This window comes from Sorangium sp. So ce176, from assembly GCF_051519835.1.
Lineage (GTDB): Bacteria > Myxococcota_A > Polyangia > Polyangiales > Polyangiaceae > Sorangium > Sorangium cellulosum_G.
In genome coordinates, this window is the sequence record NZ_CP150371.1 from 7,073,913 (window position 1) to 7,304,598 (window position 230,686).

The 230,686-nt window shown below is 71.0% G+C and carries 167 protein-coding genes and 3 pseudogenes (2 of these 170 only partly in view); 66 read left to right on the forward strand and 104 right to left on the reverse strand.

All coding sequences use genetic code 11. The features are described 5' to 3' along the window. Positions 1-133: the 5' portion of a ComEA family DNA-binding protein gene (locus tag WMF42_RS26435; RefSeq protein WP_061606824.1), read on the reverse strand. 107 nt of this gene lie to the left of the window's left edge; the window shows 133 of its 240 coding nt (coding positions 1-133); its start codon is at positions 131-133; its stop codon lies off the left edge, out of view. Positions 134-613: 480 nt separating this feature from the next. Between WMF42_RS26435 and WMF42_RS26440 the strand changes: the two genes are divergently transcribed. Then, positions 614-2,488, forward strand: coding sequence for a hypothetical protein (locus WMF42_RS26440; RefSeq protein ID WP_437685514.1), 1,875 nt, complete (start codon positions 614-616; stop codon positions 2,486-2,488). A gap of 60 nt (positions 2,489-2,548) precedes the next feature. Here the strand turns inward: WMF42_RS26440 and WMF42_RS26445 are convergent, their stop codons facing one another. Next, entirely contained in the window at positions 2,549-3,868 is a 1,320-nt protein-coding gene (locus WMF42_RS26445) for a flavohemoglobin expression-modulating QEGLA motif protein (RefSeq protein WP_437685516.1), read from the reverse strand. Between the two features lie 170 nt (positions 3,869-4,038). Here WMF42_RS26445 and WMF42_RS26450 point away from each other — a divergent pair, with 170 nt between their 5' ends. After that, complete coding sequence (locus tag WMF42_RS26450) at positions 4,039-4,920, forward strand: hypothetical protein (RefSeq protein WP_061606821.1); 882 nt, start codon at positions 4,039-4,041, stop codon at positions 4,918-4,920. An 83-nt stretch (positions 4,921-5,003) separates the two neighbouring features. On the opposite strand, the gene lanKC is transcribed toward WMF42_RS26450, so the two are convergent. Further along, on the reverse strand, positions 5,004-7,658 hold the full coding sequence (gene lanKC / locus WMF42_RS26455) for a class III lanthionine synthetase LanKC (RefSeq protein ID WP_437685519.1): 2,655 nt from the start codon (positions 7,656-7,658) through the stop codon (positions 5,004-5,006). Positions 7,659-7,883: 225 nt separating this feature from the next. After that, positions 7,884-8,021 carry a SapB/AmfS family lanthipeptide gene (locus WMF42_RS26460; protein WP_061614254.1) on the reverse strand — a complete coding sequence of 46 codons (138 nt, stop codon included), beginning with the start codon at positions 8,019-8,021 and terminating at the stop codon, positions 7,884-7,886. 466 nt (positions 8,022-8,487) lie between these two features. Between WMF42_RS26460 and WMF42_RS26465 the strand changes: the two genes are divergently transcribed. Beyond that, positions 8,488-10,248, forward strand: coding sequence for an ABC transporter ATP-binding protein (locus WMF42_RS26465; protein WP_437685521.1), 1,761 nt, complete (start codon positions 8,488-8,490; stop codon positions 10,246-10,248). Between the two features lie 57 nt (positions 10,249-10,305). Here WMF42_RS26465 and WMF42_RS26470 read toward each other — a convergent pair whose 3' ends face one another. Continuing rightward, positions 10,306-13,587 (reverse strand): ATP-binding protein, encoded by a 3,282-nt coding sequence (locus WMF42_RS26470; protein WP_437685523.1) that lies wholly within the window; start codon positions 13,585-13,587, stop codon positions 10,306-10,308. Positions 13,588-13,810: 223 nt separating this feature from the next. Between WMF42_RS26470 and WMF42_RS26475 the strand changes: the two genes are divergently transcribed. Then, a complete protein-coding gene (locus tag WMF42_RS26475; protein ID WP_437685525.1) occupies positions 13,811-13,942 on the forward strand; it encodes a hypothetical protein in 132 nt (43 codons plus the stop codon). 429 nt (positions 13,943-14,371) lie between these two features. Here the strand turns inward: WMF42_RS26475 and WMF42_RS26480 are convergent, their stop codons facing one another. Beyond that, positions 14,372-15,451, reverse strand: a complete 1,080-nt coding sequence (locus WMF42_RS26480) for a cytochrome P450 (RefSeq protein ID WP_081426275.1) — start codon at positions 15,449-15,451, stop codon at positions 14,372-14,374. Positions 15,452-15,991: 540 nt separating this feature from the next. Here WMF42_RS26480 and WMF42_RS26485 point away from each other — a divergent pair. Next, complete coding sequence (locus tag WMF42_RS26485; protein ID WP_061606817.1) at positions 15,992-16,645, forward strand: glutathione S-transferase family protein; 654 nt, start codon at positions 15,992-15,994, stop codon at positions 16,643-16,645. 54 nt (positions 16,646-16,699) lie between these two features. Here the strand turns inward: WMF42_RS26485 and WMF42_RS26490 are convergent, their stop codons facing one another. Beyond that, positions 16,700-17,083, reverse strand: coding sequence for a DUF4180 domain-containing protein (locus tag WMF42_RS26490; protein WP_437685527.1), 384 nt, complete (start codon positions 17,081-17,083; stop codon positions 16,700-16,702). A 591-nt stretch (positions 17,084-17,674) separates the two neighbouring features. On the opposite strand from WMF42_RS26490, the gene WMF42_RS26495 reads away from it, so the two are divergent. Beyond that, on the forward strand, positions 17,675-18,721 hold the full coding sequence (locus WMF42_RS26495; RefSeq protein WP_437685528.1) for a hypothetical protein: 1,047 nt from the start codon (positions 17,675-17,677) through the stop codon (positions 18,719-18,721). A 74-nt stretch (positions 18,722-18,795) separates the two neighbouring features. Here WMF42_RS26495 and WMF42_RS26500 read toward each other — a convergent pair whose 3' ends face one another. Next, a complete protein-coding gene (locus WMF42_RS26500; protein ID WP_233561226.1) occupies positions 18,796-20,274 on the reverse strand; it encodes a PQQ-dependent sugar dehydrogenase in 1,479 nt (492 codons plus the stop codon). A gap of 615 nt (positions 20,275-20,889) precedes the next feature. On the opposite strand from WMF42_RS26500, the gene WMF42_RS26505 reads away from it, so the two are divergent. After that, entirely contained in the window at positions 20,890-21,618 is a 729-nt protein-coding gene (locus tag WMF42_RS26505; protein ID WP_437685531.1) for a YbhB/YbcL family Raf kinase inhibitor-like protein, read from the forward strand. 9 nt (positions 21,619-21,627) lie between these two features. Here WMF42_RS26505 and WMF42_RS26510 read toward each other — a convergent pair whose 3' ends face one another. The 3 genes from WMF42_RS26510 to WMF42_RS26520 all read right to left on the reverse strand — a co-directional run bounded on the left by WMF42_RS26510 (position 21,628) and on the right by WMF42_RS26520 (position 23,882). Next, complete coding sequence (locus tag WMF42_RS26510; RefSeq protein ID WP_081426273.1) at positions 21,628-21,993, reverse strand: STAS domain-containing protein; 366 nt, start codon at positions 21,991-21,993, stop codon at positions 21,628-21,630. Positions 21,994-22,344: 351 nt separating this feature from the next. Further along, a complete protein-coding gene (locus tag WMF42_RS26515) occupies positions 22,345-22,707 on the reverse strand; it encodes a hypothetical protein (RefSeq protein ID WP_437685532.1) in 363 nt (120 codons plus the stop codon). Positions 22,708-23,045: 338 nt separating this feature from the next. After that, a complete protein-coding gene (locus tag WMF42_RS26520) occupies positions 23,046-23,882 on the reverse strand; it encodes a hypothetical protein (RefSeq protein ID WP_437685534.1) in 837 nt (278 codons plus the stop codon). Between the two features lie 637 nt (positions 23,883-24,519). On the opposite strand from WMF42_RS26520, the gene WMF42_RS26525 reads away from it, so the two are divergent. After that, positions 24,520-26,232 carry a glycoside hydrolase family 5 protein gene (locus WMF42_RS26525; RefSeq protein ID WP_061606810.1) on the forward strand — a complete coding sequence of 571 codons (1,713 nt, stop codon included), beginning with the start codon at positions 24,520-24,522 and terminating at the stop codon, positions 26,230-26,232. A gap of 88 nt (positions 26,233-26,320) precedes the next feature. Here the strand turns inward: WMF42_RS26525 and WMF42_RS26530 are convergent, their stop codons facing one another. The 5 genes from WMF42_RS26530 to WMF42_RS26550 all read right to left on the reverse strand — a co-directional run bounded on the left by WMF42_RS26530 (position 26,321) and on the right by WMF42_RS26550 (position 30,900). After that, positions 26,321-28,015, reverse strand: coding sequence for a GH3 auxin-responsive promoter family protein (locus tag WMF42_RS26530; RefSeq protein WP_437685535.1), 1,695 nt, complete (start codon positions 28,013-28,015; stop codon positions 26,321-26,323). A 261-nt stretch (positions 28,016-28,276) separates the two neighbouring features. Further along, the gene (locus WMF42_RS26535) at positions 28,277-29,062 is read right to left on the reverse strand and encodes a phytanoyl-CoA dioxygenase family protein (RefSeq protein ID WP_437685537.1); all 786 of its coding nucleotides are present in this window, start codon (positions 29,060-29,062) and stop codon (positions 28,277-28,279) included. Positions 29,063-29,152: 90 nt separating this feature from the next. Further along, entirely contained in the window at positions 29,153-29,656 is a 504-nt protein-coding gene (locus WMF42_RS26540; RefSeq protein ID WP_061606807.1) for an SRPBCC family protein, read from the reverse strand. Continuing rightward, on the reverse strand, positions 29,653-30,030 hold the full coding sequence (locus WMF42_RS26545; protein WP_061606806.1) for an ArsR/SmtB family transcription factor: 378 nt from the start codon (positions 30,028-30,030) through the stop codon (positions 29,653-29,655). The genes WMF42_RS26540 and WMF42_RS26545 overlap by 4 nt, the downstream gene beginning before the upstream one ends. Before the next feature lie 33 nt (positions 30,031-30,063). Next, a complete protein-coding gene (locus tag WMF42_RS26550; protein WP_437685540.1) occupies positions 30,064-30,900 on the reverse strand; it encodes an SDR family NAD(P)-dependent oxidoreductase in 837 nt (278 codons plus the stop codon). A gap of 156 nt (positions 30,901-31,056) precedes the next feature. On the opposite strand from WMF42_RS26550, the gene WMF42_RS26555 reads away from it, so the two are divergent. The 4 genes from WMF42_RS26555 to WMF42_RS26570 all read left to right on the forward strand — a co-directional run bounded on the left by WMF42_RS26555 (position 31,057) and on the right by WMF42_RS26570 (position 34,036). Next, on the forward strand, positions 31,057-31,617 hold the full coding sequence (locus tag WMF42_RS26555; RefSeq protein ID WP_437685542.1) for a hypothetical protein: 561 nt from the start codon (positions 31,057-31,059) through the stop codon (positions 31,615-31,617). Positions 31,618-31,620: 3 nt separating this feature from the next. Beyond that, a complete protein-coding gene (locus tag WMF42_RS26560; protein ID WP_437685544.1) occupies positions 31,621-32,574 on the forward strand; it encodes a hypothetical protein in 954 nt (317 codons plus the stop codon). 63 nt (positions 32,575-32,637) lie between these two features. Further along, positions 32,638-33,201, forward strand: a complete 564-nt coding sequence (locus tag WMF42_RS26565; protein WP_437685546.1) for a DinB family protein — start codon at positions 32,638-32,640, stop codon at positions 33,199-33,201. 130 nt (positions 33,202-33,331) lie between these two features. Next, positions 33,332-34,036 (forward strand): CTP synthase C-terminal region-related (seleno)protein, encoded by a 705-nt coding sequence (locus WMF42_RS26570; protein WP_199693560.1) that lies wholly within the window; start codon positions 33,332-33,334, stop codon positions 34,034-34,036. Positions 34,037-34,463: 427 nt separating this feature from the next. On the opposite strand, the gene WMF42_RS26575 is transcribed toward WMF42_RS26570, so the two are convergent. Next, positions 34,464-35,003, reverse strand: a complete 540-nt coding sequence (locus WMF42_RS26575) for a hypothetical protein (protein ID WP_233561224.1) — start codon at positions 35,001-35,003, stop codon at positions 34,464-34,466. Here WMF42_RS26575 and WMF42_RS26580 point away from each other — a divergent pair. Continuing rightward, positions 34,966-35,790: an endo-1,4-beta-xylanase gene (locus WMF42_RS26580; protein WP_437685548.1), complete on the forward strand. Its 825-nt coding sequence runs from the start codon at positions 34,966-34,968 to the stop codon at positions 35,788-35,790. The two genes, WMF42_RS26575 and WMF42_RS26580, sit on opposite strands and share 38 nt — an antisense overlap. A gap of 464 nt (positions 35,791-36,254) precedes the next feature. Then, positions 36,255-37,769: a serine/threonine-protein kinase gene (locus WMF42_RS26585; RefSeq protein WP_437685550.1), complete on the forward strand. Its 1,515-nt coding sequence runs from the start codon at positions 36,255-36,257 to the stop codon at positions 37,767-37,769. Positions 37,770-37,883: 114 nt separating this feature from the next. On the opposite strand, the pseudogene WMF42_RS26590 reads toward WMF42_RS26585, so the two are convergent. After that, positions 37,884-38,591, reverse strand: a pseudogene (locus WMF42_RS26590) (family 43 glycosylhydrolase); the annotation flags it as partial. Positions 38,592-38,782: 191 nt separating this feature from the next. Here WMF42_RS26590 and WMF42_RS26595 point away from each other — a divergent pair. Beyond that, the gene (locus tag WMF42_RS26595) at positions 38,783-39,199 is read left to right on the forward strand and encodes a hypothetical protein (protein ID WP_437685552.1); all 417 of its coding nucleotides are present in this window, start codon (positions 38,783-38,785) and stop codon (positions 39,197-39,199) included. A 306-nt stretch (positions 39,200-39,505) separates the two neighbouring features. Here the strand turns inward: WMF42_RS26595 and WMF42_RS26600 are convergent, their stop codons facing one another. Then, complete coding sequence (locus WMF42_RS26600; protein ID WP_061612595.1) at positions 39,506-41,623, reverse strand: hypothetical protein; 2,118 nt, start codon at positions 41,621-41,623, stop codon at positions 39,506-39,508. A gap of 256 nt (positions 41,624-41,879) precedes the next feature. Then, positions 41,880-42,206, reverse strand: a complete 327-nt coding sequence (locus tag WMF42_RS26605; protein WP_061612594.1) for an SDR family oxidoreductase — start codon at positions 42,204-42,206, stop codon at positions 41,880-41,882. A gap of 86 nt (positions 42,207-42,292) precedes the next feature. Between WMF42_RS26605 and WMF42_RS26610 the strand changes: the two genes are divergently transcribed. Together WMF42_RS26610 and WMF42_RS26615 are read left to right on the forward strand one after the other, a co-directional pair. Beyond that, positions 42,293-43,249 (forward strand): LysR substrate-binding domain-containing protein, encoded by a 957-nt coding sequence (locus WMF42_RS26610; protein ID WP_437685554.1) that lies wholly within the window; start codon positions 42,293-42,295, stop codon positions 43,247-43,249. Positions 43,250-43,462: 213 nt separating this feature from the next. Further along, positions 43,463-44,332 carry a PAS domain-containing protein gene (locus WMF42_RS26615; protein ID WP_061612592.1) on the forward strand — a complete coding sequence of 290 codons (870 nt, stop codon included), beginning with the start codon at positions 43,463-43,465 and terminating at the stop codon, positions 44,330-44,332. A 55-nt stretch (positions 44,333-44,387) separates the two neighbouring features. Here WMF42_RS26615 and WMF42_RS26620 read toward each other — a convergent pair whose 3' ends face one another. The 4 genes and pseudogenes from WMF42_RS26620 to WMF42_RS26635 all read right to left on the reverse strand — a co-directional run. Further along, positions 44,388-45,020, reverse strand: a complete 633-nt coding sequence (locus tag WMF42_RS26620; RefSeq protein WP_061612591.1) for a MarC family protein — start codon at positions 45,018-45,020, stop codon at positions 44,388-44,390. Positions 45,021-45,208: 188 nt separating this feature from the next. Next, complete coding sequence (locus WMF42_RS26625) at positions 45,209-46,246, reverse strand: DUF6268 family outer membrane beta-barrel protein (RefSeq protein WP_061612590.1); 1,038 nt, start codon at positions 46,244-46,246, stop codon at positions 45,209-45,211. After that, positions 46,243-46,824, reverse strand: a complete 582-nt coding sequence (locus tag WMF42_RS26630; protein WP_437694462.1) for a hypothetical protein — start codon at positions 46,822-46,824, stop codon at positions 46,243-46,245. The genes WMF42_RS26625 and WMF42_RS26630 overlap by 4 nt, the downstream gene beginning before the upstream one ends. Before the next feature lie 63 nt (positions 46,825-46,887). Further along, positions 46,888-46,992 (reverse strand): annotated as a pseudogene (locus WMF42_RS26635) (twin-arginine translocation signal domain-containing protein); the annotation flags it as partial. Between the two features lie 58 nt (positions 46,993-47,050). Here WMF42_RS26635 and WMF42_RS26640 point away from each other — a divergent pair. Beyond that, positions 47,051-47,677, forward strand: coding sequence for a TetR/AcrR family transcriptional regulator (locus tag WMF42_RS26640; RefSeq protein WP_437685557.1), 627 nt, complete (start codon positions 47,051-47,053; stop codon positions 47,675-47,677). 24 nt (positions 47,678-47,701) lie between these two features. On the opposite strand, the gene WMF42_RS26645 is transcribed toward WMF42_RS26640, so the two are convergent. Together WMF42_RS26645 and WMF42_RS26650 are read right to left on the reverse strand one after the other, a co-directional pair. Next, the gene (locus WMF42_RS26645) at positions 47,702-48,313 is read right to left on the reverse strand and encodes an antibiotic biosynthesis monooxygenase family protein (RefSeq protein ID WP_437685559.1); all 612 of its coding nucleotides are present in this window, start codon (positions 48,311-48,313) and stop codon (positions 47,702-47,704) included. Between the two features lie 36 nt (positions 48,314-48,349). Further along, positions 48,350-48,790, reverse strand: a complete 441-nt coding sequence (locus tag WMF42_RS26650; RefSeq protein WP_061612597.1) for a hypothetical protein — start codon at positions 48,788-48,790, stop codon at positions 48,350-48,352. A 372-nt stretch (positions 48,791-49,162) separates the two neighbouring features. Here WMF42_RS26650 and WMF42_RS26655 point away from each other — a divergent pair, with 372 nt between their 5' ends. Beyond that, on the forward strand, positions 49,163-50,074 hold the full coding sequence (locus WMF42_RS26655; protein WP_437685561.1) for a phosphotransferase family protein: 912 nt from the start codon (positions 49,163-49,165) through the stop codon (positions 50,072-50,074). Positions 50,075-50,155: 81 nt separating this feature from the next. On the opposite strand, the gene WMF42_RS26660 is transcribed toward WMF42_RS26655, so the two are convergent. The 8 genes from WMF42_RS26660 to WMF42_RS26695 form a co-directional block, all read right to left on the reverse strand. After that, entirely contained in the window at positions 50,156-52,210 is a 2,055-nt protein-coding gene (locus tag WMF42_RS26660) for a dipeptidyl-peptidase 3 family protein (RefSeq protein ID WP_437685563.1), read from the reverse strand. A gap of 169 nt (positions 52,211-52,379) precedes the next feature. After that, a complete protein-coding gene (locus tag WMF42_RS26665; protein ID WP_437685565.1) occupies positions 52,380-53,924 on the reverse strand; it encodes a hypothetical protein in 1,545 nt (514 codons plus the stop codon). A gap of 182 nt (positions 53,925-54,106) precedes the next feature. Next, on the reverse strand, positions 54,107-54,748 hold the full coding sequence (locus WMF42_RS26670; protein ID WP_434041404.1) for a bifunctional 4-hydroxy-2-oxoglutarate aldolase/2-dehydro-3-deoxy-phosphogluconate aldolase: 642 nt from the start codon (positions 54,746-54,748) through the stop codon (positions 54,107-54,109). A gap of 32 nt (positions 54,749-54,780) precedes the next feature. Then, complete coding sequence (locus WMF42_RS26675) at positions 54,781-55,878, reverse strand: sugar kinase (RefSeq protein ID WP_061605477.1); 1,098 nt, start codon at positions 55,876-55,878, stop codon at positions 54,781-54,783. A gap of 107 nt (positions 55,879-55,985) precedes the next feature. Then, a complete protein-coding gene (locus WMF42_RS26680; RefSeq protein ID WP_437685568.1) occupies positions 55,986-57,650 on the reverse strand; it encodes an MFS transporter in 1,665 nt (554 codons plus the stop codon). Continuing rightward, a complete protein-coding gene (locus WMF42_RS26685) occupies positions 57,647-58,420 on the reverse strand; it encodes an SDR family NAD(P)-dependent oxidoreductase (protein ID WP_437685570.1) in 774 nt (257 codons plus the stop codon). The genes WMF42_RS26680 and WMF42_RS26685 overlap by 4 nt, the downstream gene beginning before the upstream one ends. Next, positions 58,417-59,535 carry a hypothetical protein gene (locus tag WMF42_RS26690; RefSeq protein ID WP_437685572.1) on the reverse strand — a complete coding sequence of 373 codons (1,119 nt, stop codon included), beginning with the start codon at positions 59,533-59,535 and terminating at the stop codon, positions 58,417-58,419. The genes WMF42_RS26685 and WMF42_RS26690 overlap by 4 nt, the downstream gene beginning before the upstream one ends. Continuing rightward, positions 59,532-60,773: an enolase C-terminal domain-like protein gene (locus WMF42_RS26695; RefSeq protein WP_061605481.1), complete on the reverse strand. Its 1,242-nt coding sequence runs from the start codon at positions 60,771-60,773 to the stop codon at positions 59,532-59,534. Before WMF42_RS26695 ends, WMF42_RS26690 begins: the two co-directional genes overlap by 4 nt. Before the next feature lie 661 nt (positions 60,774-61,434). Here WMF42_RS26695 and WMF42_RS26700 point away from each other — a divergent pair. Next, on the forward strand, positions 61,435-62,505 hold the full coding sequence (locus WMF42_RS26700; protein WP_437685573.1) for a GDSL-type esterase/lipase family protein: 1,071 nt from the start codon (positions 61,435-61,437) through the stop codon (positions 62,503-62,505). A gap of 21 nt (positions 62,506-62,526) precedes the next feature. Here the strand turns inward: WMF42_RS26700 and WMF42_RS26705 are convergent, their stop codons facing one another. Then, entirely contained in the window at positions 62,527-63,354 is an 828-nt protein-coding gene (locus WMF42_RS26705; RefSeq protein ID WP_437685575.1) for a hypothetical protein, read from the reverse strand. Between the two features lie 774 nt (positions 63,355-64,128). Between WMF42_RS26705 and WMF42_RS26710 the strand changes: the two genes are divergently transcribed. Next, positions 64,129-65,049 (forward strand): transposase, encoded by a 921-nt coding sequence (locus tag WMF42_RS26710; RefSeq protein WP_081426181.1) that lies wholly within the window; start codon positions 64,129-64,131, stop codon positions 65,047-65,049. A 461-nt stretch (positions 65,050-65,510) separates the two neighbouring features. Here the strand turns inward: WMF42_RS26710 and WMF42_RS26715 are convergent, their stop codons facing one another. The 3 genes from WMF42_RS26715 to WMF42_RS26725 are packed head-to-tail and all read right to left on the reverse strand — an operon-like array spanning position 65,511 to position 69,188. Then, positions 65,511-67,346, reverse strand: coding sequence for a hypothetical protein (locus WMF42_RS26715; RefSeq protein WP_437685577.1), 1,836 nt, complete (start codon positions 67,344-67,346; stop codon positions 65,511-65,513). After that, positions 67,333-68,202: a S8 family peptidase gene (locus WMF42_RS26720; protein WP_437685579.1), complete on the reverse strand. Its 870-nt coding sequence runs from the start codon at positions 68,200-68,202 to the stop codon at positions 67,333-67,335. The genes WMF42_RS26715 and WMF42_RS26720 overlap by 14 nt, the downstream gene beginning before the upstream one ends. After that, positions 68,199-69,188 carry a hypothetical protein gene (locus WMF42_RS26725; RefSeq protein WP_437685580.1) on the reverse strand — a complete coding sequence of 330 codons (990 nt, stop codon included), beginning with the start codon at positions 69,186-69,188 and terminating at the stop codon, positions 68,199-68,201. Before WMF42_RS26725 ends, WMF42_RS26720 begins: the two co-directional genes overlap by 4 nt. Before the next feature lie 341 nt (positions 69,189-69,529). Between WMF42_RS26725 and WMF42_RS26730 the strand changes: the two genes are divergently transcribed. The 3 genes from WMF42_RS26730 to WMF42_RS26740 all read left to right on the forward strand — a co-directional run bounded on the left by WMF42_RS26730 (position 69,530) and on the right by WMF42_RS26740 (position 71,934). After that, entirely contained in the window at positions 69,530-70,135 is a 606-nt protein-coding gene (locus WMF42_RS26730; protein WP_437685582.1) for a hypothetical protein, read from the forward strand. A gap of 522 nt (positions 70,136-70,657) precedes the next feature. Continuing rightward, the gene (locus WMF42_RS26735; RefSeq protein WP_061612274.1) at positions 70,658-71,059 is read left to right on the forward strand and encodes a YsnF/AvaK domain-containing protein; all 402 of its coding nucleotides are present in this window, start codon (positions 70,658-70,660) and stop codon (positions 71,057-71,059) included. A 104-nt stretch (positions 71,060-71,163) separates the two neighbouring features. Beyond that, positions 71,164-71,934 (forward strand): YsnF/AvaK domain-containing protein, encoded by a 771-nt coding sequence (locus tag WMF42_RS26740; RefSeq protein WP_437685584.1) that lies wholly within the window; start codon positions 71,164-71,166, stop codon positions 71,932-71,934. Between the two features lie 246 nt (positions 71,935-72,180). Here the strand turns inward: WMF42_RS26740 and WMF42_RS26745 are convergent, their stop codons facing one another. The 3 genes from WMF42_RS26745 to WMF42_RS26755 form a co-directional block, all read right to left on the reverse strand. After that, positions 72,181-74,628, reverse strand: coding sequence for a family 43 glycosylhydrolase (locus WMF42_RS26745; protein ID WP_437685586.1), 2,448 nt, complete (start codon positions 74,626-74,628; stop codon positions 72,181-72,183). Between the two features lie 448 nt (positions 74,629-75,076). Next, positions 75,077-75,895, reverse strand: a complete 819-nt coding sequence (locus WMF42_RS26750; RefSeq protein WP_437685588.1) for a hypothetical protein — start codon at positions 75,893-75,895, stop codon at positions 75,077-75,079. A gap of 345 nt (positions 75,896-76,240) precedes the next feature. Then, on the reverse strand, positions 76,241-78,415 hold the full coding sequence (locus WMF42_RS26755) for an ATP-binding cassette domain-containing protein (RefSeq protein WP_437685590.1): 2,175 nt from the start codon (positions 78,413-78,415) through the stop codon (positions 76,241-76,243). A gap of 69 nt (positions 78,416-78,484) precedes the next feature. Between WMF42_RS26755 and WMF42_RS26760 the strand changes: the two genes are divergently transcribed. Next, a complete protein-coding gene (locus tag WMF42_RS26760; RefSeq protein WP_437685592.1) occupies positions 78,485-79,159 on the forward strand; it encodes an energy transducer TonB in 675 nt (224 codons plus the stop codon). A gap of 35 nt (positions 79,160-79,194) precedes the next feature. Here WMF42_RS26760 and WMF42_RS26765 read toward each other — a convergent pair whose 3' ends face one another. From WMF42_RS26765 to WMF42_RS26820, 12 genes are all read right to left on the reverse strand, one after another. Then, the gene (locus WMF42_RS26765) at positions 79,195-80,709 is read right to left on the reverse strand and encodes a pyruvate kinase (RefSeq protein WP_437685594.1); all 1,515 of its coding nucleotides are present in this window, start codon (positions 80,707-80,709) and stop codon (positions 79,195-79,197) included. A 65-nt stretch (positions 80,710-80,774) separates the two neighbouring features. Then, positions 80,775-83,249, reverse strand: coding sequence for a SpoIIE family protein phosphatase (locus WMF42_RS26770; RefSeq protein WP_437685596.1), 2,475 nt, complete (start codon positions 83,247-83,249; stop codon positions 80,775-80,777). A gap of 18 nt (positions 83,250-83,267) precedes the next feature. Continuing rightward, the gene (locus WMF42_RS26775) at positions 83,268-83,645 is read right to left on the reverse strand and encodes a hypothetical protein (protein WP_061607691.1); all 378 of its coding nucleotides are present in this window, start codon (positions 83,643-83,645) and stop codon (positions 83,268-83,270) included. A 320-nt stretch (positions 83,646-83,965) separates the two neighbouring features. Beyond that, positions 83,966-86,458: a SpoIIE family protein phosphatase gene (locus WMF42_RS26780; protein WP_437685598.1), complete on the reverse strand. Its 2,493-nt coding sequence runs from the start codon at positions 86,456-86,458 to the stop codon at positions 83,966-83,968. Between the two features lie 17 nt (positions 86,459-86,475). After that, the gene (locus tag WMF42_RS26785) at positions 86,476-86,853 is read right to left on the reverse strand and encodes a hypothetical protein (RefSeq protein ID WP_437685600.1); all 378 of its coding nucleotides are present in this window, start codon (positions 86,851-86,853) and stop codon (positions 86,476-86,478) included. Further along, positions 86,834-87,289 (reverse strand): hypothetical protein, encoded by a 456-nt coding sequence (locus WMF42_RS26790; RefSeq protein WP_437694354.1) that lies wholly within the window; start codon positions 87,287-87,289, stop codon positions 86,834-86,836. The genes WMF42_RS26785 and WMF42_RS26790 overlap by 20 nt, the downstream gene beginning before the upstream one ends. 138 nt (positions 87,290-87,427) lie before the next feature. Further along, positions 87,428-89,941, reverse strand: a complete 2,514-nt coding sequence (locus WMF42_RS26795) for a SpoIIE family protein phosphatase (protein WP_437685601.1) — start codon at positions 89,939-89,941, stop codon at positions 87,428-87,430. A 17-nt stretch (positions 89,942-89,958) separates the two neighbouring features. Continuing rightward, entirely contained in the window at positions 89,959-90,336 is a 378-nt protein-coding gene (locus WMF42_RS26800; RefSeq protein WP_437685603.1) for a hypothetical protein, read from the reverse strand. Further along, on the reverse strand, positions 90,317-90,841 hold the full coding sequence (locus WMF42_RS26805; protein ID WP_434041427.1) for a hypothetical protein: 525 nt from the start codon (positions 90,839-90,841) through the stop codon (positions 90,317-90,319). Before WMF42_RS26805 ends, WMF42_RS26800 begins: the two co-directional genes overlap by 20 nt. 100 nt (positions 90,842-90,941) lie before the next feature. Further along, positions 90,942-95,588 carry an nSTAND1 domain-containing NTPase gene (locus WMF42_RS26810; protein ID WP_437685605.1) on the reverse strand — a complete coding sequence of 1,549 codons (4,647 nt, stop codon included), beginning with the start codon at positions 95,586-95,588 and terminating at the stop codon, positions 90,942-90,944. Positions 95,589-95,766: 178 nt separating this feature from the next. Next, a complete protein-coding gene (locus WMF42_RS26815; protein ID WP_437685607.1) occupies positions 95,767-96,537 on the reverse strand; it encodes a Uma2 family endonuclease in 771 nt (256 codons plus the stop codon). A gap of 73 nt (positions 96,538-96,610) precedes the next feature. Beyond that, complete coding sequence (locus WMF42_RS26820; protein WP_437685609.1) at positions 96,611-97,558, reverse strand: hypothetical protein; 948 nt, start codon at positions 97,556-97,558, stop codon at positions 96,611-96,613. A 177-nt stretch (positions 97,559-97,735) separates the two neighbouring features. Between WMF42_RS26820 and WMF42_RS26825 the strand changes: the two genes are divergently transcribed. Both WMF42_RS26825 and WMF42_RS26830 read left to right on the forward strand, forming a co-directional pair. Beyond that, positions 97,736-97,906, forward strand: a complete 171-nt coding sequence (locus tag WMF42_RS26825; protein WP_437685611.1) for a hypothetical protein — start codon at positions 97,736-97,738, stop codon at positions 97,904-97,906. 33 nt (positions 97,907-97,939) lie between these two features. Then, positions 97,940-98,302, forward strand: coding sequence for a DUF1428 domain-containing protein (locus tag WMF42_RS26830; RefSeq protein ID WP_061607889.1), 363 nt, complete (start codon positions 97,940-97,942; stop codon positions 98,300-98,302). A gap of 193 nt (positions 98,303-98,495) precedes the next feature. Here the strand turns inward: WMF42_RS26830 and WMF42_RS26835 are convergent, their stop codons facing one another. Further along, a complete protein-coding gene (locus WMF42_RS26835; RefSeq protein WP_061607888.1) occupies positions 98,496-98,957 on the reverse strand; it encodes a macro domain-containing protein in 462 nt (153 codons plus the stop codon). A 173-nt stretch (positions 98,958-99,130) separates the two neighbouring features. Here WMF42_RS26835 and WMF42_RS26840 point away from each other — a divergent pair, with 173 nt between their 5' ends. Continuing rightward, on the forward strand, positions 99,131-99,634 hold the full coding sequence (locus tag WMF42_RS26840) for an anthrone oxygenase family protein (protein WP_061607887.1): 504 nt from the start codon (positions 99,131-99,133) through the stop codon (positions 99,632-99,634). Between the two features lie 432 nt (positions 99,635-100,066). Here WMF42_RS26840 and WMF42_RS26845 read toward each other — a convergent pair whose 3' ends face one another. Then, complete coding sequence (locus WMF42_RS26845) at positions 100,067-101,659, reverse strand: glycosyl hydrolase family 18 protein (RefSeq protein WP_437685614.1); 1,593 nt, start codon at positions 101,657-101,659, stop codon at positions 100,067-100,069. 445 nt (positions 101,660-102,104) lie between these two features. Between WMF42_RS26845 and ptsP the strand changes: the two genes are divergently transcribed. The 6 genes from ptsP to WMF42_RS26875 all read left to right on the forward strand — a co-directional run bounded on the left by ptsP (position 102,105) and on the right by WMF42_RS26875 (position 112,642). Then, positions 102,105-104,696 carry a phosphoenolpyruvate--protein phosphotransferase gene (gene ptsP, locus WMF42_RS26850; RefSeq protein ID WP_437685616.1) on the forward strand — a complete coding sequence of 864 codons (2,592 nt, stop codon included), beginning with the start codon at positions 102,105-102,107 and terminating at the stop codon, positions 104,694-104,696. Positions 104,697-104,788: 92 nt separating this feature from the next. Next, complete coding sequence (gene nagE / locus WMF42_RS26855) at positions 104,789-106,528, forward strand: N-acetylglucosamine-specific PTS transporter subunit IIBC (RefSeq protein WP_061607883.1); 1,740 nt, start codon at positions 104,789-104,791, stop codon at positions 106,526-106,528. 4 nt (positions 106,529-106,532) lie between these two features. After that, positions 106,533-107,636 (forward strand): N-acetylglucosamine-6-phosphate deacetylase, encoded by a 1,104-nt coding sequence (nagA, locus tag WMF42_RS26860; protein ID WP_199693646.1) that lies wholly within the window; start codon positions 106,533-106,535, stop codon positions 107,634-107,636. A gap of 16 nt (positions 107,637-107,652) precedes the next feature. Further along, positions 107,653-108,663: an SIS domain-containing protein gene (locus WMF42_RS26865; RefSeq protein WP_061607882.1), complete on the forward strand. Its 1,011-nt coding sequence runs from the start codon at positions 107,653-107,655 to the stop codon at positions 108,661-108,663. A 9-nt stretch (positions 108,664-108,672) separates the two neighbouring features. Beyond that, positions 108,673-111,471: a family 20 glycosylhydrolase gene (locus tag WMF42_RS26870; protein WP_437685619.1), complete on the forward strand. Its 2,799-nt coding sequence runs from the start codon at positions 108,673-108,675 to the stop codon at positions 111,469-111,471. A gap of 13 nt (positions 111,472-111,484) precedes the next feature. After that, positions 111,485-112,642, forward strand: a complete 1,158-nt coding sequence (locus WMF42_RS26875) for a hypothetical protein (protein ID WP_437685620.1) — start codon at positions 111,485-111,487, stop codon at positions 112,640-112,642. Here WMF42_RS26875 and WMF42_RS26880 read toward each other — a convergent pair. Next, the gene (locus WMF42_RS26880) at positions 112,591-114,441 is read right to left on the reverse strand and encodes an ABC transporter ATP-binding protein (RefSeq protein ID WP_437694356.1); all 1,851 of its coding nucleotides are present in this window, start codon (positions 114,439-114,441) and stop codon (positions 112,591-112,593) included. The two genes, WMF42_RS26875 and WMF42_RS26880, sit on opposite strands and share 52 nt — an antisense overlap. 432 nt (positions 114,442-114,873) lie before the next feature. Between WMF42_RS26880 and WMF42_RS26885 the strand changes: the two genes are divergently transcribed. Both WMF42_RS26885 and WMF42_RS26890 read left to right on the forward strand, forming a co-directional pair. After that, on the forward strand, positions 114,874-115,047 hold the full coding sequence (locus tag WMF42_RS26885; protein ID WP_155798890.1) for a hypothetical protein: 174 nt from the start codon (positions 114,874-114,876) through the stop codon (positions 115,045-115,047). Between the two features lie 115 nt (positions 115,048-115,162). Beyond that, positions 115,163-117,913 (forward strand): lanthionine synthetase LanC family protein, encoded by a 2,751-nt coding sequence (locus WMF42_RS26890; protein ID WP_437685622.1) that lies wholly within the window; start codon positions 115,163-115,165, stop codon positions 117,911-117,913. A gap of 674 nt (positions 117,914-118,587) precedes the next feature. Here the strand turns inward: WMF42_RS26890 and WMF42_RS26895 are convergent. Beyond that, a complete protein-coding gene (locus tag WMF42_RS26895; protein ID WP_155798891.1) occupies positions 118,588-118,980 on the reverse strand; it encodes a hypothetical protein in 393 nt (130 codons plus the stop codon). A 1-nt stretch (position 118,981) separates the two neighbouring features. Further along, on the reverse strand, positions 118,982-125,647 hold the full coding sequence (locus tag WMF42_RS26900; protein ID WP_437685624.1) for an RHS repeat-associated core domain-containing protein: 6,666 nt from the start codon (positions 125,645-125,647) through the stop codon (positions 118,982-118,984). 1,376 nt (positions 125,648-127,023) lie between these two features. Here WMF42_RS26900 and WMF42_RS26905 point away from each other — a divergent pair. From WMF42_RS26905 to WMF42_RS26945, 9 genes are all read left to right on the forward strand, one after another. After that, the gene (locus tag WMF42_RS26905) at positions 127,024-127,605 is read left to right on the forward strand and encodes a phosphoribosyltransferase family protein (RefSeq protein WP_061605696.1); all 582 of its coding nucleotides are present in this window, start codon (positions 127,024-127,026) and stop codon (positions 127,603-127,605) included. A gap of 35 nt (positions 127,606-127,640) precedes the next feature. Further along, positions 127,641-128,576: a cysteine synthase family protein gene (locus WMF42_RS26910; protein ID WP_437685626.1), complete on the forward strand. Its 936-nt coding sequence runs from the start codon at positions 127,641-127,643 to the stop codon at positions 128,574-128,576. After that, positions 128,573-129,517 (forward strand): hypothetical protein, encoded by a 945-nt coding sequence (locus WMF42_RS26915; protein ID WP_437685628.1) that lies wholly within the window; start codon positions 128,573-128,575, stop codon positions 129,515-129,517. Before WMF42_RS26910 ends, WMF42_RS26915 begins: the two co-directional genes overlap by 4 nt. After that, positions 129,514-130,764 (forward strand): ATP-grasp domain-containing protein, encoded by a 1,251-nt coding sequence (locus WMF42_RS26920; protein ID WP_437685630.1) that lies wholly within the window; start codon positions 129,514-129,516, stop codon positions 130,762-130,764. Before WMF42_RS26915 ends, WMF42_RS26920 begins: the two co-directional genes overlap by 4 nt. A 149-nt stretch (positions 130,765-130,913) precedes the next feature. Then, on the forward strand, positions 130,914-132,323 hold the full coding sequence (purF, locus tag WMF42_RS26925) for an amidophosphoribosyltransferase (protein ID WP_437685632.1): 1,410 nt from the start codon (positions 130,914-130,916) through the stop codon (positions 132,321-132,323). 333 nt (positions 132,324-132,656) lie between these two features. Next, the gene (locus tag WMF42_RS26930; protein ID WP_233561009.1) at positions 132,657-132,857 is read left to right on the forward strand and encodes a DUF6289 family protein; all 201 of its coding nucleotides are present in this window, start codon (positions 132,657-132,659) and stop codon (positions 132,855-132,857) included. 275 nt (positions 132,858-133,132) lie between these two features. After that, a complete protein-coding gene (locus tag WMF42_RS26935; protein WP_437685634.1) occupies positions 133,133-134,287 on the forward strand; it encodes an endo-1,4-beta-xylanase in 1,155 nt (384 codons plus the stop codon). Between the two features lie 242 nt (positions 134,288-134,529). Further along, on the forward strand, positions 134,530-140,580 hold the full coding sequence (locus WMF42_RS26940; RefSeq protein WP_437685636.1) for an AAA family ATPase: 6,051 nt from the start codon (positions 134,530-134,532) through the stop codon (positions 140,578-140,580). A gap of 106 nt (positions 140,581-140,686) precedes the next feature. After that, the gene (locus tag WMF42_RS26945) at positions 140,687-142,432 is read left to right on the forward strand and encodes a hypothetical protein (RefSeq protein WP_437685638.1); all 1,746 of its coding nucleotides are present in this window, start codon (positions 140,687-140,689) and stop codon (positions 142,430-142,432) included. Positions 142,433-142,676: 244 nt separating this feature from the next. Here WMF42_RS26945 and WMF42_RS26950 read toward each other — a convergent pair whose 3' ends face one another. Continuing rightward, the gene (locus WMF42_RS26950; protein WP_081426103.1) at positions 142,677-144,239 is read right to left on the reverse strand and encodes an endo-1,4-beta-xylanase; all 1,563 of its coding nucleotides are present in this window, start codon (positions 144,237-144,239) and stop codon (positions 142,677-142,679) included. 776 nt (positions 144,240-145,015) lie between these two features. On the opposite strand from WMF42_RS26950, the gene WMF42_RS26955 reads away from it, so the two are divergent. Together WMF42_RS26955 and WMF42_RS26960 are read left to right on the forward strand one after the other, a co-directional pair. Further along, positions 145,016-148,102 (forward strand): hypothetical protein, encoded by a 3,087-nt coding sequence (locus WMF42_RS26955; protein WP_437685640.1) that lies wholly within the window; start codon positions 145,016-145,018, stop codon positions 148,100-148,102. 164 nt (positions 148,103-148,266) lie between these two features. After that, positions 148,267-148,905: a YdeI/OmpD-associated family protein gene (locus tag WMF42_RS26960; RefSeq protein ID WP_061605687.1), complete on the forward strand. Its 639-nt coding sequence runs from the start codon at positions 148,267-148,269 to the stop codon at positions 148,903-148,905. 14 nt (positions 148,906-148,919) lie between these two features. On the opposite strand, the gene WMF42_RS26965 is transcribed toward WMF42_RS26960, so the two are convergent. Both WMF42_RS26965 and WMF42_RS26970 read right to left on the reverse strand, forming a co-directional pair. Then, positions 148,920-149,819, reverse strand: coding sequence for a hypothetical protein (locus tag WMF42_RS26965; protein WP_437685642.1), 900 nt, complete (start codon positions 149,817-149,819; stop codon positions 148,920-148,922). 207 nt (positions 149,820-150,026) lie between these two features. Further along, entirely contained in the window at positions 150,027-150,953 is a 927-nt protein-coding gene (locus WMF42_RS26970; RefSeq protein ID WP_437685644.1) for an AraC family transcriptional regulator, read from the reverse strand. Positions 150,954-151,023: 70 nt separating this feature from the next. Here WMF42_RS26970 and WMF42_RS26975 point away from each other — a divergent pair, with 70 nt between their 5' ends. After that, on the forward strand, positions 151,024-151,758 hold the full coding sequence (locus tag WMF42_RS26975; protein ID WP_061605684.1) for an SDR family oxidoreductase: 735 nt from the start codon (positions 151,024-151,026) through the stop codon (positions 151,756-151,758). Positions 151,759-151,884: 126 nt separating this feature from the next. Here WMF42_RS26975 and WMF42_RS26980 read toward each other — a convergent pair. From WMF42_RS26980 to WMF42_RS26990, 3 genes and pseudogenes are all read right to left on the reverse strand, one after another. After that, positions 151,885-152,025: pseudogene (locus WMF42_RS26980) on the reverse strand (short-chain dehydrogenase/reductase); the annotation flags it as partial. Continuing rightward, positions 152,026-153,264, reverse strand: a complete 1,239-nt coding sequence (locus WMF42_RS26985) for an SGNH/GDSL hydrolase family protein (RefSeq protein WP_061608829.1) — start codon at positions 153,262-153,264, stop codon at positions 152,026-152,028. A 66-nt stretch (positions 153,265-153,330) separates the two neighbouring features. Further along, entirely contained in the window at positions 153,331-153,747 is a 417-nt protein-coding gene (locus tag WMF42_RS26990; RefSeq protein WP_199693718.1) for a DoxX family protein, read from the reverse strand. Positions 153,748-154,055: 308 nt separating this feature from the next. Here WMF42_RS26990 and WMF42_RS26995 point away from each other — a divergent pair, with 308 nt between their 5' ends. From WMF42_RS26995 to WMF42_RS27025, 7 genes are all read left to right on the forward strand, one after another. Further along, a complete protein-coding gene (locus tag WMF42_RS26995) occupies positions 154,056-154,676 on the forward strand; it encodes a class I SAM-dependent methyltransferase (protein WP_061608827.1) in 621 nt (206 codons plus the stop codon). Between the two features lie 148 nt (positions 154,677-154,824). Continuing rightward, positions 154,825-157,443, forward strand: a complete 2,619-nt coding sequence (rph, locus tag WMF42_RS27000; protein ID WP_437685648.1) for a rifamycin-inactivating phosphotransferase — start codon at positions 154,825-154,827, stop codon at positions 157,441-157,443. Between the two features lie 69 nt (positions 157,444-157,512). Beyond that, a complete protein-coding gene (locus WMF42_RS27005) occupies positions 157,513-158,580 on the forward strand; it encodes a hypothetical protein (protein ID WP_437685650.1) in 1,068 nt (355 codons plus the stop codon). A gap of 57 nt (positions 158,581-158,637) precedes the next feature. Next, positions 158,638-159,210, forward strand: coding sequence for an RNA polymerase sigma factor (locus tag WMF42_RS27010; RefSeq protein WP_437685652.1), 573 nt, complete (start codon positions 158,638-158,640; stop codon positions 159,208-159,210). Continuing rightward, complete coding sequence (locus WMF42_RS27015) at positions 159,207-160,121, forward strand: hypothetical protein (RefSeq protein WP_437685654.1); 915 nt, start codon at positions 159,207-159,209, stop codon at positions 160,119-160,121. The genes WMF42_RS27010 and WMF42_RS27015 overlap by 4 nt, the downstream gene beginning before the upstream one ends. Positions 160,122-160,180: 59 nt before the next feature. Beyond that, positions 160,181-161,299: a hypothetical protein gene (locus WMF42_RS27020; protein WP_437685656.1), complete on the forward strand. Its 1,119-nt coding sequence runs from the start codon at positions 160,181-160,183 to the stop codon at positions 161,297-161,299. Between the two features lie 191 nt (positions 161,300-161,490). Then, the gene (locus WMF42_RS27025) at positions 161,491-162,633 is read left to right on the forward strand and encodes a hypothetical protein (RefSeq protein WP_437685657.1); all 1,143 of its coding nucleotides are present in this window, start codon (positions 161,491-161,493) and stop codon (positions 162,631-162,633) included. A gap of 116 nt (positions 162,634-162,749) precedes the next feature. On the opposite strand, the gene WMF42_RS27030 is transcribed toward WMF42_RS27025, so the two are convergent. Next, complete coding sequence (locus WMF42_RS27030) at positions 162,750-163,820, reverse strand: alpha/beta hydrolase family esterase (protein WP_061612756.1); 1,071 nt, start codon at positions 163,818-163,820, stop codon at positions 162,750-162,752. A 606-nt stretch (positions 163,821-164,426) separates the two neighbouring features. Beyond that, positions 164,427-165,074 (reverse strand): hypothetical protein, encoded by a 648-nt coding sequence (locus WMF42_RS27035; RefSeq protein ID WP_061612757.1) that lies wholly within the window; start codon positions 165,072-165,074, stop codon positions 164,427-164,429. A gap of 226 nt (positions 165,075-165,300) precedes the next feature. Between WMF42_RS27035 and WMF42_RS27040 the strand changes: the two genes are divergently transcribed. Continuing rightward, positions 165,301-166,029, forward strand: a complete 729-nt coding sequence (locus WMF42_RS27040) for a peptidylprolyl isomerase (RefSeq protein WP_437685660.1) — start codon at positions 165,301-165,303, stop codon at positions 166,027-166,029. A gap of 19 nt (positions 166,030-166,048) precedes the next feature. On the opposite strand, the gene WMF42_RS27045 is transcribed toward WMF42_RS27040, so the two are convergent. From WMF42_RS27045 to WMF42_RS27075, 7 genes are all read right to left on the reverse strand, one after another. Next, entirely contained in the window at positions 166,049-166,615 is a 567-nt protein-coding gene (locus WMF42_RS27045) for a peroxiredoxin (protein ID WP_061612758.1), read from the reverse strand. Next, the gene (locus WMF42_RS27050; protein WP_437685663.1) at positions 166,602-167,612 is read right to left on the reverse strand and encodes a hypothetical protein; all 1,011 of its coding nucleotides are present in this window, start codon (positions 167,610-167,612) and stop codon (positions 166,602-166,604) included. Before WMF42_RS27050 ends, WMF42_RS27045 begins: the two co-directional genes overlap by 14 nt. After that, positions 167,605-169,155, reverse strand: a complete 1,551-nt coding sequence (locus WMF42_RS27055; protein ID WP_155799043.1) for a hypothetical protein — start codon at positions 169,153-169,155, stop codon at positions 167,605-167,607. Before WMF42_RS27055 ends, WMF42_RS27050 begins: the two co-directional genes overlap by 8 nt. 92 nt (positions 169,156-169,247) lie before the next feature. After that, the gene (locus WMF42_RS27060) at positions 169,248-169,448 is read right to left on the reverse strand and encodes a hypothetical protein (protein WP_061612761.1); all 201 of its coding nucleotides are present in this window, start codon (positions 169,446-169,448) and stop codon (positions 169,248-169,250) included. Positions 169,449-170,109: 661 nt separating this feature from the next. Continuing rightward, a complete protein-coding gene (locus tag WMF42_RS27065; protein WP_061612762.1) occupies positions 170,110-171,360 on the reverse strand; it encodes a PEGA domain-containing protein in 1,251 nt (416 codons plus the stop codon). Beyond that, positions 171,357-174,146, reverse strand: a complete 2,790-nt coding sequence (locus tag WMF42_RS27070; RefSeq protein WP_437685665.1) for a hypothetical protein — start codon at positions 174,144-174,146, stop codon at positions 171,357-171,359. The genes WMF42_RS27065 and WMF42_RS27070 overlap by 4 nt, the downstream gene beginning before the upstream one ends. Before the next feature lie 2 nt (positions 174,147-174,148). Continuing rightward, complete coding sequence (locus WMF42_RS27075; RefSeq protein WP_437685667.1) at positions 174,149-175,852, reverse strand: serine/threonine-protein kinase; 1,704 nt, start codon at positions 175,850-175,852, stop codon at positions 174,149-174,151. 118 nt (positions 175,853-175,970) lie between these two features. Between WMF42_RS27075 and WMF42_RS27080 the strand changes: the two genes are divergently transcribed. Further along, positions 175,971-176,381 (forward strand): hypothetical protein, encoded by a 411-nt coding sequence (locus tag WMF42_RS27080; RefSeq protein ID WP_437685668.1) that lies wholly within the window; start codon positions 175,971-175,973, stop codon positions 176,379-176,381. Between the two features lie 8 nt (positions 176,382-176,389). Here the strand turns inward: WMF42_RS27080 and WMF42_RS27085 are convergent, their stop codons facing one another. The 11 genes from WMF42_RS27085 to WMF42_RS27135 form a co-directional block, all read right to left on the reverse strand. Continuing rightward, positions 176,390-177,277 carry a hypothetical protein gene (locus WMF42_RS27085; RefSeq protein ID WP_437685670.1) on the reverse strand — a complete coding sequence of 296 codons (888 nt, stop codon included), beginning with the start codon at positions 177,275-177,277 and terminating at the stop codon, positions 176,390-176,392. Positions 177,278-177,287: 10 nt separating this feature from the next. After that, on the reverse strand, positions 177,288-178,820 hold the full coding sequence (locus WMF42_RS27090) for a serine/threonine-protein kinase (RefSeq protein ID WP_437685672.1): 1,533 nt from the start codon (positions 178,818-178,820) through the stop codon (positions 177,288-177,290). Between the two features lie 105 nt (positions 178,821-178,925). Further along, a complete protein-coding gene (locus WMF42_RS27095) occupies positions 178,926-180,440 on the reverse strand; it encodes a sigma 54-interacting transcriptional regulator (RefSeq protein WP_061610026.1) in 1,515 nt (504 codons plus the stop codon). 355 nt (positions 180,441-180,795) lie between these two features. Further along, positions 180,796-181,698, reverse strand: a complete 903-nt coding sequence (locus WMF42_RS27100; protein ID WP_437685674.1) for a hypothetical protein — start codon at positions 181,696-181,698, stop codon at positions 180,796-180,798. Positions 181,699-182,364: 666 nt separating this feature from the next. Then, on the reverse strand, positions 182,365-182,691 hold the full coding sequence (locus WMF42_RS27105; RefSeq protein WP_437685676.1) for a hypothetical protein: 327 nt from the start codon (positions 182,689-182,691) through the stop codon (positions 182,365-182,367). Positions 182,692-182,735: 44 nt separating this feature from the next. Beyond that, a complete protein-coding gene (locus tag WMF42_RS27110) occupies positions 182,736-183,158 on the reverse strand; it encodes a DUF7878 domain-containing protein (RefSeq protein WP_437685677.1) in 423 nt (140 codons plus the stop codon). 3 nt (positions 183,159-183,161) lie between these two features. Further along, a complete protein-coding gene (locus WMF42_RS27115; protein WP_437685679.1) occupies positions 183,162-183,725 on the reverse strand; it encodes a hypothetical protein in 564 nt (187 codons plus the stop codon). Positions 183,726-184,065: 340 nt separating this feature from the next. Then, complete coding sequence (locus tag WMF42_RS27120; RefSeq protein WP_437685681.1) at positions 184,066-184,503, reverse strand: hypothetical protein; 438 nt, start codon at positions 184,501-184,503, stop codon at positions 184,066-184,068. Continuing rightward, positions 184,503-191,441 (reverse strand): FG-GAP-like repeat-containing protein, encoded by a 6,939-nt coding sequence (locus tag WMF42_RS27125; protein WP_437685683.1) that lies wholly within the window; start codon positions 191,439-191,441, stop codon positions 184,503-184,505. Before WMF42_RS27125 ends, WMF42_RS27120 begins: the two co-directional genes overlap by 1 nt. Before the next feature lie 356 nt (positions 191,442-191,797). Beyond that, a complete protein-coding gene (locus WMF42_RS27130) occupies positions 191,798-191,941 on the reverse strand; it encodes a hypothetical protein (RefSeq protein WP_155798636.1) in 144 nt (47 codons plus the stop codon). 153 nt (positions 191,942-192,094) lie between these two features. Further along, positions 192,095-194,542: a hypothetical protein gene (locus tag WMF42_RS27135; protein WP_437685685.1), complete on the reverse strand. Its 2,448-nt coding sequence runs from the start codon at positions 194,540-194,542 to the stop codon at positions 192,095-192,097. Between the two features lie 596 nt (positions 194,543-195,138). On the opposite strand from WMF42_RS27135, the gene WMF42_RS27140 reads away from it, so the two are divergent. Both WMF42_RS27140 and WMF42_RS27145 read left to right on the forward strand, forming a co-directional pair. Beyond that, a complete protein-coding gene (locus tag WMF42_RS27140) occupies positions 195,139-196,500 on the forward strand; it encodes an SGNH/GDSL hydrolase family protein (protein WP_437685687.1) in 1,362 nt (453 codons plus the stop codon). Positions 196,501-196,744: 244 nt separating this feature from the next. Continuing rightward, positions 196,745-198,250 carry a gamma-glutamyl-gamma-aminobutyrate hydrolase family protein gene (locus WMF42_RS27145; RefSeq protein ID WP_437685689.1) on the forward strand — a complete coding sequence of 502 codons (1,506 nt, stop codon included), beginning with the start codon at positions 196,745-196,747 and terminating at the stop codon, positions 198,248-198,250. A 72-nt stretch (positions 198,251-198,322) separates the two neighbouring features. Here WMF42_RS27145 and WMF42_RS27150 read toward each other — a convergent pair whose 3' ends face one another. Beyond that, positions 198,323-200,512, reverse strand: a complete 2,190-nt coding sequence (locus tag WMF42_RS27150; protein ID WP_437685691.1) for an alpha-glucuronidase family glycosyl hydrolase — start codon at positions 200,510-200,512, stop codon at positions 198,323-198,325. Positions 200,513-201,246: 734 nt separating this feature from the next. Between WMF42_RS27150 and WMF42_RS27155 the strand changes: the two genes are divergently transcribed. After that, positions 201,247-201,564, forward strand: a complete 318-nt coding sequence (locus tag WMF42_RS27155) for a putative quinol monooxygenase (RefSeq protein ID WP_061611972.1) — start codon at positions 201,247-201,249, stop codon at positions 201,562-201,564. On the opposite strand, the gene WMF42_RS27160 is transcribed toward WMF42_RS27155, so the two are convergent. The 13 genes from WMF42_RS27160 to WMF42_RS27220 form a co-directional block, all read right to left on the reverse strand. Continuing rightward, a complete protein-coding gene (locus tag WMF42_RS27160; RefSeq protein ID WP_081426955.1) occupies positions 201,545-202,495 on the reverse strand; it encodes a LysR family transcriptional regulator in 951 nt (316 codons plus the stop codon). The two genes, WMF42_RS27155 and WMF42_RS27160, sit on opposite strands and share 20 nt — an antisense overlap. A gap of 78 nt (positions 202,496-202,573) precedes the next feature. Further along, the gene (locus WMF42_RS27165) at positions 202,574-203,050 is read right to left on the reverse strand and encodes a glutathione peroxidase (protein WP_061611973.1); all 477 of its coding nucleotides are present in this window, start codon (positions 203,048-203,050) and stop codon (positions 202,574-202,576) included. Between the two features lie 273 nt (positions 203,051-203,323). Beyond that, entirely contained in the window at positions 203,324-204,862 is a 1,539-nt protein-coding gene (locus WMF42_RS27170; protein ID WP_437685694.1) for a cellulose binding domain-containing protein, read from the reverse strand. A 465-nt stretch (positions 204,863-205,327) separates the two neighbouring features. After that, on the reverse strand, positions 205,328-206,167 hold the full coding sequence (locus tag WMF42_RS27175; protein ID WP_437685696.1) for a hypothetical protein: 840 nt from the start codon (positions 206,165-206,167) through the stop codon (positions 205,328-205,330). A gap of 77 nt (positions 206,168-206,244) precedes the next feature. Beyond that, positions 206,245-207,162, reverse strand: a complete 918-nt coding sequence (locus WMF42_RS27180; protein ID WP_437685698.1) for an Ig-like domain-containing protein — start codon at positions 207,160-207,162, stop codon at positions 206,245-206,247. Between the two features lie 175 nt (positions 207,163-207,337). After that, a complete protein-coding gene (locus tag WMF42_RS27185; RefSeq protein ID WP_437685700.1) occupies positions 207,338-208,258 on the reverse strand; it encodes a hypothetical protein in 921 nt (306 codons plus the stop codon). Between the two features lie 153 nt (positions 208,259-208,411). Next, the gene (locus WMF42_RS27190; protein WP_061613237.1) at positions 208,412-208,882 is read right to left on the reverse strand and encodes a hypothetical protein; all 471 of its coding nucleotides are present in this window, start codon (positions 208,880-208,882) and stop codon (positions 208,412-208,414) included. A gap of 91 nt (positions 208,883-208,973) precedes the next feature. Beyond that, positions 208,974-209,348 carry a DUF4150 domain-containing protein gene (locus WMF42_RS27195; protein ID WP_063816011.1) on the reverse strand — a complete coding sequence of 125 codons (375 nt, stop codon included), beginning with the start codon at positions 209,346-209,348 and terminating at the stop codon, positions 208,974-208,976. Between the two features lie 6 nt (positions 209,349-209,354). Continuing rightward, the gene (locus tag WMF42_RS27200) at positions 209,355-210,005 is read right to left on the reverse strand and encodes a DUF3540 domain-containing protein (protein ID WP_437685702.1); all 651 of its coding nucleotides are present in this window, start codon (positions 210,003-210,005) and stop codon (positions 209,355-209,357) included. A 7-nt stretch (positions 210,006-210,012) separates the two neighbouring features. Continuing rightward, a complete protein-coding gene (locus WMF42_RS27205; RefSeq protein ID WP_437685704.1) occupies positions 210,013-211,104 on the reverse strand; it encodes a pentapeptide repeat-containing protein in 1,092 nt (363 codons plus the stop codon). Then, positions 211,097-214,075, reverse strand: coding sequence for a DUF2169 domain-containing protein (locus WMF42_RS27210; protein ID WP_437685706.1), 2,979 nt, complete (start codon positions 214,073-214,075; stop codon positions 211,097-211,099). The genes WMF42_RS27205 and WMF42_RS27210 overlap by 8 nt, the downstream gene beginning before the upstream one ends. Positions 214,076-214,157: 82 nt before the next feature. Next, positions 214,158-216,569: a type VI secretion system Vgr family protein gene (locus WMF42_RS27215; RefSeq protein ID WP_437685708.1), complete on the reverse strand. Its 2,412-nt coding sequence runs from the start codon at positions 216,567-216,569 to the stop codon at positions 214,158-214,160. Between the two features lie 239 nt (positions 216,570-216,808). Then, positions 216,809-217,309, reverse strand: coding sequence for an MGMT family protein (locus WMF42_RS27220; protein WP_437685710.1), 501 nt, complete (start codon positions 217,307-217,309; stop codon positions 216,809-216,811). A gap of 238 nt (positions 217,310-217,547) precedes the next feature. Here WMF42_RS27220 and WMF42_RS27225 point away from each other — a divergent pair, with 238 nt between their 5' ends. After that, positions 217,548-218,120: a hypothetical protein gene (locus WMF42_RS27225; RefSeq protein ID WP_061613231.1), complete on the forward strand. Its 573-nt coding sequence runs from the start codon at positions 217,548-217,550 to the stop codon at positions 218,118-218,120. 1 nt (position 218,121) lies between these two features. Further along, complete coding sequence (locus WMF42_RS27230; RefSeq protein ID WP_437685712.1) at positions 218,122-219,348, forward strand: matrixin family metalloprotease; 1,227 nt, start codon at positions 218,122-218,124, stop codon at positions 219,346-219,348. 43 nt (positions 219,349-219,391) lie between these two features. On the opposite strand, the gene WMF42_RS27235 is transcribed toward WMF42_RS27230, so the two are convergent. The 3 genes from WMF42_RS27235 to WMF42_RS27245 form a co-directional block, all read right to left on the reverse strand. Continuing rightward, positions 219,392-220,654 (reverse strand): hypothetical protein, encoded by a 1,263-nt coding sequence (locus WMF42_RS27235; protein WP_155799112.1) that lies wholly within the window; start codon positions 220,652-220,654, stop codon positions 219,392-219,394. 575 nt (positions 220,655-221,229) lie between these two features. Continuing rightward, entirely contained in the window at positions 221,230-221,652 is a 423-nt protein-coding gene (gene rnk / locus WMF42_RS27240) for a nucleoside diphosphate kinase regulator (protein ID WP_437685714.1), read from the reverse strand. Between the two features lie 582 nt (positions 221,653-222,234). Continuing rightward, a complete protein-coding gene (locus WMF42_RS27245; RefSeq protein WP_233562691.1) occupies positions 222,235-222,792 on the reverse strand; it encodes a hypothetical protein in 558 nt (185 codons plus the stop codon). A 773-nt stretch (positions 222,793-223,565) separates the two neighbouring features. Here WMF42_RS27245 and WMF42_RS27250 point away from each other — a divergent pair. Beyond that, the gene (locus WMF42_RS27250; RefSeq protein WP_434041530.1) at positions 223,566-224,804 is read left to right on the forward strand and encodes a hypothetical protein; all 1,239 of its coding nucleotides are present in this window, start codon (positions 223,566-223,568) and stop codon (positions 224,802-224,804) included. Between the two features lie 112 nt (positions 224,805-224,916). On the opposite strand, the gene WMF42_RS27255 is transcribed toward WMF42_RS27250, so the two are convergent. Next, positions 224,917-225,372: a GFA family protein gene (locus WMF42_RS27255; protein WP_437685717.1), complete on the reverse strand. Its 456-nt coding sequence runs from the start codon at positions 225,370-225,372 to the stop codon at positions 224,917-224,919. A gap of 140 nt (positions 225,373-225,512) precedes the next feature. Here WMF42_RS27255 and WMF42_RS27260 point away from each other — a divergent pair, with 140 nt between their 5' ends. The 3 genes from WMF42_RS27260 to WMF42_RS27270 all read left to right on the forward strand — a co-directional run bounded on the left by WMF42_RS27260 (position 225,513) and on the right by WMF42_RS27270 (position 228,894). Next, positions 225,513-226,538 (forward strand): helix-turn-helix transcriptional regulator, encoded by a 1,026-nt coding sequence (locus WMF42_RS27260; protein WP_061613224.1) that lies wholly within the window; start codon positions 225,513-225,515, stop codon positions 226,536-226,538. A 37-nt stretch (positions 226,539-226,575) separates the two neighbouring features. After that, the gene (locus WMF42_RS27265; protein WP_437685719.1) at positions 226,576-227,985 is read left to right on the forward strand and encodes a PLP-dependent aminotransferase family protein; all 1,410 of its coding nucleotides are present in this window, start codon (positions 226,576-226,578) and stop codon (positions 227,983-227,985) included. Between the two features lie 276 nt (positions 227,986-228,261). Beyond that, the gene (locus WMF42_RS27270) at positions 228,262-228,894 is read left to right on the forward strand and encodes a glutathione S-transferase family protein (RefSeq protein ID WP_434041534.1); all 633 of its coding nucleotides are present in this window, start codon (positions 228,262-228,264) and stop codon (positions 228,892-228,894) included. Between the two features lie 160 nt (positions 228,895-229,054). On the opposite strand, the gene WMF42_RS27275 is transcribed toward WMF42_RS27270, so the two are convergent. Together WMF42_RS27275 and WMF42_RS27280 are read right to left on the reverse strand one after the other, a co-directional pair. Then, positions 229,055-230,476, reverse strand: a complete 1,422-nt coding sequence (locus WMF42_RS27275; RefSeq protein ID WP_437685721.1) for an IS701 family transposase — start codon at positions 230,474-230,476, stop codon at positions 229,055-229,057. Positions 230,477-230,611: 135 nt separating this feature from the next. After that, positions 230,612-230,686, reverse strand: partial view of a zinc-dependent peptidase gene (locus WMF42_RS27280; protein WP_437685723.1) — the end only. It continues 252 nt past the right edge of the window; 75 of the gene's 327 nt are visible here — the last part of the coding sequence; its start codon lies off the right edge, out of view; it ends in the stop codon at positions 230,612-230,614.

The window sequence follows — 230,686 nt, forward strand, 5'->3', positions numbered from 1 at the left end:
GCTCCTCCCAGCTGCTGAATCCCCCGAGCTGCTCGCGCTTCTCGACGATCCTCCGCGCGCACTCCTCGCTCACCTGGAGCGCCTGCTGCAGCTCCTCCGCGCTCGCCTTGTTGATGTCGATCGTCTCCGCCATGGGTCCCCCCTCGTGCCAGGTACCGTCGCGGCCCCGCCGCGCCGAGAGCAGCCTTGTGCAGCGCGCCCGCGGTGGGGAGTGGCGCCGCTGCGCCGAGCTGCGGGGCCGACCCGAGCCGCCGAGCAACGTCGTCAGGGGCCGTCGACGAGGACAGTGGCACAGGAACTCGACTGTACTGGAATTCGACACGGTACCGTGTCGGCCTCCTTCGGCGAGCTTCACAAAAATCAGGCAGGGACAAAATAATCCGAAGGGCGAGCGCCATGGCGGCATCCACGAGGCGTCGGCTGATGAGGCCGGCGCAGCGAGCACGCGTGTCGCGTGCTTCCAGGAGGTTTCATGGTCTCTGGCCCATCTTGCTCCCCATCGACGTCGCGCTCGCGAAGCGAGGCTCTCTCCGCCAGGACGTGGCGGAGGGCGCGCCGCGCCGCGCTCCTCTCGCTCGCGATCCCCACGGTCTCCTGCGCGGCGAGCGATCCGATGGACGGCGCACACGACGACGTCGTCGAGGCGGTCGGCGCGGACGCGCAGGCGCTCACGTTCCCGATCGACCCCCGCAAGTCGCTCATCGTCACGGACACGGACATCGTGTCCGGGTTCACGCTGGAGGGCGTGCTGCAGCAGCTCGTCGATCAGGCGAACGTCCCGGGTCTCACGCCGGAGCTGATGTTCCGTCAGATGTTCGACACGTACCGGAAGGCCAGCGAAGGGTTCGCCCTCGGCCCGCACTGCGATGACGTCGTGCTCCCCGATTTCCCCGCGACGATGGACGGCATCTTCACGGAGCGCTTCGACGGGTCCATCAACGGATTCCCTGTCGTCTGCAGCCGCGCCGTCGGGCAAGACGCCGCCAGCGACCCGTTCCCCGCGCCGCCGGGCGAGTCGCTCTACATGGCCACGACGCTCGTGAACCGCTTCGATCTCGCGAGCCCGCTGGGCTCGGACTGCGGCGAGTACCGCGTCGTGTTCGCGCGGCGGGGCGGGGACGCCCAGACGAACGGCGGCATGCGCAGCTTCATCATCTTCGAGTCCAGGCTGCCCAACCCGAACCCCGGCCAGGGCCGGCAAGGCTGCAGCCCTATCGTCGAGTTCTGGCGCGGGCTGTCGGATCCTGACATGAGCGCCCAGGAACGCGCCGACGCGCTGCAGAGCTTCTATTTCGACGGCCTGCCCGGGTTCTCGCCCGTCTTCCACATCGACCGCTTCGCCGCGGGCGGCGGGCAGATCCGCGTCAACGACTTCCTGCGGCCGCCCCCCTTCGCGCAGGACGACTGGTCGCTCCGGGAGTTCAAGCTCTCGCACCAGTGCGCCGGCGGAGGTTGCCAGTTGCTGGCGGTGCCGACCCACGTCGACGACAACCCCTCCGCGCTGCTCTTCGACCCCGCCTCGACCGACCCCCGAGCGGCGAGCTTCCAGTCGTGGTTCGTCAACAACGCTGTGGAGGCGCTCGCCTCCGCTGGGGACATCAACCGGTTCGACTACCCGACGCTCGTGCCAGCCACCTACGGCGCCGGGGAGGCCCTCCTCATCGTCGATCAGAACAACTACCGGCTCGCGCTCGGCACCGGGCAGTCGACCTTCAGGACCGGGATCCAGCAGAAGCTCACCGCCATCGGCAGCCCGCTGACGCCGGATCAGCTCCTCGCGCGCGCCCAGACGATCTCTTGCTCGGGGTGCCACCTCGTCAAGGAAGACAGCGCCGGCGGGAACAACGACGTCGGCCTCTCCTCGCCGATCCCCTCCAACAACTTCCTGTTCACGCACACCTCCGAGCAGACAGAGGACATCCCCGGGGAGCCCGGCAGGAAGCGATTCCAGATCTCGAACCTGCTCACCGACGAGTTCCTCCCGTACCGCGAGCAGGTGATGAGCGACTTCCTCTCCGGCAATCCGGTCCTCGGGTTCGAGCGGTCGGGCCTGTGGACGTCCTCCCAGGCTCCGCTCTCGCTCGTGACGGGCTGGGTGACCGAGGGGATCCGGGCGCTCCGGATCGGGACGCCGAACGCGTGGAATCAGATCAAGAGCGCGCCGTTCAGCGCCGCGGGCCTCGCGCCCGTGGGCAACAAGCTGAAGCTCGACTTCTTCACGTCGCCCGTCCAGCCCAACCCCTCCTGGCTGGGGGCCGTCGCGGTGCAGATCTCGATCCCGTCCGCCGGCATCCACAACCAGTTCGTCGGGACGACCAACCTGAGCCCCCTCGATCAGAACGCGTTCTCGACCTTCACGTACACGCTCGCCGCGCCCACCGTGACCGCGTTGAACGCGTCGCCGAGCGACGTGTCGCTGACGATCGAGCTCAACGTGAACGCCGGCTCAGGGCCCTACTTCGTGGACAACCTCCGCTTCACGAACTGACACGCGGGCGCCGCGCCCACGCGCGCCCCGGCGCCACGCCCGGCGCGCCGCCCAGGCCGCTCACCCCTCCCGCGGCCTGGGGCGGCGCCGCCTCCCCTCCCCGGCCGGCCGCGCTTCCGCGGCCACGCGGAGCAGCTCCTGGAAGTGCCGCTCCACCGGGCCGAGGTCGATGCCGTCCATGAACGACGTGAACGCGAAGTACGGCAGCAGCGTCTGCCAGGCGCGCAGCCAGCCCGGCAGGTAGCGCGGCCGCTCGAGCGCCCCGGCCGCGCGCAGCTCCGCGAGCACCGCGATGTCGTCGAGCGCGATCCGGCCGCACACGAGCAGCTCCACCTCGTCGCGCAGCCCGCCGCGCAGGACGGCGGCCAGGAAGGCGTAGACCTCGAGCAGCCCGGCCAGGTAGCAGGCGTCCTTGGTGAACGGCGCGCCGCCCTCGCAGAGCCCGCCGCGGCAGACGCGCTGGGCGTCGAAGTAGGCGTCGCGGCGCTCGGCGCCGCGCTCGCGCAGGTAACGGTAGAGATCGACGAAGCTCGCGCCCTGCTCGGCCATGTCCACGAGGCGCACCCGCTCGGCGAGCCGGGTGAGCCGGCCGATGGAGAGCGAGCGGCTGTACATCTCGGCGAAGATGGCGATCCCCTCCTGCGTGCGCGTCGTGCGCGGGCCGCCCGAGCGCAGGAACGGCAGCCTCGGCTGCGCCGCGCCGTTGTGCGCGGTGAGCGCGTGCGTCTCGACCTCGTGGTGCCACAGCCCCTCGGCCTCCCACGACGCGAAGGTGGCCTCCGGCCGGACGCGGACCCGGCTCATGCCGGCCACCACCTTGGCCGTGATCCGCGGGTCGAGCGCGATCTCGATGTCGATGTGCGGCCTCCGCGCGGCGACGCGCGCGGCGAGCTGGTCCCGGAGCGCGCCCGCGTCGAGCGGCTCCTCCTCGGGGTCGCTCGCCTCGTCCCAGCCGTGGACGCGCAGGCGCTCGGTGAGGTGCTCGGCGAGGTCGATGTTCCTGAGCGCGCTCCCGTAGAACCGCGTGCGCGCGCCGCCGTAGAGCTCCCGCGAGCGCTCGGAGAACTCGCGGGTGCCCGCGGCGTCGAGCAGCTCCGCGGCCTGGATCTGCGCGCGCACGTTGTCCCGCAGCCACGCGAGCGCCGGGGCGTCGCCGTCGATCGACCGGAGCAGCTCGCGCAGCTCGGCGATGCGCCGCGCGAGCCCGTCGCGGTCGACGCGGTACTCGACCTCGGGGAGGCGCTCCTCGCCGGAGGCGAAGAAGCGCTCCTCCACCTCGCGGGGCCAGGCGATGTCGTCGAGCAGCCTGAGGGCCTTGCCCTCCGCCAGACGCCCGCCGACCCGATCGATCTGCTCCAGCACGGCGCGGTCGATGCTCATGCACCCCAGGATCGCCCGGACCGCGGGGCGCGGGAAGCGGCTCCGCGCCGGCCGGCGAGCGGGCGACGCGGTCCAGCGGTCGAGGCGCCCGGCTCGGCGAGCGCGTCGAAGCCGCCGGCTTGCTCGTCAACGGTCGTCGGCCTCTCGGTCCTGGAGTAGGCTGCGCGGCCATGGACTCAGCCCTGCTCCGTTTCCTGGATCTCGTGCAGCGCGAGCTCTCGGCCGATGACGCCCTGATCGAGCTCGGCGGCAAGCCCCCCGCCGACCCGCGCGCTGTGTGGTGCGCGCTGCCGAACGGCTCGCGGCTGGTCGCGCGCTTCGCCGAGCCGCCCGGCGAGCCGGCCGAGGTCTCGAGGCGGCTCGAGGAGCTCTCCGCCGCGTTCGCAGGGCTCTCGTCAGGGGGTGGAGCCCAGCGGCCGGCGCACGGCGGGTCGACGCACCGCCTGGACGACGAGCTGGAGGTGCTCGCGCAGCGCGCGGGGGCGCTCGGCGCGGTCGTCGTGGACGACGCCTCCCCGGTGATCTGGGGGACCTCGGAGCCGCGCCGGGACGAGGCGGACGTCGGCTACGCGTTGCTGCTCGCGCAGTGGGCCGACGACGTCGAGCACGCCGGCGTGAACCTGATCGATCTGCTCGAGCTCGACGACCTCGCGCTGGAGCAGACGCTCGCGACAACGTCGCTCGGCCCCGGGGAGCGCGAGACGATCGCCGGCCACCTCCAGAAGATCCGGGAGCGCGGCTCACGCAGCCCGAACGCGTGGCGGCGGCAGGTAGCGATCGCGCGCGCCATCGATCGCGTGCGGGGCCCCGCGGCCTCCGAGGGCGCCGTTCACGGCCGGTTCGTCGGTCAAGACGAGCAGGTGGGCGTGTACGCGCGCTCCTTCGCGAGCATCTACCGCCTGGTCCTCGCCTACCCCGGCCCGTTCTCCGAGCTCCAGGCGGAGGGCGCGGTGCAGCACGCCTTGCCGCAGATCGAGCGGCTCGTGCTCGCGTTGCCCCCGATCGATCCGCGTCCCGGCGCCAAGGTCGTCCGCCTGACGCGCCCGAGCTGAGGACGCGCTCCTCGGCTCGGCCGCCGTGACGCGCGCCCGTGGCGCGCGCGCGGCGGAGCGATCGGCCTGGAGGGCCGATCGCGTCAGAAATCGAAATACGGAAGCCCGCCGCCGGCGATGGTCCGGTGAATGAACATCCCGATCCCGGCGGATCCGGTTCCATAATCGGTCGAGATGCGGAGGAGCTCCTCGCCGGGGAACGCGAGCCCCGACGGCTTCTCGAGCGCGAACAGCATCACCCTGTCGACGAACCGGCGGGCCTCCTCGAGGTAGCGCCCGTCTTCCGTGCGGCGGTGCAGGTCGACGAAGAAGTTGCCGATCCCGGACATCCCGGAGAAGTTCGTGGGGAAGACGGTGTAACCGCCCTCGAGGTGAAGCGCGATCTTCCGCGCCGTCTCCAGGTAGCGAGGGTCGCCCAGCGCCGCGTGGAACCGCAGCGCGACAGTGCCGACGCCGGCGCCGCCGATCCGCCAGTACGGATAGTAGACGTTCTCCTCGATGGATCGTCGGAACACGAGGTGTTCCTTCCCCTCCTGCTGCTCGGCGCTCGCGAGCTCGAAGTCGAGGAGCCCCTTCGCCACCTCGAGGTGCTCCTCCCGCCCGGAGGCCCTGTAGAGCCGCAGCATGAAATAGCCGATGCCGGAGGCCCCGTGCGCGAGGCCGTGATACACGGTGTCCGTGTTCTCGTAACAGTACCCGCCCCTGTCCTCCTTCAGGTTCGGCCTGATGTGGTCGAACGCGTCGACAGCGTTCTTGAGGTACCTCTCGTCGCCGAGCTGCGCGAAGAAGAAGAGGTTGGCGAGGCCCCAGCCCGCGGCGCCGTAGAACATGTCGGCGTTCTCGAAGAGGATCGGCGACCTGGCCGCCAGATCCATGAGCGCCTCTGCCTCCTTGCGCATCCCGAGCTCCAGGAGCGTCCATGCGACGCCGGCGCTGCCAATGTAGAGCCCGGGCGCATAGCTGCCATTGTCGATCTTCGACGCCTCGCCCGCCAGCGCGTCGAGGAACGCCCCGGGGACCTCTCCCCGCGTCCGCTTCAGGAAGAGCGCGATGCCGGACGCGCCATACGCGACGCTCAGCCGGTTCGTCATGAAACGCCGGTAGTCCATCGGCAGATCCAGCGGATCGTCGCCGCTGCCGATCTGCGCCACGATGTGGCTCCCGATCGAATCGACGATCTTCCGTCGGTCGTCGTCGCTCCGGAGCGGCCGGAGCGGCTCGACGGCGGTGACGCGCTCGATGCTGCGCTCGGCCTCCGAGAGCAGCGCGTCCACGCGCTCCGGCTGCTCGCCCACCCCGAGGATCAGCCGCACGAACGCCTCGGGGACGCCGAGCTCCCTCGCGACGTGCGCCAGCATGGGCGCCCGGTGCTGCGGAGAGAGAGAAAAGAAGGGGGTGGGCGGAAACACGAGCTCGCCGAGGATGCGGCTCAGCGCCCTGTAGTCGCCAGCGACAGTCGGCGCCTCACCCATCTTCCGCTCCTCGCCGAAGCCGGCCGTGTGGATCGGGATGATCAGCCCGCCGGCGTCGCGCTCCTGGATGTAAGCCGCCTCGAAATCGATGAACATCACCGTCCGCTCCTCCGGATCGAACAGGATGTTTCGCGGCGAGATGTCCTGGATCACCACCCCTCGCTCATGGATCTTCCGCGCCCCGGCGAGGATCTTCCGCGCGATGTCCAGGAACTCCTCACAGTACCTCCGGATGTCATCGACTGTCGGATCCGTCATGAGCAGGATCGACGACTGCCAGGAGCCGAGGTAGTGCCCGAGGGGCATTCCCTTGACGAGCTCCATGGCGAGGAAGCTGTGCTCCCATTCGTCGAAGAGCTCGATCGGCCGAGGGGTCACGCCGGTGCCTTCCAGGCGCTCGAGGACGCGGTGCTCGTTTCTCAGACAATCGATCGCGTCGTGCGGGATCTTCCTCCCCCGGTTCACGAGCGGCCTGGCCTCCTTGACCACGACCTCCTCGTTCGTCTCCAGATCGAGGCACTTGTAGACGCCGCCCTTGCTCGAGGTGCCCAGCGCCTCGGTCGCCTTGTACCTGCCCTTCAGGACGAGCTCGTCGTCCTCTTCCTCCGTGTCCGGGAACGGATCGCTGACCCCCTCGGGCAGGCCGAAGTAGGGCAGCCGGTAGTCGGGGAGCATCTGGCCGTCCGCGGTCCGGAGCATGGGGATCTGCTCACCGAACACGTTGACCTGGCTCGCCTTCCTGAAGGCGCCGTAGCGGTAGAACAGCACCTTGCTGTCCTTGTAGCGCTTGTCGGACAGGATGTACGGACCCCGGAAGTCCTTCGTGACGTCGTGGACGCGCTCCATCAGCCGCTTGAGCTGGTCGACGTCCGCGGGGTAGATGGTGATGAACTTGCCGCACGCGCCCCGGCCCCAGAACGTCGAGTTGCCGAGGTCGAGGACCCGCTCGTCGACGAGGACCTTGAACGAAGCGCCCTCCTCCACGAGGATGGGCGCCACCGCCGCCAGCATGTCCCGTGCGCTGTCGTGCGTCGTCGACAGGTGGATCTTGAACCCGCCGTCCGGCACCCGCTTCTCCGGCGGGTGGACCTCGCACCATAGCCCCGGGCTCTCTCCGACCGTCCAGCCCTCGGGCACGAGCCCCTTCACCAGGTTCCTGAACTCTGCCCTCTCGGACCTGTAGCTATCCAGGTTCGCGTAGCGCTCCGGGTGAGTGATCGTGAAATCAACGATGCGTTCTCTCGCCCTTCTGTCGATGCCTTGCATGATCCCTCACTGGCCACGGGTCCCGAGGAGACGGCGCGGTCGACGGCGCCCCCGCCCTGGTCGCGAGAGACGACGGCGACCAGGGCGCGTCCACGCGCCGGCGGACGCACCTCGAATCATGAACCCAAAAAGCAGAGGAGCAGAGTCCTCTCCCGAAGGCTCACCCCCGGGAGAGGACTCTGCTCACTCCATACTGCATTCGCTGCAATGGCCCTCTATGAAGGACTAGTTACAGCTCGTGAGGCTCAGCGAGGAGTCCCCGCAGAGCAGCAGGCTGGCATGCGAGCCACCACCGCCGCCACCGCCACCGCCCGTGGTCGTACCCTTCGTCGAAAGCTTCTGGAGCGACAGGATCTTCTTCATAATTGACCTCCTTTGGTCGAGGAGGGGTTCAGCAAGAGCGAGACCAAACCTCGATCGGCGTTGCTGGGGCGTCCGAGAGGATGCCACTGGCGCGTCTTTTTACGACAACATCAGAATATTACCACAGAAGCATAAGCCAGGACCGATGACCGCGAGACAGTTGCAGATCAAGACAGTCGGAGCCCAACACAGCATGATCGAGACTGGCAAAATGTCTCGATCACGCGGTGGCAAAATTGACGGCATGTAGCGCTCTGCCACGAACCCAAGGCTGAGCCCGCATCGCTCTGTCCGTCGCCTCATCGACGTGGTCAGTGGATATCCAGCGCAAGCGGCCTCGACCGAGCGAGGTGGTCAAACCATATCCTGCGAAAGCGGCGTAGCGCCCGACAGGTTGCATGCGGTGTCACGCGAGCGCCGCGGCGCGCGCCCGATCGCGCGGCGCCTGCTAGGCTGAAGGAGGCCAATGCAGCGCTCAGACGAGGGGCGGAGCAGCCCCGGACACCTCCTGCGTCTCCTCCGCCTCGCCCGCCCCGAGCTCGGGAGTCTCGCCCTCGGTACCTTGTTCCTGGCCATCGGCAGCGGGATGAGCCTCCTCCTGCCACAGGTGATCCAGCGGATCATCGACGACGCGCTCGGGCCTGGGAACGCCGCCGGGACGATCGACGGCATGGCGCTCTGGCTCGTGCCCATCATCGCGCTCCAGGCCATCGCGGTGGCGCTCCGGTACGTCCTCTTCACCACCGCCGGCGAGCGCGTTGTCGCCCGGCTGCGCGCGCGCCTGTTCGAGCACGTCCTCCGGCAGGAGATGGCCTTCTTCGATGCTCAAAGGACAGGTGAGCTGACGAGCCGCCTCGCCTCGGACACGACCGTCCTCCAGAACGCCGTCAGCGTGGACATCTCCGCCGGGCTGCGACTTACCGCGTCCGTCATCGGCGGCCTCGGGTTCCTCGTGTACACGTCCCCGCGGCTCACGCTGCTGATGCTGTCGGTGGTCCCCCCCGTGCTGGTGGGCGCCGTGATCTACGGCCGCAAGGTCCGCAAGCTCTCCCGCGCCGTCCAGGACTCGCTCGCGCGCTCCAGCGAGATCGCCGAGGAGGCGCTCTCGGGCATCCGCACCGTCCGCGCGTTCGCCGCCGAGGAGCAGGAGGTGGAGCGCTATGCCGGGCAAGTGGCCAGCTCGTTCGAGCGCGCCAGGACCCGCGTCCGCGCCTCGGGGGCCTTCTCGGGGGTGGTGACGTTCGCGGGCTACGCCGCCACGGGGCTCGTGCTCTGGTACGGCGGCCACCTCGTTGTCACCGGGAGCATGACGCTCGGCAAGCTCACCTCCTTTCTCGTCTACACGCTCCTCGTCGCCTTCTCGCTCGCCGGCCTGAGCGACCTGTGGGCCGCGTTCATGAGGGCGCTCGGCGCCGCCGAGCGCGTCTTCGATCTGCTCGACCGGACGCCGGCCATGCCGCTCTCGGGCGGCCTCGAGCCGCCGTACGTCCAGGGGAAGCTGGAGCTCCATCGGGTGCGGTTCAGCTATCCGGCGCGCAGGGACGTGCCTGTCCTCAAGGGGATCGATCTCTCCGTACGTCCCGGAGAGGTCATCGCGCTGGTCGGGTCGTCCGGCGCCGGCAAATCGACGATCGCCTCGCTGCTCCTGCGGCTCTACGATCCCGACGAGGGGCGCATCCTCCTCGACGGGCGCGACCTCCGCGCGCTGTCGCCGAGCTGGCTCCGCCGGCAGATCGGCATCGTCGCGCAGGAGCCCATCCTGTTCGCCACGAGCGTCGCCGACAACATCCGTTATGGCCGGGAGGGCGCCTCGGACGAGGAGGTCGAGGCCGCCGCGCGCGCGGCGAACGCGCACGATTTCATCCAGCGGTTCCCGGAGGGCTATCGCACGCTCGTGGGCGAGCGCGGGGTGCAGCTCTCCGGCGGGCAGAAGCAGCGCGTGGCCATCGCCCGCGCCGTGCTCAAGGCCCCTCGCCTGCTCGTGCTCGACGAGGCGACGAGCGCGCTCGACACGGAGAGCGAGCACCTCGTGAAGGCGGCGCTCGACACGCTCATGAAGGGCCGCACGACGCTGATCATCGCCCACCGGCTCTCGACGGTGATGGGCGCCGACCGCGTGCTCGTCATGGATGGCGGCACGATCGTGCAGAGCGGGGCCCACGCGGCGCTCGTCGCGCAGGACGGGCTGTATCGACGGCTGGTCGAGCGGCAGTTCGTCAGCGCGTGATTCCCCGGGAGGGCCCCTGCAGAGGGATGGACGATCACGCTTCGTCCGAGCGCCGTTTCACTTCGCGCCGCCTCGCCGCCCGGCGAGCACCTGCTGCAGCGTGGCGGCGATCACGGGCTTCGTCAGGTGCAGGTCGAAGCCGGCTCGCGCCGATCGCGCCTGATCCTCGGGCCCACCGTAGCCCGAGAGCGCCACCAGGTAGAGCGCCTCGCCGCCCGGCGCGGCGCGCGCGCGGCGGGCGACCTCGTGGCCGTCGATGCCGGGCAGGCCGACGTCCACGAACGCCACGTCGGGGCGCAGCGCCAGGAGCTTCGCCACGCCGTCCAGCCCGTCCGCCGCCACCGCCACCTCGTGCCCCAGGGCCTCGAGGAACTCCCGCAGCATCCGGCGCACGTCCGCCGCGTCCTCCACGACGAGCACCCGGCGCCGCGCGGCCGCCTCCGCGCGCGGCTCCTCCCGCGCCGCGGGCGGCGGCTCCCCCCGCGCCGCGATCGGCGCCGCAGCCCCGCCGAGCGGCAGGCGCACAGTGAACTCGCTGCCCCGCCCCGGCCCGGCGCTCGCCGCGACAACGCTGCCGCCGTGCATCTCCACGAGCCGCCGCACCAGCGTGAGCCCGAGCCCCAGCCCGCCCGTGCTCCTGTCGATGGTCTGGTCGACCTGCGTGAACAGCTCGAACACCCGCTCCAGCATCGCCGCCGGGATGCCGCGCCCCGTGTCGCGCACCCGCAGCACGGCCTGCGGCGCGCCGCCCGCCGCCTCGCGCGTCAGGCGCACCGAGATCGCGCCCCCCGGCGGCGTGTACTTCGCAGCGTTCGTCAGCAGGTTCGTCACCACCTGCTCCAGCCGCGTGGCGTCCGCGCGGACGCCGAAATCCCCCACCTCCACCGAGAGCGAGAGCGCGTGCTGCCGCGCCTGCACGGCCGGCCGCGCCGCGGCGACGGCGTTCTGCACCAGCGCCGCGAGATCGACGTCGTCCAGGCGCAGCTCCACCGTGCCGCGCGTGATGCGCGACACGTCGAGCAGATCGTCCACCAGCCGCACGAGGTGGCCCATCTGCCGCCGCGCGATCTCCCGGTAGCGCGCCGACTCGGGCCCCTGGCCCTCCACGTCGTCGAGCAGCGTCAACGACAGGCTGATGGAGGCCATGGGGTTGCGGAGCTCGTGCGCGAGCATCGCGAGGAACTCGTCCTTGCGCTGGTCGGCGAGCTTCAGCGCCTCCACGAGCGCCTCCACGCGCCGGCGGGCGATCACCTGATCGGTCACCTCGAAGGCGAACACGAAGACGCCCTCGACCGCCCCGTCGCGGTCGCGCATCGGCTGGTACACGAAGTTGAAGAACACCTCCTCCGTCGCGCCGGTCCCCTGGCGGTCGAGCCGCACGAAGAACTCCTTCCCGACGACGGGCTCGCCGGTGCGCATCACGCTGTCCAGGAGCTCCCAGACGCGCTGGCCCTCGAGCTCGGGCAGGGCGACCCGGATCGGCTTGCCCACGAGCGCGCGCCCGCCGACGAGCTGCCTGTAGAGCGGATTGACCACCTCGAGGACGAGATCCGGCCCGCGCAGGATCGCGATCGGCCCCGGCGCCTGCATGAACAGGTCGTTCAGGTACTGGCGCTGCCCGTCGGCCTCGCGCCGGCGCCGCGCGAGCTCCACGTGGATGCGGACCCGCGCGAGGAGCTCCTTCGCGGAGAACGGCTTCACGAGGAAGTCGTCGGCGCCGGCCTCGAGGCTGTCGACGCGCTCCTCCTCGCCCGCGCGCGCGGACAGCATCACCACCGCCACGCCGCGGGTGCGCTCGTCGGCGCGCAGCGCCCTCAGCAGGCCGAAGCCGTCGAGCCTGGGCATCATCACGTCGGTGAGCACGAGGTCCGGGGCGCTGGCGCGCGCGCTCTCCAGCGCGGCGAGGCCGTCGGACACGGCCTCCACCGCCCACCCCTCCGCGACGAGCAGCCGCCGCACGTACTCGCGCATGTCCGCGTTGTCGTCCGCCACGAGCAGGTGCCCCGACAGCTTCACGGCCGGGCCCTCCGCCGCCGCCGGCATCGCGCCCGGCGGCGGCGGCGCGGAGCGCGCCTCCGCGCCGCGGAGCCACTGCGCGGCCTCGTCGAGGAAGGGCGCCGCGCCGCGCCCCGCCTCGGCCGGCGGCGCGGCCGCCTCGACGTGGTCCTCGGGCAGGTGCGCCTTCCCGAGCGGGATGGAGACCGAGAAGCGGCTCCCCTCGCCGACGCGGCTCTCCACGGCCACGCTGCCGCCGTGGAGCTTCGCCAGCTCCTGCACGAGGGCCAGGCCGATCCCGCTGCCCTCGTAGCTCCGGCCCCTGGCCCCCTCGACGCGGTGGAACCGCTCGAACAGGTGCGGCAGCTCCGCCTGCGGGATGCCGGTGCCTGTGTCCGCGACCGACAGGACGGCCGAGCCATCGACCGCCTCGACGCAGACCCGGACGCCGCCAGCGAAGGTGAACTTGAAGGCGTTCGAGACAAGGTTGAGCACGATCTTCTCCCAGAGCTCCCTGTCGACGTAGGCGGGCTCGGGGAGCGGCGGGCAATCGACAGAGAGGGAGAGGCCGGCCCGCTCGAGGAGCGAGCGGAACGAGCTCGCCAGGTCCGCGGTGAACGCGCCGAGGTCGGTGGGCCGGTAGCAGGCCCGGATGCGACCCGCCTCGATGCGCGAGAAGTCGAGCAGCGTGTTGACGAGCCGGAGGAGCCGCAGGCTGTTGCGGTGGACGATCGCGAGCCGCTCGCGCTGCCGCGGGGGCAAGGGCTGCTCCGCGTCGCGGAGGCTGTCCTCCACGGGCCCGAGGATCAGCGTCAGCGGCGTGCGGAACTCGTGGCTGACGTTGCTGAAGAACGCTGTCTTGGCGCTGTCGAGCTCGGCGAGCGCGAGGAGCCTGCGCTTCTCCTCCTCGCTGGCGCGGGCGTTCTGGAGCGCCGTCGCGCTGTGCGCGGCGACGAGCCGCAGGAAGCTGCGGTAGTCGTCGTCCAGCACCAGCCGGGGGCTGACGCCCGCGACGAGGAACCCGGCCGGCCCCCCGCCCCCGACGCGGGGGAGCGGCAGCACCACGGCCCGCCGCGCGGCGTCCGGCCACGGCCCGCCCGGGAGGGCGCGCGCCGACAGCGCCGACAGCGCCGACAGGTCCACGTCGACCTCCTCGCGCAGCGCGCGGTGGAGCGGCCACACCGCGCCCGCCGCCGGATCGAGGCTCACCGCCGCCGGCGCCGCGGCGTGGCCCGGGTCGAGCCCGGCGCTCGCGGCGAGGGACGCCCGCGCGCCGTCCTGCTCGACGAGGTAGAGCAGGGCGAAGGGCAGGTCGCGCCCCGCCTGCGCGACGGTCTCCATCATCACGCGGCAGGCGTCGTCGACGTTCTTGGCGTCGGCCGCCCGCGCCCCGAGCTCCCCGAGCAGCTGCAGCCGCCGCTGTCCGAGGATGTGCCCGGTGCTCTCGGAGCACGCGACGAAGACGCCAGCGACAGCGCCCCTCTCGTCCCGGATGGGGCTATATCCGTAGTTGAAGTAGCACTCCTCCAGGAAGCCATTCCGATCGAGGATGAGCAGGCCATCGCGGATGTACGTGGCCCCTCCCGAGAAGACCTTCTCGATCATTGGCTCGATGACGTCCCAGATCTCCTTCCAGCACACGCGCCCCGCCTGCCCCATGGCGGCCGGGTGCTTCCTGGAGCCCAGGATCGGGCGGTAGCCGTCGTTGTAGAACTGGATCAGCTCCCGGCCCCACCACAGGAACATCGGGTGCTCGGACGAGAGCAGGATCGACAGCGCGGTGCGCAGCGACTGGGGCCACGCCTCGACGGGGCCGAGCGCCGACCGCGACCAGTCGATCGAGCGCATGAGCGCCCCCATCTCCCCGCCGCCCGAGAGCGCGGCGCCGGCCGGATCCAGCCCGCTCCCGGCGCTCGCCGCCTCGGCCGGGCTCATGCCGATCTCCGCTCCTCGACCCCGTCGAGATCCCCCCCGTGCTGCCTCGCCATGCGACGCCCGCTTGTACCACACCCCCGGTCCGGCGGGCATCCAGCGCCGCCGCGCGTCGGGTGGAGTTCCGGAGGTTTGATGAGCTCGTTGGATGGCGCCCTGAGCGAGCTCGCCACCACCGCGCCGCGCCTCGCGGCGCTCACTGCCGCGAGGTGAACCGGAGCGGCAGGGCGATCGGGCCGCGGACCGTGAGCGTGCGGTTGTAGCGGACCTCTCCAGGGGCGCGCTCGACCCGCTGGAACCGCGCGATCACCGCCTCCAGCGCCACCCTGGCTTCCATGCGGGCCAGCGCCGCGCCGATGCAGAAGTGGATACCGTGTCCGAAGTTGAGCCCTCCCTGCGAGCCGCGGTGCAGGTCGAACCGATCCGGATCCTTGAACTTCGCCTCGTCCCGGTTAGCGGAGGCCACGATCGGGATCACCAGCGCGCCGCGCGGGATGGTCACCCCGGACAGCGCGACGTCCGCTGTGGCGATGCGCGGGAGCGTCTGGACCGGGCCGTCATAGCGGAGCATCTCCTCGACGAACAGGGCTGTCAGGCCGGGCTCGGCGTGCAGCCGATCCATCATGTCCGGGTGGTCGGTGAGGAACAGGAGCGAGTTGCTGAGCAGGTGCGTCGTGGTCTCCAGCCCGCCGATCAGGAGCGTGACGAGGAACTCGACGATCTCGGCGTCCGTCAGCCGCTGTCCGTCGAGCTCGGCGCGGACGAGATCGCTCACCGTGTCGTCCACGGGCGCGCGGCGCCGCTGCTCGATGACATCCATGAGGTATCCGGTCAGCTCCGCGATGGTCTTCCGCACGCGCTCGGCTTCCTCCGGGCTCGGGACCTCGGGCGTGATCGCGACGAACTCGTCGGCCCACCGCTTGAAATGGGCGTGGAGCGCGTGATCGAGCCCGAGGATCTCGCCGATGGCATACGCCGGCAGCGGGTGCGCGAACGCCTCGACGAAGTCGGCCTCCTCCACGAGCCGGTTCGTGAGATCGGCGGCGACGGCGCGGAGGCGCGGCTCGATGCGGGCCACGGTGGCGGCCCCGAACGCGCGGTGGATCAAGCCGCGCAGCCGCGTGTGCGACGGCGGGTCCATGGCGAGCAGCGAGTTGGCGAACGGGTTGTAACCCACCCAGGGCGGTTGCCACGCCACCTTGAAGCCCTCGGACGAGAAGAGCCCCGGGTTCTTCATCACGAAGAGCACGTCCTCGTGCCGAGTGACTGCCCACATCCCGCCTGGCTCGACCTGGCAAACCGGGCTCACCCGCCGCATCTCGGCGAAATAAGGGTACGGATTCGCACGGAGCTCTGGGGCCAACACATTGACAGGGAAATTCATCGCGGCTGCCTCCCGGTTCATCGCGCGAGCGAGGCACGCACCGGCGCCCCCGCCGGGAGGAGGATCCTCTCGGCGCGCCTCGACGTAAGCCCCGACGCCAAGGTAGAAACCACACGCTCTCACAAAATGCGTCCTGCGCGCAAGAGCTCGCTCGATCGGCGGTGCCGTCGCTGACGTCCCACAGCGCCGTCTCGCAACCCCGGGCGGGTCGCCTCGTCGCTTTTCCCGGGGAAGCTTGACAGGGCGGGCGAGCGGGAGAGTACGATATGCACCCACGATGAGCGGGAGGGGTATGCAGAGGTGGGGCGCAGCGCAGGGCGCTCCACCCCGAGACGGCGTCAGCAGCCCTGAGGCCGGGCGACGCCGAGCGGACGTCACGAGCTCACGTGGTCACACCCCGGAAGCGGAACGAGCCAAGGAACCGAGAACCCCATGAAACTCTACGCCCACCCCTTCTCTTCTTACTGTCAAAAGGTCCTGATCGCGCTTTACGAGAACAAGATCCAGTTCGAGCTCCGCATGCTCGGGCCGGACGACCCGGAGGCGGCGGTCGAGCACGAGACGCTGTGGCCGCTCAGGCGCATGCCCCTGCTCCTCGATGGCGGCCGCACGGTGGCGGAGGCGAGCATCATCGTCGAGTACCTCGATCTCCACCATCCCGGGCCCGTCCGGATGGTCCCGGAGGACCGGCGGGCCGCGCTCGATGTACGGATGATGGACCGCATCTTCGACAACTACATCATGACGCCGATGCAGAAGCTCGTGGCCGACGGCATCCGCGCCGCGGAGGACCGCGATCGTCAGGGGGTCGGCGAGGCGCGGCAGCTGCTCGACACGGCCTATCGCTGGCTCGACAGCGCGATGGCGGGGCGAGCGTGGGCCGTGGGCGACGCCTTCAGCCTCGCGGACTGCGCGGCCGGGCCTGCGCTGTTCTATGCCGACTGGGCCCACCCGATCAGCGAGGTCTTCACCAACGTCCGCGCGTACCGGCAACGGCTCCTCGCGCGCCCCTCCTTCGCGCGCGCGATCGACGAGGCGCGCCCCTATCGCCCGCTGTTCCCGCTGGGCGCCCCGGATCGCGACTGACCTGATCGAGGCCGGCCCGCCGGCGCGCGGCTCGCCTTGGCGGCCGCCCGAGGATCAGACCGGCGCTGCGTCCGACGTCCGGCGGAGCCACTCGACCGCGTCGTGGCGCGCCTCGAACACCCCGAAGTGCTTGCCGCCGCGCTCCTCGGCCACCAGCTCCCCGAACCGGCTGCTGAAGCTGACGCTGCCCGGCGGGCACACGACGGCGAGCCGGATCCAGTAGTTCCTTAGCTTCTGCAGGATCGCCCCGGCCTCTCCCGAGCTGAGGTCGAAGAAGGCCGCCGTCAGGTTCGGCGCGTGGAGGAGGGCGCCGCTCACGCCGCCCGAGAAACACGCCTCGAGCACGCGGTCGACGTCGTGAACGCTCGCCATGAGCCGCTGATCCGGCGCGCCTTCAACGAACTGCACGCCCCCCTCGTCGATCACCGTCAAATCCATCGCTCCCCTCGCTGACCGCCCGAGCGCCGCCTGCCTGGCATCGGGCTCCGCTGCGCCCGCGCCCAGGCTAACGCCGGGAGACGGCCGCTGTACAGACCTCGCGCGAGGGCCGGACGAGGCGCTGGTGTCTGTCGGCCTCTTGTCACCGCGGCTCACCGCGGCCGACTCGCGGGCTCCTGCCGCAGCACGCCGCGCTGGCGATGGATATCGAACCGGACAGCGACGGAGTCCCGGTCCCGCGAGCAGCCTCCGTCGGCCATGCCTTCAACGCCGCCACCTGCGCGAGACTCCGAGCGTCCGCTCCTCCGATGTGGCTGCCGGCTGTTCAGCTCGAGCAAAAGATTCCTTCGGAAATCCACCCCGATCGGCGTGGCCATTTTGTTCGACGGGATCGCCAGGAGAGCGGCGCCGCGCGCGCCATTCTGTGGCAGAATAGCGCGCATGCTGATTCGCGTTGTGGGGAAAGGAACGTTCTTGTTTGCGCTGCTCTTTGCGGCCGCATGTGATCCAGGCAATGGCGAGGGGCCGTCCGGCCCCGGCACGGGCTCCGGCGGGGGCGCCACCGCGGGAGATGGCGGAGGCGGTACGCAGGTGGACGGCTCAGGTGGCGGCCCGGGCTCGGGCTGCACCGAGTTCGTGATGCCCACCGGCGTGAACTGCGATGCGCCGATCGACGGCGCGCTGCCGGTCGACCTGCGCTGTACGGGCCTCTACGGGGACTTCGACAGGCGCGAGCCCGCGTGCGGTGTCCTCGAGTACAAGCCGGCGATCGAGCTCTGGAGCGACGGCGCCGCGAAGCGTCGCTGGGTGTCGATCCCGGCGGGCCAGAAGGTGGACGCGAGCAACCCCGACGCGTTCGTGTACCCGGAGGGGACGCAGTTCTGGAAGGAGTTCCAGGTGCAGGGCGCTGACGGCGCGATGCGCCTCGCAGAGACGCGCCTGCTGCGCAAGACGCCGGACGGCTGGCTCTACACGAGCTATGTGTGGTCCGAGGACGGGCGCGAGGCCATCCAGATGCAGAACGACACGGGGGTTGTCGATCTGTACGGCACGGGCCACACGGTGCCGACGCGCGATCAGTGCAAGGAGTGCCACTCCGGGCGCGGCGACTATGTCCTCGGCTGGGACGCGCTGATGCTCGGCCCGGGCGCCGAGGGGCTCACGCGCGAGAAGCTTGTCGAGGCCGGGCTGATGGACGGCGGGAGCCACCTCGCCCTGTCGATCCCGGGCGACGAGGTGGAGCGCCTGGCGCTCGGCTACATGCACGCGAACTGCGGCGTGAGCTGCCACAACGACAGCGTGGACGCGCCGGCGCGGGACACGGGCCTTTACCTGCGGCTCGAGGCAGCCGACCTCGGCAGCGTGGCGACGACCGACGCCGTCACGACCGGCATCAACAGGCGCCCTGCCGACAACGCCAAGTACGAAGGGCTCGAGAACACCGATCCCAGCTACTGGTACGATATCCGTCCGGGCGACCCGGCCCGCAGCCTGCTCGTCGCCCGCCAGGAGCTGCGCGGCTTCGAGGGGCAGATGCCGCGCATCGGGACCCACAAGGTCGATGAAGCGGGCGTGCAGGCGGTCGTTCGCTGGATCGAGGGTATGACCGAGGCCAGCTATCCGCCTCCCGGTCCCTGACGCGCCCTCCGGAAGAGGGCGGATAGACCCGCCCGGCGCTGGCCGCACGTCCGCGGCCAGCGCCGGGCAGCCGCTCACATTTCAGGGACGATCTTCACCAGGCTGTTGCGGTTCGCGACGAAGTACAGCTCGCCGTCGTTGTCCTCGACGATCGCGGTGAGATCCTCGAACGTCGGCAGGCCGCCCTGGCGCGCGAACGCGGGGGCGTTCGGCGCGTTCGGATCTCGGTTCTTGAGGATCTGCGTGATCGGCGACGTCTGCGTGCCGCACTGCATGATCGCGCCCATGCGCTCCCCTGTGTAGTCGCCGAACAGGTACACGCCGCGGAGCTGGGTCAGCGCGGTGCCCCGGTACACGTAGCCGCCGATCACCGACACGTAATCGCGGAACGGCCCGGTCGCGGTCCGGCGCCTGTCGATGTCGACGATCGGCTTCGTGTCCGTCGTGCCCTCGCGCAGGGTGCGGCCGTTGCATGTATTCGCATGGTCGCCCTCGAACGCCGCCCAGCCGAAGTTGAGCCCGCTCACGCCGGCAGGAACGAAGTCGACCTCTTCATAGCTATCCTGGCCGACGTCGCCGATGTAGAGATCCTGGGTCAGCCGATCGAAGCTGAACCGATAGGGGTTCCGCAGCCCGTAATGCCAGACCCGCGCGGCGCTGCCGTCGAAGGGGTTGCCGGCCGCCGCGTACGGCTCGGGCGCGTTCGGATCGAGCCGCAGGAGCTTCCCGAACAGCGAGTTGATGTCCTGCGACCCTCCGGGCTTGTCGCTGTTGCAGCTCCCGCCTCCGTCGCCCGTGCCGACGTAGAGCATGCCGTCGGGCCCGAACATGACGTGGCCGCCGTTGTGGTTGACCGCCGAGGCGTCGAGCCGCAGGATCGTCTTCGAGGGCGTCTCGTTCGCCACGAAAGGATTGCCCGCCGAGCGCTGGTACTCGAGCACCACGTCGCGGTTCATGTTGGTGCCGGTGGTCGGCGTCATCGCGATGTAGAACTTTCCGCTCGTCGCGTAGTCGGGCGGGAACGCGATGCTGAGGAGTCCGCGCTCGTCGTCGAAGGCGCCCGTGGAGAGCTGGATCTGGCTGCTCACGTCGAGGAAGTTCTCCTCGCGCAGCGCGCCGCCCGTGAACACGCGGATCTTGCCCGTCTGCTGCACGAGGTACCAGTCGCTCGACCCCTTCGGCTGGGCAGCGTAGACCAGCCTGTCGACGCCGGTGACCACCGGCGCGAGCGCGAGCTTCCCGACGTCGGGCGCCGCGCTCGCGTTGCACACGGGCGGCTCGTCGCCCCCGCCGCCCCCGGTGCCCGCCGGCGGCGCGCCGCCGCTCCCGGTCGTCCCCGCCTCCGTTCCAGTCGCCGTGCTCGTGCCAGTCCCGCCCGCCGGTGAACCACCACCGCCGGAGGAGCTGCTGCTGCTTCCCTGCTGCACACCCGTACCGGTGCCCCCCGAGCCCTGCGGGGGATCACCGCTGCTGGAGGAGCCATCGTCGCCACAAGCGCCGTTCACCAGCGCGAGAGCCAGCCAGGAAGCCAGGATCGTTCGTTGCTTCATCATGGGGCCCATCTTAGCCGAAAACGGGCCGACTTCCTTCTCGGTCTGCAGCCCTCAGATCACCTGGACTTCCCGTGCATGCGGCAAAAGACAGTGATGCAGTGCACAACTCCGGCCATCCCACACGGGGTCTCATCAACGTCGCACCCGTGGCGGAGATATATTCCCGCACGTCTCGGTTTCGATCATGCCGTGGCGTCGGCGTCAGCGCTTTCTGGGCGCCGCGCCGTCATGCCCCCACGGCGCCGGCGATCTTCGCGATCGTGAGGACGGCGCGAAGCACCTCGCGCCGCCGCGGCGAGGCGCTCCCAGGCCGTGACGCCGGCCAGCGGCAGGCAGGCGGCCTGCGCGTGGGACAGGGCGCCCGGCTCCGGAGGCCGCCTCTGCAAATCTCGTTCGCAGCCGGGTATGCTCTCTGGCGCTGTAGCTGAGGCCGGTCTATACAGAGCCAGCGAGCGACATGCGCTGTTCCGGGAAATGTGCCGCGACCTTGCGGATCTTTGTTGTGAGGTGAAGCGCGCTGTCATCGCTGCCGGAACGCGAACGTGACATAGTCCGCCAATGCAGACCATAACGAACAGGCTTCTTCGTACCATTCGAGTCCTCGTCCTCGCGGGCGTGCCATTCGCCGCACTGGCTTGCTCCAGCAGCGTTTCCGATACGTCGGGGGATGGCGGGAGCGGCGCGACGAGCAGCGGAAGCACCACCGGCAGCGCGACCTCGGCCGGCCCCACGAGCACCTCGACGGCGGCGTCAGGGAGCGGCGGCGCGGGGACCTCGACGGCGACGTCAGGGAGCGGCGGCGCGGGCGGCTCGACGGGCGACGGCGGCGGCGGCGGCGACACGTCCTCTGGTGAATTCACGCTCACGAGCCCCAATCACACGGAAGGCGCGGAGTTCGGCGACAAGTACACCTGCGCGGCCGCCGGCTTCAACGGCAGCCTCCTGCCGGAGCTCAACTGGACCGCGGGGCCTCCGGGCACGAAGAGCTACGCCATCACCTTCATCGACGTCACCCTGACGACCAAGACGCCGCCCAACATGAACGGCTATCACTGGGTCATCTACAACATTCCAGCCGACGTCACCTCGCTGCCCGAGGAGTTCAAGAACGCGGCGTCCATCGGCGCCATGCAGAACATGAACTACCTCGGGCCTTGCCCGAACTTCGGCGGCGGGGGCGCCAACACCGACACCTACGAGTTCACGATCTACGCGCTCGGCGAGGAGTCGGTGACGATCGCGGGCACCGGCACGGCCGCGGTCAAGGACGCGGAGACCAAGCTCGAGGCGAGCCACCTCGCGAAGGCGAAGCTCACCGGCACGTCCGACGCCTCCCCGCCGTGATGAGGGGGGTCACCGCCGCGCGCGCGGCGCGGCGGTGAGGCTCCGCATGCAGAACTTGAGGGCTTCGCGCAGGGTGGCGTGCGTGCCCAGGGCGCGCATGTCGATGTCCAGAGAGGACATTGTCCGCGCGACAGCGGGGCGGATGCCGGTCACGATCGCCCGGACGCCGAGGAGCTGGACGGCCCGCACGATGCGGACGAGGTGATCGGCGACGGCCTCGTCGATGGCCTCGACGCCGGTGGTGTCCAGGATGGCGAAGCGCGCGTCGCCGCGCGAGACCGCCTGCAGCAGGCTGTGCATCAGCTCGTCGGCGCGCTCCTTGTCGAGCGCGCCGATGAGCGGCACGGCGAGCACGCCGTCCCAGACCTGGAGGATGGGGGCAGAGAGGGCGGTCGAGGTCTTCCCGGACGACGACCGGCGCGATCGCCAGGGCGGGCAGCTCGCGCCTCACCAGGAGATCGGGGTCGTCGCGCTCGAGGCGGGCCATGGCGCTCGAGGCGCCCCAGCGCGCGTACTGCGCGTGCGCCTCGATCATATAGGCGCGCGCGAGCGTTGTCCTCCCGAGCTTCAGGTAGACGCGCGCGCAGAGCTCGTTGCCGAGGGCGCCGTCGTGCAGGTAGCCGCCGTCTGCGGCCGCGCGGATGCCCTCGTCGTAGAGGTCCAGGGCCCCTCGCCTGTCGCCGCCCACGCGCGCGAGCTCGGCCGAGAGCAGGAGGTGGCGGTGCCTCAGTTGTCGGGGGCGTGGCTCGCCCAGAACGCTACCTTCTCGCCCATCGCGCGGGCCTTCGCGAGGTACTTCTCCCGCGTCTCCGGATCCGCGCCCTCGGCCGCCAGGATCAGCGCGATGCCGCCGTAGAAGTGGAAGGGCGGGTTGCCTTGCCAGCCGGCGCTCCCGATGATCGTGGGGTTCGCCTCGAACGCGAGCGCCGCCGCCCCCGCGTTGTCGCCCTGGAACAGGCGCAGGACGAGCCGGTAGAAGAGGGCGAAGAAGAGCGACGCCTGGTTGTTGATCGCCGCCGCGGCCGCGACGATCTCGTCGATCTGGATCCACTCGCCGGCGAGGTCGGACGGGCCCGGATCCGGGCTCATGAGGTTCTCGCAGAGCTGGCCGATGGCGCTGAGTGAGCATCGCCGATCGGGAGGAGGCGCCGCGCTGGCCCGCTGGCGCATGAGCGTGTGAGCGCCCCCTTCGACCCTCCAGGCCGACGGAGGAGCAGGACGACGGCCTTGCGATGAGGAGGGGACACGGCGGTGACAGGGCAGGAGGCACGAGGAGGAGAGTGTGCCTCGGTGTGTCCTGGAGCCCGCCTCCGCTCCCAGAGCGTTTAGAACACAATAAATTACCACGGCGTGGTCCGGCCGGGCAAGTAGGGAAGTGGCCTCGCCGGGCGGGGCACACCACGCAAGCCGTCGCTCCCTGTCGCGGCTCAATCGAGAGGAAACTGTTCCTCTGCCCAGGCCCTCCAGTCCGACGGAGCGCGCGTGGCCTCGAGATAGCGGCGAAGCTGGTGGGCGTCGTCGAAGGCCGACATCCCCCACAGGCGAAACGCGTCGACGTAGCCCATGTCGTCATCGAACGAGTCCGCGAAGTCGGCGAGATCCAGGCCGAGCTGCCATGGGGCCTTCACGTCTCCGGCGCAGAGGAACCGAGCGAGCGAGCTGAGCCCCAGGTGAGGCTCGACAGGGCCTGCGTCGCCGCTCTCGAGCGCTCGCGCGCAGGCGCGCCAGGTCTCCGGCACGATCGGCGGCTTCCATCCGCCGGCGCTCCGGAGCGCGGCGATCCGACGCGACCAGAACCAGAGCTCGCGGGTGTCGTACCGGGCCGCGTCCTCGGGCGTCGCGCCGCGCTCCCACGGCCAACGCACGTCCTTCTGCTGGCCGAGCCACGTGGTGAAGGCGACGTCGGACGCGATGAGTCCCTGCTCCAGGAGCGCGGCGCGACGCTGGGCAGTCGCTGTCGGGTCGTCCTCGTCGTCGCCGTCGTCCTCCGATCGCTCGGTGGGATAGAGCACCTCGTGGACGGCGTCTGCCCAGCTCATCGGCGCCGGAGGATGGCGTCGCAGGTAGGCGATGCGGGTCTCGAGGTCGGGGGCGAGCTGCTCGAGAAAGACGCCCCACAGCCCCATCCAGTCTTCACCGGCGCCCATTCGCCACCCCATCGTGTGGCGCTCGTAATCGGGGAATCGCTCCCAGGGAGGAGCGAGGTCGCCGCGCGGGTCGAGGTGCTCGCGGAGGCGGGCGCGACAGCGCTCTTTCCAGTCCATGACGGCAGCATACCGCCATGAGCCGCCCGGCGATGACGGGGTGATCTCTCCGATCTGCGCCTGCGCGCTCGGGTTCCGGTCGAGCGGCTCCCTCTCATGAGCCCCTCCCCGGGAGAACCGACCCGTCCGCCACCGCTCCTGACCGATCTCCCCTTGCTGAAACGTTTCACCCGCAGCGAACTGAGCATCAATGACGCTGCGCGTCTGACGTGAACGCGATGCGCCGAATGCGATTCGGCGGCTGGCAAGCTCAAGCGCGATCCGAAGCCGAGCGCGCTGGTACGGCCGTCCCATCCCCCTCGAGCAACGCCGGACCCTCTGGCTGGCCTCTGGCCAGCCTCTGGCTAGAGCGAGAGCGTACTCCGGCGATCCGCTCTCGCGGGAAAGAGACGCCCCATCGAGATTTTGGTCCCCGGCTCGTCGGGGCAGTCCCGTCTTGACCCCTAGTTTCTTGACGGGTAGTGTACGAGGCCGGTTGGCAACCCGTCGGTGTTGCTTGATTGCGAATTCGATTCAGGGTCGAGTTCCGAGCGCGACCAGTTGATGATCTTGGACTGGCTTACGGTCGCCCCACGAATGTGGTCGCTCGGGACGAGTACCTTGTACTGAATTTGTGCTTAACGAAAAGAGCGAAGCCATGAGAATCCGAAGAAGCCATATCTTCTTGTTTTCCTTCTCCATCCTCGGTCTGGTGGGCGTCGGCTGCGGCGGCGACAGCTCGAGCGGGGCGACCGGGGGCCCGGGCGGCGGCACCGGCGGTGCGGGCACCGGGGCGGGCACGCCGACCGGCGGCACCGGGGCGGGCACCCCGACGGGCGGCACCGGCGGTGCGGGCACCGGGGCGGGCACGCCGACCGGCGGCACCGGGGCGGGCACCCCGACGGGCGGCGCCGGCGTCGGTGGCGGCACGACCAACCCGGATGGGAAGCCCACGCCGGACACCGACGGCTCACCGGCCGGCAAGTTCCGGGTCAACCTCTCGAACGGCCGCCTGACGCAGGACGGCACCGAGATCCAGGTTCGCGGCGGCAACTGGTTCGGCCTCGAGGGACAGGACGATCTCGAGCGCCCCGGCGCCATGGAGCTCTTCATCGGGTCGATGTGGTGGGCGGAGAACAGCGCCCCGCGCACCATCGAGCAAACGATGAAGGAGCTCACGAGCTCTGCGCTCAAGTTCAACACGATCCGGCTCCCCATCGCGCCGCAGACCCTGGTCGCCAACCATCCGGACGGCAACTACAGCACCACCACTCCGCGGATCAAGAACAACGATCCGGACGTGTATCCGTACGCCAACGCCCTCGAGGCGCTCGAGGACTTCCTCAAGCAGGCCGACAAGAACAACCTGAACGTCATCATCGGCATCCACTCCTGCTCGAACCACCTCGGGTGGCGCGCGGGCAGGCTCGACGATGCCCCGCCCTACGTGGACAGCGCCCGCGAGAACTACGACTACAAGGCGGACGACTACAACTGCACGATGGGCGAGGACGCCTACAACGTCGACAAGTGGCTCGCGGACATCCGCACGATCGCGAAGCTCCCCGCGAAGCTCGGGATCGACAACATCATCGGCATCGATTGCTTCAACGAGCCGTGGAAGTACTCCTGGGCCCAGTGGGCCGATATGGCCAAGGCGTGCTACGACGTCATCGCCGAGGAGAACAACGACATGATCGCGGTGGTGCAGGGCGTGTCCGGCAGCCACCAGATCGCGGGTGGCTCGGGCCTGGACCTGGAGCCGGAGCCCCACGGCGATGAGAACCTCAACCCGAACTGGGGTGAGAACTTCTACGGGCAGACGGCCTACCCGATCCAGATCCCGAGGGATCGGCTCTGCTTCTCGCCCCACACCTACGGGCCTGCCGTGTTCGTTCAGAAGCAGCACGTCGACCAGTCGAAGCCCGAGTGCGTCGGGCTCGAGGACGAGGCGGCCGCCGCGGCCAAGTGCGGGCTGATCGTGGAGCGGAGCAACGCGACGGCCGTCGCGGCGCTGGAGAAGCAGTGGGACGAGCACTTCGGGTTCCTGCACGACCAGAACTTCTGCGTGATCACCGGCGAGTTCGGCGGCGTGAAGGAGTGGCCGAAGAACGAGATGGATCCGCCCCTCGCCCAGCAGTGGGCGCACTTGCCCGCTGGCAAGCGCTACGACTGGGAGTGGCAGAACATCTACACGGACTACCTCATCAAGAAGAAGATGACGGACTTCACCTACTGGTCCATCAACCCCGAGTCGGGTGATACGGGTGGCATCTACGAGCACGCGTACACCGATGCCGAGAAGTCGGGCTGGGGCACCTGGACGGGTCTCGACGCGGAGAAGGTCGAGATGCTGGCCCGTCTGAAGTAGACCGGGTCGCGGATCATGAAGATCGCCCGCAGGTCCAGGACCTGCGGGCGGTTTCTTTTTTGTGGCTTCCAGCCGGCGACGGGGGGCGTCAGGGAGCGACAGCAGGCGCCGGCGCGGCCGCGCGGTGCGCCATCAAGAGCTCTGCGAGCGGGCCCTCGGTCACCACGCGCGGCACCTTCACCTGGCCGGGCGAGGCGCCCCGGCGGACCAGGAGCTCGCGCAGCGCGCGGAACGTCCCCGGCTGCACGACGTGGAGCGAGAGCGGCCCGAGGCGCCCCCGGAGGGTGGCGTAGTGCGGGTTGGCCGCGCGGAGCGCGTCGTCAATCCGCCCGGCGAGCCGCTCGATGGACGCAGGCCGGCTCCCGTCGGTGAGCTCCACGAACACGACGTAGCGCTTGAGCGCGGACTCGGCATCTTCCATCGTCGAGAAGTCCACGAGCCCGAGGGCCTCCCTCGACAGCGCCTCGTCCAGGGCGCGATGGATCGCGTGCTCGGACGTCTTCTCCCCGGCGATGTTGAGCAGGCACCCGCGCCGGTGGATGAGCTCCACCACCGGCGCGCGACGGTGGTGGCGCGCGACCTCGATCACGTCGCCCATCCGGTAGCGGTACAGCCCGCCGTGGGTCGTGACGACGATCTCGTACCGTTCCCCCTCGGAGAGCTCGTCGATGCGCCGGACCGAGGGGCGCTCCGCGTCGAGGTCGTCGGCAGGGATGAACTCGTAGAAGGCGGAGCTCGGCAGGAGGGCGTAGACAGGGGCGCCCAGACCGAGGTTGATGCCGAGCATCGCCTCCGAGGACACGTAAAAAGGCGAGTAGATGGGGACATCGCCGACGTAGCGCGCGAGCTTCTCGGCGTAGATCCGGAAGCTGCCGCTCGTGCCGCCCGAGACGTGGGAGAGGCCCGGCCAGAGCCGCCGCGCGATGCCGTCGAGACCCCGCTCGAGCTCCTTCGCCACGGCGCTCGCCCGCCCGGGATCGGCCCGCAGCCTGGCGCGAATCGGCTGCGCGAGCTCGGGCGGCAGGGCGACGTCGGGGCGCACCGCTCCGCGGCCGAGGTCCTCGACAAGCGCAGGCCAGCGCGCCTCGAGGATCTGGAAGAAATCGAGGAGGCCGGAGGCGAACGGCGCGACGATCGTCCCGAGCGCGGGTTGCGCCAGCGCGAACAGGAGGTGCAGGTAGAGCGCGTCGGGGTGGGCCGGGACGTGGAAGGCCTGCGGCGGGGACGCCCACGCTCCGGGTCGCCGCTCGAGCGCTGTGCGCATCATGTAACAGGAGATGGAGCCTGTCGGAAAACCGCCCTCGGTCCGGCCGGTCAGCAGCGCGCTCATCAACGAGACCGCGGGCCTGTCCTCACGTGACGCGGGGATCGCGTTGAACACGACGCCACGACTCGTGAGGACGGTTTGCGTGAGCTGGCGATGCGCGAGCGCGGTGACCGGGATCAGCTTCTGGGTGCCCGTCGTGCCCGAGGTCAGCGCGAACGCGTTGACCGGATAGGCGGTGAGCACGCGCTGGGCCCCGCGGGCCATGCGCTCGATATCCGCGCGGAGGTCGTCGTAGGTGGCGATGGGCACCGCCCGCTGAAAGTCCCCCGCGGTCCGGATCGCGCTGAAATGGTGACGTCGTCCGAACTCGGTGCCCTGGTGTCGCCTCACGATGTCCAGCAGCAGGCGCTCGTTCACGGCGCCCGCCCGGTGGGCCTGCGCCTCGAAGCGCAGCCTGGCGAGCCGGCTGACGCCGACGAAGGCCGAGTGGAGCAGCGTGGGCAGGATCGAGCGCATACGGGGCCTCCTGGAGCAGCGTCGAGCGACACGGCGGCGAGCGAGCCCCACTGTGCCCGATCGAGCCGAGGAAACCAAGGCACGCGGCGTCCCCGGCCGGCGACCGCTGCCGGCTACCCGACCTGGGGTCGGTCGCGGGGCCGTGGGGTCTCCCGGAGGGACGCGGGCGCCGCGGTGCAGGATGCCGCCACGGGAAAGCTGGCCCCGTCGGCACGACCGGGGGTGACATTCACGGATTCACCGGCGAGACATGAAGGCCAGCTACAGGCCCCCGCTCAGCGCCCCGCGGATCGCTCGCTCGACGGGTGAATAGTCCCCGTGCTCGCGCTCGAGCCGCAACGGCTCGGCCGGGAGCAGGGGCGGCTGCGCCATGAAGCGCGGGCGGGTGCCGCGGTGCGGCTGCGCCGTGTGGACCAGGAACGGATGACACAGGTAGACAGTCCCCGCCTCTCCCGTCGCGAGCACCTGCTGTCGATGCGCCGTCTCCGCGAAGCCGTTCGCTGCGAGGTCACGCAGCGTCAACCCCTGCTCGCCCGCGGACGCGAGCTGCCTCGCGATGTCCAGGTGCGACCCCGCCCGGATGCGCGTCGGCGCGTCGGACTCGCTGACATCCGAGAAGAGAAACAGCATGAGCAGCGCGCGGCCGCGCGACGCGACGTTCACGCGCCACGTCATGAAGTCGGGGTTCTCCGTGCCGAAGCTGGCGTCGACGTGCCAGCCCGCATCGCCGGGGTCGTCAGGCGACGGAAAGCGGACGGGGAACGTGCCGAGCGCGGCCGGCGGCTGCCAGCGCCCGCGGCCGACCAGCTGATCGAACGCGGCGCGGAGCACCGGCGTGTTCGCCGCGTCAGCGAACGGTCGCTGGCCGTACATCCCGAGCCGGACCACGGGCTTCGTCCATGTCTTCGGGTCGAGCGGATCGAACCCTGTGTCACGCCACAGGATGGCGCGCCCCTCGTCGGCGAGGCTCCGGGGAAAGGCCGCGTCGATCCGCACGAATCCTTCGGTGATGAAGCGCTCGATCTGCGCGTGGCTCAGCTCGGTCATGGCGCGTGAGCCACCCTACTCAATGTGCCGTGAGGGTGCAAGCCGCCGAGAGCGGTGGAGCTCGCGCCGAGGCTCCCCGCCGTGGCGGGGCTACTCCTGCGTGCGCGCGTCGCCCAGGTAGTAGGCACGCTGCGCCGGATAGTAATCGGAGAAGTCCGGCAGCGGCTCGCCGAGCCGGGAGGCGACGAGCATGTCGAGGTAGTACTCCCATCCTGGCCCGGTGTCCCCGGCGAGCGCTGGATCGGCGAGGTGCTGAACGAAGGTGAGCTCGGTCGTCTCCCCCCTCGCCGTGAGCGAGAGCGCGAGCCGCCAGTCGCCGTGGTCGTCCTTCATCGACACGGCGAGGTGATGCGGCGGCTCGCATGCGTCGATCGAGACGTTGCACGGCGGCGCCCCTTTCTCGAACGCCATCTGGAGGCGCACCGTCTTGCCGGGCCCCGCCTCCCCCTCCCACGGGCCGATCCAGCGCGCCGTGCTCTCGGAGGCGGTGACGCTCTGCCAGACGTCCTCGATGGGAGCGCGAAAGCTGCGCTTGATCACGAGATCGGCGCCTGTCGCGGTGCCTCGTACGCGGCCGGTGGGTCGGGGGCTCATGCTGTCTCCTTCTTTCGTTTCGTGTCGTTGCGGGGCGGGTCGATGGTGGCCATGCGCTTCTGCCGGCGCACGCGGTGGACCTCTGTCTCGAGCGCGTCGAACCGACGGTGCCACGGGCTCTCCGCGCGCAGCTCGCGCAGGAACGCCTCGAGCTCATCGAGCGCGCCGAGGACGATGCTGTACTCGCGCTCGCGGCCGCGCGAGACGTCGCGCACCAGGCCGGCTTCGCGCAGCACCCGCAGGTGCCGGCTGACGGCCGGGCGGCTGACCGAGAACGCGCTGGCGAGGGTGCCCGCCGAGGCGGTGCGATCGCGCAGGATCCGCAGGATCTCCCGTCGGATCGGATCCGCCAGCGCCTGGGCGACCGCGTCCATCGGCGTGATGCGTAACCGAATCGTTACGCGTCGTCAAGCCCAGGGGATGATCCGACGATGCTGGACGAGCTCACCGTAGACGCGCGGTGACTCGGCGGGCTGCGTGCAGATCCAGAGGGCGTTCTTCGCGGCGTCCGCCGGCGATTGCGCGGACGACATGTCGTCGAACCACGGGCGCGACGCATCGGTGTCCACGAGCCCTGGGCAGAGCGCGGCGATGACGATCCCGCGCTGCGTCGCCTCGTCGTGTCGCTGTCGCGCGTGGACCTTCATCGAGGCGACCTGGGCGATCTTGGATGGAATGTTGATCCACGCCGGCCAGTGGTGAGCTTCTGCCTCGCCGCGCTCGACGAGCTCCACGTACTCGTCCATGACGCGCTCGATGTCCTCGAGAGAGCGCGTGGCGGGGTCGAAGAGGTGATGGAGCCGCGGGTCCAGCTTGCTCAGGGAGCCGAAGGCGCTCGCGACGACGAGGAGCCGACCGCCGTCGCGCAGCAGGGGCCCGAAGGCGCGGATCATCCGGTAGGTGCCGTGGTTGTTCGTGTCGATGAAGGTGCGGACCTGGGCCGCCTGCGGCCGATCCTTCACGATGCGCGCTGCCGCGTTCGAGAGCACGATGTCGATCCCGCCGTGACGGCGCGCCAGCGTCTCGGCCAGGGCCTGGACGCTCGCGTTGTCGGTCACGTCGAGCCGGGCCAGCGACGGCTGCAGGCCTTGCTCGCGCAGGCTCGCGACGGCCGCCTCGCCGCGCTCCTGATCCCGCGCCGCCAGGTAGACGACGCTGCCCGCCGGCAAGTCCTGGCAAAGCCGGGCGACCATCGCGTAACCGAGGCCCTGATTGCCGCCTGTGACAAGCGCGATCTTCGACATCGATCCCTCCTCCGTGCGTTCGTGAAGCAGATGAGTCGTCACTATCGCCCAGCTTCGTCCGCCGGGGTAGTCGACGGACGCTGAACGTCCTTGCCGCGCTCGCGCGGGCCCGCGATCCGCTTTCCTCACGGCGGCGCCGCGCGGTACCCTGCGCGGGTGCGTGCCGTTGAAGTCCTGTGCGCCCTGCCGATCTTCGCGATCCTGGCCAGGTACGTGCAGGAGAAGCGCGGCACCGGCAGGATGGGCGAGATGCTCTTTGCCTGCCACGTCGCGGCCCTCGCCGTGGCGCTCGGCCTGCTCGCCGGCGCTGGGTGGCTCGTGGGTCCGGCGTTCGTGTTCTCTGTGGGCGTTGGCATCCCTGCGTGGCTCATCGAGGTCATCGCCACGCGCAAGGTCACGCTCCTCTCGATCGCCGCGCACCTCGCGCCGCCCGCGGCGGCCGCGCTTCACCTCGCGCGGCGCGGCCTGCCGTCGGGCAGCGCGCTCTCGGCCTGGGGCACGTTCGTCGCGCTGCTTGTGCTGAGCTTCGTCGCGACCGACCCGGCGCTCAACGTGAACCTCGCCCACCGCCCGTCCAGAGAAATGGCTGCTTTCGCGCCCACGCCCTGGGCTGCCCGCCTGCTGATGGCAGGCGTCACGCTGGGCGCGCTGCTCGTCGCGGAGTGGGGCTCCGCGCGTGTCTTCGGCCGGAGCGTGGCAGCCGAGGACTGGGGGTGATCCGTGCGCTTCTGTGATCGAGGGGTCTACCACTTCGCGGGTCGCGTCCGCTGCCCCTTCGCCGGGCTCGGCACGCGCGGCGATCACGAGGGCAATCGCCTCGCCCTCGACGATGATCGCTCCCGGGTCGACCTGGACACCGAGGCGCGACGCATCGTTTTTTACAACGATCACGTTTACCCGGAGAAGACCGTGATCGGCGACGTCCTCTTCCTGGCGGAGGGCACCACGGCGAACGGGCGGAAGAGCCCCTTCAGCGTGCACCTCAAGGTGTTCAAGAAGGGGCGCGCGTTCTCGTTCGATCTGCACCGGCACATGCGCGCGAGCGAGCCCCTGGCGGCGGCCGAGCTCGAGCCGTTCGAGGTGATCGTGCAGGACGCTGTCACCCGCGCCGTCGCGCTCACGCCGGACAGGACGCGCGCGCTGTGCCTGCGCCCGTCGCTCGCCCTGCGCGTGGTGAAGGCGATCATGGCCACGCGGGATCTGCTGCAGGGCGCGGCGCAGGATCCGGCGCAGGTGGGCTATCGCGTCGCGGATCTGTCGGTGGGCTTCGGGGCGCTCGGGGTTCATCACGGCGTGGCGCGGGCGCAGCTCGTGTCGCTCGACGCGGCGAACGCGCCGCTCATCCGCCGCGGGTCGGTGCCGGAGATGCTGCGCGAGGGCGCGTGGGAGCTGTCGCTCACCGCGCTGTCGAAGCGGTGGCTCGACGAGGTGATCGCGCGGGATCTGTTCCTGTTCGGGCTGGAGGGCGTGTCGATCTTGCGGCCGGTGCGCGAGCACGGGCTCGCAGAGGGAGAGACCCTCTCGTTCCGGTTCGAGCGAGGCGGCGGCTGGGTGGTGCTGGGCGGCGCGAAGGAGGAGCTGCCCGGGGCGACGGACGTGGCGCGGTCGTATCTGGAGTTCCACCTGCTCGGCGGGCTCCTGGCCGAGCATGCGGAGCGGCTACAGCAGCCATGACGGCGGCGCGCGCGGCGGGTCCGGCGGTTTACCGGGTACGGGGATGCTGCTAGGCTCTGGACCATGAGACGCGACAGCCCTGGCGCGCCGACGCAGCCTGAGGCCAACGAGGTCCGTGGCTATCTGGTCCGGCAGCTCGACATCGCGTGGCAGCTCGCCAGCTATCACCTCGACGGGCTCTCCACCGACGAGTGCTTGTGGCGCCCTGCTGACGCGGGGTTGCACGTCCATCAGACCCCGGGCGGCGAGTGGCGCGCCGACTGGCCTGATCACGAGGGATACGACCTCGGCCCGCCGAGCATCGCGTGGGTGACGTGGCATATCGGCTTCTGGTGGTCCATGGCGCTCGACAACGCGTTCGGCGACGGAGCGCTCTCGCGCGAGGGCGTGACGTGGCCCGGCGACGCCGACGGCGTGCGCGCGTGGCTCGGCGGCCTGCAGGAACGGTGGCGCGCGGCGCTCGATCGGGTCACGGACGACGATCTGCGGTCGCCGCAGCGCACCCGATGGCCGTTTCAGGATCGTCCGTTCGGTGACGTCGTGGCCTGGGTCAACGTCGAGCTGACGAAGAACGCCGCCGAGATCGGCTATGCTCGCTTCCTCTACGCACGAAGGCCGCCTGGCTGACGCGGCGGTGCGCTGGGACGGACGGCGCGAGGAGGTCGAGCTCCAGGCCGCTTTCACGCATCCGCCCTGTGGAATGTAGGATCGAGACGAGGACCCTCTTGCCCGCACGTCGGGATCTCTGGTGAGGCGCATGATGTCGGTGATTCGGCTGGGGCTCGTCGGCGATCGGGACGACGGGGTGACTGCGCACCGGGCCATCCCGGCGGCGCTGCGACTGGCGGGAGAAGCGCTCGCCGTGCCGCTCTCGTTCGAGTGGGTGCCGACCGAGGAGGTGACCGACGCGTCGCGGGTGGCGGGCTACGACGCCCTCTGGTGCGTGCCAGCGAGCCCGTACCGGAGCATGGATGGGGCGCTGCGCGCGATCCGCTTCGCGCGCGAGCAGCGGCGGCCCTTTCTCGGCACCTGCGGCGGCTTCCAGCACGCGATCGTCGAGTACGCGCGCCATGTGCTGGGCTGGTCGGACGCCGAGCACGCGGAGACCGCGCCGGAGGCGCAGCGCGCGGTGATCGCGCCGCTGGAGTGCTCGCTGGTGGAGGCCACCGGCGCCGTCCGGTTCCGCGCCGGCACCCGCATCGCGCAGGCCTACGGCTGCGCGGAGACGACGGAAGGGTACCGCTGCCGCTATGGCCTGAACCCGGCGTTCCAGGCCGCGCTCGTCTCGGGCCCGCTGCGGGTCGGGGCGGAGGACGACGCCGGCGATGTGCGCGCCGTGGAGCTCGACGGGCATCCGTTCTTCGTCGCCACGCTGTTCCAGCCGGAGCGCGCCGCGCTCGCCGGTCGCCTTCCGCCGCTGGTGGCTGAGCTCCTCAGGGCCTGCACGGCGCGCGCTCGTTGAGGGCGGCCTGACCCAGGTTGGAGCAGCCGTGGCCCGACCGAGGTTGGGCAACCGGGCGTAAGCCGGCCAACCAACCACCCTCAACCCGGGTCGGCTCAACCTGGGTCGGCCTTCGACCCCAACCCGGGTCGGCTCAACCTGGGTCGGCCTTCGACCCCAACCCGGGTCGGCTCAACCTGGGTCGGCCTTCGACCCCAACCCGGGTCGGCTCAACCTGGGTCGGCCTTCGACCCCAACCCGGGTCGGCTCAACCTGGGTGGGTCGGCTCGGCTCAACCTGGGTGGGTCTTCAGGCGTTCGATGGTTGGAACATTACCATGCCACCGCAATCGTCAGCCCTCAACCCGGGTCGGATTTCGCAATACCACGGCACAATTCCCACCGACGCGGAACGCCGCGTGGCCGCGGCTTTCGTGTGCGTGTCGTGATCACTTCCAGGGCAGGCGGGAATTGTAGGCGCCGAGCTGTTTGGCACGTAGTTCGCAGAGCGTGTGCGCTCCGGCTCGTACCGCTGCCCATCGGCTCCCTCGCTTCGAGAACCACCAACGACTCAACTCGCGGAAGTGCACAATGAACAAGAACCGTTCTTCTCGATGGCTGTGCGGCACCACGTGGATGGCGCTCGGAGTCGCGGCCCTCTTTGGATGCTCTGGTGGCGACGGCGGGGTCGAGGAGGGCGCGGGCGGCTCGGGGGCAGCCAGCAGCACGGTCAGCTCCGGCAGCACCACCAGCGGCAGCACGACAGCCAGCAGCAGCGCATCGGTCACCAGCGGCGCCGGAGGCCCTGGAACGACAAGCTCCTCGACGGGCAGCTCGAGCGAAGGCGGCGGCGGGTCGGGCGGTTCGAACGGCGGGACCGGCGGAAGCGACGGAACGGGCGGCTCCCCCAGCAGCGAGAAGTTCGTCGGCAACATCACGACGAGCGGCGCCGTGCGCGACGGCTTCGCGAAGTACTGGAACCAGATCACGCCCGAGAACGAGGGCAAGTGGGGCTCCGTCGAGAGGACCCAGGGCTCCAAGGACTGGAGCAAGCTCGACGCGATCTACAAGTACGCGAAGGACAACAACATCATCTTCAAGCACCACGTCTTCGTGTGGGGCAGCCAGCAGCCGGACTGGGTCGGGCGCCTCTCCGCGGATCAGCAGCAGAACGCCGTGCGCGACTGGATGAAGCAGTTCTGTGAGCGCTACCCCGACACGAAGTACATCGACGTCGTCAACGAGCCGCCGCCCCACACCACGCCCTCCTACAAGAACGGCATCGGCGGCGACGGCGCCAGCGGCTGGGACTGGATCGTCAACTCGTTCAAGTGGGCTCGCGAGTTCTGCCCGCGCGCGGTCCTGATCTTCAACGACTACAACAACATCGAATACGAGAACGACCACAACAACTTCATGAGGATCGCGAAGGCCGTGATCGACGCCGGCGCCCCTGTCGACGCCCTCGGCGCGCAGGCCCACGACGCGTACAAGATCAGCACCCCCACCGTGAAGTCGTACATCGACAAGATGGCCGCTCTCGGCAAGCCCGTGTACATCACCGAGTACGACATCGGCATCGCGGACGACAACCAGCAGAAGAGGGTGATGGAGGAGCAGTTCACGATGTTCTGGAATCACCCCTCCGTCCCCGGCATCACCCTCTGGGGTTATATCGTCGGCACGACGTGGCGGGACAACACAGGCATCCAGCATTCGAACGGAAACATGCGGCCGGCCATGCAGTGGCTGATGGAGTTCCTGGGCCGCAAATGACACCAGGCTGACGCGATGCGCGCGCGAGCTCCCTCGATCGAGGGGGCTCGCGCGCTTTTGTACCTCGGGCTGTTGCCCGCCCACGCCTCTTCACCTTGTCGGGTCATCATCGCGCGCGTCGCGCGTCGCGCGGCCGCGCGGCGCGCGTTGCGCCTCGCCGAGCATGCAATCCCACACCTGGGGCGGACCGGGGCACATGAAGGGGCGACCCGTCCTGCGTCCACCGTGCGGCGCGCGCGACGTGGCGTCGCCAGCGTCCATCGACAAATGCGGCGGAGCTGTGTCTTGTGACGCTGCCGTGCGAGCGAGCAGGTACGGTTGCGCGAGGGACCCGGGGGTTCGCCATTCAAAGGTCCCCGCGTTCGAGATACGCTGCGAACATGTCCCGGCCTCCCACGTCTTGTCGTCCTCCCACGGGCACACGAACCGGCCTGGGACGCGGGGGCGACACGAAGGTCACCGGCGTGCTGCAGCCGCCGTCTTCGTGTCGAGCGCCCGATCTGCCGGCGCCGGGCGGCGCGCGCGAGGCCGTCACGCTCGCCCCGCCGGCGCCGGACGGCGCGCGCGAGGCCGTCACGCTCGCCCCGCCGGCGTCGCAGCCGCGCGCTGCCGCTCCGCGCGGCGCCGGACGCGACAAGGGCCGCGCCCCGCTCGCGCGGGGCCGCCTCGTCGCCGGGCGGTACAGGCTCGTGCATCCGCTCGGCCAGGGCGCCATGGGCGAGGTGTGGCGCGCGCACGACAGCGTCCGGCGGTTCGACGTCGCGCTCAAGTTCCTCGTGCTCCCGCGCCAGGACCCGGCCATCGACATGATGGAGCGCTTCCGGTTCGAGGCGCAGGTCGCGGCGCAGATCGGGCGGAAGACGGACCTCATCGTCACGGTGCACGACGCCGGCGAGGATCCCGAGGCGGGCCCGTACCTCGTGATGGAGTACGTGCGCGGCCTGTCGCTCCGGCAGTTCATCCAGGAGCGAGGGCGGGTGCCGGCGGGTGAGCTCGCCGCGCTCCTCCGTCAGATCGGAGAGGCGCTCTCGGTCGCGCATGGACTCGGCATCGTGCACCGGGACATCAAGCCGTCGAACATCCTGCTCCGCGAGGGGCGCGACGGACGCCTGCGCGCGAAGGTCGCGGACTTCGGCATCGCCAAGTGGATTCGCCAGGATCTGCCGGCCGACTTCCCGCGCCAGACAGCGGAGGGCGTGGTGCTGGGCACGCCGGCGTACCTCAGCCCGGAGCACACGTGCACCGGGCACGCGGATCCGCAGCTCGACATGTGGGCCCTCGCGGTGGTCGCGCACGTGGCGCTCACGGGGCAGCAGCCGTTCGCGGGCCGCACGATCGCCGATGTGCTCGCCTCCATCCTCGCCAGCGATCGGCCGCCGCTGTCGACGCTGTGCCCGGGAGCGCCGCCGGAGCTGGAGGCCTGGTTCGCGCGGGCCTTCGCCCTGGATCCAGGGGAGCGATTCCCCTCGATCGAGCCGATGATCGCGGCGTTCGTGGCCGCGACCGGGGTGCCGCAGGCGCCGAGCGAGCGGGCGCCCGCCGCGCCGGCGCGGCGGACCGGGCTGCACCTCGCGGCGGCCGGCCTCATGATGGTGCTCGGGATGGGGCTGGCGCTCGTCACGGCGCTGCCCTGGAAGCGGTCGGAGGGCCGCACGGCCGCGCTGCTGGCGGTCAGCGACGGGGTGCTCGCCGCGGCGCGCCGCGCCCCTGTGGCGCAGACGCCCAGGGCGCCCCAGGCGGCCACGTGCTCGACAGGCGCGCCGGGCGTGGCGGCGACGGCGCAGGCCCCGGCAGCGGCGCCGCTGGCGGCTGCGGCGCCGCTGGAAGATACGCCGCGGCCTGCCGCTGTGCGGCCCGCCGCGGCGCGGCCCGCCGCAGCGCGGCCGGCGCGCGCGACCGAGGCGCCGCGCAGCACGGGCGGAGCGCCGTCGCGGCAGCGCGCGAACGATGCGGGCATGCGGAAGAGCGCGATCTTCTGAGCGGAGAAGCCCCGGAGATGTCGCGCCGACATGGGCGGGGATAGCCCAGGCTTAGAGGGTTGACGAGCTTCGTTGTCGGGTCGACGTTGCTCGCCGCGATCGCGTCGAGCACGCCCGCGCGGCCAGCGTGTAGCTCGTGGCGCCCGAGCCCTGGACGACCCCGGTGGCTGTGTCGATCGTCACCTGGTCCGAGTAGCTCATGCTCATGCTGGTGTTGCTGGGGAACTGGAGCGGCAGCCAGACGTACTGCGAGTCGTTGACCGGCCCGCTCCAGGCCCTGGCCCAGCGGTCGCCCATGTACAGGTAGGAGGTGGCCGACGATCCCTGGATCGGCAGCACGAAGGCCGTCTGAGAGCTGTACGCCGTCGAGTCGCCCACGTTCTGCAGCGCGCTCCAGGTGCCACCGATGCTCGTTGCGGTGGCGTACTTCTGCTGGTTGGGCGCCCAGCCCGTCGCGCCCGAGGTCAGCAGGAAATACACGCCGTTGCGCTTGAACAGGGCCGGCGCCTCGCGCCACGAGCCGGCCCAGAGGATCTTGACCAGGCTGCTCACGTTCAGGTAGTCGGGCGTCAAACGGTAGATGTGGAGATCGGCGTTCTCGCGCGCGGCCGAGATCATGTAGGCCGCGCCGTCGTCGTCCTTGAAGAGCGTGATGTCGCGCGACATGTGCCCCAGCGGGCGGAAGCTGCCGCGGTAGGAGTAGCCGCCGTCCACCGTGCTGGAGGTGGCCACGGCCGCGCGGGCCTCGCCGTAGTCGGTGGCGTTCTCCTTGTGCATCCACATGACATGCTGCCCGGTCGAGCTGTTGTAGATGACCTTGGGATCCGCGCGCCGGAGAGGCCGTATCCACATCACGGCCGTGCGGGAGCTCGTCGAGAACGAGCCGGCGGCGGCGCCGGCAGGCGCGATGCGGGCGAGCTCAGCGGGCTCGACCGGGATCGGGGCTGGTGCCGAGCTCGCGGCGGCCGCCGACGGCGTTGGCGTGCACCGCGCCTGTACGACAGGATGGATTCATGTCCAGGTACCGCAGCGAGATCGACGTGGTGCGGCTCAACATCCAGGAGCTCGAGGATCTGCTGCGCCGCGTCCGCGCGCAGCAGGCCGTCATCGAGGCGAACCAGAATCTCGGTCCCCTGGCCCGCCGTCCGTTCAGCCGGTTCATGTACCGACTCGGCCGGGCGCTCGGGCGGCGGCTGGGAAGGCGGCCTCTGGGCTCCGCGCACGAGCTCGCGGCGGCGAGGACGCGCCTCGTCCGGCTCGAGCAGCGGGTCGCATCGGCCGAAGCGGAGCTCGCGCGGGCAATGCATAAGGCCGCATCGCAGGCTCAGGCCGCCGACGCTGCCCCGGCGTCGGTGCGACCGCACGCCGTGGCGGTTGGCAGCGTGAAGTACGCGCTCGGCCGGCCGACCGGGCGGCTGCGCCGGCGCTGATCCGGCGCCGCGCCCTCGTCTTCGTCCACGCTGGCGCAGCAAGGCGCGATCCCGACCGTTTGGCCTGCCATCGTGCGACTCGAGTGCTTGCATCGCGCCGCCCCGGGTCGACTCCCATGGTGAGGGGCCGTCGAGCATAGGTCCGGCGACCGCCGGGAATCGGTCCCGATTGATCGAGCAAACCCGTCGTGCCAGATCGCCGGCGATGGCCGCGGCCCGACGCCGCCGACCCGGGGCCTCATGCGCCGGCGGCGCGGGCCTCCAGGGCCGCTCCGCGGCGATGAGCGGATAGCCAGGAGGAGCAGACTACGGCGCGTATTTCGCCACGACGAAGTCCATGTTGCCGAGCGGGGTGAGGAGCCCGCCGCCGTACTCCACCGCCCAGGCGGAGCCGAACATGACGCCGCTGAAGAAGACGTTCCCCGCCGCGTCCACGGCGAGGCCCCGCTCCTCCTCGGCGCCGAGCAGGAGCGAGTAGGTCTGGAAGGGGTACCCCCGGCTCCACAGGAGCGAGCCCGCCGGGTCCAGCCTGGCCAGGAAGCGGCTCATGGCGAACTCCGAGAACGAGGTCATCAGTCCGCCGCCGAGGTCCACCACGCCCCGGTAATGCCCGAGCAGCACGATGTTGCCGGCGGCGTCGAGCGCGAGCGCGCTGGCGTCCTGCTGCGACGCGTTCCCGAGCGCCTTGCCCCACAGGACGCCGCCGCTCCCCGCGTCGAGCTTCGCGACGAGGGCGTCCGTGCTCCCCGCGCTCGTCAGCGTCGCGCCCCCGCCGAGGCCCACCTGCCCGCCGAACCACCCCGCCACGACAAGGCCGCCCGCCCCGTCGAGCGCCGCGCCCGTCACCTGGTCGTCCTCGGGCCCGCCGATCGCCCGGCCCCAGACGGTCGCGCCGCTGCCCGACGCCAGCCGGACAACGAACCCATCGTCCCCGCCCGCGCCGCTCACCGGCCCGGCGCCGAGGTCGACCCAGCCCTGCGTCCACCCCGCGAGCACCACGTCGCCCGACGGATCCGCCGCGAGATCCTTCGGCCACATCACGTACTCCACGTCGAACCCCCGGCTCCAGAGCGGGACGCCGCCGGCGTCGAGCCGCAGCACGAACGTCCTGGTGATATTGCTGGTCGGCAGCGGACCGAGGCCGAAATCGAGCGGACCATAGTAGCGTCCCGCCACCGTGATCTCGCCCCCGGGGCCGACAGCGATCGCCTCCGGCTGCTGCACGTCCGCGGTGCCGTACCGCTGGCTCCAGAGCGTCGTGCCGTTCGCGTCGAGCCGCAGCACGAACACGTCCGCCTTGCCCGCGCTGACCAGCGGGCCGGCCCCGAAGTCCACGGTGTTCCAGAACGACCCCGTGACGATCACGTCCCCCGACGCGTCCGCGGCGATGCCGACGCCGAGGTCCGGGCCGTCGCTGCCGAAGCTGCGCGCCCAGAGGACGTTGCCGGCCGGGTCGAGCTTGATCACGAACGCGTCCGACCCGCGCCCGCCCACAAGCGTCTGCGACCCGACGGGCAGCGACTGGCTGAAGCTCCCGGTGAGCAGCAGGTTGCCCGCGGCGTCCGTCGCGACGTCGTGGACGAGCCGGTTGCCGGACTGGGCGACCGCGTCGCCGAAGAGCTGGCTCCAGAGGTGACCCGGCAGGCACCCCACCGCGCCGTTGCAATCGACGTCCGTTGTCGAGGTGCACGCCTCGCTCTCGGGCCTCACCTCGCCGAAGCAGGGCCCCCACGCCGTGCCGGTCAGGTTGCACGCGCGCTGGCCCGCCTGGCACGCGCCGACCGCCCGCGTGACCTCGGGCCCGCCGTAGCAGGCCTCCGTCGCCCCCGGCGCACAGATCGGCTCGCAGATCAGCGCCACGTGAGCGCTCCACACGCTCAGCGCCGCGGCGCCCCCGGCGAGATCGCTCTCCAGGTACACGCCCGACCGACCGCACGGGTCCGTCGACTGCGGCCTGGCGTTCGGTGACGGCGCCGCGAGCGGCTTCACCAGCTCGCCCTGCGCGCGCAGCGCGGAGAGCTCCGCCGCGTCGAGCTCCTCGAACACCGTGGGGTCCCCGGTCAGGAGCAGCCGCCCGTCGGCCGTGGCGAGCGGCTCCGCTGCGCGGCGCTCGATCGCCTCGATCTCGGCCGCGAGCGACGCCTCCGCGCCCGCCGCCGAGACGAGCACGATGCGGTCGGCGTCGAGCGCCGGGTCGAGCGCCACGTGGTAGGCGACCCGGGCCGCGCCGAGGTCGAGGCGCAGCCGCTCCCCCGGCGGCAAGGCGCCCACGTCGGCCTGCGTGACGCGCACGTGGCGGACCGACAGCGCGGCCCCGGCCGGCGCGTCGCCCGCGGCGGTGCAGCCCGCCGCGCTCGCGACGGCGATGGCCGACGCGGCGACAGGGATCCAGCGTGAGAAGGCGACAGAGCGTTGCTGGTGCAAGGGCGTCCTCCTGAGAGCGCAGGTTGCGACCCGCCGCCCAACCGATCTGCGGCGAGCGATGGTGGCGCTCGAAACCCGACAGCGTACCGCCCCGCGCCGTCACCTCGCGAGCGGAATCACCTGCAGACGCCGCGTTCTCCCCGCGCCGTGACGCTCGTCGCCGCACGCCGCACGCCGCTCGCCGCTCGCGCACGCCGAGGGCTCACGTGGGCTCGTGTCGCACCGCGCTCCGCTCTCGCGCTCGCGTTCTCGGGATTCAGGCGAGGCGCGCCGCGAGGAGCGGGATGTCGTCTTCCAGCGTGTTCGTGGTCCGGTAGGGCTGCCAGCCAAGCTCATTGCGCGCGCGCTCGTTCGACATCCGGTTGTCGAGCGCGAGCAGGTCCGCCGACAGCGCCGCCTCGGAGAGGACGTCCACGTCGTCGAGCGACGCGCGGAGCGGCTCCGCCGGCACATCCATGTCGCGCAGGCGCCCCGCGCTCGCCTCGTCGCGCACCGCCGCGATGACGGCGTGCCCCTTCGCGTGGAGCCGCCGCGCGACCCGTGACCCGATATACCCCGTCGCCCCGGTGATCAGTATTCGCATCTGCACGTTCCTTCCCCTGTGAGCCCCTCGCCCCGCGCGCCCCGGAGATTAAGGCGCTCAACACTGAAGTCGAGTGAATAGAATGTATGCAAATCATGAATGGGAATTATGATACGAGCCTCGACCTCAACCTCCTCCGGCTCTTCGTGATCGTGGCCGAGGCGGGCAGCGTCACGGCGGCGGCGCGCCGCCTCTACCTCACCCAGCCCGCGGTGAGCGCGGCGCTCCGGCGGCTCGCGTCGGCGGTGGGAGCGCCGCTCTTCGTCCGCGCGGGGCGCGGCCTCGCGCTGACCGCGCGCGGGCAGCGGCTGCTCGCGTCGGCGCGGCCGCACCTCGAGGCGCTCGTCGAGGCCGCGCTCTCCCCGGCGGCTTTCGACGCGGCGACGAGCGAGCGCACGGTGCGGCTCGGCCTCTCCGACGCGACCGAGGCGTGGCTCCTCCCGTCGCTCCTCCGCGCGCTCGCCGAGGAGGCGCCGCGCCTGCGGCTCGTCGTGATCCCGGTGCAGTTCCGCACCGTCGCCGACGCGCTGGGCTCCTCGGCGGTGGACCTCGCGGTGACCGTGGCGGGCGACCTGCCGGCCGGCGCGCGGCGGCGCGCGCTGTTCATGGGGAGCTTCGTGTGCCTGTTCGATCCGCGCCACGCCCGGGTGGGCAAGCCGCTGACGCTGGCGCGCTACCTCGCGCACGAGCACGTCATCGTCTCGTACAACGGCGATCTGCGCGGCGTCATGGAGGACAGCCTCGGCGTGCAGCGGCGGGCGCGGGTGTCGGTGCCGAGCTTCCACAGCGTCGGCGCCGTCGTGGAGGGCAGCGCCCTGCTCGCCACGGTGCCCCGGATCGTCGCGCGCGAGATCACGTCGCTGCGCCCGCGCCTCCGCGCCGCGCCGCTGCCGGTCTCCCCGCCGGGCGCGCCGCTGGAGCTGCTCTGGCGGAGCGCTGTCGAGGACGACGAGGCCATCCGCTTCGTGCGCGACCTGGTGACGCGCGTGGCGAAGGCGCTGGAGCGCCCGGCGCGCCGCCGCAGCGCGCCGCCCTCCACGTGAGCCCCTCTCGGAGCACGCGCGCGCGTCTCTCCGTCAAGTGGTCGCGCAAATTGTGATTGCCACCAGAAAGTCCCACTACGTTCAAGACATCATGCAGTGCGCCACCACATCGCCTGTCTCCGGGGGCTGTGAATCCGTCCATCTCTGGCCTTGCGGACTCATCCACGATGGTTGATAAAAGAAGTAGGGCCGGGGGGAGACTGGCTTGACCGCATGGTGTTCTCGCTCCCTTGCATCGACGTCGCGGACTGGAAGACGTTCGAGCTCCTCCAGCTCGTCCTCGACACCATCCCGGATCCCGTCTTCGTCAAGGATCGGCAACACCGCTGGATCGCTTGCAACCCGGGTTTCTGCCGGTTGATCGGGCAGCGCTACGAGGACCTGATCGGCCGCAGTGATCCGGATTACTGGCCCAGGGAACAGGCCGACATCTTCTGGAGCTACGACGATATCGTCTTCAACTCCGGTGAGCCGACCGACAACGAGGAGGCCGCCACGGGCTCGGACGGGGTGACACGCACGATCTGGACCCGGAAGTTCCCGATGAAGAACGCGCAGGGCGAGGTGGTCGGCCTCTGCGGGCTCATCACGGACATCACCGATCTGAAGCGGCGGCACATGGAGGCCGAGCGGATCGCGGCGGAGAACCGGGAGCAGCGCGCGATCATCGACGCGCAGGCGGCGCTGCTCGATCGCGTGGCGATGCCCGTCATCCAGGTCTGGCAGGGGATCCTGCTCATGCCGCTGGTCGGGGAGATCAACGACAGGCGCGCGGCCCTGGCGCTGGAGAGCCTGCTCCAGGCCATCGGGCAGCGAGGCGCGGAGTTCGTGATCCTCGACATCACCGGCGTGCCGGGGATCGACGCCGCCGTGGCGCGCCACCTGGTGCGCGCGGTGCAGGCCGCGGAGCTGCTCGGCTGCCGGAGCGTGATGGTGGGCATCGGCCCGGAGATCGCGAGGACGCTGGTGGGGCTCGAGGTCGACTTCAACCGCATCACCACGCAGGGCACGCTCCAGAGCGGGCTCGCCTACGCGATGAGCCGCCTCGGCGCGCGGCGCGGGGTCGGCGCGCTCGCCCGCTGACCCCGGGCGGGGGCGGCCGCGCTGCGCCGCGCGGCGCGGCGCCACGAAGACCGCGTCACCCGCCCCAGAGCGCCTTCACGCCGTCGGCGATGAACTGCACCGCGATGGCGGCCAGGATCAGGCCCATGACCCGCTCGAGCACGGCCACGCCGGACGCCTTGAGCACCCGCTGCAGGAGCCCCGCGCCGCGCAGCACGAAGTAGGAGGCGACGAAGGTGATGGCCACGCTGGCGAGCACCAGCGCCATCGCGACGGGGTCGTCGCCCCCGCGCGCCATGAGCACCATCACGGTGGCGATGGCGCCCGGCCCGGCCAGGAGCGGCATGGCCAGCGGCACAAGCGCCACGTCCTCCTTGGTGATGCCCTCCTGCTCCTCGGACGGGGTGGTGCGCGTCGCGGACGCGCGGGCGCGCAGCATGTCCAGCGCCGTGATCAGCAGCAGGATGCCGCCCGCGACGCGGAACGCGCCCAGCGAGACGCCGAAGACCTTGAAGATGACGCCGCCGAAGAGGGCGAAGAACAGCATCAGCCCGCCGGCGACCGCGCACGCCCGCCGCGCCGTGCTCCGCACCTTCTCCGGCGGATCGCCGGCGGTCATCGACAGGAACAGCGGCACGATGCCGATCGGGTCCACGACGAAGAAGACCGCCGACAGCGACATCAGGAACAGAGAGACGTACCCGGTCATGACGGAGGGCGACCGCTCGCGTACGGATCGAGGAAGCGCACGGCCGATCCAGTAGCACCCGTCGGGCCCCCGGTGTCAGCGCCCGCGCCGGCCGCGCGCCGCCCCGGGGCGCGCGGGGCCCGGGGGACCGTCGTGCACGCACGCGCCGCCCGGCCGCTCCAGCCCCGCGCCCTCGTGCCACGACCGCTTCAGGTCTTCGGGATCCGCCACGTCGCGCCGGCGCGGAAGAAGAACGTGTTCGGGATGCTCTGCCCGCCTCCGGGGATGCCCTCGTCGTCGTCGTTCATCGGCTCGAAGCGACGGAAAAGGCTGTGACCGGCCTGGGCGGTCAGCCACACCGAGGAGAAGGCGCGCACGCCGAGCGTGACGCCCGCTGTCGCGACCGAGTACGCGATGTGGTCGACGCACTGCTCGGGCCGCGCCACCCGCTCATCCGGCTCGGTCGCGGGGTCGTCGGCCGGCCGGGCGGCGCAGGGCCACGCGCCCGCGACGCGCGCGTCGCGCACCGCGTAGGCGTTCCCCGCCACGTCCGCGCGCAGGCCGATCTCGAGGCGATCCGAGAACGTGAGCTTCGCCGTCGCGAAGCCCGGGAGGAAGGCCTCGAGGCGGAAGTACGGGTTCGGCGTCCAGTCGACGTAAGCGGCTGGCAGCGGGAGGAACGAGCCGAAGCTGAACGACGCGAGCGCGCCACCCCCGAGGACGAGCTTCTCCGAGAGCGTGTGGGTCGCCAGCGCGAGCCCGCTGACGCGGGCGAGCCCGCCGTCGAAGCCCTCGAAGTCGCCCGCCAGCCCCGGCGCGACGCGCAGCGAGAGCGACCAGTCGCGGGGGAGGAGCTGGACGAAGAGCAAGGGGACGTCGACGGAGTGGAACGCCCGGAGCTGGTCGAAGCCGGGCAGCGCCTCGGCGTAAGAGACCGCCTCGACATGGTATGTCGCCCCCGGGATCAGGTACGTCCTTTCTCCGAGCGGGATCGGCACATTGGCGCTCACCTCGTACGACGTGACCTGCGCCCGCGTGGGGCGCGGGTCCTCGAGCGCGACGCCCGGCATGTACTGCGCGCTCAGGTCGACGAGGTCGGGGAACTGGGCCAGCGCCACGCCGGGCGCGAGCACCCACAGGAACGCCGCCAGGGCGAGGAGCCGCGAGGCCCGCGCGCTCCGGCGGGAGGCGCCCTCCCCTCGCCCCGCCGAAAGCGAGCGCGCGACAGGACGATCGGCCGGGCTCATCGCGCCACCCGCTCGTCGAGCCAGTCGAACAGCCGCGCCTGGGCGAGGAGCTGGTTGCCATGATCAGCGTCTCGCAGCGGATGTTCGCGACGCCGTCGCTGTTGTCGTACTTGCGGAGCTCGTCGATCACCTCGTGCGGCGTCGAGACGCCGTGCTTCCAGCTCGCGTCGTCGAAGTACCAGCGGGCGTCGGGCAGCACGACCGACGCGGCGTCGATGGCGCTGTCGAAGGCCGCTGGCCCGCGCACGGCGAGGATCGGCGCGGTCCGCGTAGCGCATCAGCCCGGCCCTGTAGTACGCGCCCGCGCGGAGGAAATGCGACGCGGCGCTCCGCGTGTGGCCGCGGGCCTCCGCCTCCTCCCCGTAGCCGCGCACGCGCTTCGCGGTGGCCAGCCACTGCTCGAACCACGAGCGCTCGTCGCCCGGGCGGACGCGCGTCGCGGTGTCGAGCACCTCGCCGACGTCGGTCAGGCCCATCGACGCGAGGCCGAGCCAGAACACGATCTGCGCGTCCATCACCGGCTGGCCGATGAACTTGTAGCGATGCCAGACGCCCGCTGCCCGGCCCTGCCCGAGCACGTCGTCGCCGTGGAACCGCGCGGACGCGACCTCCTGGTCGAGCCCGCGGCGGCCCGAGGCGAAGCCGAGCGCGGCAGCGCCGCCCCCGACGGCCGTGTGGGTGAGAAAGCTCCGCCGACCGATCATCGGTGCACCTCCAGCCCGGATTGAAACAAATGATTTAAACATATGTTTCAACTATTGACGCCTGCTCGCCGGGTCGTCAAGGTGCGTTTCAAACAATTGTATGAACGACAGAGACCGACCCGACCTCCCGGAGGATCCACGGCAGCGGCTCGTCGCCGTCGCGATCGACCAGATCGAGAAGCACGGCATCGGGCAGGTGACGGTGCGCAAGATCGCGGCCGCTGCCGACGTGAACATCGCCGCGGTGAACTACTACTTCCGGTCCAAGGAGGCGCTGCTCGCGGCGGCGCTCGAGGGAACGATCCGGCACATGCTGGCGGACGGCGAGGAGTTCCTCGCCCGGATGCCGGGCGACCCCCTGGGGGCTCTCCGCGGGCTGCTCGGCTACTACCTCGAGGGCAGCCTGCGCTATCCGAACGTGGGCAGGGCGCACCTCCACGGCGCGTTCCACGCCGACGACTACAGCGGTCCTTTTCCCACGCTCTTCGCGCCCGTGATGGAGCGCCTGCGCGATCTCGTCCAGGCGGCCGTGCCAGGGCTCGAGGAGCGAGCGGCCGCGCATCGGGTCGTGGCCGCGCTCTCGGCTGTGTTCTTCCCGGCGTTCTTCGCGGGGCTCTACGGAGGGCTGAACGCGCTCGGCTCGCCGGCCGACCGCCTCGCCTACGTGGAAGAGCTGGCGCGGCAGGCCCTGGCGCCCCCGGCGGCCAGGACCTCGCCGGCGCTGTGACGGCGCGACAGCCGCTGCGTCAGCTCATGGCGCCGGGGCTTCGCTCGCCTTGATGCGACGGACGCCTTCTTCGAGGGTCATCTCGTCGTCCCGGGTCGTCGCCCAGTGGGTGACCGCATAGTTGGGCTCGAGCAGCTCGTCCGCCGCTTCCACGGCGGCCAGGTGGGCCGGGCTCATGACGAACTCGTACATCGCCTCGGTCGACTCCCAGACGGCCAGCGTGCGCCCCGAGCCGCACGACGTCGACTGGGCGAGCTGGATCGCCAGGAGCCCGCGCTGCGACGCGAGCTGCGCCTGGATCGCCCCGAACGTTTGCCCGTAGCGCTCCATCACGGCGTCGCCCGGCCTCGGGATGCCGTAGGTCGAGCTGACCGTGTACGACGAGCCCTCCGGGGCAGGCCGGAGCTTCCCGGTGGCGGGATCCACGCCGGGCCCGCTCAGCGGCGCCGCCTGCAGATCGGCCTCGAGCACGCCGCCCGTGCACGCGGGGGCGGAGGGCTCGGGCGTCGCCGCGCCGGAGTCCGAGCCGCACGCCGACAGGGTCACCCCGAGCGCCGCGAGCAAGGCGGCGGCGAGCGCGCGTGATGATCGCTCGATCGCGGCGGTCAACGCGGGATTCAACGTACGTGTCGTCATGATCAGTGTCCTTTCGGTTGGTGCGCTGCGGGGAGCTCAGTCGGCGCGCGAGACGATCCCGAAGACGAGCTCGGGGAACGTCCGCTCGAGGCGGCGTGAGTGGAAGTTCGTCCGGCGGCCCATGCTCCGCACCTGCACCGGCGTGCCGACGGGCGGCGCGTCTCCCAGCGTGACAGCCCACGTCAGCGCCTCGCCGGCGCGCACAGCGACATAGGTGTACGAGCCCGCCGGGAGGCGCTCCTCGACGCGCCCCGCGATGGGCGCGCGATCGGCGGCGGAGCGGGAGAGCTGGCCGATCGGGCTCGCGGCGATCGCGCCGAGGGGCCCCGCGGCCGAGGAAGGCGCGTCGAGGTGCCACGCGAGCGCGAAGAAGAGCGCCGCGAACGCCGTGAGGCCGAGGAGCGGCTTGACGAGCCGGCGCCGGACGGACCGCGGCGCAGCGCTCCGCGCCGCGCGGGCAGAGGGGACGAGCGTCATCTGGGACTCCTTGCGGGCACGCTGCGGCCTCCCGTCATGGGTTCGCCGCCTGAGGCATCCTCTCGAATCCTTCGGAAAAATTCACAGGGGGGCAGGGAGGGAAATCTTCAAATACTCCCTACCTCCCGCCTCCCTGCTCAATTTCTCCGCTGAAAAGGGCTGCAAGATGAGCGGATTCCTCAGGCTCGCCGCTGCGCGACCGAACAGACCTCCGTTCCCGGACGCCCGCGGATCGTTCATTCGATTCCGCGTTTTCCCACAACGCCGCCGGCGCGATGAACCGCCGCCGGCCACGACGCGCCGCATCATCGACCACGTACGCGTGCGACGGCCATTCGGGCGCGTAGGCGCGGAGAAGGATTGTCTTCCATCGTGGGCAGCGTCGATAACGACGCCGTGAGCATCGAGGACGACGCCCCGCTCCTCCAGGTGATGAGCCACCTCGGCATCGACAAGGATGCGCTGCTCGGCATCGGCGGTGAGGCCTGCGTCTTTGCGCTCGGCGAGGACAGGATCGCGCGCGTCCACCATCCCGGGGCCGCGCGGGAGACGGTCGCTCGACGGGCCCAGCTGCTCGACGACCTCCACCGGAGCGCGGGCGCTGTGCCGTTCTCGATCCCGCGCGTCCTGGAGATCACCGAGGCGCACGGGCGCGTCCTCACGATCGAGCCGCGCCTCGCGGGGCGGCCGCTCCTGCACGTGCTCGGGGAGGTGGCGGGGGCCGAGCGCGACAATCTCCTCGTGCGCTTCCTCGACGCCTCGACGCGCCTCTGCGCCCTGCGCCTGGACCACGCATGGTACGGCGACCTGTGCGAGGCGGAGCCGATCCGGGCGAGCTGTCACCGCTCCTACCTCGAGCAGCGCGCGCGGAAGAGCCTCGCCTGCGCCGGGAGCGCCTTCGCGGGCGTCGATCCGGCGCGGCTGGCGGCCGCGCTGCCCGAGCCGGTCCGGCCGAGCTTCGTGCACCTGGATCTCTTCCCGGGCAACGTGCTCGTCGAGGACCAGGAGGTGAGCGCCGTCATCGATTTCGGCGGCCCCTGCGTCCTGGGAGATGCCCGGCTCGAGCCGCTGTCGGCCGTCTGCTATCTGACGCCGTTCATCACCCCGACCGCCACGGCCCGAGATCGGCGCCTCGCCCGGGAGTGGCTGGACGGGCAGCACCTGGGCGCGCTGCTGGAGCCGGCGGAGCGATGGCTCGCCGCCCGCTGGTCGTTCGCGCGAGACGATGTGAGCCTGCACCGGTGGTGTCAGCGCGTGCTGCTCGGGCCCGCGGCGCCTCCGTGAGGACGACAGGCCTCGCGCGATGCGCCGCCCGTCGCGCGCCCCGCTCGCCTGACGGACGGGGCGCGCCTGCGCGTCCCGGGCTCAGCCGGCCCAGGCCTGCTCCAGCGCCGCGATGTAGGCGTCGAGCGAGGTGGTCTGCTCGGCCTTCGCGTCAACGACCTTCCCGGCCGCGTCGCGGATGGGCGTGATCCTCGGCGGGATGACGGCGATCGTGCGCGGCAGGTTCAGCGCCTTCAGGCGGGCCACCACCTCGTCGCGCCACGCCGGGTTGATCCGGCTCCCGTACCTCTCCACGAGCGCCTTGAGCGCCTCCCGGTCGCCCGTGGCCTTGATCCTGTGGAGCTCCGCCAGCAGCTCGCCCGAGGCCTTGCGCCAGGCGTCGGGGTCCTTCACCACGAAGAAGGTCTTGCCCTGGCGCACCTCGACGGCGACGGCGCCCCTGTCCTTGACCCAGCCAAAGGCGATCAGCTCCGCCCGGAGGTGATCCTCCTCGGCCACGTCGCCCTGGGGCACCGACTTGAGCATCGTGAGCTGCATGATCGCCGCGTACGCCGGGAACACCCGCGCGCAGCCGGCGTCCGGCAGGAGGCCTATCTCCACCGTCTTCGGATCGCCTGTCAGCCAGTCGGCGACGCGCTCGGCGCGGCTCTCTTCGAGGGCCGCGTAGTAGGGGGCGAGGAGCTCCGCCGGATCGGCCCGGAGGTCCGGGTTCACCTTGCCCGAGCCGTGGCCGGTGACCTCGTGGAACGCCGTCCCCGCGAAGCTCAGGTGCGGCGCGCAGCGACGGATCTCGGCGCGCACCTCCTCCGGAGCGAACTCGTCGATGGTCCTGTCGGAGGTGAGCGCCGCGCGGGTGTCCATCGTGGAGAGGACGACGAAGTTCTTCGAGCCGTGGTCCTCGCGGATCCGCTGGGCGTTCGGCAGGTTCACGCCCCCGAACGTGAACGGCCCGCCGTCGCCCGTGGCCGCGATGGCGATGACGGCCGCGGCCGCGGGCACCTGGAAGGCGTCGCGCCGCCACTTCGCCTCCCAGGGCATCTTCTGCTCGAAGTACTGCGCGCTCCTCGCGAGCGCCTGGAGCGGCGGGTCGCGCTCCGGATCGGCGATGAAGACGAGGCCCTCGAAGCTGCCCTTGCGCGCGCGGACATCGTCGTACGTCTCGATGAAGCCGAGGATGTAGTCGACAGGGAAGACCTGCTTGAGCCACGCGACGTCGTGCTCGGTGAACTCGGCCGGCTCGCCCGTCCTCAGGTACGCGATGAGGTGCCTGAGCGGCACCTGCTGCGCGGGCGGCGCGAGCGCGAGGGCGTCTTCGAGGTGCTTCACCACCCGGCCGAGCTCCTTCGCGCCCACGCCGGGCGGCGCGCCGCCGCCGCCGGCCCGATAGACCTCCTCGACGAGCTTGCCGCCCTTCTTCACGATACGGCCGTTGAGCTCGTACTTCTCCTTGAAGCTCTCGAGGTCATTGCTGCTCACCCCCTCGTAATGGTTGGCCGCGGACTCGAGGATCGGGTCCTTGCCCTTGTCCGGGGTCTTGTTGGTGACGACGGGCGCCACCCTGGGGTCGAAGAGCCCCGCGAGCAGGTCCTTCGGCACCGCGATGTTCAGCGCCCTGGCCGCGCCCTCCAGCTCCTGCTGCGAGAAGGGCGGGACGAGCTTCTGCCCCGTGCGCGCGTCGTGGATCCCGTGGTGCAAAAAGAGCATCTTCCGGAAGAGCGAGAGCCTGTCGCGCAGCGCGGGATCGAGCCTTTCCTTCTGCGCGAGGAGCCGGATCACGAGCTCCGTCGCCGGCCACCCGTACCTGGAGGTCTGCATCGTGTACAGCGGATCGCCCGCGAGCGCCGCCTGCACGAGGTGGTAGGCGAGCGCGCGCTGCCCGGCCGTGAGCCTGTCAAAGCCGCGGGGCGCGTACGAGGCCGCGGTCACGCCGCTGACCTCCTCGAGCACCTGGACGGCGCTCCCGGGCCCGGGCGCCGCGCCGCCGGGCGCCGCCGCGCTGCCAGGCGCCGGCGCCGCCGCCGCGCTCGCGGCCGGGGCCGCGGACGGGGGCGGCTCGGCGGACGGCGGGGCCGCGGAGCAGGCAGACTGGAGAGCAGCGCACAGGGCGAGGGGGACGACGAGGTGTTGACGGCGCATGGCGATGATCCGTAGCCAAAGCGCCGGTCGGCGAGAAGGCCGCGGCGGGCCGCGCTGGAGGTCCGTCGCGGACGGATGTGGCGGACGCGTGGGCGCCACCCGGCGAGGCCCCCTGCCCCGCCCGGGTCGCCCCGGGGACGGCGGCGCTGGGCGCCCGCGCGGCTGCGTCTCAGAAGAAGGAGTAGATGGCGAGCTCGAGGCGCTCGTTGGTCGCGGTCACGCCGTCGGCGAAGGTCTGCTCCGAGTACTGGAACGAGAGCCCGGTACGGACGGCCGGCGTGACGTCGATGAACACGTTGCCGTCGATGTAGCGCGACTCGTTGTAGGCGGTGCGGAGGGCGCCGTAGCCGTTGTCCTCCGTCACCCGGTCGTTCCAGCCCTGGGTGTAGTTGCCGGAGATGGAGATGCGCCCCGAGGGGGGCAGGTAGTACTGGAGCCCGACAACGAACCCCTTCCAGCCGATGGTCTTCAGGTTGCCGTTCGCGTCGTAGACAACGAGGCCGTTGTCGATGCCCGCCGTGTAGGTCGCGCCGTCGGGGAGCGGCGGGCTCGGCACGTTGCTCGCGACGCCGACGATGTCCGCGATGCCCGTGCCGGCGAAGAACGAGCCTGTCAGCGTCAGCGCATTGCCAGGCTCCTCCAGCGCGGTGACCGGGATGATGGGCACCACCGCGTCGACCGAGATCCCGTAGCCGTCGGTCGACCTCGACGCGACAGGGGCGGCGGAGAACTCGGGGACCCGGAAGTGGCGGTAGATGCCCGAGACGCCGATGGTCAGCGGGTCGATCAGCATGCCGGCGGCGCCGAGCGTGTGGATCCCCTTCCAGTCGTTGAAGCCGAAGCGCAAAGCCGCCTGGACATCCGGCACCTCGGCGTCGCGCTGCGGCGGCTTGACGGCGGCCGCGGCGATCTCGAGGTTGACGGGATCCGTCTTGAAGGTGTGGCCGACGCGGAGCTGCGGCATCCGACCGAAGACCTGGTTCATCACCGGGAAGAACGACGCGGTGGCCGGGAAGAAGAACGGCTGCCACCCGAACAGGTGATAGAACTGGCCGATCATCAGATCGACGTAGTCCGACTCCACCTTGATGTTGGCCTGACGCAGGCGGAAGGTGCCGCTGCTGACGAGCGACGCCTCGGAGACGGTGGGCGGCTGGTTGCCGAAGAAGTCGAGCTCCAGGTTGGCTGTCGTCTTCATCCCCGCGAACTCGGGCGCGCTCGCCCTGATGCCGAACCGGGAGTTCCGCGTCGTGAAGTGCGTGCGGCCGTGCGAGCCGGCGTAGGTGTCCTCGCGCTGGATCACCGTGGCCCCCACCGACTCGCCGAAGCTCTGGGTGGAGTCGTGCATGATGTTGAACTCCGCCATGCCGTACACAGTGGCCTTCCACTTGGCGGTCACGGGGACGGCGGCCGGAGCGGCGGGCTTCGTCACCTCGGCGGGGGGAGCCGGCGGCGGCGCAGCGGCCGCCGCGAGCGGGGCGCCCGGGGGCGGCGGCGGCGTGGCCGGCGCCTGCGTGCCCGTCGGGAGCTGCGTCATGCCGGCGTCGGCCGGGGCGGGCGCCGCCGCCGGCTCGGCCGGCGCAGCGGCGGCCGGCGGCGGCGCCGCGGCGGGCGGCACCTGCCCGCCGGCGGGCGCGGGGGCCTGGGCGTGCGCGGCCGCGGCCACGAGGAAAATCGACGCACCGAATAGGTTCGCAACCTGCGATTGGTTCATGTTCGAAGCCCCTGGGTGTTCAATGGCGCCGGGGATGCCCCCATGAGCGCCGTAAGGCATTGATTTTATTACTGTTTTACGCCCCGCCGCGCGGGAGCGTGCCGCGGGCGCAGGTCAGGCTTCCCCGGCGGCGCAGGCCGGGGTGGGAACGACGGGCGGTGATTGCGCCTCCTAGGCGCGCTTCACGTCGGGCGGCACGCGTCGCGGAACGCGCGGGCGCGGGCGACGAGCTCCTCGCGCCGCCCCTCGCGCAGGAGCTTGAGATCGACGAGGTTGCCGCCGACGCCGACCGCCACCGCGCCCGCGGCGAGGAAGGCGCCGATGTTCTGCAGCGTGGCGCCGCCGGTGGGCATGAGCGGGATGTGCGGCAGAGGCGCCTTGAGCGCCTTGAGGTACGAGGGGCCGCCGAGCGCGTCGCAGGGGAACACCTTCACGACGTCGCCGCCCGCCCGGTGCGCCGCCACGACCTCGGTGGGCGTGAGCGCGCCCGGGGCGTGGACGATGTTCATCGCGCGGCACGCCTGCGCCGTCGGCACGTCCAGCGCGGGGCTGACGACGAAGCGCGCCCCGGCCTCGACGCACGCCTCGGCGGTGCGGGCGTCGAGCACCGTGCCCGCGCCGACGAGCGCCCGCGCCCCGTGGAGCGCGGCCACCTCACGCATGACCTCCACCGCGCCGGGCACGGTCATCGTGATCTCGAGCACGTCGATGCCGCCCTCGAGGAGCGCCTCGACCGCTTGGAGCGCCTCCTCGGCCGAGCCCGCGCGCACGACGGGGACGACGCGCGTGCGCTCGATCCAGCCGAGCACGTCCTGCTTGCTCATCGTTCCACGCGCCTCTCCACGCACCGTTTCGCTCATCGATCCACCCGCGCCGTTCCCATCTTCATCGCCTTGAGCACCTCGTCGAGGGTCGCCATCGTCGTGTCGCCGGGCGTCGTCATCGCGAGCGCGCCGTGCGCCGCGCCGCAGTCGACAGACCACTGCGGCCCCTTGCCCAGGAGGAAGCCGTAGATCAGGCCCGAGGCGAACGAGTCGCCGCCGCCCACGCGGTCGTAGATATCCAGGTCCTTGCGCTGCGGCGCCTGGTAGAGCTGGCCGCCCTGGTACAGCACCGCGCCCCAGTCGTTGCGCGTCGCCGAGGTCGCCACGCGCAGGGTTGTCGCGACGGCCTGGATGTTGGGGAACGCCGCGATGACGCGCTGGATCATCGCCTCGAACGCGCCGACGCTGAGGTTGGCGTGCGCGTCGTCGAGGTCCTCCACCTCGAAGCCGAGGGCCGCGGTGAAGTCCTCCTCGTTGCCCAGCATCACGTCGACGTACGGCGCGAGCGCGCGGTTGACCTCCTGCGCGCGGGCCTGGCCGCCGATCGACTTCCAGAGCGACGGGCGGTAGTTGAGATCGTAGGAGACGACGGCGCCGTGCCGGCGCGCCGCCTCCATGGCCTCCTTCGCCACGCCCGGCGTGGTCTCGGAGAGGGCGGCGAAGATGCCGCCTGTGTGGAACCACCGCGCGCCGTCGCGGCCGAAGATCGCGTCCCAGTCGACGTCGCCGGGCTTGAGCTGGGACGCCGCCGTGTGGCCGCGGTCGGAGGCGCCGACAGCGCCGCGGATGCCGAAGCCCCGCTCCGTGAAGTTCAGGCCGTTGCGCACGGTCCGCCCCACGCCGTCGTGCGGCACCCAGCGCACGAGCGAGAGGTCCACGCCGCCCTGCAGCATGAGATCCTCGAGGAGGCGGCCGACGGGGTTGTCCGCGAGGGCGGTCACGACGGCCGACCTGAGGCGGAAGCAGCGGCGGAGGCCGCGGGCGACGTTGTACTCGCCGCCGCCCTCCCACGCGTTGAAGGTGCGGGTCGTCGAGATGCGGCCGTCGCCTGGGTCGAGGCGCAGCATGACCTCGCCGAGGGAGACGAGGTCCCAGCGGCACGTGGCAGGATCGCGGAGCGTAAAGGACATGGCTTATCGAGTGGGGCGCAGAGCGCGCTGAAAGGCTTGTTCCACGAGGAGAGCTCCCGGGACCGCCGGGGCCCTGGAGCGGCGATAGCGCATCCCGGGGGCGGCGATCATAGGGCATCCCCGGACGCGCGGGCCGCCTCGACCTCGGCGGCGGACGGGCCGGTGTAGCCCTTGGCGCCGGCGCCGCGGGTCTCGACGATCGGCCGGCCATCGCGGTCGAACTTGACGAGCTCGGCCTTGATCCCCGCGGCCGTCGGCCAGAAGTACCAGCGCGCCTCCATCCAGCCCACGCGGGCGCCCGGGCCCTCGGTCGGCGCGCCCGTCGCGCTGAGCTGGGCGGGCCGCGTCTCGCGGTAGCCGGCGACGGAGGCGTACGGGGGCGCGTTGAGGGTGAACTGCGTCGCGGCGATGCCGGCGAGCATCGCCAGGCCGCCGGCGATGATGACCACCTGCGGCACGCGCCGCTTCGGCGTGACCGGCTCGACCCGCGGCAGCAGGAGGTGCAGCGCGAGCAGCCCGACGAGGTACAGGCTCCCGGCGAGCATGAACGGCAGGGTGTACGAGCCGGTGAGCGTGAGCGAGCGGGCCACGAAGATCTGGAAGAGCGCGCCGCCGACGACGCCGAACGCCGTCTTGATGCCGACCACCGTCGCCATGGCGGGGCGAGGGAGGGTGTCGGAGACGAGCGTGTAGAGGTTGCTGCTCCAGCCCTGGTGCGCCGCCGCGGCGAGCGAGAGGATCGCGACAGCGACGTACACCGACGGGATGCCCGCGACGGTCGGGACGTCGACGAGCAGCCCGACGGCCATGACGGGCACCGCGGCGAGCGCGCAGGCGAGCATCGCGAGCTTGCGCGACGTGCCGACGGAGCGGCCGCTCGCGATGAGCCTCGAGGAGAGCCAGCCGCCGCCGATCGCGCCGGCGTCGGCGACGATGAACACGACGGGGATCGCGTAGGCCATGAACGTCGGCGTCAGCTTGAACTCGCTGACGAGGAACTTCGGCAGCCAGGTGAGGTAGAACCACCACGGCGCGTCGGTGAAGAACTTCGCCATCGCGATCGCGTAGACGGGCCGCATCCCGAACACCTCGCCGACGCCGAGGGGCTCGGTCGACTCCTTCGCGTCGGAGCGGATGTGCGCGAGCTCCTCGGGCGAGACCTTCGGGTGCTCCTCGGGGCGCCGGTAGAGACGCGTCCAGAAGAGGATCCACACGACGCCGACGCCGCCGAGGGTGAGGAAGCAGGCGCGCCAGCCGTACGCCTCCGCGATGCGGATCGCGAGGAGCGGGGCGAGGATGGCGCCCACGTTCGAGCCGCAGTTGAACAGCCCTGTCGCGAGCGCCCGCTCCTTCTTGGGGAACCACTCGGCGACGGTGCGCACGGCGGACGGGAAGTTGCCCGCCTCGCCGACCCCGAGCAGGAAGCGGATCGCGGCGAAGCCGCCGAAGCTGCCGACGAAGGCGTGGGCGGCGGAAGCGATGTTCCAGAGCAGGAACGTCAGGCCGAGCCCCTTGCGGGTGCCGACGCGGTCGATCCAGCGCCCCACGAACACCATGCCGAAGCCGTAGGCGAGCAGGAAGCTCACGTTGATGAGCGCGAGATCCGTCGGCCCGAGGCGCAGGTCGTTCTCGAAGAACGGGACGAGCAGCGAGAAGAGCTGCCTGTCGAGGTAGTTGATCGTCGTCGCGAAGAAGAGGAGCGCGCAGACCGTCCAGCGGACGCGGGTCATGGCGCCGGCGCTCGCCGGGGCTGCGGGGGACGCGGCGGTCATTGGTTGACTCCAGAGGCGAGGAAACCGCCGTCGACTGCGATGCTGGTGCCGGTGATGAAGCTGACAGCGTCGGAGCAGAGGAAGAGGGCAGCGCCGATCAGCTCGATGGCCTCGCCGAAGCGGCCGAGGGGCGTGCGGGTGAGCAGCTCCTGCCCGCGCGGGGTGCCCTCGAGGAGGGCGCGGTTGAGGTCGGTCACGAAGACGCCCGGCACGATGGCGTTCGTGCGGATGCCGTCCCTGGCCCACTCGGCCCCGAGGCTCTTCGTCAGCGCCAGCACGGCCGCCTTCGACGCGCCGTAGGCCGCGACCTCGTGGAACGCGACGAAGCTCGACAGCGAGGCGATGTTGACGATGCGGCCCCGGCCGCTCTCCTTGAGGGGGCCGTGGAACGACTGGCAGGCGCGCAGCATGCCGGTGACGTTCGTGTCGAGCAGGCTGCTCCACTCGGCGTCGGCGACCTCCGCCGTCGGCTTGCGGAAGGTGCGGCCGGCGCAGTTGACGAGGATGTCGACGCCGCCGAGCGCCTGGACGACGCTGTCGCGCAGGGCGTCGATCGACGCCCTGTCGCCGACGTCGCACGTCGCCTCGACCGAGCGGACGCCCCGGGCGCGGATCTCCTTGGTGACCGCCTTCGCCCGGTCCGCGCGGGTGCCGGAGGCGACGGTGTGGACCCCAGCTTCGGCGAGGCCGAGGGCGATCGCGCGCCCGATCCCGGAGGTGCCACCGACAACGACGGCCGTGCGGCCCGCGATATCGAAGAGGGTCGTCATGCTCCCAGCCATTCCCCGGCGATGCCGCCCATGAGCGCCCGCGCGTCGCGCTGGATCTGCGCGTCGGTCGGCGGGACGGGCATCGCCTCATAGCGTCGCGTCAGCGCGCGGGCGATCGACCGCCGCGAGTGACGCCATTTGTAGACGAGCTGATCGAGGACGCGCGCGTCGGAGTGCTGGGGCACGAAGGTCGGCCCGAGCATCTCCAGGCGCATCATGGTGGTCTCCTCGATCAGGCTCGGGTTGTTCATGAACCACCAGCAGCCGAACGGGAGGACGTTGGCGAACTTGCGCGCCACGACGCAGAGGCCGTGCGTGTTCTCGCGCGCGAGCGTCGTGACGAGGAAGCGGACGTCGGGGTTCTCGGCGGCGAGCCGCTCGAGCGGGACCAGATCGGCGGTGCTCACGCCGTCGCCGGCCACGCCGAGGCGGGGGTTCACCGCGCGCCGGACGCCGATCATCATCGCGAACGGCAGGTCGTGCTCGCGGCACGCGTCCAGCACGGCCCGGGGCGGGGCCGAGACCTCGTTGACGGAGATCGCGAGGTAGCGCGGCCGCATGCGGGCGATCCAGCGCTCGAGCTCGGAGGCGAGGTCGTTCGACGAGACGAGGCGATCGAGGCGCAGCGCCGCGTAGAACCGCGGATCGGCCCCGGCGCCCGCCTCCCAGACGGCGCGCTCGGCGGGGTCGGTCGGATCGTTCGTCATCGCGAGCGCGCTCACCCCGGCGAGGCGCAGCACGTCGTCCACGTGGTCCTCGACCCGGCGCGCGGCGAAGAAGGCGCGCGCTTCGCGCAGGTCCGGCGCGGCGGGGTCGAGGCCGAACGCGTCGAGGACGGTCGCGACGCCCGCGGCGGCCTCGGACAGCGGCGAGCGGCGGACGAAGAGCGCGTCCCACACGAGGTCGGCCTGCGCGGCCTTGTCGCGGACGAAGAACGCCTCGGGCGTGACCTTCGGCTCGGCGCGCAGGGTCTCTGCGACGAGGTAATGGTAGGTCAGGAGCTCGTCGACGCCCCAGAGGTTCAGCGCGCCGAACCCGGGCGCGAACAGGTGGGTGTGCAGATCGATGATGGGCGCGGCGTCGACCGCCTTGGCCACGCGCTCGGCGAGGGTCATCTCGGCACCTCGGGGGTACGGTCGTCGTTCGGATCGGCCCAGCGCTCGTTCGGCACGGTGGCGCACCAGGCCGGGCGAAGCGGGTCCTTGTCGTAGGGATACGAGCCCAGGCGCCTGTATTCCTCGGCGTAGTGGGCGAGCTTGTCGCGATCGAGGCGGACGCCAAGGCCGGGGCCCTCGGGGACGCGGATGCGGCCGTTCTTGTAGGGGAGCGGGCCTCCGCGGATCACGTCGTCTTTCAGGTGGTGGTAGTGCGCGTCGGCGGCGAACGAGAGGTTCGGGATGACGGCGCCGAGGTGGAGCATCGTCGCGAGCTGCACGCCGAGCTCGCCCGAGGAGTGGACGGCGACGCCGAGGCCGAACGTATCGCAGATGCCGGCCGCCTTCACGCAGGGCCGGATGCCGCCCCAGAACGTCGTGTCGAGCAGGATGACGTCCACAGCCGTGTCCAGCACGTTGGCGGCGAGCTGCTCGAAGTTGACGACGACGGTGTTGGTGGCGAGCGGCATCCGCACCTTCTCGCGGGTGCGCCGCATCGCGTGCAGGCCGAAGACGGGGTCTTCCAGGTAATCGTTGTTGAGGTGCTCGATCGCCTGGCCGAAGCGGATGCCCTGCTCCGTCGACCAGACGGCGTTCGGATCGAAGCGGATACGGTCACCCCCGACGGCCTCGGCCACGGCGCGGTAGCACTCGAGCTCGACATCGGGGTGGAACACGCCGCCCTTGAGCTTGTGGGAGGTGAACCCGTGCTTCTTCTTCAGCGCCCTCGCCTCGTCGGCGAGCTGCTCCGGCGTGCGCACCTCGCCCGAGCCGTCGGCGTTCGGATACCGGAAGAAGAGGTAGGAGGCAAAGGGGACTTCGTCCTGGAGCTTGCCGCCAAGGACGTCGTGGACCGGCACGCCCCAGGCCTGCCCGATCAGGTCGAGGCAGGCGAACTCGAGGGCGGCGAGGATCTGGGTGCGGTTGTTGTAGAGGGAGGCCGTCGGGTTCGCGATCTTGAACCGCATCTCCTCGAGGCGGGCGGGGTCGTGGCCGACGAGGTAGGCCTTCATCGCGCGGAACACGGCCTCGGCCGACTCGCCGCCGCCGCCCATCTCGCCGAGGCCGATGAGGCCGCTATCGGCCTCGACCTCGACGATCGTGCGCACGAAGCGGCCCCAGTGACAGCCGTTCGCGTGGCGCAGGGGCGCCTCGAGCGGCACGGTGACGGTGGTGGCGCGGATATCAACGATTCTCATGCAGGACGGCACTCCAGGGATCCGGGCTGCCGGCGTCCGACGCCCCGGCCTTCGCGGACACCAAAGACATCAATCGCTCGGAATTGCAACCATCACTACATGAGTCACCGACGGATGCGCGGCGGCCTTCCTTGTCGATGCGACCCAGCGACCGGCTTTCCCGCCAGGGCATCAACCCGTCTTCAGCGCTCCTGTGTGCACCGACAAAAGCATCCCGGTCGGCAGCGACAACCTGCCTCGGTCCGTCCCCGCTCGATCTGCTGCGCCTCGCGGGGACGCGAGCGGTGGCTGCAAAATTTCAACGGGCTCGCACGCACAACGTCTTACGTACGGCGCCCAGGAATTCCCAGACCCTGGTGAACTGATCACGCGTCGCGCTCCGAGGGGCGCGGATGCTGACGCCTCGTCGACGACGCTGCGCCGCACCGTTTCGCTGGAGTTTCAAAAGTTCGGCGAGCGTATTGGAGCGCCTCCCGGCCGGCGGCCGTGGATCAAAAAAGGCGCTCGTCGTGATTGATCGGGACGGCGAGCCGGCACTAGGGATGTGAGCCGCGCTCACTCACCGCCGGCACGCCCGCCGGGCCTCGCCATCGCTCTCGCGTTCGTGGCGCCCTGCGCCTGACGGATGATCTCGTGCTGCCCTCGCGACCGGAGAACCCCCATGCAGATGCCCTGGCCCCCTCGATTCACCGCACATTTTTCCGCGCCTCGGCTCGTCGTCTGGGTGGCCCAGATCGCGGCGCTCACCGTGGCCTGCAACGCAGGTCCGGAGGCGCCCGGGAGCGGTGTCGACGCCGGAGCGGGGGGAACGGGCGGAGGCGCGCAGCCTGGACCGAGCAGTTCGACGGCGGGGGCGAGCGGCGCCTCGACCTCGTCGGGGGCTGCCGGGGGTGAGGGCGGGGGGAACGACGGTGAAGCGGCCGGCGGGGCGGGGGGTTCGGCGGGGTCGGCCAGCGTGGCTGGCAGCGGTGGTGGCGGGTCGGGCGGGATGGGGCCGCTGCAGGACATCACGATCTGGATCGCGGGCGACTCCACGGTCGCCAACGGGCAGACCCCCTGTCCGGCGGGCTGGGGCGGCTCGTTCGCCGCGCTCTTCGACGATCGCGTCACCGTGGTGAACAGCGCCGTCGGCGGCCGGAGCGTGCGCACCTGGCTGTACTATGTGAAGACCGCGATGGACAGCGCCGGGGAGTGCGAGCTCGACCGCGACGCGAGCGGCGAGCCGGTGCTGCAGGACCGGTGGGTCCGGATGCTCGACGACATGAAGACGGGCGACTACCTGTTCATCCAGTTCGGCATCAACGACGGCTCGCGCACCTGCGACAGGCACGTGGGGCTCGACGCCTTCAAGAGCAGCTATGGAATGATGGCCCGCGCGGCCAAGGAGCGGGGCGCGAAGCCGGTATTCGTGACGCCCGTGAGCGCGATCGCCTGCGACGGCAGCACGGCGCGGGGGACGCGCGGCGGCTACGTGACGGCGACGCAGGAGGCGGGCGCGGAGTACGGCGTGCCGGTGATCGACCTCCACGAGCGCAGCGTCGCGCTGTACAACGCCCTGGGCTTCTGCCCTGTCCCCGGGGGCGACGTGAGCGCGACGACCAGCGGGCCCGTCGGCGAGTTCTTCTGCGATGATCACACGCACTTCGCGCGCTCCGGCGCGGCGCAGATCGCGGGGCTCGTGGCCGGGGCCATCCGCGATCAGGCGATCGGACTGGCGGCGTACCTCGAGTGAGGCCGCGCCCGCGGGGCGGGCTCAGAGGCCGATGTCCTCGCGGATGGCGGCCACGATCTTGCAGTGGTTCACGAGGTCGTCCGTTGTCTTGACCTCGCTCGTGTAATTGAGGCCGTAGGGCCAGAAATGCTGGGCGTCCGCGTGCACGAGGTCGGCGTCGTTCCCGGTGATGGCCCTGAGCTGGCTGGTCGCCTTCGCGCCCGTGAAGATGCCGTCCACCACCAGGGCACCGAACTCCCTGCTGCCGACCCCCACCGTGTGCGCGATCTCGTGCATGGCGGTGATGTGGTTCATGGAGCTGAGCGCGCCGAACCGGATGGAGCCGTTGACGTTGCCGTCGGCCGTCGCGACCGACGGCTCGAAGGACACCCGCAGGCTCTTCTCGATGCTCGTGTGGCAGTTGTAGTACGACAGCGCTTCATCCATGGCGCTCGTGATCATGTCGTACGCGGACTGCTGCTCCGCCGTCGGCGTGGGCACCGTCGCGAGCGCGTAGGTGATTCCGCCCATCCCGACGCAGCCGGTTTCCTCACCGCCGGTGCCGGCGGCGCCGCCGGTGCCGCCGGTGCCGCCGGTGCCGCCGGTGCCGCCGGTGCCGCCGGTGCCGGTGCCGCCGGCGCCACCAGGGGCCGCGCCACCGCTCCCCTCCGAGTTGCCGCCCGCAGCGCCGTCGCCGCCGGCGCCGCCGCTGGCCGAGGTCTGTCCGCCGGCGGCAGCAGCGCCGCCGCTCCCGCTCGCGACGCTGCTGCCGCCGAGGTCCGCAGGGCTGTCGCCCGAGCCCGTGCACGCGACGGGACCAGCCGCCGCGAGCGCGAGGAAAAGGATGTTCGTCGCCAGTTGCCTCAGCATGTCTCGTACTCCTTCCAGGGAAGCTTGCATCATCAGTCCAGACCCGAAGGGCGCCCGTGGCCGCGCGCGCTCGCCAGCAGCCGGCGAAGCCGCGCCATCGCCCTCTCACCGGCAAGGCCAGGGGTCAATTCGCTGGTGAGGGCGGTGACTGGGCCGGTAGCCACGGCGGAAGATTGAAGCAGATTCGTAAGCATGACGGGCTCTTGCGTGGCTCGAGAACCAACCGACTCAAGATTGAAGCAGATTCGTAAGCATGACGGGCTCTTGCGTGGCTCGAGAACCAACCGACTCAGGTTGGCAACCAACCGACTCAGGTTGGGGCGAACCAACCGACTCCAAGGTCACCCCAACTCAGGTTGAGGTAACCAGAACCAACCGACTCAGGTCAGAACCAACCGACTCAGGTTGAGGTCACCCGACTACCGAGGTCGCGCCGGTACTGGCGGAACACGTTCCGCCTGGCGGCCGCCACCCACGGCACGACACACCTCTGGTCGGGGCAGGAGAGTCGCACAGGTACAGGCGGATCACATGGCGGCCGCCACCCACAGAGCGTGATAAATCCTCGGAATTATTCGCCATGACCGCGGCACAGCGTTTGTCTGCAACGCGACTCAAGTTCGGGTAGCAGCAGGGGGAGCAACGCAAGTTCGGGTAGCACGAGGAGCAAAGGCAGTGACGGATTGGCTGGTGGCCGCCACCCAAGGCGCATGGCAACTCCTCGAAATTACTCGCCACAACCCCCGGCACGGAGTTTGTCAGTGTACGGCGGCCATGAGCCACCCCCGCGAGATCGCTCCAGGCGCTACCTACCTCATCACCCGTCGCGTCGTGCGACGACATTTCCTCCTCCGCCCCGATGCGGCCATCACCCAGCTCCTGGTTTACGCACTCGCAGTCTCGACCCGCCGCTACGGCATCGAAGTCCACGCGCTCTGCGCAATGTCAACGCATCTGCACCTCGTCGTGACCGATGTGAATGGCGTCCTCCCTCGCTTTCTGCAATTTTTCCATCGCATCGTCGCTCTCGGCACGAAAGTGCTCCGTAAATGGGACGGGCCGGTATGGGATCACGAAGCCACCAGCGTGGTGCGGCTGCTTACACGAGCGGCAGTGGTGGAAAAGATCGCCTACGTCATCGCGAATCCTGTAGCCGCCGGCCTCGTCCGGCATGCGCGCGAGTGGCCGGGCGCCAAGGTGGATGCGGGCGAGCTCGGTCAGGGCCTGCTGCGCGCGGCGCGCCCAGCGGCGTACCTCGACCCGGAGAATCCACAGTGGCCGGACGCAGTGACGCTCCCGCTCGCACTGCCGCCCGGCATCGAGCACGACGGCGCTGAGCGCTTTCGTCGTGATGTCGCCGCCGAGCTCGAGAGACAGGAAGCTGACGCGCATGCGGAGAGGCAGCGGCAGGGACTCGGTTTCTTGGGCGTCGCGCGAGTCAGCTCGATCTCCCCCTACGAGCGTGCCACGAGCTTCGAGACACTGCGCGATCGCAATCCGACGTTCGCGGTCGGTCGTGAGCAGGGTGACGCATGGCGAATCGCTGGTGCCGCTGTACGAGCATTTCGCGCGTCGTATCACGCAGCGCTCGAGCGGTGGTGCGCCGGCGTGCGCAGCGTGGTATTCCCCTCGGGGACGTGGTGGATGCGCACGTTTCATGGCGTGAACGTGACCGAGATCGTGCCCACGATGTAGACACTTCGCGGGGGCGCGACACAGTCAGGGGGCAACCGCGGGCGATGGATTCGACGCGTCGGAATGGGAAACGTTCGTCTTCAAAGCGCGGAGCGGGCGACAGATCCTTCACACGACGGCGCGAAGGATGAGCATCGGTTCGGCTGGTTCGAGCGCGTACGAAGCAGCGTATGAGCGAGTTATTGTAGGCGCTTGACAAGCAGCGGGCAATCGGGTCGAGCGGGACCTCAAACCCGGGTCGGGTCGCCACCGGTCGCAACTGCGGACGGCTCAACCTCGGACGGCTCAACCTGGGTCAGATACCTTACCTCAGCTCTCGGACGGCTCCGGACGGCTCAACCTGGGTCAGATATCTCAACTCCGGATAGCTCAACCACGGCTGGGTCGGGGCGGGTCGGCGGCGGGGTCGGCGGCGCTCAACCCGGGTCGGGGCGGCTCCTCGTCGGCTCCTCGTCGGCTCCTCAACCCGGGTCGGGGCGGCCGGGGCGGCCGGCCCAACCCGGGTCGGGGCGGCCGGCCGGCCGGCTGACGGCGAACCCCAGGGCCTCCACGCTCGCGCAGGCCTCGCCGTCCCAGCCGAGCCGCGGATCCAGGTGCAGCTCGCCCATCGCGAGCCGGGCGGACAGCGCAATCAACGCGCCGACCTCGACCGCCTCCAGCTCGGCCCCAGCGTCGCCTGCGAAGGGCGGGCAGAGCACCCGCCCGGCTGGTGCGAGCGCGAGCGCGGCGCGAGGTAGCTCACCGAGCGCCGCGCCGAGAGCGGCGAGGTCGCGGCCGATGACATGGGGCTCGGTGTTCGCCGGCCAGATCCAGACCGTGATCCCTGGCAGGTCTGCGACGCAGGCCGCCGCCGCGCGCTCGGGCGGCAGCGCGAGGCCGCGGGTACCGAGGCGCAAGGCCGCCACCGCAGCGACAGCGAGCCCCGGTGGGGCGAGCGTCAGCGCCGCGAGGCGACCCAGGTTGCGGTTCGCCGCGGTCCGCCGCACGGCAATCCCGGCGAGCTCGTCCGGCCGGTCGTAGACGAGCTCGACCTCGCGCTGCACCGCGACGTGCGGCGACGTCTGCGCCGCCGCGGCGAGCGCCCGCTCGCGCGCCTCGCCGTCCGGCGCCGGCCCGCCGCCCCTCTCCGGAGGCGGCGCGGTCTCCTCGATCTCCAGGCGCTCGCGGAGGAGCTGGGCCACCCGCGCGGGCAACCCCAGTGAGCCGAGCGCCCAGGCGGCGGCGAACCAGTCCACCGGCACCGCGGGCCCCCCGAGCGCCAGCGCCTCGGCCGTGGCGTGATCCCAGGCGGCGAGCGCCGCCCCGAGCGGGTGCCCGAGCTCACGAAAGATCGCCCCCGCCTCGTCGAGCGCCGCCGCGGCGCCGGGATCGCCGAGGTCTCGCCGCGCGCGCCCGATCGCCCGCGCGGCATAGGCGATCCAGGTCCGGAGCGGCGGCGCCGCGCGCTCGGCGACGTCGCGGGCGCAGGTCGCCAGCGCGAGCGCGTCGTCGGCGCGGCCGAGCTCGAGGGCGAGCTCCGAGAGGAACGTGAGCGCGCGGGCGCGGCCGAAAGCGTCGCCTAGACACGCGCAGAGCCACTCCTGCCGCTGGAGCGGGGCGCGGGCGCGCTCGAGGGCGCCGAGCCCGAGCGCCGCCGCGCCGAGCTGGCCGCAGGCGATCGCCTCGCCCACGGCGTCGCCGCGGCGCCGGTGGAGCTCGGCGGCGTGCTCGAGCAGCGCCTCGGCCGCGCCGTACGCGCCGAGGGCCACGTACAGCGTGCCGAGCGAATTCAGGATCTGCGCCCGCTCGCCGAGGAACGGCTCCGAGCGGCGCAGGGCCGACAGCAGCGTGCGCTGCGCCGCCGCGGCGTCGCCGAGGAGCCGCTCGGCCGTCCCGCGGTAATGGTCGGCGACGACGGCAGCGCGCCGGCCGGGATCGCCCGCTGCCGCGATGGCGCCGAGCTCCACCACGGCTGCGTCGCAGGCGGACTGCGCGTCGCGGCGCATGCGCGCGAGCGCCGCCTCGCACCGCGCGAGATCCCGGGCCTCCGCCTCGCCCTCACGGTCGAACGCGGCCGCGGCGCCGTCGAGGTGCACGACCGCGGCGTCGAGCGCGCCCTCGCGCAGCGCGATCGCGCCCCGCCCGAAGCCGAGCGCGGCCGCGAGGAGCGCGCCCCCGGCAGGCGCCGCCGCAGGATCGCGGACGGCGTCGAGAAGCTCCTCGAGGCGGTCGAGCTCCGCGTGGACCTCGGCGGCCGGCGCGCTGCGGAGCAGCCGCGGCAGAGGCGACACGCTGTCCAGCGGGTCAAGCGGGAGCACAGCGCTCCTCCGGCTCCCCCGCGGCCTCGTCGGCCCGCATCGCGCCCTCGCCCGCGCTCCGCCCCGCCCCGCGCGCGAGCGCGTGCAGCGCCGCCTTCACGGCCTCGATCGACAGCTCTGGCCGCGCGGCGCGGATCCGGGCGACATGCGCTGTCACGTGGGGCGCCGCGAACGAGGTGCCGGTCCAGCGCCGCTCGCCGCCGCCAAGCGCGGGCGCGAGCACCTCGTCGCCGGGCGCGAGGATCTCATGGTCCAGCGTGAGCTCGCTCCGGAGCGCCTCGGGGTCACGGAAAGGCCCCCGGCCGACGCCGATCAGCGACTTGAAGCGCCCTGGATACGTGCGGAACGCCGCCGTGTTCGGGCCGGCGGCCACGAGCACGACCTCCGCCGTGTAGGCGGCGTCCGCGACCTCGTAGAGCTCGACGAGCGACCGATGGTCGCCGGGGCGGAGCGGCGCGCCCTTCGGGATATCGATGCCGAGGCTCAGGTTGACCACCGAGAAGCGCTCGCGGACGCAGAAGCGCAGCGCGGCGATCAGCCCGTCGCGCGAGCACCGCCCGTCCTCGCCGAGCGCGCGGACGCTCGTGATCTCCGCCCCACGCGCCATGCGGTGGACGATGCCCGCGCAGGCGGTCCCGTGCCCGCTGACGTCGCCCGGCGCGCACGGCTCCACCTCGTGCGCGGCGCCGCGCCGGATCAGCGCGACGTGCCGCAGCGCCGCGGCCCGCAGCGCCGGGTGCGACGCGTCGACGCCGGAGTCGATCAGCGCGACCCGCACGCCGGCGCCGCGGCGCTCCATCGGGCGCGAGGCCTCGCCTTCCTCGCCGCCCGGTCCTGCCGGAGAGGCCTCGGTCACGCCGCGCTCCCCTCCCCGTCCCCGGGCAGCCCGTGCGCGCCGCCCGCGTAAGCGTCGATCCGCGCGAGCAGGTCGAGCGCGAGGCGGGCCTCGGCCTCGCCGCGCTCGGCGAGCCGCCCCACCACCGCCGCGAGCTCCAGGCGCCGGCGGTACTCGGGCGTGAGGCGGAGCGCATGGATGTGCCGCTCGAGCGCGGCGCGGAGCGAGGTCGGCGGCGGAGCCGCCCCTCCCGGGGCCGGCGGGGGCGCCCCTCCCGGGGCCGGCGGGGCCGCTCCTTCTCGCGCCGCCGGACCGGCCCCTTCCCGGGCCGGCTCGGCCGCGCTCGCCGCCGCCTGACCTGGCGCCTGCGCGAGCAGGTCGGGCATGGCGCGCGCGAAGAGCTCGAAGACGACGCGCTCGGTGCGGAACGACTCCACGGTGAGCGCGAGGACCTCGGCGAGCCGCTCGGCCATGTCGAGCTCCCGCCCTCCGAGCGGCGCGTCCCGGGAGAAGAGCGCGGCGCCGCCCACCGTCGCCGCGCCGACGCGGATCGGCACGAAGATCGCGGCCGCCGGCGAGAAAGCCAGGAGCGGCCGGAGCGGCGCGATCATCGGGTCGTCGTGGGACAGCGCCACCGCGTGCCCGCCGCCGCCGCCGAGCAGGTACGCGAACGGGGTGCCGCTCGGCGGGAACTCCGCGCCCGAGGGGCGGAAGCCGGCCGCGTCGGCGACGACGGGGACCGTGAGCCGCCCGAGCGCCTCCATCTCGAGCGCCACGAGCGCCTCCGAGCACGGCACAGCGAGGCAGGCGAAGCGCAGGTGCTCGCCGAGCCCGCGCACGCGCGCCTCGACAGCGCCGAGGAGCGCCGCCGACTCGACGGTCGAGAGCAGGTCGCGCAGGCGCGCGGTGAACGGGGCGAGCGGCGAGCGCAGCGCGTGCGGGAGGGGCGCGACGGCCCGCCCCGGGGCGGGCGGTACGCCCGGCGCGGAGCGATCGGCGAGCGGCATGGGGCCGCGATGCTACCTCCGGAGCGCGCCGGAGCGAACCGCCATGACGCCCGCGCCGCCCACCGCCCGCCGCCCGCCGCCCGCCGCCATGACGCCCGCGCCGCCCGCCGAGAGCCAGACACCCGCCGCCCCGCCGAGAGCCGCGACGACCGGAGCCCGCCCCGCAAGATGCCCTCCGGCCGCGACGCGAGGTTCCGGTTGACGTGCTGCGCCCCTCTCCTAGCATGCAAGGGCATGCGGCTTTCCGGCTGCCCCGCGCACCGTCCGAGGCGATTGTCCGCGCGCGCGGCGCAAGGGCCGCGGTCCACGGCCATGAAGGCCCTCGCCCCGGCGCGGGCGCGATGAGCCCGCCTCTCCGAGAGCGGCGGCGCCGCCTCGCCGTCGTGCTGTGGGGTGTCCTCGGCGTCGTGGCCGTCCTGGTCGAGGCCATCTATCGCCTCGGCACGCTGGCTGTTCGCATCCTGACAACGCATGCATTCACCACGGGCCAGCTCATCCTGCTGGCCGCGTGGACGGTCGTGATCATCTATTTCGAGGGATACAGGGGCTTTCAGCAGCGCTTCTCGCCGCGGGTCGTCGCGCGCGCGCTCCACCTCGCGGAGCACCGGCGGCCGCTCCACGTCGCGCTGGCGCCGCTCTACTGCATGGCGCTCCTCCACGCGACGCGCCGCCGGCTGATCGCGACGTGGGCGCTCATCGCGGGCATCGTGGCGCTCATCCTGCTCGTGCGGCAGATGCCCCCGCCGTACCGCGCGATCGTCGACGCGGGCGTCGCGCTCGCGCTCGCCTGGGGGACCGTATCCATCCTCGTGTACCTCGCGCAGGGGCTCGCCGGCCGCCCGCTCGGCATCGCGCCGGACGTACCGGAAGCTGCGTCCCAGCCCACGGGCAGCACGGAGGACCTCGCCCGCCACACGGTCCAGGCGAGCGGCCCCATCGAGCCGTGAGGCCCGACAGGCAAGCGCGCTCCCTCCGCGGTCCTTGAGACCCGACAGACAAGCGATCTGTGCCTGCATGTCGTGATGCCCGTGCGGGCGGGCAACCTCCGCAGGCAGAGCCGATCGGCAGACGAGCGAGCGGCCCCTGCGCTGGAGAGCCGGACACAACCGCAACACAGCCCAGCGCCCTCCGAGCGGACGAGCGTCCGCGCGATATGCCCTGAGCCGAACCGCGTTGCTGTCTCACGTGTGGCCTTCTGGCCATCGCCCCCGCTGCCTCGATCCGCGGCAACACGCTATTTGTAAACACCATTTGTAGCTCGCCTGTGGCGCGTTGCCTCGCGCGATGGCGCCGATGCGCGAGCGATCGCGCTTCGCGACACGGCCAGCCGCCCATGAACGGCCGTTGGCCCGGACCGTGCTCTGACAGGCAGCGCTCGCGGAGATCGCTCCAGCGAGACCGACTGCGCTCCGAGGAGCGCGCACCGGGGCATCGTGCAGAACTCGAGCAGCCGACAAGAACCCTCCAAGATGGAACCGGAAATCATCGACGAGCTCATCGTGCCTGTCGTCGCGCAGGAGCTGGAGGTGAAGAAGCGCACCGTCGAGTCAGGACGCGTGCGCATCACCAAGGAGGTCCGCGAGCGGGTCGAGGAGATCGAGGAGCCGCTCGCGCGCGAGCGCGTCTTCGTGGAGCGCGTCGCGATCGATCAGGTGGTGACCGAACCGCCGGCGACCCGCCAGGAGGGCGACACCCTGATCGTCCCGGTGGTCGAGGAGGTGCTCGTCATCGAGAAGCGCCTGGTGCTCAAGGAAGAGCTCCGCATCACCCGGGTCCGCTCGGTCGAACCGAGCCCGCCGGTGCACGTCACGCTCCGGAGCGAGGACGTCCGGGTCGAGCGCGTGCCGCCACGCGAAGGCGACGGAGCGTGACAGTTTTTTCGGGCCCGGCGTCATGGGCCCTGAACGGCAAACCCCACCTCGCGCCAGGCGCGAGGTGAACATGGCCGATGAGGCCGTGAAGCATGGAGGTCATCATGAACAACAGCGAACGATCCGTGTCCCCGTCCCAGCGCTCTCAGCAGATCAGCAAGTCGCAGCAGACGACCAGGAACGCCGCCTCGACAGCGAAGACCAGCGAGATCCGGGCCGACGTCCTGCAGGAGCAGGTCGCCGTCCCGGTGATCGAGGAGGAGCTCCAGGTCGGCAAGCGCGAGGTGAACCGCGGGGGCGTCCGCGTATCGAGCCGCCTGGTCGAGCAGCCTGTCGAGCGAGACGTGACGCTGCGCGAGGAGCACGTCCACGTCGAGCGGCACCCCGTGGACCGGCCGGTCCAGCCGTCGGCGCTCGACAGCTTCCAGGCCGGCACGGTGGAGCTCGTCGAGACCGACGAGGAGGCCGTCGTCGCGAAGAAGGCGCGCGTGATCGAGGAGGTCGTCGTCAGCAAGGCGGTGACGCAGAGGGCCGAGCAGATCCGCGAGACGCTGCGCCACACGGAGGTCCACGTCGAGCCGGTCAGCGCGACCCAGCGCAGCAACGGGATGAGAGGCTACGAGCAGTACGACGCCGAGTTCCGGAATCACTACCAGGCCGGCGCGTACTCCAAGCACGGCTATGCCTACGAGCAGGTCGCCCCGGCCTACCTGTTCGGCTACCAGCTCGGGACGTCCCAGAACTTCAGGGGACACGACTGGTCGACCATCGAGATGGAAGCGGGCAAGGCGTGGGAAGAGCGCAACCCCGGCACCTGGGAGCAGATGAAGTCGGCCGTGCGCCACGCCTGGGACAAGGTCTCCGGCAAGGCGTAGCGCGGCGGTCCTCAGCAGCGCCGAGCGCGAACGGGACCGAGAAGACAGGAGGCGCCGTGGGCTCGCTGCTCCCGGCGCCTTCTGGCGTCTCCAGGGCGCCCACGGCATGCGCGACCTGTTCAGGGCGCGGCGGAGCGCTTCGCCCCCGTGGAGATCGTGTGAGCGTTCACATAGCTCCCGCGCCCCGGCGTCGCGGCCTGCCCTCGCGGCGGAAGGGGATGTCGGCCCCGGTCCCGCCGGGGCCGCTCATTCGTTCTTCCCGGGCACGAAGCGGAGCGACGCGAGGCGCAGCAGCTCACCCGAGCCGCCCTTTGCCCTCAGGTAGACCTCGTGGGAGCCGGCGGCGCTCACCTTGCACGTCACGGTCGTCCAGGTCTCCCAGCCGCCGGTGGCCGGGATATCGCAGGTCGCGACGCGGCGGCCGCCCGCCAGCGGGTCGAGCCATACCTCGACGGCGCCGCCCTTCGCGCTGGAGGCCTGCAGCTCGATCTCGGTCGACGCCACGCCGCCGCTGCCCAGATCGACGCTGCCGTACATGGCCCAGTCGCCGTCCTCCAGGCCGCCCAGCACCGGCCCCGCCGACGGGCTCGACACGACCTCGGTGCCGGACTCCTGGTCCAGCTCCGCGGCCGCTATCGCGGTGAAGCCGTCGCGGTACGTGAACAGGTCGAAGTCAGCGCTCGCGTTGCTGGCAAAGACGCCGGCCTGGCTGCCGACCCAGCCGTTGTTGACTGTATCGTAGTCCTCGAGCGCGCTGATGTCGATCGGCTCGCCCACCTGGGTCCAGGTCAGGCGGTCCGTGCTGAACCAGCCGGTGGCCTCGTGGTCCTCGCCGTGCACAAGCTTCAGCCAGAGGGTGCGCTCGGCCGGCGCCGGGGCATCGAAGCTGATCTCTGTCGCGTCCACCGCTTCATAGGCGCTCTCGTCGGCGTTGGGGACGGGGACGACCGACCGGAACGAGAAGCGGATCCGGTCCTCTCCGTCCGCCCGGACGCGCGCCACCGACACCTCCTGGCTGATGGGGTGCATCCACGTCGGGAACGTCGTGAGATCCTGCTCCGGGACGGCGTTGCCCAGGCGAACGCCAGCCGCCTCGCCGTCCGCTTCGGGGGCGAAGTCCATCCTCACGACCATCGCCTTGGCGTGCAGCGCGTCCTTCTGGATCGCCCACCGCGTCTCGTCCGCCGCCGGCTTGAGCCGGAGCCACCCGGCGCGGTCGGTGACCGAGGTGCGATCGGACGGCATGTTGCCGTAGAAAGTCCAGGCCGGCGCGAGCTCGTCCCCGGTGAAGTCGTCGTTGACGGGCAGCAGGAACGGGATGTCGCTGGGCGGCAGCGCCGGCGCCGGCGCCGGCTCGCCCAGGCGACCGTTAACGACAGGGACCCCGGCGCCGCTCGCGTCGTCGATCCATGTCACCTGGCTGAGCAACCCCTGCCGGCCCAGACCACGCCGGTTGTTGTCGCACTCGTACGAGTGGGAGAAGACCCACCACGTGCCGTCGGCGATCTGGAACGGCGCGGTGCTGTGCTGCGCGCCGCTGAACGGGGCCTCTCCCTTGAGGACGCTGCCGAGCGGCGTCCAGTCCTCGGGGTCGCTGCTCAGCGTGGCCGAGCGCCACCCGTACTGCTCGCCGCCGCACCCCGTGTGGGTCGAATCGAAGTAATAGTAGAAGCCGTTTCGCTTCGTCATGGTGGGCCCCTCGGCCCAGTTCTCCTCGACAGCGCTGTCGGGGTCGGTCGCGGGATCACCGCACCCGCCGTTCTCCACGTCCCAGTTGACGAAGCTGAGATCGATCGACTCGCCGCTGAGCTGTCCGGTCTCGGGATCGATCTTCTGGAGCAGGTTGACGCCGAAGTTGTTCACCTCGCCGCCCGTCACTCCATTCCATTTGCACTGCCCCGCCTTCACGACCAGGTACGTAGTCCCGTCGTCGTCGACGAACACCGAGTCGTCGTAGCCTGTCCCGCGGTCGAACGAGACGAGCTCCGGGTCCTCTCCGGGCGGCGTGTAGGGGCCCACAGGCTCCACGTGGACGGGCTCTCCCCAGGGCCCCGCCAGGCTCTCGGCCTCCGCGAAGTACTGGTTGAAGTTGACGGCGAAGTAGACCCTGTAGCCGGCCGCGACCTTGACGATGAAGCCGCCCCACGTCCCGCCCCCCGCGGAGGTCGACGCCTCCAGGCCGGACCACGCCGGATCGACGACGCGCGACACGCGCTCCCAGCGGAGGAGGTCCCGCGAGTGAAGGATCTCGACGTAGGGTGAGATGTTGAAGCTGGAGCCGGTGATGTAGAAATCGTCCCCCTCGATGTAGATGTTCATGTCCGGGTGATCGCCGGGCAGGATCGGGTTGAGGTAGGTGGACTGGGGCTCGCCCGGCCAGCTCGCTGTCTCGAAGGCGGCGGTCAGCGTCTTGCTCCCGTCCACCTTGATCTCCACGACGTCGCCCGCCTCGCTCGCGGCCCCGCTCCATCCCGTGAAGTCGGCGCTCGGCGCGGGTCTGGCGGTCACGGTCACAACGGCGCCAGCCCTGTGCAGGTAGGTTCCAGGCGGAGGATCGGTCGTCCCGTCCCCCGTCGCCTCGATGGTCAGGGGATATTCCAGGGGCGATAGCTGCTCATCCCCTCCGCAGGACATGGGCAGGGGCCCGATCAGAATCATCGCCGTGATGAAAGCGCTGTGTTTTCTCATGGTCATGTCCTGAGTCATTCTGGCCGCCAATCCCGGCGACAGGGACCTCGGGCGGGTGCGCATGACGACCCGCGCAGTCTTCCGATCGAAAGGGCGAGCGCGGGCCACTGTGAACGTTCACACGACGGGTGTCAATTTCCCTCGCGCCCCCGGCCGCACGTCCGAGCGTGCCGCACCAGCCGGTGGAGGACCGTCTCCTCGGCAGGAGATCTCGGCGGCCTCCCGGACAGCCGGTTCCAGGCAAGCCGGGTCGGGCGCCGCCGCGGGGGACGGCCGCCGGTCCATCTCCCGCCAGCGCGGGTCCACAGCGGGCAGCATCGTCACGAGGAGATGCGCTGCGCCGCACGCCACCATCGCGAACAGGAGCCCGCCGGCGCGGATGAGCAGGCCGCGCACGAGGCCGCCGAACGAGGCTGGGCTCGCTCAGCGCAGCGCGGGGCGTGGGCGCCGGAGATCAAACGATCGGGCAGGCGTCCTTCGCCTCCTTGAGGTACCCCGTCACCTCGGCCCAGAACGGGCTCTGCTCCATCATGTTCCTGATGGCAGCATCGCTGTATTTGCAAGCGAGCCGGGTGTGCTTGGGATAGTAGATCTTGTATTGTTGGAGCAAGAATGCGTCCGGCTCGAAGACGGTCCGGAACGCGTCGTCCCGGGTGACATCGAGGAGCATCTGCTGCTGCGCGAGGAGGGTCGGATAGGTCTCCCGCTCCATGTCGAGCAGCTCGAAGTACACGACCGACTCGGCGCACTTCGCCGGGATCTCGGCCAGGACTGTGTCGCCCGTGGTGCTGTGCTTGGTGATCTGGCCCGTCGCATACTGGAGGAGGTGGACCATCTCGTGCGCGGCGGTGATCGCCTGAACGAGCCTGTTTTGCCGGGAGTTCACGCGTACCACGTACGGGAGAGCCATGTCCGCGTCGCCCCTCACCGCCAGGGATCCGAGATCGTCCTCGACGACGACCAGCTTCCCCTTGCCAAGGTGCTTCTCGAGCGCGGCGATGAGGCCCGCGGCGAGGAGCGAATCGGACAGGATCGCCAGGATCGCTTTGGTGATGAGGCGGGGCTCGGCGGTGGACGGCGTCGCGCGCTGAATGGCTCCCGCCGACCCCGTGGCCCGCGCCGCCGTCGCCGGGTGCGGAGGTCGAACCGCCGGCCTCGCCCCCGCCGCGGGAGGCTCCGCGAGCGCCGCGGGATCCGGGCGCCGCTGCGCGACGGTGGCCGGGTGCGGCGGTCGTCGCGGCTCGCCGTCGATCGCCGGGCGCTGCTGCACCACCGTGGCCGGATGCGGGGGTCTGTGCCCCGGTCGCCCTCCAAACGGATTGCCCGGCTTCGATCCCATCCTGGTCGGTGCACAGAGAGCACCGGAGCCCCCACCCGTGTCAACCCCCGTGACCTGGGCTGCGCGAGATCTGAAGCGCTTCATCCTCCCCGCACGGCGCGCTGAACGAACATCCCCTCGCGCCGTGAAGGTAAAGATGAGCAACTCCCCGCGGAAACGGCCGATCTGAAGGGGCTGGAGCTTGACCGACCGGCATCGAGGCTAGCGCCGCCCGCGCGAAGCCGCCGCGAAGCGGCGCAGAAGTCCGGCCATCCCTGGCCGGATTTCTGGCGGGCGGAGCTAGAGCGCCGCCCTCACCGCAGATCGCTGGAGCGCGTCCGCCAGGAGCGATCGGTAGAGCGGCGAGCGCTCGCGCAGCGACTCGTGCGTGCCCACCGCCGCGACCCTGCCGCCGTCGAGGAGCACGTTGAAGGTCGACCGCAGGAGGTGCGGCGCGTGGGTCACAACGACCGCGGTGCGCCCGCCGGCGACCTCGCACGCGGCGCGGAGGAGCGCCTCGGCGGTCGCGCCCGGCAGGCCCGCCTCGGGCTCGTCCAGCACGAAGACGCGCGGCTCGCGCAGCAGCACCCGCGCGAGCAGCAGCCGCCGCGCCTCGCCGCCCGACAGGCTCGGCGGCGAGGCGCGCACCTCGGTCCCGAGGCCGCGCGCCGCCGCCCGGACGACGCCCGGGGGCCCCGCTTCCGGCGGTGCGCCCGGCGCGCCCGGCGCGCCCGCGAGCTCGTCGAGCTCCACCAGGCGGAGCGCCTCCCGCATGCGGTCCTCCGACGGGCGAGGGTCGAGGCCGAGCGCAAGGTTGTCCCCGATGCTCCGCTCGAACAGCCGCGTCGACTGGCCCACCACGCCGAAGAGCCGCGGGAGCGCCTCGGGCGGGATCCGCCGCAGGTCCACGCCGCCCACGGTGATCGCGCCCGACGACGGCTCGTCGAGCCGCAGCAGCAGGCGCAGGAGCATCGATTTGCCGCTGCCGGATCGGCCGCAGATGCCGACCACCGCGCCGGCCGGGATCGAGAGCGACACGTCGTCGAGGACCGGGCCGGCAGCGCCCGGCGGGGTGAAGGTGACCCGCTCGAACACGATCGCGAGCGGACGCCTCGGTTCGCCGTCCAGACCCGCCGCGGCGCCTCCCGAGGACAGCGCGACCGCCGCGCCCTCTCCTGCCCCCGCCGCGCCCTCTCCCGCCACCGCCGCGTGGCCGCCCTCCGCGCGCGGCGGGTGCTCCGGCAGGCGGAGCAAGGCGAGCGTCGCGCGCAGCAGCGGGGCGCGCTCGATGAAGCCGGCGCGGAGCGCGTCGAGCGCCTCCAGGCGCGCCATCAGGAGCGGCACAACGAGCAGGAGCTCGCCGACCTCGCCCGCGCCGACGTCGCCGCGGGAGACAGCGATCGCCGCCACGATGACGAGCGGCGAGAGCGCCGCGAACACGCCCTTGATCTGGCCGGACACCGCGAGCGCCTGGCCGAAGCGGCGGCGCGCGTCGGCGACCCGGTACGCGGCCCCGGTGAGCTCGCGCACGGCCTGATCGCGGGCGCCGAGCAGGCGCAGGTCCTCGGCGCCCGCGAGCGCCTCGCCGACAGCGCCGAAGACGGCCGTGTCGGCGTGCTGCATCTCCCGCGTCGCGCGCGCCACGCGCCCGGACGCCCGGTCGGCCGCGAGCCGCGAGGCAGCGAAGAGCGCCGCGCCGCCGGCGAGCACGAGCGCCATGCCGCTCGAGACGAGCGCCGCGGCGAGCACCGCGAGCGTCGCGACCGCCTGCGGGAGGCCGGCGGCGACGGCGAGACCGAAATCGGCCACGAGGCCGGCGTCGCGCACGATCGCGAGCCGCACGACCTCGGCGCCCCGCGCGGGCGGAGCGGGCCGCGCGCCGGAGCCGGCCGCCGGCCGGGGCGCCGCGGGCCCCGCCGCCTTCGCGTCGAGGAGCCCGCGGCCCGCGGCGTCGACGTCCCGGGGCGAGGCAGAAAGCGCCGCGCGGAAGAGCGCGACGCGGAGCGCGGCGGTGAGATCGCCGGCGAGCTCGGAGCTCTTCCGGCCGGACAGCACGGCCACGGAGGCGGACGCGAGCGTGGCGGCCAGCGCCGCGAGGACCACGGCGGCCGTCGGCGCGCCGTCGAGCAGCCGGGCGATCGCGCCGCCGAAGCCGCTGGAGGGCCGCGCGGCGCGCCCGGCCACGGCGCCGATGGCCGCGCCGGCCACCGCCGGCAGGACGCCGGACAGGGCGCCCGCGAGCGACGAGAGCGCCACGACGAGCGCGAGGCGCGCGCCGGGCGCGCGGCGCAGGATCCCGGAGAGGACCGCGCCGCCCTCTGCCGGCGCCGGCGACCCCTCCGCCCCCCGCGACGCCTGCGACCCCTCCGCCCCCTGCGACGCAGGCGACCCCTGTGGCCCCGCCGACATGTGCGACGCGCGCCCCGCGTGCAGCGAGCGGAGACCGATCCGCAAGATCGCGAGGAGCGCGCGCATCGACGTGCGCCTCCACGCTACACCGCGGGCGCGGTTGCGCGCGACGCGCATCCGATCGACCCTCTCCGCGTGCGCACCGCGCTCGTGGTCCTGCTCCCGCTGCTCGCGGCCTGCGAGCGCCCGGAGCCCGCGCCGCCGGCGCAGGCCGACGCCGGGGCCCACGCCCCCTGGACGCGCGACGGCGCGGCGCCCCTCGCCCCCCACAGCGGAAGCCTCCGGACGGCCGGGGCGGCGGCGGTGAGCTCGGCCGAACCGGAGGCGCTCGAGGAGATCCTCGCCGCCGCGCGGCAGGCCGCGCCCAGGCCGGGCGGCGGCGGGACGATCGCGAAGATCGGCACGAGCACCGGCGTCCCGGAGCCCTCCGCGCGCCCGGCTGCGTCGGCGCCGCCGCCCGCGCCCGCGCCGCGATCGCGCGTCGAGATCGGCGCGCCCGCGGTGCAGGTCGACATGTCGAGCCCCGCCATCGAGAAGGCCGCGCGCGCGCAGCTCTACTGGGACCTCGTGCAGCGCTGCCGCGGCCCGGACGGGAAGATCCTGCCGCCCGACGTCATCCGGGTGGAGTTCAACGTCGACGCCGACGGCTACATCGTGGCGCCGACGATCATCGGGAGCGCGTCCGACCCGCGCTACGACGACGCGGCCACCTGCATGCGGCGGGAGCTGTCCGCCGCGACGTTCCGCGCGCCGGCAGGCGCGCGCGGGCTGCCCACCCGGGTGGACGCGACCGTGCCGTCCGTCGACTGACCCGGCGCCCCGCCGCCCCGACCCGGAGCGGCGCCTCAGTCGAGGCGCGAGACGCTGAGCGGCCGCAGGAGCGCCCGCTTCTTGTCCTGGTGCTCGTGCATGCGCTGGAGCACGTCGACAACGAAGTGGACCGTCGCGACGATGTTCTCGCCCTGGTTGAGCATCACGCACTCGGCGCGCGAGCTCATCGCCGCGTCCGTCACCTCCCCGCGCGTCGGCACGCCGGTCTTGTTCAGGCTCTCGAGCACCTGCGTCGCCCAGATCGCCGGGACCAGCGCGGCCTCGCAGAGCCACAGGAGCTCCTCCTGCACCTCGGCCAGCCGCACGAACCCCATCTCGACGGCCATGTCGCCGCGCGCCACCATCACGCCGACGTTCTCGCTGCGCATCGCCGTGAGCAGGAGCCGCGGGAACTGCCGGAACGCGGGCGTCGTCTCGATCTTGAGCACGAGCCCGAGGTGCGCGGCCTCGCGCGCGGCGAGCTCCGCCTGGAGGCGCTCCACATCGGAAGGAGTCCTCACGAACGACAGACCCACCATGTCGGCGTGGCGCGCGATGAAATCGAGATCCTCGAGATCCTTCGGCGTGAGCGGCGCGATCCCGAGCTCGGTGTCCGGGAAGTTGAGGCCCTTGCCCGGCTTCAGCTTCACGGAGCCCTGGCGCGCGAAATCCACCTCGACGAGCGCGGCGCCGTCGGTGACGAGCTTGACCGTGCCGCCGAGCCGCCCGTCGTCGTAGAACACCCGGTGCCCGGGCCGGAGGTCGTCGACGACCTCCGGGATGGTGCAGCCGACCGCGAGCGCCTCGCCCCCCTCGGCCGCCGCCGCGCGCGCCCGCTTCACGTCCTTCAGATCCTTGCACAGCCAGAGCTGCGGCCGCCCCCCCGACTCCGGGAGCGCGAGGCGCGCCGAGCCCCCGTCGACCTTGCTCACGATACTCACGCGCGGGTTGGGCCCGGCGATGTCGCACAGGATCTTGCACGCGAACCCGGTCTCCTGCGCCGCCCTCCGGAGCCGCCCGACGAGGCCGGCCCACTCGGCCGCGTCGCCCTTCGAGCAGTTGATCCGCGCGACGTCCATGCCCGCCTCGAGCAGCCGCTTCAGGTCGCGCTTCCGCGCGTCCCCGGGCAGCGTGACCATCACCCGCGTCTGGCGCCCCGGCCTCCCCTCGCCGAGCAGCGCCCGCGCGTGGTCCTCGAGCAGCGACTCCCCCGCGTCGAACGTGGTGGGGTGCTCGCCGGGAGGCCGCGTCCCGGGGCGCCCCGCGAGCGCGTCGAGCGCGCCGAGCACGGCGTCGAGCGACGCCAGCGCGCAGCGCTCGAGCCGGCCCAGCGAGCTCAGGCCGAACGAGGCGAGCTGCCGCTGGAGATCGCGGAGGTCGCGCTGCCGGACAGCGAGGTAGTGGAGCAGGTTCGTCGCGCCCGCGCGGTGCGCCGGGTGCGCCGCGTCGATCAGCGCCCGGTGACGCTCCTCGTGCTCGACGGCGCTCCCGCGCAGCGCCCCGACGGCGGTCAGCGCTTGCTCGATGGTGTGCGGATCAAGGCAGGTCATGGCGCGATCTCCAGGGTGCGCGCGGATGCTCTCATCCGCCGCGGCGCGCCGCAACGCCGGGCGCGCTACGCGGGGGCGCGGTACCGCGCCACCACGACGGTGATGTCGTCGTCGGGGCTCGGACACCAGCCCTCGACCTCCCTCAGGATGCGGTCGCGGATCGCCTCGACGGGCGACGCCTGCGCGGCCTCGATCGCGGCGCAGAGCCGCTCCAGGCCGAACTGCTCGCGGTGCGCGTTGCGCGCCTCGGTCACGCCGTCGCTGTACAGCACGAGGACGTCGCCGTCCTCCAGGATGAACTCGGCGTCCCGCGTCGCCGCGTCGATGACGGGCAGCACGCCGATCCAGACGCCCGTGCTCGGGATGCACACGCACCGCCGCGTGCGCGCCGAGCACACGATGATGTCATCGTGCGCCCCCGCGAACGTCACGCGCCCGTCGCGCTCGTACCGCAGGAGCAGCAGCGTCGCGTGCTCGTCCCGCCTCAGGCGGCCGCGCACGTTCTTGAAGATGGCCTTGTTGAGCGCGGCGAGGAGCTCGCTCGGGCTGGCGCCCGGCTCCTTGCTCGTCAGCGCGGAGACCATGCTCTGGATCATCAGCATCACGAGCCCCGCCGCGAGCCCGTGCCCCGCGACGTCGCCGATCCCCAGCCACCCGCCCCCGGGCGTCGCGATGACGTCGTAGTAGTCGCCGCCCACGTCGGCGGCCGGCGTCATCGACGCGCAGAGCTCGAGCCCCTCCACCTCGAGCTGCTCCGGCACCAGCGTCGTCTGGATGCGCGCCGCGACGACGGTCTCCTCGCGCCCCCGCTCCTGCTCCAGCCGCTCCCGCAGCTCCACCTGCCGGACCATCTCGCGGTGCAGCGTCACCGTCTTCACCGCGGAGCCGACCTGCAGGCGCAGCGCGTCGTACACCATCTCGTTCACGCCGCTGCTGAGCGCCATCAGCCCGAAATACTCCGTCTCGCCGAACGTGAGCGGCATGACGACCACGCTCCTGCGCTCGCTCGAGCTCAGGAACCCGGGCGGCGCGAGAAGGCGCGACGAGAAGCTCTCCGAGGGCGGCTCGAGCTCGCGGCCGTCCTCCATCAGGAAGAGCGCCTTCAGGGTGGCGCGCGTCGGGTCGTCGTAGAGCGAGATGGCGACGCGCGTGAAGCCCAGCCGGGGCAGCTCCGAGGCCAGCATGCGCTTGAAGAGCGGCAAGCTCAGGCACGTCGAGAACCACCGGCCGCTCCAGGCCAGGCCGATCGAGGCGAGCTCGACGTCGAGGCGCTGCCGCCCCTCGGCGCGCACGGAAGCGCTCCCGATGAGGACACGGCACGCATGCCAGAGCTGCTCGAGGGCCTCGTTCACCGCGGCCCCGGCCGGATCGCCGCCGGGCTGGCGGAGCCGCGCGCGCAGCAGCGTGATCACGCCCTGGAACAGGTCGAGGAACACCCCCTCGCGCCCGGCCGCGTCGAGCAGGCGCTCCAGCACGCGCACGAAGCGCCCCTCGCCCCCGGCGAGCTCCTGCTCCAGCGCCGACAGGAGCTCGCCCGCCCAGCCGTGGAGCGAGGAGGCCGGGATGCCCACGGCCTGCTCGAGCGCGCGCTCCAGCTCGCCTCGCCGGCCGGCGAGCAAGGTCGCCCCGACGCGGGGCGGCGGGATCGTGAGCGGCCCCGCGGAGACGGCCTGGTACGCGCAGCCGCAGGACTCGCGCCGCGTGAGCTCGACCTGCTGCAGGTTGCGCGGCGGCACCGGCGCGCCGTCGAGCATGCGCAGCACGGTCTCGAGCGCGATCTCCCCCAGCCGGTTGATCGGCTGGCGCACCGTGGTCAAGGACGGCTTCGTGTAGCGCGCCACGCCGACGTCGTCGAAGCCGCACACGAGGATGTCCCTGGGGACGCTCCGGCCCTGCGCCTTCAGCAGCTCGATCGCGCCGAGGGCCATGTTGTCGTTGGCGGCGACAACGGCGTCGATCTCGACCCCGCGGCCCAGGATCTCGGCCATCGCGGCGCGGCCGGTGTCGATCGTGAACTCGCCGTTCGCGACGAGGCGCTCGTCGTAGGGGAGCGCGCGCGCGGCGAGCGCCTTGCGGTACGCCTCGGCGCGGAGCCTCGCCTCGCCGTTGTTCGTCGGACCGCCGATGTACGCGACGCGCCGGCAGGCGTGGTCGTCGAGCAGGTGGCCGGCCGCCATCTCGATCCCGAGCGCGTTGTCGACGACGATGCTCGGGATGCCCTGCAGCGGGATCCCGATGCTGCACATGGGCAGCGGCGCGAAGTCCCGGCAGAAGCGCTCCACCCCCTCGACCCCCACGTGATTGCAGAGCGTCGCCGCGGCGATCACGATGCCGTCGACCGCCTCGGCGCCGACGAGGCGGTAGACGCTGTTCTGGGCGATCTCCGAGGGGCCGTGGCCGGCGAGCGTCTCCCCGACCGCGATGACGAGGTGGACGTCGTGCGCCTCGGCGGCGCGCTCCACCCCGATCCGCACCGCGGACTGATACTCGCCACGCACGTAATCCATCAAGAGGGCGATCGTACGGCGCTTCGTCGTCATGTGCTGCGGCTCTCGGGATCAGACGTCGGAGATCGACACGACGTCCGGCGACATGCGCTCGAGCGCCGTCAGGCTCCGCCGCTGCCAGCCGAGCCGCGCGTCCGTGATGAACTCGACCTTGCACTTCATGCCCTGGCCCGGGAGGCCGCAGATGAAGCTGATGAACGCCTTCAGACAGCTCGAGTTCAGGAAATAAAGCGCCCTGACGTCGAACGCGACGCGGTTGATGGAGAGGCGCATCACCTCCGCCTGGAGCGCCTTGAGGCAGAGGCCGAGCGAGGGCGCCGCCGCCATGTCGCCTGTCCCGCTGAGCTTCACGCTGAGGGCGTCGTCCCTCAGGGTCGGCTCGATCCCGAAGCTGTCCGTGACGACAGGCTCAACCCGTAAACTGCTCATCTACCCTCCACCTCCGCCGCCGGCGCCCCCGCGAGGATCATCGGCTCGCTCCCGTCGGTCGTGTCATCCACGTCGAGCCCGCCCTCCGCGCGCACCTGCCCCGCCCGTCGCAACAGCGTTGCAATCGTCTGCTCACACGAGAAAACGTGGCGCACAAGGAACGGTGACGCGTCCTGGATCGGTTCGGAAGCTAACACGCCTTGGCCAGAGTACGTGGTTCTCGACCCGGAGCCAATCCCTCTTGCCCCGGTGTGCGACACGTGGGCAAGGGAGCGGCTTCGATTGACATGCAGCGCATGGCGACCGCGCGCGGCGCGCGATCAGGGCCGCCGGGGGGCGCGGTATCTCGCCACGACCAGGGTGATGTCGTCGTCGGGGCTCGCGCACCAGCCGTCGACCTCCCTCAGGACGCGATCGCGGATGTCATAGACGGACGCGTACTGGGCGGACTCGATCGTGGAGCAGAGGCGCTCGAGGCCGAACTGCTCGTGGTGCGCGTTGCGCGCCTCGGTCACGCCGTCGCTGTACAGCACGAGCACGTCTCCGTCCTCGAGGAGGAACTCGGCGTCTCGCGTCATCGCGTCGATGACGGGCAGCGCGCCGATCCAGACGCCCGTGCTCGGGATGCAGACGCAGCGCCGCGTGCGCGCGCGACACACGATGATGTCGTCGTGCGCCCCCGCGAACGTCACGCGGCCGCCGCGCTCGTACCGCAAGAGCAGCAGCGTCGCGTGCTCGTCGCGCTGCAGGCGGCTGCGCACGTTCTCGTAGACCGCCGCGTTGAGCGCCGAGAGCACCTTGCCGGGGCTGGCGCCCGGGTCCCTGCGCGTCAGCGCCGACACCATGCTCTGGATCATCAGCATCACGAGCCCCGCCGCGAGCCCGTGCCCGGCGACGTCGCCGATGCCGAGCCACCCGCCCCCGGGCGTCGCGAGCACGTCGTAGTAGTCGCCGCCCACGTCGGCGGCGGGCCGCATGACGGCGCAGAGGTCGAGCCCCTCGACCGAGAGCTGCTCCGGGGCGAGCGTCGTCTGGATGCGCGCCGCGACGACGCTCTCCTGGCGGACCTTCTCCTGCTCGAGCCGCTCGCGCAGCTCCACCTGCCGGATCATCTCCCGGTGCAGCTCGGCGGCCTTCACCGCGGAGCCGAGCTGGAGGCGGAGCGCGTCATAGACCAGCTCGTTCGCGCCGCTGTCGAGCACCGCGACGCCGAACTTCTCCGTGTCGCCGAACGCGACAGGGAGCGCGATCAGCGTCTGGCGCTCCGCGCTGTCCATGAACCCCGGGGGCATGAGGAGGCGCGCCGGGAAGCTCAGCGGCGGCGCCTCCACCTCGCGGCCGCCCTCCATCAGGAACAGCGGCTTCATCGTGGCGCGCTCCGCGTCGGCGTCGTCGTAGAGCGACACAGCGGCGCGGGAGAGCTCCAGCGCCGGCAGCGTCGACGTCATCACGCGCTTCAGGACAGGCAAGCTCAGGCAGGTCGAGAAGCTCCGCGCGCTCCAGCTCAGGTAGAGCGACGCGAGCTCGACGCTCAGCCGCTTCTCGCCCTCGGTGCGCACGGACGCGCTGCCGACGACGACGCGCGCCGCGTGCCAGATCCGCTCGAGGGCGTCCTGCAGCTCCCTGTCCTTGCCGTCCTCGGGCGGCCGGGAGAGCCGCTCGCGGAGCAGCGTGATCGCGCCCTGGAAGTGCTCGACGATCGCGCCCTCGCGCCTCGCCGCGTCGAGGATCGCCTCGAGCGCGCGCAGGAAGCGGCCCGCAGCCGCCTCTCCGGACAGCTCCTCCTCGAGCGCCGACAGGAGCTTGCCGGGCCAGCCGTCGAGCATGCTGGTCGGGATCATCACGCTCCTCCTGAGCGCGCGCTCCAGCGACTCGCGCTGTCCGGCGAGGTAGAGCGCCCCGCCCCGGGTCGGCGGGCCCGGGGGCGCGAGCGAGGCGCTCGCCTGGGTCCCGCAGCCGCAGGACTCGCGGCAGGTGAGCTCGACCCCGAGGAGCGTCGTCCCGTCGACGTGCTCGCCGTCGAGCATGCGGATCATCACGTCCGCCGCGATCGACCCGAGCCGCTTGATGGGCTGGCGGACGGTGGTCAGCGACGGCCTGGAGAAGCGCGCGATGGCGGCGTCGTCGAAGCCGGAGATGAGGATGTCGTCCGGGACGCGGAGCCCCCGCTCCGCGAGCTCCTCGATGGCCCCGAGCGCCATCTTGTCGTTGGCGGCGACAAGGGCGTCGAACTCGACCCCGCGGCCGAGGATCTCGCGCACCCCGGCGCGGCCCGAGTCGATCGAGAACGCGCCGAACGCGAAGAGCCGCTCGTCGAGCGGGAGAGATCGCTGCGCGAGCGCCCTCCAGTAGGCGTCGGCGCGCGCCTTCGCCTCCTCGTTGTTGGCGGGGCCGCCGATGTACGCGACGCGCTGGCGCCCGTGGACATCGACCATGTGGCCGACCGCGAGCTCGATCCCGAGGGCGTTGTCGACGATGACGCACGGGATCCCCTGGATCGCCATCCCGATGCTGAAGACGGGCAGCGGCGGGTAAGCCCGGAAGAACTCCCGCATGCCCTCGACGCCGACGTGGTGGCAGAGCGTGGCCGCGGCGACGATGACGCCGTCGACCGTCTCCGCGCCGATGAGGTGATAGATGCTGTTCTGCGCCGCCGCGGTCGTCCCGGGGAGCGCGAGCGTCTCGCCGAAGGCGATGAGGAGATTGACGTCGTGCGCCTCGGCGGCCCGCTCCACCCCGAACCGCAGGTCGGACTGGTAGTCCCCTCCCACGTAGTCCATCAGGAGGGCGATCGTCCGGCGCTTCTTCGTCATGGCCTGCGGCTCTCGGGTCAGGTGTCCGTGATCGAGACGAGCTCCGGCGACATGCGCTCGAGCGCCGTCAGGCTCCGCCGCTGCCAGCCGAGCCGCGCGTCCGTCACGAACTGGACCTTGCACTTCAGCCCCTGGCCCGCGAGGCCGCAGATGAAGCTGATGAACGCCTTCAGGCAGCTCGAGTTCAGGAAGTAAAGGGCCCTCACGTCGAACTCGACGGCGCTCACGCGCAGGCGCACCGCCTCCCACTGCAGTTCCTTGAGGAGGCTGCCAAGCGGCGCGACCGCCGCCATGTCGCCCGTGCCGGTGAGCTTGATGCGGAGGGAGTCGTCCCTCAGCGCCGGCTCGATCCCGAAGCTCTCCGTGACGACCGGCTCAACCCTCAAGTTGCTCATCTACCCTCCATCTCCCGACCGGCGCTTGCGCGATGATCGTGAGCTCGTTCCCCTCGATCTTGTAGTCCACGTCGAGCCCGCCCTCGGCGCGAACCCGCGCGAGGCCGAGCCCTGACACCCCCTCTACCATCGCCGTCTCGGTGATGAGATCGTCGTAATGCTTCACCGGATCGACCGCCGTCTTCAGCTCGAAGAGCCGCCGCTCCACCTCGCGCAGCCGCTCCGGAGACGCCTCGTTCCGCGCGCAGATCTTCATGACGCACGAGCTGTCGCGCTCCTCGAGCGCGAGCTCGAGGCTGACCCTGGGGCCGCTGGAATACTTGATGATGTTCTCCGCGAGCTCGTGCGCGGCCATGTAGAACCTCGAGCTCACATTCGCGTCGTCCAGCACCATGCTACAGAAGCTGGACACCAGCCGAAGCACGCTGTTGGCCATCCGCTCGGTCGGATAGAACGTGATACACAAGAAGAGTGAGCCGTTCTGACTCGGTTCGGACACTGGCACGATTCGATCAGCGTACGGCTTTCTCGATCCGGATCCAATCCCTTCTGCGCGCGGGACGGAACATGGCGTTCATGTAGGAGAGCCGGCGGAACCGGGCGCCAGCGGGCGCGGCGCGCTGTACCTCGCCACGACGATCGTGATGTCGTCATCGGGGCTCGGGCACCAGCCGTCGACGTCCCTCAGGATGCGATCGCGGATCGCCTCGACGGGCGACGCCTGCGCGGACTCGATCGTGGCGCAGAGCCGCTCCAGGCCGAACTGCTCGCGGTGCGCGTTGCGCGCTTCGGTGACACCGTCGCTGTACAGCACGAGCACGTCTCCGTCCTCGAGGAGGAACTCGGCGTCTCGCGTCATCGCGTCGATGACGGGCAGCGCGCCGATCCAGACGCCGGAGCTCTGGATGCAGACGCAGCGCCGCGTGCGCGCGCGACACACGATGATGTCGTCGTGCGCCCCCGCGAACGTCACGCGCCCGTCGCGCTCGTACCGCAGGAGCAGCAGGGTCGCGTGCTCGTCCCGCTTCAGGCGGCTGCGCACGTTCTCGTACACGGCCGCGTTGACGGCGGAGACGAGCTCGCCCGGGCTGGCTTCCGGATCGCTGCGCGTGAGGGCCGAGATCATGCTCTGGATCATCAGCATCACGAGCCCCGCCGCGAGGCCGTGCCCCGCGACGTCGCCGATGCCGAGCCAGCCGCCCCGGGGGGTCGCGAGCACATCGTAGTAGTCGCCGCCCACCTCGGCGGCCGGCCTCATGACGGCGCAGAGGTCGAGCCCCTCGACCGAGAGCAGCGGCGGCACCAGCGTCGTCTGGATGCGCGCCGCGACGACGCTCTCCTGGCGGACCTTCTCCTGCTCGAGCCGCTCGCGCAGCTCCACCTGCCGCACGACCTCCCAGTGCAGCGCCGCGGCCTTGACCGCGGAGCCGATCTGGAGGCGGAGCGCGTCATAGACCAGCTCGTTCGCGCCGCTGTTGAGCACCCCGACGCCGAACTTCTCCGTGTCGCCGAAGGCGACAGGGAGCGCGACCATGCTCCAGCGCTCGTCGTCCTTCAAGAACCCCGAGGGCACGAGCCAGCGCGCCGGGAAGCGGGCCGAAGGGGGATCCAGCTCGAGGCCGTCCTCCATCAGGAAGAGGGGCTTCAGCATGTCGCGGTGCGCGTCGTCGTAGAGCGACACAGCGACGCGCGAGAACTGCATCCTCGGCAGCTCCGACGCCATCATGCGCCGCAGGATGGGCAGGCTCAGGCAGGTCGAGAAGCTCCGCGCGCTCCAGCTCAGGTAGAGCGACGCGAGCTCCACGTTGAGCCGCTTCTGCCCCTCGGCGCGCACGGACGCGCCGCCGATGACGACGCGCGCCCCGTGCCAGATCCGCTCGAGCGCCTCCTCCAGCGCGGCGTCCCGCCGCTCCCCGGGCCCGGGGCGGAACCGCTCGCGCAGCAGCGTGATCACGCCCTGGAAGTGCTCGAGGATCGCGCCCTCGCGCCCCGCCGCGTCGAGGAGCGCCTCGAGCGCGCGCAGGAAGCGGCCCTCGCCCGCCTCTCCCCCGGCGAGCTCCTCCTCGAGCGCCGACAGGAGCGCGCCGGCCCAGCCGCGGAGCGAGCCGGCCGGGATCGCGACGCTCTTCTCGAGGAGGCGCTCGAGGTCGGCCCGCTGGTCGGCGGGCGGGAGCGGCGCGCGCCGCGCCATGCCGGAGGGCGCGCCCGCTGTCTCCGCCGGGTAGCCGCAGCCGCAGGACTCGCGCAGCGCGAGCTCGACCGGGAACAGGCTGCGCTCCACGACGGGGGCGCCGTCGATCATGCGCAGGATCGTGTCCAGGGCGCGCGCGCCGAGCCGCTTGATGGGCTGGCCGATGGTGGTCAGGGACGGCTTCGTGAAGCGCGCGATGGCCACGTCGTCGAAGCCGCACACGAGGACGTCCTTCGGGACGCTGATGCCGCGCGCCTGGAGCACCTCGATCGCCCCGAGGGCCATGTTGTCGTTGGCGGCGACAACGGCGTCGAACTCGACCCCGCGCCCCAGGATCTCGCGCATCGCGGCGCGCCCGGTGTCGATGGTGAACGCGCCGAACGCGAAGAGCCGCTCGTCGAAGGGCAGAGATCGCTCCGCGAGCGCCCGCCAGTACGCGGTGGCGCGCACGCCCGCCTCCTCGTTGTTGGCCGGGCCGCCGATGTACGCGATGCGCCGGCGACCGTGGTCGTCGACCATGTGCCTGACGGAGATCTCGATCCCGAGGGCGTTGTCGACGACGAGGCTCGGGACGCCCTCGATCGCCATCCCGACGCTGCAGACGGGCAGCGGGGCGTAGGAGCGGCAAAACCGCTGCATGCCCTCGATGCCGACGTGGTGGCAGAGGGTCGTCGAGGCGACGATGATGCCGTCGACCGTCTCCGGGCCGATGAGCCGATAGATGCTGTTCTGCGCCGACGCTGTCGTCCCGGGGAGCGCGAGCGTCTCGCCGAAGGCGACGAGGAGATTGACGTCGTGCGTCTCGGCGGCGCGCTCGACCCCGAAGCGCACCTCGGACTGGTACTCGCCTCGTACGTAGTCCATCAGGAGGGCGATCGTCCGGCGCTTCTTCGTCATGGCCTGCGGCTCTCGGGTCAAGTGTCCGTGATCGAGACGAGCTCCGGCGACATGCGCTCGAGCGCCGCCAGGCTCCGCCGCTGCCAGCCGAGCCGCGCGTCCGTCACGAACTCGACCTTGCACCGTAGCCCGAGGCCCGGCAGGCCGCAGATGAAGCTGATGAACGCCTTCAGGCAGCTCGAGTTCAGGAAGTAAAGGGCCCTCACGTCGAACTCGACGGCGCTCACGCGCAGGCGCGCCGCCTCGGCCTGAAGGTCCTTGAGGAACAGGCCGAGCGGCGCGACCGCCGTCATGTCGCCCGTGCCGGTGAGCTTGACGCGGAGGGAGTCGTCCCTCAGCGCCGGCTCGATCCCGAAGCTCTCCGTGACGACGGGCTCAACCCTCAAGCTTCTCATCTACCCTCCACCTCCCAACCGGCGCGTGCGCGATGATCGTCAGCTCGTTCCCCTCGATCCTGTAGTCCACGTCGAGCCCGCCCTCGGCGCGCACCCGCGCGAGGCCGAGCCCCGACACCCCCTCCAGCATCGCTGTCTCACAGATGAGGTCATCGTAGTGCTTCACCGGATCGGCCGCCGTCTTCAGCTCGAGGAGGCGCCGCTCCACCTCGCGCAGCCGCTCCGGAGACGCCTCGTTCCGCGCGCGGATCTTCATGATACAGGCGCTCTCGCCCTCCTCCAGCGCGAGCTCCAGGCTGACCCTGGGGCCGGCCGAATATTTGGTGATATTCTCGGCGAGCTCGTGCGCGGCCATGTAGAACCTCGAGCTCACGTTCGCGTCGTCCAGCACCATCCCGCAGAAGCTGGAGACGAGCCGCAGCACCGCGGTGGCCAGCCGCTCGCTCGGGAAGAACGTGATGCACAGGAACAATGAAGCATTCTGGCTCGGTTCAGGCGCTGGCACGATTGAAGCAGCGTACGGCGTTTCACGGGCAGATCCAATCCCCTCGGCCCGCTCGCGATCGCGCAGGTGAGCGGGCGCCCTACAACAATCCGCGTTGATCTCACTGGCGCGCGACGAGCCGCTTGCCCTCGGCCCTCAGGTTCGACACGGCCTCTCCGACCCGCTGCGCGAGCGGCAGGCCGCGGGGGACGACCAGGCCGCTCGGCCCGCCCACGCGCCCGAACGACCACGAGAGCACCGAGCCCTCGGCGTCCCAGGGGGCGAGCCGCTCGCGGCCCTCGGACGGCATGGCGCCGACGATCTCGCGACGCTCCAGGTCGAGCACGGCGAGCCGGTCGGCCGACGAGAGCAGCAGGGTCTTGCCGTCGGGCGCGGCGGCGATGTCCTCCCACTCGGCCCCTGTCACGCCGTCGAGCACCCGCTCGGCGACGCCGGCGCGGCGGACGACGACGACGCCCGTCGTGTCGGCGAAGGCGACGTCGCCCGGCAGGGGGCCGTCCGCGATCGCCGTCGCGCGCGGCGTGGCGTACCCGAGGACGCGCACCTCGCCGCGCGCCTCGTCGATGCGCGCCACCGCGCCCGAGCTGAACGCGAGGAGCAGCCCGGGCCCGACGTCGCCGCGCGCGGGGCTCGGGCGCGCCTCGTAGACGTAGCCGTCGGTCACCGCGATGGTGCGCGACGAGAGGTCGCGGAGCGACGTGGCGAGCAGGTTGCCGTCGAGCTCCTGCGTGAACAGCGTGCGGCAGGCCGCGTCGACGCCGAGCACGAACGCGGGCGCCCTCGGCACCACCTCGACGAGCTGGTCGGTCGCCGCGTCGAACAGCGCCCAGACGCCCTGGTCGCGGCGGTACGACAGGAGGCGGCCGTCGTCGCAGGCGCGCAGGAGATGACCGCGCCGCGCGGCGGTGCGGCGCCGCGAGGCCTCGCTGTACAGGCGCACCTCGGCGCCGAGCTGGACGGCGACAGCGCCGCCGCCGCGCAGCACGGCGGCGGCCGAGGCGCCCGCGTCGCGGAGCTCCGGTCCGCCCTGCGGATCGAGCCCCTCGAACCGGAGCAGGCGCTCGGCGGCGGGCGGGCCCGGGTTGAACAGGACGAGGTCGCGCGTGAGCACGCGGCGGTCGGGGAGCCGCCACGCGCCGAGGAGGACGTGCGGGCCGACGTCGCGCGCGGCGACGTCGGACGCCTCGCCGCGCGCGCGCAGCGTCCGCGGCGCGCGCCGGGCCGGGGGCGGCTCGCACGGCGAGCCCTCGGGCGGCGGGTCGGCCGCGGCGCGCCCGCCCTTGCGGAGGTAGTGCCAGGCGCCGCCGGCGCCGGCGCCGCCGCCGCAGACGCCGAGATCGAGGCCGCCCGCGTCCCAGCGCGCGGAGGCGGGCGCCGGGTCGGTGTCGAGCTCGAACAGCGGGGCGTCGGGCCTGTCGAGGGCGTAGATCGACGTCCTGCCCTGCTGGACGAGCGCGATCACGGGGTCGCGCGGGCTGAAGCGCCCGAGCACGGCGGGGGCGGCGAGGGTGATCTCGGCGCCCGCGGCCGCGCCCGCGCCCGGCGCCCAGAGCAGCGCCCGGCGGCCGAGCACCGCCGCGACGCGCGCGCCGTCGGGGGAGAGGCCGAGCACGTTGCCGCGGAAGGGGTGCCTGTCGACGGCATCGGCGCCGGCGCCGCGGCGCATGTCCCAGCGCGCGATGCCGCCGTCGGTCGAGCAGGCGAGCACGGGCGCGGCCTCGGCCGCGTGCACGGCGCTGCTGCAGCGCACGGGCGCGACAGCGGCCAGCGCGACGGTGCCGCCCTCCCGCAGCCGGAAGACGCGGACCTCGCCCGTGACCGAGCGCGTGGCCAGCGCCGTGTCGAACGCGAACGGCGCCCGCTCGACGTGCGGGGCGTCGTGCGGCCGGAGGGCGATCACGCGCGGGGACCTGGCGCGCGTCACGCTGTCCGGGTCGGCGTCGAGCGGGACGTCGTCGATGACCTGCGGATCGGGCGGGCGCAGGTCGGCGACGAGCAGGGCGCCGCCGGGAGCGCCGGCGATGACCCAGCGGTCGTCCCACGGCAGCGCCGGGCCCACCACGCTGTCGACGGTCAGGAAGTGCGCGCGCGGCAGGTCGAGGACCGCTGTCGCGAGGTCGAGCGGCAGCGCGGCGTCGTCGGCGCGCCGCGCGAGGGCCGCGGTGATCCACGCGGCGCGGTGGTACGGGTCCTCGGTGCGGCGCGCCTTGCCGGTGAGCTCGGCGAGGTCGGCGCGCTCCTCGGCCGCGCGGCGCGCCGCCTCGACGCTGGCCTGGCGCGCGGCGACCCACCGCTCCGCCGCGAACGCCGCGCCGACAGCGAGGCCGAGCGCCGCGGCGGCGCCGAGCTTCCGGGCGCGCTGGGCGCGGGCGCGCCGGAGGCTCTCGCGGACGAGGGCCTGCTCGCGCCGCGGCAGCCGCGCGACGTCTGTCGCGCCGGCGCTGACCTGATCGAGCAGGTCGCGCCGCAGGAGGAAGTCGGGGTGCTCGCCCGAGCGGTCCCAGACGTCGGCGGCCTCGCGGAGCCGCTCGAGCAGGATGAGCCTGTCCATGTGCCGCGCGCGGGCGGACGCGAGGCGGGGCCAGCTCGAGGCGAGCGCCTCGTGGGCGAGCTCGACGGCGCCGTCGCGGCGGCTCAGGAGCCGCGCGCGCTCGAGGGCGCCGAGGACGCGCTCGACGTCGGCGGGCGGGGCGGCGACGGCCTCGACGAGCTCGGCCTCGACCCAGCGGACGCGCGAGCCGTCGACGGCGGCGAGGCGGAGCAGCGCCTCGTCGGCGACGGCGCGGTCGTCCGGGGCGAGGGCGGCGAGGGCGGCGTCGGCGTGCCGCGCGAGGGCGCCGCGCACGCCGCCGAGCTCCTGCCAGACCTCGCCGCGCAGCGCGCCGCGCCCGTCGCGCGCGCGCCACCAGTCGGCGAGGGCGAGCGCCACGAACGAGAGCGCGGCGCCGCCGCCGCGGAGCTCGCGCTGCACCTCGGCGGCGACCTGGGCGAGGCCGCGGACCTCGACGCCGGCGAGCCGGGCGGGGCCAGCGACGAGGTCCTTCACGGCGGCGGCGGCGGGGAGGCCGACGTAGCGCAGCGCGGCGCGGAGGCCCTCGCCGGCGGGCGTGGCGAGCAGCGCGGCGGCGCGCTCGTCGGCCTCGTCGAGCACGCCGATGAGGCGGAGCCCTCGGCGCGCCTCGCCGGCGGCGAGCGCGCCAACGAGGGCGGCGAGCCGCCCGCCGCCGAGGGGGGCGATGGGGTCGACGACGAGCGCGACGCCGACGGCCGACGCCATGCAGAAGCGGGTGAGCGCGTCGAGGTCGGCTGTCTCGAGGTCGGGCGAGACGGCGGCGAGCGCGCGGGCGAGCGCGCTGTCGGGGTCGTCCCCGGGGGTGAGGCGCGCCTCGATCCAGTCGTCCTTGTGGTCGGCGTGGCGGCGCGCGAGGTGGGGGACGAGGCCGGCGGAGGCGAGCGAGGATTTGCCGGAGCCGCGCGGCCCCTGGAGGATGACGCACGGCTCGAACTCGAGCTCGCGCCCGAGGCGCGCTGTGTCGTCGTCGCGCGCGAACAGCAGGCCCTCGTCGGTGGACGAGAGCGGGTCGAGGCCGCGGTACGGGCGGTCGGGGACGCCGTGGGGGCGCTCCCAGACCTCGTCGAGGAGCTGCTTGAGCCGCCCCGGGGCGACGCGGCGGTGCGCGGGGTCGACGGAGAGCAGGCGGGTGAGGAGGGCGACGAGGCCGCGCGGGAGGCGCGCGGGGTCGCGCCCGAGGTCGCGCATGGCGCCGCGCAGGGTGGCGCTGCGGAGCTCGGTCCACCAGGCGGTGACGCTCGAGGGGTCGGAGCAGTCGTCGGGCTCGTCGGGGACGTCGTGCGGGAGGCGACCGGTGGTGAGCTGCGCGATGCAGACGGCGAGCGCGTAGGCGTCGGTGGCGGCGGTGGGCTCGGTCATCTCGAGCACCTCGGGGGCCATGAAGCCGGGGGTGCCGATGACGTTGCGCGCGGCGGCGGGGCTGTCCGCGCCGGCGAAGGCGCGGCGGGTGGAGGCGTAGACGTCGCGCTCGGCGAGGAAGGCGGCGGTGCCGAGGTCGTTGCCGGGGGCGGCGGGGCCGCTGCCGCTGCCGGCGTCGCCGCTGCCGGCGCCGAGGCTGACGGCCGGGGGCGCGCCGGGGGCGCGCGAGGCGGGGCCGCCCGGCGGGGCGCCGGCGCGCCGGGAGATGCCGAAGTCGAGGACCTTGAGGGCGCCGTCCTGGGTGAGGAACAGGTTGGCGGGCTTGAGGTCGAGGTGGACGACGCCGCGCGCGTGGATGACGTCGAGCGCGCCGGCGACGTCGCGGGCCCAGGCCACGACGCGGCGCCAGGGGATGCGGCGCCGGTAGCGGATGAGGTCGGCGAGGTTCCTGCCCTCGAGGAGCTCCATCGAGACGAACGGCGTCCTCGGGGCGCCGTGGAGGATGCCGGCGGCGTAGATCGTGACGAGCGAGGGGTGGCGGAACGAGGCGAGGAGCTTGGCCTCGTCGGCCCAGTCCGCGGCGTCCGCGAAGTCGGAGCAGAGGAGCTTGAGGGCGACCTCGCGGAACGGGGCGCCGTCGGGCAGGAGCTCCTCGGCGCGCCACACGTCGCCGAAGCCGCCGCGGCCGAGGCGCACGCGCAGCCGGTAGCGGCGGTCGAGCACGTCGCCGGGCGCGTGCCCGAGGCCGCCCGGGGGGAGCGGCACGGCGCCCGGGTCGCGGGAGGAGCTGCCCTCGTCGACGAGCGTGCGATCCATCGCGGGACGACGGTATCACCGGCGCGGGGAGAGGTGGGCGGTCCGTCCGTCGTCCTTCCGGACCGCGGCCTCCCTGCCGGGCGCGCTGCGCCTTGGCGCGAAGGCGAACGACAGGACGGGCCGCTGACCCGCGCGCGTCCACCGCTGCGGCGCCGCAGCGCCCCCGGCGCTCCCGGGCTCACCCCGGCGATCGTCGCCGCGTCCGCCGCTTCCCTTTGGCCTGCGCCAGCTCCACCCGCAGCGCCTGCACCTCGGCCTCCAGCTTCTCGTTCGCCTCGCGTACCTTGGCCTCGGCCTCGCGCGCCCGAGCCTCGGCCTCGTCCGGTGTCGGCAGCAGATCGTGGCCTTCGCGGTCGCGCGCCAGCCGGAGCATCGGGCCGAGCGCTCGGTCTTCCACGACGGTCCACCAGAGGCCGAGCGTCTCGCACGCGCGGAGATCCGGGTCGTCGGGCGCCCGCTCCACGAGATCGCCATCCAGGGCGTCCCAGATGCGGATCTGTCGCTCGCGATCCTCGGGATGAAAGCGCACGATCTCGCGGATGCCCGCGGCGCGGTAGCGCTCGAGCTTCTCGTCCCAGTCGGGCTCCCCCTCGTCCGAGTCGCTCACGATCTCGACCCCGAGGTCAGGCGCCCCGTGCAGCCAGGTCTTCCACGTGCGGAAGGTCCGATGCGGAACGCCCAGGCGGACGAAGGCGTCGGGGGCGAGGCGCTTCTTCGAGGTACGCGGGTCCCAGTAGACGAACTGATCGGAGCCGAGCGTCGCCGTGTGCGCGAGCTCGCGCTTGAGGATCAGGTACAGCGCGGTGCGGAGCTCCAGGTGGCGATTCGTCTCGGGCACTTCTTCGGACTCAGGGAAGTACACCGGCTCGGGCGGGCGGCTGTAGACATGGGCCCGCGTCGTCCGGCGAGGCGCGGCGGGCGGGCGGACCGTGGGCTCGATGGCTGACATGGCCTGCTGCCGAAGGTACCATGACCGCTGCCGTGCGGCAGCGACAGGCCGCGGCTGGAGCGTCGTGGGCTACTTACCGCGCGCTCGGATCCGCGAGCCATGCAGCCAGGGCTTCGGCGGAGAAGGAGAGCACCGCCTCACCCACCCGCTCCTCCCCGAGCCGATCCAGCAGCGAGGCGAGCGCCGCCTGCTCCGCCTCGGCGAGCGGCCGCCCGAGGCGCATCGCGCACAGCCGAGCCGTCATCCGGAGCTGCCCGCGCTCGATCCCACGCTCGATCCCGCGCTCGATCCCGCGCTCGATCCCGCGCTCGATCCCGCGCTCGATCCCGCGTTCCTCCGCCTGTTTCAGCGTTTGTTCGTACCACTCCCGGGTTTCCATGATGAAATCCCTCTCCTCGGACGGCAGCCCCGCAAGGAGCTCCGCCGGCACCTCGAAGCTTAACCGGACCAGCCACGGCAGCGCCACCCGCCGCTCCCACGCGTCCCCCGGCAGCTCGGTCAGGTCGCGAAGCGCCATCCGGCGCACCCGTGCCGAGCCGAGCAGGCGCAACAGCACCGTGCCGCGCTCGCGCGGCAGCTCGCCGATCACCACCACCTGCACCCGCCACTCCGGCGCCGGGGCGTACAGGCCCGCCGGGCCCGCCGCGAACCCGAAGCCGCGCAGCACGCTCTCCGGCCGCCCGGCGCTCAGCAGCCACGCGGCCGGCAGCGGCAGCCGCCGCTCCGCCCGCAGCTCGAGCGTGTGGTGCCACTGGTAGCGCTTGCGCAGGCACTCGTGCAGCTCGGCCGCGTCGAGGGCCTGGCTGAAGACCTCCACCATCCCGGGCTCGACCGCCATCGAGCGCAACAGCCCCGGCTCGATCTCGGGATGGGCGACCAGCAGCGCGGGATCGGGCACGTGCCAGACGTCGATCCGCTGCGCATCGCCGGCCGGGACCTCCACCTCGGTCTCGGCAGCGCCGACGAGCCCGAAGAAATCACGAAGGATGTTCTTGCCGAGCTGATCGAAGCGGAAGTGCATACGCGGCAGCGGTTAGCACAGAAGGGCAACCATGCTCGCATTCCCATTTGCAACGCGAGTTTTCCATCGCTGCTGGTGCGCTCGAAGCGCCGAAACGCCAAAGCGCCGAAACGCCAAAGCGCCCGGCAAGCGCGGGGCGATTGGACGCAGCGACTTGAAAGTTGAGGGTTCCATTCGATGAAAACGAAGCGTGTCTGGGCCGTGATCTCGCTGGCACTGTGCGTCCCCGCGGCGGGGTGCAGCTCCCCTTGCAACGACGACTGCGCCACGTTCGTCCAGAGGACCCAGGACTGCGGGCTGGGAGGTCCGAGCGGGGATGACGTCGGCGAGAGCGCGCCTTCTCCTTGACGCCGCTCGCGGCCAATCCGCATAATCGCGCCCATGAGCTATGTCGACGGATTCGTGGTTCCGGTCCCCGCGGGCAACAAGGCAGCCTATCGCGAGCTCTGCGCGAAGGCCGCCCAGATCTTCAGGGAGTACGGCGCGACGCGCGTGGTCGAGTGCTGGGGCGACGATGTCCCGGACGGCAAGATCACCGACTTCAAGGGCGCGGTGAAGGCCGAGCCCGGTGAGACCATCGTGTTCTCCTGGATCGAGTGGCCCTCGAAGGAGGTGCGCGACCAGGCGAACGCGAAGATGCAGAGCGACTCGCGCATGCAGATGGGGGACGCGCCGTTCGACAGCAAGCGCATGATCTGGGGCGGGTTCGCTGTCCTCTTCGAGACGGGTGAAGAGAATCGCTAGTGTCCCGTCCCCTGATGCAGCGATGGCGATTGCAGCAAGGAGCCCCGGGGCGCGCATGATGCAACGAGCCCGGCGCTCCTCGGGACCGCTCGGCGCGCGGCGGCTGGGACCTTCTCGCCGTCCGGCAAACCGCCCCAGCCCGCCACATCGGTCTCGATGCCGCGGGTGCGCATCACTTCCTGCAACGCTGGCGTCAGGCGCCCTGGGCGCGCACGAACTGCTCGTAGACCACGAGCGTGACCGGCTTGTCGTTCGCGACCTTCACGAGGATGCTCTTGACGCGCAGCCATTCGAGGCCGGTCTTGCCGGCGCCCACGCGCGGGACGCCGATCCGCGCGATCCCCGCCCCGGCGGCGTGCGTCACCATCGCGGCGAGCGAGCGCTCGAGCGCGGCGAGCGAGGGCCTCTTCGTGGCGCTCTCCTGGATCGCGAGGCTGTACACCGTGTCGCCGCCCTCGCTCCAGACGAAGGCCTCCCCGAGCTGGAGCTTCCGCTCGGCGTTCCGCTGCTCGAACGCCGGGAGCAGGCCCGGCCAGCGCTTCTTGAACGCCACGGAGATCCCCGTGTCCATCTTGCCCACGCAGCTCACGCCGTGCGCGTACGCATGAAGATCCGGGGTGTTGAGGAGATCGCCCTTGGTGAAGATCGTCGGCACGCGGGGCACCCTAGCACTGCCGTGGTCAGGTATGTGAGATGCCGACGAGCCCGCGCTCCTGGATCGCTCGACCGCCAGGCCTCGCTCTCGAGCGAGCGGCGGGCTCGACGTTCGGCCGAGCTTGCTCACCCCTCCGGCGGCAGCGTCAGCCCGAGCAGCCAACCGAGCGCCCCATGAACGACAGCATCTTCTTCACGTTGACCCTCGTCTCGGCGCTCGGCAGCGGCCTGATGGCCGGCACTTTTTTCGCCTTCTCGACCTTCGTCATGGGCGCGCTGGCCCGCCTGCCCCCCGCGCAGGGCATCGCCGCGATGCAATCCATCAACGTCGTGGTGCTCAACCCCGTCTTCCTCGGCGTGTTCACGGGGACCGCCGCGACATGCGTCCTCCTCGTGATCGCGGCGCTCCTGACGTGGGTGAAGCCAGGCGCCGGCTGGGCGCTCGCCGGCGGACTGCTCTACGTGGTCGGCACGTTCATCGAGACGCTCACGTTCCATGTGCCGCGCAACAACGCGCTCGCCGCGGTCGACCCGGCGAGCGCCGAGAGCGCGAGGCGATGGGCGGACTACATCACGAGCTGGACCGCAGGGAACCACGTGCGGACCGCCGCCGCGCTCGTGGCCGCCGCCGCGCTGACGGTCGGGCTCTGGCTGCGAGGCAGCGCGGGAGCGCCCTGACGCAGCCCCCAGGGGGCAGGCCCTTGCGGCGCGCGCGCGAGGGTGGTGGCCGTCCCACCGCACAGCCACGCTGCACGCGCTGGTTGATTGAGCTCGTCTTTGTTGGCCACGTGGCGGTAGGGGACGTCGCGCCGGCATTCACCGCCTCGGTGAGGCGGCGCGTCGAGAGGGCCTCGAGCCCCGCGGCGTCGTCGATCCGGATGGCCGCTGCGACGATCTCGGCCATGCGCGCGCGGCTCGGCCCTGCCTGGCGGTGACGCTTCGCTCCGGGAAGAGCAATCCACCGTTCATCAAGGATCCGGGAGGGTTCACGGCGCTTCGCGCGAGCGGCGGATCGTCGCTCGCTCTCCGCCGGCCGCCGGCGCAGGGCGCGCCGGCGGGGGAGCTGGTCTCAGCGCGCGCCGGGCCCGTTGCCCGGCGCGGCGCCGGCCATCACCGCAGGCCGCTCTTCACCGCGGAGATGAGCTCGCCGTTCGATGTGTCGCCGCTCAGCTCCCAGAACATCGCGCCGCCGAGCCCCTTGTCCTTGATGTAGCGCATCTTGACGCCGAGCGACGCCGGGCTGTCGTAGCTCCAGAACTCCGTCCCGTTGAAGGTATAGAAGGCCTTCGTGTCCGGGTGGGTGAAGCCGGGGTGGCCCTTGGCCTTCAGGACCTTGTAGTCCTCGATGCCCGCCTCGTACGTGCCCGCGGCGGCGCCCGCGGCCGACTGCCACACGCCCTGGCTCACGCTGGCGACGCCGGTCCAGCCGCGGCCGTAGAAGGGCACCCCGACCACCAGCTTGCTCGCCGGCGTCCCGCCGCTCAGCCAGGCCGCGACCGCCTCGTCGGTGCTGTACTTCAGCGCCTTCGCGGGGTTCGACCCGGAGTTGAAGAGCGGTGAGTGGAAGTTCGTCGTGCTCTCCCAGGCGCCGTGCATGTCGTACGTCATCAGGTTGATGAAATCGAGGTGCCGGTGGATCTCGCCGACCTGGATCTTGTTGATCTTGTCGATGCCGGCGGGCGCCGCGATGGTGAGCAGCAGCCCGGGGCGCACCGCGTTGAGCTGACTGCGGAACTCGCCGAGCAGCGCCGTGAAGTTCTGGGTGTCCTCGGGGCGCTGGTTGCAGGTGCTGCCGCAGGCGGCCGGGTACTCCCAGTCGACGTCGATGCCGTCGAACACGCCGGCCCAGCGGGGATCCTTGATGAAGAGATCGACGCAGGACGAGACGAACGCGGCGCGGTTCGCGGGCAGCGCGGCGTCGGAGAAGCCGGCCGACCAGGTCCAGCCGCCGAGCGAGATCAGCACCTTGAGGTGCGGGTGCTTCCGCTTCAGCTTGCGGAGCTGGTTGAAGCTGCCGCGGAGCGCGCCCGCGTCCCATGTGTCGGCGACGCCATCGACGCTGTCGGCGGCGCTGTAGGCCTTGTCGTAATCGGCGTAGGTGTCGCCGAGCTGGCAGCGGTTGCCCACCACGTTGCCGAAGGCGTAGTTGATGTGCGTGAGCTTGGCGGCCGACCCGCTCGTGTCGATGTTCTTGACGTGGTAGTTGCGGCCGTAGACGCCCCACTCCGCGAAGTAGCCGATCACCTTCTTGCCACCGCCGTCGCCGCCGCCCGCGCCACCGCCGCCGCCCGAGCCGCCGCTGCCCCCTGAACCGCCGCTGCCACCCGAGCCGCCGCTGCCACCCGAGCCGCCGCCGCCGCCCGAGCCGCCGCTGCCGCCAGCGCCGGCGCTTGTCGTGCTCGTCGTGGTGGTGCTCGTGCTGGTGCCACCCCGGACCACGTTCCAGAGCGCCGGGACGATCGGCGGCTCCCACCCCGGAAGAGAGGTGTGCGCCTGGATGCAGCTATAGGTGACACCGCCGTAGGTTACCTGGGAGTTGACCGCATACGCTGTGTACGGCGCCCAGGCGGCGGTGGCGGCCTGCTCCGTCGCGTCGATCTCGGATCCATCGGGGCCAAGGCCATCTCCGTTATCGAGTCCGCCGCAGGCGGCCAGGGCCATGACAGCAAAGATCGGCAGGGTCGTGAGTGAGGAAAGCTTCATGGCTGATCTCCTTGGGTGTGCCGGTGTCCCGGTCTCCGGTTGTTGCAAACGTTGCAAACGTTGCAAAACCAATGAGCAACTGGCGTACCGGTCCCGGCGATGACACCAACGCTCGGCGCCACCGCCCCGCGGCGCCCCCGTTTCGAGCGCCGCCATGAGGAGGCGCGCCGCGATCGCGCCCGGCGACCCTGGCCTGCGAGGGGGGTGATCCCGGAGATCACCGTGCGATCCCCCCGATCGCGGGAGAGCCCCCGGATCGCCCCCAGCGATCCCGCCGATCGCGCGGCGATGGCCCGGTTCAGCGCTCTTCCTCGATCATCCCGCCGGCAGCACGCGGTCGAGATGCGGGGCACGACGCTTGCTCGTATGCGGATTTGTGGACGGAACCATCGTGCTCCCCAGCCAGGAACCCGCCGAGGCGCATCGGGGTAGGATCGCCGCCGAAATGCACCCCGGCGAATTCTTGACGCTCCTCGCACCGCTCTCCGGTCCCATCGTGCCCATCGAGTCGGTCCCCGATCCGGTCTTCGCCGACAAGGTGGTCGGCGACGGCATCTCGATCGACCCGACCACCCGCACGTTGCTCGCCCCCTGCGACGCGACGGTGACCCAGCTCCACGCGGCGCGGCACGCGATCACCCTGAGCGCCGCGGGCGGCGTCGAGATCCTGATCCACGTGGGCATCGACACCGTCGGCCTGAAGGGCGAGGGCTTCACGGCGCTGGTGGAGCAGGGGGACAGGGTCTCCGCGGGCCAGGCGCTCCTCGAGTTCGACGCCGACCACATCCTCCGCAGCGCGCCCAGCCTGCTCACGCAGATCATCCTCCTGAGCGGCGAGGCGAGCGCGATCGTCGAGCGCGCGAGCGGCGTGGCCACGGCCGGCGCGAGCCGCCTCATGAGCGTGGGCCCCCGGCGGAGGGCCGCGGACGACGCGCAGCGGGCGTCGAGCGCGGGCGAGGCCGGCGCGTCCAGGCCGCCGCCGCGGGCCACGGTCGGGGTCACCTCCGCCGTCGTCGCGGTGCCCAACCCGCACGGGCTCCACGCGCGGCCGGCAGCGGTGCTCGCGAGCGAGGCGAGGTCGTTCGCCGCCGCCATCAGCGTGGAGCTCGCCGGCCGCAACGCGAACGCGAAGAGCGTCGTCGCGCTGCTGAACCTGGGCGCGGGCCCGGGCGCCGAGCTGCGCATCGTCGCGAGCGGCAGCGAGGCGGCGCGGGCCGTCGCGCGCCTCGTCGAGCTCGTCCGCAGCGGCCTGGGCGAGGACCTCTCCGCCGCCCCGGCCGCGCCCGAGCGCGCCGCCCCCGCCTCCCCCGCCCCCGCGCCGCGCGCGACGCGCTCGACGGATGACGCGCGGCGCTTCCACGGCGTGAGCGCCGCGCCCGGCCTCGCCATCGGCCCCGTCTGCAAGATCGACCCGCTCGCCGTCGAGGTCGAGGAGCACGCGACCGACACGGAGGCGGAGCTCGCGCGCCTGCAGAAGGCGCTCTCGCACACCCGGCTCGAGCTGAAGCTGCTCGTCGCCGGGTCGGGCAAGCGCGCCGAGCAGGCCGAGATCTTCAGCGCGCACCTCACGATGCTCGACGATCCGGACGTGATCACGCGCGCCGAGGTCGCCATCGTGGAAGGCAAGTCGGCCGCGTTCGCGTGGCGCGAGGCGGTGATGGCGTCGTACAGGGAGCTCGCGCGCCAGTCGAACCCCCTGCTCGCCGCGCGCGCCAACGATCTGCGCGACGTGGGCGGCCGCGCGCTGCGGCACCTCGCCGGCGGCGATGAGGCGCAGGCCGCGCCGGCGGGCAGCGTCGTCGTCGCGGAGACCCTGACGCCCTCCGAGGTCGTGCGGCTCGCGGACCAGGGGGTCGCCGGCCTCGTCAGCGTGCTCGGCGGCACCACCTCGCACGCGGCGATCCTGGCGCGCTCGCTCGGCGTGCCGTACCTCGCCGGCGCCCCGGGCGCGCTGCTCGACCTCGAGGCGGGCGCGACGGCCGTGCTCGACGCGCTCGACGTCGGCGAGGCGGCGCTGCTGCTCCGCCCGACCGACGCCGAGCTCGACGCCTACCGCGACCGGCTCGGGGCGCGCCGGGCCCTGCGCGCGCGGCAGGAGGCGGCCGCGGCGGAGCGCGCGGTGACCCGCGACGGCGTCCGCGTCGCGGTGCTCGCCAACATCGCGAGCGCCGACGACGCGCGCACGGCCGTCCGGCTCGGGGCCGAGGGCGTGGGCCTCCTGCGCACCGAGCTGATGTTCTTCGATCGCGCCACCGCGCCGACCGAGGCCGACCAGACCGCCGCCTACCAGGCGATCGCCGACGCGCTGGGCGATCGACCGCTCACCATCCGCACGCTCGACGTCGGCGGCGACAAGCCGCTCTCGTACATGCCGCTGCCCGCCGAGGACAACCCGCTCCTCGGCATCCGCGGCCTGCGCATCGGCGCGCTCCACCCGACGATCCTGCGCGGCCAGCTCCGCGCGATCCTCGCGACCCGGGTCCGGGGCGCGCACCGCGTCCTCCTGCCCATGGTCTCGAGCCTCGACGAGCTCCTGGAGGCGAAGCAGGTGCTCGAGGAGGAGCGCCGGCGCGCCGGGTCGCCCCCGGTGGAGCTCGGCGTGATGGTCGAGGTGCCGTCGGTCGCGATCCAGGCCGATCGGTTCGCGGCGGAGGTCGATTTCTTCTCGATCGGCACGAACGATCTCACCCAGTACACGCTGGCCATGGACCGCACCCACCCGCGGCTCGCCGGCCGGCAGGACGCGCTGCACCCCGCTGTGCTCCGGCTCATCGACGCGACCGTGAAGGCCGCGCAGAGGCGCGAGCGCCACGTGGGGATCTGCGGCGCGGTGGCGAGCGATCCCGAGGCCGTGGCCGTGCTGATCGGCCTCGGCGTGACGGAGCTCAGCGTCAGCGTCCAGGCGATGCCGGAGGTGAAGTCGAAGATCCGCGAGCTCGACGCCGCGAGGTGCCGGGAGCTCGCGAAGGCCGCGCTCGATCTCGGGACCGCGGCCGAGGTGCGGGCGCTGCTCGCGCCGGGCGCGCGCCCCGGCTGAGCGTCATCCGTGATTCCGCCGCAGCATGCGGGCCGGGGGCCGTCGCCGGCGCGACGCGAGGGCCGCCCCGCCCACGGGAGAAGGAGCTTCGAATGAGAGGGTTCAACGAGCTGCAGCGCATCGGCAAGGCGCTGATGCTGCCCATCGCCGTGCTTCCTGTCGCGGGCCTGCTGCTCCGGCTGGGGCAGCCCGACGTGCTCGACATCGCGTTCGTCGCCCAGGCCGGCGGCGCGATCTTCGACAACCTGGCGCTGATCTTCGCCGTGGGCATCGCCGTCGGCCTCGCGCACGAGAAGAACGGCGTGGCCGGGCTCTCCGGGATGATCGCCTACCTCGTGATCACGGGCGGGGTGAAGACGATCAACGACAAGATCAAGATGGGCGTCCTCGCCGGCATCCTCGCCGGCGTCCTCGCGGGGGCGATGTACAACCGCTTCCGCGACACGAAGCTGCCCGCGTTCCTCGGCTTCTTCGGCGGCAGCCGCTTCGTGCCGATCGTCACCGGCGGCGCGAGCCTCGCCCTCGCGCTCGTGCTCGGCGTCGTCTGGCCGCCCGTGCAGGCCGGCATCGACGCGATCGGCGGCTGGGTCGTGGCCTCGGGGCCGATCGGCGCCTTCAGCTTCGGCGTCCTGAACCGCCTGCTCATCCCGACCGGGCTGCACCACATCCTCAACAACCTCGCCTGGTTCGTGGTCGGCTCGTTCGAGGGCGCGAAGGGCGTGGTCACCGGCGATCTGAACCGCTATTTCGCCGGCGATCCCTCGGCGGGCGTGTTCATGGCCGGCTTCTACCCGGTGATGATGTTCGGCCTGCCGGCGGCGTGCCTGGCGATCTACCGCACCGCGCGCCCGGAGAACCGCAAGGCCACCTTCGGCGTGATGCTCTCGGCCGCGCTGACCGCCTTCTTGACGGGCATCACCGAGCCCATCGAGTTCGCGTTCATGTTCCTCGCCCCGGCGCTCTACGCCGTCCACGCCGTGCTGACCGGCATCTCGCTGGCGCTGCTCGACGTGCTCGGCGTCAAGCACGGCTTCAGCTTCTCCGCCGGGTTCATCGACTACGCGCTCAACTACGGCCTCTCGACCAAGGGCTGGATGATCGTGCCGGTCGGCCTCGCCTACGCGGTCGTCTATTACGGGCTCTTCGTCGTCTGCATCGAGCGGTTCAACCTGGCGACGCCGGGCCGCGAGGCGGCGACGAGCGCGGAGGCCGCCGGGGGCGCGCCCCGCGCCGGGGCCGAGGCCGACGGCGGGCTCGCCGGGCAGCTCCTGCGGGCGCTGGGAGGCCACGCGAACATCCGCGAGCTCGACGCGTGCATCACCCGCCTGCGCCTGGTCATGGTCGACCGCGATCTCGTGAAGGACGCGGACCTGAAGGCGCTCGGCGCGAAGGGCGTCGTGCGCCCGGGCACGGACGGCCTGCAGGTGATCCTCGGCCCGATGGCCGAGTCGGTCGCGCGGGAGATGAGGGAGATGCGGGAGCTCCGGGTCGACGCGCCGAGCGCGGCGGCCGCGCCGACGGCCGCGCCGGCCGCGTCGGGCGTGCGCAAGGCGGCGAGCGCCGCGCGCGAGGGCGCTTCCGCCGCGCTCTCGGCGCGGGTCGAGCGCTGGCTCGCCGCGCTCGGCGGCGCCGCCAACGTCCTGTCCGTGGAAGGGTTCTCGAGCGGGCGCGTGCGCGTCGAGCTCGCCGACGACGCTCCGGTCGACGAGGCGGCGCTCCAGGCGGCGAGCGTGAAGGGCGTGATGCGGCTCCCGGACCGGATCGTCCACCTGCTGGTCGGCCCCGAGGCGCCGCGCTACGCCGCCGCGCTCGAGCAGAAGCTCAAGGGGTGATGCCGTGGATCTGGAAGGCAACATCCTCACGCCGGACGGTTGGCTCCGCGGGCGCGTGCGCTTCGGCGCGCACGTCGAGGAGGTCGAGGGCGCCCCGATCTCCGGGCCCGCCGGGGGGCCCTGGATCCTGCCCGGCTTCCTCGATCTGCACGTCCACGGCGGCGGCGGCCGGGACGTCATGGAGGGCGGCGACGCGCCCCGGGGGATGGCCCGCGCGCACGCGGCGACAGGGACCACGAGCCTGCTCGCCACCACGATGACGGCCCCCATGCCGGAGATCGCCCTCGCCCTTCGCGCGATCCGGGCCGCCATGGACGCGCCCCGCCGCGGCGAGGCGCGCGTGCTCGGCGTGCACCTCGAGGGCCCGTTCCTCAACCCGGGTCGGCTGGGCGCGCAGCCCCCGTGCGTGGCGGGCGGCGACCTCGACGCCGCGCTCGCGGCAGCGCTCGCGCTGCACGCCATCGCCCCGATCCGCGTGCTCACCCTCGCGCCGGAGCTCACCGGCCACCTGGAGCTCACCCGCGAGCTCGTCGAGCTCGGGATACGGGTCCAGATCGGGCACACGCTGTCGAGCTACGAGGACGTCGTGGCGGCCCTCGCGGCGGGGGCGAGCGGCTTCACCCACCTCTTCAACGCGATGAACGGGCTGCACCACCGCGCGCCCGGCGCGGTGGGGGCGGCGCTCGCCCACGGCGACTTCGCCGAGCTGATCCCGGATCTCGTCCACGTGCACCCGGGCGCCATCCGGGCCGCCCTGCGCTGCATCCCGAGGCTCTACGCCGTGACCGACGGCACAGCGGCCTCGGGGATGCCGGACGGGCCGTACCAGCTCGGCGCGCACGCGGTCACGAAGTGCCAGAACAGCGTGCGGCTCGCCGACGGGACGCTGGCAGGGAGCTGCCTGACGATGCACCAGGCCTTCAAGAACCTCGTCGGCCTCGGGCTCTCCGTGGCCGAGGCGTCGCGCCGCTGCAGCCAGTTCCCGGCCGAGCACCTCGGCCTCGCGGACCGAGGGCGCGTCGCGCCGGGCTGCTTCGCCGATCTGCTGGTCGTGGACGAGGACCTCGCCCTGCGGCGGGTCCTCGTGGAGGGAGAGCCCCTTGAGTAGCCGGACGAGCTCCATCATGGCCGAGGAGGCCCGCTCCGCCCCGGAGGTCGTGGCGCAGCAGCTCACCCAGGACGAGCCGGCCTACAGCGCGCTCGGCGCCCGCCTGCGCGCGGCGCCGCCGCCGTCGGTTGTCACGATCGCCCGCGGCAGCTCGGATCACGCCGCGAGCTACCTCGCCTACCTCGCGATGACGCAGCTCGGCTGCCCTGTCGCGAGCCTGCCGCCCTCGGTGGTGACGCTCTACCGCGCGCCGCTGCGGCTCCCGGGCGCCCTGGCTGTCGCTGTGTCGCAGTCGGGGCAGAGCCCGGACGTGGTGAGCACGCTGGAGGCCTGCGGCGCCGCGGGCGCGCTGACGGCGGCCATGATCAACCAGCTCGGCTCGCCCCTCACCCAGGTCGCTGCGTCGACGCTCCCCCTGCGCGCCGGCCCCGAGCGCAGCGTCGCCGCCACGAAGAGCTTCATCGCCAGCCTGAGCGCCATGGCCCGGCTGGTGGCGTGCTGGAAGGAGGACGCCGCCCTGCTCGACGCGCTGCGCGCGCTGCCGGACGCCCTCTCCGCCGCGAGCGAGGGCGACGTCGGCCCGCTCGTTGGCGCGCTGGCCGGCGAGCAGCGCCTGCTCGTGCTCGGGCGGGGGCCGGGCTTCTCCATCGCGCTGGAGGCGGCGCTCAAGTTCAAGGAGACGTGCGGACTCCACGCCGAGGCGTTCACTGTCGCCGAGGTGCAGCACGGGCCGATGGCCCTCATCGACGAGCGGTTTCCCCTCCTGATCTTCGCCCCGCGCGGCCCGGCCCAGGCCGGCCTCGTCCGGGTGGCGGAGGACTTCCGGGGGCAGGGAGCGAAGGTGATCCTGGTGGGCCCTGCCGGGCTGCCGGGGGTGGATCTCGCGGTGCCCGAGTCACCCCACGAGCTGCTCGACCCGCTCTGTCAGGTACAGGCGTTCTATCTCGCGGCCGCTGCCCTGGCCGAGGCCAGAGGGCTGGACCCCGACGCGCCGAGACGGCTGAAGAAGGTCACCAAAACACTGTAGGAGTGCGCCATGCGAAGGCCTGTTTTCCGATTTGGGCTGCTCGCCGCGGCCCTGTTCATGGCAGGGTGCGCCGACGACGAGACCCCCTCGTCCACGGGGAGCACCACGATGAGCACCAGCACGGGCGGTGACGGCGGCGGCGGTGACGGCGGCGGCGGCGGTGGCCGCACCGGCGTCGGTGGTGCCGGCGGCGACGGCGGCACCGGCGCAGGCGGCGACTCGGCGCAGCAGCGCCCGTCGGGCGCCGACATCGCCGTGCGCTGGGAGGTACTGGACAACACAAAGGACCCCGCCGTGAGCTTCGGCTCGGCGCTGACGATCACCAACCATGGATCGGTCGCGCTCGGGAACAGCGGCTGGACGCTCTATTTTAACTTCGTCCGCACCATCGTGCCAGAGAGCCTGCCAGCGGGGGTGAAGGTCACCCACATCAACGGCGACTTCTTCAAGATGGAGCCGACCCAGGCCTTCCAGCCGGTGCAACAGCACGAGAGCGTTGTCATCCCCTTCGATGCGTCGTTCTGGGCCATCAAGGAGACGGACGCGCCCGCGGGCTTCTACTTCGTGTTCACGGATGAAGCGGGCGTGGCCTCCACGCCGGAGGCGGTCGGCTCGGAGACCGTCGCGCCGTTCGTGGAGGAGAAGCAGACCGACAGGTTCCCCGGCGACATCACGCCCGTGCCGACGGCGGAGTCTCGCTATCACGATAACCAGGCTGTCCGCCTGCTCCCGGCGGCCGACGTGGACAGGATCGTCCCCTCGCCCGTGCACCTCGAGGCAGGCGCCGGAGCGCTTGTGTTGTCGTCCGCCGTGCCCATCGTTCATGCTGCCGGGCTCCAGGCCGAGGCGGCCTTCCTGGCCGAGGCGCTGGGGACGCTGCTCGGCGACGCGCCGGAGGTCCGCGAGGGCGCGCCGCCCGCCGGGACGGCGGCGATCTCGCTGACGACGGGCGCGCTCGACGTCGGCGGCCGGCCGCGGCAGGCGGGCGACGAGGCCTACCGCCTCACGGTGACCGAGGAGGGCATCGCGATCGTGGGCAGCGACGCGGCCGGGGTCTTCTACGGGATCCAGAGCCTGCGCGCCCTCGCGCCCGTGGAGGCGTACCAGGCCGCCCAGCCGGAGATCGCGATCGACGCGGTGACTGTGGAGGACGCCCCGCGCTTCGCGTACCGCGGCATGCACCTCGACGTCGCGCGCAACTTCCAGCGCAAGGAGGCCGTGCTGAAGCTGCTCGACCTCATGGCCTTCTACAAGCTGAACCGGTTCCATTTCCACCTGACCGACGACGAGGGGTTCCGCGTCGAGGTGAGCGGCCTCCCCGAGCTCACCGAGGTCGGCGCCCGGCGCGGCCACACGCTGGACGACCGCGACCAGCTCGTCCCCTCGTTCGGCTCCGGCCCTGACCCGGAATCGCCCCAATCGAGCGGAAGAGGCCATTACACCCGCGCCGAGTTCGTGGAGATCCTTCGTTACGCGAAGGCGCGCCACATCGAGGTGATCCCCGCGATCGACATGCCGGGCCACGCCCGCGCCGCGGTCAAGGCGATGGAGGCGCGCCACGCGCGGCTCGCGGCCGAGGGAGACCAGGAGGGAGCCGAGGAGTACCTGCTGAGCGATCGCGACGACCCCTCTCGGTACATGTCCGTGCAGATGTGGCACGACAACGTGATGAACCCCTGCCGGGAGTCCACCTACAGGTTCGTCGAGAAGGTCGTTGGCGACATCGTCGCGATGTACGCCGAGGCCGGCGCGCCCCTCACCACCTTTCACACGGGCGGCGACGAGGTGCCGGAAGGCGTCTGGGAGCAGTCCCCCTCGTGCGAGGCGCTCCTCGGTCAGGCGTCCGGCGTCGACTCGCCGGAGGACCTGGCGAGCCATTTCCTCCGCAAGATCAGCGCGATCGTGTCGTCCCACGGCCTGGTCACCGGGGGCTGGGAGGAGATCGGCCTCGTGAAGGTGCAGGAGGGCGGCGGCGTCGACAAGGAGGCCAACCCCGAGTTCCTGAGCAGCAATTTCAGGCCGTACGCGTGGAACAACGTCTGGGGCTGGGGCGACGAGGACAACGGCTACAAGCTCGCCAACGCGGGCTATCCGGTGGTCCTCTCCAACGCCACCAACCTGTATTTCGATCTCGCCTACGACAAGGATCCGGCGGAGCCCGGCTATTACTGGGCCGGGTTCGTGGACACGCGGCAGCCCTACGAGTTCGTGCCGCTCGACGTCTACCGGAGCGCCCACGCCGATCGCATGGGCAACCCGATCGATCAGGCCGAGATGTTCCGGGATCACGTCCGGCTGACCGACGCCGGCCGGGCGAACATCCTCGGCATCCAGGGGCAGCTCTGGGGCGAGAACGCCAAGGGCCAGCGAGCGATGGAGTACCTGGCCTTTCCGAAGCTTGTCAGCCTCGCGGAGCGGGCCTGGGCGCCCGACCCGGCGTGGGCGACGGAGGACGACGCCGAGGCCCGCGCGGCCCTGCTCGCCGAGGCGTGGAATCGCTTCGCCAACAGCCTCGGGCAGCGCGAGCTCCCGCGGCTCGACCGCCTGAGCGGCGGCGTGGACTACCGGCTCCCGCTGCCGGGCGCGCGCATCGAGGGCGGCCAGCTCGTGGCGAACGTCGCGTTCCCGGGGCTCCAGATCCGCTACACGACCGACGGCACCGAGCCCGGCGCCGACTCGCCGGTCTACGGCGGCCCGGTGGCGGTGAGCGGCGTGGTCAAGCTCAGGACGTTCGACACGCGCGGCCGCGGCAGCCGCACCTCGGTGCTCGATCCGGGCGCGTCGGGCGGACGCCGCGCGGCGCGGTGAGGGGCTGGTCGCGGTGAGGGGCTGCTCGAGGATCGCGGCGCGGCGGGGGGCCTTCGTGGCCGTCGTCGCGCTGCTCCCCGGCCTGCCTGGCTGTTACATCGATCTCGACGGCCTGAGCGGCGGGGCCGAGGACGGCTCCAGCACGGGCACGAGCACGGGCTCTGGTACAGGCACGGGCAGCCCCGCCCCCGGCGACCCGGGGGGCTGCGCTCCCGGGGATTGCAGCGTCCAGTGCGTCGTCGCCGGGCCCGAGGCGGCCGGCGCGCCTGCCGCGATCGCCGCCGTGGGGCCCCACGTGGTGTGGACCAGCCGCGCGGGCGATCGCGTGAGCCGCCTCGATCCCGCGACAGGCACGGTCGAGGACCTCGTGCCGTTCACGCCGCGGCCGGGCCTGCTCGCGGCCGCCGAGGGGATCGCCGTCTGGGTCGCCGACGACGGGCTCTGGTGGTGCCCGGCCGACGGCTGCCCCGCGGGCGCGACCTCGCTCCTCGCCTTCGGTCCCGCCGACGCCGCGGCCGTGCGCGGCCTGGCGACGGACGGCCGGCACGTGTACTGGACGCGCGACGAGGAGAGCGGCACCGCCGGCGAGCTGCTGCGCTGCCCCGTCGCCGGGGGCTGCGGCGCCGCGCCGGAGCTGCTCGCGCCGGCCCAGTCCCACCCGCGCGGGGTGGCGGTCACCCCGGGCGGCGCGGGCGACGTCGTCTGGGTCCAGCGCGGCACGGGCGCCGCCTTCGGCAAGCTGCTCCGCCTGGACAAGAGCGCCACGTCGGCGGTCATGCCCACGCAGATCGCGGTGCTGCTCGACTATCCGGACCGCGTCGCGCTCGGCGCCGGCGAGGTGCTCTGGACCTGGGCCGACCCGGGCGGCGCGGCGGGCGGCGTCTCCCGCTGCGACCTCGCGGCTTCGTGCGCCGCGGAGGCGCTCGCACCGCAGACCGAGCCGGCGCGGCCGCTGCGCGAGCCCGCGGCGCTCGCGATCGACGGCGCGGACGCGTACTGGGTGAACCGCGGCGGGGGCACGGTCATGCGCTGCCCGACCGCCGGCTGCCCCGGCTACCCCGAGGTGCTCGCCGAGGGCCTCACGCGCCCCTCGGCCGTGGCGGTGCAGGGCGCCTGCGTCTACGCGGTCGACGAGGCGGGCGGCGGCCGCGTCGTGCGCGCGCCGCGGTGAGCGCGCGCCGCCCGGGGACGAAGGCGCGGCGGTGAGCCGTCGCCGCTGGCGAGCTGCCGCGTGACCAGCCGGCGATACAGGCCCTCCTCGGCGATGAGCGTCGCGTGCGCGCCGCTCTGCACGATCGTCCCCCCGTCGATGACCAGCACCCGATCCGCGCCCATCACCGTGGAGAGGCGGTGAGCGATGATCAGCGTCGTCCTCCCCTTCATCAGCGCGTCGAGCGCCCCCTGCACGAGGTGCTCGCTCTCGGCGTCGAGCGCGCTCGTCGCCTCGTCGAGCACGAGGATCCTGGGGTCCTTGAGCATCGCGCGCGCGATGGCCACGCGCTGCTTCTGCCCGCCGGAGAGCTGCACCCCGCGCTCGCCGACGAGCGTCCGGTACCCCGCCGGGAACCGCGCGATGAAATCGTGGGCGTTCGCCGCGCGCGCCGCCGCCTCGACCTGCTCGTCCGAGGCGCCCTCTCGCCCATAACGGATGTTGTCGGCGATGCTCGCGGCGAAGAGGAGCGGCTCCTGCGCGACGAGCCCGATCTGCCGGCGGAGCCACGCCGGCGAGAGCTCGCGGAGGTCGCGCCCATCGAGGAGAATGCGGCCCTCGTCGGGGTCATAGAGCCGCAGGAGCAGCGCGGCGATCGTCGATTTGCCCGCGCCGGACGGCCCGACGAGGGCGATGACCTCCCCGGGCCGCGCGGAGAGGTCGATGTCCTTCAGCACCGGCGCGTCCCTGCGGCTCGGGTAGCTGAACCGCACGCCCTGGAGCTCCAGGCGCCCCTCGACGGCGAGCGGCTCGGCGCCGCCCGCGTCCGCCATGGCCGGCGCGCGATCGAGGAGGTCGAAGATGCGCTCGGCGGCGCCCGTGGCCTTCATGAGCTCGGCCCAGAGGTCGCTCAGGCCGCCGAGCGCGAAGGCGACGATGATCGTGTAGACGAGAAACGAGGTGAGCCCGCCGAGCGTCAAGCGCCCGTCGACGACGAGGTGACCGCCGTACCAGAGCACGAGCGCCGCGGCGGCGTAGCCGGCGAACGACACGAGGCCCATGAAGCCCGCCGAGGCGCGGATGCGCGCCCGGGCGATATCGAGCGACGCGCCGATGCGGCCGGCGTAGCGATCCACCTCGCGCCGCTCGGCGGCGAAGGCGCGGACGGTGCGGATGCCGGAGAGCGCCTCCTCCGCGGCCTCGCCGGCCCGAGCGAGGGAGTCCTGGACGGCGCGGGAGAGCTCGCGGACGTGGCGCCCATAGGACACCGAGCCGAGCGCCACGAGCGGCACAACGGCGAGCATCAGGAGGGTGAGCCGCGGCGACGTGACCAGGAGGAACGCGACGCCGCCGATCACGGACGCCGCGAACCGAAGCGCCATCGAGACGTTCGCGCTGACAGCGCCCTGGAGGACCATCGTGTCCGACGCGAGGCGGCTCGTGAGCTCGCCTGTCCTGTGCTCGTCGAAGAACGCCACCTCCTGCCGGAGGAAGTGCTCGAAGAGCTGCGCCCGCAGCCGGGCGACGATACGCTCGCCTGCCGTCGAGAAGAGGACGTAATGCAGGGCGGCGGCCGCGGCCTGGATCGCGATGAGGCCCACCAGCCCGAGGGCCGCGCGGTCGATCGCCTCGACGCTGCTGCCCGGCGTGAGGGCGTCGTCGAGGATCACGCGGATCGCCTGCGGGAGCAGGAGGCCCATCGCGCTCCCGATGCCCAGGAACAGGGCGCCGAGCGCGAGGCCGCCGAGCTCGGGGCGGGCGAGGAGGAGGAGGCGTCGGAGGTGCGTCGGGCCGGGGCGCTTCTTGGCAGGACTCTGCATGTCGAGCGCGAGCGTAGCAATCGCCATGCGCGCGGGCGCCTCGCGGACAGCGCACCGCGGACGACAGGTGTCCTGTCGTCGGCGCCTGGGATCCCGCGACGAGGCCGCCTCTCGGGCGCGGTGAGGCGGGCCGCGCCCCGGCCGACTGGTACGGGCGCATGACGGGTGACACGCGCCGGTTACAGCTCACCTGACACGGCGCCGTGACAGCTCCGCGCCGCCCGGCGCGTGACGCGCCGCCGCGGCGAGGAGCGCTGGCGGCCCGGCGAGGATCCGAGGGGCCGCGCTGCAGCGGTTTCACGTGGGCCGCGCGTCGACGCGCCGTGATGCGGAGCGCCCGCTCGACGCCTGGTCCAGCGGTTGCACCACGCCCCCATCGAGGCGCGCGGTGAGTCGCGCGCTTCGATGAACCACGGAACAGGAGAATGGAACATGGCCTCCATGGATAACGCGATGCTCGATGTGATGATCACCAGCGTGAAGACGAACGCGCCGGAGCCTCAGCTGGAGGAGGAGGGGGCGAGCCAGTCCTACTCCTACTTTACCGGGACGTGTGGGCGCGTCTGCACGGCGCTGACGCACTTCTCCTGCTGCCTCGCCGGGTAATCGTCGCTGCGACCGGGTCGGCCGGCGAGATCGCTCTCGCGGCCGACCCGGATCGCTTTGCCCTGCGCTCACCGCCCGTGGCGCGGCACATGGCTCTTCCGAACGGAGGCTCTCGATGACACCGACACCGACCGAGTTTCTCGCCGCCCAGAGGAGCGGCGGCTTGCCGGATCTCCTGATGGCGTTCTTCGGCGGCCTGGAAGGCTCCGGCGGCATCGCCGACACCCCCGCGCGCGGCCCGTTCGACGCGCTCTACGACGTGTACGCCGCCGCCGGCGCGCGGGCCGTCGTCCCGCGCGAGCTCCAGACGGCGGCGTCGCTGTCGAGCGCTCGCTCCGCCCTGCTCAGGCTCTTTCGGCTGACGTGCGATCGGATCCTCCTCCAGCGATTGCACCTCGCGCGCGACCGCGGCCTCCTCGCGGGCGAATGCGAGCGCGCGAGGCGGCGCTCTTTCCTCGAGCGCGTGCTCGGCCAGCGGCTCCTCGCGCCGCTGCTCGCCGGCCACCCGGTGGCCGCCGCGAGCTTGATCGGGGGCGTCTCGCGCATGCGGGCGAGCGTGCAGTCCTGCGCGGACGACCTGCATGCGCTGCGCAAGGCGCCTGCGCAGGTGACCGGCATCGAGTTCCTGGATGACGATGGTCATTCGTGGCGCGCGCAGCACGTCAAGCTGAGCTTCGGAGAGGACGAGCGCTGGATCCTGAAGCACCGCTCCTCGGCCTGCGACCGCGTGGTCCTCGAGCGCATGAGCGAGCTCGTCCCGGATTTTCCGGTCCGGGCAGAGGACATGTTCGTCGACGTGAGCGCGGACAAGCATTTCGTCCGATTCCTCGAGGAGGACCAGGGGTGGGCGCCGCCGGACCCCCGGGCCCTGGGCGCGCTGCTCGCGCTGACCCAGCGCGTCGGGATCGCCGATCTGCACAGGGACAACGTGCTGCGGATCGCGGGGCAGCTCGTCCCCATCGACAGCGAGGTGATCGGCTCGCTGCAGCTCGACGAGCGCTTCGCGTGCCGCGCGGTGGCGAACCCGTCGATCGACGAGAGCCTGCTGCTGCCGTTCGGAGCCCAGCAGCGCCGCGTGCTCGCCGGGATGCTCCGCGGCACGGCGCTCTCCGCGCTGGAGCTCCGCCGCACGGTCTGGAGGGGCGCCGAGGGCGATCGGCCCGAGCTGGTCGAGGAGGAGCAGCCCGCGCCGGAGCCGGAGCCCGTCTCGCCCGCGTGGCTGCGGGCGCTCGAGGCGCATTACGAGCGGGCGGCGCGACAGCTCTGGGCCGATCGGGCGCGGCTGCGGGATCAGATCGCGACCGGCCTCCGCGGGAGCAAGTGTCGGGTCGTCCTCCGCGCGACGAGCTCCTATGGTCAGCTCCTCGATTATGCGTGGTCCGGCGGAGCCGTCTCGAGCGCGTATGCCCATGCGAAGCTGCGGAAGAGCGCGCCCCATTTCCCGCTCGGGATCCTGAGGTCCGAGGTGCGGGCGCTCGGGCTGGGCCTGTTCCCCGCTTTCTACCAGCCGTTCGACGGCTCGACCCTGGAGGACGCTTCCGGCCGGCCCGTCGCGACGCTCACGCCGCCGCGTGACCGCGTCGATCGATGCGTGATGGGGCTCGGGGAGGCCTCCATTCCGAGGAGCGTGCTCCTCCTGCGCGACAGCATCGCCGCGATGTTCCCGGCGAGCGCCGAGGCGCTCGTCGACGAGCGCGCTGTCGCGCGCTCCGCTGACGACGCCGCGGCGTGGATCTCCGGGATCCTTGACGGCGTGGAGGAGAGCGAGGGCGTCGCGCGGGCGCACGCCGTGAGAGAGTGCCAGGACGGCGTCTGGATCGCGGACGGCGCCGGCGCGGATCTCTATGAGGGCAGCTCCGGCGTGATGCATGCCTGGACGCGAGGGGCCGTCGCGCGACGAAATCGCGCCTGGGGCGGGCTGCGCAAGCTGGCTCGGGTGTCGCTCGTCGCCCTGGCCGCGGGCGACAGGGGCCCTTACCTGATGGGCACCGGGAGGGGGTTGTTCACGGGCCCCACCGGGGTCGCGCTTGTGTGCGCCGCGCAGGACTGCAGGGCGCTCAAGGAGCTCGCCGCGGCGCTCGCCGATCTCTCGTGCCGCGCGGCCGAGGGGCTCGAGATGGGTGACGTCATCGACGGCTTGCTGGGCGTGGGGCTTGGCCTGGTGACGTTGAAGGAGATGCAGATTCCGCTCCCGAGGTCGGCCTCGCGCGTCGCGAACCGGATCGTCGAGGTCCTGTCCTGCGAGGATCTCGGCTCGATGCTCCGCCGGAGGAGGTTCGTGGGGCTGGCCCACGGGGTGGCGGGCGATCTCCTGACCGGCTATCGACTGGCGCGATCGCTCGGATCGTCCGCGCTCGTCGGGCGCATGCAGGGCATCGCCGAGGCGCTCGCGGCGGAGCTCCTCCAGGACAGGCGCTTCATCCAGGCGCACGCGAGCCGCAGCGGCGCGGAGCTGCTGCCGACGGGGTGGTGTCACGGCATCTCGGGGATCCTGAGCGCGATCGCCGTCATCGGACGGGACCATCCGCCCCTGGCGAGGCTCGTCGACGAGATCGCGCGCGCGCTGGGGCCGGCGGACCTGCGCAGCGACAACCTGAGCCTGTGCCACGGGATGACGGGTGAGCTCCTCTGCTTCAGCGTCGCAGCCGAGATGACCGGGAGCAGCGCGGCCGGGGCGCTGCGCGCGCGGGTCGAGCGAGACATCGGCGCTGCCGCGAGGGTGCGCGCAGGCAGCCTGCCCGGGGCGACGCCGATGGGCTACATGACAGGGCTCGCCGGTATCCAGGACGGTCTGCGGGCCGTCGGCACACGCGACGGCTGGCGGTCGACGCTGCTGGCGAGGCTGTACGGGGTCAGGCCCACGTGAACGCGCGAGCGCCGTGGACCGGGGTGTCCCAGCCTGAGCGAGGCCGAGCGGTGCGCGTGGTAGCGTGCCCCATGACCCCCACGCGCCCCCTGTCCGTGCTCCCGATGGGCGACCGGGCGGAGGTCGGTGATCTACCTCGTAGGTACTGGGTTTCCGAGGATTTGTCGTTAGCTCAGTGCCGCAGTGTTCGCACCACGGCACACCATCCGCGTCTCGCGCACGCTCAAGACCTCGTTCGCGCTGTTCGGGTGAGAACCTCCGCGGTCCTCGCTCCGTTGCAATTGGCGCCGTCCCTTGCGGGCTCTTGCTGCCCGACCCTTCTTGCGACATCAACGCCTGCGACAGGCCCTGGAGCCCCGCCGCGATGTTCCCAATCCCACCGACGACGAGCCCGGTCGACACGGCGATCGCAGGCACACCGATCGCGACGCCGACTCCGGTGGCGCTCGTGATGCCCCCGAAGACCTCCCCCGTCAAGCCCCCGATCGTGAGGGCGAACCCTCCCACGATCTGCCCGATGGCCAGCCCCATCCTGGCTTCCGGCGTCCCATGGGCCAGCACGCCCGCGGCATCGAGCAGCCCATGCCCGACGCCGGCGAAAGGAACCGCCCCGAGCAACAGCCCGGCGATGAACCCTCCCTCCACCTGGCCGTCTACATCCGCTGGCAGACAAGCTACGGAACGTTCGCAGTAGCATCAAGAATCTCGATCCGAATTCTGGCAGGGTGCATCTCATCATCCACCAACACTCTGACAGGCACCCTGAAGCGATTGACGTTCATTTCGATCAGCACTTGGTTCTCGGACGTCACCAGCGCCACTGTTTTACCAGGAGTGTCGAGGATTCCACGAAAGACCTCGACGCCACCGACGCGCGTCCCGAGCGGGCCCCTCACATCAAGAGTCACGGTTACGTCCCCATCGACGTCGGATATTGTGCGAATCGACACGCACGATGTATTGAAAGAGACCACGCGCTCAGGATCGTATGCCGGCACCTCCATGTTCTCGTTTGATGGATCGAAGAAAAAGATGATGGGATGCGGTGGAGTGTACGTTGTCTCCATTTTATTGTTCTCTTCTTCTCAGCTCGCGTAGAACCTCGCCACCTTGGCGCGCCTTGCAGTGATTGCAGTGCGGAAGAAACACTCTGGGCTCGCCAAGCGCCTGTGGTGGTTGGTGATCGGCAATCGAGTTCCCGCTCTTCGTTCCCGGGTCCTTGGTGCCACATGTGTGGCACCCGCGCTTATCCATTATTTTATTGATCTGCTTTTGCTCGCTGGCGGTCGGCCGACCTCGATGGGCAGGAATTGACTCCTTCGCGAAGGGCCCGGGTTCGAGTGTAGTTGGTCCCTCTTTGGATGGCGTCGTTCCCGGCGGGCCTATATTGCCCGACCCTTGCGACATCAGCGCCTGCGACAGGCCCTGGAGCCCCGCCGCGATGTTGCCGACCCCACCGACGACGAGCCCGGCCGACACGGCGATCGCAGGCACACCGATCGTCGCGCCGATCCCGGTGGCGCTCGTGATGCCCCCGAAGACCTCCCCCGTCAAGCCCCCGATCGTGACGGCGAGCCCACCCACGATCTGCCCGATGGCCAGCCCCATCCTGGCTTCCGGCGTCCCATGGGCCAGCACGCCCGCGGCGTCCAGCAGCCCATGCCCCACGCCGGCGAAGGGAACCGCCCCGAGCAGCAACCCGGCGATGAACCCTCCCTCGATCTGCACATAAGGGTTCTGCGACCAGTCGACCGGCGCCGTGGTCACCGGCTGCGGCACATGCCCGGAGGCGCTTCCGGTCGTGCTGACGTCGACCGGCGCCGCCGCCGCGCCGACCTCCGCAGCCTCACGCGGCCCCTCTACCTGATTGAAGAAGGGATGGTTGCATTCGAGCCCGCTGCAACTCAGGATGCGACGCACCTCCGGATCGTTGTGGAACTCCGGATCATTGAAGACCTGGTCTTCCGGCTCGAACCCGCTCGGATCGACAAAGTTGAGCGGGCTATTCAGCACGTAGCTGTAGGGATTCCAGCTCTGTCCGAAGAACATGAAGGAGACGATCGGGTCGGTGGTCAAGAACCGCCCGATCCTGGGATCGTACATCCTGCCCTTCATGTTCACGAGCCCGATCTCGTCCTCGCTCTCGTGCCCGGTAAACCCCTGCGTCGTCTTGCTGGTGAACGACGCCGGCGCGGGCTCTCCCCACACGGGGTTCCTGCGCTGCCCGAACGGATCGTAGCTCCGCCGTTCGATCACGTCGCCGTCCTCGTCGGTGAGCGCATCGACCGAGCCGAGGTGGTCGACGTGCACGTACCGTACACCGTCGTCCGAGCCTCCCCGGGTCACGATCGCCACGACCCGCTCCGGCGAGTGCACGTAATACCGATGCTCCACGGTGCCCGACGCCGCATCGGTGACCCGCTCGTACAGATCGCCGAGGTAGAGCGTCTCCTTCTCGGGTGTCGTCTTGCGGATCCGCTGCTGGTCGCCGTCATAGGCGAACGTGACCGTGCTCGTGCCTTGCGTGATGCGCTCCGGCAGGTCGAACGGCGTGTAGCGCACGGCCGTGCCGCCGGGGCGCGCGATCTGATTTCCGACAGCGTCGTAGCCGAAGCTGCCCGTCAAGAGCGCTGCGCCGGTGGCGGCGTGCGGGTGCAGCGGATCGCCATAAGCGAGCGTGCCGGTGTCCGACTTGAAGGTGAGATTGCCGTTCGGCGCATAGTCGTAGCGGACCGCGCAAGCCGCCGACGCGCTCTCCACCTCGCTGAAGTACGCGCAGGTCAGCCGCCGGAGCGCGTCGTACCGGAAGCGCTCCGTCGTGTTCCGGCGCTGAAGCGCATCGGTGCGGCGTGTGAGGTTCAGGAGATCGTCATACCCGTAGTCCAGGTCTTGCACCTCGGTCGCGCCGCTCTGCGTCACCACGTGTCCGAGGCGCTGCTTGTCGGCGTGGTAGCTCCGTGTGGTGACCGCGCCGTTGCCGAACACCTCCTCTCGAAAGCGCCCCGCGTCGTCCACGTCCGTCAAGCGCCAGTACGCGGCCTTCGTCCGGCTGTCGCGCACGGCGAGCACATGGCCGTGCGCGTCGTGGTCGTGGGCCACGACGAACGACGCCGCGCCGGAAGGCGCAGGATACGTGACCGTATCGATACGACCGAGATCGTCGTAGTCCAGCCTGGCTCCCAGGGGAGCGCCCTCTCCGTCGATGCGGAGCGTGATCGTCTCGATCTGGCCGAGGCGGGTGTACCCGTACGTCTTGTCGGCATCCGGGCTCGTGATCGTGTGGAGCTTGCCGATCCCGTGCGCCGCCGTGTCCCAGGTCCACTTCGTTGTAAGAAGCTCGGCGCCGTGACGGTCCACGCGCGTGTCGGGTCGGCCGAGCGCGTCGTGTTCCCACGTGGTCTCGCGCCCGAGCGCATCGGTCGACGACATCAGCTCGCCGAAGCCGTCGTGGATCGAGCGCGTCGTACCCCGATCGGGGTCGTCGAGTTGCCGGACGCGGCCGAACGCGTCGCGCGTCATGCGCGTCACCGCGCCGCCTGGATCGGTGACCGTGTGCAGCGAGCCGAACGGGCCGTAACCGTAGCGGGTGATCCCGTCGGCTGCATCGGTGACGGACTCGGCTCGCCCCAGCGGATCCTGCGCCGTCACGGTCACGTGGTCGAGCGCGTCGGTGACGCGCACGAGCAAGCCATCGTAATCCGTCGTCGTGACCGCGTTCCACGGCGTCGTGACGCGCACTTCGCGGCCCAGGGCGTCGTGCTCGTAGCGCTCGTACAGCCTCTCGCGCTCGGGCGTATCTTCGCTGACCGGCACCGAGCGCCGCGCGATGTGCTCGCCCGATGCATCGTACCCGATCTCTTGCATGATGCGCTTCGTTTCGCCCGAGCCCTGCGCCGCTTCCGGCTGGGGCCCGTACCACCACCACCGGATCTGGCGGCCGAGGCTGTCGAATTCGATCGTGTCGTCGGCGCCGCCGGTCGTGGTGCTTCGCTCCGTCACGCGCCAGGCGTCCTGGTCCGGGCCACCGTCCTTGGTGCGCGAGAGCGCGATCGTCGTGGTGGTGCCGTCCGGGCGTGTCTCGACGCCGAGGCGCCCGAACCCGTCGATCTGCCACTCCGTGGCGAGCTGGTTCGGGTCGACCCGCCTGAGGAGCACGCCGAGCGCGTCGTCGTACTCCACGATCGTCGTGTGCCCGACCGCATTCACGTAGCTCTCGGGGAACATGCCCTCGTCGTCGAGCTCCGTGCTGGATGTCCGCCGGTGACCGAAGGCGTCCTCCGCCGTGACGCCGGTGATGTTGCCGAAGTCATCGTGCGTGTAGGTGAGCTTCAGCTTCGTGTCGGGCAGGCGGTCGTCGCTCTCGGTGGACTCGGTGTCGACCTCGCCGTAGATCGTCATGGTCCGCGTGAGGGTCCGGCACTGGGATATCCCCGCTGCGGCGCTGCACTCCGTCTGCGTCTGGAGCTGACCGAGGACCCAGCGTTCGGTGTCGTTCTTGAACGCCCGCGTGACGTTGAACGTGAGGTCGACGCCGCTCGTCGAGACCTCCTCGGCGCGCACGTTGCCGAGCTCATCGAACTCGGTCACCTTCGACACCGAGTCGCGAAGCAGCACCGCGCCGCCGCCTCCGCCCTCGACCTGCCGCACGTACGCCTCGATCGTGGGCGGCTCGCCGCGCGGGGGCGGAGAGATCCCTTGCGCTCGCCTCACCCGGCGCTCGGTCGGCAGCGTGAAGTACGTGGCGCCATCGTTCGTCGGAACGAGCGTCCGCTTCACGTCGACGAACGAGAGCTCGATCTGCTCCGGCCTGGGCTGGGTGGGCAACCCCGGCGCCCAGTGCCACGTCCGCTGGACGCGCCCTGCGAAGGGGAAGACCTGGAGCTCGTCGTCGTACGTGACGTGGTCGTACACAGCCATCGTCGCCGCGCCCGTGTCCAGATCGGTGACAATCCGCTCCCCGAACCCGAGGAATCCCCTGCCCAGCCGGTGATAGCGCCCGTCGCGGTAGCTGACCTCGAAGCGCCGCTGTCGATCCGCGCCGTTGTTGAGCGCGTACGCGCTGACCACCCGACGAGGTCCCACGACGCAGCGGCGCGGATGGCCGCAGTCGTCCGCCGCGCCGGAACGCGCGAGGTAGAGCGGGCCCTCCCGCGCTGGATCCTCCGCGCTGTCGCCCGCCGCCGCCGCGTCGGTCAGGTGCCCGTACGAGATGCTCACGTTGGGCACGAAGCCCGGCTCGGTCGGCTCGCGGGCGTTCATTCCGTCGGAGATCGCGACCAGCAGATCCTGATCGGCCGAGAGGCTCTGGAAGATGGTGAACAGGCCGCCGAGCGTCAGGATCACGTCCTGGACCCCGTCCCCGTTGACGTCGCCGGTGCGCGGCCCGCGTGGATCGGCGAGGGTGATTGCATCGCCGAGGCTGGCCTCGAACGGCACCCGCGGGTCGGCGAGCGCAAACGGCGGTCCCTCGCGGTCGCCCGTCGCCAGCAGAACGGCCCACGATGGCAGCGCATCGGAGCCGCCCAGCAGCATGCCCGGAGGGACGGGCATCAAGAGGTCCTGCCGCCCGTCGCCATTGAAGTCGAGCGGCACGGCGAACCGGAAGAACGCGTCCTGATCCGGGAAATCAAGCAGATCGCCGAAGCTGAACGCGTCGACGGTGCGGAACGGCGAGCGCACGAAGGTCGGCCCCGTGTTGAAGTAGGTGGTGAGCTGGTGGTGATTGAAGCCGGATTCGACGGCATCGGGCAGACCGTCGCCGTTCACGTCGAGAAAGGCGACCCGGCCCCCGGGGCCCACGACGGGCAGCGCGGTGTCGAACACCTCCCAGCGCTCATCACCCCGGCGCATGATCGCGTCGTAGCTCGAACCGGTGAGCACCGTCCCGTCACCGAACCGCTTCAAGGACGGAACGATGAGATCGATCTTGCTGTCGGCGTCAACGTCGAGAGTGTGGAACTCCGTATCGCAGGGGTAGCCGGTGAGCAGCTCGATTGATTCGCCGGTGGCGTCGAATCCCGCGGGCGTCACGCCGCGTGCAGGCCGCCACATGTGGACGGTCCACACGGCAGCGAGCGGGAGCGGTGCCTGTCCCTCGCGGGCGTGGTCCTCGCACTGGATCAGATCCGGCACGCCATCGCCGTCCAGGTCGGCGAGGTGCATCGACGCGCCGGGGCTGCTCAAGCTGGGCGGCGCAGGCGTGCTCTTGAGCGGAAAGGGCCTGCGGATGCCCGTGTCATGGAGCGCGAAGGTCCAGTCCGGCCGGGACAGGAGCACATGCCACGTGACCTCGGCACCATAGACGTCGTGGAGCAGGACGTCCATGCGCCCATCGTCGTCGTAGTCCAGGACCGTCCCGAGCTCTGGCTGAAGCGTGGCCGGGTCGGAGGACCCGATCGGATCGGCGACCGTCGGCCACTCCTCGAGGAAGGCGAGCTCCGCGGGTGCGAGAAAGGACGGCGAGGCGCGGGGCCCGAGGTTCCGCGCCGCCAACCATGCGGTGATCGGGTTGCTCGGTGTGCTGAGCGCCGCGACAATGTCCGGAATCACGAGGTCGTCGCGCCCATCGCCGTCGACGTCGAACACCATCGGACTCGCCCTCTCGGAGACCGGCTTGCCGATGTCCGTCGTGAGCCGCTTGAACCCAGGGCTGGCACGGCTGTACTGAAACCGCGTGGCGGGCTTGCAAACCCCGTCGCTCGCGCATTCCTCGACCTGGGTCAGGAGCGTGCGGCTCGTCGCTGGGCTGAGCTCGTAGCCGAACCCGTAGCGCCGGACCAGGGTATCGCCCGGGCCGAGCATCTGGATCTCCTCCAGGCGAAGTGAGCGCTGGAGCGCCATGCCGCCCGAGTAGCCGGTGCGGATGGCGGCCGGATCCTTCGTCCCATACAGGAAGCGCACCGCCCGTGAAGGAGCGAGCGACGGCGTGCCCTCGAAGCTCGTATAGCGGATCTCGTCCACCGCGTACTCGGCCGCGTGGCCGTCCTCCGCCTCGGCGACGCAGTACGCGTACGTCATGGCGTTGCCGCGCCCGTCGCGGGCCTTGTTCGCGAGCCACGCGCGCGGCACGCCGCCCCGCGCGAGGGGTTTGCTGCCCTCGGTGCGCCCGTAGTCGACGACACGGCCGGACGGCAGGTGCGCGTCGAAGAAGAGCGCCTCGGCGGGTGCAGCCTCTTCCGGAGGATAGTGCCCGACCACCTTGACGAAGGTATCCGGGAACGTCCGGTACTCGATGGTTCCCGGCCCCTCTCCCACGGGGACGAGGCGCTGGCCGTCGAGGCAGAGCTTGTCCTCGCCGTCGTACCTCACGCCGCGGATCTCCCCGTCCTGCGCGAGGTTGCTCGGACATGGCGTGATCGCGGAGAGCCCTGCGATGGAGAAGCCGGCGCCGAGCACGCCGTCGCCGGCGTCGCTGCGATAGACGAGCTGGAGCCGAGGTCCCATGCCTGCGCGGGAGGGCACGGTTGTCAATTCCATCGCATACACGGCCTCCCCGGTGCTGGAGATGGAGAACGTCCCCGGAATGGTGCCGGCGGCGACGGTCTCGACTTCCGGCGCGGGGCGGGGCGTCGCAGGGCCGTGTGTGCCCTGGGTCCGACAGGCGACGAGGCCAGGAGGCGTCTCCAGGGGCGGACCGCCGAAGGCGCACTGGCATCCCCCCTGCGCGAGCACGCAAGCGAGAAACATCAAGAGCGGGATGATCGTCCGGAGAACGCGTCGAAGAACGAGCGCCATCGCAGCCTCCCTCGTATCGAGGAGGCCATGGCACGGCAGCCCGAGTCAACCGCTGATCTCGAGTCGATGCTCCTTGCCTATGATGAGCGCAAGGCATTCGTCGGAGCACCTATGCCCGGCCGACATACACGCACAGCAGGATTGCGCTGTGTCGATAGCGCATTCCGCGGGCCGCGCTGGAGCGCAGCAAGGCGAGATCGATCGGACGGTGCATCGACATCATCGCCCGCCCATCGCCTGGGTGTGTCCCTTGCGGCGCTCACCGGGTTCAAGCAGTCCTCGGCGGCATGGGCGCGCGCCTCTCAGGTCAGGCGCGCAGGTCCACCAGCACACCGCACTGCGAACAAACGTACACACGTAGTGTCATTCTGGATGCTCGCCTGTAAACGTCCGGGCACACGTAGTGTCATTCTGGATGCTCGCCTGTAAACGTCCGGGCACACGTAGTGTCATTCTGGATGCTCGCCTGTAAACGTCCGGGCACACGTAGTGTCACTCCGCAAGCTGCCGGGACGGCACGACCGTGGGCATGGATCCGCGGCCTCCTGGTCGCCCTGGTTCCGTGGGTCCAACCGCCCGGCGCGACGACTCCGCGGGCTTCGTGGATCGCGAACCCCCGCTGCTGGCGTCCAACCGCCGGTGCGACCTACCGTAGCTGCGGCGGTGAGCGCGTGCGACGGGAGGCCTTCGCGCAAGGCGGCCGAGGCGCACCGAGCGGCTGCGCGCTTGCCGAGCTCGCGAAGCCGGTAGTGACTTCAAGCATCAAGCCAATCAACGGCGTATGTGCAACGCCACGCATTCACGGACGGTACTTACGCCCGCCTCGTGGCGTCAATCCTTGCCAATAGCTGCCGAACGACCCCAGGAACGAGAAAAGACAACCCGATGCCGGAAGGGGTCGTCCGTCCGACGCACCGGGCCCAGGCAGACACATCCACCGCGCAATTTCTCACATTATTCCACCAAACGGTTCTCGCCACGCGCCGCCCCTGCAGAGCGCCAAGCGCTCGCGAGCGCCCGCGAGGGGCGGAGTCTCTCACAGGGCGGCATCGGTAGGTCGTTGCTCGATCGCGCAACCCTGCGTGCCCGCGCGCCCTCCCGGGACCTGACACCCCGCGCGTTCGCCGCGGCGCCGCCCTCCCCCACGGGCCGGCACGCGGGTTGCTCCACCATCCAGCGCACGCCGGGCGCTCCGCTGCACGGAGAGCGCGCGCCCGGCTTGCGCACGCACGGCCGACCCCGGCGCCGCGGCGCCCTGCGCCGCCCTGCCGAGGGAGCGACGGTCCCCGCCTGGAAGATCGAGACAGCGGGACACCTGAGCCGATGGCGCCGAGCGCGCACGGGACAGCAACAATGAACCAAGGGTCTTTCCACCGATGCTCCTGGAACAAGTGTACGAGAACGCCCCCGCCGTGCAGAGCGGCAGGCATTACACGACGGTCAACGAGTTCACCGATCAGCAGCCTGCCCTGAGGCCCGAGGTCCTGCTCGAGGTGCGGGACAGGCTGTGCGGCCTCGGCGCGTTCAGCGCCGACAAGCTGCTCGTCGAAGAGGACAAGGGGGCCATCCTCGGCGCCGTCGTCGCGATCACGAAGCGGCTGCCGCTCGCCGTCGCCCGCTGGTACAGCTACGATCTCACCCACTCCCTCACCGTCCCGATCTCGTCGGAGTACTTCGCCGGGAAGCTGTACGTGAACGGGATATCTGCAGGGGATCGGGTCGTCATCGTCGATGACACGATCAGCACCGGCGGGACGCTCGCCGCGCTCATCGACGCGGTCCAGTCGGCCGGAGCCCTCGTGGTCGAGGTGCTCGTCGCTGTCGAGAAGGTGGACAACCGCGGATCCGAGCTCATCCGATCCAGGTTCGGCATCGAGGTGAAATCGCTGATCCAGGTGACCATCGATCCCTCGCTGCGCCGGACCAGGGTCGTCTCGAACGCGCGTCGGGCTGCCTGATGGAGGCGCGTCGAACGATGTGCAGCGAGAGACACATGCCGCCGACGGAGCTCTACCCGCTGCGGCGGGTCTGCGAGGCAGACGCCGCCGCCGTCTTCGCGAAGTGCGAGTTCAAGAACCCCACCGGGAGCCACAAGGATCGCATCTTCGCGTACATCATTCACGAGCTCGAGCGACAGGCGCTGATCGAGCCGGGGATGACGCTGGTCGAGTGCTCGACGGGCAACGGGGGTGCGGCCCTTGCATATGCCGGCAGGGAGAGGGGCTACAAGGTGGTCGTCTTCATGCCGGCCGGGATGACGATCGAGCGCAAGACGCAGATGCGCTCGTTCGGCGCCGAGATCATCGAGACGCACAGCGGGTCGTTCCTCACCTACGCGGAGGAGCAGGCCCGGGAGTACGTCCGCAAGCACCCTGGCAGCTACTTCATCGATCAGTCGACCAGCCCGCTGAACCGGCAGGCCTGGCGCCGGTGCGGCGCCGAGATCGTCGGCGCGTTCCGCGCCCTGGACAGGGTGGTCGATCTGTTCATCTGCGCCATCGGCACCGGCGGGACCTTCTCGGGGATCGCCGAGGAGCTCAAGGCGAGCTTCCCCGCGATGCGGACCGTCGCCATCGAGGTCGACAGGTCGGCGCCGCTCCACGCCAGGCGCCACGGCGCGCCGTTCGAGCCGCGCTCTCACAACCTCATGGGGCTCGGCCCCGGGAAGCTGACGAGCGTCCTCCGTGAGGACCTGGTCGATGACGTCGAGGTCGTGTCAGGCGAGGAAGGCTGGACGATGATGAAGTCCCTCATCGACCAGGAAGGGCTCTTCGTCGGGCCGACCGCCGGCGGCAACGTCGCGATCGCCCTGAAGCACGCGCGGCGGCTCGGACCGGGGAAGAACATCGTCACCGTGCTCTTCGACTCGGCGTGGAAGTATTTCAGCGTCTGGGACGGGAACTACGGCTGTGTGGGGGGCCCGCCGTGACGACCGCCTCGGCGGCCCTCGGGCGCCCATCTCCCCGCGTCGACACAGCGGGCGTCGTCGCGGTCGGGGCGTTCAGCCTCTTCTCCGCGGGGCTGGACGTCTACGCGGGGAACGTCCTCCAGCGGATCGACCCGATGCTGCTGATGTTCCTCTGCTTCACCAGCGCGTGGGCGGTCTTCACGGCGAGGGAGCTGCTCCGGAGGAGCAGGTTCGTCGCCATCGCCCTCGAGCGGCCGTCCGACGTGCTGGCGCTGAACCTCACGACCGCGGTGACCTGGGTCGGGCTCTTCTACGCGCTGAAATACGTGGAGCCGGCGCTCGTCAACGGGATCTCCGTGGCCATCGGGCCGATCTGCACCATCCTCCTCGGGCGCTATCTCAGGCGGCAGTCGCGCGTGCTGCAGATCGAGTGGTGCTGCGCGGCAGGCATCTTCATCACGGTGCTCGTCCTGTCGTGGTCGTCCATCGCCCGCGCCCCCGTCTCGGGCGCTCGGACGCTGCTCGGGCTCGTCAGCGGCGTCGCGTCGGGCGTCTTCGCCGCGGGGAGCCTCATCTACTCCAAGAGGCTGAGCGAGCGGGGGCTCAGCGCGTCGGCCATCATGTCCGTCCGCTTTCTCCTCCTCATCGGCGTCACCTTCGCGCTGAGCCGCGCCGCGATCGGGGGGTCGCTCGTCCGGCTCGACATCATGATCCCGGCGCTCTCGCTGTCCCTCATCGGCATCGTCTTCCCGCTGTACCTGCTGCAGGTCGGCATCCAGCGGCTCGAGCCGGTCTCGGTCGCCCTGATCGTGACAGCCGCGCCGATCCTGACGTTCCTGCTCCAGATGTTCGACGACAGGATCGCCTTCTCGCTCACCTCGCTCGCGCTGATCGTCCTCATCACCCTCCTGGTCTCCACCAGCGTGGTGGCTCGTTACAAGATGGAGAGGAGCCCGCGATGAACTCCACCAGAACAGCGGCCGTCGTCGACGCGTACTCGACCGGCCAGTACCTCGCCTCCGAGCTGCGGAAGCACGGCTTCTCGTGCATCCATGTGCAGAGCACGCAGGTGATCCCCGAGATCGGCGCCGCGTCGTTCCGCCCGGGCGACTTCGTCGCGAGCGTGGCGCACGACGGCGACGTCGACGCGACGGCCCGGGCGCTGTCCGCGCGCGGGGTCGAGCTGCTCATGATCGGGTGCGAGCTCGGGGTCGAGCTCGGCGACGCGCTCGCCGCGCGGATGCGGCTCGCGTGCAACGCCCCCGCGCTGAGCCGGGCGCGGCGCGACAAGTTCGAGATGGGCGAGGCGCTCCGGCGCGCGGGCGTCCCTGTGGCGCGGCAGCTCAGGTCCGCGCGCCAGGACGACGTCGAGGCGTGGGCGTCCGCGCTCGGGCGCTGGCCGGTCGTGCTCAAGCCGGTCGACAGCTCCGGGTCGGACAACGTGATGTTCTGCCGGGGGCAAGCGGAGGTGGCCGCGGCGTTCCAGCGGATCACCTCGAGCAGGAGCGTCACGGGCCGGCAGAACCGCGACGTCCTTGCCCAGGAGTTCCTGGAAGGGACCGAGTACTTCGTCAACACGGTCAGCGCCGAAGGCAGGCACCATGTCGCGGAGATATGGCAGTACCACAAGCGCACGGTGCCCGGGGCCGGCAGCATCTACGACTGGGAGGAGCCGCTGCCGTTCGAGGGCGAGCCCCAGGCCGCGCTGCGGGGCTATGTCGTCCGCGTCCTCGACGCGCTCGGGGTCCGGGTCGGCCCCGCCCACAGCGAGATCATGATGACCGCGCGCGGCCCCATCCTGCTGGAGACGGGCGCCCGGCTGGCCGGGTCGATCATCCCCGCCGCTGTCTCGGCGTGCATGCAGCGCAACCAGGTCGAGCTCGCTGTCGAGGCCTACGTGCGCCCCGCGGAGCTCCTCCGGAGGGTCGGCGTCCCTTACCGGATGACGAAGCGGCTGCGGTACGTGTCGCTCATCGTCCCTCGCGATGGCGTCCTGCGGTCCGTCGATCGCCTGGACGAGATCCGGAGGCTGCCGTCGTTCTTCGACATGTGCCTCTATGCTCGTCCCGGCGCGCGCCTGAGGAAGACAGTCGACGCGTTCACCTCGTCAGGCCACGTCTACCTCATCCACGAGGACCCCGAGGTCCTCCGCAGGGATTACGAGGCGATACGCGCGCTGGAGCTGAGCGGCCTTTACGAGCTCGACTAGCATCATCCGGACGCGTCCCCCGCGACAGCGAGTCAGAACATGCGAACACCTCGGACGAGGAGCGTGACGGCACGGTCATGATCAAGGGCAGCGCCTGCGCAGACGGAGGGTCGCCGAGGACACGCGCCCTCCGGGAGGAGCGGGGCGACATGGCCCCGGCGAGCCCGCTCGCCGGCCCCGGGCCGCGCGCCGAGGGCGGCGTCGTCGGCGTGTTCGGCCACGCGGACGCGCCGGCGCGCGCAGCGCTCGGGCTCCACGCGCTGCAGCACCGGGGCGAGGCGGCGGCCGGCGTCGTCGCCTGCGACGGCCGGCGGTTCGACGCGCACCGCGGCGTCGGCCTGGTCGGCGAGATCTTCCTGAGCGAGGCGACGAGGGGCCGGCTCAGGGGCCACGCCGCCATCGGGCAGAACGCGGGCGCGATCGCGAGCGACCCGGAGCGCCGCGGCGGCCAGCCGCTGCTCGTCGACCTCGACCTCGGCGGCCTCGCGCTCGCCCAGAGCGGCCGCCTGACCAACGCCGCCGCCCTGCGGCGCGCGCTCGCGCAGCGCGGCGCGCTGCTCCGCTCCGCGACGGACGCCGAGGTCCTCGTCCACCTGGTCGCCGTCGCGCGCGGAGACACCCTCCCCGAGCGCCTGGCGCACGCCCTCCGCCAGGTCGAGGGCGCCTACGCGCTGGTCGCGCTGACGCGCGAGGCGCTGCTCGGCGCGCGCGACCCGCTCGGGGTGCGGCCGCTCTCGCTCGGTCGCCTCGACGGCGCCTACCTGCTCGCGTCCGAGACCTGCGCGTTCGAGCTCCTCGGCGCCGAGCGCGTGCGCGACGTCGAGCCGGGCGAGCTGGTGGTGCTGGACGGCGGCGAGCCGCGATCGCTCCGCATCACGCAAAACCGGGGTCGTCGGCCCTGCCTCCTCGAGCATGTCCGCCTCGCGCGCCCCGACTCGGTGCTGGACGGCAGCTCCGTCTACGAGGCGCGGAAGCGCATCGGCCGGGAGCTCGCGCGCGAGAGCCACGTCGCGGCCGACCTCGTGATGCCGGTGCCGGACGCGGGGGTGCCGTCCGCGCTCGGCTATGCCGCGGAGGCCGGCGTCCCGTTCGAGCCCGGCATCCACCGCAGCTACCCCGTGGCCCGGAGCGCCGTCGCGCCGGCGCAGCGGGGCCGCGGCGTCGACGTCAGGCTCCGGTACAACGTGAGCTGCCGGGAGATCGCCGGCAAGCGGGTCGTCGTCGTCGACGACGCCTTGAGCTGCGAGCGCGCCGCGCGCGAGCTCGTGCGGATGGTGCGCGCCGCGTGCGCCCGTGAAGTGCACCTGCGCATCGCCGCGCCGCCGCTCGCGCATTCCTGCCATTACGGCGTGAGCACGCCGGGGTGCGAGGCGCGGAGGGCTCGCAGCGCCTCCGTCGAGGAGACGGCGGCGCGCCTCGCCGCCGACAGCCTCGCCTTCCTCTCGCTCGACGGCCTCTACCGGGCGCTGGGCGAGCCCGGGCGCGACCCCGCGGCGCCGAGCTACTGTGACGCTTGCTTCACCGGCCTGTACCCGGCGGAGCCGGCCCTGGTGGCGTGAGCCCCAGGGGCTCGCGAAGCCATGCGAGCTCGCGCGGGCGCGGAGGTGCGCCGGCGCCATGGCGCGACGCGATCATGAAGAAATGCAATGTTGAGTAAGATATCGTGAAGCGCGTCGAGCCGACCGGACCGAGCTGAATGAATGGATCTGCAGATGGCGCGGACAGGACACTCCGGCCGTGGCGCTTGCCCGTGTCGAGCGCTCGGTCTAAGGTATCTCGAATGAACCGGGGGGCCGGAACAGGCCTCCATCGCGAAAGGAGCGTCCATGCGTCGACTCGGAACTGCTACCCGCTTGCGGCTCTTGTTCGCTGCCCTGACGGCAGGTGCAGCGATGCTCGGAACCACTGCCCTGCTCGTCCCCTCGAGCGAGGCGGCGCCCGGGGCAAACTGCACCTACTACAGCGACGAGAGCTACACGACGGTCGTCGGCCAGTACGGTCGTGACTGCTGCAACAACCAGATCGCGTGGGGCAGCAAGACGTCGCACTACGAGTGTGGCGGCTGCTTCACCTGCACCCCGCCTCCTCCCTGACCGCCGCGCTCCGGCGGTGGACGGCGACGCGCGCCGTCGCACCTCACCTTCCTCCTGCCCTCGTGACCGTGTATAGATCGCTCCGCGCCACGGATCCTGTTCGATCCGACGGCCAGTGGGGACACCAGGGGTCGATCTCCGGGGCGCGTGCTCTCCAGCTCGTTCTGCTGCCCATTGATTTTTCCTCTGGAAGCTGCCGAGCACGGTCCTTCAGCCCACGAGCGCATGCCATGAAAAAGAATCGTTCTTCTCGATGGTTGTGCGGCGCCGCCTGGATGGCTGTCGCCATCTCGGCCCTCTCCGGCTGTTCTGGCAGGACGGACGCGGCTGGCGCCGGTCCGGGCGGCTCATCGAGCGCAGCCGGCTCGACGGGAGCGGGTGGCCATGGCGGCAGCGCCGGCACGACCGGGACCGGCGGCGCTGGCACGGGCAGCGCGGGCACGGGCGGCTCCGGCGATGGCGGCGCCGGCGACGGCGGCGCCGGAGGTTCCGGGACGAGCAGCTCCGGGGCCGGCGGCTCCGGCGGCGGCACGGGCGGCTCGGGCGGCTCGGGCGGCGCGAGCACACGCAAGTTCGTCGGCAACATCACGACGAACAACGTCGTGCGTGACGACTTCATCCGGTACTGGGACCAGATCACGCCCGAGGTCGTGGGCAGGTGGACCTCCATCGAGACGTCCCGCGGTGTTCGAGACTGGAGCAGGCTCGACCCGGTCTACGACTACGCGCGGGCCCACGGCATCCCCTTCATGCAGCACGCCTTCGTGTGGGGTACGCCGATGCCGGCCTGGTTCGGGCGTCTCTCCGAGGATGAGATGCGGCAGGCCGTGCGGGACTGGATGCAGGCGTTCTGCGAGCGGTACCCCGACACGGAGTACATCGTCGTCGTGAACGAGCCGCCGCCCCACACGACGCCTACCTTCAAGAACGCGATCGGGGGCGAGGGCGCGAGCGGCCACGACTGGATCGTCAACTCCTTCAAATGGGCGCGCGAGCTCTGCCCGGGCTCGACCTTGATCCTCAACGACTACAGCAACATCGAGTACGAGGTCGAACATGCACGCTTCGTCGAGCTGGTGAAGACGCTGCTCGACGCGGGCGCCCCTGTCGACGCCCTCGGCGCGCAGGCGCACGACGCGTACAAGATCAACACCAGCACCGTGAAGGGGTACATCGACGGGCTCGCCGCGACGGGCCTGCCCGTCTACATCACCGAATACGATATCGACCTCGCGGACGACGACAGGCAGCGCCAGGTGATGGAGGAGCAGCTCACGATGTTCCACGACCACAGCGCTGTCAAAGGCATCACCCTGTATGGTTACGTCGTCGGCTCCACCTGGCGGAGCAACACGGGCCTCCTGCACCCGGACGGCACCCAGCGGCCGGCCATGGCCTGGCTGATGGACTTCCTCGGTCGCGGGGAGTGATCCCCCGCGCGCTGTGAGCGCGAGCGCCTCCAGGCCGCGGCGCCCTGCCGGGCCGGCCGTCCACGGCGGGAATGAGGGCCCGAGCTCCGGCTGAGCGCGCGCGTCAGGCCCTTCCTTCGCGTGTCGTCGCGGGCAGACCGGCGCGAGGGCCGCCTCGTTTGCCCGTGGCGCAGCGCGGTGGTTCTGGCAACATCGACGGTGAGGGGTGGGGAGCCTCTTCTGCAATCTCCAGAGCGCCTTGTATGCTGGCCAGTTCACGTTATGTCGATCTGGAGCTCCTGTATGAAGGGGCCGATACGGTCCTGTACCGAGCCCGCCGTCGACATGACGGCCAACCGGTGGTGCTCAAGGTCCTGCGACGCGACCACGCGAGCCCTCACGCCCTCAGGCGCCTTCGCCGCGAGCACGAGATCGCCGGAGCGATCGAGGCGTCGACCGCCATCGTCCAGCCTCACGCGCTCGAGCCGTTCGGCGATCAGGTGGCGCTGGTCCTGGAGGACTTCGGCGGCAGCTCGCTCGAACGGCTCCTCGGCGGGCCGATGCCGCTCGAGCGCTTCTTCCCCCTCGCCCTCCGCCTGACCGACGCGCTCGCCGAGCTGCATCGTCACCACATCATCCACAAGGACATCAAGCCCCAGAACCTGATCTACAATCCCGAGACCGGACAGGTGAAGATCACCGATCTCGGGATCGCCTGCCTCTCGCAGCGCGAGAGCCCGCACCTCGCGCACGTCGGGCTCATCGAGGGGACCCTGGCGTACATGGCGCCCGAGCAGACAGGCCGGATGAACCGCTGGATCGACGAGCGGACCGATCTTTACTCCCTCGGCGTCACCTTTCACCAGATGCTGACTGGCACCCTGCCGTTCCAGGCCGGCGATCCCGTCGAGTGGGTCCACTGCCACATCGCGCGGGTGCCGCCGCCGGCGCACGCGCTCGTCCCCTCGATCCCGCCGCTCCTGTCCGCGGTCGTGCTCAAGCTGCTCTCGAAGGCCGCCGAGGAGCGCTACCAGAGCGCGGCCGGCCTGCGGCGCGACCTCGACGAGTGCTTCGCCCGATGGCGGGCGAGCGGCACGATCGACGCCTTCCTGCTCGGCCAGCGCGACATCTCGGACCGGTTCCAGATCCCGCAGCGGCTGTACGGGCGCGAGCGCGAGGTCGAGGCGCTGCGCGCCGCGTTCGAGCGGGTGGTGGCGCAGGGCCGGCCAGAGCTCGTGACCGTGGCGGGCTACGCGGGCATCGGGAAGTCGTCGCTCGTCGCCGAGCTGCACCGGCCGATCGTGCGGGAGCGGGGGTTCTTCCTCTCCGGCAAGTTCGATCAGACAGCGAGGAACGTCCCCTACCGCGCCTTCCATCAGGCGTTCCGGGCGCTGGTGCAGGAGATCCTCGGCGTGAGCGAGGAGCGGGTCGGGCGCTGGAGACAGCACCTGCGGGAGGCCCTCGGCCCTGACGGGAGGCTGCTCGTCGACGTGCTCCCCGAGCTCGGGCTGCTCCTCGGCCCCCAGCCGCCCGTGCCCGAGCTGCCGCCCACCGAGGCCCAGAGCCGGCTGCACGCGACGCTCCAGCGCTTCGTCGCGGCGTGCGCCACGAAGGAGCACCCCGTGGCGCTCTTCCTCGACGACCTGCAGTGGGCCGACGCGGGGAGCCTCCAGCTGGTCGAGCAGCTCGCCACCTACGCCGGGTCCGAGCACCTGCTGCTGATCGGCGCCTACCGCGACAACGAGGTCGGCGCCGCGCATCCATTGCGGCTCACGCTGGCCGAGGCGCGGAAGCGCGGCGCCGCCATCTCCGAGCTCGCCCTCGAGCCGCTCTCGGCCGCCCATGTCGAGGCGCTCGTCGCCGAGGCGGTCCACGCGCCGCACGCGCCCGCAGAGCAGGTCGAGCCGCTCTCGCGGCTGGTTTACGAGAAGACAGGCGGCAACCCCTTCTTCGTGCTCCAGTTCCTGATCGCGCTGCACCAGGAGGGGCTCATCACCTTCGACGCGGAGGAGGGCAGGTGGCGATGGAACATCGCCGCGATCCGCGACAAGGGGTTCACCGACAACGTCGTCGAGCTGATGGCGGGCAAGCTGAAGCGGCTCTCGGCCCCGGCGCAGGACGCGCTGAAGCTCGCCGCGTGCCTCGGCAGCAGCGTGGACCTCGACACCCTCGCGGTTGTCGCGAGGCGCCCGGCGGAGGAGCTCCGCGAGGCGCTCGACGAGGCGGCGCGGGAGGGGCTGCTCCTCTACCGGCGCACGGGCTATCGATTCCTCCATGACCGGGTGCAGCAAGCCGCATACTCGCTCATCCCCGCGGCGCAGCTCGCCGAGATGCACCTGGAGATCGGGCGGCTGCTCCTCAGGGCGCAGCGCGCGGAGGAGCGCGACGACGCGCTCTTCGACGTCGTCGGCCACCTCAACCGCGGCGCCGCGCTCCTGCGCTCCCGGGCGGAGCGGGACGATCTCGCCGCGCTGAACCTGCGCGCCGGCAGGAAGGCCAAGGCGGCGGTGGCCTACGAGTCCGCCGCCGCGCTCTTCGCCGCTGGCCTCTCCCTGCTCGCGCCGGACCGCTGGGAGACGCAGCACGAGCTGGCCTATGCCCTGACCCTCGAGCGCGCGCACGCCGCGTACATCACCGGCGGCTTCGAGGAGGCCGAGCGGCTCCTGGAAGAGCTCCGCGATCGCGCGACGACCCGGAGCGAGACGGCCGCCGTCGTCGCGCTCGTCCTTCCCTTCCATCTGACCCGCGGGCAATGCGACAGCGCCGTGGAGATCGGGCTATCGTGGCTCCACGCCTGCGACATCGATCTGCCGCTCCACCCCGCCGGCGCCCAGATCGAGGAGGAGACCGAGAGCTTCTGGCAGGCCCTGGGCGATCGGTCCATCGAGGACCTGATCCACCTGCCCCCCATGACGCACCCGGAGGCCAGGATCACGATGAGCGTGCTCGACGGCATGATCGGGCCTGCGCTCTTCGTGGACCCGGACCTGCACTATCTCGTCGCCCTGCGCATGGTCAAGCTCAGCCTGCGCCACGGCAACGCCGAGACGTCAGCGCATGCGTACACCACCTTCGCGAGGATGTTCGGCCCGAGGTCCGGGCGATACAGGGATGCGTACCGGCTCGGCAAGCTCGGCCACGACCTGGCGGAGACGAGCGGCCTGCTCACCACGAGATCGACGGCCTTCACCCTCTTCGGACATCACGTCGTGTTCTGGACACGCCACTACAGAGAGACGTATCCGCCCGCGCGCGCCGGCTTCAGCGCAGCGGTCGAGTCCGGTAACCTGAACATGGCGTGCGTCAACGGCGTCTGGACGGCGCTGTTCCAGCTGCTCGGCGGCGAGCCGCTGGAAGACGTGCTCCACGAGGTCGAAGAGCGCCTCGGCTTCGTGCGCGGGTTCGGTCACGCGTTCGGGTACTGCGCCCTCCTCAGCTGCCACGCCATGATCCAGATGCTGCGCGGGAGGCCTGTCCGCTTCTCGACGCTGGACGGGTCCTCTCTGGATCCGCCGGCCTTCGAGGCGTGGCTGGAGCAGCGGGCTCTGCGGCCCGTCCTCAACCATTATCACAGCGCGAGGGCCCAGGCGCTCTTCGTGCTCGGCTCCCCCGGCGAGGCGGTCGCGGCGGCGACCCGCGTGAAGGTCGAGCACTCCTTCAGGCACGAGCCGCACGCGGTCACCGCCGAGAACTTCTATTATCTCGCGCTCTCGCACGCGGCCCTCTGCGATGAGACGCGCCCCACGCCGCTCGGGGAGCTCCCCGAGCCGCTGCTCGAGTGCGAGCGGCAGCTCGGCGAGTGGGCCAGGAGCGGCCCCGACAACTTCCTTCACAAGCACGCCCTGGTCCGCGCCGAGATCGCGCGGCTCCTGGGGGACGGGATGGAGGCCATCGCGCTCTACGAGCAGGCCATCGCGTCGGCGCGGGAGGGCGGCTTCGTCCAGCACGAGGCGATCGCCTGCGAGCTCGCGGCGGGGTTCTACCGCGCTCGCGGCGTCACCACGCCCGCCGACGCCTACCTGCGGAGGGCCCGCGCCGGCTACTTGGCGTGGGGCGCCCACGCCAAGGTGGAGCAGCTCGATCAGCGTTACCCCCACCTCGTCGAGCGCAGGCCGATCGCCCCCACCATCACCTTCGCCGTCCGCGCCGAGCAGTTCGACGTCCTGTCCGTGGTGAAGGCCGCGCAGAGCATCTCCGGCGAGCTCAAGCTACCGCGGCTGCTCGAGACGCTGCTTCGCCTCGCGGTCGAGCACGCGGGCGCCGAGGAGGGGTGCGTCGTCCTGGCCCGGGGTGAGCGGCTGTGGACCGCGGCGGTCGAGGCGCCGGGGGGCGTTGTGCGGCTGCTCGACGCGGGCGAGGCGCCTCCGGGCGCGCTGCCGCAGTCCGTCCTCAACTACGCTCGCCGGAGCCACGAGCGCGTGCTGATCGACGACGCCGCCGCCGCCCGGCACCGCTTCATGGAGGACGAGTATTTCAGGCGCAAGCGCCCGAGATCGGTGCTGTGCCTCCCGATCGTGCGTCAGGCGCGGCTGATCGGGCTGCTGTACCTGGAGAACAACCTCGTCACCGGCGCCTTCACGCCCGCGCGGCTCAGCGTCCTCGAGCTGCTCGCCTCGCAGTCGGCGATCTCGCTGGAGAACGCGATGCTCTTCTCGGAGCTGGAGCAGGAGAACGCGGAGCGGCGGCGAGCGGAGCAGGCGCTCAAGGCGAACCAGCAGATGGTCCAGGCCATCGTCGACAACTCGGCGGCAGCGATCTACGTCAAGGACAGCGAGGGCCGACACCTGCTCGCCAACCGGCACATGAGCAACACCCTGCGCTTGCCCGTCGAGGAGATCCTCGGCAAGACGATCGCCGAGCTCCTCCCTGCCCCGACCGCCGAGGCGATCCGGGACCACGACCGGCAGGTGATCGAGGCGGGCACGCCGATGGAGTGGGAAGAGGAGCTTCCGCTGAACGACGGGCCGCACACCTTCCTGTCGCTCAAATTCCCCCTCGGCGGTGGGCCCACGCCCCGCGCGCTCTGCGGCATCTCCACCGACATCACCGAGCGCAAGAGGACCGAGCGGGCCGAGCGCTTCCTGGCCGAGGCGAGCCGGAAGCTGATGACGCTCGGCTACGGCGCCACCATCGAGGGCGTGGCGCAGCTCGCGGTGCCCGAGCTCGCCGACCAGTGCATCGTCGACGCGGCCCTGAACGACCGCGCGCCGGGCGGCGCAGCCGTCGCAGGGGTGCCCGGCGAGCAGGCGGAGGCCTTGATCGAGGCGCTGCGCCTCTCGGGGGCGCCATCGGCCGGGTCCGGCGGGGCGACGGGCGCCACCGCGCCGCTCTCCCAGCAGGTGCACCAGCTCGATCCGCGCGTCATTCGCCTCCTGGAGCAGCTCAACATCCACGCTTGGCTCCGGGTCCCGCTCCTCGCCCGCGACCGGTGCCTCGGGGTGATGACCCTGCTGGCGACCACGCCTCGGCGCCGTTACGGCCCCGACGAGCTGCGGCTGGCCGAGGAGCTGGGGCGCCGCGCGGCGCTGGCGCTCGACATCGCCCGCCTGTACGCCGAGGCCCAGGAGGCGATCCGGCGGCGGGACGAGTTCCTCCTCGTCGCCTCGCACGAGCTCAAGACCCCGCTGACGTCGCTGCAGATGCAGGCGCACCTCATCTCGCGGCTGCTGGGTCGCTACCAGCGCGCGGAGGTCGCCCCGGAGCGGATCGACGCGTCGCTCCAGGTCATCGGCCGCCAGATCGCGCGCCTCGGGCGCCTTGTCGACGAGCTGCTCGACGTGACGCGGCTGAACGCCGGGCGGTTGACGCTCGCGCGCGCGCCCGTCGATCTGGCGGCGCTGGCGCGCGAGGTCGTCGAGCGGATGGGCCAGCAGCTCGCGAGCGCGCGCTGTCCCGTCCAGCTCGATCTGGACGAGCCCGTCGTCGGGCGCTGGGATCCGTCGCGCCTCGAGCAGGTCCTCGTCAACCTCCTGTCCAACGCGATGAAGTACGGCGCCGGTGGCCTCATTCACGTCGTCGTGCGCCGGCACGAGGGGCGCGCGCTGCTCTCGATCCGGGATCACGGGATGGGCATCGCCGAGGCCGATCACGCCAGGATCTTCGAGCGCTTCGAGCGCGCGGTGTCCGTCAAGAACTTCGGCGGGCTCGGCCTCGGGCTCTACATCGTCCGCTGGATCGTGACCTCGCACGGCGGCTCCATCCGCGTGGAGAGCAGGCCAGGCGCCGGCGCCACGTTCCTCGTGGAGCTCCCGCTGGAGCCGGCGGAGCTCGAAGCGGACGCGGACGGCCCGAGCGCCTTGCCCTCCCCGGCGTAGGCGTCCCCCGGGCGCCGGCGCGTGGGAGCCAATGAGCGACGGCGCGGGCGCGTGAGCCCGAGCGGATTCTCCTTCACCTCGCCCGCGCGCGCCTCATGATGGCGCCATGCTCCGCTTCCCGCGCGCCCTCTGGATCGCGTTGGCGCTCGCGCTCCTCCTCCCGCTCCCCTCCCTCTTCGCCCAGCTCTACACGGACGACCAGATGATGGTCCTCCGCCTCGAGGGCACGATGCCCTCGCCGGTGCCGGGCCCCTTTCATCTCTACACCTTCGCGAACGGCTCGGCGGAGCAGCGCGCCCAGCTCTTCGGCGGCGGCACCTTCCCCTGGTGGACCCTGCCCGAGCTCCGCCTCTCGTTCTTCCGCCCGCTCTCGAGCGGCCTGCTCGCGCTCGACCACGCGCTCGCCGGCCGCGACCCGCTGCTCTACCACGTGCACTCGATGGCCTGGTACGCGGCCGCCGTGCTCGCCGCGGCGCTCCTCTTCCGGCGCCTCCTCCCCGAGCGAACGGCCGCCGCCGCGGCCCTGATGTTCGCGATCTCCCCCGCCCACTGGATGGCCGCCGGCTGGCCCTCGTCGCGCCACGTCGCCATCGTCGGCGCGCTCGGCTTCAGCGCGATCGCCCTGCACCTCCGCGCCCGCGAGCGCGGCGACCGCCGCGCCGCTGTCGGCGCCCTCGCCTGCGCCGCGATCGCGCTCCTCGCCGGCGAGGCCGCGCTCGGCGTCCTCGCCTACGTCTTCGCCTACGAGCTCGTCGGCCGCGACGAGCCGCTTGCCCGCCGCGCCCGCGCCTTCGCCCCCTGGGTCGCGCTCGCGCTCGTCTACGCGATCACCTACAAGGCGCTCCACTTCGGCGCCTACGGCTCCGGCGGCTACCTCGACCCCATCGCCGAGGCGTCGACCTTCCTGCCCGCGCTCCCCGTGCGCCTCGCCGTCTTCGCCGAGGCCGCGCTGCTCGGCGTCCCCTCGGAGGTCTCGGCCATCGACCCCCGCGCGGCGCGCGTCCTCGCGACCCTGGGCGTGCTCGCGCTCCTCGCCTTCTCCTTGCTCCTCCGCCGCGCGCTGCGGCGCATCGCGCCCGAGCACGCGCGCACCCTCCGCTGGCTGCTGGTGGGCGCCGCGCTCGCGCTCCTCCCCGGCGCCGCGGGCATCCCCGGCGATCGCGTGCTCTTCCTCCCCAACCTCGGCATCGTGGCCGCGCTCGCCACGGTCCTCCTCCACGCCGGCCGCGCCCCGGACGAGCGCGCCCTCGCCGCGGCCCCCGCGCGCGCCGGCGTCGCCCTCTTCGGCCTCCTCCACGTCGTGCTCGCCGCGCCGGTCTTCCTCTTCGGCGTCCTCCACCTCACGCTCACCTCGAGGACCGCGCTCGACGTCCTCGCCCGCGCCGAGATCCCGCGACGCGAGGGCATGCGCGTCCTCGGCATCGGGCTCTCGGATCCGCTCGTCGGCATGTACCTCGGTTCCGGGCTCCAGATAGCGTTCGACCCCCCGCCCGCGACCGTCGATCTCCTCAGCATGGCGGGCCACGACCACCGCGTCCGCCGCGTCGACGCCCGCACCCTCGACATCACGGTCGAGGGCCGCCTCCTCGACGGCGCCTTCGAGAGCGTCGTCCGCGCCAGGCGCCACCCCCTCCGCGCGGGCGACGTCGTCCCGCTCGGCGCCTGGTCGGTCCGCGTCCTCGCCGACGACGCGGGTCAGCCGACCCGCTTCGCCGTCACCTTCGATCGCGACCTCGAAGACCCGTCTCTCGCCTTCCTGCACTGGAAGGACGGCGGCCTCCGCGCCCTCCCCCTCCCGCCTGTCGGCGGCGAGGTCCTCGTCCGCCACGAGCCGGGCCCGATGGGCATGTAGGGTTTCCGGCTTCCCCGGGAGGCCCTGATCGGCAGATGACGGGCGGGTGGCGGCGCCGGGGGCAGCGGCGGTGAGGCGCCCTCGGCGGCTGCCGCTGTGGGTGTGTGGCCTGGACGCGCCCCTGGCGCATGTACGCGACGAGGGCGCAGGGGCATCGGTCGTCGATGCGCTCTGCGCCCTCTGCCGCGTCGTTACCTCGAGCGCTCGGCGCGCTGCGCTGTGCAGCGGCCGCTCCGCCCGACCGTTACCGGCCGAGGAAGTTCATGAGCCAGCTCATGGCCGGCCGCATGGTCCCGTTCGAGTGCTGGATACCCGTGTTGTCCCGCCACGTGGCGCCGACGATGTAGCCCCAGAGGGTGATGCCGGGGACGGCCGGGTGGTTCCAGAACATCTGGAACTGCTCCTCCATCACCCGCTTCTGCTGGTTGTCGTCCGCGATGCCGATGTCGTACTCGGTGATGTAGACGGGCTTGCCCAGCGAGGCGAGCTTGTCGATGTACCCCTTCACTGTGTTGGTGTTGATCTTGTAGGCGTCGTGGGCCTGCGCGCCGAGGGCGTCGACCGGGGCACCTGCGTTGATCACCGCCCGCGCGATCCTCATGAAGTTCTGGTGATCGTTCTCGTACTCGATGTTGTTGTAGTCGTTGAGGATCAGGACCGCGTTCGGGCAGTACTCGCGCGCCCACTTGAAGGAGTTGACGATCCAGTCCCAGCCGCTGGCGCCGTCGCCGCCGATGCCGTTCTTGTACGAAGGCGTTGTGTGGGGCGGCGGCTCGTTGACCACGTCGATGTACTTCGTGTCCGGGTAGCGCGCGCAGAACGACCGCATCCAGTCCTTCACGGCCGCCTGCTGCTCCGACCCGGAGAGGCCCGCGAGCCAGCTCGGCTGCTGGGCACCCCAGACGAACACGTGCTGCTTGAAGATGACGTTGTTCGACTTCGCGTAATTGTAGATCCGGTCGAGCGCTGCCCAGTTCTTGTTCCCACGGGTCCGCTCGACGGCGTCCCACTTGCCCTCGTTCTCGGGCGTGATCTGGTTCCAGTACCTCGAGAAGCCGTCGCGCACGGCGCCGCTGGTCGTGATGTTGCCCACGAACTTCGCGCCTGTGGCGCCGCCGCCACCACCGCCGGAGCCGCCGGAGCCGCCGGCGCCGCCACCGCCGCCCGCGCCGCCGGAGCCGCCCGTGCCCGAGCTGCTGGAGCTGCTGGCGCTGCTGGAGCTGCTGGAGGTGCTAGAGCTGCTGGAGCTGCTGCTCGTTCCGCCCCCCACGGCCCGGAGCGAGAACTTCTGGTTTGCGCCGTTCGCCCAGCTCCACTGCTGGAGGCCAGTGCCGTAGCTGTCCAGGGACTTGCCGCTGTGGCGCGCCGTGAGGCGCACGCCGCCGGAGACGTCCGTGAGCGACCACTGCTGGTTCGTTCCGCTCCAGCAGGAGTATTGCTGGATGCGGGCGCCGTCGCTGGTGGAGGCGCCCGCGACGTCCATGCAACGGTTGCTGGCGACGTTGCGGATGCGGTAGTAGCCGCCGCCTGCCGACTCCACGCGGAACTGTTGCCGCGTCGAATTGTTGCAGCCGGCGATCTGCAAGGCCGCTCCGTCGGCGGTGCTGCCTCCAGCCACCTCGACGCAGTTTCCGCTCTGCGCGTTGACGATCGTGTAGGTCGCGTTCGCATCGATCGAGATGGCGCCCTCGAGCGACCCCCCCTCCTCGGTCTCGGCGTCGTACGCCTCCTCGGGGCCGATGACGCACGACGCGGCGAGGATACCCGTCGCCGCCGCAAGCAAGGCATGCTTCGTTCCAAATCTCATCGTGTTCTCCTCGTTGATTAAGTAAGTAAAACGCGGATCTTTCTACTGCTCGACGCTGCCCCCCGCGTCCGTCAAGGCTGCTCGCCGCGCGCTAAAGGCTCCCGAGGGGCCGCCGCACTGGCAATTGCCGCTGCGGATGAAGCTCGCTCAATTTGCGTGCAGAGCGGATAAGTTCGTCCTGTGCGCTCCGGGCCGCGCCGTCGCAGGTGTCCGCGACGACCAAACGAACAGAGTCGGTGAAGAATTCGATCCAGCCGACGGAGGTCCCGGTGCTCATGACGACTCACGCAGGGCAAAGCCGAAGAATGAGGCATTACTGTGAACGCTCACATATTGAATGTCAATTCTGATCTGCCGCCCGCCACACCGAGAAGAAACATCCCTGAAGCTTTCGACCCTGGGGCCGCCTCTCGCTGGGCGACACGGCAGCAGATCTGCGGCGTGAATCGCACCTTGTCCTCCGGTGCGGCGGCGGACGCGGCGGGACAGGGGCGGCGGGTCGGGTGGGTAGGCGCTCGGCGACCGCCGCGCTGGCGTCTGCTGGCTCGGCGTCGGATGGGCGCGTTGCGCGGCGGACCGGTTGGCGCCCATCGTTCCTGACAAGAAGAAGATCAAGAGCCTCCTTGCCGAGGTCGCGTTCGAGGCGTGGCGTGGCCGCGAATCACGCGCGGGAGACGGCGCTGCGGCTGCGTCGTCTCCTCATCCCTCGCCCCCGGACGCGCGTCGTCGCTCGCTCGCGGCATGAATGCGGCGTCTGCCTCGAGCATCAGAGCGGCATGGCAAGAACGTTGGAGTCCATCGGTTCGCGTTCCAGGCTTCACCGGCGTGCCTCCGCCGCCCTGCTCCTCGCCGCCTTCGGCCCCACGAACGAATGCGGTCCGAGCACGCCCGGCAGCAGCAGCAGCAGCAGCAGCGGCGGCGCCGCGGGCGGCGGCGGGTCCAGCTCCGAAACCACAGGAGACGGCAGCGGCGGCTCCGCAGGCCACGGCGGCGGCGGCTCCGCAGGCCACGGCGGCGGCGGCTCCGCAGGCCACGGCGGCGGCGGCTCCGCAGGCCACGGCGGCGGCGGCTCCGCTGCCACGGGCAGCGGCGGCTCCGCAGGCCACGGCGGAGGCGACGAGAGCACCTCGACCGGGAGCGGCGGCTCGCCGGCGACATGCGCGCCGGGAGCCATCGTCGCGTGCTACTCCGGCCCCGAGGGGACCAACGGCGTCGGGCGCTGCACGGCCGGGACGCAGACCTGTCGTCCCGACGGCTTCGGCTACGGGCCCTGCACGGGTGAGATCACCCCTGCTGCGGAGGTCTGCGCCACGCCGCAGGACGAGAGCTGCGACGGCGACCCCCATTGCCCGCAACCTGCCGCCTGGGCGCGCGGGTTCGGCATCGAGCCCACCCTTCCCACATCGACAATCGCCGTCGACGCCATGGGGAATTACTACATCTTCGGCGCCTTCGAAGGAACGGTCGACTTCGGCACCGGCCCTCTGACCAGCGCCGGCGACAGCGACATCTTCCTTCTCAAGCTCGACCCCTCGGGCGCGCCGCTCTGGAGCAAGCGCTTCGGCACCCCCTTCCCCGAGACAGGAGATGCCCTGGCCATCGACGGAAACGGCAACGTCCTGATCGCCGGCACCTACGAGGGCGACTTCTCTGGCATTGGCATGGACCTCGGCTTCGGCGGGTGCGCCCTGCCGGCTCCGCCCGATCGTTCCGCGCAATTCATGGCCAAGCTCGACCCCGACGGCAATCACATCTGGAGCGATGGATTCAGCTTCTACTTTCCGTATGCTACCTGGGCGACGAAGATGGCCACCGATGCTCTCGACGACGTGTACCTCGCCATCGGGTTGGAGGACGTGACAGCGGTGGTGAAGCTGGACGCGATGGGCAATGTCCTCTGGAGGCGTAGCACCCCGGGCAGCCCGAGCTTCCACATGAACCTCGCGCTCGACAGCGCCGGCAACGTGGTGACAGTGGACAAAGCGGGCATCGACGGCGACTACACTGTCCTCTACACGTACGTCTCAAAGCTCTCTCCGGACGGAGATTTGCTCTGGTCCCGGAGATTGGACGACCACGACTTCCGTGGCAAGGTGGCGGTCAACTCGGCGGGCGAGATCCTCGTGTTGGCCGAGGGAGCTCTCATCAAGCTGGATCAGGACGGCGAGGAAGTGTTCACCCTGCCCGTCCTCCACACAGGCAGCATCGCGGTCGACCCGGCGGACAACATCTTCCTCGGCGGGGGTGGGCTCACGATGCTCGACCCGAGCGGCACCGAGCTCTGGACGCGCGACTTCGCGGCCTTTGTAGCGGACATGGCCATCTCCCCGAACGGCGCTGTCGCCGTCACCGGCGTCGTGAGCGGCCCTGTGGACTTCGGGACCGGCCCGATCGAGTATACAGAAGGCTGGGATATCTATGCTGCCACATTCAACCCGCCGGCGAGCGGCGACAGCGGCGAGGGAGGAGGCAGCGGCGGCAGCGGCGGCGGCGGCGGAGACCCGTCCGAGACGTGCGTGCCGGGCTCGGTCATCGCGTGCTACTCCGGCCCTGCCGGGACCAGGGGCGTCGGACCCTGCGCTGCGGGGACGCAGACCTGCCGCCCCAACGGCCTTGGCTTCGGCGCCTGCGTGGGCGAGGTGACGCCTGCCGAGGAGCTCTGCTCCACGCCGGAGGACGAGAACTGCGACGGCGACCCCCATTGCCCCATGCTGTCGTGGGCGCGCGGGTTCGGCAGCACCGGCGCCGACGAGGGCCTGAACATCGCGAGCGACGCTGCAGGCAACTACTATGTCACCGGCACCTTCACGGGAACCGTCGACTTCGGCGCGGGCCCTCTGACCTCCCCGATCAGCAGCCACTTCCTGCTCAAGCTCGATCCATCGGGCGCGCCGCTCTGGAGCGAGCGCCTGCCCAGCGGCCGCCCGCTCGTCATGGCCGTCGACGGCAACGGCGACCTCGTGCTCGCCGGCACCTACTCGCCGAGCGGCGCCATGGTGTTGAACCAGTGCCTGCCCCCCTACTCGGCCTTTGATACAGTAGCCTTCGTGACCAAGCTCGACCGCGATGGCAACTCCATCTGGAGTCAAGCCCCCATCGCCCCGCCGGAAAGGCTGATCGAAATCTTGAGCTATCCCGAGCGGATCGCCGTCGATGCGCTCGGCAACACCTACCTGGTCTTCGTCAACGTCTCGACGGACGGTGCCTACCTGTTGAAGCTGAGCCCTGGCGGCGATGTCCTCTGGAACCACAAGATCACGCCCCCTCCCGACGAGTACGACCACCCGCTCTACAACGCCGATCTCGCGATCGACAGCGCCGGCAACGCGCTGACCGTGACAGCACCGGAGTCCGCCGCAGGGAATCTCACGGTCAGCAAGCGCGACCCGACCGGCGCCTTGCTCTGGAGCCGCACGTTCGCGCCGGATCCGTCGATCCCCCCCGGCGGCGCCGGGAAGGCGGCATGGTCGGTGGCCGTCGATGAGGCTGACGAGGTCCTCGTGGCCGGCATCACGGACGGGACCGTCGATCTCGGCGGCGGCGTGCTGCCCGCCGGCCCCGTGCTCCTCAAGCTGGACGCCGCGGGTGCCCACGTGTTCAGCGACGCGATCCCCTTCGGCGACGCGCTCGCGCTCGATTCCGCTGGTAACATCGTCGTCGCCGGAGGCGGGCTCGCCAAGCTCGACCCGAGCGGCGCCGAGCTCTGGGCCCTCGGCTTCGGCGCCAGCGCGCATGGCATCACGATCTCGCCGAGCGGCGTGATCGCCCTCACAGGGGCTGCGAGCGCGGCGGTCGACTTCGGGACCGGCCCCATCTCCCACGCCGGCGGCTCCGACATCTTCGTCGCGACGTTCAATCCCTGAACCCCATGGGGGGAAGGGCGCCATGGCGAGGTGAAGCGCGCCGAGCTCGGGCGCACCCCGGTGCGGCGGCGGCCGTGGGACCAGGGCGGGTCGGCCTTCGACGATCCGGGCGCTGACGTCTCGGCCGGTTCGCTGTAGGATGGCCGCGCTGCGAGGCAGACCGGATGGCGCCGATCGTCCCCGACAAGAAGAAGATCAAGAGCTTCCCTGACGAGGCCACGTTCGAAGCGTGGCTGGCCGCAAACCACGCGCGGGAGACGGAGCTGTGGCTCCGGATCTACAAGAAGGGCTCCGGCGTAGCGACGGTGACCTACGCGCAAGCGCTCGACGTGGCCCTCTGCTGGGGATGGATCGACGGGATTCGAAAAGCCCTGGATGAATCCTCGTTCTTGCAGCGGCTCACGCCGCGCAAGGCGAGGAGCGTCTGGAGCCAGATCAACCGCGACCACATCGCCCGATTGACCGCCGCGGGGCGCATGACGCCCCACGGGCAGCGGCACGTGGACGCGGCAAGGGCCGATGGTCGCTGGGATGCGGCGTACGCGCCGATCCGCAGCGCGACCGAGGCCAGCATCCCCGACGACCTCCGCGCCGCGATCGAGGCGGACCCACGAGCGCGTGAGACGTTCCAGACGCTGGGGCGCCAGAACCTGTTCGCGCTGACGTTCCGCACGAACAACATGAAGACGCCCGCGGGTCGCGCGAGGAAGATCGCTGCGCTGGTGGAGATGCTGGCGCGCGGTGAGACCCTCGTGCCGGAGCGCGGCAGGCCGTCAAAGGCGGCCCGGCCCGCGACAGAGTAGGCGAGACGGGCCGATCAGCTGCCCTTGCAGACGTCGGCGCAGGTGCCCGTCGCGTCGGCGCACGCGGAGGACGCGCAGTCCGAATCGGAGGAGCAGGGCGCGCCGGCGGCGCCGAGCGGCGCGCACGTGGCGCCGTCGCACGTCGTGCCGGCCGCGCAGTCCAGGTCCGACGCGCACGGCCCGCCCGCCTGCTCGCGTGCCTGGCACGCGCCGTCCTCGCCGCAGCGAAGCCCCTCCTGGCATGCGAGGCTCCCCTCGCACGCGTCGCCCGCGGCGAGCCGTGGCGCGCACGTCCCCGCGTCGGGCGGCGAGGGCTGGTCGCACCGGAGCGCCTCGTCGCAGTCGAACGCCGACGCGCATGGCTCTCCGGCCGTCGCCCTCGCCTTGCACGCCGACGTCGTCTGCCCGCTCGCGTCGATGGTGCGCACGCAGCGGTCCCGGCCGCAGTCCCAGTCCGAGCCGCACGTCCCGCCTTCGGGCACGGAGCCGTCCCACGCGCCGAGGCACGAGGGCGCGAACTCGGCGTCCACCCCCAGAAGCACGCCCACGATCTGAAGCTCGGCGCAGGGGGCCGCATCCACCTCGGCGAGGCACGCCGCCGCCTTTGCCGGGACGAAGGTGCCGTTCACCTCGCCTCCGCCGGTGACGGCGACGAGGATCGCCTCGAGCGACGAGGCGCACGCGTCGGCGGAGCTCGCGTCCAGGCCATGCGCGGCCCGGGTCGCCGCGTCGCAGCAGGTGAACGTGCGGTCGCAGAGGGCCTTCGCATACATGGGGATGAAATCGCTGCCTGTCGGCTCCGGGCCTCCGCTGCTCGCCGGTGGCTCGTCGTCACCGCATCCGGGCACGGCGAACATCGCGACGGCGACGGCCGACAGGAACGTCGCGAGCAAGACAGGTCGATGCGTGCGCATGAAGAACCTCCTCGGTCGGATCTTATCTGGATCGGGGCCGGCCCGGTCGGGGCGTGAAGACCGTGACCTTCAATTACCCCGAGCAGACAGACATCGACGTGGCGTTCCCCTGGGCTGGCGGCTCGCACGCGACGCGGTCCCTCGTGTCGCACGCCCGGAGCACCGCCAACCTCTCCGGTTGTGTGCTCGCATGTAGCAGCGCGCCCCTCAAGCAACGCTCCGCGGCGGAACTCCGAACGTGCGCTTGAACGCATGGGCGAAGGCGCTCTGCGAGCTGTAGCCGACCTCGGCCGCCACGCTCGCGATGGGGTCCCGCCCCTTACGTACACTTAGCAATCGTCGCGCCAGCACCATGCGCCACTGCGTGAGATAATCGAGCGGCGGCCGGCCAACGCGCGCCGCGAAGCGGGCCGAGAAGGCGGAGCGCGACATGCCGACGCGCGCCGCCAGCCTGGCCACTGTCCAGGGCTCGGCCACCTCGCCATGCATGAGCCGGAGCGCCGCGCCGACCTGCCGGTCTGCCAGGGCGCCGATCCAGCCGACGCGATCCTCGGCCCCCACCGCGATATAGGCGCGGATCGCCTCGACCAGGAGGATTTCCGCCAGGCGGTCGGTGATGAGCGGGGCCCCCGGCCGGTCCTCGCCCACCTCCGCGTCCAGGCACGCCAACGTCCGCGCGACGGCTCCCGCCCCGGGCGAGCCCCGATCGACCCGGAGGGACGCGGGCAGCGCCTCCAGGAGGAAGGCCGCATCGCCCTCGGCGAAGTCGACGCTCCCGCCCAGAAGGCCTGTCTGGAGGCCGTCGCCCAGGCGCAAGACGTCATGGCCCGGCTGCGCGTAGAACGGCGCGCCGTCCACCGGCGCGATCGCAGGGTCGCTCGCCACCGTATAGGGAGTATCGCCGATCAGGAACACGTCGCCCTCTGTCAGCGCCTCCGGCGGGTGGTCGGGCAGGAGCATCCAGCACCGCCCGCGCAGGAGGGCGACGAACTTCAGCCTCGCCTTGCCGGGAAAGGCGAGCGCCCAGTCGCCCGACGCCTCGAACCGCGTGGACCTGACGCTGCGCACGCCCAGGGCCGACAGCACATCGGAAAGGGGATCCAGCGTCCCTCTGGACGATCGCGACAAAATCATGGCCGAACAATCATGGAACGACCGGCCTCGCCCGACTAGCCTTGTTCGAACACAACCCAGGAGGCATCCCATGACCATCGAGGGCAAGGTCGTCGCGATCACGGGCGGCGGCAGAGGGATCGGCCGGGCCACAGCGATTCTTCTGGCCTCGCGCGGCGCGCGGATCGTCATCGGCGCCCGACGCGAAGCGGAGATCGCGGCGGTCGCGGGAGAGATCGAGGCGGCCGGGGGGCGTGCGGTTCATCGAATCACCGACGTCACAAGGCGAGCAGACCTTCAGGCGCTGGTGGACTTCGCCTGCGACCGGTTTGGACGGCTCGACGTCCTCGTCAACAACGCTGGCATCGCCCCGATCTCGCGCTTCGACGCGCTGCACGTCGATGATTGGGACGCCATGATCGACGTGAACCTCAAGGGCGTTCTTTACGGCATTGCCGCCGCGCTGCCCGTCTTCGGTCGGCAGAAGAGCGGCCACATCGTCAATGTCATCTCCGTCGCGGGCCTCAAGGTCGTGCCCACCATGGGCGTCTACGGCGCCACCAAGAACGCGGTCCGCACGATCACCGAGGCGCTGCGCCAGGAGTCCGGGCCGAACCTGCGCGTCACCGAGATCTCCCCCGGCATGATCGCGACGGACTTCACGGACACGATCACCGACGAGGCAACGCGGAGCGCGATCCGGTCGACCGCCGATGCCATCGCGATCCCGGCGGACGCGATCGCCCGCGCCATTGCCTTCGCGATCGAGCAGCCGCCCGAGGTCGACGTCGGCAGCGTCGTTGTATGGCCTACGGCGCAGGGCTGAACCCCAGAACGCAGCGGCGGCGCAACGTGCGTCACACCGGAGGCCTCACGCCGCGCCAGCCGGCGGCAGGGCGAACCAGCCGCCCGCGACCCCGCGAACGGGCAGCACCGCGCGGGCGCGCGAGCCTCATGTCGGAAAGTCCGTCGACGCCGAGACGGCGCGCCACGCGGCGAGCTCCTGCGTCACGAGCGCGTTCTTCGCCTCGATCGCAGCGATGGCGTCGGTGCCGAGCGGGAGACGGAGCGGCGGGTTCTTCGCGCGGGCGAGCTACTTGAAGATCGAGAGGGGCACGGCGTTCGCCATCGCCTCGTGGCCGGCGTCGTTGGGGTGCAGGTGATCGCCGCTGTCGAACGAGGCGAGGATCCTGGCGGGCTGCTCCGGGTCGCGCACGGCGGCCTCGAAATCGATGACCCCGTCGTAGGAGGTGTTGCCGCGGATCCACGCGTTGACCTCCTGGCGTATGGCCTCCCCCTCGAGCGTATAGTAGGGCGGGAACGCTTCCTCGAACGGCAGGAGCGTGCCGACGAACGCCTTGACCCCCCTCGCTCTCGCCTTGTCGGCGAGCGACTTGAGCCCGTCGATCATCTCGGCGCCAGTCACCTTCTCGGCGGACCCCAGAAAACCGGGCATCCCGATGTCGTTGATCCCGATCAAGACAATGGCATGCGTCACGCCCGGCGTCCCCAGCACGTCGCGCTCGAAGCGCGATGCGGCGCTCGGGCCGATGTTGTCCCGGAGCAGCCTGTTCCCGCCGAGGCCCTGGTTGACGACAGCGACCCTCCGCGTCTCCGGATCCGCCTGGAGCCGCGCGAAGAGCCGGTCCGAGTAGCGCCTGTCGGCGTCGATCGTCGATGTCGAGCCGTCCGTGATCGAGTCGCCGAACGCGACGACGACCTTCCGGGGCTCCGTGGACTCGACGTCGACGCCCGCGAGCCAGTACGTGGACGTGATGTTGGTGGGTGACGTCAAGGCCTCGCTCGCCGCCTGGTTTCCCCTGGCGACCGCGTGCGTCGTGAAGGAGAACGGGTGCCACGTCGCAGGCTCCGACGTCGCCGCGCTGTGAATGCTCACGATGAGGCGGTCGCCCGGGCCCACCGCGAGATCCACGCCGTCGCTCACCGCCTCGCTGGCCGGCGGGACCGACGCGCTCGGCTGGCCGGAGAACTGGACTCGCCTGTCGGTGCCCGGCGCCGAGACGAAGGGCGAGGCCTCTTTCGCCACGCGGATCTCGGCGAGCTCCAGGGGCTCGGTCCCGAAGAGGTTCGAAAGCCGCAGCCGGAGCCGATCGCCGGAGGCGGTGACGACGAGCCTCTGGCGCAAGGTCTCGTCGCTGAAGCTACGCGGCGTCGTGTCGGGGAACGGCGAATCCGCCCCCTGCATCGTCGTCCCCCACGCGGCTGTCCAGCTCGCGACGGGCACCTCGTCGTCCCCGCCGCAGCCGGCGGCGGCGAGGGCCAGCACAAACGCTCCCAGGGTCGCCGGACGGGTCAATTCCAGATCGATCATCACGCACCTCCTCCATGCACAAGCAGGTCATCCACCTCGGGCTGCGGCTCTTGCCCGCGCCATGCGCTACGCGGCCCGGCCGCCTCGGCGGGCCCACGCGACGAGCCCGAACACGACGCCGAGCACGCCCGGGATCGACGCGAGATACAAGGGAGGGAGCACGAAGAGGTGCGTGAGGACCGCGCCTCCCATGACGCCTGCGAGCAGGAGCGCGGCGCGGCTGCACACCCGCGGGATCAAGAGGCCGATGCCGCCGACGAGCTCGAGGACGCCCACGAAGTACTGAAACCACACGCCGAGCCCGATCCTGGCGAAGTTGTCGACCATCTCCTGCTGGAGCCCGAGGAGCTTGTTGACGCCCCCGAAAATGAAGGCGGCCGAGAGGAGGATCTGCAGCGCCCAGAGGGCGATGTTCGCGAGGCGCCAGCGCCTGGACGTGGGGGCAGCCAGGGTCACGCTCGCGGTCGCAGTCATGGATTGCATTGTCGTGTCTCCTTTACGAAGCCGGGCTCCCGGGGTCATCGACCCGATTGACGACCCTGGCTTCACCGGGGCGACGAACGACAGCCGGCGGGATCGACAGAGCGAGACATTTTTTTTCGCGCCCCGGCGTGGCGCACGCCGGGGCCTCGAACGTAGAAATACTTGCCTAGTGTATTTCAAAATACATTCTCCAGCCATCAGGCTGGTCCGCCTTCACGATGCCTCGAAAACCACGCCCATCGGAGCGAAAGCCACGCCCTCGCATGCGCCGGAGCGCAGCGCTATGCAGGGGGATAGAGGTGCCGGAGATGACCGAGCTCTGGGAGAGCGTGTTCGCGGACAAGCAGATGATGTGGGGGCCCGAGCCGAGCCGATCGGCGGTCTTCGCGCGGGACCACTTCGCGCGGTCGGGCGCGAAGGAGATCCTCGTTCCGGGCCTCGGCTACGGCCGGAACGCGAAGCCGTTCCTCGAGCACGGGATGTCGGTGACGGGGATCGAGATCTCCGGGACGGCGATCGATCTCGCGCGAACGCAGATGGGCCTCGATATCCCGATCCACCACGGCTCCGTGACCGACATGCCGTACGACGATCGAATGTACGACGGCGTCTTCTCGTACGGGCTCCTCTACCTCCTCGCCCCTCCCGCGCGGGCGAAGTTCCTCCAGGACTGCCATCGCCAGCTCCGGAAGGGCGGAGCGATGATCTTCACCGTCATATCGAAGCAAGCTCCGATGTTCGGTCGGGGGCCAAAGCTCGGAGACGACTGGTACGAGGTCCACCCGGGCATGAAGATGTTCTTCTACGACGCCGAGTCGATCCGGCGGGAGCTCGGTCCGCACGGCGAGATTGAGCTCTCCGAGATCGACGAAGCGACACCGGGCGGCAGCACGTTCCCGTTCATCAACGTGGTGTGCAGGACGGCGTGAGCCTCCGCGCTGCGCGCCGGGCCGCTCCGCGCGGCGCCGCGCGCTCGCCGGGGGTGTCGACGAGGGCCGCAGATCCCGTCGTGATGCCCGTTTGAACGCCGCGGAGATCCGCGTTATCGTGGCGCCCTTCGACGAGGGAGGTGCACCGATGCGGGCTTACGTGCTTGGTTTCCAGGAGGCCGACCGGACCCGGATCCGCGATGTCGGAGGGAAGGGCGCGAGCCTGGGGGAGCTTGCCAGGCTGGAAGGGATCCGCGTGCCGGCCGGCTTTTGCGTGTCGACCGGAGCGTTCGAGCGGGTCATGGAAGGCGCGCCGTCGCTCGGCGAGCTGCTCGACCGGCTGTCGCGTCTCAGGGCCGAAGACCGCGATGCGATCCGGGAGCGGAGCGCCGAGATCCGCACGATCATCGAAGGGACAGCCATCCCCGCAGACGTGCAGGACGCGATCACCCGCTCCCTTGTCGAGCTCGGCGAGCAAGCCGCCTACGCCGTCCGGTCCAGCGCCACGGCGGAGGATCTGCCGGGGGCCTCCTTCGCGGGCCAGCAGGACACGTACCTGAACGTCATCGGGACGCCGGCGATCCTGGAGCACATCCGCCGGTGCTGGGCATCGCTCTTCACCGAGCGGGCGGTGAGCTACCGGATCCAGCACGGCTTCGACCACCGCAAGGTCCACATGGCCGTTGTGGTGCAGAAGCTGGTCGTCCCGCAGGCGGCCGGGATCTTGTTCACGGCCGATCCCGTCACCTCGAACCGGAAGGTGTCATCCATCGAGGCGGGCTTCGGCCTCGGCGAGGCCCTGGTCTCCGGCCTGGCGAGCGCCGATCGCTACAAGGTGCGGAACGGCCATGTCATCGAGAAGACTGTCGCCACCAAGAAGCTGGCCACCTGGGCCGTGGAGGGGGGCGGCACGGAGGAACGGGCGATCGCGCCCGAGCGGCAGAGCCGGCCCGCGCTGACGGACGAGCAGATCGTGCGTCTCGAGCGCCTGGGCCGGCGGATCGAAGGGCATTTCGGCCACCCCCAGGACATCGAATGGTGCCTCGTCGACGAGGCGTTCTCCATCGTCCAGAGCCGGCCCATCACGACCTTGTATCCCATCCCTGATGCGGGCGATCAGGGCAACCACGTCTTCCTCTCCGTCGGCCATCAACAGATGATGACCGACCCCATGAAGCCCCTCGGGCTCTCCTTGTTCCAGTTGACCGCCGCTGGACGCATGCTCGCGGCGGGCGGGAGGTTGTTCGTCGATGCAACGAAGCAGCTCGCCTCACCGGCCAGCCGGGACGCCTTCCTGGATCTGGCGGGGCGATCCGATCCGCTCATCAAGGACGCCCTCGTGACCCTCATCGAGCGGGGAGACTTCATCGAGCCGTTGCCCGTAGATCCGGCGGCCGCGCGTCCCGGCCAGGGCAAGCAAGGGTCGGCGTCCGCGCACTTCGACGCGCAGGTCGAAGACGACCCGGCGATCGTCACGGGGTTGATCGAGCGCAGCCAGGCCGCGCTCGAGGAGCTGAAGCGCGGCATCCAAGCCAGGACCGGGACGGCGCTGTTCGACTTCCTCCTGGAGGACATCCAGCAGTTGAAGAAGTCCCTGTTCGATCCACGGAGCATGGGCGCGATCATGGCGGGCATGAACGCTTCATGGTGGCTCAACGAGAAGATGATGGCGTGGCTCGGCGAGAAGAACGTCGCGGATACGCTCTCCCAGTCCGTGTCGAACAACATCACGTCGGAGATGGGCCTGGCGTTGCTGGATGTCGCCGACGCGATCCGCCCTTACCCGGACGTTGTCGCTTATCTGCAGAACGTGAAGCACGACGGCTTCCTGGACGAGCTGGTCGCGCTCGACGGCGGGCAGCAGGCCCGGGACGCCATCCGGGCTTACCTCCACAGATACGGCATGCGATGTGCCGGGGAAATCGACATCACGAGGGCCCGCTGGAGCGAGAAGCCGACGACCCTGGTCCCCTTGATCCTGAGCAACATCAAGAACTTCGAGCCTCATGCCGGCGAGCGGAGGTTCGAGCAGGGGCGGCAGGAGGCCTCGCAGCAAGCGCGAGCGTTGCTCGACCGGTTGAGGCAGCTTCCGGACGGGGAGCAGAAGGCCAGCGAGGCCCGGCGGATGATCGACCGGCTCCGGAGCTTCATCGGCTACCGCGAGTATCCGAAGTACGCCATCGTCAATCGCTACTTCGTCTACAAGCAGGCCTTGCTGCGAGAAGCCGAGCGGCTCGTGCAGGCCAGCGTGATCCGCGACGTCGAGGACATCGACTACCTCACGTTCGACGAGCTCCGCGAGGTCGTGCGCACCCATCGGATCGACGATCAGGTCCTCAGCCAGCGGAGGGCCGAACACGAGCTCAACAAGAAGCTGACGCCACCGCGCGTCATCACGTCCGATGGGGAGATCGTGGCGGGCGCGTACAAACGAGCCGATCTCCCCGCCGGAGCCATCGTCGGCCTGGCGGTCTCCTCCGGCGTCGTCGAGGGGCGAGCCCGGGTCCTCCTGGACATGGCCGATGCGGATCTGGAGCCGGGGGACATCCTGGTCACCACCTTCACCGACCCGAGCTGGACACCCTTGTTCGTTTCCATCAAGGGCCTGGTGACCGAGGTGGGGGGCCTGATGACCCATGGCGCGGTGATCGCCCGGGAATACGGCTTGCCGGCCGTCGTCGGCGTGGACAACGCGACCAGGTTGATCCGCGATGGGCAACGCATCCGCGTGCATGGAACGGACGGGTATGTCGAGCTGCTGACATGAGGCAGCGCCCGCGAGGAGACAGCGCGTCGTGCCTTGACGGCCTCGACGATCGTCTGGATAAGCTGCCGCATGAGATCCGCGGCGCTCGCGCTCCTCGTCGGGGCCGCGCTGGGCACCTTCGATCGTCCTGCCGATGCGGGACCGCGCACCTCGTCGCTCGCGTGGGTGCGGATGCCCGGGGCCGAAGCGTGCGTTGACGCGCGGACGCTCGCGCTCGCCGTCGAGCGGCGGCTCGGGCGGGTCGCGTTCGTGCCGCCCACCCTCGGCGACGTGGCCATCGAGGGGCGGATCGAGCGCTCGCAAGAGACAGGCGTCTGGCGGGCGACGATCCGCGTGTTCGGCGCGGGCGGGACGGCGATCGGGTCGCGGGAGCTCGAGGCCGACCAGGCCGACTGTCGGGCGATCGACGATCGGCTCGAGCTCGTTATCGCGCTGCTCGTCGACCCCGACGCCTCGCTCCTGCTCCCCCGCGCCGCGGGCAGCCCGGCCGCGAGCGCCGGCGGGGGAGCGCCGGGCGCTGTCGCGGCGATGCGGCCCGCCCCGCTGCCCCCTGCCGCGAACGCGGCTCCCGCGCTTCCGGCGTGCCCGCCGGCTCCAGCGCCGCCGAGCGCCTCCTGGCGGGTCGGAGGCGCCGTGGAGGCGGTGGGCGGGCTCGGGCTCATGCCCGGGCCCGCGAGCGTCGGGGTCGGGGTGCGCGCGCACGCGACGCCGCCGCGCGGGCCGGGCTTCGAGCTGGGCGGCGTGCTGTGGGCGAGCCCGGACGTCCGCGAGGCGCCCGGATCACCGGCGTTCTCGCTCGCCTACGGGAGGCTGTCCGTGTGCCCCATCGAGATCGCGCGCGGCGGGACGGCGCTCTCGGGCTGCGTCGGCGTGATGCTCGGATCGCTGCGCGTCGAGGGGCCCGCGGTGCCGAGCAGGTTCCGCCACGAGCGGCTCGTGCTCGATCTGAGCCTCGATACGCGCGTGCGGCGGCGCTTCGTTGGGCCGCTGTTCGGGGCCGTCGGGCTCGGGATCGCTGTGCCGACAGCGCGGGACGTGTATTTTTACACCGACGCGGCGGGGGCGCGGCACGATGTCTTCCAGGCGTCGCCTGTATCGACGATCCTCGACCTCGGCCTCGGCCTCGAGCTGCCGTGACCGGGCCGCGTCGATTCGTTCAAAACGCGCCCGCCGCGCGTCCACTCACCCCAGCGCATGTCCCTGCTCGCCACCGCGCGCGAAGGCCGGCCGCGCGCGATCTCCGCGCCGGGGGACCCGGTCCCGTCCTTCGAGCAGGTCTTCTTCGATCACGCGCCGTTCGTCTGGCGCGCGCTGCGGCGGCTCGGCGTCCATGAAGCCGACGCGGAGGACGTCTGCCAGGAGGTCTTCATGATCGTCCACCGACGCCTCGCGGGCTTCGAGGGGCGATCCTCGGTCCAGACCTGGATCTACGGCATCTGCATCCGGGTCGCGGCCGACTACCGCAAGCGCGCCCACCGGCGCCGCGAGTCCACGCACGCCGAGCTGCCCGACCAGGTAGCGCCCGAAGACCAGCACGGGGCGCTCGAGGACCAGCAGGCGCGCGCGCTCCTCGACGCGTGCGTCCAGACGCTCGACGACGACAAGCGCGCGGTGTTCGTGCTCTTCGAGCTGGAGGAGCTGCCGATGACGGAGGTCGCCGAGGCGGTGGGCTGCCCGCTCCAGACGGCGTACACGCGGCTCTACGCGGCGCGCCGGGTGGTCGAGGCCGCCCTGCGGCGCGCCACGGCCGCGAGGAGGATGCCTTGAGCCGACCGAAGGATCCGCCGCGGCTCTTCGATGCGTCCTCGGACACGACCGACGCCGTGCGCGCCGTCCTGCGCGCGGGTCAGCGCGAGCTCCCCGGGCCCTCCGACCTCGCCCGCCTCGCCGCGCGCCTCCCGCTCGGGCCGCTCCCGCCCCCGGGCGCCTCGCCGCCGGCCGGGGCGCCCCAGGTCGCTTCCCTGCCCCCGTCGCCTCCGCCCGCGCCCGTGCACCTCGCCGCGGCCGCCGCGGGGCCTTCCGTGGCCTCCAGCGCGCTCCTCGGCGCGCTCCTCGGCCTCGGCGTCGTGGGCGGCGTGTGGTGGCGCGACGCCGCCACGACGCCGCGCGACGCTCGGCCCGGCGCCATCGCGAGCGCCGCTGGGCCGAGCGTCGCCGCGCCCGCGCCCACCCCCCCGCCGGCCGCGGAGCCCGGCCTCGACGGCGCCGGACACGCCGGGTCGGAGGCCGGTCGCGGCGCGGCGCGTGAGCCCTCGAGCGCGACAGCGCCGCGCGACGAGCGCCTCGCGTACGCGCGCACCGCCGCGCCGCGCGCCCGGGAGGCGGCGATCCCCTCGCCGGGCGCGCCGGGCGGCGGGGCTCCCCCGAGCGCGAGCCCTCCTTCCGCCGGCGCCGCCGACGAGGCGGAGACCGAGGTCGAGCTGCTCCATCGCGCGCAGGACGCGCTCGCCGCCGACGCTGGTTCGGCCCTCGCGCTCACGGTCGAGCACGCGCGGCGCTTCCCCGCCGGCGCGCTCGGTCAAGAGCGCGAGATCATCGCCATCCGCGCCCTGCTCGCCCTCGGCCGCGCGGCCGAGGCGCGCGCCCGCGCCGCGAGCCTGCTCGAGCGGTTCCCCGGCTCCGCGTACCGCGGCAGGCTCGAATCGCTCGGCCTCGAGGAGCCCTCTCCAAAAGATTGAGCCGATCTCTCCACGTACCCGGTGACCGCACGATGCGGTCCTTTCGATGGAGATGACCCATGTCGAATCGCTTCTCCTCGCGCGCCTCGCTCCCGCGGCGCGCCGCGAACCTCTTCCTTCTCGCCTCGCTTGCGGCGACCTCGCCGCTCCTCGGCGGCTGCGGGATGGAGCTCCAGATCGGCGACGGGTCCGGCGAGGGCGGTGGTCCCGATACAGCGACGGGCACGGGCGGCTCCCCGCCGGGCACCACAGCGACCGGCACGGGCGGCTCCCCGCCGGGCACCACAGCGACCGGCACGGGCGGCTCCCCGCCGGGCACCAGCGCCGTGGGGGTCGGCGGGGGCACCACCGCGACAGGCACGGGCGGGACAGAGATGAACCCGCCCGACGTTTGCCAGGACAGCCTGGATACCGACCCGGGGCGAGAGCCGCCGTCCGAAGAGCAGTGTCAGGAGATCGGGACGACGCTGAAGGCCGAGCACGACGCGGCCCGCCTGGGCGCGGAGCTCGCCGTCACGCCGCTCGCGGGGACCTGGGTGACAGGCAGCGGCCCCGAGCGCGTCGAGCTCGTGCTCGACGCGAACGGCCAGGGCACGCTCCTCTTCGGGGAACCGACGGACCTTCCTCCCATCACCGACCCTGACGAGGTCTACCTCACGAACAGGGAGGCGAACGACGCCCATGACATCTTCGGGCTCGAACACCTGAAGATTCACCCTGGTTTCAAGTACTCCGTCGTCGCCGAGAGCGGTCACGGCAGCGAGATGTCGTTTCACATCTGGATCATGGAAGTGTGGGAGGGCTGGTGCGCAGCGCAGACGCCCGTCTCCTCGCCGTACTCACGCCACTGCTATGCCTGCATGGTCGACGAGGGGGGCTACAGCTTCATCACCAGCGGGTCGGTCTGCGAGGCGCCGGCGGGCTGCTACGCGGGCCGCTCCCTGGACGAAGAGAAGCTGGTGGATTGCGGTCGCCTCGAGCTCTGCGCCTTGCCCAACTACAACGTGTGCAACTGCACCGCCGACGAATGCTTCGCCAACCTGGGACGGAGCGCGAGCCAGCTCACCGTCTATCCCTACGCCGTGACGCTCGATCCGCTCGACACGACGATCCTCCGCCTCAAGAGCCTCTCGGAGCTCCACGAGAAGAAGACCCACTATCTCGAAGAGCAGCCGTAGGCCCGGCGCAAGGGGGCCCACGCCGGAGGCGGCGGGTTTGAAGGGCGCGTGATGCCCCCGTCGAGCGTGTCAGCGCGCTCTTTCTACACACGCCTGAATAAACATCGAGTTTGCGCGCCGAGAGGCCTCCGGGATATAGGATCACCCAGCGGCGCGCCCGGAACGGGTTGCTCGCGTCGCCAGGAGTGAGAATGAAGAACCATCGATTCCTTTCGGCACTGGCCTGCATCGGCTGCGCGCTGTCGCTCGCCGCTTGCGGAAGCGATGACGCCGGCGGCGGCGCCGCCTCGACCGGTCAGGGTGGCGGCGGCGCCAGCGCGGCGGGCGGCGACCCTGGCGGCGCGTCCACGGGAGGCGCCTCGGCCAGCGCGGGAGGTCAAGGAGGCGCCGGCGTGGGCGGCGGGGCGCCCAGCGGCGGAACGACGGCGGCCGGCGGCGACGGCGGCGACGGCGGCGACGGCGGCGCTGGGGGCTCGACGGGGGCGGGCGGCCAGGACGAATTCGAGCCGGTGACCATCTCGTTCGGGACCGAGCTCGCTCCGCGCGATGCGGTGCTCGAGGCGCGAGCGCTCGCCATGTCCGCCGCCGATCCCGGCTCGCCGCAGTGGCGCGCCAGGGGTGACCAGCGCAGGACCTACCGCTTTCCAGCCGCCGGCGCCGACGTTCCTTACCGCGTCTGCGTCCCGGATCGCTGGGACGGCACGTCGGAGCTGCCCCTCGTGATGTTCTTGCACGGCGCCGGGAACGACGAGAGCTCGTACCTCGATCAGAACGAGCAGCAGATGGTGAAGCTGGCCGACCAGCACGGCGTGCTGCTGGTCTCGCCGCTCGGCTACAACGGCGCGTACGGCAACTTCCTGCGGCTGCCGGCCGTGTTCGGGCAGCCCGAGGAGGCGGAGAAGTTCCTGGCCATGCGCACGCCCGAGCGCCTGCGGGAACAGGAGCTCAGCGAGAAGGACGTCATCAACGTCCTGGAGCTGGTGCTGAACGAGTACCCGATCGATCGCAGCGCGATGTTCCTCACCGGACACTCGATGGGGAGCGGCGGCACCTGGTACATCGGCGCCAAATACTCCGACTACTGGAAGGCGCTGGCGCCCATGTCCGGGCCCTTCGTCCAGGAGTCGGGCTACCCTTGGGACCGGCTGCGCGACATGCCCATCTTCGTGACGGAAGGGACCGTCGGCACGCCTTCGCTGACGGGCAGCCGGGAGCTGCGCGACTGGATGATGGCTGGTGGCTACCCGATCACGTACAAGGAAGTCGTCGCGGACCATGCAGGGATGGTCCCGCTCGTGCTGCCCGACGTCTTCGACTTCTTCGACCGTCCGTAGCCTGCGCGCTCGTCGCGCGCCTTCGCCTCGCCCTGAGCCGCGGCGAAGCTCGAGCTCGGGCGGGCGGCGAGCGCGCAGCCCGGGCTCGAGCTTCACGTTCAGCTCGCCCAGGATCCTCAGTAGGTCGAGAACAGGTTCCAGAGGAACTTGGGCGCGAACGCGGGCCAGCCGTGGTTCGTGTTGCTGTAGTTCGGGTCGCCGTGCAGGCACCAGTAGACCGGATGGTCCTCGTCACAGCCCTGGTACATGACGCAGTTCGAGAGGTCGTCCGTGTATCCCTCGACCGGCGTCGTGGTCGCCTCGCAGTGGTTCAGCGAGGTATAGAAGTCGCGCGTCTTCGGGCCGTTCTCCGTCCCGACAACCGAGTCGCGCTTTCCGTGGATGACGACCGCCGTGACCTGTCCGGTACACTTTCGGGTGCCGGCGTTGAGCGGATACTGGGATACGTTCTTGGTGGCGCACGGGCCCACCGCGCGCAGCTTGTCCGCGTGCTCGCAGCCGAGGATGCTCGAGAAGTCGCCGCCCGAGCTCTCGCCCGCCGCGAACACGCGCGCCTCGTCGATGCAGAAGTTGCCCGTGATCTGCTCGTAGAACGGCTCAAAGAACGAGACGTCGTTCGCCCCCCAGCCCGAGCCGGAGTTGGCCGGGTGAGGGTAGACGCGGATCCAGGCCTCCTTGGGCCCGGTCACCTCGAAGCCCGCGTTCTGCTCTGCCCAGCTGATCGGGTTGCCCGTCGGGTTGAACATGATCATCACTGGATACGGCTTGCTGGCGTCGTAATTGGTCGGCAGCTTCACGTAGTACTGGTGACCCGATACGGTGAGCGGGCTCTGCGAGCTGCCCGTCTGCGGGTTGGCCTTGTTGCAACCCGCGCTCGGCCGCGGGGCGACCTTGCCGTCCATCGATCCGCCCGAGCCACCGGTTCCCGGCGAACCACCGCTCCCGGTCATCCCTCCCTCACCGCCCGTTCCCCCCGCGGACGCGCCGCCGTCGCCGGTCGTGGTGCTGCCGCCGGTCGTGGTGCTACCGCCGCTGCCGGAGACGACCGCGCTGCTCGTTGCAGCGGAAGGGTCGTTGCCCGACGCGCCCGTGCCGGGATCACCGTCATCACTGCAACCCGCGAGAGCGAAGGAGCCGACCAGCGCCGCGAAAAATGTGGTTCGAGCGAACGTGGATTGGTTGATCATCTGAATCCCCAGGCGATGCCGAGCAGGCTGCTTGTTGGCCGGACGATCCGGTCTCGACGTGGCCATCGTCGCTGGATCTCCGCTCGCCGCGACCGCGGTGAGGCCCGCATCGTGAACGTTCACATTTTCGATGTCAACTCCTGTCGGCGGGACCGCGGGTATCGCCGAGCCGGAGGGAGGACAGGTCCGGGGCGGCCCCCCCGGAGCACCGCGTCAAGCGAGGCGCTCCGGGTCGGGACGTGAGGCCCGCTCCGGCGCTCCTCTACAGGTCATCCCCGCGGCCGGGTTCCGCACGCGAAGGAAAAATCAGCGGGCTACGGACGAACTTCTGAAGGGCCGCCGGGCTCGCCACCATTCAAGGAGCCAGAGGGAGCCGGGCGCGGACGTTCCTCTTCGTCAACGGTAATTTTAAAGCCTGTTCGCACCCGAGCTCCCCCGGCGACTCCGGCGAGCCCCTCTACGGCACCGGCGCGTCCCAGCAGCTCGTGGTCGGCGTCAACGCCTACTACACGTTGTCCGACGAGAGCGGCATCTCGAGGACGAACTGGCACGCCCGGCTCGGCTCCGCGGCGCGCTACGACGTCCTGAGGGCGTGCGGGTGCCCGATCAGACGGATCCTGACTTCACGCGTCGATCCGTGAACACCCGATAGTCTCCCAGGCTAGCCCGGTGGTAGCGCTGGGCCAGCACGTCTTCCGCTTCATTTCCCAGCTCCATCCTTTCGTGCACAACAACGAAGGCGGGGCGCGCAGTCTCGTCGTCATCCGGCGACCTCCGCAGCAGCTCGATCAGCGAACCGCTTGTCGCGGTTCTGCGGGGCAAGCTGGAGGCGGTGAAGGCGAACGGTGAGCACAGGCATTCGGCCAGGTCGACGATGAAGCGAGCAAAACGCAGCCGGCTCTCCTCGTCTTCTGACTGGCGATAGAAGTGCCCGGAGGGATCTGCGAAACCGAAGGTCTGCCCGCCGACGATCTCGTCATTCCAGAAGTACACCGAGCGATCCCCGAGCGGCGCGTCGTACTCCAGGACAACCCCCGGCCAGGACGCCGTGCTCACCAGCGCATCGTGGGCTTCTTCATGCGTGCGCCCGTCGTAGGAAAGGACGTACTGGTTGGCCTCATCGTTCCATTCCAGCCGCATGCATTCACCCGAGAACCGCATTCCGCCCGCGGCGAGGTGCGCCTTCAGACGGCGATAGAGATCGAGCCGTGAGCTGTCATTTGCACAGAAGTACGTGAAGAAGTCTCTCGCCATGCGACTTTCCGTGGGCCTATCTCTTGAACTTGTTCGCCTGGTCCCAGCGCTTTGTTGGGTCCAACGTGGAGGGCAGGAAATCCAAACACGATCGGAAAATCAAGCTCCTCGTGGGGACCGCGCCACCTTACGACCACGCTGCGCGCGCGGGTTGACATGGAGAACCTCGCGCCTGCAGCGCCAGGACGCATCGCGCCCGGTCCAGCAGAAGCAACGGGGGCGCCGCGTGAATCCGACATGGCCCACGACAAGCAGAGCCCGCTGGCGCTGGCGCTGGCGAGCGGCGAGGCTCCCGCGGCGAGTCGACCCGAGCGGCGGGGCGGTCGCGTTCCGTCGTCCCGGCGGGCGCGAGCTCGCGGCCGAGGAGGTGCTCGCCGGCGATACCGATCCAGAGGCCGGGGTGTTCACGCTGGACGAGGCCCTGGCCGAGCTCCCGGAGGGCCCGGGGCCGCTGCGCGCGATCATCGAGACAGACAAGGGCGCGCTCACCTGCGAGCTCTTCCCGGACCAGGCTCCGAACGCGGTCGCCAACTTCGTCGGGCTCGCGCGCGGGCGCCGGCCCTGGCTGGACCCGGCGACCGGAAGCTGGGTGAAGCGGCGGTTCTACGACGGGCTGAGCTTCCACCGGGTGATCCCGGAGTTCATGGCGCAGGGCGGCGATCCGCTCGCCACGGGCGAGGGCTGGCCAGGGTACGAGTTCGCCGACGAGATCTCCGCGCTGAAGCATCACGAGGGGACGCTCGCCTATGCCAATGCCGGGGCGGACACGAACGGGAGCCAGTTCTACGTCACGGAGGTGGTGGCGGACTGGCTGGACGGCGCGTACACGATCTTCGGCCAGTGCGCGCCGGTCGAGGTGGTCACCGAGATGACGCACGTCGAGACCGATGCGGACGACAAACCGCGCGTGGAGCTGGGCCTGAACAAGGTGACGATCACCCGCTGCGCGCCGTGAAGGGCGCCGTGCGTTCTGCTCAGGTCAACGCGGCGAGCACCTCGGCGGCGTTCTCGTTCGGGGGAAAGATGGGGTAGAACACGCGGCGGATCACGCCTCGCTCGAAGAGCAGCGCCAGCCGCCTGTAGAACGTTCTCCCGTGGGCGGTGAAGGTCGGCAGGCGCAGGGTATCGCGCAGCTTGAACGTGGGGTCGCTCAGCAGTAGATAGGGAATCTGGGTACGCTGGGCGAACTCCTGCTGCTCGGTCGTGGCCTGCGCGCTGATCCCGATCACCTCCACGCCTGCTGCGCGAAACTCGGCGTAGTGATCGCGATAGCCCAGCGATTGCACGGTGCACCCGGGCGCCCCGGGGATGTCGTCCCACCCGGGGATTGGATCCGTACCCGGCACGCCGGTGGCGGGATAGACGTAGACCAGGACCTTGTCACGGAGCAGCTCGCCCAGATTCCATTCCTTGCCGTCGACCCCGCGCAGACGGACGTCCGGAGCGGCCATGCCCGACAGGTGGCTGCACGCACCATCGTCTTCCGGGACGGGAAGACCAGGCGGAAATTCGTAGGGATTGGCTACACTAGGATTGCTCATGTTCCGTTAACTCCGAAGTGGACGGCGACTCCATCACCCGAGCATAGTCGTCGATTGCGTCCGTGTCAGCGAGTCGACGTCGAACATATTTCGCGGCTGTGAGCGCCCGCTCGATCACGTCAGTCGTGGCCAATTCCGGGATGGTCAGCTCGGACTCGGCGTGCTCGGCGCATGCTCGCATCACACGAACAATCGCGAATTCGTCGAGATTTGCGAGGCGGATCACCCACCGGTCGTTCATCAGGGCTACAGAGACGAATCTGAGCTCTCGCAAAATGCAGAACAGAAGGAAAGGAACGATGCCGTAAGGGGCAACTCCGCGGGTCGCAATCCCTTCGCGGTGGACTCCGAAGCGGAGGGAGACATTATACAGCAGGATCCGTGCCGCCTGCGCGGCGGGGAGGAGACGAGCGCCAAAGCCAAAGGCTTGCAGATCCGCGCGCAGCTCCTCCAGGTAGACGAGTGGCCATGCGGTCTTCCCACCCGGTGCGAAGTAGCCGTCCTGGTACTTGGTCAGGACATCGTAGCCCAGGAAATGTCCGGCTTCATGCAAGTAGTACTCGTTCGCGATCACCACGTCCAGGTCATCCAACCGTTCGGTGAGACGCTCGTAGGTCCCGTCTGCGAGTAGATTTCTTGTGCATGCAGCACGGGCCGCCCAGTTTTTCCTTGATTTTCGTACATCTACGATATCCACTGGCATCGACATCGTGCCAGGATCGGGCAGAAAAAAATCCCTCTTGTACAAGATGTCGGGCTCGGTCGCGAACTTCCCGCTGCGTCCCGTCACGAGCGCGGGGCGGAGCTCCACGTTGGTGGTCCGGGACCAGAACGGATGCGCCCGGAGCGCGTGATTCACGGTGTCCGCGTCGAGGAGCCCTTCAACCGCGGGGAACCAGTCGCCTATCAGCTTTGACGGTTCGGCCTCACGACGGCTCTGTACGCGGTAGTTACCCGAAAGGGAGAACTCCGACATGATCACCTCGACATCAGTCACCGAGGACGTTCTGCGGGACGCCCTCGCTCTCCTCCGACCATCGCGTGATGAGATCGTCGAACAGCAGCACCTTCGTCAGCCAGCGGTCACTCTCGTCGGGCGTGAGCGTGGTCGCATCCAGTAACTTGTCGATGTGTGACGTACGCTCTTGCCTCAACCTCGCGGGCCAGCACGGGTCCGCCGGACCGAGCGCCTCCATACGGCGAATCAAGACCTCCGCGAGGATCGCCCAGGTGACCGGGTCACATGCCGCTTCAAGCAGGTGATTCACGACGGCTACACTGAAGGGCCCTGGCGGTGCGACAGGCCTCGGCGCGTCCCTCGAGAGCAGGCTAGCCAGGCGCCCACAGGCGATGATCTGGTCGTGATCTCGAGCGAACCCAAGGGCGCGGAACGCGCTACGAACCAGGCCATCGCGCAAGTAAGGTCCGTCACTTTCCAGGCGGATCGCCCGCGCTGGTCCCGTCGTGGCCTGACCATACCAGCCGATGAGGCTCCGGAGATCGGCGAAGACCCTGGCCTGGTGACTGGGCTCGATCGACGTGTTTCGGACGAGCGCTGTGCGCGCGCCGTGGAGCGCTCCGCCCCGGATCGGCAGGCGCAGGAGAACGTCGGCCCCGCTCCGTTCTTCGCCACGGATCTCCTTGAGGCTACTACAGAGGAAGGAGAAGGCTATCCATGCATTCTGCATCGAGGCAGCGACTGTTTCCGCATCCACCATGCGGTCGGAGTCGAACAGCCGCTCGAGTCCCTCGGCGTGACGGTGCTCGACGTCGATACGGATGTGCCGCTTCCACGAGTCGAAGAAGCCGGGGATGCCATACGCTGCCTCGACGGCCCCGTAGAAATCATTGCTGTCACGCTCAAAGGCGATGCTGGACTCCTGAAAATAGGCGATGAGAAGGTGGCCCAGCGGATCAGTCTCGGCCACCTGGAGCGCATGCTCCTCGAACGCGAGCGAGGACGGCAGTCGCACGTAGGATTTCACGTCGTCGGCGCTCACACGCAGGGCGGGCGTATCGATGAAGTAATACGCGTCGCAGTGCCAGTACTCGTCGAGCGCATCGCTCTCGAAGAAGGCGCGCAGGTTCGCGTCTCTCCCCATCGCCGCCATGCGCGCGCCGACGACGCCTGCGGCACGGGAGACGTGATAGTTGTGGATGAGCCACGCCAGTAGCTCATTGTGGCTCGCTGCTCCCGTGCGGAGACGCTCCCACACAGGGTGGGCGTAGTACGCCGCATACCACGTCGAGCGCACCGGAGCGAACAACGAGCGAATCTCGCGCAGCGAGTATGCCGCCTTTGGCTGGGGGGCGAAGCACCCCTGCGCGTGAAGCAGACGCACCAATGATGCCATCTCTTGATCGGCCACGAGGTCTGCGCCTGTCCGCCTGCGTTCGAGAAGATCGCAGAAGAGAGGCCTGGAACGAACCCAGGCAGCGGGCAGCTCGACCTGCCACAATGCGTAAGCAATCTGGACCTTGTCGCCGACGAACTGGACCTGTACGCTCTCGCGCAACCGTCCTGGCGCAGATGAGGCCATTACCCACCCTCCCGACGTCTTTTCATCACCTGACACTCGCCGCGCCCCGGTGGGGCTCACACCTCACCGGGTCGCGCCGACATCCGGAGCGCTCAGCGAACGATGACGGAAGCCGCCCGGGTGATCACCCGCACCTGTGTACCTTTCGGCAACTCGAGCAGATCGAGCAGCTTGTGGATCTTCTCCGGATTGTCGTGCAGCGACGCGAGCTCGCCCTTCATGAGGATGGGCTCCCGGCCTTCGGGCGTCGTTATTTCGAGCTCGGTCTGCTGCGTCGCCTTCGTTTCGACCATGATTGAATCCTCCGTTCAGATTGACGGAACGATCAATGAGGGTTTCCACCTCCCGTCCCGGCTGATTCGAGAGAATGCGAACCAGTCGACGGTGTCAATGTGAATCGCACGCCCGCGAAGACGTTCTGCCTGCTTCTGGACACGGTGGAGGCATTGCCGGCACGGCCGTGCGAATGTCCGTCCAGGGCGGCCTATGTCCGCGCATCGCGAGGGAGCATCGAGGAAGCGGCACCAGCGCGCCAAAGCCGGCGAGTGGAACGCGTACGACTCGGTGAAATCGATCGAATCGAACCCGCCCTGCTCCGGCTCCGGAGCAGGGGCGGCGAGATCCACGGATGAGCTGGCTACAGGAATCTCATCCCCGCTCTCCGCAGACTGCCCACATGCGGGGCCCAGGGCGGCGAGGCCGACCAGAGCGGCACCCGTCAGCGCGGCGTTCAGCACCCCTCGGCTCCGGGGGCGAGTGGTGTGGCAAAGAGACTCGAGCAGGTGATTCGTCGTGTGCATGGGGCTCCTGGTCTCCAGTGGCAGGCCAGGCTTCACCGGCATGTGCAAAATGCACACAATAGGGCGAACGGCGCCGCGCCAGGAAAATGTGCGTATCCTCACCGCCAGCAGCTCGCGATGGCCGCCCCCGGCCACCCAGGGCGCTGCGGCGCCGTCACCAGAACCGGCCGACGAGCCCCGCTCCGCCGAGCCCCGGCCCGAGGATCGGCGCGGCGGAGAGCTCGAGCATCGGGCCGCCCGTGCGCACCGGGGTGGGGTCCGTGCGCGCGGGCAGCGGCGGGGGGTTCGGCGTGTCGAGGGCGTAGAACACGAAGCCGCCGAGGGCGAACGCCGCGGCCGTGCCGAACAGGCCCGTTGTGGCGTTCGCGAGCTCGTCGCGCATGTCGAGGTGAGCTTGGTACTGGCCCATCTCCTCCTCGGAGATCCCCTGCTGCCTGCGCTTCTCCTCGATCTCGCGCGCGTTCTCCTCTTCCGCGAGGCTCGAGGTCAGCGTCAGCACGCCGACGGCGGCGGACAGGACCCCCACCGCGACGAGGCCATAGGACATCTTCCGCTGGAAGGAGCTCGAGAGGCCCACCTCGATGACGCGGCGCTCGCCGCGGCGGAGCGACAGCTCGCGCGAGAACGGCATGTGGCCGTTCTTCGTGGCGACGAAGAAGCGCTTGCCGGGAGCGACCTGGAGGAGCGGCAGCGGCGTCGTGCCGACGAGGCGCCCGTCCAGCGTGACCTGCGCGCCGACGGGGGCCTTCACCTGGAGGAGCGCCGGCCGCTCGCGCAGCTCCCTGTCGATCCCGAGGACGTCCCCCTCGATCGCGACCACCTCGCGCTCCTCGTCGATGTGGCCGTCGGCCGTGATCTTGATCCGGTGCTTGCCCGGCTGGACCTCGGCCATCAGCGGCACCTCGACCGGCGCGCGGCCATCGATGGACACGCGGGCCCCCGCGGTCGGCGAGGTGACGTTGATGCGGGTCCTCGGCCTGGCGTCGGGCGGCGCCGCCTCCGGCGCGGCGGGCGACGACGGAGCGCTCGCCTCGAGGCGCGCAGCGATCACGCCGAGCTCGCTCAGGGCCTCTGTCGCGTCCGCGCGGCGCCCGCCCTGCGGGACCTTCTCCAGGTACCGCCGGTAATTCGCGATGGCCGCCCTCAGCGCCTCGGGGCTCTGCTCGACCACGTACAGGCGGCGGTAGGCCTGAGCGAGCGAGAAGAGCAGAGCAGGGCGCGGCGCCTTGCTGTACGCCGCCTCGAAGGACTGCACCGCGTCGCGGTACCGCGTCGCGGCGTAGGCCTGGGCGCCGGCGTTGAAGAGGGCCTTCGCCTGCTCGATGTCCTCCTCGGCCGAGGCCGCGCGCGGCGCGAGCGCGGTCGCCGCGAGGGCCATGAGCACGACGCAAAGCGAGGTCCTCATCGGCGGATCGGGACCCCTTCGTGGACGCGGAGCGCGCCGTCGCTGAGCACCCCGAGGTCGTCGACCCCGTCGCCGAGGACGTCGCACGTCGCGATCGCGGAGCCGCCGGGGATGCCGTCCAGCTTGCGGCGGCGGAGCAGGTGCCCGCCCAGGTCCTGGCAAGCCGCCGCATCATCGCCGCACGCATCGAGCGCGTAGGCCGCGCCGCGCGTGAGCACCACGAGCGCCCTTCCCGCCCCCTCGTCGATGCGGGCGAAGTCGGCGCTCGTGACCTCGCTCGCCAGGTCCTCCAGACCGGCGTCCATGGGCTCGAGCTCGACCGGCGCGCCCAGCGCGCCGTCGCCCGTGTTCCAGAAGACGGCGAGCCGGCTCGCCGCGATCCTGCGCGTCCCCGGCTCCAGCCGGTAAGCGATGCCCACGACGTCCGCGCGCTCGTCGCCGTTCACGTCGCCAGCGCGGAGCCCCCCGTACAGCGTGCCAGGCGCTGGCGCGATGGCCGCCTCCGGCACCCCGAGCGCGCCGCTCGCGCCGTGGCGCACGAGGACGACCGCGCCCTCCAGCGCGGGCGCCCCTGAGCCGGCCGCCGCGTCCTCCTCCACGACCTCCACCGGCAGCGAGAGGACGATCTCGTCCACTCCATCGCCGTCGAGGTCGACGGCGACCCCATCCAGCGCCCACGCGGGCTCCCGCGAGGGGACGAGCTCCGCGGGGAGCGAGATGCGCCGCTCGTCCCCCTCGACCATGGCGATCGCGCCCGCATCGACCGCCGGCAGGAGCCAGAGATCGGCCAGGCCCGCGGAGGAGCCAGGGCGCGGAGGCACGATCGTCAGCGAGGCGATCTCCGCCCGAGCGCCCCCGAAGCGGCCGGCGATGCTCTTCACGGCGCGCAGCTCGCCTGCCTGCCGCACGTCGCCCGCGCGGACGAGCGGCAGCGGCGGCAGCAACGACCGCGAGCTGCTGCCCTCGATGAGGCTGAACGCGACGTCCCCGCCGTGCGAGAAGAGCACGCTGACGTCGTCCACGGCGTCGTCCGGCTCGGGCAGCCGCACCGCCGCGACATCGAGGAGCCCCTCGAAGGCGCCGAGCCGCACCGGGGCCTCCGGCGCCTTCATGTACCGGCCGAAGCAGACGGCGAGCGTCGGGTGGACCGCGCTCGACTGCGAGCTTCCGGCGCTCTCGGCGAACGAGAGGTCCGGCAGGAGATCGCCGTCGAAGTCGCCCACGACGAAGCGCGAGACGTTGCCCAGCGTCGGGATCTTGAGCTCGTTGAGCTTGAAGTCGGAGGGCAGCGCGCCGGGGACGCCGTTGAAGAACGTCAGATCCGTCGCGTCCGCGGAGCCGGTGATCACGTCGGACACGCCGTTGCCGGTCAGGTCCGCGATCACCGCGCTGGTCCAGCGCCGGCCGTTCGCCGGCGCGAGCCGGTCGAACTCGACCTGGTATGGCGGAGACGTCCGGGCCTTTCCGAGCCTCACGGCGCCGGGGTCCACGACGTCGAGCACCTCGTCGCCGTTGAGATCGCCGATGGCGACGGGGGCCCCGAGGCCGGGCGAGCGCTCGGAGCCCGCCTCGCCGGCCGGGTACGAGAGATCGCCGAAAGGCTGCATGTCCCCGAACGCGCCGCCGCCCGCGCCCTCCGCGACGTCGAGCTCGTAGCAGGCGGCATCCGCGGGCAGGCCCGGGTCGCGCTGCGCGCACGTGGCGCCGACGAGCAGATCGAGGATGCCGTCGCCGGTCACGTCCCGGAGGAAGGGCGCGCCCGCGATCCGCGCGCCGGCCGGGAGCCCGACAGCGGTGTGCGCGCCGCTGTCCGGCGAGTAGACGCGCACGGCCGAGTCGCCCGCGAGGGCGACGACCACCTCGTGGAGCGCACCGCCGTCGAGGTCCGCGCTCACGAGCGGACCGGCGACGTCGCGCCGCCCGCGCTGCTGATCGAGGAGCGACAATCGGCCGCTCTCCGACCCCTGCACGACGACGATGACGTCCTCCGGCGCCGCGCCGCCCGTGTCGGTCCAGGCGACCAGGGCGACCCACGTCTGCCCGTCCTCGGGTGTGCTGCCGACCGGCAGGAGGCGCGCCCCGCGCAAGGTCATCGTCCCGGGCTCCGCGCCGCTCAGCGAATCCAGGCGAAACACCGACGCGAGCACGGGGACCGGCGCGAACGTGCGACCCGGCTGGCCGCTCAGGATCGCCACGCCGGGCCCCACGCTGAGCGCGATGTCCGTCGTCCCGTCGTCGGTCAGGCGCGCGAGCGCGGGCGTGTCCCCTGCGGAGGGGATCGACACCTGGGTCCCCACGGTGCCGTTCGCATCGAAGTAGAGCGCCTCGAGGCTCGTCGAGCCGACGCCCACGAGGTCGCCGCGGCCGTCGCCGTCGAGATCGCCCGTGAGCAGCCGCTGCGCGCCGAGCGGCAGCGCGGCGCCGAGCGGCTTGAACTTGCCCGTGGAGACGCGGCACACGCGGTCGATCCCGCAGCCCCACCCGCTCGGGCACCCCTGGCCGGCGTCGTCGCACCCGAAGCGGCACTCGTTCTCGCTTCGTGGCGGGTTGCACACGGCGCTCGAGGTCGCGCCCTGCGCGTTCTTCGTCTCGACGACGCACGCCTCGCTGGCCTCGAAGCAGTCGCAGTCCTCGTTGCGCGACGGCTCGATGACGCCGTTGCCGCAGAGGCCCGGGGTGATCTCGCCGAGCTCCTCGCACCCGGCGGAGCCGGCCGCCGCGCCGAGCAGCGCCGCGGCGCCCGCGGCCGCCCGCGCGTGTCGCGTGGAGCGGGATCGCGCGCGCATGCTCACTGGAACGGGTCTTCCAGGTCGCCCTTCCTGACGGTGCCCCTCGCGGTCGCCGCCGCCTTCTTCAACGACACGGTGAGCGCGCCGTCCGCCTCGCCCGGGAATTCCTGCGCCTGCTCCTGGTAACCGGGCGACTTGAAGGTGAGCTTCACGGCGCGCCCGCGCGGCAGGCGCAGCGGCCCCGGCGCCTTGCCGACGAGCTTGCCCTCGCTCCACACCTCGATCTCCTTCGGCGTCGCCTGGATCCGGAGCTCGACCTCGGGCGGCGCCGCGCGGGCGCTCGCCGTGGGCACGTCCGCGGGCGCCGGCGCGGCCGAGGCGGCGGGCGCCGGCGCGGCCGAGGCGGCGGGCGCCGGCGCGACCGGGGCGAGCAGCGCGGCCGTCTCCGGCGCAGCCAGCGCCGGCGCGGGCGGGGCGCCGGCCAGATGCTCGCTGCCCGTGAGGCGCAGCGTGAGCGCGGCGGCCGCGGCGCCGCCGAGGATGGCGACCGCGGCGAGCGCTGCCCTCTGCCGCGACACCGCGGCCGGTGTGCTCTCCACCTTGCCCGGCAGCGACCGCTGCAGCACCGTCTCGGTCCCGTTGCGGTCCGTGCTCGCGTCCGCGACGGGACCCGGCTGCGTCGGCGCGAGCTCGGCGGCCAGCGGCTCCGCGGCTGCGATGCGCGCGCGGGGCCCGGCGGCGTCGCTCCCGCCGCGCCCGACGGCGGCGTCGCTCGCCCGCAGCAGGTTCGTGGGCACGTCGTAACCTGCGCCCCGCGCGGCCTCCACGAGCGCCGCGGTCGCCTCGAGCAGCGATGCCGGGCGGCTCGCGGGGTCCTTCTCGAGCATCCGCAGGAGCGGCGCGTCGAGCGCCGGCGACAGGTGCGTGGCCAGGCTCGACACGGGGGGAGCCGGCTCCGACGCGTGCTTGGTCAGGAGGTCGAACGCGCTCTCGCCGTCGAACGGCGGCGCGCCGGCGAGCAGCTCGTGCGCCAGGATCCCGAACGAGTAGACGTCCGTCCGGTGATCGACGTTCCTGCCGCGGCACTGCTCGGGGGACATGTAGAGCGGCGTCCCGATCAGGTGCCCCGTCCGCGTCTTGTGCGCTGTCGTCGAGGGCTCGCCGAGCAGCTTGGCGATGCCGAAGTCGAGCAGCTTCGGGAAGATCGCCCCGTCCTCGTCGAAGACAAGGAACACGTTCTCGGGCTTGAGGTCGCGGTGGGCGATGCCGGCGGCGTGCGCGGCGTCGAGCGCGCGCGCGATCTTGACGAGGATGGGCAGCGCCTCGACGGGCGGGAGGCGCCCGCGCTTGCGGAGGTAGGCGTCGAGGGTCATCCCCTCGAGCAGCTCCATCACGTAGTAGTGCCGGCCGTCCCCGAGGGCGCCGAACGAGAAGATGTCGATGATGTTGCGGTGCCGGATCTGGTTCACGGCCCGCGCCTCGGCGACGAAGCGGGAGACGAGCTGCGGGTTCGCAGAGCACTGGCGGCTGAGGACCTTGATGGCCGCCGCCTTGCCGATGACGGGGTGCGTGGCGCGGTAGACCGTGCCGAAGCCCCCTACCCCGATCTTCGCATCGATGCGGTACTCGCCGACCGGAGTGCCTGGCGCGAGATCCGGATCGGCGCCCGGGAGCGCGGGGTCTGGCGAGAGGGTGTCAGCGTCCGACGGGCAAGCGACGACGCCGTCCGCATGCTCGGTTCGGCACGTAGGGCATGTCGACATGAGAAAACCAGGGGGAGCGTACACGGGGAGCCCGTCGCAGCACAGACCCCGAGCGTCGCAAACCGGCCGGAGCTGTGGCGGGCGGGCGCCGCGCGCCCCTGCCTGGTGGCGCGCCTCGGTGAGCGCCGCGCTGCGCGCCTCGGTGAGCGCCTCGGTGAGCGCCGCGCTGGCACGCCTCGGTGAGCGCCGCGCTGCGCGGTCCCGGCCTCGAGGCGCGGCCTCGGTCTCCGGTCTCCTGCGCGGCGCGAGCCGCTCGCCGGAGCGGCTGACCCCCCGAGGCGCCGAGCAGGAGGGCTGCTCGCATTTCCTCACATGGGGTGTTGTCCTACAGGGCCACGCGAGCCATGCGTGTCGTGCGGCGCGATCGATGGAGGCGCGGGTCCGCGTGCTGCTGAAGCGCGCGCTGGTGGGCGCGTCGGTGCTCCTGTCCTCGCTGGCGGCGCGCCGCTTCGGCCGCGCGGTGGGCGGCACGATCGCCGGATTGCCGATGATCGTGGGCCCGATCATGGGCTGTAGGTCCGTAGCGTGAATCGAACCTCAGAATCGCGCGCCGAGCGCAGCGGCAGCGCCGCCGGGCAAGGGGACGACGTGCACCGCAGCGGCGGCGGGCGCCGCCGGCATGGGGCCGCGCAGGAGGAGCGCGGCCACCGCGCCGCCGAGCGCCGCCACGCCGACGCCGAACGCGACGTTGGCGGCGATGACCTTGGTCCGCACCGCGTCGACGTCCGCCTCGGCGCAGCGCGGCGCGCAGGTCGCCCGGAGGCGGTCGGCGTCGGCGCGCGCGCTCAGGCCGAGCGCCGCGTAGGCGACGCCCCCGGCGGCGGCGACGCCGCCGAGCGCGATGGGCAGGAGGAGCGAGCTCGCGGGCGGCGACGCGGCCTGGTCCTCGCGGGGCGCGGTGACGCCTCCTCCCGGCGTGGCCGCACCTGCGCGCGCCGTGGCGGGCGGCGCGAGGCGGGCCGAGACGCGGCGCAGCTTCTCCCCCTCGCGCACGACGAGCCGCAGCGCGACGGGATCGCTGCCCGCGCGCTCGAAGCGGAGCACGTGCTCGCCCGGGTCGACCTCGACGGCCTTGCCGTCCAGGCGCGCGGCGAGGGGTGCGCCGTCGAGGGTCACCCGCACGTCGGCCGCGTCCTGGCCCTGGTCGTCCTCCGCGCTCAGGATCAGCGTCGGGACGCGCGCCGTGACGTCGGCGAGCCAGCCCGCGCAGTCCGACCGGACGAGCGCGGGACACGCGGCGGCGCCGCAGGCGATGAAGCGCGCGCGCGCCTCGCGCAGCCGGCCCTCGTCGCGCAGGCGCTGGCCCTCCTCGGAGGCCGTGAAGCACGCCTCGACGTCGCCGGCGCGGGCGCGGGCGGGCTGGAGGCACGCGAGCGCCGCGAGGGCGGCGGCGACGAGGGAGCGGCGAGCGGTGCGCTGGTTCATCCGGCCTCCGTCAGAAGCATTCGCGCTTGTAGCGCTTGTGGCCCTGTCCATCGATGATGAACGGCGGATTGCACCCGGCGCGCGCCGGCGCGCGGCGCGGCAGCCGGCGCGCGCCGGCACCGGCGGCAGCGGTGGCCGACGCGGCGGGCGCGATGGCGACGGCCGGCGGGCCTGCGCTCGACGCGGCGGGCGCGGGATGCGCGGTGTCCACGAGCCGCGCAGCGGGCCGCGCGCGCGCGGCGGCGGCGACGCCGGCCCTCGCGCGGGCGAGGGTCGGCGCCTCGGCGCGGGCGAGGCCGATCGCGGCGGCCGCGATCGCGAGCAGCGCGCCCGTCGCCGCGACCGCGGCCCAGGGCTGCCGATTGGCGGCCTGCAGCGGACCCGCCCCGGCGCCCCCGGCCGCCGCCCCAACCTCGGTCCCCGTCCCCGCGCCTGCCGCCTTCGCCTCGCTCCCCGCCTCCGCCCCCGCGCCTGCCGCCTTCGCCTCGCTCCCCGCCTCCGCGGCCGCCGCCTTCGCCTCGCTCCCCGCCCCCGCGGCCGCCGCCCCCGCCCCCGCCTCGCCCCCCGCCCCTCCCGGCTCGATCGCCCCGATCAGCGCCGCCCGCTGCGCCAGCGACTCCCCCGCGAGCGACGTCACCCAGTCGCCCACCTCCGAGGTCGACGCGGCGAGCCCGGTCTCCTCCAGCGCGAGCGCCATGGCGCGCGCTGTCGGGAAACGGTCGTCGGGGTCGCGCGCGAGCGCGCGCAGCGTGATCGCCTCGAGCTCCGGCGGCACCCCGGGCCGGCGCGCGCTCGGCGGATCCACGCCCGCCTGCAGCAGCCGCAAAATGGAGAGCGCCTCGCCGCGCCCCTCGAAGAGGCGCTCGCCCGTCAGCGTCTCCCACAGCACCACCCCGGCCGAGTACACGTCCGCGCGCCGGTCGAGCGGCTCGCCCGCGATCTGCTCGGGCGACATATAGGCCAGCTTCCCCTTGAGCTGCCCGTCGCGCGTGATCTGCGCGCGCCCCGCCGACTTGGCCACGCCGAAGTCGAGCACGCGCGCCACCCCGTCCTCGCCGACGAGCACGTTGTGCGGCGACACGTCGCGGTGCACGAGGAGGAGCGGGGCGCCGTCCTCGGCCGTGGCCTCGTGCGCCGCGTGCAGGCCGTGGAGCGCGCCGGCGAGCACCGCGCAGGCGACGCGCGGCGGCGGCGCGCCGCCCTCCCGCGTCGCCGCGCGCAGCAGGCGCGCCAGCGGCTCGCCGTGCACGTACTCCATCACGAGCAGCACCTCGCCGCCGCTCGACACAACGTCGACGGTCGAGACAACGTTCGGGTGCCGGATGCGGGCCGCCACCCGCGCCTCGTCGAGCAGCATGGCGACGAGCTCGGGATCCCGCACGAATTGCGGGTAGAGCCGCTTGATCGCGACGGTCCGCCGGAACCCGGCCGAGCCGAGCTGGCGGCCGAGGTGCACCGTCGCCATGCCGCCGGCCCCGATCTCGTCGAAGAGCAGGTAGCGGACGACGGCGAGCGCGCCGCCCTGGCTCCGGGCCTGCAGCATCGTCGCGACGATATCATGGCCGGGCGCGGCGCCGCGGCGACATGTCGGGTGGATCGCCGCGCGCGTGGTCCCCGGGAGCACCGCCGCGCGACGCCCGGCCGCGCGTCAGGTGGATCGGCGCGCGCGCAGGATCTGGAAGTACCGCCGCGCGATGCCCGACGCGGCCGCCGCGCTCCGGACGTTGCCCCCGTGCTGCGCGAGCACGCGCTGCACGTAGCGCCGCTCGAAGTGCTCGACGATCCGCTCCCGCGCCCGCGGCAGCGGCAGATCGAGCGCGAGGATCTCCTCGATGATGTCGTTGGATGTCGCAGCCTCGGCGCCCTCGCTCTCCTCTGCGGCCGCGGCCGAGGACGGGGGCACGGGCGTGGAGGGCGCCAGCGCCGACGCGGCGGACCCGGGCGTCGACGCAGGCCCGCGCGTCGACGCGGGTCCGGCCCCCGCGAGCCCCGGCGTCGACGCGGGCGCGCCCGCGGAGCTCACCCCGGCCCGGGTGGTCTCGATCGGCGCGGCCTCGCCGAGCGCCACGCGGCGCGCCACGGCGTTGTAGAGCTCGCGCACGTTGCCCGGCCAGTCGTAGTCCTCCAGCCGCTCGGCGAAGCCCTGGGGGAAGGGCGCGCCGCGGCCCGCGAGCTGCCGCCACAAGTGGTGCGCGAGCACGGTGACGTCGCCCTGCCGCCGGCGCAGCGGCGGCAGCTCGATGCGGGCCACGGCGAGCCGGTAGAACAGATCGTCGCGGAACCTCCCCGCCTGGATCTCGCGCTCGAGATCGCGCCGCGTCGCCGCGAGCACCCGGATGTCGACGCGGATCCACCGGTTCGATCCGACGCGCTGCACCTCCGATCGCTGGATGGCGCGGAGGAGCTTCGCCTGCAGGCCGAGATCGAGATCGCCGATCTCGTCGAGCAGCAGCGTGCCGCCGTGCGCCTCCTCGAAGACGCCGCGGCGCGCCTCGTTCGCGCCGGTGAAGGCGCCGCGCTCGTGCCCGAAGAGCGCCGACTCGACGAGCGTCGGCGGCACCGCTGTGCAGTCGAAGACGACGAACGGCCCGGCCGCGCGCGTCCCCTGCTCGTGGATCGCCTCCGCGAGCACCTCCTTGCCGGTGCCCGTCTCGCCCTCGATGACGACGGGCACGCTCGAGCTCGCGAGGCGCTCGCACAGCGGGTAGAGCCGCCGCATCTCCTCGCTTGCCCCGACGAGCTTGCCGAAGCGCACGGCGCGCGGCAGCTCCACCGCCTGCGTGACGCCGAGCGCCTCGACGCGGAGCACTGTCTCGCCGAGCCGGACGAGCTCGCTGCCCTGCAGGTACGCGTCGCCGACGCGGATCCCCTGCACGAAGGTGCCGTTGGTCGACCCGAGGTCGGTGACGCGGAGGCGCGGGCCGGCGAGCTCGAACGCGGCGTGGCGGCGCGAGACGAGCCGGTCGGTGAGGGTGATGTCGCAGGCCGGGCTGGTGCCGGCGAGCGCGCGCGAGGGCAGCCCCGGCGCCACGACGAAGCGGCTCCCCTCGTCCGGGCCCGCCATGACGGAGAGGGCGAAGCTCTCGGCCGCGGCCGCGGCGGGGCGCAGCGGCTGCGGCACGAGCTCGGTGGAGGCGGCGTCGTCGTCGTTCCACGGGGGCATGGGCCTCCATCTCAGCAGGCCTCCGCGCCGGCGTCACGCTTCTCCGCCCGACGCGCCCGGGTCGCGCCGGCCGCCTCGACGAGCCGACGGCGCGCCTCCGCGCCGGGGCGCGGCGACGCTCAGGCCAGCATCGTTTGCACGCCGGAACAACCGTTGTTCCCACTTCGGGTGACGAGCGGAACGGCCAGGGACCCGGCTGTTGCAGCATGGATGCAGTCCGGTATGTCCGGAACATGGGCGCGGGCGCTCCGGTCTACCCAGGTACGGCAGAGCGCCACGTCCACGGAGCATGGACGATCTTCCGCGCCAGCCGTTCGCTGCACGCCGTTCAGCTCTTGATCTTGCGAAAGCAGGGCTAGGGCGGCCACGGAACATCAGCCGAATGAGACAAGCTATCGCCGCGTTCCTGCAGAAACTCCTCGAAGCGCGCGAAGAACGTCCGAACATTCCGCTCACCGGGATCGTCCGTAGCGATCAGCGTAGGCCACGCAACATCTCGCGTGTCGTCAAGCTTCGTGGCTAGCCACTTCTCAAATTCAGCGAGGAGCGACGATTCTGTAGCACCGAACTCCGGCATTCCGAGATCGACGCCAGCCTGACAGTATCCTTGGATAAATACCGCGAGCGTTCTCACATTCTCGTCGCCGAGAAGGTTCCGGCGCTGCCCGAACGGGTCGTAGCTGCGTCGCTCGACCACCGTCCCCAGCTCGTTCGTGATCACGCCCGCGGACCCGTCGTGCCCAGGATGCAGGAAATGCGCCCTCCGCTTCTCCTCGCCCGCCGCGTCGAACGCGATCGTCTTCACCGCGATCACGCCTTCCGGGCCCATCACGTGCATCTTGTGCGTCACGCCCCCCGCCGTGTGCTCGTGCCGCTCGTACAGCCCGCCCACGTACGTCGTGATCTGCGCCGGCGACACCTTGCGCGCGCGCTGCCGGTCGCCGTCGTACTCGTACGTCGTCGGCCCGTGCTCCGCCTCGATCCGGCGCGGCTTGTCGAACGGCGTGTACGTGATCGTCGCCGACGCGTTGCTCGCGCCGCGCACGTCGATCGGGCGCACGGTCTGGTTGCCGTTCTCGTCGTACTCGTACGCCTTGCCGTTCGCGCGCCGCACGGCGTGCGGCCGACCGCCGTCGTACGCGTAGCTCCCCACGTCCGATTTGTACGTGATGTTGCCGAAGTCGTCGTACTCGTAGTGATAGAGCGGCGTCCCTCCGTCTCCGACGGTAGACGTCCTCCAGCCGGTCCAGCTCGTCATAGTGGAACGTCTCGGTCAGCTTTTGCAGATGGTCTGTCCGGCGCTCGACATTACGGTTCTCGTCATACCCGTATGCAAGCCGCTGCAGGGTGATTGCCGGCGAGAGCGGCGATGGCGAGGTTCGCCGAACCGTCGTGCTCTGCTCCAACATCCCGGTCGCCGGCACGTATTTGCGCGACGTCGTGACCAGGCTGCCGAAGCGTTCCCGGGTGATCCGATTCGCCGCATCGGCGGCCTCCCACCTCCACAGCTCGCGGCTGGTTGCAGGATCCTCCACGGCCGTCAGGTGACCATGATCGTCATACCGGTAGACCACGGCGAACGGCGCGTCGTCGTCCGTGGCGGGGTACGCTACCCGGCGGAGCTCGCCCCGCGCGTTGTACGCCCGCCGGATCACGAACGACTCGCTCCCCCCTGACGGGCTGGGCAGCTCGGTGGTCTCCCTCCAGGGCCGGCCGGCCTCGTCGTAGTCAACGTCCACGATGACGCCATCAGGGCTCGACATCCTCACCAGCTTGCCGACCGCGTGCGGCCCCTCATCGTACGTCCATCGCGTCAGCCCGTCCACGTCCTGGCGCACCGTCGGCCGGCCCACCTCGTCGTGGCAGTACAGCGTCGTCTGCTCCTTGTTGTCCGCCTCCGACCGGACCTGATCAAAAGCGGACATCAAGGCACGTCAACGGTGGCGCGGAACTCGTCGACGAGCCTCCAGAACGATTCCCAAGCTTCTTCGTCGCTCGTGGCAGCTTCACGGATCGCGGCAATGGGCCCACACGACGCACTCCATCCTTTCGCTTCCCGGAGACAGGCGCCGAACTCATGGGCAAAGTCCGCAACTCGTCCCTGGATGTGGTGATGGCGCAGCGCCAGGGAGTACCCACATAGCAGCTGTTCCAGGTTCTGCAACTGCATAGCGCGCTGAGATTCGTCGCCTCCGACATACATTCCAGGCCGCTTGCGAATTTTATCGAGCACCTCGAATACGGATGCCATCTGTCCCTCGTGAGAATCCTATGCGACCGCCGGAGCAGGCTCCCTCACCTCACCGCTTCCTCGAGCACCTCATTCAGTTCTACTCCATACTTCGTCCTGAGCTCCTGTCCGAGCTCGGCCAAGTATGCGTCGGCCGCGGACTTCGCCTCGTCAAGAGAAATCGGCAACGGGCTGGATTTAGCCCAGACAGACTCCGGCAGGAATTCACCTTGGGCTGCGTCATAACGCAACGCAAAGATCGGATCGTCCTCGAAGTCCATGGACGCGTAATTGAGGTCGACCGGCCCATCGTCAAGGCTCAGCAGCCATTTCTTCAGAACGATGGCGAACTCTACAAGGAGGATCCCACTCGCGTCGAGAAATACAACGGACCCAATGAGTATCTGAAGCGTTCCTTCAGTATATGCGGTCAGGTTGTAGCCTTCCACTTTTTCAGAAAATGACGTCATCTCGTATAGGAACCGCATGATTTACCTCACGCGAACGGGAAAAGCGTTGATGACCTTGCCGTCCAAGCCGACAACCACCCGTACCGCTTCCTGCCCCTGCACGCCGAGGGGCCGGCCGAGGTTCGTCACAACTCTGAAAGTGCCTGGAAGGTTGGGGCTCGGCAGAAATTGGGCGTTGGGAGAGCGCAGTGCTTCCTGCACAATGCCCCGCACCTCGTCGAAATTGGTCGTAGCGAACTGTGCCTTCGACTGCGAGCCACCGCCGAGGAGGTGCTTGTTCTTAGGCACCCACGACGCCACGTCGTCTGCTGCCCTGAAGGTCGCCTCTGAAGCCTCACGAAGAATACTGCCTCCCCCCCTTGCAGCTCCGACCGACTGATCCAGCGCCTCCACGCCGGCGCGCGCCGCGCTCCCCGCCTTGCCAGCTGCACCGGCGAGCTTGATGGCGGCGCCGACGCCGACCAGGCTCAGCGCGTCGACAGCGACCGCGATCGCCTTGTCCCTCGGCGTGGCGTGCGGATTGCTGAACGCCAGCAGGCTGCCCAAGCCGGCGATGGGGAACACACCCAGCGCCGCACGCGTCATCTCCGGCGACGCCGACCATACAGGGATAGGTCTATCCTCCCCGAATACGTCGCGCCCTGCCCGCCCCAGTGGACTGTGCGGGTTCCATCGCGACCCGAGCGCGTCGCCCGGCCGCAGATCGGACGCATCGAGGCTGAACCCGGAGGAGCTCGCCCCGCGCGTTGGCCCCACACGACGCACTCCATGCTTTCGACTCCCAGAGATAGGCACCAAACTCATGGGCGCAGCCTCCATAACCTTTACGGATGTGGCTCCGAAGAAGTCTGAACCGCCAATATCGTCGATAGACTCCGAGTACGGCACGCCACCGGGCCTCGGCGTCGAGCAGGCTGGTGGACGCTTATCGAAGCTCACTCTCCACGACCCGTATCAACTCACTCGGGTCATCGAGCGCCGCGATGGCCTCGTAGATGGCCTCATGAAGTTCCCCAGGCTCGTGGATGAGGGCGAACGCCAAGGCTGATGCTGCGCGAGCTTTAGAGAATAGCCGCAGAGTCTCAGCCTTTCTGGACTCGTCCACTTCCTCATTGAGCCGAAGGTACTCATCATCAAAATGAGCAGCTAGATCTTCGAGCCGCTGCCGAAGGTCTGGCTGTCCGGCGGCTCCACCACGAAGTGCAGCCAAGCCAAGGCCGACCTCTTGGCCTGCAAGATCGGCCGACGAAGCCGCCAGCTCACACGCGACGACCGCTGCTTGTCTGCGCTTGGCCGATGATGCTCTGCGAAAGCTCTCGGCCAACGTCGGAGACACCGAATCGAGTCGGAACACTGATTCCATTACGGCACCTTCAGGGGTGTTACGGGTCGCGCACCCGCACCTTCAATGAGGGCTGCGCAAGAAGGGCAGATTGGACGAGTCGCGCCAACTTCGAGAAGCCGCAGCCCGTTCTGCCCCGCGAAGTTAACAATATCTGCCTCGGCATGACCGAGGCCCGGAGCCAGCGTTTCGCCTGGCGCCAACGTCACTCCTGGTCGCAGGTAACCGCGAGGTTCGCTTGTGCCGATCAAAACCCGCTGTACGCCGCTGGCATCTTCCGCCAACCCGACGCCCATCGTGATGCGTCCCTGTTGCGCCGATGGAATTGCACTCCCAAGCTCACCAACCCTTGCGACGGTTCCCCCCCTTGCAGCCCCGACCGACTGTTCCAGCGCCTCCACGCCGGCGCGCGCCGCGCTCCCCGCCTTGCTGGTGGCACCGGCCGCCTTGCCGGCGAGCTTGATGACGACGCCCACGCCAACCAAGCTCAGCGCGTCGACAGCGACCGCAATCGCCTTGTCCCTCGGCGTGGCGCGCGGATTGCTGAACGCCAGCAGGCTGCTTAAGCCGGGGACGGGGAACACACCCAGCGCCGCACGCGTCATCTCCGGCGACGCCGACCATACAGGGATAGGTCGCTCCTCCCCGAACACGTCGCGCCCTGCCCGCCCCAGTGGACTGTGCGGGTTCCATCGCGACCCGAGCGCGTCGCCCGGCCGCAGATCGGACGCATCGAGGCTGAAATCCAATCCGGGAGGACCGGGCTCGCGATGCCCGAACGGCTCGCCCGACGCCATATCATTGTGGATGCCTGGCATGTCAAACCGCCCCACCTCGACATGAACGCATCCCGGGCCGACAACGCAGTTGTCGGAGGTCACCCCGGCAGGCGTCCCTCCGTCCATCCATTCGTAGAAGTACTCGTCTGACGCCTGGTACCCGGTGGGATCCACGAAGCTCAGCGGGTTGTTGAACACGTAGCTGTAGCGGTTCAGGCTCTGCGAGAAGAACGGCGCCTGCACGAACGGATCCGCCGACAGGAACCTCCCCAGCGCCGGATCGTAGATCCGCCCTCGCATGTTGATGAGCGACAGCTCCTCCTCGTCCTCATGCCCGGTGAACCCGATCGTCTCGCGCGGAGGCGCCGCGGCCGGTCCGCCGGTCGCCCAATCGGGGTTCCGGCGCTGCCCGAACGGGTCGTAGCTGCGCCGCTCGACCACCACCCCCAGCTCGTTCGTGATCACGCCCGCGGACCCGTCGTGCCCAGGATGCAGGAAATGCGCCCTCCGCTTCTCCTCGCCCGCCGCGTCGAACGCGATCGTCTTCACCGCGATCACGCCTTCCGGGCCCATCACGTGCATCTTGTGCGTCACGCCCCCCGCCGTGTGCTCGTGCCGCTCGTACAGCCCGCCCACGTACGTCGTGATCTGCGCCGGCGACACCTTGCGCGCGCGCTGCCGGTCGCCGTCGTACTCGTACGTCGTCGGCCCGTGCTCCGCCTCGATCCGGCGCGGCTTGTCGAACGGCGTGTACGTGATCGTCGCCGACGCGTTGCTCGCGCCGCGCACGTCGATCGGGCGCACGGTCTGGTTGCCGTTGTCGTCGTACTCGTACGTCTTGCCGTTCGCGCGCAGCACGGCGTGCGGCCGACCGCCGTCGTACGCGTAGCTCCCCACGTCCGATTTGTACGTGATGTTGCCGAAGTCGTCGTACTCGTAGTGATAGAGCGCCGTCCCTCCGTCTCCGCGGTAGACGTCCTCCAGCCGGTCCAGCTCGTCATAGTGGAACGTCTCCGTCAGCTTTTGCAGATGGTCTGTCCGGCGCTCGACATTACGGTTCTCGTCATACCCGTATGCAAGCCGCTGCAGGGTGATCACCCTCGAAATCGGCGACGACGAGGCCGACCATCTCGTCGTGCTCTCCTCCAGCATCCCCGTCCCCGGCACGTACTTCCGCGAGGTCGTCACCCGGTTGCCGAAGCGCTCCCGGGTGATCCGATTCGCCGCATCGGCGGCCTCCCACCTCCACAGCTCACGGTTGGTTGCAGGATCCTCCACGGCCGTCAGGTGGCCATGATCGTCATAACGGTAGTCCACGGCGAACGGCAGGTCATCGTCCGTGGCGGGGTACGCCACCCGGCGGAGCTCGCCCCGCGCGTTGTACGCCCGCCGGATCACGAACGACTCGCTCCCCCCTGACGGGCTGGGCAGCTCGGTGGTCTCCCTCCAGGGCCGGCCGGCCTCGTCGTAGTCAACGTCCACGATGACGCCATCAGGGCTCGACATCCTCACCAGCTTGCCGATCGCGTGCGGCCCCTCATCGTACGTCCATCGCGTCAGCCCGTCCACGTCCTGGCGCACCGTCGGCCGGCCCACCTCGTCGTGGCAGTACAGCGTCGTCTGCTCCTTGTTGTCCGTCTCCGACCGGACCAGATCGAAGGCATCGTAGACGAAGCTCCGCACCCCCGAGTCCGGGTTCCACGCCTCCGTCACGCGCCCGTACGCGTCGACCACCTGGACGAGCGCGTCGCCCCGCGCGTCCGCGATCCGCACGAGGTTGCCGAACGGCCCGTAGTGGTACTCCGTCGTCTCGTGGCGCGCGTCCTCCGCCCGCACCACCTGCCCACGGCCGTTGCGGACCACGGTGCTCTGATGCGCCCGTCCGTTCGTGACCGTCGTCCTCGTCTCGGCGTACGTCATCGAGATCGTCACGCCGTCCGGCTCGACCACCGAGGCGGGCCGCCGCCGGCGGTCGTAGGCATGCTCGGTCCACCCCGGAGGCGATTCACCCGCCCCGTACGGCAACGACTCGGCGCGCACGCCGCCAAATCCCCAGTAACGCCGGCTTGTCTCGCTCACCCGCCCCCTCAACCCGTGGCGCTGCACCCGAAACGGGCGACCGAGCCGATCGAGCCACGTCGCCGACGTCGCCCCCGTCGTCTCTTGTGCGTACGCCGTGACGAGCCACTCCGCGCCCACCTGCTCGCGCGTCAGCCAGTGCGTCGTCGAGGTCCCGTCCGGGCGGTGCTCTCGTCGCAGATTGCCGAAGGCATCATGAATCCACCACGTCCTGTGGCCGTTCGGATCGACGACCGCAGCCAGCTCACCCAGGTAGGGATGGTACTTGAAACGCGTCGTATGGCCGAGCCCGTCGCGCATGGCGTGGAGGAACATACCGTCCGGCTCGTACGTATACACGGTCTGGCGCGTGACACCGTGGGCGTCGACGGTCGTCGAGCGCTCGACGTTTCCGTGATCATCGTAGTCGAGGTCGGTGTCGAGCCAGTGCGCTTCCTCCCCTGGGCGTCCTTTCGTGATCCGCGTCGGCAGGCCCGTGGTGGTATCGTAGAACGTCTCGCTCGTGCGGACTTGAGCGCCTTCGGCGGTCACATCCGTCGTCGTGACCACGCGGCGCAAACCGATCAGCCACGAGTCGGTGTGGTTGTCGTACGTCGCGACCGTCGTTGTCGAAGGAGTCACCACGTCGACTGAAGGAGACCAAGCTCGCGTCTCGTCGAACGTCGGATTGCCGAAATCATCCACGTCCCTCTCGACATCCGTGGCGTGGAACGGAATGTTCTCGGCGTCGAGGAGCTCCTCCGCGGCAAACACCCGCCCGAGCTCAAGAGGCGTCCACCGCAGGCACTCGTGATCGCTGCGCTGCCCGCGGTCCTGGTAGACGAAGTGGCTCGCACCGCCGTTCGTCGCGCGCACCTTCCAGCTCGCCCGGTCCATCGACAGCCACATCCGCGACGGAGCGCTCGGATCCGCCCCGCAGCCGTCGTGGCCGAAGGTGAGCGTCAGGCTCGGCCGCCCCGCGTACGGGTAGATCCGCGTCTCCGCGTCGAAGGTCGTCGGGTCGTAGACCGTCCGCGTCCAGACGGCGCTCGTGCTGACAGGATATCCGTCAGCAGAGCTGCTGAGATCGTCGGTGTGCATCGTATGGCGGACGTGCGCGCGAAAGCCGAGCCACCCGCGACCGTGTCGATCGACGAACGCGTCCTCGTACGAGTGCGCCGTGAGCCGCCCGTTCGTCGCGCCCGTCGGGCTACCGGGCTCGGTGCTGACGTCCTCCAGATGCTGGGCCACCACGTACTTCGGCCCGACAAACCGCTTGCACGGGTAGCTGCAAAGACCCCCAGCGCCCGCGCGGAGTAAGTACACGGCATCCGGATCCGTCCCGTGCTCGAGCGTCATGCTCGGCCTGTAGGAGCGGAGCAGCGGCGCATAGTGGATGGCGACGGTCGGTGGAGCCGCCCCTCCCGGCATGTGCTCGATCATGCCATGATCGAAGTCATTGCCGCCGTCGCGAATGCTGACGACCGCATCCGGTCTCCCCCCGTACGGAGCCCTGTGGAGCCGTACCCGGAACTTCCCCTGATGAACGGTCACCAGGTCATGAAGCCCGTCACCGTTGACATCGGCGATCCGCGGCCCTTCCCGGCTCGGCCAGGCGGCGTCCGCATGCTCGCGAGGAGCGGGTTCGTAGGGAAGCCCGGGGTCTTCGACATGGAAGGCTCGTCCCGACGGCGCCGCCCTGAGAAGGGAGTAGTTCTTGAAGTTCCCATCAAAGGGCCAATCATTGTCCGAGGGGACCAGCAAATCTTCACGCCCGTCGCCGTCATAGTCGACGACGAGGCTCGCCTGCAAGTTATGCCGGAGCACCACGAATTCGCTGGGTGTCGCGATCCCGTGGTACACAAAGGATCCTCCATGGTTGAGCCAAAGAGACAAGCTGTAGTACTCGGCCTCGTACTTCCTGCTCGCCACGAGGTCTTTCAGGCCATCCCCGTTGACGTCCACAGGCACCAGCGCCTCTCCATAGTACAAACTCACATCGATGCCGCTGCTCGTCAGCGTGATCAGTCCACTGCTGGAGTGTGGCTTCTTCTGCCACCGAAGGATCTGGTATATCCACGATTCAGGATCCTCACAGCCCTTCATGACGTATGTCCCATAATCCGTGCAACGAAACAGAAGAATTTCCTGTGCTCCGTCACCGTCGACGTCGATCGGGACAACTGGCATCGCGATGCTGGTTCCGTCGAGCTCTGGTATCATAACGCGCGGACCGAAGCCGTGGCCGTCGTGCAGACGGTAACCCCACTGACCACCACAAGTCTCGGGACTGATAGGCAGGCAAGTTTCGTGATTACCGGGCCAGAAATCGAACTCGAAGAGATCTTTGATTCCGTCCCCATTCAGATCGACCAGAAAAATCCCCGCCGTAAGATAGTCGAGCACGGTACCCACGTCATGAGCCATGATCGACCGCGGCGAGCGAGGTACTCCCGTATCCTGGATGCGAAACCCGGCCCCGGTCGACTCGAGGACGCGCCAGGTCGGTGACACGTCCGCCAGGAGAAGGTCGGACTTCCCGTCTTGATTGTAGTCGATCGGGAATCCGCGCTGATAGTCCTGCACCTGGTACTCATCCGCGGACGGCGTGCTCGTCCGATACGTCTCTGAGAAATACGCGCTCTGCGTCCCTTCCCGGTCAGCATCGACGCCGAGCGCGAAGTTCCATCGCTCGAGGTCAGGATAGACGACATCGTCCCTTCCGTCCCCGTTCATGTCCATCACGACGATCTGGGAGGCAGGGTGATATTCGCCGATCTTCGGTGTGGTGGCCGTCGTGTCGATGCTCCCCCCGAATCCTGCCTCTGCCTCGGCCCACCCGAGCCGCGTCGGGCGCTTGCACGCGTCCGCGGTGCACTCGGTCACCGCCTCCAGAAGGCTCTGGCCACTGCCTTTGCTCTGGGTGTACGTGAGATCGTAGCGGCGAACCGACGTGTACCCGGGAGCCGCCGTGACCTTGATCCGCCGCAGGCGCTGTCCGACCTTCGTTTCCAGCCCGTGCATGTACCGCGTCATCACGTCCGGACGCGCCTCGTACTCGAACTGAACGCTCCTGCTGTGAGGGAGCCCGCTCACGTGGCCGCCGTAGCGGATCTCCTTCGGGTAGTGCTCGGCCGTACCGCCCTCGACCGAGACCCTCTCGTACGCGATCTCCATGGTGTTGCCGACGCGGTCGCGAACGGCCTGGAGCGCCCAGCTCCGCGCAACGTTGCCCGTGAGCACCTTCGCGCTGGAGCTGCCACCCCCATAGGTGCGCACCAGCCCGCCCTTCGTATAAACGGTGAACGAATCTGGCCCCGTGTACTGGCCCTGCTGGCTCGGCCCGCCATGGGATACGACCTTCACGAAGGTGTCTGGAGTTGTGCGGTACTCGGTGCCGTCTCCCCCGTAGGTGCCGCTCACAGCGACGAGCCGATGTCCGTCGAGGCAGAAGCGGTCATCGGGCGTGAGGGTGACCGCTCGCAGCGTGTCGTCGTCCGCATACGTGCGTCCACAGCGCGCGATCGAGGACAGACCCTGGAGTGAAAACCCTACGCCGAGGTGCCCGTTGCCCCTGTCGCTGTGATAAAGAATTCCCAGCTCGGGCTGTATCCCTGCTCGACCCGGGACGACCTGAAGTGGAATTGAGTAGATGGCCGCGCCGTCGCTGTCCCCGACGGTAAAGCTTCCGGGCGTCCTGCCGATCCCGTCCGCTGGCGTCAGCGTCCGAAATCGCCAGTTCATGATATCACGGGCAGTCTCCGGAGGGGTCACGCTGGGGGCGCCGTGGGTTCCTTCTTCGTCTCCAGCGATGGGAGCGACGTAGGACGGCGCCGTCCCGAACACTGTCTCGTCGTACGGAGCCGCCTCGATCGGCTCATCGGAAAGCGGCGGGCAAAGGTCCGTGGCCGCGCGCTGCGCGCTCCCGATCATCTCGGCGTCGCTCGTCAGCGCACAGCCGGCTCCGAGCACGATGGTGGCCTGAAACAAGAGCGCCAAGCAGAGCACGGCGGTCGCGTGGCCGCGTGATATGCGGGTCCTGTCCTGCCGCAGGGGCAGGTGCTTTCTTTCAATGTTCATCGAGGTGTTTCCCTGGCGTTGCGCCGACAGCGCGGGAGGCATACGCGGCCGCACTTGCGTTCCAGCGCACTATGCCAGTGCGTGATCTGCTGTAAATTGCCTCGAGCGTCAGCGTTGTGCTCAACAGGGCACCAAGGCCCGGCGCGGAGGGCTCCGGCCCCTGGCAGTGTTCCTCCTTCGCAAGGGATGGTTTGCCGGAGCGCGGGTCCAGAGCGGCGTGGCCGCCGCGCGCCCGGCGCGAGCATCTTTTCCGCGCCTGAGCGCTCCGGCACGCTCGCCGCGGGGAGGCCAGGGCGGAGCTGAGGCGGGGAGCTGGCGCGGTGTCTGCCGGGGCGGCTCCCTGCTGCTCGCAGCGGGCAGCCTCGCCATCCCGCCTCGCCGGCCCGGGCGCTCCGGCTCTACAGGTTGATGAGGACGATGGCCGACAGGATGATGGCCATGCCGACGCTCGGCGCCGGACCGATCGACTCCTGGAGGAGCAGGAGACCGGCGATCCCGGTGAGCACCACCGTCAGCGACTCGGTGATCACCGCCGCGATCAAGCTGCCCGAGGTGAGCCCGAGGACGATGCAGAGCTGTGCTCGCGCTTCGCGTCGCTCATGGCATCGCCTCCCCTCTTGCCGCCTCGGCCACTCCAGGCCGGCCTCTCCTGGGCGCGGGCGCGGAGCCTGTTCCCGACCTGAGCCGCTCGCCCGTCACCCGCCCGCGGCGTCGATCAGCGCCCGCAGCAGCGGCGGCATCCGCCGCGCGTCGCAGGGCGCCCGCACCGCCCTGCCCGCGACGACAGCGCTCAGGTGGCATGTCCCGACCCGCGGGAGGTGATCCATCCAGTGGAGGTCGAGCCGGTCGTCGTGGGCGAGGCGCCGCACCATCGGGTCGAGCGGCAGCATCAGCCCCTCGCGGAAGCGGGCCAGATAGACCACGTTCGACAGGCGCACCGGCGAGTTCAGGCCGATCCGGCGGCGCGTCCCCGACGCGAACGGGCCTGTGTGATCGATGAACTCCACCGTCTGGAGATCGCCGTAGAGGTCCGGCTCCGTCTTCTCGACAGTCACCAGCGTCCACGCGCAGAGCGGCCGCTGCGCCCGGAGGAGCGCGCGCGTCATCTGCTCGAAGTCCGGCAGATCCGCGGCCGCGCGCGCCTCGGTGTAGTGGCCGTGCGCGAACTGGTTGCGCTCGGCCTGCATCAGGTTCGAGAGCGTCTCGAACGTCTGGTTGTGCGACAGCTTGACGTCGAGCACCTCCCTCGCCATCGAGCCGATCGGGTCGTCGCGGTCGCCGAACGCGCGCGCGGCCGTGCGCGCGAGCTCGCGCCACGCGCCGAGCGCCAGGCCGTCGCGCGTGCGCGTGCGCCCGTAGAAGTCGAGCACGGCGCCCCACCCCGGCGGGGGCTCGCCCGCGCCGGGGCCGCGCGCGCCGGGGGCGCCCGCGACGCCGCCGCGCCCCGGGGCCGGGGGCGCGCTGCCGCCGCTGAAGAAGGCCGAGACGAGCACCGTCGCGATGAAGCGCCACGTGCCCTCGAGCACGTCGAACAGCATCTTCACCCGCTCGATCGCGCTCGACGCCCCGATCGCGGCCCGCACCCGCCCCGCGATCGGGTACGGCAGCCCGCCGCTCAGCGCCGAGAGCACGCCGTGCGGATCGCTGCACTCGCGCGAGATCTCCGCCGCCCGCGCGCCCGCGTCGACGCCGTGCAGGAGCTCCCAGGACAGCGTCCGCGCGAGCTCGACCCTGCCGTCGAGGATCGGCGGCCGGGCGTGCCAGTCGCACTGCACAGCGCTCGCCATCACGGCCGGGTCCGCCCGGCGCTGCACGCACGCCGCGACGACGCCCGGCGCGAGCGGCGCCACCAGCGCGCCGGCCCCCGCGTGGCTCGCGATCACCGCGGCGAGCTCCTGCGCGAGCGCCCCGATGACGTGCGGCCCGACGCCGCCGAGCGCGCTCTGCTCCTCGATGCCGAACAGGACCGTCGCCCGCCGCCCGCTCTGCGACGCCTCGATCACCTCGAGCGGCGTCGCGAGCCGCGCGCCCGCCGCGCCGTCGCGGAGCTCGGCCACGCTCGCGGCCCCCGGGGCGCCGGAGCTTCCCGGCGCGGCGCGCTCGCGCTCGGCGGCGAGCGAGGCGATGGCGTGCAGGGCGAGCTCGACCTCGCGGCCGGCGACGTCCGCGTCCCCGGCGAGCGAGAAGTAGCCGCACGCGAACGCCCCGAGCCCCGCCGCCTCCGCGGCTTCCAGCGCGCGACGGGCCGCCGCGGCCGCCTCCGCCGCGCCGCCGCGCACGAGCACCACCGCCGTGCCATCCGCGTCGCCGACCGGCAGCTCCGGCCACAGCCGGTGCACAGCGACGACGGCGACGGCCGCGCGCGACGCGGCGCCCGGCAAGACGCTGCCCCCTGCGGCGCCTTCCCCGCCCCGCCCGCTCGCCGCCCCTCCCCCGCCCTGCCCGCTCGCGGCGCCCGAGACCGGCGGCGCCGCCTCGATCGGCCGCAGCAGGACGAGCGCCCCCTGGCCCTTCCGCGACAGGAGCGACGCGCACTCCTGCTCCAGGCCGGCGCGCGCGAGCAGCCCGGTCGCCGGGTCCACCGCCCCGGCGGGGACCGACAGCGCGGCGTACCGGCGGTCGAAGAGCGTCGCGCGCATGCCGCCGACGCAGACGAACGTGCCGTGCACGAGCGGCGATTCCTGCCCGCGCGCGAGGTGCCGCGCGCCGACCTGCACGGGCACGCTGCACTCGTCGCGGCGGCGCAGCCACCAGCGCACGCCGTCGTGGCGCAGCGTGGCCGCGAGCCGCGACGCCACGTCGGCGTACACGAGGTCGTTGCGCTCGTCGCCGACGCGCTCCGCCCGGCCGAGCCGCAGCACGCCCACCGGCTCGAGCCGGAGCTCGTGGAGGTACCCGTCGCGCCCCTCGATGCGCAGCCGATCCGGCGCGGCCACCTCGCCGCGCCACAGCGAGAACCCCGGCGACTGCGCGAGCCAGAGCGTCGCGCCGCCCGCCGTCACCGAGCGCAGCTCGGCCCCTGGCGCGCCCTCGGAGCCGCTGCGCTCCGCGGGCGGGATGCTCTCCCCGGGCGGGATGCTCTCCCCGGGCGGGATGCTCTCGCCTGCCGGGAGATCCCCGCCGCTGTCCCGTGCGCCCGTCACGCGTGCCTGTCCATGGTGATCCCGCGCGCCCCGCCGCTCCGAGCGCCCGGCGGGCTCCTCGGACGATTACCGCACCGCGCCCCGGCAAATTCAACGCAAATGCGCCGCCCGGCGCGCGGCTCGGAAGCGTGCCGCGGCTCGCGTAGCGTGGTCGGTTGGATGACAGGGAGGAGGAGCTCGACCCCCTTTCTCCCGCTCGCGCTCCCCATCCCCCTCGAAGCTCCCCTGCGCAATCGCCCCTCCCCTCACCGACCTCGTCCTCACACGACCGGCCCGCGCGCATCGTGAAGCGCTGTGCCCGCGCCGACGTCGGCTCCCTCGATGCGTGGGCGGTTTTGATACGGCGTCATTTTTACAGGGCGGAGCGGATCGTCAGCGAAACAGCCTGTCAGCCCAGGGAAGCTCGGGCTTGACGTCTCCTCGCGCTTGCATTCCCTTCTTCCCGCGCTGGCATCCTGCCCCCTGGAAGCGCCCATGGCGCCAGCTTCGACTCAGCTCGTGCGGATTCGAGGATGACTTCGGGCAAAGCGAGCGAGCATCCCCCGCGACGTCAGAGAAGCTTTCCGCGTCCCACGCGAACAATCGGGAGAGAACCGATGTCCAATCGACACAGACCTCACCAAGTCACCTCGGAGCGCCGTGACCCCTCGCGCTCCTTGCTCGCGTTGCCAGGGCCGAAGACCGGTCGCCTGCCACGATTTACCCTCACCGCCGCGGTGCTCGCGCTGATGACCGTCGCGCTGGGTGGCCCCGCGCTGGCCGCCGATCCGGCGCCCGACGGGCGATGGGTCGCCGCGTGGCACGCCAGCCCGACGCCGGGCGGCACGTTCAACGCGCAGGAGTGCCCGTCGGACGTCGGCCTGACCGGCCAGACGGTCCGGAACATCGTCCGCCTGAGCGCCGGCGGGAGCTCGGTGCGCGTGCGGATCTCCAACGCCGGCGGCGCCGAGCCGCTCAAGGTCGGCGCGGCGTCTGTCGCGCTCTCGAAGGACGGAGCCGCCGCGACCGCCGGGACCACGCACGCGCTGCGCTTCGCGGGTCAGCCCTCGATCGTCATCGCCGCGGGCGGCGAGGCGATCAGCGACCCCGTGGCGCTGAAGGTGCAGCCCCTGCAGACGCTGGCGGTCAACATCCACCTTCCGGCCAAGACAGGGCCGGCCACACAGCACTACTTCGCGGCGCAGGACAGCTTCCTCGCCGCGGGCAACCAGACCGGGGCCGGCGCCGACAAGCAGTTCACGCAGAAGATCTCGTGCTGGATGTTCCTCTCGGGCGTCGACGTCAAGGCCGCGCCGAACGTCGTCGGCACCCTGATCGCGCTCGGCGACTCGATCACCGACGGATACCTCTCGACCAAGAACAACAACCAGCGCTACCCCGACTTCCTCGCGGAGCGCCTGGCCAGCCGCAAGGGTCCGACCCTCTCCGTCGTCAACGCCGGGATCATCGGGAACGAGCTGCTCACCGTCCGTCCCCAGCTCCAGTTCGGGTACCCCGTTCCGGCCCGCCTCGCGCGCGATGTGCTGACCCAGCCCGGCGCGCGCGCGGTCATCCTGCTGGCGGGCATCAACGACATCGGCGACCGCTCCGCCAAGGCCACGGACCTGATCCCTGTCTACCAGCAGATCATCCAGGCTGCCCGCGCTGCCGGGCTCAAGATCTACGGCGGCACCCTGGTGCCCTTCGCCGGATCGACAGGGACCTACAAGGGCGACTACGGAACGGCCAAGGGCGAGCAGGAGCGGCTGAAGCTGAACACATGGATCCGCACAAGCGGCGCCTTCGACGGCGTGATCGACTTCGACAAGGCGCTGCGCGACCCGGCCAACCCGAGCCGCCTGCTCCCGGCCTACGACGCCGACAAGCTGCACCCGAACGACGCCGGATACAAGGCGATGGCGGACGCCGTGAACCTGGACGCGATCGTCGACGCCGCCGTCAAGACGACCTCCCCCTAGCGTCAGGCCCGTCCGCGGGTTCGTGAGAGGAGGAACCACAGAGGCAAGAACCAGAGAGCTCTGTGGTGCAGAGGGTCGGGCGTGAGGCCGGACGTCGAGAGGGCAGCGGGAGGGGGCGGCCATGCCGAAGCGAGTCCAGAAGGGCGGCCAGAGCGGCAGCAAGAAGAAGACAAAGAAGAAGAAGAAGACCCACAGCCCCGGCGGTTCGTCGAGCCCGCTCGACGCCAGGACGGCCGGAGGCGGATTGGCGACGACGACGACGCTGACGAGGACGGGAGCAAAAAGGAAGCGCTCCGAGAGTGAGCACGACAACAAGGGCAAGGAAAAAGCCGAGTCGGAGACCTCCCAGCCTCCTCCCAAGAAAACGCGGGAGACCGCTTCGGGCGACTCGGCGGAGGAAGCGACGGCGTCGGTTGTCCTGGGGAACCCGGCGCCGGCCGGCGTGACGATCGCGCACCGGGAGGACGCCAGGGGCGCGGGCGCGTTCTGGGATCATTTCACCGTGCGCCGCGCGCTGGATCGAGCGACGACCGCGAGCTACCACGCGCACCAGAACACCGACATCGTCCCGAATCCAGAGGGCAAAGGTGGGCGATATTCCGGACCCATGCCCGGAGGCAATCCCCCGGTGCATACGGACGAGGGCCAGGGGCTCTTGTTCATCCCCGGCGGCAACTACGGTCTGGAGACGGAGAAGCCGACGCGCGATCCGGCGCATCGGCCCAGCGGCGACGCAATGACGCGCCAGGGTCATCGCGCAGAGCACGAGCGCGAGCTCCTCCGCCGTGCGCGCCTGACGGGACGCCCCGTCCTGGCCGTCTGCGGCGGCTCGTGGCGGCTGCTCGAGGCGTTCGGTGGCACCACCCGCCGCGTGCAGACGCACACGCATCAAACGAGGATCATGCCCTACCTGACGACCACGGGGCAGATCGCCCGAGTGGCGAGCGAGCACCCGATCACGATCCTGCCGGATACGATGCTGTCGAAGGTCTTTCGATCGAAGCAAGGCGACGTCCCCGGGATCGTCAATACGGCGCATTGGGCCGTCGCCGAGGAACCAAGAAGGGGCGTCCTCGCGGGCGTGGACACGGAGCCGGTCCCCCCCTTGGCGGTCAGCGCTCGGGCCCCCTCCTCGACTCCGCCGTACATGGGCGACGGTACGGAGGAGCGGAATTGGGGCTCCGTGGAAGGCTTCGAGACGACGCACGGCGCCCCGATGATGGGCATCCAATGGCACCCCGAGGCCTATAACCCCGGTGATCTACACACCGAAGCGAATCGAAGCATCCTGAGCTGGATGGCCAAGGCGGGAGACGCTTACGAGGCGCGCCGACATTTCGCGCAGCTCTTCGAGGAATTGATGCGCGCCGAGGAGCCGCCGGGCGGTGAGAATCCCGCCGTGAGGGAGGCGTGGTTCGTGAGGAACGTGAACCTCGTCTCACTGCCCATCGGAGGCGACGAGGTCCCGCCGACGATCGAGGACGATCTGCCCGCGCCTGGCCAAAAACACCAGGTCTCCGCCGCGGTCAAGGCCTACAGAGGCGAGCTCCTGGAGAGCACCGTCGTCCACTACGAGATCCTGAGCGGCAAGGTCGTCGTCTCGGGAGGTCGTGGAGATTTCGTCGAGGTCTCCCTCGAAAAAGCGCGGGTGCGAGAGATCGCGGCAGGCTCCCCGACCCAGATCTACACGACGTCGAGCCTGAAGGTCTTCATCCACAAAGACATCTTGCGGTGGTTGCCGTTGCAGTAGCCTCCGGCGAGAGCTCCCGCGCCGAGCCGGCCGGCCGCGCTCACGGGATCACGGGATCACGGGATCACGGGATCACGGGAGGATGGCCGGCGACGGCTCCCCCGTGTAGACCTGCGAGCAGCGGGGCTTCGTCGCGTCGGAGGGGCAGCGGAGCCCCTGGTAGAAGCTCAGCGTGTTCGCCGGGGGGGCGTAGCCGCTCGGCACCTGCAGGCTCCCGACCTGGGCGAAGTAGGTGAGGCACGCGTCGCGCCACCAGCGCGCCTCGTGGTGCTGGATCTTCAGGAACTCGCTCACCTCAGCGAAGCGCTTGCCGTCGACGCGGCCCTCGACGGACTCCCATGCTCCTCGCAGGACGCCCACCTCATCGACGCCGCGGCTGTAACGGTGGACGAGCTCCTCCCAGACAGTCCTCCCCGTGCTCAGCTCTTCTTGCCAGCCGACGTGGTGGAAGAAGAGCAGGAAATCCTCGGGCACCGTGTCCAGGCTCCCGAACTGCTGCGCGAGCGGCGCGAAGTACTGGGCGACAGCGTTGCTGCCCGAGGACGTGCGGTTGAAGCCGATGCCGCGCGCGTCCGCCTTGTGGTAGTAGACCGGGTTCCACTCGGCGCGGCTCAGGTTGCTCACCCACGGCGCTGGCCCGTAGTGATGGTCGGTGCCCATGATGTGGACCAGGCCGAGCGGCGTCATGTAATCGACGAGCGCCTGGTGGGAGCTCATCATCATCTGGACCACCGGCGTGACGACGACAGGGTCGTTCGAGAAGGTCTGGCGGACCCACTCCTCGGCGATCGCCTCCGAGGAGAGGTCCGGGTTCCACGCCAGGCGCCCGAACACGTACCAGTTCGCCTGGTTCATGTGGGACCCTGTCCAGTTCGCATCGTCGCCGACGTTGGAGACGCCCGCGATCGCGGTGGTCTCATGGCCATGGAGCGAGCCGTCGATGACCCGCGCCACGGTCGAGCCCTCGCCGTCCGCGTGGGTGTCCGCCTTGAGGACCTCCTCGTAGAGCGGGCCGACGTAGGCGAGGTGCGTGTCCTCGCCGAGGTACTCCTTCGTGATCTGGAGCTCCAGCGCCAGCGGCGTCTCGGGCATGGCGCCGAACAGCGGATGGAACGGCTCCCGGGGCTGGAAATCGAGGGGGCCGTTCTTGGCCTGCACGAGCACGTTGGCCTTGAACTTGCCGTCCAGCGGCTTGAACTGCTCGTAGGCCTGCTTGATGCGGTCCGGGGGGTTGTCGTCCGAGTAGACGAAGGCGCGCCACATCACGATGCCCTTGTGAGGCGCGAGCGCGTCGGCCAGCATGTTGGCGCCGTCGGCGTGGGTCCGGTTGTAGTCGTGCGGACCCGGCTGCCCCTCGGAGTTCGCCTTCACCAGGAAGCCGCCGAAGTCGGGGATCTGCCGGTAGATCTCGTCGACCTTGCTCGTCCACCATTGCTTGACGCTGGCGTTGTTCGGATCCGCCGTGCTGAGGTTGCCGATCTCGATCGGCGCGCTGAAGCGGGCCGTGAGGTAGACCTTGATGCCATAAGGACGGAAGACATCGGCCAGCGCCTTGACCTTCACGAGGTACGACGGCGTCAGGACCTGCGCGTTGGCGTTCACGTTCGTGAGCACGGTCCCGTTGATGCCGATGGAGGCGTTGGCCCGCGCATAGTCCTTGTAGCGAGGCGAGAGGGTGCCCGGCAGCGCGCTCCAGTCCCAGATCGAGCGCCCCGCGTAGCCGCGCTCCACGGTGCGATCGAGGTTGTCCCAGTGGTTCAGGATGCGGTTCTTGATCTTGGGCGAGCCGGAGAGCGACAGCCCCTTGAGGGAGCTGTGGCTCTGGAGGTGCCGTAGGAGCGCGAAGGTGCCATAGAGCACGCCCACTTCCGTGTTGCCCGCCACGGCGATCACCGGTTGGCCGCCCACGTCGGCCGTCTCGACGAGGTAGCCGTCGGGGCCCAGGGCGCCGAGGCGCGCTGCGAGCGGCAGGCCCTTGATGATGTCCGCGGTGGCCGTCCCGATCACCACGGCGCCCTGCCCCTCGACCGCCGCGCCGGTCTCGACAGTTCCACCGGTCAGGCCGCTCAGGCCCTCGACGAGCTCGTCCTCGGCGATGTCGAGGCTCGCGCCGCTCCCCGACTTGATCACGCGCTTGAAGGCAGCCTGGTACTCCGCGAGGCGCCCCGGAATCGGGACTTGCGGGTACCTGAGCCAGAGGTCTGCGCCTGTCTCGTCCGGCAGGGAGTCCGGCAGGGGGTACTCCTCGTCGGAGCCCGACATCCCGCCCGCGCTCCCTGTCGACCCGCCCGTGCCCGCGCCGCCGCCGCTCCCAGGGGTGCCTGCGCCCGAGCCTCCGGCGCCGTCGCCTCCGCCCACCGAGGCGCCGCCGCCGGTGCCGCTCGGGCTGCCCCCGCTGCCGCTCGTCTCGCTCGGCTCACCGGCGCCGCTCGAGGAACAGGCGCTCGCGAGCGCGACGCTCAGGAGCCCGACGAGCAGGAGCGGCCCCCTCAGGAACGTCGTCGAACGGGACCGTCGGATGCGCGGTCGGGCTGACCAACTTGAATTCTCATTGTCCGAAGGAGGCGCCATCAGCATCAGCCTTTCCAGTGGAGGGTACCCAGGAGAGCAAGAGTGAACAGACCAGCTCGAGGACCATGACGGGCGAGCTGCTACCCTTGTATACACGAAGGCCGCGGCTGCGCGGCCCGGTAAATTCCCGGAGCGCGCCGGAGCGATCACGCCCCGCGCGCGGAGCAGCACGAGGCGTGCCGCCGCGCGGGTGCCCGCCCGGTGTCGTCGGCCGTCCGCGGGCGCTGCCGTGGCCTCGGGCCATGACTGCCGCATGGCCGCGTCGGGGGGGTCCACCGGCGCGGCGAGACGGAGGCCGCGAGTCCGTCCATCGGCGCCGCGGATGGATCCATCAGGAACATCGATGGGTGAAGCGGCCGTCTCGTCGTCATAACCCCCCTCATCAAGCGCGGCGCGCAGCGCGCCGCCGAACCCTGGAGACGCTCATGACGCACCCCCATCTTCCTGCTGTGACCCGCTCTCTCCTGGTCCGGATCGAGGCCAAGCCCGGCAAGGCGGCCGAGGTCGAGGCCTTCCTCCGCGGCGCCATCGGCCTCGCCGTCGAGGAGCAGCGGACCCTTCACTGGTTCGCCCTGCGGATCGGCCCGTCGACGTTCGGTGTCTTCGACACCTTCGCCGACGAGGACGGCCGAGAGGCGCACCTCCAGGGCCCGATCGCTGCCGCGCTGATGGCGAAGGCGCCCGAGCTGCTCGCGGCCGCGCCCGTCATCGAGCGCGTCGACGTCATCGCCGCGAAGCCCTGACGCCGCTCCCGAGCGGGCGCCTGGGCTGCTGGGCGCCGCCGCCCTCCCGCGGCTCGACGCGGGCGGCGCGCGCGAGCAGCGTGTCCCAGAAGCGCTGGAGCGCCGACGTCGGCGTGCGATCGCCCGAGCGGACCAGCGCGATCGTGCGCTGGAGCGCCGGGTCGACGAGCGGCCGCCGGCAGGCCTCGGAGAGCAGCACCGAGTGCTCGGGCATGAAGGCGAAGCCGAGGCCCGCGTGGACGAGGCTCTGGACCCAGTCCTCGCGCTCGGTCCGGTACGCCGCATACAGCTCGACGTCGCGGGCCGCGCACGCGGCCGTCACCGACTCGCGCATCTCGCACGCGAGCCGGTCGATGTACGGCTCTCCCCTCAGATCCTCGAGCCGGAGCGCCTCGCTGGCCTCCAGGCGATGTCCGGGCGGCAGGACGACGACATACCGCTCGTCGTAGAGCGGGGCGACGACGCACCACTCCGGGACGGCGTCTCCGAGGTTCGTGACGATGACGTCGACCTCGGCCTCCTCCAGGCGCCTCAGGATCTCCGCCTGCACGGCCACCGAGATCTCCAGCTCCACGCCCGGCGCCTCGCCGCGGAACGCCGCGAGCGCCCGCGCGAGGCGCGCCGGCCCGATGGTGCACAGGACGCCGACGCGGAGCGGGACCTGCTTGAGCCGACGGTGGTTGTCCGCGATCACCTGCACGGCCTGCGTCTCGTCCTGGAGCCGCTGGAACCGAGGCAGCACGTGCTGCCCGAGCGCCGTCAGCTTCGCGCCGCCGCGCTCGCGCAGGAGGAGCGCGCCGCCCAGCTCCTCCTCCAGCTTCTTGATCGCCGCGGTGAGCGCGGGCTGCGAGACCGCGCAGCGCTCAGCCGCGCGGGTGAAGCTGCGCGTCTCGGTGACCGCCAGGAAATAGCGGACCTGGTAGATCTCCATGGACGCGCATCTTCGCCCGGTGCCTGTGCGCGCGCCAGCGGGCGCTCGCCCTGCAACGACGCCCGCGGACGCCGGGGCTCAGCCGCCGAGCGCCCTGTCGATGGCCTGCGTGAGCTGCGGGTCGTCCGGCGCCACGGCCGACTCGAACCGCCCGATCACCGACCCGTCCTTGCCGATCAGGAACTTGGTGAAGTTCCACTTCACCTCTCCGGCGGGCGCGGCCTGCGTGAGGAAGGCATAGAGCGGGTGCTTGCTGCCCCCCTTGACCGGGATCTTCGAGAACATGGGAAAGCTGACGCCGAACTTGGTGGAGCAGAAGGCGGCGATCTCGGCGTCGGTCCCCGGCTCCTGCGCGCCGAAGTCGTTCGAGGGGAAGCCGAGGACGGAGAAGCCACGATCCTTCAGCCGATCGTGGAGCGCCTCGAGCCCCGCGTACTGCGGCGTGTAGCCGCACTCCGATGCTGTGTTCACCACGAGCAGCACCTTGCCCCGGAACTCGCCGAGGGAGCGGTCCTGTCCGTCGATGGTCTTCACGGTGAATTCGTGGAGCGACATGGCCCTTCCTTCCTGAGCAGCGCCGGGCGCGCCCTCCGGCGAGGGCTGCTGGACGTCCTTTCCACAGCCCGACACGCAGGCGAGGGCGAGCGAGGTGGTCAGGGCGAGTCCGCACCGGAGCGCGCGCGGCGAGCTTCTCATGACGGGGTCGATAGACCCGCGTCCGGGCCGCGTCGAGCAGGAACGCGCGCCGCGCGGCCGCGCGGGCCGACGCGGCGGCGCGGCGCGCGCGGCGCGCGCGGCGCGCCAAAGACGCCGAGGGGGCGCGATCGGCTACGGCGACAGGGTGACCGAGCCCGCGTCGAGCGCGACCTCGTAGTAGCCGTGGTCGTCCCACTGCAGCGTGCGGCCGCCCTGCTTGAGCGTCCCGCCGCCCACCTTGACCCGCAGGTACTTGCCCGGCGGGAAGTTGGCCGGCAGCGTCCACCGCCACGTCCTGTCGCTGCCGGACGTCGTCGGCGAGACCGACGAGAGCACCTTCTGGGCGCGCCAGTAGGCGCCGACGTTGACCACGCTGTCGATCCACACGTCGCGGAGATCCTTGGTGTGCTGGACGTGGTCGAGGAAGGCGCGGAGCTGTATGGGCTGATAGGCGCCGTCGCTGCCGCCGGTGAAGCCGTGCACAAGGACGGTGCGCCACTTCCCTGCGGACCGCGCGCTCGTGACCTGCTGGTCCAGCGCCGACGTGGAGGCGCCGGTCGGGGGGATGTAGCAGGGCAGGTTGAACGGATCGGTCGAGTCGTTGGGGCCGATCAGGTTGTTGGCCACGCCGCGATTGATGAGGAAGCGCGTCCGGGCGATGTTCGAGTACACCGACGAGCCGTTCGGGGCCGCCATCGTCCACACGTCGACGCCGAACCTGCTCTCGATGAACTGCGTCGCGGCGTCCGTATCGGCGCCGCTGTCGTTGCTCGAGTGGCTCTTCGTGTGGTTGCCGAGCTCGTGCCCGTCCGCCACCGCCCTCTGCCACACCGCATTGTTCGACTCGCTCTTGCCGGTCTGGAGGTAGAAGGTGAACGGCACGTCGAGCGCGTTCAGCGCGTCGTAGTTGTTGATCTGGCTCGAGTTCGAGTCGTCGAAGGTGTACGAGACGGCGCCCTGGAACCCGGCCCAGTTCAGCACGACAAGGTTCCCTGGCGCGCCCGACGGCCTGGGCACGCCGCCGCCAGGCGGGACCGGGAGCCCCGAGGGCGCGCTCGTACCGCCGCCTGAGCCGCCGCTGCCGCCCGCGCCGCCGGCGCCGCCGCCGCCCCCTGCGCCGCCGGCGCCGGAGCTCGACGAGGAGCTGCTGCTCGATGCGCTGCTGCTGCTGCTCGATGCGCTGCTGCTGCTGCTCGATGCGCTGCTGCTGCTCGATGCGCTGCTGCTGCTGGAGCTCGATGAGGTCGAGCTTCCAGCCCCGTTGCCGCTGACGGACACGACCGATGGCCTGCCGGTGCCGTTCCCGCAGAAGCCCCAGTTCGCCTTCCCCCCCGCGGGCAGCGCGCCGTTGTAGCTCTCGTTGGAGACGGTGAGCTGCCCGCCCGACGCGCTGGCTTTCGCGCTCCACGCGCTTTGCAGCGTGGACCCGTTGAGCGCGACGACCATGTTCCAGCCGGTGACCGGGGTGGCGCCGTTCGTCACGACCACGTTCACGCAGTACCCCGTCGGCCACTGCGACTGGACTTCGATCACCGCCGACATCGCGGCGTCGCCGCTGAGGTCGCCCTCCAGCGATGCGATCTCGTCGCCGTCGTAGTCGCCGCCGCTGCAGGCGAGCAGGCAGCAAGCGATCGAGACCGAGCCGTAGCTCAGCAAGCTGCTAAGACGCATAAAATTCTCCTTGGAGCGGCCAGATGAGCCGCAAGGTAGTCAGCAAGATGTTCAAGTAAGATGCTTACGTCTGCGTACCACGCGCGTAGCTCCGCGCGTAGGCCCATATGCCCGGGAAACGTGCCTTTGATCACGCGCTGCGTTGGCCGGGAATTTTATGTATCCACGATACCCACCACGGCGAGGAGGGTCGTGGGATGTGACGAAGTATCCCAGGCGGCGCGCATCCGAGGCGGTGGAGCCGGCGCGTGGCGCGGGCCGCCTGGCGCGCCGTGAACGGCGTCAGGCTCCGCGCGTACGGCGCGGCGGAGGTGGCGTCGCTCTGCGCCGAGGCGGAGCGCGCGGGCTTCGCCTGCGAGGTGCTCGGCCCCCCTGCTCTTCGGCCGATGGATGCAGGAGGGCCTCCGTGCCTGCTGACCATCGCCAACCGACGGCCCGTTCACCCATCACCGCGAGATGGGCCGATCACCTGTAGAAGCTGATGTCGTCGATGTAGACGTCGAAATCCTCGCCCTGCGCGAACCGGAACTCGATCGTGTAGAGCCCGGCGACGTCGACGGCCTCGGCGGTGGGCTCGGCGCCCGTGCCGAGGCGCGTGAGCTCCTCGAAGGGGATCACGATCTCGGCCCACTCCGTGCCGAGCGGCGCGGTGTAGAACCAGTGATCGAAGCACCGGTTGGGGTCGCCCTCTCCCGCCGATTCATCGCAGATCCCGCCCGCGGGCTCCGAGACCTTGTCCGAGACGTTGACCTTCATGGCCGTCACCGCGCCCGCGTCGCCGAGCCTGGCCCAGAGCTTGATACCGCTGTACGCCGACGCGTCGTAGGGGAACAGCCCCATGTCAGGGCCGTTCAGCGCGAAGCCGACCCCGGCGCCCCACTCCGTGAAGCCGGACCCGAACGTGTGCATTGCCATCGTGCTCTCGCCGCGCGGCGGCGTGAGCGCCTCCGGGATGAACCCGACGGGCATCGCCTCCGAGTAGACCGGGGGAGTCTGCGTGCCCGTCCCATCATTGTAGCTGTACCAGTAGCCGACCCTGCCGCCGACCTCTTCGATGGCGCCGTCGCCGTCTTCCATGTCGTCGATCAGCGCGACGTCCACGGGGCCGGGCCCCTCGCTGCCGCCCGTCCCCGCGCCGGGCGCGCCGCCCGTGGACGAGGCCGACGACGGACCGCTCGTCGCGCTGGACGCGCCGCCTGCGCCTTCCACCAGGTGGTAGCTGTCGTCCAGCCCCGCGAGCGCGGTGCACCCGCCGGCCGTGAGCGTCCACGCCGCCCACATCCATGCGGCTCGCCTCTTCGTCATGCCCTCTCCTACCACCGGCGCGCGGGCGCGGCGACGCCCCCGGCCGCCCTGCGCGGCGGGCGAGGGCGCCGCGACGGCTACCACCGCGGCCGGAAGGCCAGGGCGAGCACCGCCAGGGAGAGCAGGGAGGCCGCGCCGAGGTCGCGCGTCCGCCCCGCCTGGCCAACGCTGCAGCCCCCGGCCGCGCCGGGCTCCGGCGGCACGCACACCGGATCGCGTCCCGGGGTCGCGGTGTCCTCCGCGGGCGGGTCCGTCTCGTCAGGCGGAGCCGGGTCGGCGGGCTGAGCCGGGCTGTCGTCGGCGGAGACACACACGGTCTGCACGGCCCACTCATTGCCGGCGACATCGAGCATCCGGGGCGCGAGGCAGAAGCAATCGCTAGGCACCGTGATCTCGACCTCGGAGCGCCCTCCGGGCACCGGGACCGGCATCCTCTGCGACGACGCGAGGTCAAAGAGCACCGGCTCATCCACCGAGAAGGAGATACGCATCTTCGTCCAGGGGCCACCGGGGCCACAGTCGGAGGCGGCGCTTTCTCCGCGCTCCAGCACGCTGACGGAGAGGTCGACGGCTAGCGGCGTCTGCTCGTCGTGCGCCGTGCCCGTCGTGAACTGGCGCCACACAGGAGCGCCGGGGTTCGGGTCCAGCTCTTCGACCATGACGGCCGTCCACTCGTACGTCGTGTTCTCCGCGAGCGGCCCTGCGTGCGCAGCGCAGAGGTTGCCGTCGTAGAATCCGTTGCACGACACGGAGAGCGGCACGACCTCGCCGCTCTGCGCTTCACGCAGCGTGAAGGCGACCCGACCCAGGTTCGAGCCGGCGAACAGCGCCGCGTTCAGCGGCACGTCGACGGCGCCGTCTCCCGGCGAGAGCGCGGTGATCTCAGGAGACGTCTCGCCGCACGCGGCCGACTCGGTCGTCCATGTCAGGGTGGACAGGGCCGCCGCCCCGGCCACGAGGCAAGGTACACAGTGACGAAGAAGGATGTGGCGCATGGCAGGTGCTCCCAGCAAGCCGAATGCCAGCCTGTGTTGCTCCTGGATCGGCGGGGAACACACCGCTGCGCCGCGCTGTGCCGCGCTGTGCCGCGCTGTGCCGCGCCGGGATGACGTTCGTGCGAGCGGCCTCCGCAGCGCAGCCCGCGCTTCCTGCTCCCTCGATGTCCGCGTCTCAGGGACAGCTCGGTCGCCACGCGTCGTCGGCGAAGTACCTGGCGATGAGATCGTGGAGCGGGCGATCGTACTCGCGCAGCTCCGCGCGGGTGTTGATCTCGTTGTGGATCCCGTTCCCCGGGATCGACTCGATGTTTGTATCGAACCAGTCCTGGACCCCCTCGGCCCAGTACTCGTCCTTGTTCGTCGCGGCGTAGGTGTTCGCCCACTTCCCGGCCTGGATCGCGCGCTCGAACACGTCGGCGAGCTCCCGGTTGAAGGACGGCTCGGCGAAGGCGATGCCCATGATCGCGATCGCGTGCGAGAACTCGTGCACGAGGATGTCCTCGCCCCTGTACGGATCGCTCGGATAGCACAGGACGTTCTCCTCGGCGCAGGAGCTCGCCGGGCGGGCGGGGGTCGCCCCGAGGCCGCGGGCCCGCGTGTCCCAGTCGGTCCCCGGGAACGCTTCATAGAGGTCGCTGTGCTCGGGGATGTCGCTCGTCACCTCCGTCTCTGCCATCACGGCGACGCGCGTGTGGTTCGCGATCATCGCCAGACGCACGTCGTCGCGCGGGCCGAGCATGCGGACGACGACCGAGCACGCGCGCAGCAGCGCCGCGTCCGGCGGCCCCTCGGAGCTGACGATGGGGATCCCCGAGGCGTCGACGTACTTCTTGTAGAAAGGGTCGAGTCCCAGCTCCGTCGGGACCTCCGAGACGCTGGCGCACTCGCCGTCGGGTGGCGCCCCTCCGCCTCCACCTGTCCCGGCGCCCGTCGCGGCGCTGGAGGCCGTGCCCTCCGCCGCGCTCGAGCTTGTCTCCGCGGTGCTCCCGGCGCCGCCGCTGCCGACTGGACCCGTGCCACTGCCGCCCGCGCCGTCGTCGGGCGGCGACTCCGAACAGGCAGCCAGGGCCCACGCGAGAACCGCGACCGACACGCACCTTCCACGCATGCGCGCGATCGTACATGAGCTCATGCCAGCGTCCAAGCTGCTCGCTCGCTGGCCGGGCGGACGACTGTGCTCAGGGGAAAGTTGTAGAAAAATCCAACAACATGGCACAACGTCGCTCGATCTCGCTCCGCCAGGCGCTCAGCGTGCGTTGCAGGCGAAGACGTGCTCGATGGCGTCCACGCACATTTGCTCCGCCACCTCCTGGGTGATCCGGGACAGCGCCCGGAATCGCGTGAGCTCGGTCAAGGTCTGGCCCACGTTGACCTCGGCGATCACCTCTCCATCGCCCTCGGCGTCCGCCCTGGAGAAGAGGCGGATCAGGTTGTTGGCGTCGCCCGGCACGCCCTGGAGCAGGATGTGAAACTCGAGGCTGGGGGTCTGTTCGCCCACGTCCTGCTCGACCCGGTACGAATGGCCCGACGCGGCGAGCTCGTTGCCGATGGCCTCGCACGTCGGCGCGATGATGTCGGCCAGGATCCGCCGGAAATCCGCGTTGAAGCGCGCGCGCCGGTCGGGCAGGTCAGCGCCGCTCGCGCCATGGGCCAGGCGCTTGCCGTATTTCTTCTGGATGATCGCCAGCCGGATGCGGGCGTGCTCGTTGATGGCCATGCTCGTGTCCTCACCGGGCAGAACAGCGCAGGGGTCGGGGTCGCCCTCGCGGACGGCTCTCGCGGACGGCTCTCGGCTGATCGCGCGGACCTCAGAGGAGCAGGACCTTGACCTGGCTCGGGGTGATGTTCGTCCCGTTGATGTTGATCTGGTTCTGGATGCCCGTGGCGCCGAGCCGCACCGCCGGCTTGTTCTGGAGCAGCAGCTTGGGATAGGGGACGAGGCGCCGCGAGGGGCCCATGTTGCGACGGGAGATCACGCCGCCAAGAACCCCGGGGTTGTCGCCCATGGAAATGGGGACGATTGTCGCCAGGGTATGGGCGGCGCCCCTCCCCAGGATCACCTTGTACGCGACGGAAGTCCCCATGGGTCGAGACGCCGTGTTCGGGTACGGGACGGGCCCCGGCAGGCAGACGTCCGGGACGCCGAAGTCGATCCCGCCGCCCGAGGTGATGGCAAAGCACATGTCCGGTCACCCTACCTGGATCTGGTCGCCGTCGATCTTCACGACGTGCGACGCGGTGATCTTGGCGTTCTCGCCGTGCAGGGCGAGGCCGCCCTTGGCCGCATAGTCGATGCGCTCGGCGCGCACGTGATCGGCCTCTTCCACGATCCTGTAGGAGCGCTTCACTCTCTGGTGCAGCCGCTCGAGCCGAGCGTCGAGGCTCCGGCCGATCAGCCTGGCCCGGTCGACCTCCCCGCGAACCATCTCGCTGACGACCGAGAGCAGCCCCAGCGCGACGTGTCCCTCCCTGGCCTGGACACGGAAGGTCGACGCTGCCATCGAGAGGTCCTTGCCGGACGCCACGTGCACGCCGTCCGGCGCCGAGAGGCCCAGCGAGCCGCGCCGCAAGCGGATCTGGAGATCCCCTTCCGAGACGAGGTGCGACGGCGCGCCTTCCTCCCGCTCGAGGACGGCGAGGATGTACTGCGCGCCATTCACGACGGCGAGGAGCACCAGGTCCCCGGCGGCGGGCTCCAGCAGGCAGCTCGTGGCGCGCTTCGCGCGGACCTCGCCGTCGTCGGTCTCGACAATGTACGTGGAGCCCTCGGCGCGGAGCACGGCGCCGTGGTCACCGTGGGCTCCCCGCTCGTACCGTATCGTCCTTGCTACGCTCTGCATCGTCTCCTCATGCATGGGGGGTGCGTGGGCCGCCGGCAGGCCTCCCGAGAACGTTGGCCTGCCAGTCTTCTGCTTCCTTGAGCTCCTTGTCGTCGCCGTGCGCCAGCGCCTTGCTCAGCGGCCAGAGCGTGCCCTTGTCGGTCACGCGGTGCAGCCGCGCGCGCGCCAGCGTCGCCTCGGAGAAGTCGGCGAACGACACGTCGGCGTGGGAGAGGTCGGCGTAGCTCAGGTCCGCCCGGCAGAAGCGGGTCCCCGGGCAGCTCGCTCGGTGCCAGACGCTCATCTCCAGCCGCGCGCCCGAGAGGTTCGCGGCGCCCGCGCGCGCGTCGACGAAGAGCGCCTGGCTCAGGTCGGCCTGGGCGAGGCTCGCGTTCATCAGGCTCGCCTCGACGAAGACGGCCATGTGTGCGATGGCCCCATCCAGCCGAGCCCCGGTCAGGTCGGCGCCCTTGAAGCTGCATTGCGTCAGCGTGGCCCCGGAGAGATCGCAGCCGTGCAGGTCGGCGTTGGTGAGCTGCGCCCTGCTGAGGTCCATCCGCCGGAGGTCCTTGGGCCCCATCCGCACCTCGACAAGGATCGCTTCCACGAGGGTGGTGCCCGTGAGGACTGCCTGGGACAGGTCCTGACGGAACAGGACAGCCTTGGTCAGGTTGGCCTGGGAGAAGTCCGCTCCTCCGCTCTCGGCCTGAAACAGGGTGGCGTCTGTCAGGTTGGCGCGGACCAACCGGGTTTTCTTGAGGCTGGCGTGCGCGATGCCGGCCGACGAGAGGTCCGCTCCGGTCAGATCGGCCGATGCGAGGTCCACGTGCGAGAAGCTCGCTCCAACCAGCGACGCGTCGGCGAGCATGGCCCCCGCGAGGGTGCAGTCCATGGCGGTGCCAAGGTGGAAATCCAGCCCCTTCAGGTTCGCCCCCGCGAGGTCACAGCGGTGGAAGATCGCCTCGCGCACCTTGGCGCCCGCCAGGTTGGCGTCGGCGAAGGAGACATCCTCGAAGATCCCGCCGGAGAGGTCGATGCCTGCGAGGTCGCGGCCCGAGAGGTCCAGCTCCGAGACGACCTCTCCTTCTTCGATCCGCTTGCGCAGCGCTTCCCTATCCATGGTGCCTCCGGGGCGGTATCACCCGAAGTCGCTTGAGGTTGGCCCCCTCGAAGCTCGTGTCGTCGTCTCCGACCATCCGGTCGGCGCACGCGCCGAACAGGTTGGCCTTCTCGAAGATGGCCCCACGGACGCACGCATGGTTCATGACGCTTTGCCTCAGGTCAGCGGCATAGAGCGAGGCCCCGGTGAGGTTGGCCCGGGTGAGCATGGCCTCGGCGAGGTTCGCGCGATCCAGCGTCGCCTCGGTCAAATCGGCCTCGTTGAGCAGCGCGCCGCGCATGTCGGCGTCCGAGAAGTCGCTGCCGCGGAGGCGCGTCCCCATCAGGTTCGCGCCGGTGAGCGTCGCACCGCTGAAATCTGCGCCCGCGAAGGACGATCCCCTCACGCTCGCGAGGTCCCTGGCGATGGCGTCCCGGAAGATGGCGCCGTCGCCCTCGGCGGCGATGAAGGTGACGGAGCTCAGGTCGACGCCGGTGAAATCGACCTCGGTCACGTTCACCTCGTTGAACGTGGCCCCCGCGAGCCGCGCGCCCAGGAGGCGCGCTCCCGTGAGGTCTACCTTCTGGAAGGTCGCCTTCTCTGCGACGACGCCCTCCAGGTTGGTGTCGCGGAGATTGGCCTCGGAGAGGTCGGCGCCCGAGAGGTCGGCGCCGGACAGGTCCGCTCCCCAGAGGTCGGCCTTGACGAGCACCGCCTCGGCGAAAGCGACGCCCCCGAGGGCCTTCACGTCCCGCAGACACGCCGAGCCGAGGTTGGCCCCATCGAGCTTGGCCTCCGAGAGATCCGCGCCCTCCAGGTTCGCGTGCGCCAGGATGGCGCCTGTGAGGTTCGCGCTTCGCAGGTTGCTCCCGGTGAGAAAGGCCGACTCGAGCATGGCGCCCGAGAGGTCGACTCCCTCGAGATCGAGATGGGAGAGGTCGGCGCCCGTGAGGTCGCGCCCCGCCAAGCTCCGCCCCTCCTTGTGCCCGGCCTGCACGTCGCGGCGAAGTCGCAGCGCTTCTTCGCTGTCGAGGCGCGCCGAGGCCGGCAAGACGTGCGCGAGCAGCCGCCCCTCGTCGCCCCACTCGGCGCGAAACGAGGCCTCCCCGTCCAGCTCCTCCGCAAACGCAGGGGCCTCGTCCCACGCGAGCTCACCGCCCAGCGCCTCTTCCTCTGGAAAGGGGTCTCCGGCTGGCTCCTCGGGCTGGGCGTGGGCGGCCTCGGGCGCCTCGTCGGGGAGGTCGGCCTGGGCGGCCCGCGTCTCGTCCTCGAGCGCTTGCCAGTCCACCGCCGACAGGAGCTCTTCGGCCTTGTCCTGTGGGACGCCCTCGCCCTCCATCGCCTGCCGCAAGCGCTCGCGCGTCTGCGACACAGAGACCTCGCTCGGCGGCCCGGCGGCGCGCCGGCGCGCCTCCGCGAGCAGCGCGCCGACGTCCACGCCGTCAATCGTCTGCGCTCGGCCGGTGATCTTGCCATCGACCAGGCTGACGAGGGCCTCCTCTGATTCATCGAGGGGCTCGGGGTCCTCGAGCGGGCCCTGGTGCGACAGATAGGCCTCGGGATCGAAGCCCTGGTCCCGCAGCCGCTTCCCGGCCCATTCCGCGAGCGCATTCTCCTGGCGAAGCGTCTCGGCGTCCTCGCCGTCGTCGGCCGCGTCGGGGAGCATCGTCGCTGCCGGCGCCGCGCTCGGCGCCAGGTCCGCCTCGTGGTCCTCTCCCTCGTGTTCCCACCCCGCCTCCGGCTCGGACCACGCGAGGCGCTCCTCCTCGTCTTCGTCGGCTTCAGCCTCGTGGACGCCGGCGGCGCCGACACCAGCGCCGGCCGCGGCGGCGGAAGCGCGCTGGACGGCTCGATCCGGAGTCCCCCCCAGGAACCCCTGCCGCCGGAGCCTCGACGCGACCCCGGAGAGCTGGTCATCGGGCAGCGGCGGCGCCTCCGGATCCTCGGGCTCGGGCATGAGCACGTCGTCCTCGTCGTCCGGGAGATCGGGGTTCCGGGGGCCGAGCCGGGGAGTCAGGTACTCATGGTAATACGCGGCGGGCCTGGAAGCGCCCATGGCCTCGCAGGCGACCAGCACCGCCACAACGTCCTTCGCGTCGTCCTCGCTGATCTCGACGCCGCCGCGAAAGAGGACGACCCCCCGCTCGCGGTGCGGGAACAGGCGCACCGTGTCGAGCTTCATGGCAGGCTCACGGATCTCCACCCCGTCGCTCGTCTTGAGGCAGACGAAGCACCGGCTCGCGATCCCGGGCAGGGCGCCTTCGATCCGGGGCCTGTCGGGATGCATGTTCTCGACCACGAAGGCCTCGTCGCCCCGGAAGAACCCGTCGATCTGCTGATCGTCCGGGGCCATGTTGAACAGCGTCGGGTCCAGATCCCGCGCAAAACCGGGGAAGCACTCGTCGCGCCACGCTGAATCGCAGGTGCCGATCTTCGAGAACCTCTGGGGCCAGGCGATGTCGTACCCATCGAGACCGGCGGGCGCCGGGCGGTCGCCGCGCGCGCGGATCAGGTGCCTGGGCGACTCGACGTTGGGGAGCGCTGCGCTCCTGTCGCCGTGGCCCTTGCCCAGCGGGTTCCTGGCGAAGCCCTCTCCGCCGAAGGCGTTTCGCCAGGTGACCGGCATCTCGGTGAACGGCGCCGGGTCCGACATGCCGAGCAGGCCCCACGTCCGGTCGCCGATGACATAGAGGCTCTTGTCGATCGCCCCGAGCTGGACGCGGACCGAGCTCGCGGGGCGCGCGACGCGCCCCGGCGGATAGCAGCGGCCCGTGACGAGGAGCTCACCCCGCGTCTTGGGGTTGAGCTCGTCGAGGAGGCCGTCCTCGCCGAGCTCCTCCATGGCCACCTTCCAGACCGTCGGCTCGTAGAGCAGCCGGGCCGGCCGGTCATAGGAGAAGCCGACGAAGGCGGTGACAAGCAGGTGCGGGGTGCGCTGGGCCATGAAGACCCTCGGCACCACCCCGAGGCGCATGGGTTTGACGATTTTCATTCGACGGCCTTCCGGGGAGCGGGCTCGATGGTGCGTACGGCTCGGCGCCGAGCGCGCGCCTGTTCCACGAGGAGCAGGTGGATCACTTGACGATGAGCATCCCCACGTCTTGCACCTCGAGAGAGCATTTGATGCGACCCAGCTCGGCCTTCCAGTCGAAGCCCTTCGCCCTGATCTCCTGCGCGTTCAACTTCTTCACCTCGAGAGGAGCGTGCTTGTATGCCAGCCCGCTGATCCTCTCGGTCTTCGTCCCCTTGATGATCTCGATGCGCGACCCGATCTTGGTCTTGTAAAGGCCGGTCACGTTGCCGGTGGCGTTGCCGACGACGGTGCTCTCGCTCTGCCCTATCGTCGTGGCGGAGCGCTTGCCGGTGATCTTGGTGTCGGTCGGGCCCGTGATCTTCGTGCGGTTTGGCCCCGTGACCGTGACCTCTCGCCCTGCGTGGAAGTTGCTCCTGGCGGGGCCGACGACATCCGTCTTCCTCGTACCGGTGACGCGGGTCTGGCTGCTGCCGTTGATCGTCGTCTTGTTCAGCCCGGTGACCGTCGTCTCTCGACCGCCCAGGAAGGTGCCCTTGTCGTGGCCTGTGATAGCGGTGGTACGCTTCCCGAGGATGACCAGGTCGCTCTTGCCGTTGACGGTGAGCTTTCGATCGGACATGAGCAAGGTCGTGCTGTCACCGCCGACGGTCGTGTCCCGGGTCCCCTTGATGAAGGTCTTTCGGTTTCCGAAGACCTTCGTGGACTCGTTGCCTTTGATGCGCGTGTCGCGATAGCCCAGGATCACATTCTGCGAGTAGCCAACGATGAAGTTCCCGGCGTATCCACCGGTGAAGTTCAAGCGGAAGCCCGCCACGATGCTCTCGGAGATCCCCGCGGTGATCGCCGTCCGGTTGCCGCCCACGATGCTCTCCTGGGAGCCTCCGATCCACGTGAAGGCGTGGCCGTTCGTCTTGACCTCATAGGTCGCGCCGGCGTTGGGCGCCCCCATCCGGAGGTAGGTGTTCGCGTGGGGCGTCGACAGGGTGATCCGCTCTTGCCCTGCCTGGTCCTCCAGCTCGAGCCGGTTCCGCCCGCCCGTCTGGATCACGTTCCGCGTGTTGTTCCCCGACGTGACCGGGCTCGGCGTCAGCGCGTTGGGCGCGACCCCGACGATGGCCGGCCTGTCGGGATCGCCGCCCGCAAACGAGCACATGACCTCCGTGCCAGCGCGCAGCGGGAAGTGGAAGCCCTCGATGCCGCCGCCGTGGGGCTGCAGCATCCGGACCCATGTCGACGCCTTCCCGCCGTTCAGGTCGCTCTCGTCGAAGTGAAACTTGACCCGGTAGCGACCATGGCTGTCGATCTGGGCGTACTCGCTGACCCCCGGGCCATCGACGACAGCGGGCTCGGTGCCGTAGATGCGCGGCCACGCGGTGACCTGCGGCGCGCGGAACTGCGCCGTGGCGGCGATGGCCCTGGCCTCGACGCGATAGTTGTCCTCCCACGGCGTGAGCCCCTGAAGCTCGGGCACGTCCGGGGCCTGGTTGGCCCAGTGCTCGACCTCGGTGGTCAGGTACTGCGTGTTGAACGCGGCCCGCGGATGCTCCTCGAGCTCGAAGGTGAACCCAGGGACCAGCGTCACCGACGCGCCCGTCGCCTGGTAGACGACGCCGGCCGCGGCGAGGCTCTCGGCCTTGATCCGCGCCAGCCGCTCCCCGTCGCCCGGCGAGAAGAACCGCGCGCCGTACAGGCTGATTTCGCCGAAGCCGCTGGCGGAGACCGACGCCTGCCCGGCGACAGGCACCGCCGGGTTGGCGTAGTCATAGTCCTTGAGGCGGACCGCGCCGGGCACGGCGCCGTGCCGGCAGGTGAAGGCGCGGATCGTGTCTCTCGCCGTGTTCGCGCCGGGCTGCGGGTAATAACGGACGGGCTTGCCGCCGTTCGGCTGATGGATCGACCGATCGTCGGTCAGCACCAGCGTCTCGCCGTCCTCCTCGTGCTCGAAGTAATAGTAGATGCCTTCGCGCTCCATCCACCGGGCGATGAAGGCATAGTCGTCCTCGCGGTACTGGCAGACGTGCTCTTCGGCCTTGTAGGCCCCCCGGAGCTGGAGCGCGCAGTCCGTCACGCCGCCCTGTCGAAGGACGCTCTGGAGGATCTCCGGGATGGTCTTCTCGCTGAAGATACGGCTGTGGACCGACAGGGTGAGCAGCTCGAGGCGCGACACCATGGTGGCCCGGAAGACGCACCGGCCGGCGAAGTCGTTGATGAGCTCGATGCTGCCGATCACGCCGCTCCGCACGAAGCGCTCGCCGCCGTCGCTCCGCTCCAGGGAGACGGTCACCGGCTGGCCCACGGCCGCCGCCATGTCGAGCTCATGGCCGGCGTCGCGCGTCGTGATCAGGTAGAGCTCGAAGCGGTAGAGCTTCGAGATCCCCTCGGTGCCGTGAAAAGCGGCCAGCTTGATGGACGTGGGCAGCGCGCTCGATTGAACGACGAACGTGTCGGGCATGTGGAGCCTTGTGGGTGAGAGACGGCGGCAAGCGCAAAAGCGACAGCAGAGCCTGGCGGGGCTTTGCGACAACCGTGTGTCGTGTCGCCTGCGTGTTGCTGTCGTCCCGGACGACACAGGCATCCAAGGCGTAATTTTCCGCTGGGATCAGCGCGCTGCGCGGCGGAGATACGCGTGTTCGCGGGTGCGTTCGATGGCCACGTGGCCGCGCAACAGCGGCGCGGAGGAACGACAGGGGCTCAGGATCGCCGCGTCCGGGGCGCCACGCCGCGGGCCTTCTTCGCAGGCGCGGCGACGGGCTTGCTCCACGACCACCCGAAGCGATCGAGGGAGACGTTGCCGCGATCGTCGAACGCGACGCCCTCGGCCTCGAGCAGCTTGCGCTGGAGCGCGCCGCCCACCGGATCCTTGATGGTGACGGCGGCCCGGTTGCGCGGGCGGCTCCCGAGCACGCGTTGCCAGGGCACGCCCGCGCCCGTTCCCGTCTCCTTGAGGGCGGCGAGGGCATAGCCGACGTGGCGCGCCGCGCGGGGGTGTCCAGCCATCGCGGCGACGGCGCCGTACGTGCACACCCGCCCCGCGGGGATCCGGCGAATGATCTGGTAGAACGCGTCCCACCAGGAGATCGTCTCGGGCAGCGCGGCCGGCTCGTGGCGCCCCCGGCGTGGCCCCGGGGTCACCGTGAGGCGGCGGCCGCCCTCAGGAGCTTGCTTGCGCGCGCGGCGGTCCTTGGTGGCCACGGGGTCGTCCTACCACGGGCGGTGACGGGCTCACGGCATAAATCCCGGTGAGCTGCCACGCGCGCAGCAACTGGCACATTCGCGGATGACGGCGTCACGTCGCGCCACGGTGTGATGATCCGCCGCCACGACAGACGTGCTGCATCGCAGCGTCGCGAGCACGAGGTCATTGTCGCTTCCTGTATGGTGGCCGCGCGCGCTTCGGGATAGAAAGGATGGTCCTGGAGGAGCCACCGACATGAAGCGTAGCGTGAACGCAGTCCTGTCCTTGTTCGTTTCTGCCGCTCTGCTCTGCATCGGCGCGACCGCCGACGCGACGACGGCCGTCCTGCTCTCGCGTGAGGAGCTCGTGCTCCGGTCGGAGACGATCGCGCGCGTGAGCGTCGGCCAGTCCACGACGACGGAGTCGGAAGACGGAAAATCGATCGTGACCCGCACCGAGCTCAGGGTCACCCAGCCGCTCAAGGGCGGCAAGGCGGACAGCGGGGCCGCGAAGGTGATTCTGCTCGAGCAGATAGGCGGTACGTACAACGGCAAGACGCAGCGGTTGGTCGGCGATGCCAGGCTCTCGCCGGGCGAGGACGCCATCGTCTTTCTGCGGCCGGGCGACAAGGGGCGATGGCACCTCACGGCGCTCGCGCTGTCGGTCTATCACGTGGACGCGAAGGGCATGGCGCGGCGCGACCTCGAGGGGCTGCAGCTCGTCCAGCGGAGCGGGGGCGCGCTCGTGCCCGTCCACGCGCCCGCCAGCGAGATCGAGCCCGTCGAGCGCCTCATGACGGACGTCGTCCGTATCGCGGGAGGGAAGTGAGGTGAGGCGCCGCATCGCCCTCGCCGCCTCGCTCGGCGCCGTCTCGCTCCTCGTCGCGGCCCCCGAGGCCGCCGCGTGGACGCCGCTCGACTCCGGCGTCCCCCGCTGGCGTGAGCTGCCCGTCGGCTACTACATCAACCGCTCGACGATCCCGGGCCCCATCGCCGGCTTCGCCGTCTCCCATATCGAGGCCGGCTTCGCGGCATGGGCGAACACCGGCTGTACGGAGTGGCGGGTCAACCTCCTCGGCGACACAACCGATCGTTACAACGCCAACGACGGCAAGAACGTGTTCCACTGGATCAGCGGCTCCTGGCCGGGCGGGCTCGGCGACGTCAACTCGGTCATCGGCGTCACGATGACGGTCTGGGGGCGCGACGACGCCATCGTGGACGCCGACATGGTCTTCAACAACGTCGGGTTCTGCTGGAACGACACAGGCAACAACGGTTGCGTCGACACACAGTCGATCGCCACGCACGAGGAGGGACATTTCCTGGGCCTCGGCCACTCCAGCGAGCGGAACGCGACGATGACAGCGTACTACGTCGCCGGCACGTCGACGCGCACCCTCGAGGACGACGACATCAAGGGCGTGTGCGCCCTGTACCCCATCGGCGGGACCACGGCCGCGAGCGCCTCGAGCGCCGCGAGCGGCGGCGGCGGCAGCTGCGACAGCTGCACCAACGGCTCGCTGTCGGACGCCTGCAGGCCGCAGTATGACGCCTGCGGTGCGTCGTTCGCGTGCCGGGCGTTCGCTGGCTGTATCTCCGAGTGCCCGGACGACGGTTGCGTGGAGCGCTGCACGCGCGAGCAGGCGGATGGAGCGAACATCTATGTCCGTCTCATCGAATGCGTCTGCGACACCTGCTCGACGGAGTGCTCCACCGAGTGCAGCGGCAGCGGCAGCGGAGCCGGCGGCAGCGACGGCGGCGGGGGGGGCGGCGGCGGCGCTGTCGCGAGCAGCACGTCGAGCACGTCGAGCAGCAACGCGTCGACGGTGAGCGCGACAGCGAGCTCGTCCGCCGCCTCGAGCAGCGGCGCGGGCGGCGCCGGTGGCGCCGGTGGCGCCGGCCCGGAGACCGACGACACGCCCAAGGGCGGCGAGGACGAGTCCGGCAGCGATTCCGGGTGCTCCTGCTCGACGAGCGGTCGATCGACGGGCCTGGGAGGGCTCGCGCTCCTCGGCGCGCTCGGCGCGCTGGTGTCGCGACGGCGCCGGCGCTAGGTACCGCGTCGCGGCTGGCTTCAGCGCGCCGGCGCGTGGGCCGTCAGAACTGGTAGAGGGCGCCGGTCTCGACGCCCCAGCCCAGGCGGCTCGGCTCCGTCTGCGCGCTGGCCGCCGGATCGAGCTTGTGGCGCGTGAGCATCAGGGAGGGCTCGAGCACGATCGAGAGCGCCTTGATGGGCGCGAAGGCGTAGCCCCCGCGCAGGGTCACGTTGCGCTCGATGCCGGGACCATTGCCGCCCACGCGCGCGGGATTGGTGGCCGGCGCGCCGTCCGTGGCCGGTGTTCCGGGCGTGTAGCCGAGCAGCATGTCATCGGTGTTGGACACCATCGCGACGCCCGCGACGAGATGCACGGCGTGGGTCTCGAGGAAGGAGAGCTTCCCCGACACCCAGCCGCCAACCTCGGTGACGTCGTTCGTGCGGTAGCCCTGCCCGAGCGTCAGGAGGCCCAGGTTGGCGAGGTTCTGGCCGCCGTACGCCTCGGCCCGCACGTTCAGCGGACCGGAGGTGACCTCGGCGAACAGGTTGCCACCCAGCGCCGTCCGCGCCTCTTCGGTCTCCAGGTTCGCGTCGAACGTGAGCCGCGTGCCGATCAGCGAGGCGCCCACCCACGCTGTCTTCTCGGCGCGGTAGCTCGCGCGCAGCGCGAGGGTGGGCGTGCGCGAGTACTCGACGTTGTTGAGGATGGCCGTGACGTTCTGGCTGACCAGGCCGAGCGCGGCGCCCACCTCGACGCCGCCGAGGTTCGCGACGTACATGAGCTGGTGACGCACGAAGCCCGAGTTTCCGGACTGAAACAGCCCGCCGACGAGGTTGTACGTGTGCGTGTTCAGCGGCGAGAACAGGTCCCAGACCTGACCGAGCGTGAGCTTGTGCCCCTCGGCAGGCGACCAGTCCACGAATGCCTGACGCACGCGGAGGGTCGTCGCCTGAGCCGGCGACGACTTGCCGAAATCGACGAAATCGACCTCGATCTGCCCCTTGACGGGCGTGCCCTCGCCGACGGCCACGCCGAGGCGCGTCTGCTGCGCCTGAAAGCTCAGGCCGACGGCATCCGGATCGGCGAGGAACAGCGGATTCGCCGCGGCCGTGGGGGCGACGTAGTTCGGGTTGCCAAAGGACTCGAGGCCGTTCCCCACGACGACGGTCGGCTTGACGATGCCGTAGACACGTACGAGAGGCTTGTCCTCGGGCTTCTTCGTCTCGACCGGCGGAGGAGGCGCAGGGCGCGACTCCACCGACGGGGGCACCGCCGGGGACACGGGCGCCGGCTCGGCTGACGCGGCCTGCTGAGGCGGATCCACCGTTTGCGCTTTGACCGTGGCCGGTGCAGCAACTCCGGCCAGCGAGAGCGAGACGACGAGAGTTGCGCTAGGCGTCTTCCAGGTGCTCATGAAACAATCTCCTCTGGCGGTGACCCGGGTACGCGGCATCGTCCGCGCGAAGCAATTTCAGCGCGCCAGGAATCGTTCAGCAGAATCCGGGGATGGCGAAGACCCATACTACCGAATCCTTCGGACTGTCAACAAACACACCCCAATACAACGAGTACAACGAGCTCACCGTTTCGTTTCGTAACAGGGCGGCGCCGGATGATTCAATCCCGAGCTCCTGCCGGGCGGGACCGGCGCTTCGCGGCGGCGCCGGTGGGGCCTGCGTGGCTCCTCGTACCGCCCGGGGGGCGCCGCGGTGAGGGTGCTCGTGAATTGCGGTGCGCTACCTCGGGCGGGCGCCGCAGGCCCGTGACATCGTCGTGCGATGGCCTCTACAGGGCATCCGAGCCGCCGAGTCGCGGCTGAACGTCAATGTCCTGCACGCGCCCTGGCGGCGAACGGGCAGCGGGGGTGCCGGCGAGGTCCTGCGGCGAGCCCCGCGTGGCTCAGAGGTCGAAGCGACCCGACGCCTCGGGCTGGTAGATGACGCGCTCGACCCGGAGGCGCCGCGTGCGGCTCGGCGTGGGCCAATCCACCTCGTCGGCCTCTCGACAGCCGAGCAGCGCGAGCCCCATCGGCGCGAGCACCGAGATCTTGCCGCTCTTCACGTCGGCGGCTCCGGGGAACACGACGGTGACGCAGAGCCGCTCCTCCGTGTCGAGGTCGACGAGCTCGACCTTTGAGTTCATGGTGACCACGCTCGGCGGGATGTCCCCCGGCTTCACGACGTCCGCGCGCTCAAGCTCGGTCTCGAGCGCCTCCAGCTCCGGGGTATCGCCCCCGGGCCGCGCGCGCAGCGCTTCGAGCAGCCGCGCGAGCCGATCGCGGTCAAATTCGGTGAGGATAATGGGATTCGAGTGAGGTGCCATGAACCGGTATCTCCTTGTGTCGACGCGAGCCGGGCTCGGCCGAAGGTCCACGCGGGGCGAGCTGGCCGGCGCGAACGCTCGTCCAGTCCGCCCGCGCGTGCGCGCTCGACGCCAGCCCGCTTCATTCCGGGAGCGGTCGGCGTACAGTGCCGGATGACCGCTCCCCTACGAGCGTGCGGGCGACCTCGGGCAGAGCAGCCGGGTCCGCCGGGGCGTGAGCGCGCTACGCGCGGCGCGGCAAGGCCACGAACGCGACGCGACGAGGTGAAGGCAGGCGCTCATCCCATGGGGACCCTAACACGCTCGTCCCCCGCTGGCCATGGCAAGGGGGCGGCGCGTCCGATCACGAGCGAGCGGGGTCATGGGGACCGCCCGCAGCGGAAGGCCGAGCTCACGGCGCAGCGCTTCGCCCGCCACGCGTCCTGATCGACGGCACGCGGGCGCGTGTCGTCGTTGACGGCGCGAACGGGCGTGTGCCGCTCGGTCATGTTCAGGGAGCTCGCCGCGGGGGACGCGCGGCGCTCGCTGCTGCGCTGCACGCACAGCGCAGCAGCGGACCCCGCCGATCCCCGGCTTGCCCGACTAGGCGGACTGGTCGATTGCTCGCAACGTCTCGCGGAGCGCCTGGGCCTCGGCCCCCTCGAGGACCACGGACGCCGACACGGGCGTGGGCACATGGTCGCGGAACTCCACGGGCTGGAAGGCGGCGATGGCGCCGGAAGCGGTGTAGGCGAGATCCAGGCGCACGGCGGAGGTGTCCGGCTCGCCTTCCCCGTCCAGCGCGAAGGGGAGCTTCGCGATGGCGGCGAAGTCCCGCCTCGCCAGGGCGGCGGTGAGGGCTTCGACAGGGCAGGTGAAATAGCGAAAGCCTTCCTCCACCTTCTCGCCCGTGGGGGTGTAGACGAAGTCGCTGAAGATCAGCCATTTGCGACGTGTGGTGAAGCGAGGATCGGCGCGCAGGAAGTCGGACAGGTCTTTGATTTCCACGGCCCCTTCATACTGCAAACGGGCCCGGGAATCTCCTCCCAATCGCAGGGCCGAGCCCCCCTCGGCTCGCGCTCCCTGGCGGGAGACGCGCTCGGCGACCAGCATCCCCTCGACGGCGTCGATCAGCGGCGAGCCGAGGGGGTTCTCGCCCACTCTCCCACCGCAGCGCCTATGTCGTCGTCGACCCGGCCTACCCGATCAGCGTGACGCCCGCGAGGGTCCCTGATTCAGGGCAACGGGACGTATTCGATGTAAGCCCCTGTGTAGCGGTACCAGGCGCCCGCGATTCCCCCGCCGTCCCCGCGCGGCGCCTCAGAAGGCGTCGGTCTGGACCGTCAGCACCGCTTCGTCGAAGATCTCCGAGCTCGCCATTCCCGGGGCAGCCCCGATCAGGGCGTATCCGTTGTCGATCAACGAATATAGCATGACTACACGATGAAACGGCCGCTGCGAGGAGCTTTACTTTTCGGATCTCGCTTCATTTCCTGGCCTCTCTCGACCTGCCCGCGCGCGTGAGCTGCTCTCGATCCTTGATAGAAAGCGAGCGTTCACCGACGTTTTCGCCAGAGAGCCCCCCGAGGCCGCTCTGGACATCTCATCGATTGTCACCGACATGACCCGTGCTACGATGCTCCGCTCAGTGACGGTATCTTCTCAGGCCCGCTTCCTTGCTGTCGGACAAACGACCACCATGGCAGACTGACGACATGGCGTGGGCCTCGCTTGACTCGCGGTGAAATGCTTATGCGCGGTGGATGAGGGGACCGGTCAGGTCGCAGGGTGGAGATGAGGGGCTTCCTTCGAGACGAGCTTTCTCCCGCGCTCTCGAGCGCGCTCCGCGACGCCACGATCCCTTCAAGAAGCCGCTTTCATGGTCCGGCGCGCCGAACGGCGTTCCAGGAGCCCGGACCTGTAGAGAGGTGAGCATGTCTCGAAAAATTCGCCGGTTCATCACATGGTCGCTCGTCGCGGTGTCTTCCCTGTCGGCAGGCTGCATCGCTGCCGATGAAGATCCCTCGGCCGTCGGGAATGTCTCGATCGACGGCGAGGGGAGCGCCGCGAGCGGCGCGGCAGAGGTGACCGACCGGACAGCGCTCGTCCCCGGCACCTACCTCCCAGGGCCGACGACGACGGGGCCGATCTGGACAGGTGCGTTCCAGCAGATGGAGGCGAGCTCAGGGACGACCATCCGGCTGACCACCCCGAACGTCACCTACAAGCGCGTCGAGTTCTGGGGGACGGTCGTGCCGAAGGCCAAGGGCATCAAGTTCGACGAGTGCATCTTCCGCGGCCCCGATCCGTCGAAGATGCCCGAGCCGCGGGCCCTCCTCACGAACTACGGAGACAACCCGCCGCACGTCGTCATAGAAAACTCGCTGTTCGATCCCGAGGCGTGGATCACGGAGCGCGGAAAGTCCGCTCCGGCGCACAACGGCAACCCGGCCGGCCGCCTCCTGCAGTCGCAGCCCGCCCTTCACGGCGGGAACTTCACCGTGCGCTGGAGCGAGATCCGGAACGTCGAGGACGGCGTCAATTACGTCGGGCGCACGGCTGACTGGACGAACCAGCAGACGACCGTCGAGATGAACTGGATCCACGCCGGCGAATACAAGAACGGGACGGACACGCCGTCCGACGGGCGTACCCACAACGACGCCTTCCAGTTCAACACAGGGCGCAACGTGGTGCTCCGCGGCAACCTGCTCGGGGGCCCCCGGGACATGGTCGGCTACCGCACCTGGCCGAACGGATACAACTCCGGCGACGACTACTCGAACGCGAGCATCATGCTCAAGCAAGAGGTCGACGACTCCGACATGCGCAAGCTCACCAACATCCTCATCGAAGACAACTTCTTCTGGGGGGCAGTCGCGGGGCTCAACCACCACTACGTCGCGAGCAGGAAGAACGATTTCGCGACCACCACGATCCGTGACAATTTCTTCATCGAGCGGCAGATGGGCTGGGGCAACTCGATCACCGCCTCAAAGGACGATCACAAGGTGGGCGTGGAAGCCCAGGCGAAGCCGTCGGCCGGCTGGTACATCGTCCGCTCTCCGGAGATCAAGTCGACCTACCAGAACAACCGGATCATCACCGTGAACGAGGACGGCTCCTTCGTCATCCGCGGCGAGGTCCCGATCTCGAGGGGCTCGAGCAGCTGAGGGCGAAGTCCGAGCTCGGCCTGGGCGAGCTCGGGGCCGGCCCCGCCCTGCACGGCATGCCGGAAGCGCGGAGCATCGCCGGGGCGGGACAGGCGACATGGGGCGCCTCGCTTCAGGCCCTCTTCGCGGCCGTGACCGGATCCACGTACGGGGCGAGGGCGAGCTGCTCCCACGTGTTGTGGAGCCCGTCGAGGTACATGACCGGGACGCCGGAGAGATCCGCGTCGTCGAGGCAGTTCAGGTTGATGGAGTAGTACGCGCCGCCGAGCATCGGGAGGTCTCCGTGCCCGAAGACGCGGATACCGCAGGCCTTGCAGAAGCGGGCATGGCCGGCCTCGGACCGCGAGAAGTCGCCGAGGACCTCCTCGCCGGCGACGAGGCGGAAGGCGCTCGGCTTCACGATGATGCCCCACCACCTCGTCTTCGAGCAGATCGTGCAGTTGCACTGCGTCGTCCCGGCGCTCGGGTCGAAGTCGGCCTCGAAGCGAACAGCGCGGCAGGCGCAGCTCCCCCTGTAGGTCCGGGCGCCGGGGGTCGTCGTGGTTTGCGCGGAAGCGGCGTTGCTCATGGGCGAAAGCTCCAGGGATTGGGGGGACGCGGCGCCTTCGGGCGCCTCGCCCGCGTGATGAGAGGAGGCTACACTGGCTTGCGGACAGATTCGGTCCGCAACGATCCCGGAAGTAACGACGCGAGAACGAGGAGCGGCACGTGATCCAGACCTCCGCGCGCCTGCTGAAGGTGCTGTCGCTGCTGCAGTCCCGGCGCTTCTGGACGGGCGGGGAGCTCGCCCGCGAGCTCGAGATCACCGAGCGCAGCGTCCGGCGCGACGTGGACCGGCTCCGGAGCCTCGGGTACCCGGTGCACGCGGCCACGGGCACCGGCGGCGGCTACCAGCTCGGCGCCGGCAAGGAGCTGCCGCCGCTCCCGCTCGAGGACGACGAGGCGGTCGCCGTCGCCGTCGGGCTGCGCGCCGCGGCGACCGGGCCCGTGAAGGGGCTGGAGGAGGCGTCGGTGCGCGCGCTCGCGAAGCTCGATCAGGTGCTCCCGAAGCGGCTCCGGCGCAAGGTGAGCGCGCTCGAGGCCGTGAGCGTGCGGCTGGGCGAGGGCGGGCCCACCTTCGACGCGGACGCGCTCGCCGCGATGGCGAGCGCCTGCCGCGACGCCGAGGTCCTGCACTTCGACTACAGCAGCCACAGCGGCGCCGCGAGCGCGCGCGTCGTCGAGCCGTACAGGCTCGTGCACACGAGCCGCCGCTGGTACCTGCTCGCGTACGACCTCCATCGCGAGCAATGGCGGACGTTCCGCGTCGATCGCATCCAGGGCAGACCGAGGTCGGCGGGCCGCTTCAAGCCGCGCCCGCTGCCCGCCGAGGACGTGGCCGCCTACGTGTCGCAGTCGGTCTCGACGGACACGTACCGGTTCCGCGCGCGCGTGACGGTGCACGCGCCCGCTGACGTGGTCTCGGCGCAGCTCTCCGGCGTGGCGGGGCGCGTCGAGCCGCTGGCGCCGGACCGCTGCGTGGTCCACACCGGCGGCGGGACCCTCGAGGCGCTCGCGTTCCACCTCGGGTTCATGGGGTTCGAGTTCGAGGTGCACGAGCCGCAGGAGCTGATCGAGGTCCTCCGCCGCCTGGCCGATCGCCTCGGCCGGGCCGCGGGGCGGGCCGGCGCGGCGACGCAGGGCCCGGACGTTTCGGGGCCTCCTGTCGGCCGCCCGGACACCACGCTCCCATGACGCCTTCTTCCCCTGGAGAAGGGCTATCTTTGGCCCCGTGTTCGGCATCGTGCTCGATCGCGCCTCGCGGCGCTCGCTGGCGCTGCAGCTCGCGGACGGGCTGCGCAAGGCGGTCGTCGACGGTGAGCTCGCGCCCGGCGCCAGGCTCCCGCCCTCGCGCCTGCTGGCGGCGGAGCTGGGGATCTCCCGGCGGCTGGTGACGGACGCCTACGAGCAGCTCACCGGGGAGGGCTATTTCGAGACGCGCGCGGGCCACGGGACCTACGCCGCCGCGCTGCCGGCGCGGGCGCCGCACGCCCGCGTCCCGGCGGCGGCGCCCCTCCGACGGCGTCGGCCCGCCATCCGCTTCGACTTCACCCCCGGGATCCCCGATCTCGCCAGGTTCCCGCGGCAAGCGTGGCGCCGCGCCGCGGACGACGCCGTCTCGCTGGCGCATGCCGCCGATCTCTCGTACGGCCCGCCGCTCGGCGACGCCCGGCTGCGCCAGGCCATCTCCGACTACCTCTACCGGTTCCGCGGGCTGGCCGCCGATCCGGCGCAGATCTGCGTCACCTCCGGCACCTCGCACTCGCTGTCGCTGCTCTCGCGGCTCCTCCCCGCCACGACGCTCTTCTGCGAGGAGCCCGGGCTCACCTTCGCCCGCGATGCCTTCACCTCGGCCGGGTTCCGCTGCCGCCCGGTGCACGTCGACGACGCGGGCGCGCTCCCGTCCGGCCTGGGCGAGGTGCCCCGCGGCGCGCTCTTCTACCTGACGCCCTCGCACCAGTTTCCGACAGGCGCGCTCCTGCCGCTCAAGCGGCGGGTGAGGTTCCTGGAGCTGGCCGCCCCGGCGGAAGGGCTGGTGCTCGAGGACGACTACGACTCCGAGTTCCGCTTCCGCGGCAGCCCGGTCCCGCCGCTCGCCTCGCTCGACGCCGAGCGCGTCGTCTACCTGGGGACCTTCTCAAAGTGCCTGGCGCCCTTCGTGCGGGTCGGGTACCTCATCGCCCCGCCCCACCTCGTGGGCCCGATCGCGGACCTTGTGCGGCGCACCAACCTCCGGGGCTCCATCCCGCACGAGCGGACGCTGGCCCGCTTCATCGAGGAGGGCCACCTCGAGCGCCATATCTTCGCCATGAAGCGGCGCTACCGCGCCCGGCTTGAGGCGATCCTCTCCTTCCTGGAGGCCCGGTATGGGGATCAGGTCCGCGCCGGCGGCGGTGAGACAGGCTTCCACCTGCACGTGCGCTTCCGCGGGCGGCGCTTCGGCGCGACGTTCACCGACGTCTGCAGCGCGGAGGGGCTGCGGATCTCGACCGAGGACGAGTTCCGGGCAGAGCCGTCGAGCGAGGGCGACGCGCTGGTGCTCGGCTACGGCAACGTGGCAGACGAGAAGCTCGACGAGGGCCTCGAGCTGCTGGGAGCCCTCATCGAGCGGCATGCGGATCGTGAGCTCCGTTCGCCCTGAGCCCTACGTCGCCGCGTCTGCGGCGATGCGCGCTGCGAGAGGAGCTCGACAGGGAGGAGCTCGGCGCGGCCGCCGTCGAGGGCCGCGGCTCGAGCCGGTGATCATCGCCGGGTAGCGGTCGAGGTCGCCACGCGCCGAGGCGGGAGCCATGAACGCGGCGGGCAGAAAAATTCAAACCTGCCGCCCCTGGCGCCGCGCCCAACGGGGCCGGCCTCTGGTAGCCTGCGCCGCGCCGCCGACCGACCGGCGGAGACGAACGGAGAAAGAGACACCACCATGGCCATCGTTCTTTACCACCACCCATTTTCGCGCGCCGCCAACACCGTGTGGATGCTCGAGGAAGTCGGCGTCGAGTACGAGCTCAAGTTCGTCGACATCATGGCCGGCGACCAGAAGAAGGAGGAGGTCAGGAAGCTCAATCCGATGGGCAAGCTGCCCTTGCTCGTCGACGGCGGCACCGTCGTCACCGAATCCGCGGCGATCGGCCTCTATCTCGCGGATCGTTATGCCCCGGGCCGCCTCGCGCCGAAGCTCGACGACGCGGCGCGCGGCACTTATTTTCGCTGGTCGCTCTTCGCCCCCTCGGTCATCGAGCCCGGCTCGATGGCCAAGGCCAGCAACTGGGAGTTCCGCGCCGGCTCCGCCGGTTGGGGCAACTACGACGACATGATCGCGACGATGGAATCGGCCATCTCGGGCCGTGACTTCGTCCTCGGCAAGGAATTCTCGATGGCCGACGTCATCTTCGGCGGCACCATCGCGTACATGCTCGACTTCAAGATGCTCGAGCCGCGCCCGAGCTTCACAGGATATGCCGAGAGGGTCAAAGCCCGCCCGGCGTACGCGAAGAGCGAGGCGCGCAACAAAGCCGTGATGGACGAGCGCGGCATCAAGATGCCTGGGGCTTAGTACTACAGCCGCGGTTAGGGAGCCGGGGCGCGTGCGAGCCGCCGGTTGCAGCGGCGCCGGTAGCAACAGGCGCGAGCCTGGGCGCGCTTTCGGCGTCGCCACCTCGACCATGCCCAGCGGAACTCGGGCGAATGGGCGGGCAGCGGAAGCACCAGCTCCATCAGGCGACGGACCTCGGGAACGCTCCAGGGCGCCAGCGTCGGCGGACCGTCGCTTTCTTCAGGCGCGGCGGGCTTTTTTTCCCCGGCGTGTCACGCGCCGTCTTCTGCATGGGCTCGGCGTTCTTCCCCGGCCCCGGGCGCGCCGCTTTGGGCACGAGCTCGGGGTTCATCGCCGGGGCGTACGGGAAGGTGCCCTCCGCGGGAAGCTTCGCGCGCACGGAAGCCAACCACGCCAGGGCCATCATCCCGAGCGTGATGTACCGATGCCAGCTCGGCCACGTGCGGACCTCGTAGTGGTCGAGGCCGACGTCGTCCTTGGCCTCCTCGAAGCACTGCTCGATCGTGTAGCGCGTGGAGGCAACGTGCGCGAGCGTTGTCAGCGGCGTGTCGGCTCCAGCGTTGGACAGGTAGTAGGCCACTTCCGACGGCTTCGAGACAGAGCGGCGGGCCAGTAGCCAGACCTCGTCGGTCGGCAAGCGCCGACGACTGTCGACGACGCGTGCGCGGGCCCAGTCGTACTCGATGGTTCCCTTCTCGCCTTGATGGACGGCAAGGCGACGCCATTGCTTCGGCGACCACTGCGCCACCACCTTCGCCACGGTGGAGGCGTGCGGTGAGCCCGGTGCAAGACGAGTGCGCGTGCGGAGCGGACCACGAGGGTGTTCGCGTTCGGTAGGGGGCTCCGCGACCGCAGGGCGCTGAGGCCACACCGGCGTGCTCGAGATGACCGCGAGAACATACCGATGGCCCTGTGCGGCGATGCCGTCGCGAAGCACGGGGTCGTCCCCGTAGACTTCGTCGCCGGTGACCCACGCCATCGGTACACCACGCTGCCAGGCCCCATGCAGCATCTGCATCGCCAGCTGCGGCTTGGTCTGGAACGCTACATCCTTCGGAACGTGAGCGTCCTGCCTCCGCTCCGGATCGCTGCACCACGATTCTGGCAAGTAAAGACGACGATCAAGGATCACGTGTCCACGTGGGCCGTTGTAGCTGAGGAACACACCGATCTGGCAGTTCTCGATCTTGCCTGCCGTCCCGCTGTATTGCCGCGCCACGCCGACGGACTTGGTCCCCTTCTTGAGGAAGCCCGTTTCGTCCAGTACGCCGATGCCCTGCGGATCGCCGAACTGCTCGATCGTGAAGTCCATCAACAGATCGCGTGCCGCATCCGCGCTCCAATCCGCGCTGTACATCAGCCGCTGCACGCGATCGGGCGTCGGGTCCCCGATGGCCTCGGCCAACTGCCAACCGTTCCGCCGCGCCGCCGGCCCCATCAACGAGCGCACGTACTTGATCGCCTGCTCGCGCGGCTCGCTGCGTGCGAACAGCGCCGCGAATCGCGCGTGAAATGCCTCGAAATCTGCCGCCAGCGTGTCCCGCGCGGCCGCTGCTGGCAGCTCGCTTGCCCCCGGATCCATGGGTGGATCCTGGGTCCAACCTGATCGATGTCGAGGTGCGGCTGTAGTATTAGAGCGCCCTGAAGGATGCGCGCCCGAGCTTCACCGTACCTCGAGCGCTCCGGCAGCTCGGGCGCGCCGCCGGCGGGGCCTTCCTCACGGATCGAGCTTGTGCGCAAGCTCGTGGAGCACGAGGTTGTGACCGTCGCTCACGTCCGCCGCGCCGGTCTC

Excerpts from the sequence above, each read along its gene's own strand:
- WMF42_RS26445 (WP_437685516.1), bottom strand. The coding sequence starts at position 3,868 with ATGAGCATCGACCGCGCCGTGCTGGAGCAGATCGATCGGGTCGGCGGG.
- WMF42_RS27030 (WP_061612756.1), bottom strand. The coding sequence starts at position 163,820 with ATGATCAACCAATCCACGTTCGCTCGAACCACATTTTTCGCGGCGCTG.
- WMF42_RS26740 (WP_437685584.1), top strand. The coding sequence starts at position 71,164 with ATGAACAACAGCGAACGATCCGTGTCCCCGTCCCAGCGCTCTCAGCAG.
- WMF42_RS26885 (WP_155798890.1), top strand. The coding sequence starts at position 114,874 with ATGGCCTCCATGGATAACGCGATGCTCGATGTGATGATCACCAGCGTG.
- WMF42_RS27160 (WP_081426955.1), bottom strand. The coding sequence starts at position 202,495 with ATGGAGATCTACCAGGTCCGCTATTTCCTGGCGGTCACCGAGACGCGC.
- ptsP (WP_437685616.1), top strand. The coding sequence starts at position 102,105 with ATGCACCCCGGCGAATTCTTGACGCTCCTCGCACCGCTCTCCGGTCCC.
- WMF42_RS27165 (WP_061611973.1), bottom strand. The coding sequence starts at position 203,050 with ATGTCGCTCCACGAATTCACCGTGAAGACCATCGACGGACAGGACCGC.
- WMF42_RS26650 (WP_061612597.1), bottom strand. The coding sequence starts at position 48,790 with ATGACGCTCGTCCCCTCTGCCCGCGCGGCGCGGAGCGCTGCGCCGCGG.
- WMF42_RS27105 (WP_437685676.1), bottom strand. The coding sequence starts at position 182,691 with ATGGCATCCGTATTCGAGGTGCTCGATAAAATTCGCAAGCGGCCTGGA.
- WMF42_RS26960 (WP_061605687.1), top strand. The coding sequence starts at position 148,267 with ATGGCGCCGATCGTCCCCGACAAGAAGAAGATCAAGAGCTTCCCTGAC.
- WMF42_RS26995 (WP_061608827.1), top strand. The coding sequence starts at position 154,056 with ATGACCGAGCTCTGGGAGAGCGTGTTCGCGGACAAGCAGATGATGTGG.
- WMF42_RS27255 (WP_437685717.1), bottom strand. The coding sequence starts at position 225,372 with ATGAGCAACGCCGCTTCCGCGCAAACCACGACGACCCCCGGCGCCCGG.
- WMF42_RS26865 (WP_061607882.1), top strand. The coding sequence starts at position 107,653 with ATGGCCGAGGAGGCCCGCTCCGCCCCGGAGGTCGTGGCGCAGCAGCTC.
- purF (WP_437685632.1), top strand. The coding sequence starts at position 130,914 with ATGGCCCCGGCGAGCCCGCTCGCCGGCCCCGGGCCGCGCGCCGAGGGC.
- WMF42_RS26785 (WP_437685600.1), bottom strand. The coding sequence starts at position 86,853 with ATGAGCAACTTGAGGGTTGAGCCGGTCGTCACGGAGAGCTTCGGGATC.
- WMF42_RS27035 (WP_061612757.1), bottom strand. The coding sequence starts at position 165,074 with ATGGCGAGAGACTTCTTCACGTACTTCTGTGCAAATGACAGCTCACGG.
- WMF42_RS26640 (WP_437685557.1), top strand. The coding sequence starts at position 47,051 with ATGAACGACAGAGACCGACCCGACCTCCCGGAGGATCCACGGCAGCGG.
- WMF42_RS27180 (WP_437685698.1), bottom strand. The coding sequence starts at position 207,162 with ATGCGCCACATCCTTCTTCGTCACTGTGTACCTTGCCTCGTGGCCGGG.
- WMF42_RS27115 (WP_437685679.1), bottom strand. The coding sequence starts at position 183,725 with ATGACGCGTGCGGCGCTGGGTGTGTTCCCCATCGCCGGCTTGGGCAGC.
- WMF42_RS27100 (WP_437685674.1), bottom strand. The coding sequence starts at position 181,698 with ATGACGAGCTGGACCGGCTGGAGGACGTCTACCGTCGGAGACGGAGGG.
- WMF42_RS26475 (WP_437685525.1), top strand. The coding sequence starts at position 13,811 with ATGTACGTGGCCCCTCCCGAGAAGACCTTCTCGATCATTGGCTCGATG.
- WMF42_RS27110 (WP_437685677.1), bottom strand. The coding sequence starts at position 183,158 with ATGCGGTTCCTATACGAGATGACGTCATTTTCTGAAAAAGTGGAAGGC.
- WMF42_RS26910 (WP_437685626.1), top strand. The coding sequence starts at position 127,641 with ATGCCGCCGACGGAGCTCTACCCGCTGCGGCGGGTCTGCGAGGCAGAC.
- WMF42_RS26440 (WP_437685514.1), top strand. The coding sequence starts at position 614 with ATGGACGGCGCACACGACGACGTCGTCGAGGCGGTCGGCGCGGACGCG.
- WMF42_RS26970 (WP_437685644.1), bottom strand. The coding sequence starts at position 150,953 with ATGATTTTGTCGCGATCGTCCAGAGGGACGCTGGATCCCCTTTCCGAT.
- WMF42_RS27070 (WP_437685665.1), bottom strand. The coding sequence starts at position 174,146 with ATGCGCGCGCGATCCCGCTCCACGCGACACGCGCGGGCGGCCGCGGGC.
- WMF42_RS26470 (WP_437685523.1), bottom strand. The coding sequence starts at position 13,587 with ATGATGGAGACCGTCGCGCAGGCGGGGCGCGACCTGCCCTTCGCCCTG.
- WMF42_RS27200 (WP_437685702.1), bottom strand. The coding sequence starts at position 210,005 with ATGCAGAGCGTAGCAAGGACGATACGGTACGAGCGGGGAGCCCACGGT.
- WMF42_RS27250 (WP_434041530.1), top strand. The coding sequence starts at position 223,566 with ATGTCTCGAAAAATTCGCCGGTTCATCACATGGTCGCTCGTCGCGGTG.
- WMF42_RS26565 (WP_437685546.1), top strand. The coding sequence starts at position 32,638 with ATGAGACGCGACAGCCCTGGCGCGCCGACGCAGCCTGAGGCCAACGAG.
- WMF42_RS27090 (WP_437685672.1), bottom strand. The coding sequence starts at position 178,820 with ATGCTGCAGGCCCGGAGCCAGGGCGGCGCGCTCGCCGTCGTCCGCTAC.
- WMF42_RS26935 (WP_437685634.1), top strand. The coding sequence starts at position 133,133 with ATGGCTGTCGCCATCTCGGCCCTCTCCGGCTGTTCTGGCAGGACGGAC.
- WMF42_RS27085 (WP_437685670.1), bottom strand. The coding sequence starts at position 177,277 with ATGAACCAGCGCACCGCTCGCCGCTCCCTCGTCGCCGCCGCCCTCGCG.
- WMF42_RS26955 (WP_437685640.1), top strand. The coding sequence starts at position 145,016 with ATGGCAAGAACGTTGGAGTCCATCGGTTCGCGTTCCAGGCTTCACCGG.
- WMF42_RS26485 (WP_061606817.1), top strand. The coding sequence starts at position 15,992 with ATGAAACTCTACGCCCACCCCTTCTCTTCTTACTGTCAAAAGGTCCTG.
- WMF42_RS27195 (WP_063816011.1), bottom strand. The coding sequence starts at position 209,348 with ATGTGCTTTGCCATCACCTCGGGCGGCGGGATCGACTTCGGCGTCCCG.
- WMF42_RS27005 (WP_437685650.1), top strand. The coding sequence starts at position 157,513 with ATGAGATCCGCGGCGCTCGCGCTCCTCGTCGGGGCCGCGCTGGGCACC.
- WMF42_RS26615 (WP_061612592.1), top strand. The coding sequence starts at position 43,463 with ATGGTGTTCTCGCTCCCTTGCATCGACGTCGCGGACTGGAAGACGTTC.
- WMF42_RS26530 (WP_437685535.1), bottom strand. The coding sequence starts at position 28,015 with ATGCGCTCGATCCTGCCCACGCTGCTCCACTCGGCCTTCGTCGGCGTC.
- WMF42_RS26465 (WP_437685521.1), top strand. The coding sequence starts at position 8,488 with ATGCAGCGCTCAGACGAGGGGCGGAGCAGCCCCGGACACCTCCTGCGT.
- WMF42_RS27055 (WP_155799043.1), bottom strand. The coding sequence starts at position 169,155 with ATGGCCTCATCTGCGCCAGGACGGTTGCGCGAGAGCGTACAGGTCCAG.
- WMF42_RS26545 (WP_061606806.1), bottom strand. The coding sequence starts at position 30,030 with ATGGACGCGGTCGCCCAGGCGCTGGCGGATCCGATCCGACGGGAGATC.
- WMF42_RS27210 (WP_437685706.1), bottom strand. The coding sequence starts at position 214,075 with ATGAAAATCGTCAAACCCATGCGCCTCGGGGTGGTGCCGAGGGTCTTC.
- WMF42_RS26795 (WP_437685601.1), bottom strand. The coding sequence starts at position 89,941 with ATGACGAAGAAGCGCCGGACGATCGCCCTCCTGATGGACTACGTACGA.
- WMF42_RS26515 (WP_437685532.1), bottom strand. The coding sequence starts at position 22,707 with ATGAGCCCGGATCCGGGCCCGTCCGACCTCGCCGGCGAGTGGATCCAG.
- WMF42_RS26990 (WP_199693718.1), bottom strand. The coding sequence starts at position 153,747 with ATGCAATCCATGACTGCGACCGCGAGCGTGACCCTGGCTGCCCCCACG.
- WMF42_RS26535 (WP_437685537.1), bottom strand. The coding sequence starts at position 29,062 with ATGACCGAGCTGAGCCACGCGCAGATCGAGCGCTTCATCACCGAAGGA.
- WMF42_RS27170 (WP_437685694.1), bottom strand. The coding sequence starts at position 204,862 with ATGCGTCTTAGCAGCTTGCTGAGCTACGGCTCGGTCTCGATCGCTTGC.
- WMF42_RS26745 (WP_437685586.1), bottom strand. The coding sequence starts at position 74,628 with ATGACCATGAGAAAACACAGCGCTTTCATCACGGCGATGATTCTGATC.
- WMF42_RS26945 (WP_437685638.1), top strand. The coding sequence starts at position 140,687 with ATGCTCCGCTTCCCGCGCGCCCTCTGGATCGCGTTGGCGCTCGCGCTC.
- WMF42_RS27275 (WP_437685721.1), bottom strand. The coding sequence starts at position 230,476 with ATGGATCCGGGGGCAAGCGAGCTGCCAGCAGCGGCCGCGCGGGACACG.
- WMF42_RS26620 (WP_061612591.1), bottom strand. The coding sequence starts at position 45,020 with ATGACCGGGTACGTCTCTCTGTTCCTGATGTCGCTGTCGGCGGTCTTC.
- WMF42_RS26705 (WP_437685575.1), bottom strand. The coding sequence starts at position 63,354 with ATGCTGAGGCAACTGGCGACGAACATCCTTTTCCTCGCGCTCGCGGCG.
- WMF42_RS27215 (WP_437685708.1), bottom strand. The coding sequence starts at position 216,569 with ATGCCCGACACGTTCGTCGTTCAATCGAGCGCGCTGCCCACGTCCATC.
- WMF42_RS26755 (WP_437685590.1), bottom strand. The coding sequence starts at position 78,415 with ATGCGCGCGCTCCTCGCGATCTTGCGGATCGGTCTCCGCTCGCTGCAC.
- lanKC (WP_437685519.1), bottom strand. The coding sequence starts at position 7,658 with ATGCAAGGCATCGACAGAAGGGCGAGAGAACGCATCGTTGATTTCACG.
- WMF42_RS26840 (WP_061607887.1), top strand. The coding sequence starts at position 99,131 with ATGAACGACAGCATCTTCTTCACGTTGACCCTCGTCTCGGCGCTCGGC.
- WMF42_RS26525 (WP_061606810.1), top strand. The coding sequence starts at position 24,520 with ATGAGAATCCGAAGAAGCCATATCTTCTTGTTTTCCTTCTCCATCCTC.
- WMF42_RS26605 (WP_061612594.1), bottom strand. The coding sequence starts at position 42,206 with ATGCGAATACTGATCACCGGGGCGACGGGGTATATCGGGTCACGGGTC.
- WMF42_RS26690 (WP_437685572.1), bottom strand. The coding sequence starts at position 59,535 with ATGACCCTCGCCGAGCGCGTGGCCAAGGCGGTCGACGCCGCGCCCATC.
- WMF42_RS26480 (WP_081426275.1), bottom strand. The coding sequence starts at position 15,451 with ATGTGGGCAGTCACTCGGCACGAGGACGTGCTCTTCGTGATGAAGAAC.
- WMF42_RS26725 (WP_437685580.1), bottom strand. The coding sequence starts at position 69,188 with ATGCCGCTCGCCGATCGCTCCGCGCCGGGCGTACCGCCCGCCCCGGGG.
- WMF42_RS26920 (WP_437685630.1), top strand. The coding sequence starts at position 129,514 with ATGAACTCCACCAGAACAGCGGCCGTCGTCGACGCGTACTCGACCGGC.
- WMF42_RS26680 (WP_437685568.1), bottom strand. The coding sequence starts at position 57,650 with ATGACCGCCGCGTCCCCCGCAGCCCCGGCGAGCGCCGGCGCCATGACC.
- WMF42_RS26950 (WP_081426103.1), bottom strand. The coding sequence starts at position 144,239 with ATGAGATTTGGAACGAAGCATGCCTTGCTTGCGGCGGCGACGGGTATC.
- WMF42_RS27025 (WP_437685657.1), top strand. The coding sequence starts at position 161,491 with ATGAAGAACCATCGATTCCTTTCGGCACTGGCCTGCATCGGCTGCGCG.
- WMF42_RS26905 (WP_061605696.1), top strand. The coding sequence starts at position 127,024 with ATGCTCCTGGAACAAGTGTACGAGAACGCCCCCGCCGTGCAGAGCGGC.
- WMF42_RS26695 (WP_061605481.1), bottom strand. The coding sequence starts at position 60,773 with ATGAGAATCGTTGATATCCGCGCCACCACCGTCACCGTGCCGCTCGAG.
- WMF42_RS26490 (WP_437685527.1), bottom strand. The coding sequence starts at position 17,083 with ATGGATTTGACGGTGATCGACGAGGGGGGCGTGCAGTTCGTTGAAGGC.
- WMF42_RS26965 (WP_437685642.1), bottom strand. The coding sequence starts at position 149,819 with ATGCGCACGCATCGACCTGTCTTGCTCGCGACGTTCCTGTCGGCCGTC.
- WMF42_RS26820 (WP_437685609.1), bottom strand. The coding sequence starts at position 97,558 with ATGCACTTCCGCTTCGATCAGCTCGGCAAGAACATCCTTCGTGATTTC.
- WMF42_RS27190 (WP_061613237.1), bottom strand. The coding sequence starts at position 208,882 with ATGGCCATCAACGAGCACGCCCGCATCCGGCTGGCGATCATCCAGAAG.
- rnk (WP_437685714.1), bottom strand. The coding sequence starts at position 221,652 with ATGGCACCTCACTCGAATCCCATTATCCTCACCGAATTTGACCGCGAT.
- WMF42_RS26765 (WP_437685594.1), bottom strand. The coding sequence starts at position 80,709 with ATGACCTGCCTTGATCCGCACACCATCGAGCAAGCGCTGACCGCCGTC.
- WMF42_RS26520 (WP_437685534.1), bottom strand. The coding sequence starts at position 23,882 with ATGGACTGGAAAGAGCGCTGTCGCGCCCGCCTCCGCGAGCACCTCGAC.
- WMF42_RS27065 (WP_061612762.1), bottom strand. The coding sequence starts at position 171,360 with ATGAGGACCTCGCTTTGCGTCGTGCTCATGGCCCTCGCGGCGACCGCG.
- WMF42_RS26625 (WP_061612590.1), bottom strand. The coding sequence starts at position 46,246 with ATGAGCCCGGCCGATCGTCCTGTCGCGCGCTCGCTTTCGGCGGGGCGA.
- WMF42_RS26700 (WP_437685573.1), top strand. The coding sequence starts at position 61,435 with ATGCAGATGCCCTGGCCCCCTCGATTCACCGCACATTTTTCCGCGCCT.
- WMF42_RS26450 (WP_061606821.1), top strand. The coding sequence starts at position 4,039 with ATGGACTCAGCCCTGCTCCGTTTCCTGGATCTCGTGCAGCGCGAGCTC.
- WMF42_RS26780 (WP_437685598.1), bottom strand. The coding sequence starts at position 86,458 with ATGACGAAGAAGCGCCGGACGATCGCCCTCCTGATGGACTACGTGGGA.
- WMF42_RS27060 (WP_061612761.1), bottom strand. The coding sequence starts at position 169,448 with ATGGTCGAAACGAAGGCGACGCAGCAGACCGAGCTCGAAATAACGACG.
- WMF42_RS26660 (WP_437685563.1), bottom strand. The coding sequence starts at position 52,210 with ATGCGCCGTCAACACCTCGTCGTCCCCCTCGCCCTGTGCGCTGCTCTC.
- WMF42_RS26645 (WP_437685559.1), bottom strand. The coding sequence starts at position 48,313 with ATGACGACACGTACGTTGAATCCCGCGTTGACCGCCGCGATCGAGCGA.
- WMF42_RS26540 (WP_061606807.1), bottom strand. The coding sequence starts at position 29,656 with ATGAGCCCCCGACCCACCGGCCGCGTACGAGGCACCGCGACAGGCGCC.
- WMF42_RS27010 (WP_437685652.1), top strand. The coding sequence starts at position 158,638 with ATGTCCCTGCTCGCCACCGCGCGCGAAGGCCGGCCGCGCGCGATCTCC.
- WMF42_RS26550 (WP_437685540.1), bottom strand. The coding sequence starts at position 30,900 with ATGTCGAAGATCGCGCTTGTCACAGGCGGCAATCAGGGCCTCGGTTAC.
- WMF42_RS26730 (WP_437685582.1), top strand. The coding sequence starts at position 69,530 with ATGAGCCCGCCTCTCCGAGAGCGGCGGCGCCGCCTCGCCGTCGTGCTG.
- WMF42_RS27075 (WP_437685667.1), bottom strand. The coding sequence starts at position 175,852 with ATGTCGACATGCCCTACGTGCCGAACCGAGCATGCGGACGGCGTCGTC.
- WMF42_RS26890 (WP_437685622.1), top strand. The coding sequence starts at position 115,163 with ATGACACCGACACCGACCGAGTTTCTCGCCGCCCAGAGGAGCGGCGGC.
- WMF42_RS27140 (WP_437685687.1), top strand. The coding sequence starts at position 195,139 with ATGTCCAATCGACACAGACCTCACCAAGTCACCTCGGAGCGCCGTGAC.
- WMF42_RS27205 (WP_437685704.1), bottom strand. The coding sequence starts at position 211,104 with ATGGATAGGGAAGCGCTGCGCAAGCGGATCGAAGAAGGAGAGGTCGTC.
- WMF42_RS26985 (WP_061608829.1), bottom strand. The coding sequence starts at position 153,264 with ATGATCGATCTGGAATTGACCCGTCCGGCGACCCTGGGAGCGTTTGTG.
- WMF42_RS27095 (WP_061610026.1), bottom strand. The coding sequence starts at position 180,440 with ATGCCCCCGTGGAACGACGACGACGCCGCCTCCACCGAGCTCGTGCCG.
- WMF42_RS26930 (WP_233561009.1), top strand. The coding sequence starts at position 132,657 with ATGCTCGGAACCACTGCCCTGCTCGTCCCCTCGAGCGAGGCGGCGCCC.
- WMF42_RS27270 (WP_434041534.1), top strand. The coding sequence starts at position 228,262 with ATGGCCATCGTTCTTTACCACCACCCATTTTCGCGCGCCGCCAACACC.
- WMF42_RS26735 (WP_061612274.1), top strand. The coding sequence starts at position 70,658 with ATGGAACCGGAAATCATCGACGAGCTCATCGTGCCTGTCGTCGCGCAG.
- WMF42_RS26810 (WP_437685605.1), bottom strand. The coding sequence starts at position 95,588 with ATGGATCGCACGCTCGTCGACGAGGGCAGCTCCTCCCGCGACCCGGGC.
- WMF42_RS26665 (WP_437685565.1), bottom strand. The coding sequence starts at position 53,924 with ATGAACCAATCGCAGGTTGCGAACCTATTCGGTGCGTCGATTTTCCTC.
- WMF42_RS27150 (WP_437685691.1), bottom strand. The coding sequence starts at position 200,512 with ATGTCGGGCTCCGACGAGGAGTACCCCCTGCCGGACTCCCTGCCGGAC.
- WMF42_RS26845 (WP_437685614.1), bottom strand. The coding sequence starts at position 101,659 with ATGAAGCTTTCCTCACTCACGACCCTGCCGATCTTTGCTGTCATGGCC.
- WMF42_RS27155 (WP_061611972.1), top strand. The coding sequence starts at position 201,247 with ATGACGCACCCCCATCTTCCTGCTGTGACCCGCTCTCTCCTGGTCCGG.
- WMF42_RS26460 (WP_061614254.1), bottom strand. The coding sequence starts at position 8,021 with ATGAAGAAGATCCTGTCGCTCCAGAAGCTTTCGACGAAGGGTACGACC.
- WMF42_RS26815 (WP_437685607.1), bottom strand. The coding sequence starts at position 96,537 with ATGTCAGCCATCGAGCCCACGGTCCGCCCGCCCGCCGCGCCTCGCCGG.
- WMF42_RS26880 (WP_437694356.1), bottom strand. The coding sequence starts at position 114,441 with ATGCAGAGTCCTGCCAAGAAGCGCCCCGGCCCGACGCACCTCCGACGC.
- WMF42_RS26830 (WP_061607889.1), top strand. The coding sequence starts at position 97,940 with ATGAGCTATGTCGACGGATTCGTGGTTCCGGTCCCCGCGGGCAACAAG.
- WMF42_RS27175 (WP_437685696.1), bottom strand. The coding sequence starts at position 206,167 with ATGACGAAGAGGCGAGCCGCATGGATGTGGGCGGCGTGGACGCTCACG.
- WMF42_RS26670 (WP_434041404.1), bottom strand. The coding sequence starts at position 54,748 with ATGAGCAAGCAGGACGTGCTCGGCTGGATCGAGCGCACGCGCGTCGTC.
- WMF42_RS27125 (WP_437685683.1), bottom strand. The coding sequence starts at position 191,441 with ATGCCTCCCGCGCTGTCGGCGCAACGCCAGGGAAACACCTCGATGAAC.
- WMF42_RS27120 (WP_437685681.1), bottom strand. The coding sequence starts at position 184,503 with ATGGAATCAGTGTTCCGACTCGATTCGGTGTCTCCGACGTTGGCCGAG.
- WMF42_RS26800 (WP_437685603.1), bottom strand. The coding sequence starts at position 90,336 with ATGAGAAGCTTGAGGGTTGAGCCCGTCGTCACGGAGAGCTTCGGGATC.
- WMF42_RS26895 (WP_155798891.1), bottom strand. The coding sequence starts at position 118,980 with ATGGAGACAACGTACACTCCACCGCATCCCATCATCTTTTTCTTCGAT.
- WMF42_RS26940 (WP_437685636.1), top strand. The coding sequence starts at position 134,530 with ATGCTGGCCAGTTCACGTTATGTCGATCTGGAGCTCCTGTATGAAGGG.
- WMF42_RS26975 (WP_061605684.1), top strand. The coding sequence starts at position 151,024 with ATGACCATCGAGGGCAAGGTCGTCGCGATCACGGGCGGCGGCAGAGGG.
- WMF42_RS27225 (WP_061613231.1), top strand. The coding sequence starts at position 217,548 with ATGAAGCGTAGCGTGAACGCAGTCCTGTCCTTGTTCGTTTCTGCCGCT.
- WMF42_RS27020 (WP_437685656.1), top strand. The coding sequence starts at position 160,181 with ATGTCGAATCGCTTCTCCTCGCGCGCCTCGCTCCCGCGGCGCGCCGCG.
- WMF42_RS26790 (WP_437694354.1), bottom strand. The coding sequence starts at position 87,289 with ATGGCCAACAGCGTGCTTCGGCTGGTGTCCAGCTTCTGTAGCATGGTG.
- WMF42_RS26775 (WP_061607691.1), bottom strand. The coding sequence starts at position 83,645 with ATGAGCAGTTTACGGGTTGAGCCTGTCGTCACGGACAGCTTCGGGATC.
- WMF42_RS26870 (WP_437685619.1), top strand. The coding sequence starts at position 108,673 with ATGCGAAGGCCTGTTTTCCGATTTGGGCTGCTCGCCGCGGCCCTGTTC.
- WMF42_RS26675 (WP_061605477.1), bottom strand. The coding sequence starts at position 55,878 with ATGTCCTTTACGCTCCGCGATCCTGCCACGTGCCGCTGGGACCTCGTC.
- nagE (WP_061607883.1), top strand. The coding sequence starts at position 104,789 with ATGAGAGGGTTCAACGAGCTGCAGCGCATCGGCAAGGCGCTGATGCTG.
- WMF42_RS27045 (WP_061612758.1), bottom strand. The coding sequence starts at position 166,615 with ATGAGCAATCCTAGTGTAGCCAATCCCTACGAATTTCCGCCTGGTCTT.
- WMF42_RS26500 (WP_233561226.1), bottom strand. The coding sequence starts at position 20,274 with ATGATGAAGCAACGAACGATCCTGGCTTCCTGGCTGGCTCTCGCGCTG.
- WMF42_RS26710 (WP_081426181.1), top strand. The coding sequence starts at position 64,129 with ATGAGCCACCCCCGCGAGATCGCTCCAGGCGCTACCTACCTCATCACC.
- WMF42_RS26770 (WP_437685596.1), bottom strand. The coding sequence starts at position 83,249 with ATGACGACGAAGCGCCGTACGATCGCCCTCTTGATGGATTACGTGCGT.
- WMF42_RS26610 (WP_437685554.1), top strand. The coding sequence starts at position 42,293 with ATGCAAATCATGAATGGGAATTATGATACGAGCCTCGACCTCAACCTC.
- WMF42_RS26595 (WP_437685552.1), top strand. The coding sequence starts at position 38,783 with ATGTCCAGGTACCGCAGCGAGATCGACGTGGTGCGGCTCAACATCCAG.
- rph (WP_437685648.1), top strand. The coding sequence starts at position 154,825 with ATGCGGGCTTACGTGCTTGGTTTCCAGGAGGCCGACCGGACCCGGATC.
- WMF42_RS26570 (WP_199693560.1), top strand. The coding sequence starts at position 33,332 with ATGATGTCGGTGATTCGGCTGGGGCTCGTCGGCGATCGGGACGACGGG.
- WMF42_RS26825 (WP_437685611.1), top strand. The coding sequence starts at position 97,736 with ATGAAAACGAAGCGTGTCTGGGCCGTGATCTCGCTGGCACTGTGCGTC.
- WMF42_RS26685 (WP_437685570.1), bottom strand. The coding sequence starts at position 58,420 with ATGACGACCCTCTTCGATATCGCGGGCCGCACGGCCGTCGTTGTCGGT.
- WMF42_RS26900 (WP_437685624.1), bottom strand. The coding sequence starts at position 125,647 with ATGGCGCTCGTTCTTCGACGCGTTCTCCGGACGATCATCCCGCTCTTG.